Here is a 230686-nt window from a genome sequence, read left to right as displayed (position 1 = left end):
CAGTCGGTGCTGGCTTCTCTAGAGAGCCATATCCTGCCGCTGGTGCCGGGCCTTCGGGAAAGGCTGGAGAAAGGCATCCATGTGCTGGATGTGGGCTGCGGCTCGGGCAAAATTATCAACCGGCTGGCCTCGCTGTTCCACAAATCCCACTTCACCGGCATCGACTTCTCCACAGACGCCATCGCGGATGCCAACGCGCAGACCGCCGCCTTGGGCCGGGAGAACGTCCATTTCAAGCTGAAAGACCTTTCTGATTTCCACCATGATGCGCCGGAGGAGAAATATGACCTCATCACCACCTTTGACGCCATCCACGACCAGGGCAAACCGCTCAACGTCTTGCGGGGCATCCACAAGGCGCTCAAGAAAGACGGCGTGTACCTCATGCAGGAAATTGGGGGCACCAGCCACCTGGAAGAAGATATGAAACACCCCATTGCGCCGTTCCTGTACACGGTTTCCTGCATGCACTGCATGACGGTGTCGCTGGCGCAGCACGGCGAAGGTCTGGGCGCCATGTGGGGCGAGGAGGTGACCATGGACTATCTTAACCGCGCCGGCTTCACCAACATCCAGACCCATAAACTGCCCCATGACATCCAGAACCTCTGGTACGTGATCAGGAAATAGGCTGGGCCGCGATGCACCAGAACAGGTTTCCGTTTCAGGGACATTTTACCAAAACAAGGCAAAAATCAGCCGGAAGATGGAGGTCTCCGGCTGATTTTGCTTTAAGCCCGGCCTTCTTCCTTTCTGCCGTTCAGCGGTTGGATCGCTTACTATTTTCAGCTTACTTTCAGGAAAACGCACCCAAAACCCGAATGATGATTCCCACCTATAGAGAAGCCACCGTGGCAGACATCCCGCAGATGCAAGTAGTTCGCCATTTGGTGAAAGAGAACGTGCTTTCCAACCCGGCTTTGGTCACCGATGCTGCGGTAGAGGAATACATCACCAAACGGGGCAAAGGCTGGGTGGCCGAAGTAGAAAACAAAGTCGTAGGCTTCTCCATCGCGGATCTGCAGGAGCACAGCATTTGGGCGCTGTTCGTGGACCCCGCTTATGAGAAGAGGGGCATCGGGCGAAAGCTGCATGACCTGATGCTGGACTGGTACTTCGGGCAGACCAAAGAGAAAGTCTGGTTGGGCACCAGCCCCAACACGCGCGCCGCTTCCTTCTACCGCACCGCCGGCTGGCGCGATGTAGGCACTCACGGCAAAGGCGAGATCAAGTTTGAGATGACCTTTGAGGAATGGACGCAAAGGAAAGCCGTAGAAGCCTGCCCAAAAGAAGATTAAAGTATACTGAAACCTTACCCTCCCGCGTTTAATTAGTATTTTTGGGCTTCCTTTTCCCTTCTCACGGAAAGGGCAGCTTTATTTTAGTATTTACAAAGTAAAATGATTACAAAAACACTCTGCGTTCTCGCAACTATGGCTATAGGACTACTGGCCAATGAACAAGCGGCAGGTCAGGCCAAAGACAAGAACAACCCCCTTTTACAGAAGTACAGCACCCCCCACCAGGTACCGCCTTTCCACCTGATCAAGAATGAGCACTTCAAACCCGCTCTTCAGGAAGGCATCAGGGTAAACCAGCAGGAGATTGACGCCATCGTCAACAACCCCAAGGCGCCCACGTTTGAGAACACCATTGTGGCCATGGAAAACGCCGGCCAGCTTCTGGGCCGCGTGTCAACGGTTTTCTACAACCTCAACTCGGCCAACACCAATGAGGAGATCCAGAAAATAGCCCGCGAGATTGCCCCGGAGCTATCTGCGCACAGCGACAACATCATCTTGAACAAGAAACTGTTTGAGCGGGTGAAAACGGTCTGGAAAGACAAAAAAGACCTGAAACTGACCGCTGAGCAGCAGAAACTGCTGGAAGAGACTTACAAATCCTTCTTGCGCAGCGGCGCCAACCTGAACGATGCCGACAAGGACAAGCTGAAGAAAATCAACGGCGAAATGTCGCTGCTGAGTTTGCAGTACGGGCAGAACATCCTGGCCGAGACGAACGCCTACCAGCTGGTGATTGACGACAAGAAAGACCTGGCCGGCTTGCCGGAAGGCCTGGTGGCCGCCGCCGCCGATGCCGCCAAACAGGCCGGTAAGCCGGGCAAATGGGTCTTCACCTTGCACAACCCCAGCGTGATGCCGTTCCTGCAGTACGCCGATAACCGCGACCTGCGCAAGCAGATCTGGGAGGCGTATTCGCTGCGCGGAAACAACAATAACGCCAACGACAACAAAGAAGTCCTGCGCAAGATTGTGAACCTGCGCCGCGAGAAAGCACAGTTGCTGGGCTACAAAACCCACGCGCATTATGTGCTGGAAGAAACCATGGCCAAGTCTCCGGAGAACGTGAACAAACTGCTGGACCAACTGTGGGCCCCAGCCCTGGCCGTAGCCAAGCAGGAAGAGCGCGACATCCAGAAAATGATGGATGCCTCCGGTGCCAAGTTCAAAGTGGCGCCCTATGACTGGCGCTATTACACCGAAAAAATCCGGAAGGAGCGCTTTGACCTGGATGAGCAGGAACTGAAACCGTACTTCAGCCTGGAGAACATCCGCAAGGGTGTGTTCACCGTGACGGAGAAACTCTACGGCCTCAAGTTCAAAGAGCTGCCCAACCTGCCTAAATACCACCAGGACGTCACTGCCTACGAGGTATCTGAGGCCGACGGTACGTTGGTGGGCGTGATCTACATGGATTTCTTCCCGCGTGCCTCTAAAAGGAGCGGTGCCTGGATGACGTCTTACCGCAGCCAGAAAACCGAGAAAGGCAAACGCCTGGCCCCGGTGGTATCCATTGTCTGCAACTTCACCAAACCTACCGGCGATGCCCCGGCCCTCTTGACTTTTGATGAGGTAACCACTTACTTCCACGAGTTCGGCCACGCCCTGCACGGTCTGTTGTCCAATGTGACCTATGAAAGCATGGCCGGCACCTCGGTACCGCGCGACTTTGTGGAGCTGCCTTCGCAGATCATGGAGAACTGGGCCGCTGAGCCCGAGGTCCTGAAATTGTATGGCACGCACTACAAAACCGGTCAGCTGATCTCTAATGAGCTGATTGAGAAAATGAAGAAAGCGGGCACCTTCAACCAAGGCTTCGAGACGACAGAGTACCTGGCGGCTTCTTTGCTGGATCTGGCTTACCACACCCAAACCCAGAACCTGACCGGCGACATCAACCAGTTTGAGAAGTCGTCTATGAGCAAAGTGGGCTTGCCTGACCAGATCATTCCGCGGTACAGAAGCACCTACTTCAGCCACATCTTCTCCGGCGGGTATTCTGCCGGCTACTACAGCTACATCTGGTCTGGCGTGCTGGACACCGATGCCTTCCAGGTCTTCAAGGAGAACGGGTTGTTCAACAAAGAGAAAGCCCAGTCCTTCAGAAAGAACATCCTGGAGAAAGGCGGCACCGCTGACCCTATGGAACTGTACAAGAAGTTCAGAGGTGCTGAACCCAGCATTCAACCGTTGCTTAAGAAGCGCGGCCTTACGCCGGTGAGTTTATAAGTCCTTTTCCTCAAAAGAAGGCAAAACCAAATCCTTCTAGCTGAATAACAATCGGCCCCTTGCAGGTAAAACTTCAAGGGGCCGATTTCTTTTGTGCTTTTCAGATAAGCTTCTTTGCCTACATGGGTGCCCCGATGATGGAAAGCACGCCGTTGGCCAGACAGTCTTTCCAGTAGGTGAGAAAAGAGCGCTCGCTGCGGCGTTGTACCTGAATCTTGCCTTCGCGCGGGGCTTTGCCGTCTTCCTCGCTTTCAGATTTCAAGATCACCTTATTTGCCACCAGCGACTTCAATTTGCTTCCCAGCCCCTGCTTCTTCTTTTCTTCTTTCTTATTCAGGAGATCGATCTTGAAGTCATCGTATTGCAGTTGCATGGAGCCTTGCGCCGATGTCTTGGTCAGTTCTAACTTGAAGGAGCCGCGTTGCAGCACTCCGCTTTTCACGCGCACAAACATGCTGGGCTCCACCATGGGGTTCAGGATGGCGGGGTAGCCCTTGCCTATGGTTCCCTCTATGGAATGGTACCCGTTGGGGTCCAGCAAAGCCAGCCGCACCGTGGCCTGCATGGGCGCCTTGCCCATAAGCAAGCCGCTGCCTTTTAACACCGCCGGGCGTTTCATGGAGATCAGGTTCTTGTCATTGGTGAGGTTGGTGAGCGTGAGGTCTATGTTGCTGCCGGTCACGTAGCCGGTCTTAAAGGCTTTCTCGGCCAACTCTTCATAGCGCACGTACAAATCGCGCACCTTGGCCGTGCGGATGTTCACCCCGAAGGTGAGTTTCTGCACCAGGTCATGGGGCATAATGCCCGATCCTTTGGTAGGATAGTTCTTCCCGTCTTTGTAGGCATTCACCCGCGGCTTGTAGGCGACCAGCGATCCTACATGAACGTTGGAGGTCCGCGACAATGTCCCGAAATCCACGTTGCTCAGTCTTAGTTCCGGCACCTGCACGCTGAACCTGGTCACCGCCATTCCGGCTTTCTTGGACATCTGGGCCGCACTGGCCAACGGGATAAGCTGCAGTTTATTTAAGGTCAATTCCTGCTTCTTGGTGGAGGCCTGCATGGGGCCGCTTTTGAGTTTATAGTTCCCCTGGGGCAGCCAGAAAGTGGCTTCTTTTACCGAGGCCGTGACCTTTTCACTGTAGAACGCCCGGGACGTATCTTGTAAAGAGGCGCTGTCCAGTTTGATGCCTTGGGCCTCCAGTTCCACCCCAGACACCGCGAACAGTTCTGCCTGCCTGCCGGGTTTGTTTTTGAACCGGAAAGCCCCGTCTTTAACCCTGATCTCGTTGATACCCGTTTTCCGGAACTGCTCGCCCACCGTCTCATGCAGCGGCTGCGAGGTAGTGTCTTCCTTCATCTGCCGCAACACCCACTGGGGATGGTCCAGTTGAATAGAACTCAGGCTGAATGCCCCGCCAAACAGCAGCTTGATGTAACTGATGCCCCGCACCTGCACGCGGTCGGCTTTGAGGTCAGAGACGCTGGCCGGGGCCTGGGCGGGAGAGGTTTTCTGCATCTGCTTCCAGACGGCTTCGTTCGGTACCAGCCACAGGGAATCCACCTGGGCAGACCCCGCCAGCAGTGACACTTCCAGTTTAGCCATTTCCAGGGAGTACAGTCCCTTAGATTGCGTGGCGATCTGCTTCTGCAGTTTCTGCTCAGCCCAGGAATTGACGTTCCGGGATACCACCAGCAGCAGCACCAGAATAACCAGCAGCACCGAGGCGCCTCCGGCAAGGTACTTCTTCCTTTTAGACCAATTTTTACGGGGTTGTTCCACAGCAAAAGACTTATTCCGCACCCTTCTACGCACGTTACCAGAAAGCAACCGTATTTACCGCAACCAAAAGATAAAAATAGTTCAGCCCCTCCGTTCTTGCTTACCCGGCTTGGCTGTACCCAATTGCAAAACCAGCTGAAGGGGAATTCAGCCCTACTTTCTTTAGAGACAGATACGCGTTTTAGAGCCGTTTTTCCATGAATACCCCAAAAACATACAAACTCACCAAATTATCTTGGATACATTTTATGAATGTTAATACAAATACCCGCAACGGCGTTCTTGGAGAGAGAAGCCAGGTCTTTCTTGTACCTTTACATTTGATTGCGAACAGAATTCCACCCCATAGAACCCTATGTTACCCTCCCCAGAAACCCCCGAGACCGATCCACAGGAAGCGTATTACCGCGCCTATTTCGGGGTTGACGCCGATTATTACCTCCGCAAGCTGGCGCAGTACCGGGCCGGCACTAAAATCACCTTCAACATCGGCGCCTTCTTCTTCGGGATTTTCTGGATGCTGTACCGCAAGCTGTACATAGCGGGCCTAGCCGTTATTGTGGCCCTCACCGCCGAGTCTTACCTTTTGGGCATGGCCATTGCCCATTACAATATCTCTGATGGCAACGCCAAACTGCTGAACAATGCCTCCACCCTGTTCTGGAGCCTGTTGGTGGGCTTTCTAGGCAATTGGCTGTACCTGCGGCAGGCGGAGAACAAGGTGAACCAAGCCTTAGAAGAAGAAGACAATGAGCGGGACACTATGGCGAGGCTCACGTACGAAGGCAACATCACCTACATCCCACACATCATCATCGCGGCCCTCATTTTACTTCTGCTGCTTTTCTTCCAGTTCAATTCCTGACCGCTAGCCATAACAAGAGAACCAACTTGGCTCGCTCTTTCTAAGGTAAACCCACAGGTAACTAATCACTGACGAAAGCTTTAACATGAATGGAGGTTTAGGAGCCGGTTTTCCGAAAACAGCCCTTAAACGCTTTTACTAATTTCTCTTATCCCAGCTTGACAAAGGGAAATCTGGGCAGCCGTAGTTCTGAAACCAAACGTGCCTCCCATTTAACAAAGTAGTATAATGGGGTTGATATATTTGATCTAAATTCCCTACTTTCAGGTGCCCATCCAGAAGACCAAAAATGCGCACCTCTTTCACCAGAAGCCCCGATCTGCTTTTCTTAGGTCTCCTGATTTTCCTCAAGATCCTGCTGAACTATGTCTTGGTTGACCCGGCCTATGACCTGCAGCGCGATGAGTACCTGCACCTAGACCAGGCAAACCATTTGGCCGCTGGTTATCTGTCGGTGCCGCCTTTCACTTCCTGGGTGGCCTGGGTTATCAAACTGCTGGGGAACTCGGTGTTCTGGGTAAGATTCTTTCCGGCGCTGTTTGGGGCTTTGACCCTGCTGGCAACCTGGAAAATGGTGGAGGAGCTGGGCGGCGGGTTTTACGCCAAAGCCCTGGCCGGCATGGCGGTGCTGGTCTCTGCGTTGCTGCGCGTGAACATGCTTTTCCAGCCCAATTCCTTCGATATCCTCAGCTGGACCCTCGTCTACTACTTCCTTATCCGGTACCTGAAAACGCAAAACGGACGGCACCTGCTGTACCTGGGCCTGGTGGTAGGGCTGGGGTTTCTGAACAAGTACAACATCCTGTTTTTGCTCATCGGGTTGTTGCCGGCTTTGCTGCTCACGGGACAAGGTAGAATTTTCTTGAACCGGTACTTCTACCTGGCGGTGCTGCTGACCGCGTTGCTGGTGTTGCCTAACGTCATCTGGCAGTTCACCCAAGGCTTGCCGGTGATCCACCACATGGAAGAACTACAGGCCACCCAGCTGGTGAATGTGGACCCCGCTGATTTCTGGTTTGACCAGATCCTGTTCTTCTTCGGATCGGTGTACCTCATCATCGGGGCGCTAGTGGCTTTTGTGCTTTACGTGCCTTTCAAGGAATACCGGTTTATTGGCTTGAGCTATCTTATCACCATGGCGTTGTTCACATATCTGCGGGCGAAAAGCTATTACACCCTGGGTTTGTACCCCGTGCTGCTGGCCTTCGGCAGTGTGTACTGGGAGCACCTGTTTCATACCGGCTGGAAACGCTACCTACGCCCGCTGTGGATTCTGCTGAACATTGCTTTGTTCTTGCCTTTGGTGAACGTGGTTTTCCCGCTGCTCTCCCCGGCCGAAATCCAGGCCAAAGCCGCCAAGTTCAAGAAATTCAACTTACTCAAATGGGAGGACGGCAAAGACCATCCGCTTCCCCAGGATTTCGCTGATATGCTGGGCTGGCGAGAACTCACGTCCAAGGTTCAGTTGGCCTACAACCAGATTCCTGAGGCCGAGAAACCCCATACGCTTCTGCTCTGCGATAACTATGGCCAGGCGGGCGCCATCAATTTCTATGGAGGCAAACTCCTGCCTCACGCTGTTTCCTTCAATGCCGACTACGTGTACTGGTTCCCGATGAAAATGGACATCCGGAACATCATTCTCATCAAAAGCGCCGGAGAGGAGCCTTTGCAGGAAGAAGAGAAACAGTTCTTCACCTCCGTCACCCAGATTGGGGCCATAGAAACAACGTATGCGCGGGAGCAAGGCACTTCTGTTCACCTGCTGCGGGGCGTTTCGCCTGTCATGACCCAGCGCCTAAGAGCCCGCACCGAGGAAAAGAAGCAAGAGTGGTAATCGGCTTACCTACCAAGCCCCCTCTCTAAACAGAGCTACGTTTTGCCCGCATTTTCTTAAATCAGCCTTAAAACGGTAGTAAAAAGCTAAAAGGCTTTTCATATAAATCGTTTACTTACTTTCCAGATAGGCACAAAAAAGAGACCCGTGATTTGGGTCTCCTTGAGTGGGGCAGAAACATTAGCTACCTTGTACTTTCTTCTGCTCTTTGCCTTTTAGGTGCTGGCCCTTCTTGGCGGTTTTCCCAGCCTTTTGGCTTGCTTTTGCCTTCCGGTCGGCTTGGTATTGGGCGTATTGCTCTGGGGTGAGAATGCTTTTCAACTCAGCGTCCCACTGCGCCCGCTTGGCTTTGAAATCCTCCCGATCCTTGGTTTTCACATCTCCGGCACCACGGCTTTGGGCTTTCATGGCTGCGGTTTCGGTTTCCTGCTTTAGGTATAGCGCCTGCAGGCTAGCTTGCTGGGCCTGGGTCAGGTTATATTTCTTCGTTACCTTTTGGGCTTTCTGGGTGGCTTTTTCTTCCGGGGTTCTGGTGTCCTTCTTTCCGCCGTCTTGGCCAATCCGCTCTGTCTTGGGTTTTCTGTCTCCTTTGGTAACTTCTTGTGCAAAGGTTGTCCCGGTCACCAGCATCCCTAAGGAAAGCATCACAACTATCTTTTTCATCTCTTCTCTGTTAAAGGGTAGTTTTTTTGTTACGCCAAACGCAGCCATTGCTCCGCTTAGGTAATTACCCTTATTCAAAGCACATGCCAAAAATCAGCAGGCTCTGTCCTTGTCCCAGAAACCAATGCTTATCTCACTTTTATTCAACATCTTACCTTAAATGAAATTTCTTATTTTCGGACTCGATTCAGGAAAATGGGCAGAAACCAGATAAGAACTTTCAAGCGCTAGAAGGATTGCCAGATGCCTCTTTCCTGAAATCTAAAGGCTTTTCTACAAACCAAACACGGGTATACAAAGGAACTGTAGCCTTTATAACGTCCTCAAAACAACTTGGCTATAATTCAGTTGTGGTGAGTAGCAGGCGTCTGTAGAAGCGTTCTCAACTTGTAAGTCACTGCTGTTAAAATTAAAAATGCATACCTATAAATAATTAATTGAATAAATTTTATAATATATTGCACAACTTTATTACAACTTTAAGTTTTTTACTGTTACCTTTATATATAAAGAAACATCAGTATACCATATTAGCCATAATGAAAGCAGGTGTCTAGGCTCCTCAATTTTGCCAGTTACGTTTGTAAGATTAAGGAGAAAAATACGTTTTAAGCATCAGAAAGGCTGATTATTGTTTCCCGCTCATGGTTTCATGAAACTAGAGGCAACTGAAAGCAAAAGTCTTTTCTAAAACCTTGAAACATCTTTGCAGACGAATTGGCGGATCACCGGCGGGAGGCACTTCTGGAATAAAACTGAACTTAAAGGCCCTGACTTTATTTGATACCGGAAGTCAGCAGAATGGCCTCTTCGATCTTATCAAGCACACGCGAGAAAGCACAACCTAGACGACACAAACACGAAAATATAATCAGCACAAAAGGCATGGATTACACCACTCCTACCCATACCACTCACCCAGCAGAAGAGCAAGCTGAAAAGCCCGGCATCCTTTATATTGACAATGAAGAAGACAATCTGGTTGTATTCAAGTCTACCTTCAGAAAATATTTTAAGGTATTTACCGCTATGTCTGGTGAGGAAGGATTAAGGATCTTATCCAACGAGCCCATCTCTCTGGTTATTACCGATCAACGGATGCCTAAGATAACCGGCGTTCAGTTCCTGAAAAGTCTACCGGAAGACAAAGACCTGATCAAGATCATCTTGACAGGCCACTCAGACACTGCTTCTATTCTGGACGCCATTAACAGCGGCAAGATTTACCGGTATATCTTAAAACCTTGGGACAAGGAAAACCTGAAGAACATTATGGAGTCTGCCATAGAGGAACTCAAGAAGCGGCAGGCCAACAGGAAACTGGTAGAAGACCTGAAACTGGAAAACGAGAAACTGGAGCAGAAAGTAGCCGAGCTTACCCAAAAGATGAACCAACAGAGAAACCAATCGGCAAAAGCAGTTAAATCAGAGCAGCAGGAAGAGTAGACTTAATTTCACTTATAGGAAAGTGGAATCAGCCTTTTAAGTTAAGGTTAGGCTTGTTTATACTTCTATATCCAGGAAGGTCTGCTTCAGGAATCCTCTGCCCAAGAGGTTCTTTTCTGTAAGTGTTGGCTTGTTTTAGGCATGGTTTTGTAAAACAATCCTCTAAACCTAGCCTTAGGAATTGGCGCTAGATTATGCTTACGTTGAAGAAGCTCAGGGCAAACCTACTCAATTTTGCTTCGCTGTTTACGGGGTTTTGTGCCTATTTTTCTAAAAATAGCCACCAACTGTCAGGCTTACACTCCAAAAGAACTCTGGAGAAAGGCCTCATTTCACTTCTATCCCTGCCTTTACCCAACCGGAATATCAGCCCATGGCTCATGTGTAAAATTGCGCGGGCTAGGTTTATGACCATATTTCTTTTTATAGGTTATAAACAGCTAGTGACGCTCAGTTACTAAGCTTGCCTAAAGCATTCCACTTACAAAAGCCCCAGCGGCAAGCAACTTAGCTGAAAAGTGAAAGGTGCATCCCTTCGCTGTCTATCCAATTCTCAATTGTTTATTTTCTTCACATAATCCATTGCAATCCTCGGCTTCAGGGCTTGAATGAGATTATTCTTTCACCTTACAAAATAGACTTTTATCTAGGACGTAGATAGGAGAAGATGCAGCCATCCACAGGATAAAGCGTGAACCATGGTCGCTTTTCTTCTACTTCTCAGGAAAAAGACGCTTCTAAAACCTGCGTCTGCATTCCTGAAACCACTCCAGCCAAGTAAACCACACAAATTGACCAGATAAAATTATGTTTCTAAGATTAGATTATATATATTCAAACAAAATAAAGTTCTATACAACCTCCTCATATTAAATATTATCAGTTTATATTATAACTTTACCAATACGCTTTAAAATTATGCTTAAGAGTAAGGAGGTTACCACCGATTGGGATTGGGAGATTAACGGACGAACTCGGTATTGGGGATTGAACCTTCAAGAGTTATGGCATTACCGTCATCTATCCATGAGTTTAGTCCGGCGCGATTTCCTGCTGAACTACCAGCAAACGGTGTTGGGTCCCTTCTGGCTACTAATACAACCCATCTTGACTTTGGGCACTTACGTTCTGGTATTCAATAAATTGATAGGGGTATCTACTGGCAGCCTCCCGCCCGTACTGTTCTATCTTTCTGGTATTGTCCTCTGGAATTTCTTCAATGATACCTTCATGGGTACCTCCTTCATCTTCCGGGAAAATGCCCAACTCTTCAGTAAAGTATATTTTCCGCGGCTCATCATTCCTATCTCCCAGATGGGCACCCAAATCTTTCGGTTCGGCATTCAGTTTGCCATGCTGCTGGCTATGTTGGCCTTTTACGTGCTGTTCAAAGACTACGCACTGCCCACCGGATTTTTAGCAATTACCACCCCGCTGATTATTATGCTGGTAGGTCTTACCGGTCTCTCTCTGGGGCTTATTTTCTCAGTAGTGACCGCCAAATACCGGGACATCATCAACCTGGTGACGTTTGGGGTGCGGTTGCTCATGTTTCTTACGCCCGTTCTGTACCCGGTCAACTATGTCCCGGAAAACGTACGGTGGATCGTTCAGTTCAATCCGCTTACCTCTTATTTTGAGTTGTTCCGCCGGGCGCTGCTGGGCCAGGGCGTCGTCTCGCCAGAAAGCCTGGGCTATAGCCTAGCATTTACTTTCCTCCTCCTGTTCATCTCCATCGGTATTTTCAACAAACAGGGAGACAAACTGATAGACGTAGTGTAATCTTATGGGAGACGTAGTTATCAAAGTAGAAGAATTGTCCAAGGTTTACCGGCTGGGCACTATTGGCTCCGGGTCTTTACGGCAGGATGTGGCGCGGTGGTGGAGTACGTCTGTGCTCAAAAAAGACGACCCTTTCTACTATCCGCAGCTCTCTGAGAACCAGGAACCCAAAGACAAGAGCCAAAAGGCCTTTTGGGCTTTGCAGGATCTTTCCTTTGAGATAAAGCAGGGCGAGGTATGGGGCATCATCGGCAATAACGGGGCAGGCAAATCGACGTTGCTAAAAATCATTTCCCGTATTGTGAAGCCCACCAAGGGTGTGGTACGAGGCAAAGGCAAGATCAGCAGCCTGTTGGAGGTGGGCACCGGCTTCAACCAGGAACTTACCGGCCGCGAGAACATCTTCATGAGCGGCTATATCCTGGGTATGACCAAACAGGAAATAACGGCCAAGTTTGACGAGATTGTAGATTTCTCGGGCATTGAGAAATTCCTGGACACACCAGTGAAACGCTACTCCTCGGGCATGTACGTACGGCTGGCTTTCGCGGTGGCCGCCCACCTGGAACCCGATATCCTTATCCTGGACGAAGTACTGTCTGTGGGTGATGCTGAATTCCAGAAGAAGTGCCTGGGCAAAGTCAAAGACGTGTCCAGAAGCGAGGGCCGCACCATTCTTTTTGTGAGCCACAGCATGCAAGCGGTCAGCAACCTCTGTAACCATGCGCTTTGGCTGCAGAAAGGCAGACTCATGGAGGCCGGAAGAGCGACGACCGTGATCAATAACTATATCAAAGGAGTAAAGAAATCGCAGTTGCACCGCACCTGGGATAATCTGGTGGAGGCGCCTGGCAATGACTTTGTCCGGTTCAAAAGCCTCCGGCTCACGCCCCAGTTCAGTGACCCAGATGCCCCGCTTGACATCCGCACTCCCCTTACGGTGGAGTTTGAGTTCTGGAACCTGGTAGAAGACCAGGACTTGAGCATCGGGCTCCATTTATTCTCCTATGGTGGCGAATGCATCTTTGACGTCCCTTCCCCTTCGTTCCATTGCAAGAAAGGCCTAGTGGAAGGCGAGTGCACCATTCCGGGCAATTTCCTGAATGACGGCTCCTATTACATTTCGCTCATTGTGGTGAAAAACACCTCTATTGACCTGTTCTACTATGAAGAATGCCTCTCTTTTGAGATAGAAGACTACCGAGGGGATATCAAATGGTTTGGAAAGTGGATGGGAGCCGTGCGCCCCTCGTTTCCTTTCAGATTAGAGCAAAAAGAACTGGAGCTTGTATAGCCTGGAAAAGGCCAGCTTTTTATGAAGGAATTTAGCCCCTACCATATCACCCACGTTCACCTGCACGAGTCTTTGCAGATGCCCGACCTGAAACAGGAGAACCAGGGAAACTACCTGGTCTTCTGGTGGCATTCCGTTGCCCTGGGCGAATTGTATGTGGAGCCGAATGAGAATATTACCCATGAGCAGTACTTCCAGAAATTAGGAAAGGCCTTAAAACCTGCGCTTGACTTCTATGCCTCAGGACAACGGACGGCTGGTTTAGAACAACTGTTGCCATCGGGAGACTTCCACGGATTTGTTTCAGCCATGGAATCCCTGTTCGCAAAAAGCGCTTCCCAAACTATCCCCAGCAGGGTTCCGGTCTCGGTGGTGATCTGTACCCGCAACCGACCCGTCGCCTTAAAACGTTGCCTGGAATCCTTGCGCCAATCCATTTGCCAGCCGGCAGAAATCATTATCATTGAGAATGCCCGGGAGAACGACGAAACAGAGAAGCTGGTGGAGACATTTGCCGGCGTTAAATACTTCCAGGAACCCGTCCCGGGGCTTTCCCACGCCAGAAACACCGGCGTAAAGAAAGCCACCCATTCCATCATCGCCTTCACGGATGATGACGTCATTGTGCATCCAGAATGGGTATTCAGGGTATGGGAGGCTTTCACCAAACATGAAGTAGCGGCCATGACCGGCCTGGTGATCGCCGCTGAACTGGAGACAGAGACCCAACTGATCTTTGAACGGTGCTGGAGCTTTAACCGGGGGTACGTGGACATCCTTTATGAGGAAAACTATTTTAATCAGAATCTGCCCTCGGGTCCTCCGGTGTGGGAGATTGGGGCCGGGGCAAACATGGCGTTCAGGAAAGAGGTTTTTGAAGAAATAGGCCTATTTGACGTGCGTTTGGGAGCCGGAGCCTCGGGCTGCAGCGAAGATTCGGAGGTATGGTACCGGATTCTTCAGCACCAACACAGCATCCTGTACTACCCCAAAGCGGCGGTATTCCACGCCCACAGAAAAGACCTGCGCAGCCTCAGAAAGCAGATTTTCGCCTACATGCGCGGCTTTACCATGGCAGTCCTGGTACAGCAAGACCACTTTCCGGCGGCGAACTACAGAAACCGCTTGTTCAGGCAATACCCCAAACATTACCTCCAGTTGGTGGCCAGAGGCTTTCCCCGCTACCGTTTCAGGAACAGGACCCTTTGGGAAGAGATCATGGGAATCCTTTCGGGCTACGCGTTTTACCTCAAGAACCGGAAAAACGACCCTAAAACGCAATTCGTCCGGGAAGAGCCTGCCCCTCAACTGAAGCCGGAACAAGAACTCACAACCTGATTGCAGAACATGCCTCATCCAGAAGCCATAACGCTAACCAGCCAACCGGAGACTGCACGCAGCCCTAAAGGGCAGCCGCAGCGGCCTATGCCATTGGTGTCGGTGGTGATTCCTTGTTTTAACCACGGGAAATATCTACCAGAGGCAGTGGAAAGTATCTGGAGCCAAGGGTATCCGGCCACGGAAATTATTGTGGTGGACGATGGCTCTATAGACACTACCCGCGAGGTCACCGAATCACTGCCGGGGGTACGCTATATCTATCAGGAAAACCAAGGTCTATCCGCCGCCAGGAACACAGGCATCAAACATAGCCATGGCGAGTTCCTGGTCTTTCTGGATGCCGATGACTGGCTGCTGCCCGGTGCCTTGGAAATGAACGTGCTGCTTCTACAACAAGACCACGAACTGGCTTTTGTTTCCGGGGGGCATGATAAGGTGTTTGAAGAAGAAGGCATCACTAAAGAAGATGTTACCCCGGTAGCAGCAGACCACTACCTCCATCTACTGCAAGGCAACTACATAGGCATGCACGCTACGGTCATGTACCGGCGGTGGGTTTTTGAGGAAATGGCCTACGATACTTCGCTCAGGCGTTGTGAAGACTATGACCTGTACCTCCGGATTGCCAGAAAGCACCCCGTGCTGCACCATACCGGAAAAGTAGCGGCCTATCGGCTCCATACCACCAACATGTCTGGGAACATTCCGGGCATGCTGTCCACCACCTTGCAGGTTCTGGACCGGCAACGAACCAGTATTCAAACGCCTCGGGAGAAAGAAGCCTATGCCAGGGGGCATGAGATCTGGAAAGAGTATTACTGCGATGAGCTCTATAAAAACCTGCTCAACAAGAAAGCTCCGGCTTCACTCCAGGCAGCCCAAACCCTTCTCAAGTACAGGCCCATTTTATTGTTGAAGTTTATAGTTAAAAGTATAGTATCATGAAATCACAGATTAAAAAGTACACCCCTGCGTTCGGCCTCAGATTCTTGCAGAGAAACGGGTTCCTCAAAAACTACACCCCAGAAGTGAACAAAGTGGTACCCGGCGACTTTGGACAGGTGAAGCCTTTCAGCACCCAGTTTGGCTATGACCGCGGAGGTCCCGTAGACCGATACTATATTGAGAATTTCCTGCGGGCCGAGGCAGGCGTGATCAAAGGCCGCACCCTGGAGATCGGCGACAATGAATATTCTTTGGGCTTTGGGAGAGCAAAAGTCACCCAGAGCGATGTCCTGCACATAGATGAAACCAACCCCAAAGCCACTTTCATAGGCGACATCAGCAACGCACCGCAACTGCCAGACAACTCCTTTGACTGTATTGTCCTCACGCAGACCCTGCACCTAATCTATGACTTCAAGGGAGCCCTGCAAACCTGCCACCGCATCTTAAAACCCGGCGGGACCTTGTTGTTGACCGTGCCCGGTATCACCCCTATTGACCACGGCGAGTGGAAAGATATCTGGTATTGGTCTTTCACTGACAAGGCCATGAACCGCCTCATGGACGAATCCTTCCCCAAAGGAGATGTACAGGTAAATACCTTTGGCAATGTCTATGTGGCCACTGCCTTTCTGTACGGCATGGGCCTGCCCGAAGTACCCAAGCACCAGTTGGACCACCATGATCCCCATTTCCAGGTCATTATCACGGTAAAGGCCACCAAAGCAGCAGTTCAGTAATGAGAAGGTTGGTTTCAGCGGTACGCAGGTATTTGGCGCCCAAAGCGGCCGTCTTGATGTACCACCGTATCTCTGATCCTGAGGCAGATATCTGGGAGATAGCGGTGAGCCCCGCCAACTTTGAGCAGCACCTTCAATACCTGAAGGCGCATCACCATGTCGTTCCGCTACAGGAAATGGTAGACGGCTTGGCCGGAAATAAAATCAGGAGAAACAGCATCGCCATCACCTTTGACGATGGATACGCCGATAATTACCTGCAAGCCAAACCGCTGCTGGAAAAATATGGGCTGCCCGCCACGTTTTTCGTCTCTTCTGGAAATATTGGACAGGAAACGCCTTTCTGGTGGGACGAACTTGAGCAGTTGATCTTGTTCACGGAGCGCTTGCCCCAAACCTATACGTTCCAAAACCAAGAGACCCTGGACTTAACAGAAGAGCACTTCTTGACAGGCATCCTGCGCCAAAAACATATATCCTGGAAAGTGTGTGAAGAAGTTCCTCCCACCGTGCGGGCTGAGTTATTTTTCAAGCTCTGGCAAAAACTAAAACCCCTCCCCCATGCAGAACAGCAGGAACACATGCAGCAGATACGGGAGTGGGCAGGCGTTACCAGCGAGACCAAACCCGAGCTTAAAAGCATGACGGTAGAGCAGCTAAAAGATTTGGGCCAAAGCGGGCTTTTCACCATCGGAGCCCATACGGTTTCCCATCCGGCCCTGGCCTTTCACACGGCAGACTACCAGCAGCGTGAATTGACCCAGAACCGCACCTTTCTGCGGGATGTAACCGGGCAAGACGTGAGTTTAGTAGCTTACCCATATGGCAATTACAATGAGGAAACCCTTTCCTCGGTGGCAAGCCTGAAATTCAAAGCTGCCTTTACCACCGAGGAAACCCGGATTCAGAAACAGGCTAACCGGTACCGGTTGGGCAGATACCAGGTGAAGAATCTGCCTTTCCAGGAGTTGAGTTCCACCCTTCGTCAATGGTAATTCCATCCTTTAATCTATGAGTATGAGTACCGCTTCTTTCCCTTTGGTTTCTGTCATCATTGCCTTTTTGAACGAGGAACGTTTTCTGCCCGAGGCCATTGAAAGCGTGCTTCGGCAGGAGTATGCCCACTGGGAATTGCTCTTGGTAGACGATGGATCCACAGACCGCAGCACCGGCATTGCCAAAGATTTCGCCAGCCGCTACCCCGGCAAAGTTTTCTACCATGACCATGAAGGCCATGCAAACAAAGGATTGAGCGCCAGCAGGAACTTCGGGCTGGGAAAAGCCAAAGGCAAGTACATCGCCATTTTAGACGCCGATGATGTCTGGTTACCGGGTAAACTGGCGCATCAGGTGGCCATTTTCCGGCAGTACCCAGAGGTGGCCATGGTGGCCGAAGGCTCTGTGTACTGGTATGACTGGGCCGATGCGCAAAAGGAGAACGTTACCATTCTGGTGGGCGCTCCGCAGGACGAAGTGTACGCAGCCCCTAAACTCATGGCGCACCTGTACCCACTGGGTACCGGGTCTGCGCCCGTGCCCTCTGGCCTGATGATGGAGAAAACGGCTTTTCAGAAATTAGGCGGGTTTGAAGACGCTTTTAAAAAAGAGTTCGGGCTGTATGAAGACCAGGCTTTCCTGAGCAAGTTTTACCTGAGCGAGAAGGTGTATGTCTCCTCGGCCTGCAACAACCTGTACCGGCAACGCCCCGAATCAATTGTCTCCAGCGTGCATGCCGACGGAAAATACCATGCGGTGCGCAAATATTTCCTGGATTGGCTACAAGAGTACTTACAGAAGGAAAACATCACAGACAAAACCACCCACTCACTGCTGCAGAAAGCGTTGTTTCCCTACAAATTTCCCCGCTTGCATTTACTCTCCAGCAAGCTTCTCAGGAAGCTGAGCAGACTGTAAAGCATCGAGTTGACAACCAAAATCACTATGCCCGCGCTCACTGTCTTAATGCCCGTTTACAATTCTGAAAGGTTTCTGGCAGAAGCGATTGAAAGCATCCTGCACCAGACCTTCGGGGATTTTGAGTTCCTGATCATTGATGACGGCTCCACAGACAAGAGCCAGGAAATCATCCATTCCTATAATGACCCAAGAATCAGGTTTCTGCAAAATGAGCGGAACTTGGGCATCTCCCCCACCCTGAACAAAGGAATTGAGCTGGCCAGCACAGAACTGATCGCGCGCATGGACGCGGATGATATCTGTCACCCCACCCGGCTGGAGAAACAGTACGCCTACATGCAGGCCAACCCAGACTGCGCAATGGTTTCCTCCTTGGTGCGGGTTGTGTCTGAAAACGGAAATTTCGTGCGACAGGATCAGTTTGACAGCCGGTACTTTTACTATAACCTGAATTTTGTCTGCTGGATCTATCACCCCACCGTGCTGTACCGCAAGCCTGCCGTACAAGAAGTGGGCATGTACACAGCGGCTTATTCTGAAGACTTCGAGCTTTTTTGGCAACTGGCCAGAAAGCATAAAATTTACAACCTGCCGGAGGCCTTGCTTGACTACCGGATCACGGACCAGAGCCTGCACCAGGTTCTGAAGAAGCAGGAGTATGACCAAGCGCAAAAAGAACAGCTGCTCAGAAATTTCAGGTACTACGCAGGACCAGATTATACGCTGCCTGATAAATACCTGGCTTGTTTCCAGCATGACTTTACTTCTTTGCTGAAAGAGCAAAAAGTAAGCAGCCTTTATCAGTGCCTTAAAGAACTCCAGTACCTCAACCAAAAGATACTAGCCAAACAGAACATCAACTTTGAGCCGGAGGCCATGGCAGAGGCCGTTTTTCACAAAGAAAGGTTTATCGTTTCCACCTTGGTTAAACAGCTTCCCAGGCACAAAGCGGTCTTGTTTTTACTGAGACTTGGAAGGTTCAGACAGCTGAAACAATTGATCTCCGCTAAACTCAGCAGGCAAAAAGCTTAAATTTTAAATTTTTTGTTGGTAAAATTAAATTATCATCGCTAATTTTATACCAAGCGTGATGATCCTGCACTTTTTGAGGAGAACCAACCAACTGCCTCAAGGAAGCCATTCAGAAAGCTAAAACCACTTGACACCCACAACTCCATCTGACTCTGCGCGCCGCCAAACTCGCCTTAGTTACCGGAGCTATGACTAGACGGACACTTAGCATCCCAAAGGAGGAGTAATTTTAAATCAGCTGAAAAACAACTAGCCTCTACGGCCTTAAAAACCCAGCCCAATCCTGAAATAGAGTTATAAGTTACCCCAAAGGGTTAACGTATGTTTTGGCTGTATTTTACTAAAAACAGGCCCAGAACTCACCTACAACTTTGCAGCATCATCTATAAGACCCTAGGTCTTAGGAACCAGTAAAAAGAGCAGATTACTTTGGAAAACAGATTATTAATCGGTCCGGATTTAAAGTTCAACAACTTTGATTTACTCAGGTTTCTGCTGGCGGTAACGGTGATTTTCAGCCACTGGTTTGTCATCTACTATGGTAAAGGAATTGACACGGAGCTGTTCATGATCTTCTCCAAAAACCAAATAGATTTAGGAAGCGTGGCGGTAAACGGTTTCTTTATCATCAGTGGATTCCTGATTGTCCATAGCTATAAACACAGCACCTCTTTCCTATCTTACTTAAAGAAAAGAATCCTCAGAATCTACCCCGGTTTTTTTGTCGCGTTTATTCTAAGCGTGCTCATATTGGGTCCTCTGGGCACCTTTGACATTGACCACCCCTCCGGCAATATCACGCTATACCTTCATTCGCTCAGGAAGAAGCTATTACTCCTGAACCTTTTCTCCATGCAAGCGCCCATTGCCATTAGGTGCTTCATGACCACACCCCTACCCAATCAAATCAATGAGTCTCTGTGGACCATCCAGTATGAGTTCATTTGCTACTTGGCGGTGCCTATTTTTGCGTACCTAGGTATCTTCAAGAAGAAATGGGTGGCCATTGCGTTGTTTTTGCTCTCATACGTGGTGCTTACCCTGCAAGACTCTGCGCGTCTCTTTCTCTGGGAGGATTATAGCGGCAAGCTCATCAGCACCCCCCAATACATGCCAAGGTTTTTTGTTTATTTCCTGGCCGGAACATGCGTTTATTTATTCCGGCATAAGATTGCAAGAAGTAATTGGTTAGTGGCCTTATCCATAATAAGCCTCATACTTGCCTGCGTTTGGTTTAAGGGCTTTAACCTGGTTGCCCCTTTTTCGCTCACCTACCTGCTTTTTTACGTAGCCTACTTCCCTCATTTCAGGTTTACGAAGTTCACCAAACACGGAGACTTCTCTTACGGAATCTACCTGTACGCTTGGCCCATTCAGCAGTTAGTGATGCTATTCATCGGGAAAGAGGCCAACCTATTCACCTTATTCATTCTTTCAATGGCAATCACTTTGGTTGCGGCTTACGCCAGCTGGAGGTTCGTTGAAAAACCTTTTTTACAGTTAAAAGACCACCCAACAAGATTTTCATTTATGAATTGGAGCAAGCTTATTGCCTTGGGTGCCAAACGGTAAACCTGCTTCTACCTTAATGTTAATTGTATAAAAATACCTCCTACCTGTTTCAAGCTTAATTTAAGAAATATGGCTCCAAAAAAGGAGGTTAGTAAATTAATTATCAAATAAGAATAATTCACGCTGGTTCACCACTGGTATATATAAAATAGCTGTGCTTACAAGGATTCCATCATCGCCACCTGTTATTCCGCCGGTCTCAACCAACGAGGCCCGGCCTTTGTGGTCTGTGATGATTCCGGTCTATAATTGTGCGGGCTACTTACCTGAGACCTTGGAGAGCGTTTTGCAGCAGGCATTGCCAGCGGAGGAAATGCAGATAGAAGTAATTGATGATGCCAGCACCGATGCCGACGTGGAGAACCTAGTGCGAAGGCTTGGGCGGGGCAGAGTAAAGTACTATAAGCAGCCAGAGAATGTGGGGAGCCTGCGCAACTTTGAAACCTGTATTAACCGTGCCAACGGAACTCTGGTACATATTTTGCACGGAGACGACCGGGTACTTCCGGGCTTTTACCAGAAAATGGGCAACCTGTTCAAGGATTTCCCAGATGCGGGAGCTGCCCTTTGCCGGTTCCGGTATATAGATGAAAAAGGCCGGTGGCTTTACGACCAGACATTGGAATCACCTGAAGACGGGATTCTCCAGAATTGGCTGACCAGAGTAGCGGTCAGAAATCCCTCACAGTACGCGGCCACGGTGGTGAAACGGGAGGTTTATGAAAAGCTGGGTAGTTTCTATGGCTTAACCTACGGGGAGGATTGGGAGATGTGGGTAAGGATTGCCAAGCATTATCTAGTGGCCTATACCCCTGAGATCCTCGCCGATTACCGCAAACACCTTACCTCCATTTCCAGCAACACGTTCCTGACGGGCCAGAACTCCCAGGACATGCTCAAGGTGATGGAGCTGATTCAGGACTTGTTGCCCCCCGAACACAGAAAAGAAGTCCTCCAGAAGTCAAAGAAATTCTATGCCCATTACGGCATAAGAGTAGCCAACCAGGTGTGGCATTCGGTGCAAAGCAAGGAAGGGGTGAAGGCCCAGATCAGGTACGCCTGGGGCATGCACTTTGATCCGCAGCTTCTTTGGAGCACCGCTAAAGTTTACTTTAAAATGACCTTCAACATCACATGAAAGCCGGCGTTTCAATTGTCATCTGCACTTACAACGGCGAAAAGCTTCTGCCAGAAACACTGCGCCATATAGCCCTGCAACAGGTCCGGCCAGACGTGCCTTGGGAGGTCATTATTGTGGACAATGCCTCCACAGATAATACCTCGGCAGTGGTGCGCGAGGAGTGGAAGAAGTATGATGTTCCGGTCCGTTTCTCCCTCCTGCACCAACCCAAACCTGGCCTGACCTTTGCCCGGGAACTGGGTTATACGCACGCGCAGTTTGAGTACATTCTCCTCTGCGACGATGATAACTGGCTTAGTGCAGATTACGTGACCCTAGCGTTTGATTTGATGGAGCAGAACCCCAAAATAGGGGTTTTGGGTGGCTATGGCGATTTGGTCTACGAGGAAGAGCCCCCTTATTTCGCTACGCAAGTCCGGCTTTTTGCAAACGGCCATCAGGCACCTGAATCGGGGAAAGTAGCCAAGAATACCGTTTATGGGGCCGGTTGTGTCCTCAGGAAATCCGCCTATGACCACCTTTTCCGCATCGGGTACCAACCCTTATTAACCGATCGGCTGGCCTCGGCCCTGAGCTCGGGCGGGGACTATGAGATCTGCTATGCCCTGGCCCTTCTGGGCTACGACATCTGGTATGATGAACGGCTGGCTTTTAAGCACTTTATGAAAAAGGAGCGCCAAACTTGGGGGTATTACCTCAGGTACCTAAAGGAAAGCTCGGCCTGTTTTGAGGTTTTGGATGCCTATAATTTTCTGGTGAACCAGGGAAGTCGGTCTGAACTGGACTTCAACTACCGCTTCTTAAAAGGATTTTTGTACTACGTGCAGGAGAGTCTTCGCCTCATTGTGAAACAAGGTGCCCTTGATCCTGCCTCAGACGAATCCAAAATCAACAGCCTGCTTCTTTTGGGCTACAAGACCAGGTTGTTAGGTTACCGGAAGTACTTTAAAGTACGGAAGAATTTCCTGAGGTTACTGCAATTCAAGAATGAGAAGCTCATCCTGAAAGTAGCCCCGAAGAATAAATCTGTTTACCTGTCAAAAGAGTTAAAGCATAATCTTATCTAACCTTCCCAGAATGGGAAAGCATAAGAAAGTCTACTCAGCGGCCTGTTCCTATTGAAACAGGCCGCTCTTCATTCCACCCCAATCATAAAATTTCAGAAACCGATTAGGAGGCATTTTCCTGAAAAGAGGCAGAAAACGATTAAGCTTTTTATCTGGATTGAATCCGATGACGTGATAGGCTAATGATTGCTTGATACTTTAAAATCCTGAATCGGATACAAAACTCAGGTGCTGGTTATTCATCGTTTCTGCTCTTTTATTCTTAAACAAAGAAGAAGTCCTTACACCTGGTTCAAGAGCCAGATGTAAGGACTTCCGCTTTGTCAAGGGTCAGATAAACTTTCCTAAGAAGCTACAAAGTTCCAAAGGCGTTTATGCCCGCCTTTCAGGAAAACGGCCTTGAAACAGGCTTATGCCTTATTTTATGGAACCAGTTGATAAGATAGAACTACTGCATCCTTACCCGTAAACTGCTCTCCTCTTACCTCACCTAAGCTTGAAAACGCAGTCTTTGGGGTTTGTCCGGGCTTATAGTCTTTGTGGAAATACCAGGCGGGCTGATCTACAAAACCTCCGATGTTTACCCTTAAATAGGAGTCATACAGATACCACAAGCGGTTGTGGCTCCTGATCTGTCTTAAACCAGGCGATAGGTTCCGGAGATACTCGCCTTCGTTGGCCGATACGGTTTTCAGGTCCTCTCCTTTTACGGCGTTGAACTTCAGGTTATAGGCTTCTTTGTAGAAATCGTACACATGCCACATATTCCAGTAGACGTACACGGCATCCCCTTCCTTGAATTTCTCATTGATGAACAGGAGCGCCTCACGTCCTTTTTCCTTGTTCAGAAAGTAATCGGGGGTGATGATTTCTCTGGCGGCGTTGTACAGAGGCGGGGAAAAAAGCAAGGTGGCAAGCAAAACCTTTACCGCTGTTCTCCCCGAAAGGAAGGCCAGGATCTCCTGCGCACAATAACAGATAAACATGATAAACATAGGCGCCAAGAACAGTACCAGACGCTCATAAAAAGGGTACTGTTTAAGGAAGGAGGCCAAAAGCGCGAGCAGAAGCGGGAACGCCAGCACCGTGAACCTGGAAAAACTCTTTTTGGCAAACAGGACCATACCCACTCCTAGGAGCAGCAGCGGGAAAAACCGCACCACGATAAAAGGAACCGGAGAAGCCACGGCAAACTTGAAGGTCTGCCCCAACGGGTTCTTCACTATTTCATTGGCTTTCATGAACAACCACTTGGGCAAGGAAAAGGAAACCGGCAGATAGGCCTGGCAATACTTCTCAAAAAAGACCGTAAGCCACTGGGAATCCTGATAGCGGCCTAGGAACAGGACGTAAGTCACCGCGAAGCTGCAGACCCACAGCCCAAAGGCGGGCAGGTACCGGAAGGGAGCTTTCCAACCCTCCTGGCGCAACATTTTCAGAGACACGGCCATGCCTATCCCCGCCAGCACGAAGATGACGGAGTAAGAGAACCAGAGCAGTACCGCCCCCGCCAATCCCCAAGTAAACAAAGCCCCTAGACTGCGCTGCTTGTGAAAGCGGACGTACAGGAGCAGGGCCAGCACGGAGGCCATTAGCTCGGTGCTGTACTGTTTTGCCTCTACGGAATGGTATACCACCGGTGAGCCCAGCGCTAGCATAGCCACCGCCAGCATGGCAGCCCAAGGCTTAAGGAAGTACTTCGCTACCGGCACAAAGGCGAACAGGGCCGCAATTCCGCAGAGCAGCGGAAACAAACGCAGGGCCATCTCCCCTTTCCCCAGGAACTCCACCGCTAAGCGCTCAGCCCACAGAAAACCCAAAGGAGCCTTTTGCTCATAGGCCAAAGGCTGCGTAGCCAGCTCCCAGAAATTCATCCTGATGAGGCTTATGCCCAGGTAAAGTTCATCGCGCCACAATGACCGATTATCAAAATAGTGGAACAGCCTAACCAATATGCCGGCTGAAATGGCCAGCCAGGTAAACAAGGAAATGAACTTCTCGGTTGAACTACGGCGCGCCATTGACGGAAGCACCAGCTCCTCAACAGGGGCAAGCACAGGAGTGCTAGGGGATGGCAGAGTCATACGTGATTTATTAATCTGTAAGGTTGAATAGTAACTATGAAATGAAAAGCCTACTTCTTGCTAGGCTTATATAAGTGAACTTAAATAAGCCAAGCAAGCTTTCCACAACCTTCTAGGCTTGATTGCTTTAAGCCTTATTTTCTATAAAGAGGTTCTAAACGGTAGAAATGTTTGTGCTTCCCTTCAGTCTATTTCTCTAAAGTTATTCCATTAAGAACTTTGCTTGGTCAAAGATACTCAACAATAATACCAGTAAAATTTAATTTATTGTTATTAATATTAAATTTAACATTGCGGTATTATTATTCCAACAAGAAAGTATATACATTTACAGAGTCCGACTATTCAATATAAAGTAGGAATACTCTTTATTTGGATGAGTCCAGTTGGGCATGTGCCCTTATCTCCCAAGATTTTCAAAGGATTGAAGTGCCTTCGTTCAAAATGCTCCTGAAATTGGTTGCGAATTCCAATTTTGGGGCTGGATTTTGCAAAAGAGCACAAAATAGAAGAAGGGTGACTATTAAGCCAAAGCAATATGCAAAATAATTCTACGATTGATTTCAACAAGGTTACCACCATCATTTTTGACGTGGACGGCACCCTTTATGACCAGTCAAAGTTGCGCAAAAAAATGGCGTTAGCGCTGCTGCGTTATTACGCCCTCCGGCCTTGGAAGATGAAAGACGTCTTGATTTTGCATCATTTCAGGGCGGAAAGAGAGAAGATGGCCGGAGCTACGTGCGGCAACCTAGAAAAGGCCCAGTATGACTGGTGCGCGGCTAAGGGAAATTTCCGGCCAGACAGAATAAGGCAGGTAGTGGACCATTGGATGTTCCGGTTCCCTACGAAATACCTGGCTTCTTGTACGTATCCAGGGGTAAAAAGCTTTTTCAGCGTGCTTCGGGAAAACAACATCAAAATTGGGATCTACTCTGACTACGAAGCCGTGGAAAAACTGAAAGCCATGGATCTTGACGCTGACCTTGTGGTTTCCTCCACCCATAAAGAAGTAGACCGGCTTAAACCCAATCCGGAGGGGCTTCACTATATCACTCAAAAAATGGGCGTAAAGCCAGAGAATTGCCTTTTTATTGGGGACAGAGAAGAGTTAGACGGAGAGTGCGCCCTAAAGGCGGGGATGCCTTACCTCATCGTAGAGAAAAAACCCTTCAACGAATTCAATTTTTACGATGTGCTCACAAAGAAACTCCAAGGCAGAAAAGTAAGGCAGGAAGTGGTTTAACCCTGTTTTGGGTAAAACAAGGCAAAAATAGCCTGATGCTCTCCTAGTTCAGGTTTGTTTGTTAAGCGAGTACCTACTGAAAAAGGCTTTCAGACTTACCTAGCCAAGTAAATACCTCTGATAAGGTGCCTGGCTATTTACCGTAGCCACACGTATTTCTCTTAGCTCTAACGGGCCAATCCCCAAAGAAAGCAATTCAAGTTTGGCATCGGCAGTTGAAGGCTTATCCTCAGCCGTTGCTTTTTCAGATTGGGACAATAATTCTCATTTTGGGAATCACACCTGTTGCACATGTCTTGCCGCTACCCCATAATCCAGGCTGAAATATTATAATAAATTAAAGAAATAAGTACATCAACGTATTTATACTATTAATTTTATTCAATTAATTCTTGGCATGGTTTTAACCATAGTATATAATATAAATTTCGGGAGTATCGATTTCACTCCATTTTAATACGCCTACAACCATATTCTAACATTTAATACAGAACGCTAAAACGCCCAGAGAAACTATGTCACAAGCTGCTACTTTACCAGAAGCCTCCAGTCCAGAAGTGGTTTTAAAGCCAGCAGGCTTTAAAGAGTATGTTGCCATTGCCCGTCCTGACCATTGGTTTAAGAACATCTTCATGTTACCAGGCATGCTCTTCGCCTTTATGGTGTATGACACGTCCCTTGATTTAACCTTACTGCTCAGAATAGTCATCGGGATTGTGAGCACCTGCCTTATTGCCTCTGCCAACTACACCATCAATGAGTACCTGGATGCCGAGTTTGACCGGTTTCACCCCGAAAAGAAAAAGCGGTCAGCAGTAGTAACTGTCCTAAGCCCGCTTTATGTGTACACCGAGTATGCTTTGCTGGTGGTATTGGGCCTGAGTCTGGCTTACTTTATCTCCATGCCTTTTCTGGCATTGGAGGCATTCCTGCTCTTCATGGGCATTATGTACAACGTGAGACCCTTCCGCACAAAGGAGCGGGTTTACCTGGATGTGTTGTCAGAGTCAGTGAACAACCCCATCAGACTGGCTTTGGGTTGGTTTATTTTCGTGCCTACCGCCTTGTTGCCAGAAAGCATCCTGAATCCGGTTTGGGCTTTTATCCCGCCAAGCAGCATCATTGTGGCGTACTGGATGGGCGGCGCCTTCCTGATGGCCACCAAACGGTTTGCTGAGTACCGCTACATCAACAACCCAGAGTTGGCGGGTTTGTACCGCAAGTCGTTCAAACGCTATACCGAGAACAGCCTGCTTATTTCTATGTTCTTTTACGCCATTACCTCGGCCTTTTTCCTGGGTATCTTCCTGATCAAGAACAAAATTGAGCTCCTGATCAGCTTCCCATTCTTCGCCTTGCTGTTTGCCTGGTATCTGCAGATTGGCTTGCGCAAAGACTCGGTGGTGCAAGGTCCTGAAAAGCTTCACAAAGAAACCTCCTTCATGCTGTATGTGGTGCTGTTCACCGCGCTGCTCATGGCTTTGGTTTACTTTGACATCCCGGCCCTGAATTGGTTCTTGAAACAGTCTTTTTAGCCATCAGCTGTACCCGGCTTACCTACCCTTTTGAAACTGATCACAGCACATAATCTTTGGAATTGATGAAGTACACGTCTTACGATCTGGTGGTAATAGGCACTGGTTTCGCATCAACGTTTTTTCTGTACAAGTACCTGAGCAAAGCCCCGACCAACGCCAAAGTTCTGGTGTTGGAGAAAGGGCACCTCTTTCCGCATATGGAGAGAGTGAAGGAAAAAAGGGGAGAAAAAACACCATATGCTAAACTGAACCCAGACGCCCAGGAGACTTATGAGAATCTCACTCCTGAGAAGCGGTGGATGTTCACGCAAGGGTTTGGTGGCAGCTCAAACTGCTGGTACGGATGTACGCCCCGGTTCATGCCCTCAGACTTCAAAATGAAGAGCCTGTACGGCGTGGCGGAAGACTGGCCCTTACAGTACGAAGATCTGGACCCCTATTATTCACAGGTAGAGGAATTGATGTCCATCTCGGGACCGGAATTGACTCCGTTTCCTAAAACCTCTAAGTACCCACTTCCGCCCCACCTGTTTACCACGGTAGACAAGATCCTGCACAAGGAATACGGCCACCTGTACATCAACCAGCCTACCGCCCGGGCCAGCGTTGCCGTAAACGGGCGGAATGCCTGCTGCGCCAGTACGGTATGCCATGTGTGTCCCGTGAACGCTAAGTTCACCATTGAGAACTCCAACATGGGGGTGTATGACGACCCTAGGGTGGAAACCGTGTACGGCGCCCAAGTGTACAGCATGGACCTGGAACAGAACCGAGCCCGCAAGGCAAACTACCTCAAAGACGGGAAAGAATACCACGTAGCCGCTGACATCTTCGCGCTGGGCACCAATGCCATCTTCAACTCCAACATTCTCCTGAATTCGGGGGACACGAATGCCTTCACCGGCAAAGGATTGGGCGAACAAGTAGCCCTGGAGGCATCGGTGTACCTGGACAACCTGGAGAATGTGGGCGGAAGCACCTGGGTGAATGCCAACGGGTACATGCTGTATGACGGCGAACACCGCAAGGATTCTGCCGCTTGCCTCATGGAGTCTAACAACGCGCCATACATCAGGCTGGAGCGCGGAAAATGGCGGCACCTCATCAACTTCCGGATGATCTTGGAAGACTTGCCAGAAGCCAGAAACTTCGTGGCCAAGACCACGGACCGCATGAAGCCTGCCATCACCCACAAAGGCCCCTCTGAGTACACGCTCAAAGGCGTTGAGCACCTGAAAGCCAAACTGCCTTCCATTCTGGCTTGCCTGCCCGTGGAGAAAATTGAGTACTCACCGCTCATTGAATCTGAGGCCCACATTCTCGGCACCACCAGGATGAGCAAAACCGCCGCCGAGGGGGTCATTGACAAACACCTGATCCACCACCAATACCGCAACCTGTTTGTGCTGGGAAGCGGCAGTTTCACCACGTACACCCCAGCTAACCCAACGCTTACCTTATCTGCCTTGTCTTTACACGCTGCAGATAAAAGTTTTTAATTGTCATACCCCCTGAAAGACCAATAAAGCAAACCATTGGCCTGAAAGACAAAAACACTTACCGATATGAACAGACGGAATTTTCTAAGATTAACCGGTCTTGCCGGGGCGGCTCTGGTGGCTTTACCAAGCCTGGGCTTTATGTCTACTTCTATCAAAGACGCGGCAGTGGGCATTATTACCAAGGAGCTGAGTTACCTTAAGCTGGATAAAAAAGGCGTGGAGCAGTTCGTGGATGATTACTTCAAAGGCCATTACATCAACAGCAGCCTGAAAACCCAGATCAACCTCAAGTCTTGTTACTACCTGGGGGTAGACGCCAATGAGTCTCGGCTGCTTTCTAAGCTGGTCCACAATTACCTTACTTCCACAGATTTCTTCCTGAACAAGATGGATGAGAGCAAAACCGTGAAGTACATTGGCGTGAACAAATCCTACAAAATGCCGTGCTCTAACCCATTTTCCTCCTTCTACTACCCTCCGGCAACTGTGTAGCGGATTCAAAGATTGCGGGCTGCATGAAAGGCTTGTCACCAAGGCACTAAGGATACCCCCAAAGTAAGCTACGCCTTACTCAAACGCCTCCTGAGAGATACTGATGATAGCTGCTTAAGGCACTACTGCAAAAAAAAGCCAACATAAAATTTATCATATAGAAGAGATTATACAAAATAATAAATGCACATATGAGCATTCCCACGCTTTCCTTTAGACAAGCTTTCACCGCAAGAGACATTAACTACTACAGTTTCTTGAATGAGTATACCTCACCAGAGAAGTATAAAGCCTCTATTTTAAAATATAAGATCTTCTGCTGTGTGTGGCCTATTGCCTCCATCTTCCACATGGCCAACTATAATGGGTTCACCCTGAACCTTACGTTCTTTCTCTTAACCAGCGCCGCCATAGCCCTTATCTCAAAGCCTTCTTCTATTCCCCGGTTGCTCGTCTTCATCTCCATGCAGATGTTTCAGGCTACCCTTGATCTCCCGGGCATCAGCAACCACTGGATTCTGACGGCCTTTGTGAACATCACCATTCTGCATTCCTTCATTTACCTTATCATTAAAAGAAAGAGCTTTTACATTGACAAAGTAGAATTCCTCAACACCTTTGCGCCGTTGGTGAAGATAGAGGTGATTGTGCTATATTTCTATGCCGTTTTCCATAAGCTTAACGCCGGTTTCTTTGATTTGGACGCCAGCTGCGCGGTGAGGTTCATTTTGGCCCAGAACAATTACTACAATATCCTGCCCTCAGACAAAGCCCTTTTAGCGCTCAACATCTATGCGACTTTGTTTTTTGAGGCCATTATTCCCATTCTGATCTGTATCCGGAGAACCCGCTATTGGGGAATTTTGGTAGGGTTGGTTTTCCACTTCGTTATTGCCTACAACCCGATCAACGGTTTCTATGACTTCTCCTCGGCGGTATTTGCGCTGTATTTCCTGTTTACCAGTACCGCTTTCAGTGAGAAGATAAACTCCCTCTACAACAATTTCATTAAGCGGAAGACGGTCCTGAAAAAGCATATGCTTGAATTCAACATCGTGAACTTCGCTATGTTCACGGTATCCCTTTTGTTCTTCCTGTTCCTGATCTACTATTACAACAAAGTATTCCAGGACTATTTCCGCCACATTGTCTGGACTACCTACGGCATTGGTTTTATCACCGTCTTTATCATGTCAATGAACGTGAAGGAGAAGAACACAGAACCAAACCCCTTTACAGTGGCCCATTACACGCTTCTTTTCTTCCCGATTCTGGTGTTCCTGAACGGTCTGTGCCCTTATCTGGGTCTCAAAACCGAGTCTTCCTACGCCATGTTCTCCAATTTAAGAACGGAAGCCGGCGTGTCTAACCACTACATCATACCGGTAAACGCCCAGATTTTCGATTTCCAGAAAGATGTGGTGGAGATTGTGTCAACGTCTGAATTCCACTTGCAAAATGTGGCCAAGGCAGGTAAACTCATGACTTTCTTCCAGTTCCGCAGATTTGTCAGAACAGAAAGGCCAGAGTTTGTGACCTACAAGAGAAACGGCGAATTGAAGACCTTCACCCTGAGTAAGGCCACCGCCAATGATGAGTTGTTCCAAAAAGACAACTACCTCCTGGAGAAGCTCATGATGTACCGATACTGGAATAAGAGTGGCGTGCAGGAGTGCGCCCATTGATAGCATCTAAGTCTACTGACACTCCGCTTGCTTCTTCAACGCTGCCAATTAAGGTGGCACCTAGACGCGCCACCTTAATTGAGTAGCAGTAGAATGGTGTTCTGGTTTAGGGTCTGTTTTTAGAAAACCAGCCCTAAACCAGAACTGCCATTCATTCGGCATAAATGTCAAATGAGTGTGCGTCCTGAGCTTCATAAAAATTGAGCTTCTGGGCTGTTATTCAGAAATCACCTTTAAACCGTTAAGTTTTCATTCAGCTTTCAATGGAACATATATCCAGCGTACATCCATCAAAGATTTTTGGCATTCTCTTCAAGCTTTTTCTGCTGGTGATCACGTTGAGTTTGGTGGCCATTTCACTTGACCACTATTTCAAGAACATCGCTGTAAACCACTCCATAGCGTCTAGCTATACCTTCAGGACGTACGTAGTGGGCATGTTTGATGCCAACGGAGAAAAGAACATTCCTACCTACTTTTCATTCCTGAACTTAGCCCTTAGCGCAGGCCTTTTGTTTGTCATCGGCAAAGAAGTGAAGGAATCTGAGAAGCCCAGGTTCTATAAAAGATGGTATCTCTTGGGGCTCTTGTTCATTTTCCTGGCACTGGATGAGTTGCTGATGCTCCATGAGGTCATGGGTTTGCCCTTTATAGCCTTGATCAAGTACTTCAATCAGGGGAATGACATCGCATTGGTAAGGTTCACAGGCTTTATTCCGTACTTCCTGGTGTTGATCATTTCCTCCTTTTACTTTTTGCCGTGGTTTCTAGCCTTACCCAGGAAAACCATGATCAGCTTTGTCTTAGCTGGGTCCATGCTGGTATTTGGCGCCTTAGGCGTTGAAATGATTGGAGAGCTTATCATTGGGGTATATGGCAAATACAGCCTCCCCTATAAGATAGCCACCAACCTTGAAGAATCCTTTGAGATGCTGGGCATCATCTTCTTTATAAAAGCCTTACTCAACCACCTAAAAACGATTCAAGACTTTATCACCGTCAGATTTGACCTGCGGGAGACTGATAAAAGGAAGGTGGCCGGGACCGTAAAAGAAGAATCACTGGTGATCAAACGAAGAAGCAAGCATCTTATCTAATATTCCATTATAAATTCTATTACATCATAAATTACCCAATAAACAGAGAAGCCTTCCTCTAAGCGACCAGCTAGTAGGAAGGCTTCTCTGTTTTTGGCACTGATAAAGCGCCCGAACTTATTAATCAGGAAGTCTTTTATAATCTCCTGCGTCCGCTTATTGTTCTAAGCCTCAAATCTGGAAAAATGGCCAGAAAGGCGGAGGATGACTAACCTTTCAATACTTTTACGTAGGCAAACAAGTCGTGTGTTGACTCACCCTAAGAGCAAAAAGACTTCCCGCATTACCCTTTGAACACAAACAACTTCTTGGTGACGAAGTTAAAGATGGCCACGAGCAGTATTGCCAGGATTTTACCGGATTTGGGCTCCAGGGCTACCTTCTCCACGAAGAGCCAAATCAGTCCCTGGTTGATGAGCAGACCCGCAAGCGAGAAAAACATGAAAGCCAGAAACTCAACTCTGGAAGAGTACTTTCCTGCTTTAAATACCCAAACCTTGGAAATCAGGTAATTCAACAGGATCGCCAGCACAGTAGAGCTGAAATTGGCGACCATGTAATTCACGTGGTAGAAATCAAAGAGCACTACAAACACCAGCATATCAAATACAACACACAGGCCGCCCACCAAAATAAACTTAATCAGCTGGGAGAACTTCTCCTGTTTTTCAATCCGATGTATAAATGAATTCATGTTTAGCACTATAATGAAAATTTCCAGGCAAGACCTTTTTGTCTTTGCCTGGGGTAATGGCCTGCCAATATCAGATAGCCATTATTGATTTCTGCTGCTCCTTTACCTGGTCTACCGGAGCAGCGCTGTTAGTGTGTACGGTTTGTGAATTTGAATCGATCTTGACATCCAGTACCATTCTGGTTAAATCTTTCTGGTCTTCCAGGTGCCTGAGCAGGGAGTAGATGAAGAAAATGACGCCTATCATCTCAAAGGACTCTTCCAGGGTAGTAACCAGTTTATAGACAGATAAAAGGTCATTGCTTACAATTAGGCCGCTGACCATTTCCATACCTATGGCCCCACCCAAGAATAGTATGCCCGAGAGGATAAAGTTATACAAAGTTTTCCTGGGCAAGGAAAAGACAAACCGCACGAAGTAAAAACCCACGAAGGTTAGCACCAACGCATAAGGAACAAACCAGGCGAAGTGAAGCAAACCAATGTTCTCCTGCTGAAAGACATGCTGCAGCATGGTGCGCATGGGTTTGGCCGTGATTTCATGCAAGGCGAACAACTCATCCGTGGCCAACCAGACAAAGACCCACCCCATCCAATACCATTTTCGGTGGTAAAGCGGTGTGCTGCTTCGTTTGACGTATTTGGAAATCAAGAAAAGGAGGCCCGCACCAAACAACAGGTTCAGGGTGGAGAAGTAGGTAGGAATATTCCGCTCACCGTCAAAATAAAACATCCCGGTAACGTAGTATTGGAAAGTGTACCTTGAGGTAAGGTTAGAGGTGGTGTAATTTTCCAAATAGAACTCCAAAGAAATCACCAGCAGGTTTAATACAAAAAGCAACAGAAATACCTTAAGCAAAAACTTAAATACTACGCCAGATTTCATGTGATACAAGTATTCCATACCAGGGAGGTCTATTTAAAAGAGGGTTAAACTTCTTTTTACTTTTGGGGGAGCAGGCATGCCTGAGTGGCCGAAGGGGCAACTTTTAAGATGCCACTTTTGAAAACCTGTATTTGATGATTTTCACGAAGTCGTCATTCAGGGGCATTCCTTTTAAGGCCTTAAAAGCGTATCTAAAGCCGTTTTTGTAATCTTTTTCGCGCAGATAATTCTTGGTATTAGTCATCATCTGCTCATGGTAGATAAGTTTATTTAGCTTTTGGGTGGTTCTTCTAACCGCTATCAACTTCCGATTTTTGTTTAGTTTCTTAAAACCAAGCGTAAAAAGCTCATTCAACCTAGGGTCTACCCTATCCTTGTAGTGCCAGTAATGGTTAATCACGTCACCTGAGGGTTGGATCTTAGAAGCGGCATTCAAAACCACCGTAAAAGCCAGCTGCTCACTGATGCGCCACTTGGTTTCCAGGAAGAACTCATCTGACAGGGCAAACACATCGGGGATTAACTTTCTCATGGAACTAGGAAGCCCGATTACGCCAGCGTTCCAGACATGCTGCATCCGGTTGAACTGTTCCTGCTTGCCGCCCACCGAGTAAGTCTTGCTCTCTATTAACCGCAAAAAGGAACGCGGGAACTCCTGGGCATCCAGTGTGGCGGTATTCAACCATTTGTACACTTCAACCATCTCCTCAAAGGTCTGTTCCCGCAAGTGCATGAAGCTTTGACCAGGTACCAGGGCATTGAACAGCGGCTGCGGATTGGCAATAAAGAAAGTGTCTGTGTCAATGTACAGAACGTCCTCATTGGGGTATTGCTGGAAAGCCTTGTCTATCACCGAGATCTTGAACCGATAGATCAGCCCCGATTTTTTGGTGCTTTCCTCAATCTCCGTGATGGGAACCAGCACGTAGGTCACGTTGAAATCAACCAGGTAGGGCTTGAAGTATTCGGGGTTATCGGTGTAGATGATGACCCGCACATCCCCTTTGCTGTTCTCATACCAACTCCAAAAACTTAAAACAGCAAAAAGGGTTCTTTTGAATTCAATTTCTTTACCATAGCATAGCAAGACAACATTCTTCATATTCATTCTTTTACAGTTTTAAACATCTAAAGCACAGAAAAGCAGCCACAGAAGAATGCCTGTCTTGCCTAAATCAGCCCAGGCTTCTTACGTCCTTCTACCCACCACTTATTTATATAATACACCTGCAGTATTCACACATGCAGGAAAGATAGACTAAGCTAAAAGAGACTCATAAAAAGCGATGGTCTCTCTAGAAATTGCTTCAGGATCAAGGCAGGAAATATCCGGACCTTTTTTAGAAGAAGTCTCTGATTCAAGCCGAATTTCTGCCATGCCCTGTTCCAACACTTCGGCAGAAATCTGGCCTTGGTAGGTTTTGATCCATTGGGCACCTACCAACTGTTTTAATTCTTTCAAAGCCCACAAATCTGGGGCCAAAGTTGGCTTGCCAAAACTCAAATTAAGCAAAGCAGAACCAGAATTAAATATTTTATTATAAGGCGTAACTACAACATCGGCACAGTTGAAATACAGCTGCAGATCTTCGTCTTTCACAAAGGAATTCACAAACTTTATATCCGGTGCATTCTCTAGATGCTTTTGTAATTCATCCCTGATATCTTCGTGCACATTGCCGGCAATGAGCAACAGAGCATTGGGGTGATGCAGCGCCTTGTAAGCCTCCACCAGGCCTGTCACGTTTTTATAAGCCCTTATCTGCCCTAGAAACAAGAAAACGAACTTGTCATGGGGCACCCCTAATTGCTCGCGGGCTTGGGCTCTGCTTATCTCGTTCTTGTAATAGTTTCTATAATGCGGATGGTGAATATGCGCGGTCTTTTTCTTACGGTTTTTGGCTGTTTTTTGGTTTATAAGCTCTAAACCCGATTGGTTAAGGCTAATAAAACCATCCACTTTCTTGTACATGAAATCATTCAGCTTTTTCTGTAAAGCCGGGAATTTACCTTCATGGTCTTCCAGATTATGGACGGTCCAAACAACCTTTTTATTGAAGAACTGAATTAAATTTATAAAAGCAAAGAAAATAGTAAGTCTGATATTGGCCCTTGCCTCGCTTTCCCCAAAAATCACATTGGAAGGCCAATGGATATGGAAGATCTTGTATTTACCTGACAAGGCATATTTCACACTGTTTTTTACCGCGAAATCAAACTCATAAATTGGATAGCCTTGTTTTTCCATATTGCTATACAAGATATAGTTATATGGATTGCCGGCTTTCGTTGACCAGGCCGGACAGGCAAGTATCCCAAAGCTTTTCATTAATTGTATACTTTTTTTCTTTTGAGCACCTTGTCCTGCACCGTATCTACCATAAACCTCCTATAGATTCCGGGCATGAAAACGTAGAGCAAAGAACAATACGTGCAGGCCCCCAAGAGCACCAGCACAACTAACCTAACCACCAGGGGAATTTGCAGCAAAAATCCAGAGGCCTCTACCAAGGCAATCACCATCAATAAGGCCGCCAGGAGCGCCGGAAGCAAAGACTTCACGTACTGGCTCCAGTGCAGTCCCGTTAGCTTCAGGGCACACCACACCGATACCGGATAAAGCAACAAGGCCCTTCCGGCAAAAGCCAGGGCCGTAGCCAAAAGGCCAAATCTGGTAAACAAAACGAAAGCGGTCACATTGGAGATGGCATATAGCAAGGTAAGCCTGGTTTGCCACTGCGGTTTGTTTTTGGCCACCATGATACTTTGGTTATAGTAACCAATGGATGTCAAGAACCCGATGATGGTGACCACCTGCATAATAGGAACCGACTTGAGCCACTTTTCCCCTAAGATCAGCAGGGTGATATCTTTGGACAGAACAGCAATGCCGGCGAAAATAGGCGCCGTTACCATGGCCGTTAAGGTAGTAGACTGAAGATAAATCTTTGACAGCTCCGCGTCATTGTTCTGCAGTTTGGAGAAAGCCGGCAAGGACACCCGCAGCAAAGCAGTGGAAATCACAGTGTTCAACGTACTGGAGATCCGCTTTCCGGTGGTGTAGATCCCTGTGGAGACCGGGCCCAAGTAATAGGTAACGAAAAAGACGTCACTGTTCTGGTTGGCCGCATTACTCAGGTTGGTTAAAGCGATGTACTTACTGAAGTGGAAGATTTCCCTGAAGGAGGCTTTGGACACGTTCAGGCCCGGGCGCCAGGCGGTAGTGAACCAGAGCATCAGCAGCTGACTGAGGGCCGTGGTTAATTGCTGTGCCAGCACACTGGTAACCCCGTATCCTTTCATCGCCAGATACACCCCTACCAAACCGCCTAACCCCACCGAGATGATGGACCGGATGGCAATGGTTTTGAAGTCCATTCGGCGTCTGAGCCAGACTTCATGGATACTGGAAAGGCCCGTGGTTAGGATGATGAAGCTGGTTGCCCGCATCACAGTGGCCAGACCCTTGGACGAGGTCAATTCCTCAAAAAAGTTCGCGGTAAAGAAGAGGAACAGAAACGCCGGGATGGAGCAGCCCACGCACAGCCAGAACCCGGTATTATAATCAGCCTCAACTGGATTCTCTTTTCTGACGATGGCGGTGACAATGCCGTCATTGATGACCGCCACGAATATGTTTACAAAAACAAAGGAAAAGGAAAGCAGGCCAAATATCTCAGGCTCCAGCAACCTGGCTAAAACCACAAAAACCGACAACGTAATAGCCTGCCGAAAGAAGTTATCTATTATAGCCCAAACTGTTCCCTTTAAAAAAGACTTACCTGAATTCTCGGCCATTGAACTTCCTATTTCTCCCAAAGGTCAATTGGGAATGCATTTAATAACTTTGTGGGGTCAAAGGTTGGGGCCGGCATGCCGCCCATTTTCAACGCCTCGGCTACGGTAGTGGCAAATTCAACCTCGCCCCTGCCCGTTCCCATCAGGTAATCATTGTACTTGAACAGGTTTTCCGTCTCGGTGAACCTGATGTAGCAAGCCGGTATGCCATAGGCCTCGGCGATGATCAAACCATGCAAAGAACTGGCAATCACAAACTCGGCCTTCAGGATCTCTTCCACGCATTTATTCCAACCCCAGACAGGAGAGATCACGTTTTCCAGACGCAACGTTTTCACAATCTTCAGGTCATGCAAGTTGGGCACCACCACGTATGGTTTCTGCGCGTTTTTCTGAAAACGACCCGGAAACAGGTGGGGCAAAAGCAAGGCCGGATCGCCGTACACCTCCGGCACGGCAATTCCCCTGTTCATCAAAAACTCACGGGTAAGCGGACCGCGGACCGCCCGCACATCCAGGTTGGTGAAGGTATGCTCGCTAACGTCTACTTTTCCGTTCACGCCGGTTCCCCAGATAACGTCATTGTCACCAGCGAAATGCAGCACCGAGCCGATCGCCAGCATGGTGCGCTGCCGTTTGGTTTCTTCGTCCAGTAAATGGTTTCTATCTGCCAGGATTTTAGAGACAATCACCTTAGACAGGTGATCCCCGAAATTGAGGCTGCCGTCCAGGGGCTTCCAATAGTAAAGTTTTACGTGATCGAAATTCAAGTCTCTGGATACAGGCTCAGCGGGCTTTGTAAAGGCCAGCCTTTTCTTTATTTTATCAGATAGAAACATAAGAGCATATCTACTTTATAAGGAACAAAGAGAAGTTTAGGCTTCTTTTTTCTTCCTAGGGTTAAGGCATTGGATCAAGGCCTTTCTACTAATTATATTGAACTACAGGTCTTCAATGGCCAGGGTAAATGAGCACGTTTTTGGCAAAGAACTTCTTCATGATCTTCCGCACCTTGTTTCTGGCCTTGGCATAATATATTCTGGAGGAGCTTATCTGGTTTTCTCCGTTCCAAGGAGTCTGGCTTAGATAATGGTAGAACAGCTCCTGGTAATGCTGATTATAGTTATATGATTTATAGATGGGCTTGGTAGACATGAAATGGATGATGTTAGGATCTGTGTGATCGCCTTCGGCAAAGTAATTCCACAATCCGTCCAGTTCCAGCCAATGGTCAGCCAATAGCACATTCAAACCGTACTGGTCCGGAAAATTCGCAAAGTCTTTGTTCACCTTGATGCACTCCAGCACCTTGGCCGTGATGTCTGCAGCCTTCCACTTCTTTATGTCAATCATCAAGAGGCCCGTATTGAAATACTTCGCGCTGCCCTGAAGATTCAATTCTTTGTAATTCACCACCCCACCCCAGCGACAGTCAATGGTCTTTATTCTTGAGTCTGTGACGGCCGCGATTATCTTATCCTGGATATCCGTTTTCCACAACAGGCTAATGTCCTTCTGCACGATCATGTCCACGTCCAGGTAAATGGCTCTTTCCACATTTTCGGGCAGGAAATAGGAAATAAAAAGCCGCATGTAGATGTTCAAAGGCCAGGAGCTTTTATCCAGCGGCAGCTCAATCCCCGAGGGAGCGGCTTCTGCCATAGGAATCCAAAACAAAGTAGTGGTTTCTGCATTCACAGAGGACTGCAGTTTCCTTTTTGTCTTGTCCTTCACCCCGTCTTCAATCACATAGAAATGCAAGGGTTCTTTTGATGCATGATTGACTTCAATAGACTTGATCAAGGCAGCCAATAAGATCACATAGTGATCATCAGAAACTACTACAATTGAAATTGGAACAGATCCAGTCATAACAAAAAGGGGATTTTAATCTATTAATCTGGCAATAAGCCCTGCGTCACATGCTTCATGAAAGGATTAGGCCAAACAGTCCAATCATTGAAGCCCCACGTCCGAAACCTATTGAGGTACGCTTTCCATCTCTGGGTAAATGGACCTCAAAAAAACGGACACCACATTTTCCCAGGTAAATTCCCTGGAGAAGTCTTTTCTTCTTTCTTCCAGAGCGCTTGTATTCTCGTGCAGGGCTTTCTCTACCTGGGCGATGAATTCATCTTTCCCGTTGGCCAGGTACGTATGGTCCTGAAACACTTCCCGCATGGTGTTGGTAGAAGTGGCCACCACCGGTTTTCCCATGGCCAGGTATTCCACCACCTTCAAAGGGAAATTGCTTTTGGTGATATCGTTAAGAATTTGGGGATTAATGCACACATCAAAACCCTCAATATAGGCCGGCACCTCCTTGGTATGTTTCAAGCCCAGGAAGTACACGTTGGGTAGGTCATGCAACTCACTGGCTTTGAAATCATCGTCCTCCTTGCCAATAAAGACGAAGCTCCAGTTTGGCCTCTCTTTGGCCAAATCGGTCATTAAACGCAAGTCCAACCTTAGCGTGATCAGGGCACCTACGTAACCGATGATCGGCCCTGGAATGCCTGCCAAATCCTGCGGCATGGTTCTTACACTCTCAGAGTCATACTGGCTGGCATCAAAGCCATTGCCTATGTAATAACTGTTGTTGTTGTATTTTTTGGCTCTTTTTGTAAAATCGAGCGAATTACACACTACTGCGTCTGACTTCTGCATCAGCTTAGGTTCCAGGGTAGCGCCGTGTTTTCTCCAATAATCCAAACCAAGGGTATAGTCTCGATCTAGGTAGACGTACTTTGAGGGCCGCAGAATCTCCTTTAGGTAGTAGCTTCTGAAGATGTCCTTGTCATTGACCAACACGAACTCATCAAAGCCCAACACATCCAAGGCCTCCTGAATATCTTTCCCCAACCGTTCGTTGTTCAGCCTGTTCAGCATGGAGAATACCGGAGTAAACGGGACCCAGTTAATGGACTCTATCACGCGGGTCGGGTTCAACATCCACAGGTTGGTATCTAACTGCACAAGCGGCTCTTCCTTGTTTTTGATCGCCTCTAAGTGAGCCGTCACAAACGCATCATGGTGGGAGGTAAGCGTGGCCTTCCTGTCTATGGGGGAGTTCACATACAATACCCTATGGTTTTTCGCCAATTCCTTTGCCAAACAAGTGGAGGTGGACTCCCTATCTGTATTGATTCTCTGCAGGCTGACAAAAACGAAATTCATAGGTAAAAGGCTAAAGGAAGATGAGGTTGGTTTCCTCCACAGGGTTCACGAATCACACAGTGGTTTATCTGGCAAGGTGCAGGTCAAAGTTGTACTTCACTTGCCTGTACACTCCTCTTGCAAAAGCAATTACAGGGTTTTTACTTTTTGTCCAGTCGCTCCGCACCAAAGTACTTGGCTCCTGCTCTGTGTTGTTCTGGACAAACAATGATTGGTAATCATTGTAAAACAGGCCCCTCCCTTTCTTCCGGATAAAAGATACGCACATGGAATACTCGCACTTATCAATACTGCCTTCTTCTTTATACCGTCCAAACTTCTCCAAAAAAGAGCTTCTCCTTAAATGAGGATGGTCACTATAGAAATATACTTTCTTGTACTGAGGGGCAAACGGATAAATGTACATCTCTGAGAAGCCCTTGCCATACGGCTTCAGGTAAGGGTAAAGGAGGTAAGAATAATAACGGATGATATCCAGTCCCTTGTCCTCTTCCATTATCTCCAGGCTCTCCTGCAGCTTCCTGAAGAAGCCTTTTTGCGGCTCAAAATCCTCCTGCACATAAAGCGTATAAGGAGTGGTGACCGCATCCTGCCCTTTGTTTATGTTGTTGCCTAAGCCCCTATTTACCGGGGTGGTGACTAATTTATAGCCAAACTCCTCCTTAAGTTCATGCAACTTGGCCAAATGCTCTGGCTTACTTGCGTCATCAGACACCACAATTCCTCCAAACACGCAATTGTTACTCCGGAAGCTTTTCAACAGGCGTTCTAAAGAAGAACTCCTGTTGTAATGGGTAATCAATAAAGTTACTTCTTTGAAGGTGTACATATCCTATACCGTTGCATTTACTGGATGTTTGAAGCGCTTTTAAACCATTTTTGATGGCTCCGCCCTTCCTTACTTATTCAGAGACCTAGGCCTTTACTTGTTCGTCATGCTTATATTCTTGGGCATGCGGGTGTTAAAGTGGTTTTTGAAGCGCTTCAACTCTTTCACTATCCGGGCATTAAGGGCCTGGGAGAAATTACCGGTGCGCTGCAAGGTTCGTGGGCTAGTCCAGGCGCGGGCTTTGTTTGACCTCACCTGTTTGATTTTCCCATACTTCATTAACCCCAGGCAAAGCTGCCCGTCATCTCCCCAGAAATTGGTCTCAATAAAGCCCACCTTCAAGCCAAACTCTTTCACGTAGCCCATACTCAGACCATAGGCATTGTAGTAGGGTCGGTTCAGTTGCCTGATCTCCGAAATCACATCCTTCATTGACTCCAGAATGTAAAGCTTCCACCTGGGGAAACCTGGCTCACTGATAAAGGAGTACCGTCCGTAGACACACACCACATCTTGCTTCACCAGAACCTTCATCATTTCATCAACCCAGCAGGCAGGATAAAAGCAATCTGCGTCTGCCAGAAGGATGTACTCCCCGGCTGCATTCTTCTGGCCCGTTTGCCTGGCAGGACCACACCCCTGCTTTTCCTCAAACATGGACCTTACATGAAGCCTGTCAACGGTATCCTGGGTTCTGTCCTTGGAGTTATTGTTAATGACGATGATCTCAAAAGGGATCTTGGTTTTCATTCTTGACAAACTGGCCACGCACCTCAGGATGTTTACCTCCTCGTTCCAGGCAGAGATAAGAATGCTCACCAAAGGCCGTTTGCTTTGTACCTTATCCAGGTTGGCGTTTATCTCGTCAAATACATGAGAAGGGATTTGCTCATAGTTTTCATAATCAAACTTGAGGTGGTTGATCCAATCTGGATTACTAATAACTCTCATGAGAAGCTTCGTTTTGATTCACAAGATGAACTTTATCATCATAAATTTAAATATTTTCTTTTATTCAGCCTATAAATAATCAGAAAATATAACGTTTTTATATATTATTTAACCTTAACAGAACATTTACCTGATTTAGAGTGAGTAGAAAGCTATTTTTCCATGCTCGCCTAAACTAAACAAAGCCTTTTCAAGCTTTATTTTGGAAACATTTCTGGGTTAAAGCCAAAGCCAGGTCATTCTTAAGAATCCGGCCCTTGAGGTACCACCACCTTAAGAAAAGCACCACCGGTACCCGTTGCTGCCGCCAATTCACCCGTTGCATGGTGCTGGGTTCTTCCGGTGAGTTCCTTTGCTCAAAAAGCGAGGAGAATTCCTCAAAATACACGCCTTTGCCGCCGTTCTTGATAAAGGAAAGGCACATCTTGAACTCCGTGATATCGCCTTTCTTCCCTTCCACGTACCTCCCGAACTTCTCAAAGAAATTGCTCCTTCTCAAATGTGGGTGGTCACTGTATTGGTAGAATTTCAAATGGTTTGAGAACCAAGGCTGCCCTTTGAACACCATTTCTGAAAAACCTTTCTTATAGGGTTTTAAGTACGGATATCTGAAATAAGCGTAAAAACGCACCAGATCTATTTCCTTTTCCTGCTGCAGAATCTTCAAGCCATCTGTGAAATGGGCCGGGAAAGTAGATTTTGGCACAAAGTCTTCCTGCACATACAAAGTGTAAGCGGTTCTGACGGCATTCTGGCCTTTGTTCATGTTATGCCCCAACCCCTTGTTTACCGGGCTGGTGATCAACTGAAAGTCATACTGTTTTTGCAGTTGCCTTACCACGTCTAAATGCTCTGGCTTACTACCGTCATCAGACACTACAATGTCCTCAAACACGCAATTCATCTCCTTAAAGGATTTCAAAAGACGCTCCAGTGAACTGCTTCTGTTGTAATGCGTCACTAATAGGGTTACTTCATGAAAATAATGTTTAGGTTTATCCATTTCGGTTAATTCCACAAGTTCTTTTCCTAACCATTGTTCTAGATAAGCACTGGTTTCTGTAGTGTCTGTTGTTTTTCCCATTGGGCCGTGTCAGAGTTATATCGCTTGAGTATTTTTGCAGGATTTCCCCCAACCACTGAATAGGGGGGCACATCTTTGGTTACAACGCTTCCGGCAGCTACCACAGAGTGTTTTCCTATTCGCACACCCGCCGTTATAACTGCATTTGCCCCAATCCAACACTCATCTTCCACAATGATCTCTCCAACCGTACAGGGCTGATCTTTGATGGGTATCCCTACTTTCTCGTAGCCATGGTTTAAACCAGAAATGACCACATGTTGCGCAATGATAACATGGTTCCCAATGGTGACCGGGCCAATCACGACATCGAAAAGCCCCACAAATGTGTTCGCCCCGATGTGCACATGGCCCATGCCATTATTTATGACCGCATAATCTTCTATAACCGTGCTTTTGCCTACCGTAAACGGGTTGAAAGGCAGCACATCTAAGCGTGCATGCGATTGAAAGACAGCATCATGTTCCTTTTTATGGTAAAAAGGATTCATGAAATGCCGTACCCACCACCTGGGCTTTGCCTGGTTCTTTGGCATGAGCAGGTAAAGCGCCAATGCTTTCAATCTGGGGTCTGTCTTTATCTTCTGTACGATGCTCACGTTTCTCTGGCTTTAATTTTCACGTATATCCTTCGTTTTCTGCTGCCAGGTTCAGACTACCTCACTTACGTCTTTCTGATGCACCATGATGGTAGGGATTTCTGCCCTGCTGGCTTTCTCCCAAGCGGCTGGCTGCGATTTTCTAATGAACCGGAAAAAACCCAGAAACACCGCCACATTCATGATGGTAAAATAAAGAGGCAACAGTAGTAGCTTTGATTTCTTACCCTTGGCTTCTGCCTGCCAACCTACCCAAGCCATGAAATAAAACAGCACCTGCAACCCGAACAGCAATGCGCTCATCCCACTTCCTTTCCAAGCCAGGGCAAAACTGAGCGGGATCAAGATGGCCAGCATCAGAGGAGCCAGGCTCCACCGCAGCACTCTGTGTGAAACGTAGAGGAACGTGACAACCGGCTGGTGGAACGGATTCAATAGACCGCCCAACCGGAACATAGACTGCCACCCACCGGCACAGATCCTGACTTTCCGCTTCATTTCCTCATGGATGGAAGTGGAAGGAGTTTCCGAGGCGAAGGCCAGGGGCTCATACACCACTTTGAATCCTTTCTCCACTATCCTAAGGGACTGTACAAAATCGTCCAAGATGGTATCCTTTTCCAAGGGCTGAAACAAGGAGGACCTGAAAGACACCAACTCACCGGCAGCGCCCATGAGGCTGTAGATCTCAGAGTCGCACCGCTTCAGGAAAGACTCATACTTCCAGTACAATCCTTCACCGGCACCTGGCGCAGAATCCAAGGCCATGACTTTCTTCTCACCGGAAACAGCGCCCACTTTTGGGTCTTGGTAGTGCTTTACCAGTTCCTGCACCGCTTCCTTATTCAAGAAGGAATTACAGTCGGTGAAAATGACGAAGGGGGTTTGCACAAACTGCATGGCCCGGTTTTCTGCCATTGCCTTCCCTCCCCTTACGGGAGAATGCAGGTGGGTTATCTGCGGATAGGCCGCCAAGACTTCTGCAGAATTATCGGTGGAGCCATCGGTGATGAAGACTATCTTCAATCGGTCCTCTGGGTAAGCCAAAGCCAGGCAGTTTTCAATCTTGTCCTCCAGAATGGAAGCTTCGTTGTAGGCCGGTACCACCAGCGTTACTTCCGGCTCAAAACCTTTCAGAAGGGTACTCTTGCTTTTTCTAGCGATTGCCTTTGCCCATATCCACGCCACCAGTGCATACCCCACATAGGTATAAAACACAATGGCAATGGCTATCCAAAGACTCACTTCCAAAACATCCATAATCAGTGCGTTTTAGAGTGGATTACTGGTCCTTCCTGAAGGCATTCAGACCGCTGAAGAAACCAATCAACAGGAAAACGATGGCGGGGAAAGCGAAAATCTCGAATGGCATATTCTTGGTATTTAAATTTTAAATTTCATTTGAAACTGCCTTGGCAGTATGGGGAGTTGAAAGGAAAGAGGTTTTTGCCTTCTTTATCTGGAACAAGGCCTTCACCATGCAGAAAAGCGCATAAGGAAGTTGTACTATGGCTTTCCACAGCTGTTTGTTTCGGTAGAACCGTGCGGGTAAGGCTATAAACAAAGCCGCACTCAACATTACTAGTAAGATCGCCCAGAACTTAGGAGATGGTCCCACGGGAAGCACCAAGGAAGCCAGGAAGAAATAGCCCAGTACGCCTATGAGCAATATCCTGGGTACCAGAAACGCCTGGACTACTTTGTTGAAGAACTCGTAATTGCCGTTTCTAAAAAGCTGAACCAGACCTTCAAACGCGTACTTTTTCAAAAACTCAATTTGGGCAGCTATCCACCGGGTCCGCTGTTGGGTGAATACCTTCGCATTCTCAATTTTCTCGTCGTAGACAAAAACATCATTCAGGTAGCAAATCTTCTCCTGGTCTTTGACAATCCTGAAGTCAAGTTCTTTGTCTTCGCCCACTGTTTCGCCAATGCCCGTGAGCAGTTTTCTAAAGTACCGGAAATCAAAGGCCATTCCAGACCCGATCAGGGCCGAGGACATCCCGATGGCATAGTGTCCTTTCCGGTAGATGGTGTTGTTGATCTCTTCGTTGCAGGCATCCAGCAAAGCAAAAGAGGAATCCATGTTTTTGGCGGTTCTATGTGCCTGGACCACTTTGTAGCCGGCAGAGAAAGCCTTATTTACTTCCTGCAGAAATCCCCGCCCCATGATGTTGTCCACGTCCAGGATAGCCACCACATCATAGGCATTCTCCGGCAAGGCTTCAAGGGCGGCAGCGAGCGCTTTGCCTTTGGTGCTTTTTTCAAAAAACACCTCCAAAACGCCCACGCCTATGGTTTTCAGTTGCTGGATCGTTTCTGGGTGCAAGCCATCGGCAATGACGTACACATCAAAATCTCCCGAGTAAGCGTGGTTGACGGCCGCCTTGCTCGTCTCCAGAATCACCTCGTTCTCGCGGTAAGCCGGAATCAACACGCAAATCCTTCGGTCAATGGGGAGCAACTCTACCAAAGGCTTGGCTTTTTTGTGGCTCACCAAGGAGAAAAACAGCAGGTAGCAGCAGTTGAAAAGGAGATAAGCCCCAATCACGTAAAGGATGACACTCGCTGTTGATTCTAAAAAATCCATAGGTGTTTTAAGCTTGTTTCTAAAAATCAGGGCTAAAACCAGTGGCTTCCTACCCGTCTATTTTGGGGAATAACTGGAAGTCAATCCAGAGCTAATACCCCAATCTGATTGCCGGCCTTCCTTATTGCATGGCCAACTCTGGTTCCGCGGCTTTGCTTTTTGCGGGAAACCGGTTGTCATGGATATGGCGGGCGGTCAGGTTCCACCACAGACCTCTAGCCAATGCTTTCAGGTGCTTCCCCTCTAAGCGGAGGCCGAATCCAAGGGCTTTTTTAGGAATGGCCGCCAAAAGGAAAATCAGCATGCTGGTCCAGAGCGCCAAACCCTTTATGTTTCTTCTGATGAAAAGCAACCGGTTCCTGTTCATGTAATAGGTTTTCAGCACTGAGGCCTTGCCCACCGATACAGATTCCTTGTGGTAGATCTCGGAGGAAGCCACGTAGTGGCAGGTATACCCCGCGCGTTTGATCATCTCACACCAATCCAGTTCTTCATAATAGAGGAAATACAACTCGGGCATCATGCCAACTTCCTTTATAATGCGCATGGGCACCATCATGGCGGCTCCGTCGGCAAGCACGGTAGCTGCGGAGGCATTATGCTGTCCGTTGTCCTGCTCAAATTGCCCGATGGTAATGCTGCGGCCCGTCCAGGGATTAATACCCTTTGAGCCAGCGTACTGAATCATCCGGTCTGTTCCGTAGTAGATGATCTTGGGGGAGGCAATCCCCGCTTGGCAGTCTTGTTGGAAAAGAGTCACCAATGGCTCCAGAAAATCTGGGGCAACCTCCGTGTCGTTGTTCAGGAAAAAGATGTACTCGCCTTTTGCCTGCGCAATGCCAAGGTTATTTCCGCCGGCAAACCCAAGATTAACGGCCGACCTGATCAGCTTCACCTCCGGGTACAGCTCCTGGATGATTCCAGGGTCGTCAGTGGGCGAAGCGTTATCCACCACAATCACCTCAATGTTTGGGTAGGTAACCTTCCGCAGCGACGAGACCATTTCACAGGTAACCGCCGCCTGGTTGTAGTTCACCGAGATAACCGATACCAAAGGTTTATGCATGGGCTTCTGTTGGCTCTAATTCTTTATCCAACTTAGGACCCATGAAGATGAAGCCCCATGACACAAAAATGATCATGGAAGAAGGCATCATGTTCATGATTTCGTTACTGTAACTACTGATCACAATCCCGGTGAAGCCGGCCGTGAGTGCCGTGAGCTTGAACTTGAGCCCTCTGTCCTTTGTGTTCCAGACAATCCCGCAACTTTTCCCGATGATGTACATCATCATACTGATCCAGAGGATAAAGCCCGGAGTTCCCATCTCTGCCCAAATCTTCACCCAGTAACTGTCTGGGGGAATAGAGGCCAGATAGGTACCTCGGTTGTAGTTACGCCCGGTAAACCCAATGGCTCCAACCCCACCCCCAAACGGGTGTCCGCTTAGGTACTTCTCAATCTTCATCTGGTTTGTGAAACGGGCATTCAAAGAGGCATCGTGGGGTCTGAGGGCAGAACGCATCCTTCTGATCTCAAAGTGACTCTGTCCGATGGAAGTAAACTTCAGGAAGCAGAAACCCATGATCAGAACGGTCAGGGCAATGGTGGTGATCTTAAAGTTCTTGGTGATGAAAACCACCACAGCCAAACCGATGAAGATGGTAAACAAAGCGCCCCGGGTACCGGAAATAGATTCACCATACAGGAAAGCCATGGCAGCTAAACCGCACAACGCTCTTTTCCAAAACTTGAACGGCCCGAAAGCCAATACCAAGGCAATGATAAACAAGTGGGCCTGGGAGGCACCAAACTGACTCGCATCAGTGTAGAAAGAGAAGGCTCGCAACTCCCCAAAGATCATGTGGGTCATGTAACCAGAAGCGGACATCCAGGTTTGCTCCGCTTGGGAAAGACCGAATTTTACCTGCTTCACCCCGTTCAAGGTGGCCAGCAAAGACATGACAATGATCAGGATCAGGAAGAAATCGAGGTCCTTTCTGGTGTTGAAGATCATCAGGCAGAGCGGCATTACCAGAATCCAAAGGAGAGGATACCTGAAGTCCAGCATCCATCCGAAAATGTTTGAACCTGCGGGGTTGAACAACTCCAGGATGTAAATCAAGGTCCATAGGGCGCCTAAAATCACAATCTCATTGTTCAGCTTAGTCCAGTCGTACTCTTTTCTATTGTGGAAGATAATAGCCAACCAGGTAAGCACCAGCAACCCCTCCACGACATAGATATAGGGGAAATGCCCGATCTCTCTGGCAAGTAGGTTGAAGATGAAGGAGTAAATGATCAGAGATACCACCCCAATCTTAGGCTGCTGGAAAACTGAAAATACGAATGGAAAAACAAGTAAAATGCTGAGCATGATGCCCGGCACCCAAAACCCGAATTGGGCAGTTAGCCAGCCAATACCAATAGCCACTAAAGCAATGAGAGGTATTAGGAGGTTGAATGCTTTTCTTTCTGAAGAGAGCTGAAGTTGACTCATGTTTGTCCGCATTTGCACTGAGAAAATCAATGCTTTTGTTGGTTAAGACCTTCTCTCAACTCCTGTTTGGCCAGAAGCGAGAGAAGGACTTTTTGAAAAATCATCTAGAAAATAACCCTGAGGCAGTCTTACACTGTTTCCAATGCAGGGAAATCTTTGTGGGAAGGCAATACTTTCTGATCCTGGATCACCTGTCTCGGTCTTACCACCACCATTTCTTTTGCATCGTCTGGGTGAACTGAACTTAACACCGTTTCAATTGGGGCATTGGTAACTTTCTGAACATTCTCAAACATGGTCTTGTCTGACTGCTGCCAAACTCGGTTTGATCTCACGGTTAACAGTACCAGATCCAGGTGCTTGAACAAAGACACAGGGTAGGTCTCTTCTAATACTGCCGGGAACTCTACCAGCACCACTGCATTGTTCAGGTAATCCAAGCCGGCCAAATCTGCTACAGTGGCATCTGTTAACACTCCTTGTAGCGGAGAGTAGAAGCTGTTGTGGGCATCTGGGCTCACCAAACCTTTATGGCTTTCTGGGTGCAGCACCTGGGTTTCTATGCCCATGGAGATTAGGTTGTTTGCCAAAGCTCTGCAGAGCGCTGTTTTACCTTCTCCGGACATACTGCTCAGCACGCCCACCACATATGGGTAAGAAGAATCCTTCTGCTTCATTTTCAGGATCAGCTGTCTAGCCAGTTGGTCTTCGGCATTCTGAGCCAGTTGCAGTTGCTTAGGGCTGGTGCTGTGGGTAGCAGGCAATACCCCGAAGATTGGATATTCCATCTTTTTAACAGCCACAGATGGTTTCCGCAGAGAGTCATCCAACAGTTCACGGGCCAGCAACACACCGAAGGTTAGCAAGAACACCCCAATAGAACCGAACAGGATCAGCAGGATGCGGGTAAGCTTGGTAGGGCTGCCTGGCATGTAAGGAGGGTCAATCACTTTCAACTGTGACGCCATCTCAATATTTTGCTGGTTCAGTTTACTTTGGTTCAATCCGTCTAACTGGGCCAGGTACTCCTTTTCAGCCATTGTTACCTCACGGGTAAGTTTTCTGTTCTCATCGCCCAGCGGCATCAGCTTGGCGTATTCCTGAGCGTACTCAGATCTCTGTTTGTTCACCAGATTACGCTTGCTCTTTAACTCCTCCAGGAGGAAAGTGGCTCTTACCCAGTCGTTAAGCAGGTTGGTAGTAGGCAACCCCTGAATGGTATGGGTGTTGTTGAAGTGCTTGTCCACAGAACCCATCATCTTTTTGGAAAGATCTTCTGCTTCCTGCTTAAGTTCGTTCAACCTTCCTGCCTGTGCACTTTTCGTATTTCCTTTGTTCAGCAATTCCAGCTCTACGATCTCAGTGGTAACCCTGGAAAGTCTGTTTTTGAGCGCCAGCACTTCTTGGCTGTAAAGGTTTGGCACCCCTCTGGCTTTAAGGCTCTGCTCTAGTGATCTCAGGGTAGCTGAGGCTCCTGCATATTCTATATCCAGGTCATTGGCCTTGGCCAGCAAGGTGTTTTTCTCAGTGGTGGTGCTACCTACCTGGGTGTTATAGTCAATGATTCCGTTGGTTTCCTGGAACCGGAGCAAGCTTTCCTCCGCGTTCTTCAGTCTTTCTTGGGCTCTATTGGTGGCCTCCACAAAGTGGTTCACTACCGATTCTGACTGTGCCGTAAACAAGGTTCTATGCTTTTCGAACAGCAATTTGGTAAGCATGTCCAGGGTGTGTTTCGTTTGCGCAGGGTCCTGGAAGGTGTAGGTGATTGATAACAAATCACTGTCACCCATCCGTTTGGCCTCAATAGAACTTAGTGCATCAGAAGAGTATCCCAGGTCATTGTTGTACATCACATCGCGGATAGGGTTGCTGGGAGTGGCATTGTAGTAGGCAGAGAGGTTTTTGGAAGTCTCTTCTAATGTTGCCCCCACCAGTTTGCTTCTCAAAGAAGCCGGCACCAGCTCTTCCAGTTGGTTGTAGGCTTCTTCCCCTATGATGGTTGGATCATGCTTCTTCAACATGAGGTGAGAAGCTAGAAGGCGGAAACCCAACTCATCTCTGAGGTCCCTTGAATCCAGAACAGAGATCAGGTTAGCGAAACCGTCTTTAGCGGCTTTATACTGGGTGCTACTTTCAGTTACATCACTGATGTTGTAACCAGAAGCGATACCTGTATAGATGGTGGTTCCTGATTTATATTCATCCACCTGGTCTTGCGTGAAGAAAAAGATAGAGGCCGCTGTTACCGTGGTGATTGCTAACAGCATGAACCAGTTCCGATTTATAAGTCTAAATATTTCTGAAGGTCTCATTTGCTTTGTATTAAGTCGATTAGTCTTGTTCCGATTGTTTCTTCCATCATTAAAAGCTGGGTCTCATAGTTGACCTTCGCTGTTTGGAGTGCAGTGGCAGCACTGGTGTGGGCCTGCTGCACATTAGACATGGCGTCTATCATGATCTCACCAGATTTAAACTGCTTCTTAGCAATCTCTTGGCTTACGACTGCGGTCTGGTAAGCCTGCTGCTGCAGTTCAAGCTGGTTTTTAGCCATCTTAAGGTTTTGGTATAAGTTGATCACCCGCATCCGTACCGCTTTTTCGGTTAGCTTCTTGCTGCCCTCGGCCTGGATTACTGCTAAGTCCTGGTTCTTGATGGTGTTGTGGCGGCTTAGGAGCTGGCCTAGGGGTAGGGACATTGACAAGCCCATGGTATACCGGGCGCGCAACGGGGCATCAAAGGCATTAAAGGAATTCACGGGTTCTCCGTTGGTATTCCAGTTATTCATACTGCCGTATGTGTAAGAGGAATTGATGGAGAAGCCACTATAGAAGTTTTTACGGATAATCTTTCTTTGTTCCATGGAAGCCAATCTGGCGGCATCTGCATTCTCTAACTCTGGTGCATTGGCAAGGGCTGTTTCAATAAGAATAGGCAGGGCGTATTCTGAGTTGAAGAGCTTCTTTTCCCAATCAGCTCCTTTACTTGGAGCAGTCTGGGCAGAGGCTACCAGACCATACAGGGTTAATAAAAGTGCAAGCGAAATTTTTTTCATATTCATTTTGGTTAAACATTTTCTTTTTGAAACATAGCCGGGACTGTCTTAAGCAGAATGTAGAGGTCTTTTCTTAAAGAGAACTTTTGGGCGTATTCAATATCCAAGGCCTTCCGTTCTTCCTCAGACATGTTTTTTTTGCCGCGTTTACTTACCTGCCACAGGCCCGTAATACCGGCCGGAGCAATAAATCGCGCTGCGTATTCATCGGTGGTTATCTTTTCAGCCTCATAGATGGGAAGCGGTCGGTTCCCCACTATGGACATATCCCCTCTCAGCACATTGTATAGCTGGGGCAATTCATCAATGCTGGTGTTCCGGAGAAACAGGCCAAACCGGGTAACCCTGGGGTCGTTCGCTATTTTTATAAAAGCGGGCCCTACCTTGTTTTTCTTTGACTCAATGTATTGGTGCTCACAGATGATCTGCCCTTGTTCATCTATCAATTTGTTTATGCATTCTGTGCTTTCTTTTTCGCAGTTGGCACAGATTGAGAAGATGTTCTCCTCGAGTTTACCTGCCGAACTCTGGTATTGATTTAATACTTTAATAGAGTCAAGCATTTGGTCTGCATCTTGGCGCATAGACCGGAACTTCCAGAATTTGAAAATCTTAAACCCCGTTCCTACCCGGTAGGAATAGTAAAAGGCAGGGCCTTTAGACTCCAGCTTTATAAGAAGGGTAATCATCAACAAAATTGGAGAAAGGCATATCAGAGCCGTAGAGGCCACCACAATATCAAATACTCTTTTCCCTAAAGGGTATTTGTAGGCGAAGACACTGTTAGGTCTAGAATTTGCGTCCATTTTGTTAGCTCTTACCAAATAATTGATTCTGGTGGTTAGCTTCTCTTTGTCTGGATTCTGGTAGAAAATATCTGAGATACCTGCTGCCATCAACATCCTTTGCAAAGAGGGAGGAACGGGAGTGTTTGCTAACCAGATCACGGGTGTGTCAGAAGCAAATTTTTCCTTGATCGTTCTCAGCAGATTTATTCCTAAGGGAGACCCTGGCGTGGCTGCATTGATAATGAGGTCATAGCGGTCACCTTTTTCCAAGGATCTCAAGAAAAGCTTAGGATTATCAAAATGCTTTATCTCGATGCCTGAGCCAAACTCCGACTCAAATGCAATTGCTTCCTGAATGTCTGGTGAAAGATAAACAACCCTCATTTCTTGCCGCGTTAAGAGATTTTCACCCTTTTTAGAACATTTTTAATCCTTATCTCCAATTCCTCAGGATTGAATGGCTTGATCATGTAATCATCAGCTCCACTCTTTAAGCAAAGGATTTTATTTCTGGACTCCTCTTTTCCTGACAACATGATCAATGGAATATCCTTGAAAAGAGTACTGGCCCTAAGCTGTCTGATGAAGTCTAAGCCGTTCATGAAAGGCATTTCAAAATCAGCAACAATGGCATCAATATGATGTCCTTCTTCTAACCAAGCCATGGCTTCCTTTCCGTTTGACTTAACCACCACCTGGTATGCCTTGGAGAAGTAATGTTCCAGTATCAATCCTATAGTAGGCTCATCGTCCACAATTAAAATACACTGTTTCATTTTATCTTTTTTATATTAACTATGAAATTACCGTGCCAACCTTGATAATGTATTAAATTTTAAAAGAAGAGTATAATTACACCAACAAGGCCTAAACAATTCTCCCATTTTAGGAAACCATGTTTCAGACTGGGAAAGAGATTGGTTTTGCAGATTATAGTGAGGAGAGAAACGGGATAGGAAAGAAGATAAACTCTGCTCTAAGGTTGGGTTAAGAGCTTGTAAGAGGATCTTGTTGGTTTACAAACAAGTTACATTTATAGCCTATATTTTTAAAGGAAGCCCTAAAATGTAATTATGGATAGCTGAGCAGGCATGACCTACAATTTTGCTATGACAATGCGGCAGCTAACCGGCACCTATTAAGCTAAATCCAGTTCTCTGGAAAAGACTTCCACCACCTTCTGGGTTGTCTCGGTTACAATACCCATGAGCCTGTTGATTTCTGAAAGGTTAGTCCTGGAGGTAGAGATCTGCTCAATCTTCTTCATTGCCTCCGCGGCCTTTACCACCTTGATGTTGCCATAGGTGGATTTAAGACTGTGCGCAATGAGTGCTACGGTTTCCCAGTCTTTTTGCTGAATAGCAAGGGATAGCTTTGAGATCTGGCCTGGCACCAAGTCTATGAAAAGCTTCTGCATCTTTCTGATAAAGACCGCATCTTCTGCCATGTTTCCCAAGCCAGAGAAATCATATAGCAACTGCTCTTTCTCGTTATCTTCCTTGTTGTTTTTTAGTTGCTCGCTGGCATAATGACCTGTGTTCCGGGAGATACAAAGGTATAAATCAAAGGCATGGTAAGGCTTCCGGAGGTAATCCGTAAACCCGGCAGCCTTGAACTCCTCCAGGTCAATGTTGCCTGGATTAGTGGTAAATGCCACAATAGGTGTACGCTGGTTTGGACCCTCTGATTCCCTAATGGCAGACGTCGCTTCAAACCCATCCATGCCGGGCAATTCTACATCCATTAAAATCAAATCATAGACAGTTTTAGAGGCAAGTTTGACTCCCTCTTCACCGGTGCCTGCTATGTCAATTTTGGTATCCCAGTTCTGGATCTGGTGCTTCACCAATGCTTGGCTGCTTTCATTGTCATCTACTAAAAGCAGCTTCAATTCGACAGAATGTTCAGGGTGAATGCTCTTATCTAGGGCAGGGACATAGCTATTCTCTGATGCTTGGCTTTGCACAATGGGGAAAGAGAGCGTGAATTCAATGCTGGCCTCTTGCTTTATGTCTTTGTCTAACCAAACCTTCCCACCTTGCAGCTCAATAAGTTTTTTACAGGTGTAAACTCCCAAATCAACACCACTTCTTTTATATTTCTCGTTTCCGTAGAAATTGTTCTCTGAATCGAACAGTTTGGCCAAATCCTCTGAATTCTGGTCCAACCCTATGTTCCTGATGGAGAATTGCAGGTACAGCATGTTCTCTACCCTTTGTTTCTGCTGAATAGAGAATACAACTTCTCTGGTTTTAGTGTACCTGATGGCGCACCTGATGACCTTCACCAAGACAAGACTCAGATAAACAGGGTTGATCTCAATTGTAGGCAATGTTGCTGTTGGCTCCACAAACCTAATGGTCACCCCTTTTTCAGTTGCCTTAGAAGCAACTGACTGAACTATTCCATTGGTAAACGCTACCACATCCACCACTTCCGTGGTTAAATCTACGATGCCGGCTTCTACCCTGGCGTACTCTAAAACGTCTTTAGGAATATCGAGTATATAATCTGATATGGAAAGGACTGAATTCAGGTACCTTTTCTGGTCTTTGCTGATAAAGGTTTGTTTTAAAAGCCTCACCAAGCTGATGATGGCATTAATAGGAGCCTCCAATTCTCTGTTCACCTCTGCCAAAAACTTCTCTTTGGCAGCAAATGAGTCTTCGGCAACCTGAATGGTTTCTTTAAGATTGGTTATTTCTGTGGAGGTGGAGAACAAACAGCGAGTGCCATTTTCCTGGTCAACTGTTTTCTTGACCGTGAGGTACCAAACTCCTCTTCCGTCTTCCAGTTTGAAGAACTCCTCAATTTCATTTATTCCATAGGAGCTTAATACCTCTATATCCCTTTCATAGGAGAAGTCAAAGTCTAGTGCCCCTTTTTCTAAAATCTGGGGTAAACTGGTACCATGTAATTGAGCGTAAGCGTCATTCGCCCAGATGATCTTCCCTTTTGAATCCTTTATATAGGTGGGGTTGGGACTTTCCTGGAAAACTTGATAAATAAATTGCATAACTTTTTAACAACAATTTCCCCATCCCCTCTATAGCAATCCTTAGTAGGAAAGACTATCCCTGACTGTTTTTGTATTCACTCAAAGACCTGCTTACAGTTGAAATGACTGGCAAACAGATGTACTTAATGCTTGATGGTTATGAGTTGATGTTATGATTGCAATGTGGGTCATTCAAGCTTTCAAGCTTTCTAACCAAAGTAAAACCTTTTAACTTTTGGTTTGTCAGGAGGTCTCTATTCTAAAAGTCAGTATTTCTTTTGTTCCGGAATAAGGACATCTCCCTTCTGAATCATCCGGTAAATAGTTGACTTTCCCACCTTGAGCTTGTCAGCCACATAAACCACATTGTAATTATACTTATCTAGAAATTTCTGTACCGTCTCGTGGATATATTCATCCAAGGTTTTTTCCTCCGAAGAAGAGGCAGAGACAGCCTTCTGCAACTGGATATCAGCATCGGTCACTACCTTAGAATCCGAGAGCACAGCCGCTAGTTCTACCACAGCTTTCAATTCGCGCACATTGCCTGGGTAAGGGTGCCCCAGAAGCTTCCGCTGAGCATCTGAACTGAAAGACTTTTCTTCCATGTCGTTTTGCTGGCAGAAATCCTTTAACACCTTGTTGGCAATCAATAGAACATCATGGCCTCTATCCCGAAGGGGCGGTAAATGGATCTGGATACCCAGCAACCGGTAGAAAAGGTCTTCTCTGAAGTTACCTCTTTTCACCTCATCCAATAGGTTCCGGTGGGTAGCCGTGATGATCCTAACTTCCACCGGAATGCTTTTGTTAGAACCTACGGGAGTAACCTCCCTTTCCTGCAAAACGCGCAACAACTTGGCCTGTAGGTTAAAGCTCATTTCCCCAATTTCGTCCAGAAAAAGGGTACCACCGTTTGCTTCCTCAAACTTACCAACCCTACGAGACGTAGCCCCCGTGAAAGCGCCCTTTTCGTGGCCAAACAATTCACTCTCCAACAGTTCAGAAGGCAGGGCTGCGATATTCACTGCCACAAAGGGCATTTTGGCTCTTTTTGAATTGAGGTGGATGGCTTTGGCAATGAGTTCTTTTCCCGTACCGGTTTCTCCGGTTACGGTTACGTTGATACTATTGGCTGCCGCTTTTTCAACTAACTGGTAGACTTTCTTAATTGCCTCAGAAGACCCTACCAAGTCACTCCCCAAGGTATACTTTTGTTTAACCTCTTTCCTGAGTACCTCTATTTCCTGTTTAAGGGTTCTGTTGTGCTTGATCTTCTCAACAATACTCCAAAGCCGGTCCTTGGTTTCCTCGTTTTTAACGATGTAATCATAGGCTCCCAATTTCATAAGGCTCACCGCCTTTCTGATATCTTCCTGTCCAGAAATAACAATGATGTACGAATTAGGGCTCTTTTCCAGAATCTTAAGCAAAACCTCCTCGCCCGTAACAGCAGGCAAATGGTAATCAAGCGTGATAATGGAAGGTGTTTCTGTCAATCGGCCCAGAAACTCCTCCACTGAATTGAATACTTCTACCTGGTGGTCTGGATTGGATGAGAGATGGTAACTCAGGAACTGTGAGTACCAAAGATCATCTTCAAGCACAAAGATTTTTTCAGAAGAGTCATTTTGCAAACTAGACATGCGGCTCAGGAATAAACATTGAATAAAATCAATTAACTACCATCTTATGCTAATTTAAGAAAGAATTTGGATTATAGTTAACTGTTTTTGCATCATACATCCTCAATTATCAGCTTCTTTCTCAAGAATCCGTATTTCGCGCAGCTTGTACTTTTGTATCATTTCATTAAATACGTTCTATACTAGTTTGATGGCTGCTATCACCCAATGCCCAAAGCTGGGAACAGCAGTTTTAGTTAAAGACTTGAAAGGGGTTAGCTTAAGTAGGAAGAAAAGGATTGGTCTGTTTTGCATGCGCTTAATGAACCCTTATTTTAAAGGACGCTTGCATTCTCCTACTCCAGTTGCATTAGCTCAGGTTGCTATTTTGTAGCAATTTCTCTGAGAGTGTCACATAAATATGAATCTTTTAGAGCACCATGCCTAAAACTTTCCTTCTTCAGGTCGGCGACTTCAATTAACAGAACTCTTACCTCTAGCAGTTTGAGCGCATACCTTTCTAATTAAGAATCTTGCTTGAGTCTAAGTGCTGCAGTAATTTATTGAATAGATCCTGAGGAACGAAGGGCTTGGTGAGGTAGTCATTTACGCCTGCCTCAAAAATCTTTTTGCGTTCACCTTCGCTTGCATTGGCTGTTAAGGCAATCACCGGAAGGCGATGCCCAGCTTTACGCAACTTTGAAACGGTTTGGAAACCGTCAAGGTTAGGCATGTAAAGGTCCATCAAAATAAGATCATACGCGGCCAAATCCATTTTGCTTAAAGCCACCAGACCATCTTCTGCGGTGTCAACTTCCGCGTGCCAGTTGGTAAGCAATTTAGTTGCAACCGTTTTGTTCATGACATTGTCATCTACAACCAAAATCTTCACTCCCCTCAATTTTGTAAAAGGAATTTTGTTGCCACCGCTCTTTGGAAGCGTAACCAAAGACGCCTGAGGTTTTACAAACCTTAACCTAACGGAAAAACGAGAACCTTCACCCGGTACACTTTTCACCTGGATACTTCCTTTATGGAGTTCCACCAAATTTTTGGTAATGGAAAGGCCCAATCCGGTGCCACCATATTGCCTGTGGGTAGAGGAGTTTACCTGTGTAAAGCTTTCAAAAATACTTTCCTGCTTGTCTAAGGGTATACCAATCCCAGTGTCGGTTACGGAGAACTCCAGAACCCACTCCTGGTTATTCTGGTAAATTACCTCCACCCCTAATTTTACGGAGCCATGGTCCGTGAATTTGATGGCATTACTCAGCAGGTTGTTTAGAATTTGCATTAACCTGACAGGGTCCCCTGCCACCTCTGATGGCGTGCGCGGATCAATAGAAAGGTCAAAATTGATTTTTTTCTCCATAGACCGTAGGCAAAGCGCTTGGTGCGTATTTTTCAGCAGGTCTTTCAAATGGAAGTTCACCTTCTCCAACTCAACCTTCCCAGCCTCCATTTTAGAGTAATCAAGGGTATTGTTGATTAAAGCAAGTAAGCTTTGGGAGGAGAAATGGATGGAGTTTAAGTTTTCCTTATGCTCCTCTTTCATACCGTCTTCTTGCAATAGAAGGTACGTAAGCCCCATAATGGCATTGAGCGGAGTCCGGACCTCATGGCTCATGTAGGAGACGAACTCAGCTTTCAACTGCGCGGCATGTTCTGCTGCTATTTTTTCAGAGATTAGGGTTTTCTCCTTTACAACATACTCCGTCACATCTTGGATGGTACCAATGATTTTGGCTCCCTTCAGGTTTTTAGTGATGGCCTTGCCTTTCACTCTCACCCAGAAGGTACCTGCATTGTTTGAGACCTCTACCAAGCAATTGAGTTCCTCGCCATTCATCACTAGGTTTTCCCAGGCATGAATCAAATTCGCTTGCCCTTCTAGTGCTAGAAAAGGCAAAAGTGCCTCAAAGCCGTTCAAGGCAATGGAGTCCGGAATATTCAATAATTCATATACAAACTCAGAGCAGGAGAAAGCCCCAGAGTCTGGTGTGTACTCCCAGAAGCCTGCCTCTAACAAAGATCCCACCTCTGCCCCTAAGGAACCTGTCTGCTGCACTTGACTTATCTTGTTATAACGGGCAATGGTTTGCACCTGGCCTGAGTTGAAGCTTTGATGGAAAGAGATAAAAGGTAATTTAGAAGCCCCTTCAAATCTCTGTAGGCAATATTGGGCTGGTGCCGTCAACGATGAATGACCACCAAACACCTTTCCTCTCTCCATATGTTCAAGAGAATAATCTCTGAAAACATAGAACCCGGTAGAAGAATCAGAGACCTCCTGAAAAGCCGCTCCTATGGGGAGCGTCTCATTTACACCCATCATCCTCCTTTTCCAGAGTTTATCAGTTGAGTTGGATAGCAGAGAAAACCACTGCTCTTTCGCGACAGCAAGAAAAGACTTTATAAACTGGCCAAAACTGCTGAGCGTTAAAAACGAAGGAGGTATTCTAAATAGCGTGTCTATTCCTTCTAAATGCTTAGAATACAAAGGATTGCTGGCAGTTCTTGGGAATTGCAAGGACTGCCACTCATTCAGACTTTGAGATTCTTCTACGATGATTGGAGCAGACTTCATAAACAATTCATTTACTTATTCCCTAAACCAAATATACAATAATTTATTAGTTAAGTTTTGTTTTCACATATTATTTTAAATTTTAATCTGAAATAATTATTGATTTTGTCCATAATTTAAATTTTAATATTAGTTAATTCATATTAATAGTAAAATTTAGCCTTAGTTGCATTTGAGGTTATTTTTGATAGTTTAACCTATAACCCAAGCTTTACTTTTAAATAATTGCGTTCACTTAACCAATTGAGTGTGTGTAATTATCAAATCAACAATAGTTTATTTAAAGCATTACCTTAACTCGCTAATTCCAACATAAGCAAAAGGCCAATTGAAAATCTAATGAGAAAATTAAGGACTGCTTTTCAAGCTACGCTAACTCAGGGCCCTTTTGTAAAGCATAGCCTAATTAAACCGACTGAAGACTCTTACCTCTTGTAGGGGGAACAAGAAGTTGCAAACAATTATAAACGGCTCTTGCACAAAAGGTTTCATCTTTCATATTAAAAATAAGTTACCTTATTACTGCCTGCTCCCAGACGTTAAAAAGGCTCCTTTCCTGAGGAGTTTGCTTACCCAACATAAGCCCAGAGAAGCCGAACAGAAGCGTCTGTTGCTATGAACCTGGTTTAAAAAGTAGAAAAGTTGAGAAGTAAAGTGAAAAGCTACTTACCAAGCACCCTTATTGCTCCGCTTATCTAAGAAAGACTTGATAGCCTAGCTGAGGTGTGCAATAGCTAAGCCACCTTAACTTACCAGAAGCAGCAGCTACCTCTACTTCACCCTTCAGTTGGTCAATTTTATAATGGCCTAGGATTTTGTATTTAAAGGATAGAGAAACAGAGAAGGTGTACGCTTTAAGGATTATTCCCAAAAACTAGGCTGTATTCACAATATTAACGGGAAGGATATGGCTGTGCCGAAGCTATTATTCGCGCAAAGCCCCAGACTACAAAATAGAAAAAGCCTCTCATTCAAAAATGAGAGGCTTTAAAAAGTGATCCCGCTGGGATTCACACCACTAAACAAAACCCCTTAAATATACCTTAAAGCTATTTTTTTATCCACTGTTAGTGACAATACACGTGTGTTTTAGTGACAATTTAATTAACTTTGATTCTGCATATATTATTGGATAATAGCTACAAACCAGAAAAATGAGTTTCACAATCAAGGGCGCACTTACTACCAAGAAGAACAAAAGCGGATTATACCCATTAACTATTAGGTACACCATAGGTGGAGTTCCTAATAATATATCATTAAAAACCTCTGATGGCAAAGTCATAGCAGTTGATAAAAATGACTTTGACACCATCTCTGGTTTGATGAAGGGAACCAAGTCCAACTATTACCTTCTCAACAAACTCATTCTTACGCATTGCGAAGTTTTAGAAAGTGTGGCTAAAACATCTAATGACAAGTCCTTTCAAACAGTAAAAGCCTTATATCTTAAAAGACTAAAAGAAATAGAAGCGGAAGAGGCTAAGCAGGAAGCTATTGTTAAAAGAGAAGAAACTAAAGTAAAGGCAAGAAAACTTCATTCAATCTTTAGCGCTGAGGAAGCAATTGAGAAAAAACAAGTTCTGACAAAGACACTCAGCGACATAAATAGAGAGTTGGAGCAGTTCAAAGCTGAAGGTGTTATTATAGAACTTGATGAAGAAGAGGTAGAATTCAAGAAGCTACTGATTGAATTTCCAAGGATGTATGAGAACAGACCAATTTTTAAACAGTACAAATCTTGGGTTTCTAATCTTTTAGAATTTAGTCAGCAGACCAACACGCCACTTCTGTTTTCACAGTTAGACTTTGACTTTTATAGCAGATATGGAACTTACTTAATGTTCAACAGGATGAAAGGCAAAGCAAAAATTGTCAATAATACCTTTGGAGGGCAAGTCAAAAAATTGAAACAGTTTGTTAACTGGTGTAGAAGGATAAAGAATGTCAAAAATGTAAATCTGGTATATGAAACCTATCCAGTTTATAGAAAGCCCAAAGACGATATAATCTATCTTGAAGATAATGAGATTGAACTTTTATATAATGAATACAGAAGTCAACTAACAGAGTCTAAAAAAAGACTTATAGACATAACTATATTCCAATGCTGTACAGGTTTACGGTACGGAGACATATATGCATCATCCTGGAAAATCACTGAAGTGGGTAGTGAAAAGGTATTGACTGGGGAAACTGAAAAGAATGAAGGTAAGTTTGTGATACCTTTTTCATTAGACACACGCATTGAAGAAATCTTGAGTCGCTACTCTAATAAATTAGATTTCGTAGTCGAAGCCGTATATAATAGAGACATAAAATCTTTATTGAAAGAATTTTATAAAAAATACGACTTACATCAAGAACCTATTTCCCATATTAAGGAGAGATTCGATAAAAAAGAGACCATTACAGATTATAAGTACAACCTATTTTCGTCTCACTGTAATCGCAGACGATTCATCAACTATTGGAAACTTCAAGGCTGTGAAGACCAAACCATATTAGATATGCTGGGTAGCAAGGATAGCGAGGTACTTCAAGGGTACAAAAGAAAGGATATAAACACTACCGCAAAGGTTATAACCACAAAAGTAAACCAAATTAGAATGTTAAAAGAGATGAAGGAAGTAGAGAAATCTATTTAAAAGTTATGCATAGAAAGCTTTTGCTTTTCGCTCTCCGCAAGCTCCTTGGGCATTGGACTATCTCTAAGCCTTGCTACGAAAGCATGGTTGTTACATCCAACACCAATATAAAGATATTTTGAACTGCGCTGAATCTTGGCGTGTCCTGGAGAAAAGGAGAAAACCATGTAGACGTACCGTGCAAGGGCTTCGTAGTTTCTGTCTCGGTAATACTTAAGTGCGTCCGCACTCAATCCTTGGCAAATTTCAGCCACCCCGTATTTGTTTATTATGTTAGAAGGCGGGTGACCAATCCTACCTTCTGCTTTTAACTTATAAGCAAAAGCATGTGCGGTGTACATAGTCGCAGTATCAAACTTAACTACTACTTCCATACCAGCAGCCTTGCTCCGATGCTCCCTTAATACTTTAATGTACGTTTGGTTGAGTTTGATTAGCTCTTCTTTAGAGTAAGTATCACTTTCGAATTTCTGTGAGTAAGAGGGCGTACAGCCTATAACCATCAATAGCAAAAGGATAAATTTTGAATACTGGTATCTCAATTTAGGCATATTCATTATTTATCATTTTATCCAACCTAAAACAAAGACATATTACAGCAATTAATTAATTTTTGATAAATATTGCAGTGCAGTTTGTCTTATCGTAAAATTATCACTCCTATTGATAGGACTATTAAATTCTGGAACTTTTGATTTTATTATTTTATCTAATAATCTTTTAGCTTTTGAGAAATCGTTTATTTTAATATAGTAATCTGACAAGCTCAAAGCGATACTTAACATATCACTTGATAAATTTCTTTTCCTATAAACTCTTGCGTTAAATAACAATTCTGCTTTATCAGGCATATTTTGGTTTAAGTGAACCGAACAAAGCTTATTAGTTATCTGTTCTAAAAAACTATCATCCAGTGGCATAGACAATAATAAATTAAAATTTTCTACTGCTTTACCATAGTTTTTGTTCTCTGCATAAACGGAAGCTAACAAATCAATTAGAACTACATTTTTAGGGTCTCTTGTAATTTCGCCATTTAGAAAACTTATTGCATTGTCATATTCTTTCTTTTCATAAAATACCATTACAATTTTAATGGGGTCATTTTTTTCGTTATAATTATTTAAAATAAGATAAAGAACCAATAGTATTACTATAACTACTGATATAACAATCCAATTTTCAATTACAAAGTTTAGTAGTATGGCAAGAAGAAATAAAGAAATAACCGCAGCAACAAAACTACCACCACTCCCTTTTGATTTATTAGAAGTTTTAAACAACCTATCTACACTTACCGAAGTCCTGTTATAAGCATAATTGTAAATAGCTTTTTTAGGATTAGTAAATATGCCAAACCCCTTAGGAGCTTTTAATCCAAGATTATGTCTGACATACCTTTTCCATGAAGTTCGTGCTGCTATTCTTTTTTTAAAAGAAGGTTTTCTTATTCCAAATTTCATTTCGATTGATTACTATATTAAATATCAAATAACACCTTAATATCAATAACTATTAATACACATAGCCAAAAGCAAAGGAATAGTGGTAGTTTTATACATATAAATTATAGATACCTTTTAAAATTCAATTACCTGAGTTAACATAAGCATCTACACTATCAAACTCAGATGCCTGCAATAAACAATAAACTATGTATTCTATTTTATCTCTAAAGACTTCTTCGTAGCCTCCATACATTTGCTTATTACTATGCCAATCCGTTTTACCACCGAGTAAATCTTGCAACCTAAACTTAATATCCTGCTTTTGGGGATAATTATAATCCTCCCCAAAAGTTTGAACGTCTATAACTTTCCACCCATTTGCTTCAAGTTCAATTTCTTCATTATTATAATTAAGAAACAGCAATTCAAAGTTTGGCTTCCAGTAAATGTTCCCTCCCATAGTTACATGGGTTTCAAGTATATAATAAAAAGTATAAACAAAAATTTGACTCAAGTTAAAAGGCTCGTGAGGTTGACCGCACTCTGTTAAATTATAATTACTATCTAAAACATATTTTTTAACCGTTACACCCTGTTTCTTGTTATAATTTACTCGGTTTTCGATACCCGCTATTACCTCGCTAACATTTGCCATATACTATTATCCACTATAGATTCAACTTATCTTTTTCCTTAATTTCCTGGTCAAGCTCATTGTACAGAACTGCATTAGTTAGCTTTTTCAAAGAGTTCAAGGTGATTGAGTGCTGGCTTCTTTTGTAGTTGTTAAGTTCTTCAGTAGCCAGTACATAGAACTCCCAATGATTCATATTCAGCGGGTCTACTGTCCGTTTGTCTTCATGATGAAGTAGGCAGAAGACGTAGACATCCGCACTGCGAACAGCAACTGTAGAACGCTTGTCTATCTCCCAATCCCAAGGCATGGAGAGCTTTGTGCTGAATGAAATTGTAGAGAGCCTATTCTGTTCCCATGACTGTAGGTAAGCTGCTGACTTGACCTCTATCTTAACTCCGTTGGGTGTTTCCAAATCATAGGCACCCCATTCATTCCTTACCTGCCTAATATCAATGCTTGTTGCGGTAGCTACGATAAACTCTGCCAATCGCCCTCTTGTGGCATTGCTTAATATGTCGGAGACGCTCCATTTCCAAAAATCAAGTAGAGAAAAGTTTTGCTCCTGACCATTAAAAGTCAGCTTCTCCTGCCCAGATTTAAGTGTTGCATCTGCTCTGCACAATGGACTTGTAAAGTCTTTTGCTCCATCCCTACCCATTATTGATTTAAATTTAACGGTTTGAGAAAGTAGGCATAAGGTATACTACTCAGTTTAATAATACACATGTATTCTCTATATAAATATTCAATAAAGCAGTAATTAAATTGAGAATATATAGAGTGGAAACAAGAGTGAGGCTTTAAAATTTAAATAAAATCAGGAGTCACTCAAAATTTATCTACTACTTTTTTCCATATTTCCTGAATGCAGATACAAACTGGAAAATAAAAAAGCCAGAAATAATTTTATTAAAAAAGTCAACACATAAAGAAATTGGATTAAATTCCTCTTTATTTGCAAGAAAATCTACCCGATGTGTTATATCTATAAATGAAAAATAATAACCAACCAAATTTAAATCAACATCATTTTTATTAAACATTCTCCCTAAACTCATTAAGTAAATTATATAAAGGATAATTGAAAAAGAAAAAAAATACATTAATGGAAGTTTAATTGACAAACCATGATTATTTGATTTACCATTAATCCAAAGTATCAATTTATCCCAAGAAGATATATGTTTAATTTGCTTAAGGGCTTCGTTAGAGATAGCCTGCATCTTTTGAGATTCATAAAAATTACCTGTTGATTCAAGCATACTTTTTAACTGTAAAAATATTTCATATTGATTTTTATAATAGCTATCAGATTTTTTATCAGGGTAATGTACATTTTCTAAACTCTTAAATTTATCAAAGCTTGTATAATCATTTGGAAAGGCACATGAAGTGAAGACAGCCTTACCAAACTTAGTTCTATAAAATGAAACAATCTTGAATTTAGTAAAATCAATATCGTCAAACCATGTATTATCTAAGTTTGATTTATAAATTTCAATTTTATTCTCCTTCTCTACCAATCCTAATGGGCCTACATTAAAAAAGGTAGTTTCTCCTTTAGAAGAATATTCTCTTATATACAAATTTTCAACCTTACAGTTTTCAACATATACTTTACCACCTGAATAGCCTGAAAAGGATAATGAGTTTAAATATGAATTATTAATTTTTGTTAATACATCTTCATTTTCTTGGGTATAATCAATGGATAGACTGATATTAAGCAATTCTCTTTCATCAGGATTTAAATAGTATCCAATTTTATAATAAGAGTTTCTTTGATACTTATCATAATAAACACCATCCTTATCCCTCTTAACTTCATTAGTTCTATAACTTATTTTCTTTGCACTATCAATATAATATCTTTGACTTTCAGGAACTGCTTCTAAAAAGCTCTTAACTCTTAATTTCCTAAGTACTTTTTTCCATACAAGTGGGAATATATTTTCTTCAGTATAGGAGATATCAATGTTATTTTGATTTATAAGAAATATTGAATCCTTTAACAAACAATTATTAAATGAAACACCTTTCAAATGATTTGCGTTAATTTTTCCTGATAAAATAGAGCTTGCAAAATGAATACTTATATTTTTAGATTGTATTCTACTTATGTTTATTTCATTAATAACACATCCAAAAAAATGAAAACTCACCTCTTCAAACTCAATATTTTCCTGATTTTCAATAATCAAATCTTCAAAACTAGAATCAAAAAAAATAATATGTAGTTTTACCACCATCGAAAACTATTCTTTTAAAATTTGAATCAACAACATTTACCCTTGTCTCACCATAATATGTTTTACTTTCAATTGGTACATAAGGAACAATTGACAATACTTTTCCAAACATGATATAACCTAAAAAATCATTAAAATAAAAAAGTTAAAGAATAATCACCCTAACTCAATTGAATAGCTGTAGTTAATTTTAAATTTTGATAGTACCTTATTTTTACCATTAACAAAACTACATACCTTAATTGGCTCTTTATAATTGATATATGGATATTCCAAATTCTCTTTCAATCTATCAAAAGAAATGATTTCAATAAAAGATGGCGCCAAATTTTCAATCAACGGGTTTCCTTCTGCATTCTCTCTTCTACCTGTAATAAGTTTATACTCTGGTTTAGCCAGTCTACTTGATTTAAGTTTATCATGAAAGGGAAAGTAATTTTCTATTTGTGTTCTATTAATATTGACCCATTCTTGCCAATCATGTAATTGCCTTAAGCCATGGGTTAGTTCCTTCGTAGGATTTCCACTCTTCGTAAATTGTCGGTGGGTAGGCTTCTCTATTTCAATAAAACACCAGGTTAGCCCAGGAGTATTTTCTCTTGCGAAGGCAAAATCTACTTGATGCTGAGTGGAAAAATTCAATTTTGTATAGACTATATTATTGCATGGTCTCCATAATGGCAGGAATATGGGATATTTAACAAAAAACTGATGATAAACTTCTTCCTTTTGAATCGGACCGTCCAAAAGGCTTTCATATTCATCCTGAAGTTGATTAAGTGTAATTCTCATAAAGCTTTTGGCTGTATTAAAAGGACGAGGAATTATGAATTATTCAGTTTCTGACTATAACTTCTACATTATAGCCGTGGTCACCTTTTACTCTGCTTCCGTTCAAGTCGTTAAAATTGGAGATGTCTTTTGTCTTTTTGTAAGGGTCATAGACGAAGCAGAACAACTTGTCAAGCCATTTGCACTCATGGTAAGACTCAAAATCAACCTTTAGCTGCTCAATAAAATGGGTTTCGTTAGAATCACCTTGTTTAATCATTTTAACCTCTATCAAAATCCGCTCTTCCCTTAGAATAAGGTCAATTTTAGTTGACTTTGCACCAACCTTGGGTATTGGGTCTTCATCCCGTAGGTTAGGGAATATTGATTTCAGAATAACATACAATATGTCTTGGACATCATACTCGTCCATTATATTGAATGCAGCATGTCCCTTTCTTCTGTCTTTGATAATCTTTTGAATTGCATTGCTGAAGTTGTATAGAACATCCCGCACAATGTCATCTGAGCTTTTGTTTACATACTTAACTCTGAGTAGCGTCTTCTCCAAATCTTCAAGTAGAATCTGTGTTTTGACATCATATCCATTGTTGGTCAGCCCATCAATAGACGCATCAAGTTCAGCCTCCAAAACGTTTCCACAATCCAGAACACGTTTAATAGAGCATAGGGCAATATCATCACTGTGCTTGTCAAGCTCACCCCTTAGAATGTCAAGAAGGGCAGGTTCAACCTTTGTGAGAAAGTACTTCTGAAGCAAATCACTTATCTGGTATTTATTCTTAAGGTGTTCTTTTAAATTTACTTTAGAAGCGAGATAAAGACCAGAAAACTTATAAATATTTGAGGTCGCGTCAATACCCTTCAATGCTCGTTTCCCCATAATCGCCTTGACTATATCCGCATCCACTGTCTTACCCTTATAACCACTCAGTGATACTTCCTCTTCAGGAGATAGGTCAAAATCATGGTTGTCCAATTCCACTGGTTCTGTTAGAGACAGGTATGCGACTGACTCAATAGTTTTTTGATTAAGTATGCTATCTCTATTATGCCTAATGACCTCCTTTAGATAAACCACAACTTATCGCTTACCGCTTTTAGTCTGTCATAATCCCAACCATCAACCTTTTTCAATTCCTCCGTCATTCTGGCCATTAGCGATGGGTACATGATAGTAACTGTTCTTTTGGATGGCATATAACTTCTGTGGGAAAGGTGCGAGAACCAAAAAACCTGTTTGGAGAGGTAGAACAAACTTGTGAATGTTGAACGGCTATCCAATTCTATTTTAAGAGGTAAATCACTTTTATTAAAAAAATGAAGAAGAGCGGATAATTTAGATAACTGAATATAGGTTCCAGTGCTTATTGCATTCCTCCCATCATTGTAATAGAGTCTAAAGTTGTGGCCATATGCAAGATGTACTAATGCAAACTCAAAGTTATATCCAGACAGCCTTTCTTTAAGGTTGCTAATAGCCTTGATTTCATACTGCTCACTTGCAGATTTAAACAAATGGAATATTAGTCGGAATCTGCCTGACCCATTCATTTGGTCAATCAATGGAAGAAGTACTTTGTAAAGGTGATGCTCTAAGTTCTCTGCATAATTCTCGAATGATGAAAGGGGTGAACAATCACCTGTCATATACCTGCCATCGTTGTGAAATATTTGTGCGATACCAAGTACAAATTGACCGTTCTCAGAAACAGTTGAACCAATGCCTACTACTAATTCGTCCTTTAGCTTGTCTTCTTTTTCGATTGTCCATGCCGTACCACCTAATTTGGCATAAGAATTCAAAGAGATGTTCGTAAGGGTGAAGCCTGAAAGATTTTGTCTTATTGTTTCTATCTGGATGTCTTGTGTTGGTATACCATTCCCTATGAGCTTTGCCTTGCAGACGTAATAAGGGGAGATATTCGGAAGCAGCTTCTCTTGGGCTTGGTTAACAATAACATACACTAAGTCACATTTCAATAAATCTGAGTCGTATAAGACGTCCTTGTAGCTTTCAACATCCTTCCCATTGATAGTCTTGAAGACAAAGCTTATTGATTTGAAGTGGAATATTTCTTTTAATTTCAACTCTATCTTTTTAGCGAAACCCTCAGTTTCACCCTGGTATTCCAGTGGGCAGATTAAGCCAAGACTTAGGTTTCTGTTTTGAAAAAGCTCTAAAGAGAAGGGTTGGTAAGCCTTTACCATTTGGTCATAGTATGTAAGACCTTGTGTATTTCTTCTATTACTATAAAAGTACCTTTGGGGCTTTGCTATAATTTCAGATTTAATCAGCTCGTTTTCGAACGGCAGAAATCGCTTGTTAACTGAGTTTATATCCAGGTCGAACGGTAGGGTAATGTTAGCCTTGTTCTTTGAAATCCAGTTGTAAAACTTATCTATTAAAGCAAAAGAAGTGGAATTATCATTTTCAGATTTTAAAGCCACATCATAATTGGCTTCAGCACCTCTCGCCTCTAAGAATCTTTTAATAGACTGCTTGTTGGCAAAAATTCTTTCATCATCACCTTTCAGACCCAGCACATCAATACCATGATTCTCGAAATCAGATTTACTCCATGTAAATGAATTCTTCAGGGAAGTAGACAGAGAAAAACCTATTAAGAGTTTATTATCCTTTCTAAAATAACATGGCGAGAAATGGACTATCCGCTTTACTGTCAGTCCTTGTATGGTGCCACCCAAAATATCTTTCGGTGATAGTATTTCCCAGGTGCTTGTGTGTCTGTTTTTTGATACTTTATATTTGTTGATACTATTAAGATACCCTAATATAGAGGTCTCTAAAATCTTGGAAAGCACCTTTGGCTTTTGCTCCAAATCTATCATTGCCTGCTGACAACCTTTAGGGTAGTCAGCAGTACCATTGATTGACCAAATTAGAATCCTATCATCCTCACGGTAGAAGATACAATTAGGGTATACAGCTTTTAAAGCTTGGAACTCTTCTCTGGTGGAATATGAACTGTACTTAACAAAGTTTATAGGTATTGTTTTTAATGGAACCTCTACTTGGTAAAAGTTCAGAAATAAACCACTCATTGAATATAGGATTAAGAATTTGCCTGATAAGAGTATAAGTTGTTGTCCAATGAACCAGGATTATTCGGCAACAATAAAACTTAGGTGAGCTATTACTCAAATTAAGATAAAACATATGCAAAAAGCTATGTTAAAATAACGAATGTTACCTTGTCTACTGTCATTGATAAAGTAGAACGGCTTTTACTTTGTGTAGCACGGTCACATAAGTCATTAAAGATATCTAAGTAAGTTTTCATCATCTGCCAATGAGTTACGTTACTTGACTGCTCGTATTGTCAAAGGGAGTCGTAAAGCATTATTAGTGTATTCTATTTGTTCAGGGCTATAAGGTCGCCATCATAACAAAGATGCCTGCCTCTTTCGAGGCAGGCATCTTAATTGCATTAGTAAACTGAGCGATTATATAGCACAAGTCACACATGTCAGGTGCTGATGAAGAACTCATAGCACGCTTCCAGACAATCAATGCTGTGTAAAACGAATTAATGTTCAACCTATAATGCTACCTCTTCCCCGTTCTGTGGGATAAGCAATTTGCTGTTTACGATACCAGACTTCTCCGCAGCCTGCCGCAGCGATGCTCTTGTTGTGCGGCAGTGGTCCAGCGCTTCCATATGCACGGCCACAACCTTAGCCTCACTGCTTGCTTTTATCAGAGACATCGTCTGTTCTTCATCCATTAGAATAAGTGTGTCTTCGAATCCTGGCATAGCTGCACCACCCGAGTTAGTCACGATAACATCTGGCTTGAACTTTTGAATGCTCTGCTCAATTTCTTCAATCCAGATACTATCACCCACGATGTAAACAGTAGGCTGATTCTCCGCTTTCAGCACAAAGCCAGATACTGTACCCATGTGTTTTAAAACCTCACCGCTTCCATGCTCCCCACCAGTTCTGTGGATGCTGATGCCGTTCCATTCAGTACTGTCGCTTACCGTCTCGGCATTGGTGAAGCCAGCATTCTGAAAATACTCTTCATCGGCAGGTTGGTTTATCAGCTTAACGGACTTGTCCAGAGCCTCACTTGCGGCAGGGTCGAAGTGGTCTGGATGGGTGTGCGTAACCAGCACCAGGTCGATGTCTTTTATGATTTCATCAATAGGCATCGGTAGTTCCACCATAGGATTTCTCGCCTTTCCAGTAAATGAGTCTATAGTGTCTTTTGGCATCAGCATTGGGTCAACCAAAATTCTCTGACCAGCATAATTGATTACCAATGTAGCATTTCTGACTAACTGAATACTTGTTTTTGTTGCCATATCGTATTGATTTTAAAGTCCTTTGTTTTGATACAAAGGTAGAGGCATACAAGACATTGCTTACTAACAAAACGCTACGAAGTCATACCATTTTGATAATCGGACAGGAATTGAGAAGTGGTAAGGCCTGCCTGCGCCTTAAAGAACCTGACCAAGTGATTAGGCTCAGAGATATTCAGTATATGGGCAATTTCCGCAACAGTGAGGTCTGAGTGAATCAGGTAATTCTTTATCTCAAACAGTAGCCTTTGCTTGAGCAGGTGGGTAGCGGTGACGTTAAACTGCGCTTGTACCGCCTTGTTGAGCGTTACTCTGCTGATGCCAAGGAGCGATGCATACTCATTAACCCTTTGTTTCTCATTGATATGTTCCTCTAAAAGCTTCTTGAACTGATATGCGTAGCTGTTCTCAGGCTTTTCGAGCGGCAGGTTGTTTCGGGTGGCGTAATCCCTGTTGAGTTTGAGCAACAGGTAGTACAGGAGTGAGCGGATGATATGCTCACTGTCCAGTTTGGTGGCTATGAGTTCAGATTTGATTTCAGTTAGTATTCCACAGGCTTTCTGCATGGCATCGCTATCGACAGTCATACTCAGAGGGTAGTCCAACTGGTAAAAATAGAGCAGGCGATAAGTGAATAGCTTATCGGCAAAGAAATCGTTTAGAAAATCCTCTTGGAAAACAAGCAGGGTAAAATCCAGATGATGAGGGTCCATTCTCCACTGCCTCTTCTGGTAGGGGGATATGAAAACAATGGTGTTGTCGGCAATGTCAATTGTCCGCTGGTTCAGAATTAGCTGCCCTTTGGCTTCCTTGAAAAACAGAATTTCAAAAAAGTCAGTGTTGTATACATCAGTATGGGTGTATTCTTCTAATAGTTCATCGCCAGAGCGCACGTTGAGCAGGAAGTCTACTCCGCACTCAGTTTTATGAAACTTTATGGTCTTCAAATTTTAAATCTGTTGATATGTATTAGTTGTACGGTAGTTGCAGGGCTATGAATACGAATTTGTAATGCTGTAAGTATCTATATGCTTTCTCTGCTATGCTATCCTAATAGGTGCTGGTTAGCAATAAACAATCTTTAGAAAGTAAGTATCTAATTGAAGGTAACATAGTAAGCCTTTCCTCCTACTACTTAGGTTTTCTTACTTTTTTCAAACACCAAATAAACGAACGTTTATTTGATGTCGCTTTACAGGGGAGGTTGGGTAGACCCAGAAGCAGTAAAGCCATGGTTGGAGTATGTCTGATTGTTTGGGGGGAGTATTATTTGATTATGCCTGTAAAGCAAAAATGCCCATCATATAAGATGGGCATTTCATGCGGTAATAAAATCTGAAACAATCATAAAATGTATTCTTCTAAAGGCTTAAAGATACCTTTTGATTCATCAATGGCTTTACGCTTGCGCATCTCACGCAATTTGTAATTTTTGGTCTCTCTCTTCTTGGTATCCTTTGAACCTGGCCTCCGTCCAAGCTGAACCCCCAATTCTTTCTTTCTTTGAAGTGCAGCTTTTGTTCTGTCCGAGATAAGGCTTCTCTCAAATTCCGCAAAGCAACTTAGCATTTGAAACATAAGCTTTCCAGTTGCCGAAGAGAAATCTAATTGGTCACTTAAAGACACAAAACCAACCCCTTTATTATATAGCTCCGTCACCTCCAAGATTAGTTCTGTGGAGCTTCTTGCCCAACGGTCAAGCTTGTAGATGTAAACACCTGAATACTCACCTGCCCTCAACTTAGCCAGAAGCTGTTGCTTCACTGGCCTGGTTTTGCGAGAACTTTCCACTTCTTCATATAGGTCATACTCATACCCGTTCCTTTGGGCATAGTCAACCAAAATTGCCTTTTGGGTGTCATTGGATTGATTCAGAGTTGAGATTCTAAAATATAGGGCAACTTTCATATTTAATTTTACTTTGAGCTTTAAGACTTGGAATGTAGTGTTTACATCAACTGAATCTAAATAGAGTTTCTTCAACCCCTTTATGTTTGAACCTCACTTACCTTCAATACAAGCTTTGTTGAATATTATATATGCAACTTTCAGATTTGAATTGAAACAAGCCTGAGGTTCACCTATAAAAATCAATCCTCTAATACGAAGTTTATCTTGTCTTTCCTGGTCTTCAACTGCAACTCTGCCTGACTGTAGTCCGACCTATTGCGCTGGATGTTATCCTTGTCTAATATTATAGTATCGCCTTTGACATAAAAATAGATATAGTTTAAAAATCTATCAGAGTATAGATAATGGTGGGTGTCGTAATAGGTCGCACCTTCATCATTAGAATTGATTTTCTTATATCTTAATTCAGAGAATTTCAAATGTACCTTAACCTCCTTCGTTGAGTCATCGGGGATTAAACCTACCTCAAAGTTGAAATCCTCCTTAATTGCAGATTCATACTGGTAAGTGTAATAGCTATAAGGCAAATAGTAAGTTCTATCCTCTTTTCGCAGAAGAACAGATTCTAATGATTTTTCTGATTTCCTCTTTTTCTTACTGTTACTTCTCCAAGTTTTTTCCTTTACTGTTACTTCAACCTCTTCTCGTTCGAAATTGAGGTTGACATTTATGTCAGTATTGAAAAAATGATTACCGTATCGAATTAAATTTTCAGTGATAAGCTGTTCAGCGTGTTTTTTTTGCCAGTTTTCCATTCAGTTATTTATTTTAATATAAGTATTGGTTACTATTTATTCTCTTTCTCTTCCCTAAGGAATGACTCTATTATCCTTCTCCTTCTCTCCTTTATCTTATCTTCCTCGCTGTCAATCTCTACCAGGGTCAAACCAAGTTCTTCTATATGTCTATGCTTTATCTGCTCACGTGCTATCCAGTTTGTGACAGCCGCAACTGTCACGCCCTTTCTCTTGGCATATTTGGCAGGCGTAGTTTCCCTGGTTGTATCAATAGTTATTATCATTACTATAATTGTTTAATTATTACACAAAGTTAACAACTAAACATTAGAATTCCAAATCCTGCCATTATTTATTAAATTGACTCATTTTGGATTACGGTGTAGCGGAATCATTCCAGTTATTGAAGGGCAGAAAATATTGGTATCCCCCTGGTTCTCCCACAGGTGTTGCTGGTTCTTTGGTTATCTCGAAGATATTCACCAACACAGTCAACGGTCTTAACAGATTAGAATTTACATCCATGTAAATCAACAGCACGGTCAATTCATTTACTGCCATAGGCTCAGCACTTGAGAAGTAGCTCACTACTACATTCTGGTATTCATCAACGGCAGTGACAATGTTGACCGCTACCAAACCTTCATCAAGCACCTGAGATATTTCAAATACCAATTCTTTTCCATTCTTCTGAAACATAAAAGATTCTGGCAGGGCAAGAAAGACATCACCCTTGTTATGTAGGGCAGGTATTTGTGGATACTGTATCAGAAGCTTATTCTGTTCCATCTTGTCTGGCCTCCACCATCAATTCCATTTTTTCTTGAAGAACCAGAATGGCCTTGTCAATTATAAATTTCTTGCTTATTCGTTTGTTCAGCTTCTTTGCCAGGATTAATTGTATTTCCTGAATCCTGAAGCTCGTCTGTTCATCAAGCCTGTAACTGTGTGTCATGTATGTATGATTGTTTTATCTATATATAAAACCCTGAAAGCCTAAATACCACTTTCACACAATTCGACTTTTCGTCTTACCAATCTGATATATACTTTAAAACAAATCAGATAAGATGGAAAATGTGCTTTTCAAAGAGCTTTTATATAAACAGGAAATGGTTGTGGTGTACAAGACCTATGACAGTGACAATCAATTATATGGCTTATACATGCCATCTGAGGATTGCGGAAAATGCCTTGATGCTACTTACACACAAATATTTCCATTCGCCAAGAACGGTCAAGCTGCCGCTATAACTGAAAATGGAGAGTATGTATGGGTAGGCTTAGACTTTAATGAATCAAAAATGAAGGAAGGTGAGCAATTGGTATGGTCTACTTTCTATGCATCTATCACAAACTCAGCAGAGGTAGGAACCCAAAAAACAGAGGTTTTCATGGGTTATGACGATTACACCTCAAATACTAAAAAGATAAACTAATATGGTATACATACTGATAAACGAGATACTTTTCCATGATAAGGAAGAGCTACTATACAAAACGATGGATGAATCAAAAAACTTCTACGGCATTCACTCTTCCAAAAGAAGAACCATTGTGGCACCTGCCTTCCTGCATATCTTCAAATTTGAAGAAGGTGCCACCAGAACTGTAGCGGTAGACCAACAAGACAACTATCTCTGGGTTGATTACAACGGTCTAACCCAAGAAATTGATGAAGAGACAAAAGAGGAATACAGAAGCACTATCATCAAAAACTCACGATGCAACTGTTATAATATTGATTTTAAGGAAACAGCTTGTACCATTTGTGATGCAAGATGCCAGATTTGGAACAGGGCATCTTCAAGATTATTGGACAAACACATGGGTTGGACTTCTTAGCCAAACACTTAGTATCTAAAAAGAAAAGAACATGAAATGAACAAACAGTTAAAGGATGCAGTCTTAGCGATTGACAGGGTTGCTATGGAAAAAGCGTCACAAAATAACCTCAGGTTGATGTATGCGAATGATACAGATTATAAGGTCAGGAAAGGTGACGCACTCTATATTATTTCAGACAACAAGCTTCAGAGGCTTGAAATGGATACCATTGAATTGATTGGTTGGCATGAAATGGAAGGTTACAGCATAGAAGACATGTCTTCGGTCAACTACTACCATCATAAAAAATTCAATAGACTTGTAATATGCGAGATGTCCTACCAGGTGGGTTGCTGCCTTGCTTATTTTAGCGACAAGAAAACTACTGAAGTTTCTGATTTGGTCAAGGGTCACAAGCAGCATTTTTTGGATGTGGCTTTAATAAGAAAGCTCAGAATTAATAGTGTACTTGAATAATACCTAATGCCACTTTCGTAAATGTAAAGCAACATTATTATCAGCAATATTATATTGTCAGTAATAAAACTTGACCTTTTGGCACCTACATTCACCAATACACCATTGGTTTTTAGCCAGGACAACTACTCGTAATACTTCACAGCAACCAGCACTTGGCCTAATATTTCTACAACCTTCTAATATTGGGTGAAGGAGCCTAAGCCAGTTGAGATAACGTACGTCTACCCTATATCTTACAGTCACTAATAGACATCAACATATATTCCCTATATTTAATACAATAAAAAGACAGTTCGGTAATTCTATGCAGACTGTAACAAATTATAAGGAATGGCAAAAATACATACTCTCAAAATCACAAATTTTAGAGGCATCGCCAATTTTGAACAAGTTTTCGGCTTTTCAGAATTTATCTGCATCATTGGAAGAGGCGATTCTGGCAAATCAACAATATTGGAAGCCATTTCCTACGTCCTATGCGGAAGTTGGAATCTACAATTCTATGATTCAGATTTCCATGGATGCAATGTGGAGACAAGTATAGAGATTGAAGTAACTGTTTATGACCTTCCACCAAGACTTTTACAGGAGGACAAATATGGGTTATATGTAAGAGTAATTGATGAAAGCACAAATCAAATCCATGACAATATTGAAGACTCACAGAGAGAGTGCTTAACTATTAGGCTGACGGTCGAAAAGGATTTAGAGCCAAAGTGGTGCGTGGTAAATGGCAGGCAGGAACCTTTGGAGATAAAGGCAAGTGATAGAGCCTGCTTAGAGATGTTCATGGTGTCTGATTTTATTGACAGGCACTTTTCCTGGAACCAGGGAAGCCCTTTACATTCCTTACTTAAGAAAGAAAGTGGTAAGTCAATACAGGGGAATGAAGCTATCATTGAGGCTTTAAGAGAGGCAAAAGATAAAATTGACGATAGCCCATTCACCCAATTATCACCAATCATTACGAAGATTGAGAATTCAGCTTCAATGCTTGGCGTTGAAATTACTGATATCAAAACCACAATTGATAGCCGAGACCTTACATTCAAGGATGGAAGGGTTTGTTTACATCAGGACGGCTTACCAATTAGATTAAAAGGAAAAGGTTCAAAAAGGCTGATATCCATAGCCATTCAAAGTGAGCTTAGCCAATCAGGAGGCATAATGCTGATTGATGAAATAGAACAAGGTTTAGAACCAGACAGGGCGCAACATCTTGCCAAGACTCTTAGGGATATTAATAAAGGGCAGATATTTATTACTACACATTCAAGAGATGTCTTAGTAGAACTGAGTGCCGAAAACCTATTTAAGATGGCTAAGAATGATACCAAACTATTTCAGTTTGACTCAACCTTGCAACCAGTTCTCAGGGCAAACCCAGAAGCCTTTTTTGCCAAAAGGGTATTGATTTGCGAAGGTGAGACAGAGGTTGGAATCCTACGAGCATTAAATACCTACAGAATATCGAACGGTCAAGACAATGCTTCTATCAAAGGCGTTCGTTTCGCAACAGGCAAAGGCTCAAACCAGATTAAATATGCTGAAGGTTTCTTAAAAGCAGGCTATCAAGTATCAATTTTCTGCGATTCCGATGATGAAGAAGTTCATCAGAAAAAATCTGAATTAAGGGGAAAGGGCATTACAATCATAGACTGTGAAGATAACTTCAGTATAGAGCAGCAGATTTTCAAAGACCTACCCTGGGATGCTGTAAAGGGATTGGTAAACCATCAAATTACACTTTTAGGTGGTTCGTTGATGGATAGTGTCAAAGCCAGATACCAACCGTTTGGTACATTAGAATCAAATTGGTTAGATATCGAAAATAATGATATAAGGCATGTATTGGGTGAAACAGCCAAGAAAAAGTCATGGTTTAAAACTATTAGCCTGGGTGAATTATTGGGTACTACCTGTTGTGATTCATTAATCAATATGGGCGACAACAGACTCAAACAGCAACTTGAAGGTATGTCTAACTGGATTGACAATGATTGACCTAAAGGATTTTACATCCAGGGAAAAGAGTATGCTCATAGCACCTGCGGGTTATGGTAAGACTCATACAATTGCTGAATCTCTTAAACATACAGTAGGCAGACAACTGATTTTAACTCACACTCATGCAGGAGTTGCCTCCATAAAAGAAAAGCTTAAAAAATCTGATGTTTCAAGCGCCAAATACAGTATCGAAACTATAACAAGTTTCGCTCAAAAGTATGTGTTTGCCTTCTGTAAAGCGGACGAGATTCCGAGCCAAGACGATAAGCGGTACTATCCATACATTATCAGCAACGCAACACGGCTCTTGAGGTTAAAGCCTGTTAAAAAAGTAATTACCTGTACCTATACGGGGCTATTTGTAGATGAATACCAAGACTGCACAATAGAACACCATAACCTTGTCAGTTGCTTATCAGATGTATTACCCACGAGACTCCTTGGCGATTACCTACAGGGAATCTTCGAATTTGGGAGAGAGTCATTGGTAGATATGAACAGCGCAGACATCATGGGAAGTTTTTTGGGTAATCGGTTTGATTTGTCTGAGCCATGGAGGTGGAAGAACGGTAATAACGAGAAGTTAGGGAGTGATTTAGATACTATCAGAAGGATGCTTTTACAAAAGGATTCAATTGACCTTAGAAATTATGCATCAATAGAGACTATAATAACAAAAGACTTCTACAAAAATAACCACACGAAAATATTGAGGCTATTGACCACAGAGGAAAGTATCCTGGTTATTCACCCAGAATCAGCCAGGATAGAGCCAAGGTTGAAGTTTATCAAAAGCTTCAACAACACCTGCCGCCTTATAGAATCAATTGACCATAAAGACTTCTATGCGTTGTCCAAAAGATTAGATGCTATCACCGAAGAAAGCTCTATGGTTTTGATAATGGAAATTTGCAACAAACTCTTCAGCACCACAGGTCTTAATTTATGGTTCAATGCAACTGGTTTAAAAAGAAAGACTCTACCATCCGACAAAGCAAGGGTTCTTCCATTAATGAACATGTTTAATACCCTAAGGAATGGGATTTCATTTAAGCTTATAGCTGAAATTCTAAGGGAAATCCAGTCTCTCCCTGGAATGAAATGCTATAGGAAAGAATTATTCTCTACCTTATGCAAAGCTCTCATTGCTGCCGAACAAGACACCACCTCTGTATTTGAGTCAATGGTAAGCAAGCGAAATAGCATTCGCAGGGTTGGCAGGAAAATTTATGGAAGATGCATTGGTACTACCTTATTAACAAAGGGCTTAGAATTTGAAACAGTAATTATACTTAACGCACAACAATTCAAGTGTCATAAAAACTTTTATGTTGCTCTTTCCAGAGCTTGTAAGAAGCTTATTTTATTAAGTGACAGCTACATTCTTAGCCCCTATAAAAAATAATGCAGGTATTATTAGAGGTCAAGGATTACCACAATATAAATACCTCAGTGACTGATTTACAAAAAGATTTTTTACGCCTTTATTCAATCTGTGGGTTGAAATATGGAAACATCAGTAAAGAACTAAATGTATCAAGGCAAACCCTCTCCCAATGGTATGAAGACCTAAAGCCAGAAAGGGAGCGGATAGCGAAAATAAGGGCTGTATGGTCAAGGAAGAAATTCACTCCTGTGTTTGAGGATTTTTACACTTGGTACCAGAACCTTGAAAGAAAGTGCCATTACTGCGACATCACGGAAGACGAAATAGCGGAACTGCTCGATTCTGGAAAGCTAAATACCAAGCGCATTGTTACCAGGGGTAGAAGGCTTGAATATGACCGTAAGGTGCCAGACCTTCTCTATGAGAACATTGAGAACGTTGTACTCTGCTGCTACTGGTGTAATAATGCAAAAACTGATACTTTCACCTACGATGAATTCAAAGAGATAGGAAAGGTCTTCAAAGCTATCTGGAAAGAAAGGATGGCAAGATGATTACAGATAATCAAACAAACTTTCTATATCTGGCAGACACATTACTGAAGCTGTATCCAGATTTCTATCAGCGGTTCGAGCAGACCTTAAAAGAGGCAGGAATTGAACACTCACTTCTCCCTAACACCAAAGACGTTTGGGCAGTGGATTACATGCCTATCCAGGTGACCAGAGATGAATTCGTCCAGTTTGTCTACAACCCGAGCTACCTACAGGCCAAGGTATGGCAGAAGACCATTTCTAATGTGGACAGCATTTGCACCTCTATAAACCTTCAGCCTAAGAAATCAAATATACTGGTTGACGGTGGCAACGTTGTGAAAGCTAAGAACAAGGTTATCATGTGCCAAAGAGTTTTTACAGAGAACCCACATATTCCAGAAAAAAAGCTTATAAAAGAGCTACAGGAGCTATTTCAAGTTGACCAGCTAATCTTTATACCCACTCAACCAAAGGATTTCACAGGCCATGCAGATGGGATGGTCAGGTTCCTGGATGAAAAGACGGTACTTATAAACGATTACTCTAAGGAGAAAAAGGATTTTCAACTTTTAGTCAAGTCTGCACTGCACAATGCTGGCCTTGATTGGGTAGAGATACCTTACAACCCCTATTCCAATAAAAAGGATAAACACGCCAACGGTATCTACATCAACTTCCTTCAGATGAAAGGCACCTTAGTACTTCCTGTTTTTGGTCAGAAAGAAGACGAAGAAACTGTAAAGTTGTTTGGGCAACTCTTCCCAAATGTGAGTATCGCAACGGTTGATAGTAACGAAATTGCTTTAGAGGGTGGCATTTTGAATTGCATTACTTGGAATATAATGACTTAATTTTACTTTTAATCAATATTAAATTACCAGTCTTTGAATAAACCAAATGATTAGATTATTACCCTGATAAATTAAAACTATCCTAAAATGATTAGCACTGTTTTCAACAATACAATTGGCTCACCATATGACTTCGCTATTACTCGCCTAACGCCTCAAGAAGAAGAGAACATTCTTTCTGGTTTATTTGAACAATTATTAATTTTTGATAAAATTACAATTAGCACAAATAGAGTTAGCTTTCCATTAATTTTTTTATTAGATAAATTAGGAATAAATAAGGTTGAAGAGCTAATCGAAAGAGGTTATATCCACTTTATTATTTGGACGCCAGTACTTGTTACAGGTATTGGCAATCGTAATGAAGATGGCACAAATAATGAATCAGCTATGTTTGGTCAACCTCCATTAGCTGCAGGCTCCCTTTCTGATGAAGATTTTGACCCCGAAAATAATATTGAAAAAGCACTTACTCTTTTTGGATTCCATAGAGATAGGAAAAGAATCTTTAAAAGAAAAGCTTCTAAGAACTTCATAATTCCAAACGGAATGGAGTTTTCTTCGGATTCCGCAAATTTTGTTATTAATGCATATAAACAGAATAATTTAGCAGAATTAGGTTTGCCGTACTTGGTTGAGCCAGAACAATTAAACTTACAACAAAGAAGTTTATTATTACACCTGGGTTCTAAATTATTGGAAACAGCTGTACTTTCTAAGTACAACTTCAAAAGTTATGAAAATTACGAACATTATAAAATATGCGAACATAATTTAAAAAATATTGGCGATGCATTAAAAGTTTCGACAAATACCTCACAAATTCTCACAATCGAAAATATACCAAATTTAAAAAGCTTGTATTTAAACGAAAAATTAGACTTTGATAAGGTTATCAAAATCAGACATCTTTCTACTGCAAAATATTTTAGAAAATGGATAAATCAGGTAAGTGAAAATTACAATGCCCAAGAAATAACCAGAGAATATATTAACGAAATAAAAGGAAATTCGAAATTTTTTGAATCTAATAGCGGAAAATTTATTAGAAACATTAGTCTATTTGGAGTTAATACTGCATTGGGTGCAGCAATTGCAGGTCCAATTGGAATAGCAGCTGGATATGGATTAGGCTTACTCGAGACATATTGGTTAGACAGTATTTTAAAAGGCAAGAATCCATCTATGTTTATAGATAAGATTCGTGAAGAAGTGGAAAACACAGAAGATTAAATCCTTTTGCAGAATAAAGATACCCCTCTCTAATTCAAAATCACTTTCTGCATATCCCAAAAAACAAGATATATTATACAATCTTAATACTATATTAGGTCTCTACTTCAATATTCATCTTAATGAACAGAATCAAAGAAGTACTGACCGAAAAAGGTATAAAGCAGACTTGGCTTGCCGAACGCATTGGCAAAAGCTACAACATGGTCAATTCCTACGCCCAAAACAGGCAACAGCCAAGACTTGAAGTGCTGATGGATATTGCTGTGGCACTGGATATTGACGTGAAAGAACTTTTAGTATCTAACAAAAAATCATAATGGCGATTAAGAAATCAGAGCTGTACAGCAGCTTATGGAAAAGCTGTGACGAGCTTAGGGGTGGTATGGACGCTTCGCAGTACAAAGACTACGTGCTGACGTTGCTGTTCATCAAATATGTATCCGACAAGTACGCAGGGAAAGCCGATGGGCTGATTGAGATACCAGAAGGTGCCAGCTTCCAGGACATGGTCAAGCTGAAAGGTGATAAAGAAATCGGTGATAAAATCAACAAGAAAATCATCAAGCCGCTGGCGGAGGCGAACGGGTTAACGGGAACGATTGACCTGACCGACTTCAATGATGATGATAAGCTGGGTAGCGGGAAGGACAAGGTAGACAAGCTTTCCTCCTTAATATCCATTTTCGAAAATGAAGGGCTGAACTTCAAAAACAACAGGGCTGAGGATGATGATATCCTGGGGGATGCCTATGAGTTTCTGATGCGCCATTTCGCCACTGAGTCTGGCAAGTCAAAAGGACAATTCTACACTCCTGCCGAAGTATCCAGGGTGTTGGCGAACATCATTGAGGTGGACAAGGCGACCAGCCCCTCCTTCTCAGTGTATGACCCAACTTGTGGTTCAGGCTCGCTTTTGCTGAAGGTAGTGCAGGAATCACCTAAGGGCTTGAGCGTATATGGTCAAGAAATGGACAATGCCACCAAAGCGTTGGCGGTGATGAACATGTGGCTGCACAACCACCCAGAGGCTTCCATTGAGAAAGGAAATACCATCTCTACACCCAAGTTCAAAGAGAAAGATGGCTCGCTCAAACGTTTTGATTATGTGGTAGCCAACCCTCCTTTCTCTACCAAGAGTTGGAGCAACGGCATCTCCCCTATGGATGATGAATTCCAGCGCTTCAAAGAGTACGGTGTACCACCAGACAAAAACGGTGACTATGCTTTTTTGCTGCACATTGTGGCGTCTATGAAAAGCACAGGCAAGGCTGCGGTTATCCTGCCGCACGGGGTGCTGTTCAGGGGCAATGCAGAGGCGACCATCCGTAAGAATCTGATTATGCGCAAGTACATCAAAGGCATCATAGGTTTACCTGCCAACATGTTTTACGGCACGGGTATACCTGCCTGTATCATTGTGTTGGACAAAGAGGGTGCTGACACCCGTGAAGGAATCTTCATGATTGATGCCAGCAAAGGCTTTATCAAAGACGGTAACAAGAACAGGCTCCGTGAGCAGGATGTACACAACATCGTGGATGCCTTCAAGAAAAACACCACGGTTGAAAAATATGCCCGCTTCGTGCCGTTTGCCGAGATACAGGCGAATGAGTTCAACCTGAACATCCCTCGATATATTGACACGCAGGAAGCCGAAGACATCCATGACTTGGATGCGCACCTGAACGGTGGGATTCCGAATGCAGACATTGATTCACTGAACAGCTTTTGGGAAGTGTATCCATCGCTGAAGGCTGAGATATACGCTCCGTTGCGTGATGGTTACAGCCAACTCAACATTGATGCAACGGAGATAAAAGAAACTATTTTCTCTCACCCAGAATTCAAGGATTTCAGCCAGGAAATGGAAACGGTGTTCCATACATGGGTAGAGAAGAACAAGCCTGTACTGTTGGGTATAGATGAAAACACAAAGCCTAAGGCACTCATTTACCAAGTGGCGGAATCTCTGTTGGAAGAATATACCAACAAGCCTCTGGTGAACAAATATGTCATTTACCAGCATCTTATGAACTACTGGAATGATACCATGAAGGATGATGCCTACCTGATTGTGGAAGAAGGCTGGGTAGCAAAACTGCGTGTGGTGAATCCAGGCAAAAAGTACCCTATTCTTGACAGTGACCTTGTGCCGAAACCGCTGGTGGTCAACCGCTACTTCGCAGAAGAGTGGCAAGCCATTCAGCAACAGGAAACCGAACTGGAAAACCTGCAAAACGTGTTCAATACGGTTGTAGAAGACAACAGCGGGGAAGATGGCATTTTTGAGGATGCTGAAGGCGGCAAGGTAAACAAAGCTGAGCTTGGCAGCAAGCTGGAAGAGTATGAGAACCTGGCTTTCGCTGCCCATTTCAAAGATTCATATGCTGACTATCAGGAAACAATAGCGGCATTGGAGCAATGCGAAACCAATCTCACTAACCTTGAGCAAGGAGAAGCTACTGCCAGTTATTTCGACAAGTGTCTGAATGCCAAAGGCAAGTTAGCAAAGGGCGGTATAGAATTAAGATTGGTTGAATTGCAAAAGCTGCAAGCAGCATCCCCTTCTAACACTAACGGACAGACTGGATTGTTTCACACCAATACTGTTGCCGTAACATCAACGCCTAATGCATTGATAGTAGAGGTTAATTGCTTAACTAAGTACTTAGCGAAAGTGTCTGAACAAACGCATTTGAAGAAAGTCGCTAAAACACAAAGGCAAAATCTTATCTCTGAGCTTTACACAAAGCTTTCTCTGGGTCAGCAAGGAGAATACTTATCTGAGATAAGAACGATACAGACTTTAATAAGGCAACTGGAAGCTATGGGTCACGCAGCCAACAGCATAAAGAATGCATACAAGACACTGGAAGAAATGGTGTTACTAAAGTATAAGCAACTGACTCCTGATGAAGTGAAAGTGCTGGTGGTGGATGATAAGTGGCTGGCTACACTCCATGCTACTGTACAAGTTGAAGTTGATGATATCTCTCATAACCTGACAAACAGAATCAAAGAACTGGCTGAGCGCTATGACATCACATTAAGCGAAATAGACAGTATAGTTTCTGAATTAACAACTAATGTTAATGCCCACCTTCAAAAAATGGGATTTGTATGCAGTTATTAGAAGATATAAAAACTAAAATAAAGGTAAACAATGGCTTCAAAGAAACGGAAGTCGGTGTTATACCGCAAGACTGGGAAGTTGTTCGGTTAAAAAACTTGATTGCTGATAGCCCAACTTATGGTATCAATGCACCAGCAGTTGAATTCAGCGAAAGTCTACCTCAATATCTTAGAATAACTGACATTTCTGATTCAGGAGAGTACATCCATTCTGGCAAAGCATCTGTGAATAATCCAGATTGGAAGAGGTATATATTAAAAGAAGGTGAAATTGTATTTGCAAGAACAGGGGCAAGTGTAGGAAAATCCTACCATTATAATCCAAAAGATGGAATTTTAGTGTATGCAGGCTTCCTTATAAAAATTACACCTGATACTACTGTAATAGATTCAAGATACTTAGCTGCATTTCTTCAAACTAAAGTATATTGGAATTGGGTCGCAGTTATGTCCATGCGAAGTGGACAACCTGGTATAAACGGCATTGAATATGGCAGTTTATTTATTCCAATTCCACCAACACTCGCAGAGCAAAAAGCCATTGCAAAATCGCTAACCGATGTAGATGCTTTAGTCAGCAACTTAGATAAGCTTATTACCAAAAAGGAAGCTATCAAACAAGGTGCGATGCAGCAACTGCTTATATCTCCAAAGCAAGGCGGTAATCGGTTATCTGGTTTTGAGGGTGAGTGGGAAGAAAAGAACTTCATTCATGTAGTATCAAAATATATTGATTACAGAGGAAGAACTCCTAAAAAGTTAAACATGGATTGGGGCGGTGGTGAAATTCCTGCTTTATCTGCAAACAATGTTCAAATGGGCAGAATTGATTTCAATAAAGAATGCTACTATGGAAGTGAAGCTCTTTATGGCAGATGGATGGAACAAGGCTCTTGTAAAAAGGGAGATGTTCTTTTAACAATGGAAGCTCCATTGGGCAACGTTGCGCAAATACCCGATAATAGAAAGTATATCTTAAGCCAAAGGGTTGTGTTAATTAAAACCAACAATTTAGTAGATGATAATTTCCTTTATCACTATATGATTTCCGATGCTTTCCAAAATGAGTTACAGCTAAATGCTACTGGTTCGACCGCTCAAGGAATCCAAAGAAAGCGGCTGGATAAAATAAAAATTTCTTTTCCTAAAAACATAAGGGAGCAACAGTCAATTGCTGCAATCTTATCTGATATGGATGCCGAAATTAAAAACCTACAAAAGAAGAAAGCTAAGTATCAGAGCATTAAGCAGGGTATGATGCAGGAACTGTTAACAGGAAAAACCAGACTGGTATGAGCAACCATGTGGGTAAACCAGAGAAAGAAACCCAAGACCGTATATTAGCACTGTTTCAGCAGGGGCTTGGCTACACCTATTTAGGTGATTGGGAAAAGGAAGAGCGCACACAACCCATAGAAACGGGGTTGCTGTTCAATTTCCTAACGATGCAGCAGGGCTATTCGGCTACGTTGGCAAACAAAGCCATAGACATCTTTACCAAAGCCGCCTCAGACCTTACAAACGGTTTGTATACTGCCAATAAAGAAGTCTACACCATGCTACGGTATGGTGTATCCGCCAAAGAGGAAGTAGGCAAAAACAAGGATACGGTTTGGTTAATCAACTGGAAAGAACCACACAAGAACCATTTTGCCATTGCCGAAGAGGTAACGGTGAAAGGCAAGCATAATAAACGACCAGATATCGTTATCTACGTCAACGGCATTGCACTTGGCGTGCTGGAACTGAAGCGCAGCAAGTGCGGTGTCACGCAGGGTATACGCCAGAACCTTGACAATCAGAAGCCCGAGTTCATTCAGCGTTTCTTCACCACCATGCAGTTGGTGCTGGCGGGTAATGATACGCAGGGGTTGCGCTACGGCACCATAGAAACACCAGAGAAATACTACCTAAGCTGGAAAGAGGAAAGCGACAAGCAGTATGATTACCTGCTGGACAAACATCTATCGGTGCTATGCGCAAAGGAACGACTGTTAGAACTGATTCACGACTTCGTGGTGTTCGATGGCGGCATAAAAAAACTTTGCCGCCCCAACCAATTTTTCGGCATAAAAGCTGCGCAACAGCACGTGCATGAACGAGAAGGCGGTATCATCTGGCACACGCAGGGCAGCGGCAAGAGCCTTACCATGGTATGGCTCACCAAGTGGATTCGGGAGAACGTAAAGGACAGCCGTGTGCTTATCATCACCGACCGAGACGAGTTGGACGACCAGATACAGAAGCTCTTTCTGGGGGTGGACGAGAACATCTACCGCACCACCAGCGGCAAAGACCTGCTCCGTGTGCTGAACGAAAAGGAACCATGGCTAATCTGTAGCCTGGTGCATAAGTTCGGTCGGCAGTCAGAAGAAGGTGACATCAACTCCTACATCGAGGAACTTAAACAAAACTTAGCGCAGGACTTCAAAGCCAAAGGCGATGTCTACGTGTTCGTAGATGAATGCCATCGCACACAATCGGGTAAGCTGCATGATGCCATGAAAGCCATACTTCCTGATGCCATGTTCATCGGTTTCACGGGTACTCCCCTGCTCAGAAAAGACAAGCAGAGAAGCATTGAGATATTCGGTCCCTACATCGGCAACCCATACAAGTTTGATGAAGCCGTAGAGGATGGTGTGGTACTGGACTTGCTGTACGAAGCCCGTGACGTGGAGCAGTTCGTGACCGACCAGCAAAGCATAGACGAGTGGTTTGACGCAGAAACCAAAGGCTTGACTGATGTTGCAAAGGTGGAGCTAAAAAAGAAGTGGGGTACTATGCAAAAGGTGCTTGGCTCCAAGTCAAGGCTTGAAAGAATAGTATATGACATCGTCAAAGACTTTAAAACAAAACCACGCCTTAATAGCGGTGAAGGCAATGCCATGCTGGTATCTGGCAGCATCTACCAAGCATGCAAGTACTATGAACTGTTCCAGAGCGTGGGCTTCAAAGAGTGCGCCATCATCACCTCCTATAATCCCACGGCAGCCGATATAAAAGGCGAAGAAACGGGCGAAGGCTCCCCTACCGACAAGCTGTTGCAATACGAAGTCTACCAGAAAATGCTTAACGGTAAGGCACCAGATGTATTTGAGGACGAGGTTAAAACTAAGTTCAAGAAAGAACCTGCAAAGATGAAGCTGCTCATTGTGGTTGATAAATTGCTGACAGGTTTTGATGCACCGTCAGCCTCCTATCTCTACATTGACAAGAGCATGCAAGACCACGGCTTGTTCCAAGCCATCTGTAGGGTGAACAGAGTCGATACAGAAGATAAGGACTACGGTTACATCATTGACTACAAAGACCTGTTCAAGAGCCTTAAAAAGTCCATCAAAGACTATACCTCGGGTGCATTGGATGATTATGATTCAGATGATGTGAAAGGTTTGCTGGTTGACCGTCTGGAAAAAAGCCGAGAAGACTTGGACACTGCCTTGGAGGCGGTTAAAGCCATGTGTGAACCCGTTTTCCCGAAAGACGAGCCGACCTTCATCCGTTTCTTCTGCGGCAACACCGAGAACCGAGATGATTTAAGGAATACCGAAGAAAAGCGTGTTGCTCTCTATAAAGCCACTGCCACGCTGATGCGAGCCTATGTAAACATCGCTAATGAGATGGAGAAGGCAGGCTACACAGCAGAGCAAGCGCATAAAATCAGGGAGGATGTAAAATACTACTCTGACCTGCGGGATACCATCAAGAACGCCAGCGGTGATTACTTAGACATGAAACGCTTTGAGCCAGGAATGCGCCAGTTGATGGACATGTACCTGTCCGCCAACAGCAGCAAGAAGATATCTGACTTCGAAAACAAATCGCTGGTGCAGCTTATCCTTCAGGTGAACGAGGATGAAGGTGAGTACAAGAAAAATGATAAGAAGAAGCAGGAAGCGATGGCGGAAACCATCGAGAACAACATGCGGAAGGCGATTATCGAGAAGTCTGATGCGAACCCAAAATATTATGAGAAGATGTCAGCATTGCTGGATGAACTCATAAAGCAAAGGAAAGAAGCAGTCATTGCCTACAAAGAATATCTTGAAAAGATAGCTAAGCTGGCGGGGCAAGTGGAGCAATCTTCTAAGGGTTCTGACTACCCTTCTTCCCTTACTACCAATGCCAAACGTGCTTTGTACGATAACCTGGACAAAGACGAAGTACTGGCTCTGGCGGTGGACAGTGTGATTCAGGCTAACAAACTTGATGATTGGCGAGAACACTTCATGAAAGAAAAGAAGCTGATGCTGGCAGTAAAGGCAATACTTAAGGATGAAGAGAAGACGAAGGCACTAATGGAAATCATCAAAGCACAGAATGAGTACTAATCAGGAAACGATTCAGATAGCAAACATAGAGGTAGACATAATACGAAAAGAAATAAAGAACATGCACTTGGCGGTTTACCCGCCAACAGGTAGGGTTCGATTGGCAGCACCATCGCATACAGACAGTGAGGTTATCAGGCTCTTTGCCATTTCCAAGCTCGGCTGGATAAAGAAGCATATCAAAAACTTCCAGAATCAAGAACGGGAGACACTAAGGGAGTACATCTCTGGCGAGAGCCATTACCTTTTCGGCCAGCGTTACCTACTGAACGTGATTGAACGAGATGGTTTTAACAAGGTAGAGTTCAAGAATAACCGCCAAATCAACCTTTATGTAAGACCTGGGTCAAGCCGAGAAGAGAAGGCCAAGGTGCTGAAAGAGTGGTATCGCAAGCAATTGAAGGCTAATGTTCCTGAGCTTATGGAGAAGTGGGAAAAGGCGATTGGCGTGAAAGCCAATAGTTGGGGTGTTAAGCAGATGAAGACCAAGTGGGGAGCCTGCAACATCGACGACAAGCGTATCTGGTTGAACCTTCAGTTGGCTAAGAAGCCCAAATCCTGCCTGGAATACATCATCGTCCATGAACTGGTGCATCTATTGGAACGCCACCATAACAACCAGTTCATGGCTTATATGAACCAATTCATGCCCAACTGGCGGCAGCACCGAGATGAACTGAACCGTTTACCTGTGTCGCATAGTGATTGGGGTTATTAATTTACCTTGCTTTCACTTAGAACTAACAGCAATTAAAGCTTACTATAAGACAAACTTCTATTCAATTAGCCATGACCGTTTTCCGTGCAGGATATTATGTTGACGAACTTAATGAACGGCTACGTCAAATAGTAGGCGATGATATTCTAAGCAAGTTCTATGCAGATTACCAATACTTCACTATATCTAATCTACCCGATTTTATCAACTATGATGATGCAGCGCCCTTATTGAAAGTAGCTTGGAACATCATAACCAGAGGTATACCAGCAAGAGCTTCTATAAGTCTAAGTACATCAATTGCAGAGACCCACTTCCAGGGAGCTTTCTTAGGATTTCAAAAAGATAGAGGAATAATATCAGCTAAGTTTGATGATTCTTTCTTTGAAAATTTAGAGAAAGTGACTGCATGTCATCTTCTAACCCATTTTAACACATATTCAAAAGAAGATGTTGTTGAACTCGGCTCAAAATACTTGGCTCTATATCAAGTATTAACAGACCTCATTGTTGCCGCCCAGATACAAACTACCATTTTATTAGCACTTCTTGATGGTGAGTATGATAGAGTAGTAAATGTCCAAATAAAAGGCATTCAACCATATCTATCTAATGCAATCACTAAAGACTTAAACGACTTATTTACAGCACTCAATTCGCTGGCACACACAAACGAAGCTAAAATACCATTGATTGAGCCAGGTGCTGGTGCAATACTTATTAGCACAAATGCAGAAGATAAAGCTTGTAAAGTGGTTACCAGCTTTGTTGCCCATGACACAGAAAAGGATTATCATGATAAGGTACTAACAGATAGGCGGATTAATTATGCTGCCTTAGGTAAAGTAATAGAGCAGGAAGTTGACAGTAAATACACACAGCACTTTCAATATAAAACCAAAAAGCAGGAAAATGGACTGTTATACTTCCTGAATAACATATTCAGGAAAACCAATTTTAGGGCAGGTCAGGAAGCCATTATCAACAGAGCTATTCAGGGTAAAGATGTAATTGGGCTACTTCCAACTGGTGGTGGTAAATCCCTTACTTACCAAATCTGTGCTATACTGCACCCTGGGGTCACCATTGTCGTTGACCCAATCAATTCTTTGATGAAAGACCAATATGATAAGCTGAATGAGAACGGCATTACAAAAACAGCCTATATCAACTCTTTCAATACTAAGGACGAAAGACAGAAGAACATTGAAATGCTTACTGAAAGTAAATTTTTGATTCTTTTCGTCTCACCTGAACGCTTTCAGATTGAGGTATTTAGAAATTCACTATACAGCTGCAAAAATAACGGAGTGTATTACAGTTATGCTGTAATTGATGAAGCGCATTGCGTATCAGAATGGGGTCATGATTTTAGACATACCTATTTAAAACTCGCCCAAAACCTTAAAAGATTTTGTATATCCAAAAGCGGCAATCTGACGCTATACGGATTAACCGCAACGGCTTCTTTCGATGTGTTGGCGGATGTGCAAAGAGAGTTGGATATATCAGAAAATGCCATAGTTAGCTTGCCAGCGGAAGCTATTGATAGAAAGGAACTGAACTTTGAAATACTAAAAGTAGATTCTCCTATTCACGAGGATATGGAGTACTGGCAACGTGAAAAAGCGTTAGGTGAACTAAAGTATCCTATCATCAAGAGAACTATAGAACAGCTACCCGAAAAGATAAAGAAGCATGAAAATGCTTATGGATATTTTGAGCCAAAGGAAAATTTCTTCCATTTATCAAATGACAGATACCAGAATGCTGGGGTAATCTTCTGCCCAACCAAATCTAATAAGCTCGCTAATGGTGTTATTTCTCTTAACGATTACCTTAAGAAATTCACCTATTTAAAAACAGGTACCTTCTTTGGTGGCTCGGATGATGATACCATTAAGGATAGCCGCATAGAGAGTCAAGCAGAACTGTCTTACCAGAACCAGGATGATTTCATCAGGAACAAGTCAAATCTGATGATAGCTACCAAAGCCTTTGGCATGGGTATAGACAAACCCAACATAAGGTATTCAATCCATTACTCCTTCCCTAATTCGGTTGAAAGCTTCTACCAGGAAGCAGGCAGAGCAGGAAGAGATGGATACCCATCTATCTGTTCTATTGTATACCACCCTTCTGACATCCAAACCAATTACGACTTCTACCGAAACGCTTTCAAAGGGGTTGAACGAGAAAAGCAAATCATAAATGAACTGTTAGAAGAAGTTAAATATGAAGACAACTTTTATGTGAATGTTCTAAAGCGGCAGGTTCAGGATAAGTTTCCAGAAGTTGGTTCTATGAAGCTTTACAAAGACAGGTATATCTATGTTAATGGCCCATGGAAAGATGACCAGTCTAAAAGAATCACGATTGGGAATATTGATTTGGAAAGAGCTTTAAAAAGCTATCCTGACGCAGTAAAAAACTTTGATATTAGCAAGGCAAATGAAATTTTGGATTTTGCTAAAAGCATAATTCAAAAGGAAGTACCTAATAGAAACTACTTTGAGTGGTTGAACACAAAATCTACTGATGGCATTAAAACACTTTTGCAAAGTGAGCAAAAGGAAAGTTACAGTCTTAAAATAGGCTTTGCAAATGACACCATCACCAAAATGAAAGATGTGCTGGTAGGTGTTGGCTATAAAGAATTTGAAGAAGTGATTATAAGGGCTGCTTATAATTTCAGTTCAAGCGAATTCGACTTCATAGAAAACTTGAGGTATCAGTATGGAAAGTTTACTGCTTTCACCCAAGAGTTAAGTCTTAACCCAAATACTATTAGCTATTTAAAGGACAACTACTACAACATCAGGAACTCTGCTGATACACAAAGAGCTATTTACAGGTTGTCATTGGCTGGTATCATAGATGATTATGTCATTGATTATGTAGGTAGTTTTATAGAAGTAAGATTTAAAGCCAAGACCGAGAATGAGTACAAGAAACATTTTAGGACTTATTTAAAACGGTATTTGGGCAATCAATCTACAAATGAGTGGATGGCGAAAGTGGAGGACAGTGAAGAAGACTCAATTTTAGAAAAGGTACTTTACACTTTGATAGAATTTATTGACAAAGTCATTTCTGAAAAGAGAAAGCTTTCGATAGATTATATGCAAGGGTTGTGTAACATTGGCTTTGAGCAAGGAGATAAAGCTTTCAGAGATAATATTATCTACTACTTCACATCTAAGTATGCCAGAATAGACTTTTTACCAAAGGATACTGATGGTGGAAAATTGGAAAGTACAGCGATTGTAAGGAAATACTTAGATTATATTTCAGAACCACCAGATGGGCTTGGCGGTGAGATTGATAATGCTAAGCACCTACGTGGAGCATGCGCAAACCTTCGTATTTCAATGACAGAAGAAAATGCCAGTATAGACTTACTTACATCTTACAGTCTGTTTGCTTTAGATACTAAAGAGACTGATTCTATTGAGATGTCAAATACCCGCCCATTGGTAAGTCAAGCCATCCAGCTTTACAGAAAGGGATTCAAAAGATTGCTGCAAATTGAAGATTGGGCATCTGTTAAGCACCTAATTCAAATTTTCAATAACAAAGTATTGGACATAAATCCTGCCATCCAACCACTTATAGCACCGTTAACAGACGAATTGCTACTTAACAGAACTGTTTTTAGACTAAATTCATATTTAAACAAAATATCCTGAAATGGAGGCTACCATCCAAGTACAAGAAGAATTTGAAAATCTAATTGAGCAGTTAGAAAGGCTTAAGAGCATAAACGAACTTACCTCTACAAATACTGGCAACGCTAACCGTGTAATAGCTGAGGTTGATGCCTTTATTAGAAGTTCTCAGGAATATACGGAAACGTTAGAAGCTGATATGAAGCTTAAATCTGCTAAGATTGAGGACCTTCTTTCAAAATTAGAAGCTTCTGTACAGCAGATGGACAATGAGGCAAAAAAGCTTTCATCCCATATAGGTGAAGCATTTAGTGATTATAAGAATATCACTAAGGAAGAGTTTCATACTAATTTCTTAGATGTCAAGGAAGTTTTCGAAGACTGTGTAGATAGAATAGGTAATTTAAAATTTGAGTTGAATAATGCCTTCATTGAACAGGCTTCATCATTCAGAAAAACACAAGATTCGAACAGCCTAAAAATATCAGAAAAGCTTGAAACAACCAGAATAGAAATATTAGAAAAGATAACGGGTATAAACCAGCAATCTACTTCTCAACACAAAAGTTTAAAAGAATCAATCTCAATTCTACAGGATAATTTCCGCAAGCAGGAGATAAAAACTGAAAAAGGCTTAAAACTTCAAAAATATCTGCTTATAGCTACTCTTTCCACCATTGGTGTAGTTGGAAGTATACTTAGCTTAGCTGCTTTGGCTTACCTTCTTTAAAATGAATAATATATATTATACAGATTCATAGCGACATACTTTGGCGTTCTGATATCTTACTTTTGGTGCATATTAATAGTAAGACTCAAATGCAACCGAATAGACATTTCCTAAATACTTACAAACCAGAATGTTTTAACCTTAAAGAGACAACTTCAAAGATGAAAATCTCTGAGGTGTTCGCAGAGCGTCATTGCGGATACCTGAATGAGTTGGCTTTGTTTATTGCTCATTTCAATTCAATCCCCAATATCATCCATGAGATAGAGATAGATTGCAAAAAAGCTAATTCATGGTTCAATGGAATGTATGGTACTGAGGTCAAAGACTCATTCTATAACAAAATATATTTCAACCAGGGCAAGAAAGCCGAATTAGACGACATCTTCTACTTTATATATGAAGACCTGCTCGTAGACTTTGACACGCATTCTTCGGTAGTAAGGTTCCTGTTCAGGAAAACCGCTATCACCAAGATTGAGGAAATCATCAAGGGAATCCGCAAATTCAGAAAACGTAAAGAAAGAAGGAAACCAGAGATATCTGTGCTGGTACAATCAAGCAAAGGAATCGTCTCAAAAACACTTAAGGTTTTAAAGCCTAAACTGAATATTGAAGACAACTATAACAGTGATTTCAAAGATGTTCACCAAACGATTCTCAAACGGCTCTCCAAAAACAACGACAAAGGTATTGTCCTGCTGCACGGTAAGCCAGGCACAGGTAAGACCTCTTACATCCGTTATTTGGTGTCTTCTCTGAAGAAGAATGTTATTTTTCTTCCGCCTTCCATGGCCACTGCCATCACCAACCCCGACCTACTACCTATCTTGATGGCCAACCCGAACTCAGTGTTCGTGATTGAGGATGCGGAAAACATCGTGGTAGACAGAGAAAGAAATGGAAGCTCAGCGGTATCAGCACTTTTGAATATCTCCGATGGCCTTCTATCAGACTGCCTAAACATCCAAATTATTTGCTCTTTTAACACAGACATCTCCAAGATAGATAGCGCATTGCTAAGGAAAGGTAGGCTGATTGCACGGTACGAATTCAAGGAATTGGAAACCGAAAAAGCAAATGCTCTTTCCGAGAAGCTTAGTTTATCGGTGACATTTCAAATCCCCATGGCATTGACTGCCATCTATAACCATGAAGAAGCTGACTACCAGCATTCGTTGGGCAAAAAGCTTATTGGTTTTAGTATATAGCATTTAAAATATACATACTTTTAGAAAAGGCTTTCAAGTACGTAATAGCCCCTAAAGTACCTTATAAGGCAAACAGTACTATTCTCCTATTTTCTCTAACCCTTAATAAAAAATCACTATCACATGGAAACATCTACTACAATCAAAAAGGTCTTGATGGGCAACAAGATTTTTGTTCCTACCTACCAACGAGCCTACTCTTGGGATACAGAAACTGAATCAGGAGAAAAACTGAAACAAACTAATGTTTTCCTTTCAGATTTAGAAGATTACATAAAAAGCTCTACCAAAACACCTTACTATTTCGGACACTTCTTGTTCCAGGAAATTAGTGACACTGAATACGGGGTAATAGATGGCCAACAAAGACTTACTACTATAGTCATATTCCTTTCTGCATTATTCAAACGATTAAGGTCACTTAGAAGCTTAACCGAAGCAGAGGAAGATTCAATTGACTATATGATAAAAAAGAAGTCTTTCTATAGGTTTGACACCGTAGATTATGACAAGCAACTATTCAGAGATTATGTAGTTGACCATACAAAGATTGACAAGAACGGGCTGGAAACTGAATCAGCGAAACGTATTGTTTCTGCCTTTGATTATTTCACCCTTTGCCTTTCTGATAAGAATGAGGAATATCTAACAAAGATGTTAGATGCGGTACAAAATTCTTCGTGTACTACCCATCCCGTGACTGACGAGGCTGAAGCTATCCAGATGTTCATTTTCCAGAACAACAGAGGTAAAAAGCCATCCAATTTGGAAATCATAAAGGCTGAGTTCATGTATAATATTCACCTATATGGTGGTGATGATACGCCAGCTCTTATTGAGGAAATTAAAGAAAGATTTGAAAAAATTTATAAATCTATTTCATCAATAGAATACAAAATCAAAGAAGATGATGTATTACTCTTTACATTGAGAGTATATTTCAATTCCCTCTCAGAGGCAAATGCTACTGATAAAATTGAAGGCATCCTATCAAAAGGAGACCCCATACCATTTATCAAAGAGTTCACCCGCTCTTTAGCTGTAAGCTTTGAACATCTTACTACATTCTTCAGTAAGGATGAAAGGATATATTCTGAGATTCATTCTTTGGTTACCCTCGGAGGAATTGGCTTGGCTGTTCCTTTCATCATCAAGGCTTATACCTTTAACATTGATAAAGAAGAGTTAAGGCATCTTTGTGCTTCCCTTGAATCTATCATACTGCGCCATCGCCTAATAAAAACCAAGGCTGATTTAGCATCAAGGCTCAATGATGTCTATCAAAAATTCACACAGGGAAGCCCAGATGTTTACGCTATCATAGGCAGGATTGACTGGATGAAGGATGTACCAAATGAATCATGGTGGTGGTCATATTGGAATAACTCTGAATTAAATAAATCTATACAGGGTAAAATCTCACATTCTACTGCAAAACATCTTCTTTGGAAATATGAGAATCACCTTGGTAGCCAAGGGAAAAGTGGATACACTTTACGGTATGACAGTATCAAAAAACCTCATTTAGAGCATATTGCCCCACAAACAGAGAATCCAGCAAGTGGATACAATGAATATGACGAAGAATTCAGGAAGCAGTTTATTGATTGCATAGGTAATTATTTGCTACTGTCTGAAAACCATAACTGCTCTATAGGAAATTTACCTTTCAATATTAAAAGAGATACATACAAGCATCTGGCTCAGCAATGGGAAATCCAGCAGATGGCAGATGCCACTGATATCTGGTCTAAAGACCACATTACTAAACGTAAAGCAAAGATTTCTGAATTTGTCCTTAACAATATTTAGCACCAAGTGTCTAAAAGGGGTTACATATCACGTTACCTGATGGTTCTTCGTAGGTTAAAGGCTAAGCCCTACTCCACCTACGAAGAACTGAAAGGTTATATGGAGAACCAGTACGGTTACCTTCAGATGCAGGATGATACATTGGATTTCAAGATGTCTATCCGCACCTTCCAAAGAGACATCAAAGAAATCAGGGACCTTTTCGGTATTGATATTGAGTATTCCAAAGCAAGAAAAGGTTACCATATCATTCAAACCGAGTCAGAGAACCTTAATTTCCAGAGGATGCTGGAAGCATTTGATATGTTCAATTCGCTCAACCTTGCCCATGACCTTAGGCAATATGTCCATTTGGAGTCCCGCAGGCCACAGGGTACGGAGAACCTCTACGGGTTCCTGCATGCCATCAAAAATAGGTTCAGAGTCAGGTTCACCTATCAGAAATTCTGGGAAGAGGCGGTCAGCAACCGTGCGGTAGAGCCATATGCCATGAAAGAATTTAAGAACAGATGGTATGTGATAGCCAAAGACAGCAAAGACGGAAATATAAAAAGCTTCGCACTTGACCGTCTTTCAGACCTTGAAATCACCAACTTCTCATTTGTGTATCCAAATGATTTTAACATCGAGGAAATGTACCGCACCTTCTTCGGTATCATAAGCCCTTTTGGTGAGGTACCGCAGGATATAATCCTTTCATTTGACCCGTTCCAAGGTAAATACATCAAGACATTGCCGCTTCATCACACACAGAAAATAATAACCAGCAATGATGAAGAGTTAAGGGTTAGCCTGAACCTATGCATCACCTACGACTTTATGATGGAATTGCTTTCATTTGGCGACAGCATGAAGATACTGCAACCAGAATCATTGGCCATGGATGTAAAATCTGCCCATGAAAAAGCATTTGGGCAATACTAAACTGATAGGTAGAATTTAGTTGTACCTACGTTTTGGAGTTGGTAGTTTAGACAAAACGAAAAAGAGCTTAACACATACATGTTAAGCTCTTTTTGATGATGGACATTAAATATCAATTCGTGGTTTCTTTAACCTTACTTTGTTTCTTACCAACCACCGTATTGATTTTCCATTTCCTTAACAAAGCATCATACCCTGCGTGATTGAATTCTAAATCAGATTCCTGGCTCATACATATATCCATTAACCTGATATCGAATTTCTCAATATGCACACCATAGCCTTCTCCTTTTTCAACTCTGATATATCTAAAGCACAACCTCTTTTTGCGTATGCTCCTATACACGACTCGCTCTACCAACTTAATGTCTGATAACATTTGACTGCACATACAATTCGAGCCGTAGCAGCACTTATATTCTCCATCTTTGCTCTTTGCAATAACTACTAAATCATTATCATTTAATCGTTTATAAAACATTTCATTAGTCTTATCGCCTCTACTCTTTCTTTCTTCCTTCATTATATAATAAGTTAAATACCTTCATTATACAGTAGGAAATGATTAAGTTTTATTGCTAAGTTAAAATTTCTTTAGAACTTAATAATTTTTTTTGCTAACATAATAACAGTCAGAATATTATACACTATAATATTCTGACTACGCTTAATAACCCCATACTTCCAGTAGAGATTGACATCACTGGAAAGCCTCAAATTCCTTTGTTTCAAGGAAAAGCCAACATCCACAGACCTTCTTATAAACCGTAAGCCATTCTCCTTCTACAGAGTGGTATGATTTGGTGCAATTAACTCTATATAAAAGAATTTAATGCACTGTTTCATACCACCCACACATAATCTCTCCAGAAGGCAGAGCCGAACAAACTCTCATTTTTCCAATACCTTATTTAGAATTATCCTAAATATATAAGCTAAATAAAACTTTATCTTTTTTCCTTGTACAAAGCCATATCAAATAACAATGACATGGAAAAGAGAATACAGATACTAAAAAGAATGGAGGCTAACCTAAGACTTACAAGCCATATCAATTCAATACAAGATTACCTTAACCTGATGCACAGATACAGGAATTACATTGTGGAGTTCAACAAATTGGGGTATGCTTTGGCTAAAAGACTACTAAAAGGAAACCACCTACGAATACCTATGTCACAGCTTGGCATTAAGTTGTACCTCGATGTGCCTAACAATAGGTTGGTATTCAGGAATGAAAGCGTAGTCACTTTCTACCTAAATCAAAAGGACGGCCTATCTATTGACCAACTAATTGACCTATATGATAATAGGTCTTTCAATGTCATAAAGGCAAATATTGATACACCCTTAATAATCTCTGGTCAGGTATTGACGCAGTTACCTGCGGCAGTATTCAATCAAAAGGTTGACTGTGACATAAACGAGATAATCCGCCTTCTGAATAACCTCAGAGTAACCAAATTAGATAGGATACTGGAATGGGCTTAGATACCCATGGCTCTTTCAGGGAGCTACTTACCATTTGCATTCATGGAATGAATCTTTGTTGATATATACATAAGTGTAGCAAGGCTACCCAAAAACTAAAACAGAATATGCATATCAACAAAAGAACTGAGAAGACCATGAAGGTATCCCCAGAGAACTTCGCTTACCTAAGCGATTTGAAAAACTCCATTAGGGAGCTTACTGGCCTTAACGCCAGTTTCAATGACGTGCTTGCCATGGTAAGGCACAGCTTCCCCACGGAGCAGATGGTTGAGCGGCTGACCATAATAGCCGCAGAAAAACGAATTAAACGAAATGACAATCAATGATGGAAAAGAAAACACCAACAAACCATACAATAATAGGCAGATAAGCATTTACAGAAACTTCAATCATGGCCTATGCGAATTGAACAAAGACCCTTTTTATAAGAAGACTCACTCGCTCACCATCAAACATATTCATGAGGTCGTGAAGCTGGGAGGTGACCTACATGGTGTGGATGATTATAAGAAAAAGATAAGTCACATAAGGGTAACCAACAAAGCAAAGCATGAATTCATAAAGAAAGGTCTGCCAAGCTTTACCGTCTCGGCAGACTTCGAAGAAAACAGGAAAATAGGCCACCCAATGGCCTATACCCAAATCATGTGCTTCGACTTTGACAACCTGACAACGGCACAAACAGTTGCTTTTCTTAAAAAACTCAAGAAATGGGAGTACACCCTTCTCGCCTTTAGGTCACCGAGCGGCACAGGTGTTAAGCTGTTTATCTGCGTGGACAGCTATGAGAACCAGCACACCATTGTATACAAATGCCTGGAACTATACTTGGTAGGATTATTCGGTTTAGCGACTGACCCAAGTTGTGTAGACTATTCAAGGCTATGTTTCTTCAGCTATGACCGTGACGCCTACTATAATCCCTTAGCGTCATGTATCAACACAAAGCAGCTAATGGTGCGCTACCAAGGGTCCTTGGGCAATAGTGGCAATGAGTCTGGAATGGATTTAGAAATTATAGATTACAGTGCCGTAAATACAGGCTCCGTCAGTTCTGTTTTCCATAGCCTGGTAAACCAGCTACGTGAAAATGGTTTAGATTGGATAGACGGACAAAGGAACAGCTTCCTATTGGAGATATGCAAGCTGAAGAAATGGGGTATTACGCTCCATGAAGCTGTAGCAGAGACAATGTCATTCATCAACAGAAGGTATACCAGCGATTACAACGAAGCTACCATACCAGAAAAACTTCGCTATCACTGGCAAAACTACTATAGTTGCTATGACATCCCAGAACCTCCTAAGGCCGCTAAGCTACAGGTTCAGCAATACCTGACGGAGCATATAGAGACCATCAAGGCCGAGCTTCAGGAAAAGCGCATTATCTTCATAGACGCACCGACTGGCGCAGGAAAAACCACTCTCATTAAACGTCTTGCAAAGGAAATGCAACTAAAGACGGACATACTGATGCCCACGACCGCCCTTGTGGAACAGCAGACGGATATCACGGGCATAACGGGCAAAAAGGCATTAACCGCAGCACAGGTTGAGGCGGATGTATTGGCCTGCTGCTACAACAGCATCGCCAAGGTTCAGGAAAGGGGTTCAAGACTGCTTGTGATAGACGAGGCGCACTCATTGGTGTCTGATTACGGCTTCAAGAACAAGACCGTACAGGACATACAGCGCAATTTGGCCAGGTATGACTACATCATCTACCTATCTGGAAGCATGCTCACGCTGAACGGGTATTACTCACCTGAAAATCTACTGAGTTTCGAGAAAAAGAGCCGCTTCAACTATGAATACCAAATCGTGGAGCTTTCGCAGGGTAGTACGGACAAAGAGTACTTCATTAGCAACATAGACACCATGAAACTTAATGTTTTCTATCAAAACGACAAATCCGTGTTGGATAACCTCTACCAATACCTTACAAAAGAAGGGTACAATGTGGCCTATATCAGCAGGGATAAAAAAGAAGAGGCAGAATACAGGGGTATTGTGGAGAATAGCAGTTTGAAAGGCTATGACGTGCTTTTGACCACATGCGTGATACAGGCGGGTGTAAACATCACGGACTGCGACAAAGAGCCAGTAATCACGTTTGGGAGAAGCGCAGACCTGATTGATTACATCCAATTCACTGCAAGGTTCAGGAGTGACAAACCATTAATCAAAATCATCCATTCAAACAGGGTCAGCAAGTTAAAGCTGAGTGACATCTCTGGATTGAAAGACCGCATTGAGATTGAGAAGCAGATGCTTGAGAAGGCGAATGAGCGTAACAAGGTGCGTCATTACGGCTCCACCTACCTGGAAGCGGATAGTATCGTGAAAGGATATGATATGGTCTTTGAGGACTATGAAGGGAACTACATCACCGACAACTTCAGGCTCCTGTACGCAAACTATTTGACCTTGTGCCATAACGTCAAGAGCAACGTCAGGTTATTGAAACGTTACCTGAGCCAATACCACTTCACTGAGATTGGGCATGAATCAGTGGAAGTGGACAGGGGCAAATCCAAGCAACTGAAGAAAGTGAGTAGAAACAACAGTGCGGAGATAAAGGTTAGGACACAGAAAGTCATTGACTCAATTTTGTCTGGTACCCATATCTTCAATGAATCAACAGACAAAGTCACAGTTGAGATAGAGCGAAAGTATAGGTTACTTTCAAATTACCTCACCAGCAGAGACATAAAGAATAAAACTTCGTTACTTACCTCTAATTCATTGTTTGAGCTTAACAAAAGCAGGATTACCTATATCCTGGCAGAGAAAGAGATTACGGCAGAACGGAAGGTGGACGACAACGTGCAGGTGCAGTATGAACGCCTTAAGAATCTGGAATCACTATTAACGGATAACACTACCTACAGTGGTAAAAAGTTGAGAGCTATGATAAAAAGCTGTGGTTTGGACACAATAGGAAAATCATATATAAACAACACCTTAGGAGTTCTTTATTACTTCGACAGAAGTCGTAACGGTCAGTCCTATACCGTTAAAGGCAGGATAAAAGAGACAGAGCTTATCTCAAAGAAGGTTGAATTCCAATCTATGGTAGTATCACTTTTTTAGAAATAGCCTGTAGTCTGGCGCAGAGCAGGTATGTATAGACCTGTTGAAGAAGAACATGAAGAAGTATAAACTGGTCGCCATAAGGTTTTTTTTAAAGCAAATCCATGACAACCAATCTGATTTCAGGAGGTTCATTGACGCTGCTCTGGTAGGTACCGTCTATCATATGATGATAAGTGACTTTTCACTGATAGGTAAGAAAATGAACAAGAATAAAGTAAAAGTTTTAAGGTACTATTTAGCGATGATGAACAGTGTCTAAAAAAGCAAGGAGAAGCTTAAACTATTGTATCCAAACCTTGTAAAAACATGTGAGATTCTTAATGGTAAGAATAGGCCGTATCCATTGCCGAAGCTTCTGCAAAGATTAGAATTAACAATTTGGTTGATATAATGGCCATAGAAGCCATCAATCAAGGCTGTGACACATTTACCACGGTTCATGATTCGTTTCTATGTAGCACATCATATGTGCCATTATTCAGGCATGTCTTAGGTCATGTGTTCAACAAAATTGGACTACCTGTACCAATGCTGAAATAGAAATTTGTTAGATTTATTTGATATTCAAAAGATAGTGCCATGAAAGCAAATGTGTTTTCATGGCACTATCTTCATATTGCAGGTAGTTTATAGGGAAAAAAGAGGGCTCGAGCTTTAAATAAGTTTAAGGAAATGACTAAACATCCACTACCCACAAAGTGCAGATAAGCGTATGTTCACGTTTACACAGTAGTTGTAGCCAATTTAGATACTATAATCTTTAATCAGTTTTCCATCCTTAATCAACAAATAAGCTTTCATGATTCTCATAGACGACTTTATACAAGGCTTTTCTGATACTTTCCCCAACCAAAAGGATTTACAGCCATGGGAGATAACTGACAATCTTAAAGAAATACTGCGTAAGATGATTTCACATCTTGGCGAAGATTATATAATAGAGGATGGCATAGCTGTGCATAAAACCGCTATAGTTGAAAAAGGAGTTGTGATGAAAAGCCCAGTAATAGTAAACAAAGACTGTTATATCGGGGCTAATGCTTATTTCAGAGAAGGCGTTTACCTTGATAGCGCTGTTAAAGTCGGACCAGGCTGTGAAATAAAAAGTAGTATCATTTGCTCAGAAACCGCAGTTGCCCATTTTAATTACATTGGCAATAGCATCTTAGGTAAATACATTAATTTTGAAGCTGGTTCTATTGCTGCCAATCACTATAATGAAAGGGCTTTAAAGAAAATATCAGTTGTACATGATTTTGAAATAATTGAAACAGGCACGGAAAAATTCGGTTCTCTGGTTGGGGATAATTCCAGAATAGGTGCAAATGCAGTTTTATCCCCTGGTACCATACTAAAGAAAAATAGTGTTGTAAAAAGGCTTGAACTAATAGAACAGCACAAAACTGAATAAATAAAAAAACTTACTATAACATCAGCTAAAAAGCATTGAAACACTTCTTAGCCCTTTGCAAACTTGATAAAGAAAATGCTTACGATTTCGCCTTCGAAACCTTGACATCCTTTGAGTTGTTCTTCCACTACTGAGCCAAGGCGTACAACTGCTTAAAGTCATTTTTTTCTAAATGGTAAAAATTTAACTCCTGCGGGAAGGGAAATCTTTCTTCGTTGTCTTTGATATAGCTCAGGAAGCCATTGTAGCTGTGGCGTAGCCATGGAGACAAACCAATTCTCTTTATTTTATTTGTTGTACAGTACTGAAGCAAACGCTCGAAGCTGTAGTCTTTCAGTATCTCTACATCTGGGGCAACACTTTTTATGTTGTCGGTCTCTAAAGGAGAGCAGCGGATGAAGAGCTTCCTTGTGCCGTAGTCTTCCCAAATGTTCTTACGCTGCACAGTAATGGTTCGTGAACCCAATTTGAATGTAGAAGGCTCACCTGTTTGCTTTTTGACCTTCCAGACAAAGCACTTCTTATATCTATAGTAGTCTGAGAAAATCTTAGGGTCAAGATAATCTACGTCATTTTCATCCAATACGGTAGCTAATTGGGGCAGATTGAACATCTTCTTCCATTTCCGTTGGCCATAATAACCAGGGCAGGCCACATGGATATATTCTTCTTTCATCAGCGGGAGAATGTTCGAAAAAATTCCTTGGTTCTGGATTGGTACGTGTCCGTTGCCTTCTGAAAGACCCTCGTTGATACAGACAAATGCGTCCAGCTTAGCCCCCACTTCTTTTAGCAGCCCCGTGGCTAATGTGGCCGTAAGCCCGATTTTAATGACCTTCTGGTCGAAGCAAATCACATCCTTAAATGAGTGGTCAATCAGGATTACATTTTCAAATGGAAGCTCTTTATAACCTTCTCTGATTCTCGTACCTGATGCAAAATAAGCTAAACTCCTACCCCGTTTCAACCTTTCTGACAATATGAATTTCATTTCAAACATATCATTGCTGGTTAAATTGGTAGTGGCTCTATGCATGTATAGCTGGGTTCAGTTAAAGATAAAGTAACTTGCTGAAGAATATTTTTCTTTTATAAAGTTAAGAAAAATCCTGGCAAAATCCTAAACAAAATGTCTAAATGTATTAGCCCCTAACTATCGGCTCAACACTTTCAATTAAATTATTTAAGATAAAAGTGGTAGATTCTTCACTTAGCTCTCTCGTTGATTGGCCTGCCCAAATGCTTACAAAATCTATATTCTCCTTAGCTTTTGCGGTGGCACGAAGTAGGTTCGTCAGCTTGTTTTGGTAAGGGTAAGGAAGAATGTAGCCACTCTGTTCCATTTTTTCAATGAAAGCATTCTTGATTCCCCTTGCGTAACGGCCTGAAAAGCTTTTGGTCAGTACGGTGTCGTTTTCTTTGATAACCGCTAACCTGTCTTTCTCAAAACGGTTCAATGCGCTCTCAACCGAACTCAAAAGCAAACTGCCGATTTGGCATCCTTCCGCTCCCAGGGCTTTGGCTGCAATCAATGTCCTACCGTTATAAATGCCACCTGCATATATCAGTGGTGCCTTAACTGAGTCATAAACTTGCGCAAGCAAAGATAATCCCCCTATTTTCGGTATTTCATCTGAGGCAAAGGTTCCACGATGCCCACCTGCTTCTATACCTTGAACACAAATCAGGTCAATACCAGATTGCTCAAGAATAAGGGCTTCTTTTACGGATGTGCAAGTTCCCATCAAAGTCACCCCGTGGCTCTTCAATCTTTGAATACTAACTCCATCAAGGTTGCCAAATGTGAAACTAAGGATGTTGCATCCCTCTGAGATGATAGCATCCAATTGCTCCTGGTAAGTTGTAAGTTTTATCTCATTGATGTCTGGAAGCTCTACATCCAGTTTCTGGTATTCTGCAAACTGCTCGATAAACCGTTTGGCTTCTTCGTATTTAACCTTAAGTTCGTCACTGAGCTGAGGGATTTCATTGACGAAGATATTTACTGCGAAATCTTTGGTTGTCAACCGTCTGGTAGCCCGTATCAGGTCAACACATTTCTCGGCAGGAAGGTCACCTAATGGTAATGAACCTAAACATTCTGCCTTAGCAGCAGCAGCTACCATCTCTGGGGAAGAAACCCCAAACATTGGTGCCTGTATTATTGGGTATTTAATTTTGAGAAGCTTAGTAAGAACGGCAGAATGTATCATGATTTTAAAGCAAAGCTAATGAATAAACCCAACCCATTTATTTGTTATAAGTACGGAGCCAATTTATCACAAGATGTTTGTTGGAGGTGATATTGTAAGGTTGATTATAAAGAAATGGAATTAGTGCTTCAGAGTTTAGGATAGAAAAAGATTATGACATTATCCGTAGGACAAAAGCTATAAGCGTAAAACTATGGGGTGTTGAGATTAAACACCTGTTGTCATTTGATTTCAATACCTGCCACAGCAACTATCCATTTCAAGATGGTCAGGAATTCACCGAAATCGCTTGGGTATTAGTTAGAGCCGTAGGATTTGATATTGAACCCATCTCCTTTCGCTTTTATCTCCCACTGCGTACCATCACAGATAGAATTATCATTATAACTTCTCTTCCAAGTACTTAATTTAAGGAACACAACCAGCAACTCCCAATCATACTTTTCCAATAAAGTAAATATTAATTCTTGCTTTACCATCTTAGCACAAAATCAAAGTATTCTATTTGTCATTAAAAAACCGAATATTCTTAGGTCAACTCAAAAATTATATATTAACAAAAAAAGAACTTATATAAATTTTCAACCCCTAATACAAAGATAATATATATGCTTGTAAGGTGTCTTTTTAGCAGTGAACAATTGGATATACTTGGTCGTTTGATAAGCAAATACACTAATTAAAAGGTAAAAAAAGAATAAATATGGAACACTTGAAAGAACAGTATTTTAATGAAAAAGGCCTGCTTGTTGCTAAAACACAAGAAACTACTTTTGACAATGAAAGGTTTAGTAGAATTAAAAATATAACAGTTGATATGTGCGATTTTATTCAGCACGGATTCTCTGAGAACACCGAACGGTACACTGTTATTTATTTTCCTAAAAAACACTCTAAAGACTTATTCGCAAGGTTAGTAGTGGAGTATTTCAAAAACAACAACAAAGTATACCGTACTTGTTTATCTCTTAATTGCACATCAACTAAGATATTGAGCCTATATCAGCAAAATGTCAAGATGATAAATGGCACCAACTCTTTGTAAACATCTGATTTATTAAACAATGACACAAGAACAGTTAAAAAACGCCCCTATAGACATATTATACGCAATGTGGAAATATGCAAAGACGAAAGAAGAGCAGGATATCATAGATACTGAGTTCAGGCAGAGAGGTATTGACTTGAACGCAAAATTAGAAAAGCCTAAAATTAGACGATTGGACAAAAGGTAGTAAATAAGTTAATTCGGGGTGGTAGATTATGCTACCATTATTGCATAACTTTACTCCATTGTAAAATATGCACTTGACCATTTTTCTGCTATAGGCTTATTCAGGAATCAAAATAATTACTAATCTTTTTCATTAAAACATATTAGTCCTTCTTTAAATGACAATTTCAGTGAGCTGTAACAGAACCAAGGGCGAATTCAAATTATATTGATAAATTCTTTATAAATATTATTTGAATTCGCCCCAATTAGCACAACGAGCAACCCATTAAAACAGACCACTCTTCACTTATGTGTAAGCTAACCTAAATAAATACAACATAGCAACTTTACCACTTGCTCCATGCTTATAAAAATCAAAGTTTAGGTGAGTTTTCTGGTAAATTTCATTCAAATACTACAGAAAGGAACCATGTGCGGAAGATACTCCGTAATACCCAAAAAGGACAGCAAATCACATCTGGGCAAAATTCTTGCTGAAACAGTGGAGCAGGCGCATTACAATGCAGCACCATCGCAGAGCCTACCTGTCGTGACAAACGAGAAACCCAATACCGTCCAATTCTTCTCATGGGGTCTGCTACCATTCTGGGCGAAAGACACGAAGGCGGTGAAAAGGCCAATCAACGCCAGGGCTGAGACCATCACCGAGAAACCTTCTTTCCGAAACCTGCTGAAATTAAAGAGGTGCCTTGTGCCAGCGGACGGTTTCTTCGAATGGAAAGTTACCGACCATGGGAAAGTGCCTCACAGGATAACCATGAAGGACGGTGACCTATTCAGCTTCGCTGGCCTCTGGGATGAATGGTTGGACAAATCAACGGGTGAAATAATTAATACCTTCTCCATCATCACGGCATCCGCTAATGAACTCGTGAACCCCATACATGACCGCATGCCAGTGATTCTCTCCCCAGAGGCCGAGGAACTATGGTTGGACGGTAATGAGTCTCAGCAGGGCTTTATTTCGCTGCTCCAACCGTTTGACGCAGATAAGATGATGGCCTACCCTGTCTCTACGCTTGTCAACTCTGCAACCAACAACGTTCCTGAGGTAATAAACTCTCTTTGAAATGTCTTGATGGCCAACAAGTTCCACCAGATATTGTGGACAATCCAAATTAGCTGTTGAAAATTTCAGCTAATTATTTTAGTTATTGACTCAGTTGTTTGCGTATTTGCTAATATTATTAGTAAAAACTAATACAGGCATGTGCATAGACAGAGTTATACCAATCAATCCGCTTGTACTGGAACCCGTAGATTTCTCTTTCGCAGAGGGAATAGAGATACCGCTTTTCCATTGCGAGATTTCAGCGGGATTTCCATCGCCCGCAAATGACTATCTCGGTGAGAAGATAGACCTCTCCACATACCTCGTGCAACGCCCAACCACCACCTATATGCTGAAGGTGCGTGGCTCTTCCATGGTGGACGCTGACATCAACGAAGGAGACATACTGGTGATTGACAAGTCACTCAAGCCCATTGACGGTAAGCCTGTGATTTTCTTCGTGGACGGTGAGTTCACCGTGAAGACCTTCAAAAGAATAAACGGTAAGGCTTTCCTAATGCCAGCCAACCCCGCCTACCGCCCCATCGAGCTTACCGAGGAAATGAACCTACAGGTCTGGGGCGTGGTGATTTGGGTCATACACAAGCCTTAATCATCATGACATCCTTATTTGCTCTGGTGGACTGTAACTCCTTCTACTGCTCATGTGAGCGTGTATTCCAGCCTGACCTGAACGGAAAGGCCGTGGTAGTACTCTCCAACAACGATGGGTGCGTGATAGCACGTAGCAATGAGGCGAAGGAACTCGGCATTCCCATGGGTGAGCCTTTTTTCAAGATAAGGCGCATGGTGGAGAACGGTCAGGTGCGTGCCTTTTCTTCCAACTATGAGCTGTATGGTGATTTGAGTGATAGGGTGATGCAGACGCTCTCCCATTTCACGCCCTGCATCGAGGTATATTCCATAGACGAGTGCTTCCTTGACCTTAGCAACTTCTACAAGAAAGACCTGTTCGCCTATGCGCATGAGATTAAGGCAACTGTTCTGCAATGGACTGGCATACCCGTCTCGGTCGGCATAGCACCCACCAAGGCACTTGCGAAGGTGGCAAACAGACTCGCCAAGAAGTCAAGGAAAGCGAACGGTGTGCTTGTGCTGACAGACCCATACCACATCAAAAAAGCATTAGAGGCCACCAGCATAGAAGATGTATGGGGCATCGGTCGCCAGTACGCCAGGTTCCTTAGGACACGAAACGTACAGACTGCACTGGACTTCACCAATCTATCCGAGAATTGGGTGAGGCAGCACATGACCATCGTGGGTGTGAGATTGTTGAAGGAACTTCGTGGAGAGTCTTGCCTGGAACTGGAAGAGGTTGCCCCATCTAAAAAAGGGATTTGCACATCCAGGAGCTTTGGTAAGAAAGCTGATAGCTTTGAAGTACTTCAAGAGGCCACCGCCTCATATGCAGCGAAGTGCGCCAAGAAACTGAGGCGGCAGAAAAGCTGCGAAAGGCTCGTCACGGTTTTCGTCACCACCAACAGGTTCTCAGAAAACGACAGACAGTACTCCAACAGCAAGACAGTTTGTTTACCAGTGGCCTCGAACTCAGACATTGAGTTAATCCATTACGCATGCATAGCCCTTAAAGCTATCTACAGAGACGGTTACTGGTATAAGAAGTCTGGCGTGATTGTCACCGACATAGTGCCAGAGACCCAGATTCAGTACGACCTCCTTGATACGGTGGACAGGGGCAAGCATAATAAGCTCATGGGTGTGCTGGACGGTCTCACAGATAGGTTCGGTAGGGATAAGGTCAAAGTGGCGACCCAGGGCATTGATGGTGTCTGGCAGTTGAAGCGGGATTTCAAGTCACCCTGCTACACCACCAGAATAAGCGATTTGCAGAGCGTATATGTTAAATAAGTACTCATGTAATGCTGTTAGTGACTGTTAGTGAAAATCAGTGTTTCTTTCACTAAAACCTATTTAAAAGCCAAATCACCTAATTTGACAGGTGATGATTCAAAATTATAGTTTCTATAATCTTTCAAAGAGAACAAATTTTCACTTTCACTAACACAATCGAAATTGTCACTAACAAATCACCATTTTGTTAGTGACAATTTAATTCCTAAAAACAAAAAAGCCTCTCTACATTGCGCAAAGAGGCTTTTTATTGTTTCACTCATTAAGAGTGGTGTGATCCCGCTGGGATTCGAACCCAGGACCCATACATTAAAAGTGTATTGCTCTACCAGCTGAGCTACAGAATCAGGTAATTAAAAGGTGGTAAAAAAGCCTTTCCGACGTTGGGGCCGGAAAGGCTTTTGGTGATCAGTGATCCCGCTGGGATTCGAACCCAGGACCCATACATTAAAAGTGTATTGCTCTACCAGCTGAGCTACAGAATCTTTTTACTACCTTTGCTTGGGAGGGCGTTCCCCTCATTTGCGATGCAAAAGTATAACCCCTTTCTGAAAATGCCAAACATTTTTCGCAAATTCTACCTGCTTTTTTACGTCACGGGCTTCTTCTGGATACAACCTGTTATGGCTCAATCTCCTAGCGAAAAACTAGCCCAGGCAGATTTTTTATATAACCAACACCGCTACACCCAAGCCCTCCAGATTTACGAACAGTTACTCTCCCAGAAGCGGATTTACTCGCCGCAGATGCTCCTGAAAATGGCCTACATCCATGAAGGACTTCAGCAATACACCCAGTCCATGCATTACCTGCAGCTGTACTACAGCAAACACCCCAGCCGCTCTGTCCTCCGGAAAATGGAGGAGGTAGGCCTGCAACAGCACCTCTCTGGCTACGAGTACACCGACTGGAACTTCTTCAAGACCCAGTTTTATAAATACTATACCCAGATTCTGGAGTTGCTGTTGGTGATGGCGGTTATCTCTATCACGCTGCTGCTGGTAAACTGGAGCAAGAAGAAACCCATCAGCCCAGAAATCAAACTCATGGTGCTGGCCTACCTGGCATTTGTCTTCTACTTTGCCAATTTCCTGAGTTTAGACCAGCAAGGCATTATCCGGAACAGCAATGTCCCCATCATGGCAGCCCCCTCGGCAGGCGCTGGCTTGGTAGCTACCGTTAGCCTGGGCCACAAAGTGAATATCTTGGGTGAGCAGGACATCTGGTACCGCATTGAATGGGAAGACCAGACCGCCTACATCAGAAAGAACAACTTACTCCTCCTGCCGCAGCCGCTGGGTGACAAGAACCTTTTCTGAAATCTCACCCAAGTGTAGCAACACTTATGCTGGCAACATTTCCACGCTAACTCCACCTCCAGAGCGCCACTTCACTACTTTGTTACTATAGTACATAGGCATAGATACTAAGACAGCTAGTTTTAATGTATTCTTCCTCTGTGAGAGACTTTTTCGCCGCAGCAGGAATTTTCCCTTAACTAGTGGAGGTATGTTACAAACAGCTGTCTCAGATAAAGGTAATCTGCTTACGCACAAACCCCGTTTTACGGAGAGCCGGTTCCTTGTCACCTTTGGGTTTGTGGTTTCGCTTTTCATGCTCTGGGGCATTGCCATCACCATGGGCGATGTGCTGAACCGGCATTTTCAGAACGTACTGAACGTGTCAAAGGCCGAATCTGGATTGGTGCAGTTCTCCATCTTTGGAGCGTATGCCGTCATGGGCATTCCGGCGGGGCTATTTATGAAACGGTTTGGGTACAAGAAGGGGGTTTTGCTGGGGCTTACGCTTTATGCCTGTGGCGCGTTCCTGTTCCTGCCCGCCGCCAATGCCGAATCTTTCGGTTTCTTCCGGATTGCGTTGTTCGTGCTGGCCTGCGGCCTGGCGACACTGGAGGCGGTAGCGCACCCCTTTGTGGCTTCTTTAGGCGATGAGCGCACGAGTGACCAACGCCTCAACTTCGCGCAGGGTTTTAACGGACTAGGCGCGGTGATCGGTCCGCTCATTGGAGGCTATTTTATTCTGCGCGTGGGAGGCGACACCCAGGCAGGCTTGGACTCCGTCAAGACGCTGTACCTGAGCATTGGTGTTCTCATCACGCTTATCGCAATTGCCTTCTCCTTTGTGAAAGTGCCCGCCCTGAAAGATGCCCACGTCCTTGACCCTGATGCCTACGAAGTGGCGGCCACACCCCAAGACCTGAAAGCACCCAAGAAGCTGTTCCAGCACCGGCACTTTGTATGGGCCTTCATTACCCAATTCTTCAACGTGGGGGCCCAGGGCGCCACTTGGGCCTTTTTCATCAACTATGGCGTGGAGAAAATGGGTCTCAATGATGAAACAGCCTCCTACTATTTTTCCCTGAGCATGGTCATGATGATGCTGGGAAGGTTCATTGGGACGTACCTGATGCAGTTCATCGCCCCAAACAAATTGTTGGCTGCTTTTGCATTGGCCAACATGGCCATGTGCCTGATCATCGCCCAAAGTTGGGGCTGGCCTTCCTTTATCGCCCTCCTGATGCTTAATTTCTTCTTCAGCATCATGTTCCCCACCATTTTCAGCTTGGGTCTGAAAGATCTGGGGCCCCATACCCAGCAAGCCTCTTCCTTTATAGTGATGGGCGTGGTGGGCGGCGCCGTGTTCCCTCCGCTCATGGGCCTTATTGCAAACCAAGACGTAGCACAGGCCTACTATCTTCCCATTCTTTGCTACACTGTCATCTTCCTCTTCGGGTACCGTCTATACAAACCCTGAATACTTGCCAGATTGTCCGCTGAAGAACCAGCCTTCTGTTTTGAGCCAGTTTTCTTGTGAACAGGCGCAAAACAGAAGGCTGGTTCCTATGCTTACCCGACAGGACATCCCTCCAAAAATTCTAAACGCTAAGGAACTCGGTTTTACCCCAACGTTAAAAGGCAGTAATCTGAAAATCCGTTTCAAGGCCAATTTTCAGAAAATAGTCCTAAAACAGCTGTAAAAACCAAATGGTGACAGCATTTGATTTACCCGCGCCGGTCTCAAAACCTACCAAAGGCCTTCTGCAACAACTAGCACAAGGTTAAGATTTTAGCAAAAAAATCACTAAATTAGATACATCTACTCACAGCCTTAGAGCCAAAGTTATTTAAAGACAAATTTTCATCATACTACATACAACCTCCATTTGGCCTTAACCGCCGTCTTGCCTGAAGAATAACGCTTAGAATTACACTGGGTCCCCGTTAATTCTCTAGAATATGCTGCGTTTCTTATTGCTGTTCTTTTTGGCTTCGCTTTCCTGGGGAAATTTGGTTTTAGGCCAACCATCTATGGGCAGGTCTTTCGCGGTGCAGCAGCTAGACAGCCGGAACGGGTTATCCAACAGCTGCGTCAATGCCCTCTACCAGGATTCTGATGATTTGCTTTGGATAGGGACGTATGACGGCCTGAATGTGTACGACGGCTCTAGTTTCCATATTTTCAATTACCACCAGAAGGGCCAAGGCAAAAGCATCGGGAACAACGTCATCACCTACCTTTCTGAAGACGCTGCCAAAAACATCTGGATTGAAACCAGCGAAGGCATCTCCCGCTACAGCAAAAGAACCGGTGAGTTTTCTAACTACTTTTATGAAAACGGCAGACAAGTAGAGGCACAGGTTTTAGCCATCTGCCCCCAGCAAGGGGTATTCTGCATAATTCAAGAAAACGGGAAAACCGTGGGGAAACACTTCAACGCCGCCACGCAGGTGTTTGAACCGTTTCAGTTCCCCTTCCCTTTAGCGAACGTCTCAGATCTCAGTTTTGATGCCCAAGGGAATCTTTGGATTCTGAATCAGGAACGGGTAGAGGTCTATTCTCCTCGCAACAAAACTTTCCAGATAAGCGCCACTTTACCTGTTAAGGCAGCACAACTCTTCGTGCAAGGGAAAAATATCTTTCTCCTGGAAACCGGCACCCATACGCTCTGGGAAGTCTCTCCTGTAACCTTGCAGGCGAAAGCAGTTGCCTATTTTCCAGAACCCATCAAAGCTTTCGTAGAAGTTCCTTCCGGGTTTCAGGTGGCTTGGGCAAGCGGAGGCGTCGGGAGCTTTGATCACCGTTTCCAGCCGTTGGCGTTGGGCAAAGAACTCCAGCTCCTGAACAGCGTTGCCGCTACTTCTTTCTGGACCTCCAAAGACCAAACCATTTGGGTGGGAACAGATGGCAACGGCATCCTGAAAATAGCGCCCAACTACCGGTTATTCCACAGCATTTCTGAACTGCCCACCGGGGCGCCTTTCAAAGCGGTGCGGGCTTTCAGCGAGGTAGGCGAAGAGATTTGGGTGGGCACCAAAGGAAACGGGATTATCAGGTTTAACTATAGCCCCAAACTGCGGCAACTGGAAGCGGAGCCACTCTCCTACTCGGCGCCGCACCAACTGGAGAATAATGCGGTGTATGCCATCCAGCCCGGAAAAGAAGGATTGGTGTACTTGGGCACCGACGGCCCAGGGATTACGCTGTATGATACGGAAACCCAGAAGTTCACGAAATGGAAGGACGTAGCGGGCAGCCACCAGCATGCGGCGTTCGCCTCGGTATATGCCGTGTTGCCGGACCAGGACAGCTCCGTTTGGCTGGCCACCAGCGGCTACGGTTTAGTCCATTTAAAACTCAGGGCCCAGAAGTCAGGGAAATGGGCAGTCCAATACCTGGAGCGTTTCCCTTTCCACGGTGATGACAGCGGCCCGGCCAGCAACGTAATCTTCTCCCTGCTGGCGGGCCAAGGAAACTATCTGTGGCTGGGCTGCCGCAACGGAGGGCTGAGTTTATTCAACAAAACCACGCGCAAATTCCGGCATTTCAAAGCTTTCTCTGAGGTTGAGGGCCTGTCGCATAATGATGTGCTTTCTTTGTACAAAGATCGCCAGAACCGCCTCTGGATAGGTACCAGCTATGGGCTGAACTGGGTCCAGGAGGACCAAGTACTCCAGCGAAAATTGATCTTTCAAAAGCTGACCACCGAGGAAGGCTTGCCCAACAACTCCATCCACGGCATCTCTGAGGACGGCAAGGGCAACATCTGGGTCAGCACCAACAATGGCCTAGCCCGCATCAACCCCGCCTCTCTGCAGGTAGACCGGTTCCAGTCAGAGGATGGCTTACAGGGCAACGAGTTCAGTGACGGCGCCGTGTGGAAGAATGCCCAAGGAATGCTTTTCTTCGGGGGGATTTACGGGTTCAACTACGTGAACCCAGACGAGATCCAGGCCAGTGACCGCCAGGTAAACCTGCTGGTCACGGATTTGCAACTGGGCAGTAAGATTTACCGAAATGCCTATGGCCAGCTGGTGCTTCGGCCAAGCCAGAGACAGAAACCGGAGAACTTCACCGTCAGCCGCCGCGAAGGTTTTTTTGATCTCCGCTTGAAAGCCATTGACTTCCAAAAATCAGAGAAATCACAGTACGCTTATCTGTTGGAGGGAGCAGACCAAGCCTGGGTGTACTCCAACACCAATGGCCGGATCTCGTACCGCAACCTGGCGCCTGGCACCTACACCTTCAAAGTGAAATGGACGAACGGCGAAGGCAAATGGACGCAGGAGGCCGTGCTGTTCCGGGTAACCGTGGACCAATACCTGTGGCTGAGCTGGCAGGCTTTTCTGTTCTACTTTGTGGTGACGGTGGTTTCCCTCTACGCCTACTCCTCTTACCGCCGGAGTCGCCTGGAAATGAAAAACCAGCTGGAGTTGGAACATCGCCTGCGGCTGAAAGACGAAGAGATTCACCAGGAGCAGTTGGGTTTCTTCACCAACATTGCCCATGAACTGCAGACGCCGCTCACGCTCATCACCGGCTCTTTGGAACGCTACCTTCAGAAAAAGGAACCGCAGGCGAAGTCGGGTGACAGCGCTTATTTCCTGTCCCTTGTACAGCAGCACACCTCGCGGCTGCATTACCTGGTGAACCAGATTCTTGAGTTCAGGAAGGCGCAGGAAGGCCACCTGACGGTGCATTACAGCTATGTGAACGTCTCGGCGCTGCTGGCCAACATTGCCGAACTCTTTACGCCTTTGGAAGAGCAGAAAAATCTTCGGTTCACCACGCACATCAGCCCGGCAGTGCTGGGCTGGACCGATAAGGACAAGCTGGAGAAAATTGTCTTCAACCTGCTCTCCAACGCCTTTAAACATAGTGGGCTTAACCAGGAAGTTGTCCTAACGGTGACCGAGGATGCCGCTGCGCACCAAGTGCAGATCACGGTGGCCAACTCAGGCAGTAATCTGTCGCCGGAGCAACTGCAAAAGCTCTTTGAGCGGTTCTTCGTGCTGGATGGGACGCAGAAACAGAAGTTCAGCTTCGGGATTGGGCTGGCGTTCACACAGGAACTGGTTTCGCTGCTCAACGGGCAGATTACTGTGCAGAGCTCTGACGATTGGGTGACGTTTACTTCCACTCTTCCTATCGCTGCCATTCCGAGCGTAACAGGGCTCACCCGAGATAATGTGTTGCAAGACAAACCCTCTCCGCTGCTGCACGCCGCCACGCACCAACCTCAGAAACAGAACGCACAGCCCATCTCCCAAAACAACAAACACGCCCTGCTCCAAAGCTTAGCCCCAGATCATAAGCCCATGGTGCTGCTGGTAGAAGATGAGGCCGATATTCGTTATCTCCTGCGGGACCTGCTGGAAGAGGATTTTTTGATTTTTGAGGCCGAAAACGGCCAGAAGGCCCTGGAGCTGCTGGCCAAAACCCTCCCCGACCTGATTATCTCCGATATCATGATGCCAAAGATGGACGGTCTGGAGCTTTGCGCCCGATTAAAAAACACGCCAGAAACGTGTCACATTCCGGTGGTGCTGCTCACGGCCCGGGGCACCCTGGAGGAAAAAGTGGAAGGCTATGACGCCGGCGCCGATGCCTACCTTCCCAAACCCTTCCACACGGCCCACCTGCTGGTGCGGGTCCGGAAACTTCTGGAATACAAGAACCGGCTGCACCAACTGTTCCAGAAAGACAGCTTCACCGTTTCCCTGGACGAAAACCACCTGGAAAGCACCGATAAGGAATTCCTTTCCAAAGTTCTCCAACGCATCGAAGCGCACCTGGACAACCCCGACCTGAACGCCGCCCTGCTTGAAAAAGAGCTGATGCTGAGCAGAATGCAGCTGTACCGCAAGCTCAAAGCCCTTTCGGCCATGACCCCCGCCGAGTTCATCAAACACGTGCGCCTGCAGAAAGCGGCGGCTCTGTTGCAGAACACCAACCTGAGCGTGTCTGAGATCTTCTACCAAACAGGCTTCAACAACCAATCTTACTTTTTCCGAGAGTTCAAGAAACGCTACGAGTGCCCCCCTAATGAATTCCGCGCGCACCACCGCATCCAGGCCTGACCTGCTTTAGCCTTGTTTTTCAGAAAAGACCCTTAAAACGAAGTCTCAGGGGAATCGTCAACCATTAGAAGGTTCCTCCATCATGCCGCAGCAGGTCCCTTCTTTGAGCGAAGCAAAGCCTCAGGGCTGCTTCTGATTTCTGGCTTCTTTTCCTGAAAACAGCCTGAAAACGGATAGTCATTGTCTTCTTCTTTTCGGTCAAGGCACTCCGTTTCAAAAGCACCAGATCATCCGCAGCTGAGCCGCTCTGAAAGGGGGAACCTTGCTTCAACCAGAAACCCTGCAAAACAGCGTGCCATTGCCGGTTGATACTATAGTACACCACATTGTGACTCCAGTACATAGCCAACGGATAGACAAATTATACATTTGATTCACCCCCGTTTCCTAGTGCGCTGGGGAATGACACGGCCGCACCAAATTCCTAAAAAGAGTTTCTACCCGCTCTGGCGGCCTTTGCCGGGCCAGAAGTACCAAGTAAGATCACCTCCATTCATGTATCCTTAACTAACAGACATTATGCACAGAACATCTACTCACGAGGCACTGCCTCTCCCTCAGAAGACATTCCCGGAAACAAGGCGGTGGAGGCTGCGCTTCCTGGGGATGTTGCTGCTCTGCCTGTTTTTGGTGACTCAGGCCTTTGCCCAGACCTTCACGGTGGGCGGCGTGGTGCGCGATGATACTGGCTCTGGGTTAGCGGGGGTCACCGTGCAACTGAAAGGGGCCACCACCGCCACCGCCACCAATGCAGACGGCAGCTACTCGTTGACCGTGCCTAGCGGAAGCGGTACCCTGGTGTTAACCTACATCGGGTTCCAGACCCAGGAAGTCGCCATCAATGAACGCGCTACCATTAACGTCACACTGGTCACTGACCAACAGGCGCTGGACGAAGTGGTAGTGGTGGGTTATGGCACGCAGCAGAAAAGCCAGGTTACTGGGGCCATTTCGTCCATCAAAGGGGCCAGCCTGGCCCAAACACAGGCAGTAGATTTGAGCACGGCGCTGCAAGGGCAAGCCGCGGGCGTGAACGTCACCTCTCCCACCGGCGCGCCAGGTACTGAGGCCGTGATAAGAATCAGGGGAATCGGTACGCTCAACAACAGCAATCCGCTCTTTATTATTGATGGCGTGCCGGTGACCGGCGGGTTGAACACCATTTCGCCCAACGATATTGAGTCCATTGAAGTGCTGAAAGACGCCGCTGCCTCGTCCATTTACGGGGCCCGGGCCGCCAACGGCGTGGTGCTGGTGACCACCAAATCAGGCAAGGCCGGGAAAAACGAGATTGCCCTGGAAGCCTCCTACGGAGTGGCCAGTCCCATTGGTTTACCCGATATGGTGAGCACCGCCGAGTTCATTGAGTTGCAGAACGAAGCCTTTGAAAATGACGGCGCCACCACCCGCAACAACGACAATGCTTCTACTCTACCCAATACCGACTGGTTGGATGCCACTTTCCGCACCGCCGCTATTCAGCGGTACAACCTGAGTTTTTCCGGAGGCAACGATGTGACCCGGTATTACATCTCCGGCAATATGGTGAACCAGGAAGGCACCATCCAGAACTCAGAGTTCAAGCGCTACGGCCTCCGCTCCAACGTGAGCAGCAGCGTGAAGAAATGGCTGACCGTGGGCGAGAACCTGAACCTCACCTATGACTACACCAAAGCGCTGGGTGCCTCCGGCGATGGCGGCCGGCCCGGAAGTTTGCCCGGCGTGGTGCGCTACGCGCTGCTTCGGCCCAACGCCGTTCCCGTTTATGACCCGGCTTCCGGATTTTACACCGATTTGCCGCCGGCCTCGCTCTACCAGAACCCCATTTTCTACGGCGATGCCAAAAACCCGCTCGCCATTGCTGACTACCGCAACCGGGCCCTGGACCGCTACCGAGCCGTGGGCAACATTTACGCTGAGGTCGGCTTCCTAAACGATTTCCGCCTGCGCACTTATGCCGGGCTTGATTTCTCCCTGCAGGAACAGCAGCAATACAACGGCCAGATTCCCGGCGACCGCACCACCCTCTCTGACAAAGACAAGTCCCTGGACAAATTCAGGCACCGATACTACACCCTCAACTGGACCAATACCCTCAATTACAACCATAATTTCAACGAGGCTCATGACGTAGGTTTCACCTTGGGTACCGAGTACGTGACCTTCAAGGTAGACTACCTGTCGGCGGCCCGCAACGGCTACGATAACCGTACCGATGTCAACCCAGATCTGCAATACCTGGACTTCGGGTTGGGGCAGCAGTTCAGCAGCGGTGTGCAGGAAGAATGGGCCTTGATGTCCTATTTCGGGCGCGTTTCTTATGCGTTTAAGGAAAAATACCTGCTAACCGCCAACCTTCGGGCCGATGCCTCCTCCCGCTTCAGTGAGAACAATAGAACCGGATATTTCCCATCGGTATCGGTGGGCTGGAACCTGGCGCGGGAGAACTTCATGCAGAACGTGACCTGGGTACCAGACCTGAAATTGCGCGCCAGTTGGGGCGAATTGGGGAACCAGGAAATCGGGCTGTATCCGTTTGCCACGCTGTATTCCACTTCCAACGGGGTGTTGCAGCCCATCAGCTTAGGGAATCCCGACGTGAAATGGGAAACCACCGAGCAGACCAACGTAGGCCTGGACGCCTCGCTGTTCCAGGGCAGGATAAATCTGAGCGTGGATTACTTCGATAAACAGTCCCGCGACATCCTTATCCAGTTACCGGCCTCCTACACCAACGGAGACGCCACGCCGCCTTACGTGAACGGGGCCAAGCTCTCGAACAAAGGCTGGGACTTCTCGCTCAATTACCGCCAGAGCACCGGCGGCTTCACCTGGGATGTGACCGGCAACCTGACTACGGTGAAAAATCGGGTGGTGTCGCTGTACCAATCCAAAGAGCAGATCCTTTCCTCCGGCTCGGGCAGCGTGATTCTGCGCGAGGGTTTGCCGCTGAGTGCGTTTTACGGCTATAAAACCAATGGGCTGTTCCAAACCGCGGAAGACGTGCAAGGCTACGTGAATGCCACTGGCGAGCAACTGCAGCCCAACGCCGAGCCTGGCGACATAAGGTTCGTGGACGTGAACAACGACGGCAAGATTGACGATGCCGACCGCACCATCATAGGTGATCCCAACCCCGAGCTCTTGTACAGCCTGAACGGCACCCTCAGCTTCAAAAACTTCGACCTGAACCTGTTTTTCAACGGCGTGTACGGCAACGAAATCTACAACGAGGTGGACAACATCATCAACAGTTTTGATGCGCGCGGTTTCAACGTGAAGCGGGAGTTCTATGAAGAGCGCTGGAACGGTGAGGGTACCAGCAATTCCATGCCCCGGGCCACCTACCAAGACCCCAACAACAACCGGCGCTCCTCTGACCGGTACGTGGAAAGCGGCTCTTACCTGCGCCTGAAAAACGTGGTGCTGGGCTATACCCTGCCAGGTACCTTGATGCAAAGTGTGGGCATCAGCAGAGCGCGGGTGTACGCCAGCGCCCAGAACCTGTTCACCATCACCGATTACGGCGGCATGGACCCAGAGCTATACACCAATGAGAACCTGGCCAACTACGGCGACCTGGGCCGGGGCATTGACATGGGCACGTATCCGCAGTCTCGCATCTTCACCTTCGGGTTGCAGTTGGGCTTCTAATTTCTTCACCCAAACTATCAGACATGAAAAAGTATATTTATAGCCTGTTTTTGCTAATAGTCCTGCAAACCAGTTGCCAGGACGAGCTGGACAAACTCCCGCAAGGGAAACTCACCGAAGGCAACGTCTTCACCCAGGCCAGTGATTTCCAATTGGCCATTGACGCCGTGTACCTGCCCTTGACCAACCGGTTCCGGGGCAATTGGGAGTGGGAAAACGGGGCTTCCATCCCCCGTGAATGGGTCATTGGGGATGTTATGAGTGATGATGCCGTAAAAGGAGGCGGCGGCTTGGGCGACCAGGAAGATATGCGAAGGATGGAGACCTTCAATATCTTTCCCGAGAACAACAATGTCCTGGGCATCTGGCGCTTCAACTACAAAGGCATCAACGCCGCCAACACGTTTCTGCAGCAGGACGGGAGCAACGTTGCCGGCCTCAGCGCTGACCTCTACAACCGCATGCGCGGCGAAGCCTACTTTCTGAGGGCGTTCTACTACTCTCGGCTGGTGGTCAACTTTGGTGGGGTACCACTTATTGCCCCTGAACAAGGCAAAACCGACAATACGGTCCGCGCCTCGGTGCAGGAAGTCTACGGCCAGATTGAAAGCGACCTGGCCCAGGCCATGCAATTGCTGCCGATGAACTATACCGAGGACGCCAATTACCACCGCGCCACCAGCGGAGCGGCCCATGCGCTGCTGGCCAAAACTTACCTATACCGCCAACGCTGGCAAGATTGTTTGAACGAGATCGCCGAGGTGCAGAAATCAGGCTACATGCTGCTGCCGGAGTTTGAGGACAACTTCAATGGCGAGGGCGAGAAAGGCAAGGAAATCATCTTCGCTTCCCGGCACGAGGCAGGTTTGGTGCCCTCGCAAGGCGCTATCCTGAACGCAGTGTTCGCGCCGCAGGGCAAAGGCTGGGGCTTCCTGATTCCTACGCAGGACCTGGTAGATGAATTTGAGACGAACGACCCTCGGCTAAAAGCCACTGTGTTCATGTCCGGAGACAAGTGGGTGGACGGCTCTGACTATAACCCTGCCTGGTCTCCGCTCACCGGCTACAACGTGAAGAAATTCATGAGCAACGTGACACCCATTGACGACGGCGGCGTGGACTATATCTACATCCGCTACGCCGATGTCCTGCTCTGGAAAGCCGAGAGCCACGCCCAGCTAAACCAACTACCCGAGGCCCGGGCCGCGCTGGAACAGGTAAGGGCACGCTCCAGAAACCAAGCCAGTGATCCCTCGGTGCTGCCGGAAGTTACCACCAACAACCAGCAGGAGCTGCTTGACGCCATCCGGCACGAGCGACGGGTAGAATTGGCCTTTGAAGGGCATCGCTACTTTGACCTAGTGCGCTGGGGCATCGCCGATGAGGTGCTGGCAAAGGCTCCGGACGCTGATCCGCTCAAAGGCTACAAAGACTACGGCAACGGCTGGCAGCCCAGCAACGCCCTGCTGCCCATTCCCCGCCGCGAGGTTGATTTACTGGGCTTACCGCAAAACTAGGCCAAAAACACCCCGGTTCCGCAAGCGCGGAGCCGGGCTTCTTCTCACACCAAAAACCGCCAACCACTATGAAACATATATGCAAGAAGATTGCCATCCTGAGCCTGCTTTTACTTGTAGGGTTCACCAGCTGCCAGAGCAAACGGGAGAAAACCGAGCAGGCCCAAGCCTCGGCCACCACGCTGAATACTCCTGAGGATTGGATGCTGGGCCCCTTCGTGAAAGCCGATGCCGCCAACCCGGTGCTCATCCCAGACCCTGATGCCATGTTCTATGACCCCATCCGCAAAGACTCCGTGGCCTGGGAAGCCAAAGATGTGTTTAACCCCACAGTGGCCGTGCGCAACGATACGGTGTACATGCTGTACCGCGCCGAGGATAAAATTGGGAAATTTGCGGGGACGTCGCGCCTGGGGCTGGCCTACAGCACCGATGGGCTCAAGTTCACCAAGTACCCGGCCCCGGTGCTTTACCCCGATAACGATGCCTACAAAGCGCTGGAATGGGAAGGCGGCTGCGAAGACCCGCGCATGGTGGAAGACGAGAACGGCACGTATTACCTCACCTACACCGCGTATGACGGAAAAACTGCCCGCCTCATGATTGCTACCTCCAAAGACCTGCGGAACTGGAAAAAGCATGGCTCGGTGTTTGGGAAAGCTAAAAACGGCAAATACATCAAGTACTGGACCAAGGCGGGTTCCATCATCGCCCGGCAGGAAGGCAGTCGGTTGGTGGCTACCAAGATTAACGGCAAGTACCAGATGCTATGGGGCGAATCGAATATCTATATGGCTACTTCGGACAACCTGATTGACTGGACCCCGGTCCCCGAGACCGATCCCACCAAAGCCAAACCAGACAGCATGCGCGGCTACGACGAGGCCTTCAAAGTAGTGTTCCAGCCCCGCAAACACGAGTTTGATAGCGAACTGGTAGAACCCGGCCCGCCCGCGCTGCTCACCGACCGTGGCATTGTCTTCATCTACAACAGCAAAAACAGTCCCACCTACGGAGACACCACCTTAGCCGCCGGGAACTACGCCGCCGGCCAGGTGCTGCTGGACAAGAACGACCCGTTCAAAGTGCTGGCCCGCACCTCCAAATGGTTCATTACCCCAGACAAGGACTACGAGATCAACGGTCAGGTAGACAACGTTTGTTTCGTGGAAGGTCTGGCGCCGTTCAAAGGAAAATGGTACCTCTACTACGGCACCGCCGATTCCAAAATAGCGGCTACCGTGGCGAACCAGAAAGGCACCAACACGGCCACCGCGGCGAAGTAGGAACTGACCTTACCTGTTCAAACGGAAAGAGCCCGCAGTACGCTGCGGGCTCTTTCCGTTTGAGGCCTATTTTCAGTAAAACAGGCCCGAATCATGTTCTATTTGAACGGAGAATTCGGCTCCTTTTTCATTTGGTTGTACACCAGTTTATCAGTGAGGCCGGGCAGAAACTTACCTAAAAGGACCGCCAGCTTGCCTTGGGTGGTAAGGACCAGTTCGCGCTTGCGCTTGCGGGTGGCTGCCAGAATATGGTCGGCGACTTCCTCCGCGGACATCATTTTGCTCTCATCCCGCGGAGATTCCCCCTGCTGGCTTCCGTCGGCGGAAAGGGCGGTGTTGCGGATGTTGGAGGCGGTGAAACCTGGGCAGGCAATCATCACGTGCAGCCCCTGTTGGAGCGTCTCGGTACGGAGGGAGCCCAGAAAGCCCTGCATCGCAAACTTAGAGGCCGAGTATCCTGTGCGGCCCGGCAGACCTTGGTAACCGGCAATGGAGGACACCCCAATCACCGATCCTTTGCTTTGGAGCAGGTACGGCAGCGCATATTTGGTGCAGTACACGGTTCCCCAGAAATTGATGTCCATCAACTGCCGGATCACGTCTAAATCCACATCTTGGAACAAGGCCCGCATGCTGATGCCCGCATTGTTCAGCATCACGTCTATTCGCCCGAACCGGGCCACGGTTTCCTCAATGAGGCGGCGGCAATCGGCTTCCTGGCTTACGTCGCCTGCCACAGCCAGATACTGTACGCCGGCTTCTTGCAGCTCCTGACCTACTTCCTGCAACTTTTGGGTATTTCGGGCCGAAATCACGATTTTTCCACCAGCCCGCCCGAACGCCAACGCACATGCCCGGCCAATGCCAGACGACCCGCCGGTGATTATAACAACTTTATCTTTCATGTATTATGAGATCATCTGCTGCTTGGCAGCCGCCGCAAATCTACGATAAGTTTTGCACCATTCGCCTCTCTCCTCTCCACCCACGGCGTCTTGTGGCTTCAACATTAATCCCTGCCACGTGGGGGTAAACAGTGGTTAAGGCGTCTTTACTTCTAACCACCTTTAAAAAGGGGCCTTACTACGTTTACCATGAAAAAATTTCTTCTCTCCATCGCAGCGCTCTTAACCATGGCTGCCGATGGTTTCTCCCAAGCTCCGGCCGGTACTTCACTGGAGTATCGGCCGGTTCAGTTCTCTGTCACTCCTGGGTTGGGTTCCAACGGCAAACAAAGCGAGCAATTTTATACTTCCTTCTCCTTCGGGGTGCTGGGGGATAAAAGCGGAGGCGTAAGCGGACTCCAACTCAGCGGATTGATCAACCGGAACCACTCTTACGCCAAAGGTCTGCAGTTGGCCGGGCTTATCAACACCATTGGCGCGCTTCCCAACCCCCTTCACTTGGCGTATCGTTTTAACCCAGATTCCACCGTTTCGCCGGAGGTTAACCTGGAAGGCCTGCAACTGGGCGGAATCCTAAACTCGGTGGAGGGGGATGCGAACGGAGTTCAGATAGGCGGCGTCATCAATACGGTTACCGGGGTACTGAACGGCCTGCAGTTGGGCGCCATTAACCGAACGCGTCACTCTAAAGGTCTGCAAATTGGCGTCATCAACATCGCGGATTCCAGCAGCGGCGCCACCTTGGGCGTGGTGAACATTGTGCGGCACGGCGGTTATTACCGGGCCGAGCTTTGGGCCGGGGAAACGTTTCTGGCCAATGGCGCCCTTAAAATGGGTACCCAAAAACTTTACAGCATTTTCGCGCTGGGCTGGGGTCCGCACGAAGGGAAGCACCATTTTGGTTACGGGTTGGGCCTGGGTTTTCCGGTGAACCCCAAAGGCATGTTCCTGGATGTGCTCATTTACCAGGTAAACGAAAACAGGTTCTGGACCAACGGCTCCAGCAATCTGCTGGAACAAGTGCGGCTCACCAAAGAACGGGATTTCGGGAAAATTGCGCTGCTGTACGGGGCTACGCTCAACGTTTTTGTCTCTAACCGGAAACCACTCAAAACCGGCGAGGACCCGGGCATGAAACTGGAGCCCTGGCCCCTGTTTGAGAACATCTCCAGGCAATCGCGCGTGGCGGTGTGGCCTGGATTGAATCTTGGTATCCGGGTGAAATAAGCCTTAAGAAGCAATATGGCAAAGCCAATCAGTTTTAGGCTCGTTTTCCCGAAATCCGCTTTGAACTGGAGCACCTGCAAGACCGGAAATGCGCTGATGTGCAAGCTGAGCATCGGAGTTGCTTTTTCCTGAATAATCCTTTCTCCTGTTTCAAGGCCGATTTTCTGAAAACTCCTTTAAAACGCATTTGCAGGAACAAGCGGCTGGGCAGAGTTTTCTTCGTATTTTTGCGGCATCGTGAGAAGACACAAGAAAAGAAAAAGCAAATACAACATCCTTCCGCAGCTTCGGGTGGAAGAGATGGCCGCCGAAGGCAAGTGCCTGGCCCGTTACGAGAACCTGGTGGTTTTTATCTCAGACGTAGCCCCCGGCGATGTGGTGGACGTGCGCGTGACCAAGGAGAAGAAGAATTTCCTGGAGGCCGTGCCCGTGCATTTCCATGAATACTCAGAAATGCGCACCCAGCCGTTCTGCGAGCATTTTGGCGTGTGCGGCGGCTGCAAGTGGCAGCACATCCCGTATGATACCCAGCTGTTTTTCAAGCAGAAACAGGTCAACGACAATATTGAGCGCATTGGTAAGGTCAGAGGTCATGAGATGCTGCCCATTCTGCCCTCAGACCGGGTGAGTTTCTACCGCAACAAGCTGGAGTTCACGTTCTCAGACAACGCCTGGCTCACCAAAGAGCAGATAGACAGCGGCGTGGAATTGGAACGTCGGGCCTTGGGCTTCCACGTGCCGCTGCGCTTTGACAAGATCGTAGACATCCAGCACTGTTACCTGCAGCCGGCCCCGTCTAATGACATCCGCCTGGCGGTGAAGAAATACGCGCTGGAGCATAACCTGGCGTTCATCAACCTGGTGAAACAGGAAGGCTTTCTGCGCAACCTCATCATAAGAACGGCCAACACCGGCGATTTGATGGTAATTCTACAGGTATTCGAGGACCGGTTTGACTTGCTGCAGCCCTTGCTGGATCATCTGTTAGCGGAATTTCCGCAGATCACCTCGCTCCATTACGTGGTCAACAACAAGGGCAACGAGACGTTCCATGACTTGGAGGTGGTGTGCTACCACGGCGAGCCCTACATCCATGAGCAGATGGAAGGTTTGCGGTTCCGGGTGGGGCCTAAGTCATTCTACCAGACCAACTCAGAGCAGGCATACAACCTCTACAAACTCACTCGCGAGTTCGCGCTGCTCAACGGCCATGAGATTGTGTATGACCTGTACACCGGTGCGGGCACCATCGCCAACTTCGTGGCAAGGTCTGCCGCGCAGGTGGTGGGCATTGAGTACGTGGCCAGCGCCATTGAAGACGCCAAAATCAACTCGCAGATCAACGACATCACCAACACGCATTTCTACGCCGGCGACATGAAAGACGTGCTCACGCACGATCTGTTTGCCAAACACGGCCGCCCGGATGTGATCATCACCGATCCGCCTCGCGCCGGCATGCACCCAGATGTGGTGGCCCGCCTGCTGGAGGTGAAAGCCAGCCGTATTGTGTACGTGAGCTGCAACCCCTCTACCCAAGCCCGCGACCTGGAGATGCTCTCAGAACTGTACGATGTGGTGAAGATCCAGCCAGTGGACATGTTCCCGCAGACCTACCACGTAGAAAGCGTGGCGCTGCTCACCTTGCGCGGCTAATCTCTGCTATTACCCAAAGCGTTTGGGGGCTGTTTTCTGAAAAACAGCCCCCAAACGCATCTCTTTCGTAAGATAATACGTGCTACCAGATACGCACTACTTGACACTCCCATGCAAAACGATCCAGAACTGAACGGTAAATACCTGGGCACCATCACCAAAGACTTTGTGCAGGTGTCTGATACGTTGAAAGAGGCTTCTTACCTCATCAGAAAGCGCGATATCTCCAAGTACCCCATTTTTGTGTTCTCCAAGGAGGTCACCAAGATTGGCGGGCTGATCATTGCCGCCGAGGAGCGCCAGTTGGACTGGAACATCAACGCTTCTTACCTGGAGGACTTTGTGGGCCGCAAACTGGTGCTGGAAGACAAAATAGAGGATTTCCAACAGGCCTACCGTGATGCCGATGAATATTGCTGCCTCTTTGTGGTGGACCGCGACTTCATGAACTTCGTGTTCGTTCCCTACCCAGAGGATTAAGGCATATCCCTGTTTTAGACCTGATTTTTTGAAAGTACCCTCTAAACAGCAAGCCCCAACTTCTATCAGGAAGTTGGGGCTTGCTGTTTAGTGACAATTGATGCTTACCCGAAGTGGTTCCAGCCTTGCGCCTTGATGGGGAAAGAGTTGCCGCTCGGGGTCACCAACCGCACCCCCTCGCCGGCATCGGTGATGTTCCCGATGATGGTGATATCGGGGTGGTTCCTGATTTTATCGAAATCGGCCATTTTCACGGTGAAGAGCAGTTCGTAGTCTTCGCCGCCGTTCAGGATGCAGGTTACGGGGTCCAGTTTGAATTCCTCAGCGGTTTCCAAGGTCTGCTGGTCGGCGGGCAGTTTGTCCTGGTAAATGGCCGCTCCTACCCGGCTCTGCGAGCAGATGTGCAGCAACTCAGAACCTAATCCATCGGAGATATCAATCATGGACGTGGGGTGCACGCCCAGTTCCTTCAGCTCATGGATCACATCCATGCGGGCCTCGGGTCTCAATTGGCGGCCTACCACGTAGTCTTTGCCTTCCAGTTCGGGCTGGGTCTCGGGGTCTGCCAGGTACGCCTGTTTTTCGCGCTCCAGCAGCTGCAGGCCCAGGTAGGCGCCACCCAGGTCGCCGGTCACGCAGATGAGGTCATTGATTTGGGCCGTGCTGCGCAGCACCGCTTTTCCTTTCTCCACCTCGCCCAAAGCAGTGATACTAATCACCAGCCCACCGCGCGAAGCCGTGGTGTCGCCGCCCACCAGGTCCACGTTGTAACTCTCGCAGGCCAGACGCATACCGGCATACAGTTCTTCAATGGCCTCCACGGTATAGCGGGCGCCAATGGCCAAACTCACCACAATCTGGGTAGGCACGGCGTTCATGGCGGCAATATCAGATACGTTCACGGCCACGGCCTTGTAGCCCAGGTGCTTCAAAGGGCAGAAGGTGAGGTCAAAGTGCACGTTCTCCACCAGCATATCGGTGGAAACCACAATCTGCTTCTGACCCGGCTCCAGCACCGCGGCATCGTCGCCAATGCCCACCACGGTAGACGGCTGGTTCATTTCAATGTTTTCCTGCAAGCGGCGGATCAACCCAAATTCGCCCAAGGTGTCTAAAGAGGTATATTCTGACATATTGTATCTACTTATCGTACTTTTTCATCCTATTTGATAGGAGATATACGTTTTCGTCTTATTTTTAGAAAAACTTGCCTAAAACGCAAAGATAGCTTTTCCACGGCACCTTTCATTGCAAAGAATTCCGGGGCTCCAGGCAAGTAAATTTGCTAACGGCCGTTCGCATTAGTAGCTTTGATTGTAAACAGTACCCTCTATGTCCAGCACCCAATTGTCGCGCAAAGAACAGATAGACCAAGTTGCCACTTCCCTTTTCAAATCCAGGGGTTTCGCCGCCACCACCATGCGGGATCTGGCGCTGGAACTGGGAATCGAGGCCGGAAGTCTTTATTCGCATATCAAATCAAAGGAGGATATCCTGCAGCGCGTCTGCTTTAAGATGGCCGATGAGTTCAATGCCGCCTTTGACGAGGTGAAGACCAAAGACGTGCCGGCGGCCGAGAAACTGCGCCTGGCCGTGGCGGCCCACGTGCGGGTACTCACCAAGAACCCACCGGCGGCCGGGGTGTTCCTCAACGAGTGGCGCCATCTGAGCGAGCCCTCCCTGAGCAAGTTCCATGACATGCGTTTCCAGTACGAGGAAAGCCTGCGGGAGATTGTGCGCGAGGGAATCGCGAGCGGAGAATTCAAAGTCACCGATGAGAAATTCGTGGTTCTGACGCTCCTCTCTAGCCTTAACTGGTTGCACATGTGGTATAAACCCGAAGGCAAGATGAGCCCGGACGAGATTGCGGAGTTCCTCTCCAACTTGCTGCTCAACGGCCTCAAAAACTTCTAGTTCAGGCAGTTTCAGCAGTCTCTTTATAATTTCGCAGGCTTTAAGGCGTTCCCACAAAAGAATTGAACGGCCCTGCTCGCCTTTGCTTTTCCTTTAGATAAGGTTCCGCGGGTGGGTATGCGCTGTAACGGGAAAGGGAGCTGTTACGTTTGCAGGGTGTCTGGCCTACTTTCTGGCCCGCCTGAGCATCATAACAGGCGTACTCTTATTTACAAAAGAAAGCATGAGAAAACATATAATCTTTGGGCTATCCGTGGCGGTGATCCTGGGTATGGCTGGCTGCTCCAAAGACTCCGGCAGGTCTGGCCCCCTGGCCCGTCCCATATCAAATGAACAGTTAAAAGAGGAACTTACGGTCCTGTCTGACACCCTCAACGGCAAGTGGAAGGTGATGATGTGGAGCGATAGCCTGAAAACCCAACAGATGGAGGAAATGCTGGCGGCCATTCCGCCGGCCGCCATGGAAGCGCAGCAGCGCTCCGAGCTGCAAAAGGCCCTCCGCCGCCTGCGTACCTTGCGCTATGACCGCAACACCGTGCGTGACTCTGACCGCATTGATGCTTATGATGCCGCCCAAGACTCTGTATGGAACGCCCTGCGCGCTTTCCTACCCGAAGACGGCCCTACCGGCGTTCCCCGCGTTGATTCCTTGAACCAGTCCATCACTGCGCACCAGACCGAGACCGTTTTCTACCGCGGCCGCTATGACCAAACCGCCAAAGAACTAAACACGCTGCTGCGCCGCTACAAAAAACAGGTACCCAAACTGGGGAAACCCTTTGACACCCTGCAGCCCGCCCCGCTTTTCCAATGGGTAGACAAGAACGCCAAATCCACCGAGGAGAGCGAAGAAACAGGATCATAAAGCCTTTTAGTTATCCGACTGGAACAGCCAGAAAATCCTTCCGCCTACATCAGAATCGTTTTCAAGAAGATTTTGCAAAAATTGACTTAAAACAGAAAAGCCTCAGATATCTTCTGAGGCTTTTCTGTTTTTGAGAAATGGTCTGACTATTTGTGGTCCAGTTGGGCTAGTTCGTCTTTCACGAAGTCTACCAAAGTCTGGATGTACTCGCTGGAGAAATCAAAACGGATGCCAGCGGCGGCGTAGATCTCCCCAATGGTGGCGGTGTAGCCAAGGCTCAAGGCTTTTTTGTAGCCTTCCAAGGCTGCTTCAGGCTCAGATTTGTAGCGCTTCCAGACGGCGACAGCGCCTAGTTGGGCCATGGCGTACTCCACGTAATAGAAAGGCACTTCGTAGAGGTGCAGCTGTTTTTGCCAGATGTACGGCTTGATGTGCTCCAATCCGCTCCAGTCTACTTCCTGCAAATTGAATTCCTCAAAGATGCGCACCCAGTTCTGGTGGCGCTCTTCCACAGTATGATTAGGATTCTCATACACCCAGTGCTGGAACTTGTCAATAGTGGCTACCCACGGGAAGGTCTCCAGAACGCCCTCCAGGTGTTGGCGCTTGGCGCGTACCAGATCCTCCTGGTTCGGGAAGAAGATGTCCCAATAATCCAGGGTGAGCAATTCCATGGACATGGAAGCAAGCTCGGCCACCTCGGACGGTGGGTGTTTAGCGGCGTTGAGCGGTAAATCACGGGTCAGGAAGGAATGGACCGCATGGCCGCCTTCGTGCAACAACGTTACCACATCGCGCAGGGAGGAAGTCGCATTCATGAAGATGAACGGCACCCCGATCTCATCCAATGGGTAATTGTAACCGCCTGGTGCTTTGCCTTTGCGTGATTCCAGGTCCAGGTGGCCCATCTCGCGCATGGTTACCAGACAGTCGCCCAAGAAAGAATCCAGGTGATAGAAGCACTCAATGGTTTGGGAAAGCAGCTGGTCGCCGGTTTTAAATGGTTCCAGCGGCGGCAGCATACTGGGGTCAACGTCCATGTCCCAAGGACGCAGGGTATCCAGGCCTAACTGGTCTTTATGGTTCAAATCGATCTGGCGGGTAACGGGCACCACTTTCTCCTTAATGGCCTGGTGGAAGGAGAAGGTGTCTTCAGGACCGTAGTCAAATCGGCCAAGGGCGGCGAACATGTAGTCCCGGAAGTTCTCAAAGCCGGCGTTCAGGGCCACTTGGTGGCGCAGTTGCACCAACTCGGTGTAGAGTTCGTCCAGTTTTTCTTTGTCTTCGAGGCGGCGGTTCTGGATGGCTAGATAGGCATCCTCGCGCACAGCGCGGTCGGTCTGCTTCAGGCGGTCGGCAGCACGTTGCAGGGTCATCTCTTCCCCGTCCAGGGTCACCATCATGGCTCCGGCAATGGCGCCGTACTGCTGCTGCTTGGTGCTGATCTCGGTCTGCAGCGGAATGTTCTCCTCCCGGAACAGTTCAATGGCCCGGCGCACGCCCCGCAGGTAAATGCGGTATTTCTCTTCGTCCAGCCCGTCAATGTACGGCGATTCCACCAGTTTGCGGTTGAAGGCATCGTCATACGGCGAGGCTTTGGGCTCAATCTCGGTCACGAAGAACTGGAATGCCTGCGTGAGCGCCTCGTCCTGGGTGTCGCAGGTCATCTTGATGTAGCGCCAGGCCAGGTTCTCAGAGAGCACGCTCTCCAGTTCACTGCGGTCCGCGATCCATCTCTCCAGGTCTTCCTGCGAGTGGATCTCACGGGTTTTCAGTTCCTCAAAGTATGACTCCAGCGATTCCCAGTCCCGTACCTCAAAGTCTGCGGGCATGTACTGGCGGGGTTTGCGTTCTGGCAACGCGAGCGTTTGGGAGGTGTTTTCCATAAATCGGGTTAAAAACGATTAACCAATCTCAATCACCACATCGGCGGTGAGCGGATGGCCTACGCAGTTTAGAACGTATCCTTGGGCAATTTCCGCATCTGACAAGCCTTCGCGCTCATCTAAATGCACGCGTCCGCTTACGCACTTGCCCATACAGGCGGTGCAAAGGCCGGCCTGGCAGGAATACGGCAAGTCTATATCGGCCTTCAAGCCGGCATCCAGGATGGTTTCGGTGGGTTTCACCTCCACCTGGTACTCCTGGCCTTCGTAGCGGATGGTGACGGTGCGGGTGATGATCTCGTCAGATTCAGGAGCAGCACTCACATCCGCGGAATGGGCCTCTGGTCCGGTTGGCGCCGTGAAACTCTCTTTATAGATTTGATTTGCCGGTACACTCATGAAATGAAGCGCCTCGCGCACCTCGTTCATCATCCCCTCAGGGCCGCATATGTAAAAACTTTCCTGCTGATAGCCAGGCACTCTTAGGTCTTGCAACAGGCGCAGCACCATGGAGCGGTCCAGCAAACCAATGTGATCCTGCTTCTCAGTAGCGTCTACCAGGGCTTCGTTGAACACGTGCACCACTTTGAATTTATCTGGATTTTGTTCTTCCAGTTGGGTCAGTTGGTCTTTGAAGATGACAGAATCCACGTTGCGGTTACCGTAGATGAGCGTAACGCGGCTCTGCGGCTCGTATTTGAGCGTGCTTTTGAGCATTGACAGCAACGGCGTGATGCCGCTTCCGCCACCGAACAGGAAGATGTGGCGCTTCTGGGAGGGCTCAGGCTTGAGGTTAAAGTTCCCTATAGGAGCCATCACCTCAATAGTCTGGCCCACTTGGGCATTCTGGGCAAGGAAGTTTGACACCAGACCGCCTTCTACCCGCTTCACCGTCACCGAGAAATAAGGCTCGTCGGGAATGCTGCACAGAGAGTAGGATCTGCGTACTTTTTGTCCGTTCACGGGAAGGATCAAGGTAAGGAACTGACCGGGAACGTAAGGGATGTTCTTTTTATCTGGATGATCTAAATGAAGGGTGATGGCATCTGACGTCTCCTGCGTGATGTCCGCCACTTTCATGTTGAAATAAGCGTTGCTCATAGTTTCTATACGAAAATCGTAGGTGATTCGGGTTTGACTAACTTTCAATAAGGGAGGAAAGTTACAACATTTCATATTCCCGCCCGAACTTAGGGTAAAAAAAGCAGGCGGTCGTTTGTTTTTGCCCTATCTTTCCGAATTGATAACCCTCTGCATACGTTTTAGCGCCATTCTATGGAAACTACGGCCAAACTGATCTCGCTTCTCACTGCCCACGCCTCTTCCTTCGCCCCTATCCTGGACCATGATTTGAATGCCCCGGATGTGGTGCGCCTTGATTTCACCGCTGCGAACCAGACTCTGCTCCAAGCCGACTTCAAGGATACAGCTTCTTTTGAGCAGTTTGTGCAGGAAATGCTCCGCGAGAAAAACGCGACAGTGGGCGTGGGAGGATATTTTGAGGACCGGGTCATCTATCGGCGCAGCGAGCATTTTGGGGGAGCAGGTGAGTCTCGGTCCCTCCATTTGGGCGTGGACATCTGGGCTCCGGCTCACATCCCCATCTATGCGCCACTGGCGGGAACCGTGCACAGTTTCCAGGACAATGCCAACTTCGGGGATTACGGCCCTACCATCATCCTGCAGCACGAACTGGACGGAATCATTTTCTATACCTTATACGGTCATCTCAGCCGCACCTCTTTAGATGGTTTGTCTGTGGGCAAGCCCATTGCCGCCGGAGACCAGATTGCTACCATGGGCCCATACCCCGAAAACGGTGATTGGCCCCCGCACCTGCACTTTCAACTTATGGCAGACCTGCTAGGCAAAAGCGGGGACTTCCCCGGTGTTTGCGCCCCTTCTGAGGAGGAATACTATCGGCAGATTTGCCTTGATCCGAATCTGGTCCTGCGGTCACGGCATTTAGGGCAGGATGTATAATCCTTGGATGTACCATCTAGTACTTGAAATTAGAGGATAAATGGACACACCCGCAGCATCTATTATATAAAATATCAAGTTCTTACCCTTGTGATAATGTTTAACGCAGAACGTTTCCTGACCCACATCCAGGACTTCGCGGTGCTGTATGGCATCAAGATTTTAGTAGCCATCGTTATCCTGTTGATTGGCCTGTGGCTCATCCGGCGAATCACGGATTTCACGTACCGGTTGATGACCCGCAAAAACGTGGATCCGTCCTTACGGCCTTTCCTCAAGAACATCCTCAACATTGTGCTGTTGGTGATGCTCATTATTATTGTGATTGCTCAGGTGGGTCTGGAGGTTACTTCGTTCTTGGCTTTGCTGGGGTCTGCGGGTCTTGCGGTAGGTCTGGCGTTGCAAGGAAGTCTCTCCAATTTTGCGGGCGGGGTCTTGATTCTGGCCATAAAACCGTTCAAAGTTGGGGATTACATTGAGGCGCAGGGGCAGAAGGGCACGGTGGCGCTCATCAACATCTTCAACACTGTAATCACTACCGAGGACCATAAAACCATCTATCTTCCCAACGGGCCTTTGGCCTCGGCGGTAGTGGTGAACTATGACGTGGAAAATACTAGACGGCTTGATGTCTCTTATACCATAGATGCTGCTATTCCTTTGTCCAAAGTTCGGGAGGTGATCCAGCGTGTGATTTCCACCGATGACAGGATTCTGCAGGACCCTGAACCCAGCGTGGGGGTTGAGAAACTTGCCGCTGGAACCATGACTATTTCGGTGAAAGTGTGGGTCCAGCGCGGCGATTACCGATTCCAACAGGTATCAGAATCTCTGAACGAAAAAGTGAAAGAAGCTTTTGAACAAGAGGAAATCGCCCTGAAATAAAAAAAACCGGCAGACCTTAAGATCAGCCGGGATATACCATAGGCTTTTAAGCACTGCCCCGTTTCAGGGCTATTTTTAGGAAAAGAGCCCTGAAACCGGGGTTAAGCATTTAATCAAATTTAATGGCTTTCACCGGGTGGATTCGGGCGATAAGCAAGGTGGGCAACAGGATGGACAGCATGGTCAAGATAAATGTGATGCCGTTGATGCCTACCCAGATGCGCCAGTCCCAATGGATGGGCACGGTGTCCATGTAGTAGTTCTCGGGGTCTAGTGGGATGAGGTGGAAGTAGTCCTGCACGCCACAGAAGAGCAGGGCCAACAGGTTTCCGCCGATGAGTCCGGCAATGGTGAGCCGCAGGCCGCGGTGCAGGAAAATGCCTCTTATCTGTCCGTTGGTGGCGCCCATAGCTTTGAGCGCGCCTATCATGTTGGTGCGTTCCAGAATCATAATAAAGAGCGTAGACACCATGTTGAAGGTAGCCACAAACACAATCAGCACCAGAAAGATGATTACGTTCCGCTTGAGAAGTTCCAGCCAGTCAAAAAGCTGGGCGTAGGTATCGGTGATTTTCTCCAACTGTAAATCGTAGTTCATCTTATCAAAGACCTGGCTCGTGACGGTGTCAATCTGGGTGAAATCGCTGAGCAGGATCTCGTAGCCACCCACCAGGGTATCAGGCCACTGGTTCAGGTCCCTGATCTGCTGCAGATCGCCCAGCACGTACACATTATCGAACTCTTCCAAGCCGGTCTTGAAAATGCCTTTCACCTCAAAGCGGCGCATGCGCGGCGGATTCTGGATAAAGTAGAACAATACCTTCTCCCCTACCTTCAGGCGCAGTTTATCGGCCATGAGTTGGCTCATCATGATTTGGTTGGAGGCGGCGGTATCGTTGAACTCCAGCACCGAGCCTGAGACCAGGTTGGCCTGCATCCCCCGGAAATCATAGGTGGTGTCCACGCCTTTCAGCACCACGCCCAGCACCTCGTCATCGGTTTTGATAATAGCTGTTTTGCGGGCGAAAGGCTGCAGATGCGCCACCCCCGGAATGTTTTTGTAGTCGCCTAGCCCGGTGGAGGTACCCATGGGGTAGCCTTCAAACGAATTGTTGGTGTCAAATTTGCTAATTTGCAGGTGCCCGCCAAAGCTGAAGATCTTTTCCTGTATCTCGTAACGGAAACCTTCCAGGATGGCGAACGACACAATCATGATGGCAATGCCCAGCCCTACGCTGAACTTTGCTATTTTTGTGACCGAGGCGGTAAATGAGTCTGAACGGGCGCCAGTCAAACGGCTGGCAATGTATCGGGAAAGATTCACTTCGTCTATTTTGTGCTTAAAGATAGCTATCTGTTCTTAAACTAAACCTATGCTTGTAACCATCCTCCGTACGGCGATGTTCTGTGCCACGCTGGCCAGCTGCAAACCAGCCGTAACCGTCCCCACCACGGATAGCCCTTCTGTCAGCGGCACATCCGCCCCTAATGCTTCGCAACAGCGGTCGCCACAGCAGGCCCCTCTCCTAACGGGCGCGCAGCAGACAGAGTTATATTTACCGTACCTGCAGGGCAAACGCGTGGGCATGGTCGTAAACCAGACCTCCACCATTGGCAAGACCCACCTGGTGGATACCCTGCTGAGCCGCGGCGTGAAGATCACCATGATTTTCGCACCAGAGCACGGTTTCCGCGGCGATGCCGATGCGGGCGCCCACATCAACAACACCACCGATCCTAAAACCGGCATTCCTATCCTCTCATTGTATGGAAAGAACAAAAAACCGAGCGCCGAGATGTTGAAAGACGTGGATGTCCTCTTGTTCGATATCCAGGACGTGGGCGTGCGTTTTTACACCTACAGCAGCACCATGCACTACGTGATGCAAGCCTGCGCCGAGCAGAACAAGCCCATGCTGCTGCTGGACCGGCCCAACCCCATCGGTTACCTGGTGGATGGTCCGGTGCTAAAGCCCCAGTTTAAATCCTTCGTGGGCATGAACACCATTCCCATCGCGCACGGGCTCACGTTGGGCGAGTACGCTTTGATGATCAACGGCGAAAAATGGCTCCAAAACAGCGTGCAAGCGCAGGTGAAGACCATTCCGGTGAAAGGCTACACGCACAAGATGTTCTACTCGCTGCCCATCAAACCGTCACCCAACCTGCCCAACGACCAATCCATCAGATTGTATCCGTTTCTTTGCCTGTTTGAAGGAACAACCGTAAGCCAGGGCCGCGGCACGCAGACGCCGTTCCAGGTCATTGGGGCACCGTATTACCCGGACAAATCTTTCTCTTTCACACCAGTGCCTATTCCGGGCATGTCCATGGATCCGCCTTACAAAAACCAGATGTGCTACGGAAAAGACCTGACCAAAATGCAACTGAAAGAGAATTTCACCCTGAGTTATTTACTCGACTTTTATCAGAAATCGGGGCAAAAAGAGAAGTTCTTCAACAACTTCTTCAAGAGCCTGGCCGGCACCGATGAACTGCAGAAACAGATCATGGCCGGCATGACCGAGAAAGAGATCAGGGCGTCCTGGAAACCAGAACTGGAAGCCTACAAGAAAATGCGCAAGCAGTACCTGCTTTACCCAGATTTTGAATAACATGCAGAAAGAAGACCTCCGGATTATCTTCATGGGCACCCCCGACTTTGCGGTGCCCGCCCTTCAGGCATTGGTGGAAAACAACTGGAACGTGGTGGCCGTGATCACCGCCCCGGATAAACCCGCAGGCCGAGGCCTGAAACTGGTTTATTCGCCGGTAAAGGAATTTGCCTTACAGCATGATTTACCGGTATTGCAGCCTACCAACCTCAAAGACCCGGCTTTCCAAGAGGAACTCCGGAGCTACAATGCCACTTTACAGGTAATTGTGGCCTTCCGGATGCTGCCCGAAGCTGTCTGGAACATGCCGCCTTTGGGATCATTGAACATCCACGCCTCGCTGCTGCCCCACTACCGCGGCGCGGCCCCTATCAACTGGGCCCTCATTCACGGCGACCAGGAAACCGGCGTCACCTCGTTTTTTCTGCAGCACGAGATTGATACCGGAGACATCATCTTGCAGAACAAAGTGGCCATTGCCCCGGAAGACAACTTCGGGACACTCTACGAGAAGCTGAAACACGCCGGCGCCGACCTGCTGCTGGAAACCGTTTCTGCTATTGTTGAGGAACGCGTGCAGCCGTATCCACAGCCCCAGCCCGAGGAACCGCTCCACATGGCTCCCAAGATATTCAAACAGACCTGCCAGATAGATTGGACGCAGCCTGCTGAGCAGGTACACAATTTCGTGCGCGGATTGTCGCCCTACCCTGCCGCCTGGACCGTGCTGGAGGAAAAGCAATTCAAGGTGTTTTTGGGCCGAGTTCTGGAAAACGGCCCCGAAACGGAACCCGGCACCTACTCCACCGATGGCAAAACCTATCTGCACATCCATTGCGGAAACGGCACCGCCTATGCGGTAGAGGAATTGCAGATGGAAGGCAAAAAGCGCATGAAGATTCAGGACTTTCTGCGGGGTTTCACGTTTCAACACGCCATATGATCGCACTAGTAGTAGCCATCGCGGAGAACCGCGTGATCGGAAGAGACAACCAACTCATCTGGCACTTGCCCAAAGACCTGCAGCATTTCAAGAAACTGACCATGGGCCACCCCATGGTCATGGGCCGAAAAACCTTTGAAGCCATCGGGAAGCCCCTGCCCGGCCGCACCTCCATCATCGTAACCCGGCAACCGGACTACCAAGCACCCGAGGGATGTATCATTACCACCTCACTGGAGGAAGCCTTGCAGCAGGGACTTTCAAAGGATGAGCACGTGCTGGTAGTAGGCGGCGGCGAAATCTACGCCCAGGCCCTTCCTTTGGCTGAAGTGGTTTACCTCACCCTGGTACACGAATCTTTTGAGGGCGATGTACAATTCCCCGAACTGCAAGCCGATGCCTGGGAGGTCACAGAGCAGGAAGAGCACCTCGCCGATGAGAAACACGCCTATCCTTTCACCTTCTTCACCTTCCGGAGGAAAGCTGGGTTCAGTCAGAATTAAGGTGGCTTCTTTACTTAAGGTCTGATTTTACGAAATAAGCTCCTAAACAAGGAAGTAGTTTGATTCTTTATCATCCGCTTTATGCAAACAAAAAGGGCTTCTGATGATCAGAAGCCCTTTTTGTTCTAGCAAATTCTTTTTAAGGCTGATTTTTAGAAATCAGCCTTAAAAAGGGTAGTTATCGGAGGATGTAGATTTTACCGTAGCCCTTCTTGAAGGCTTTGTCTCCCTGGGTGTAGCGGTGCTTCATATCCTCAGGTCCGTTATCCATCACCACGCGGTATAGGTAAACGCCGTTGGCCAGTTTGTCGCCGAACTCATCGGTTCCATCCCAAGCAAATTCAGAAACGTTGTTGCCTATTTTGATTGGGCCCAGTTCCTCTTTCTGCACCTCTCTAATCACTTTTCCGGTCACAGTCATGATCTGGATTTTCATCTTGTCTGGCACAGTGCTTCCGGTTAAGGTGAACACGAATCTTGTTTTAGACGAGAACGGGTTAGGATACGGATAGAAGTTGGTTACCGATGATTCGTTCACCACTTCGAAATTAATGCTGTACCGCTCATTTCCTGCCCGTTGACCCAAGGCATCAAAGCCTTGAACTTCCAAAGTGTATTTGCCGTCAGCAAGTTTCTCAGGGTGGTACTCCACCCTGAAATCATTCTTGTCATCAGCTGGGTACCACCGGATGTTAGGATTAGAGCTCACCTCGATCTCCTCAAAATCGCCACCTTCTTTCTTCAGGTAGACCTTCATAGAAGTAGGGTCGGTGATCGGGATTTTGCGGTTATTGTCTTTCAACACCATACTGATCAACGGGCTCGGAGACACAATATCGCCATCCAGAATTCTCACGCCATCAAACACTACGTCCAAAACAGGCGGCATGCCAGCAGTAAGGTTTACATTGAAAGGCACCTCCAGCGTGTTGTTAAAATAGTTTTGTTCCGGCAGGATCCGAGGGTTCACTGTCACCCTTAGTCTGTTAGAACCTTTCAGGTTCAAAGTAGAGAACTTATGGGTGAAGAAAACCGTGTCTTCTTTCTGCAGCGGCTCCACTTTAAAGGTCTTCACCGTTTTAGCCCCGTTTTCTTCAAACAGGGTGGTTTCTACCGTGAGAGAATCAGAGAAGTTCACCTGGCTTATATTATGGAAAGCATATTGGAGATTCACCTCCCCGCTAGCTGCCTGCTCAGATAGTTTGTTGTATTTATCCAAACCAACCAGGTCAGGACGAACCAATCCTTCTGGCAATCCGTCATACAATACCGTCCACTGACCTAGTTGAGGTGCAGTTCGCTGGGTTTCATCCTTCAATGTCAATTTTAACCTTAGATAAGGATACGTAGCCGCATTAACATCGGCTAAACTAAGATTGGAGGTCGTCACATTTGAAGAAAGAACTGTTTCCTTTCCGGTCTGGTCTACCCCAACCACATCTAATTGGTAGCTATCTGATGATTCCAGTTTAACTTGATGGTGAAGTGATTTCCACTCCTTGGAAGGTCCGATGAGGGTAGAAGTCAAAACACCTTGGGCGTCACTCACTTGAAGGACCCTTTCAATTTGAACCGCCTGCATGTTTCTTGGGGTAGTGGCGTCTGCATCACTTCCACCAAATTCAGTTGCAGAACCAGACGCAATCCCTTTTCGGCCTAAGATCACGAATGGATCTCCATTTTTTAGATTATCAATGATAGACGATCCAATTCCTTTGAAGGCTTCTCTTAAGGTAGGTTTAAAGGATTGGTACGGAATGGTGTTTATTCCTACCATGGCAACATGGTAGCCAGCCGGTACTGCTTTCAAAAATGCTTCTAACCTATCTTGGTTTGCAACGGTTGATAAATTGGAGAATTGGTAAACAAACGTACCAGATAGACCACATCTGCTTCCCGCATTGGCAGGCATGCTGGTGTAAGGCTCCAAGGTTACATCATTGAAAACCATTGCCAGAATATTAGGTCTTGTATATCCACAATTATCCCAGAAGAAAGCATTGTTGTCTATGAATATACCAAAAGGAGAACTCAGTGACATGCCCAAGGCGCCACCGCCACCTTTTATCAGAATGCTTTTATACAGAGGCGCAAACTCCAATTTGTTGGCTTTTTCGTTCAGGTTTATTCTTTGGAGGTCAGATTTTGTAAACTGACCTAAGTTAGCCTGTGACCAACCACTGGCACTCTGCGGAATATGCCTGAAGGAACTTACTGCCCAAACAGTATCTTCTTCAGCTGAAAAGGAGTTATACCTCAGACGCCAAAAGTAGACAGTACTGTCGTTTGAAGCAGTTGGGGAAGGTAATTGGACTTCCCAAGTAGGCAGTACTGCAGCATTCACAACAGTCGTTTTCTTCCATTGGCTTTTGAACGATGCGGTAGTGTCGATTTCAAAATAGTAATCCCGAGGTGCTGATAGCAAATCGGTTGATTGCCCAATGAGCTTTACTTTATCTGTTGAAACAATCCCATATTCATTAGGAGTTAAAGCAACTACCCCACTTTTAGAAAAGAAGGTTTCAAATGTATACTCATTATTGGTTTCATCAATTTCTGGGATTGTATCTGTATGGTCTAACTTAATTCTGAAGGTATTGACTCCCGAACCATCAGTGGTTAAAGCTTGTAGCTCTAGTTTTATGGTGTCCCGGTAATAAACGGCTGGAATTTTGATGGAGTCATAAAGCAGTTCAGTCCCATTTTCTAGGGTTCTATTGATTGAAATGTAGGAAGGTGATTCATTAACCTTACCTAAGTTTCTAACGTCGATTGATAAAACAAAGCTTTCTGAGGTAGCCGTAACTTTCCCTCCGTCTGTACCTGAAATACTTACGCCTCCATTTTCAACAGTATAGTCGGCATTTTCTGGTGCAATAAGCAACAATGCTGGATCTGATTGAAGGACCATTTGCATGGCCATGGCTGTGGCATTCTCCCCACTGATGGCATTAGTCACTTCTTGAATTACTTGTTTATGCTGTATTCCCAAGCGTTTTCCAAAGAACTCTGGATTACTGAAACAAGTCCTATAGAAACTAGAACTAAAGATGTTCAATAGCGAAGGGTACCCATAGCTGGCATGACCTAAAAACGCAAGTGCACCTTTTTCCGGAGTTAATAGCCAGTCTTCTCCGAATGATTTCGCGGGAATAAAGCTGTTACCAACATTACAACCATTCATTAAGATCATGGGATATTTACCATTGTTCCTGTACCCAGACAGAACATTAGAAACAAGCCCAATGTCCAAATCTGAAGTTGTGGTAGAACTGTGTCCGAAGAAGGTAATCAAACTCAACCCTGCATTAAGCTCTTTTGCCACATTGATGGTATCCAAACCTGCAATTGAACTCCTGATTTTGGTGGTGACACTTGCTCCTAACCACTTTCCTTCCGCAATCTGTTCATATGACCTCAGGTATGCAGCTAGCGTCGTACGCTCTGATCCTTCAATACCTCCCCCTAAGTGAAGAATGTTCTTCCTCCACTCCAGATTCTGAGGCAAACTTTCATGTAACTGAACCTTGTTAAGGTAACTCAGAACCTCCTGAGGTGTATTAGCCGGAATCCTACCAGTGGCTACTTTTGGCACGTATTTTCCCTGCTCCCAGTCAGCTGTAAAGAAAACATCCGAGCCAGGTGTACCTCCCGTGGGCACTAAATCCTTATAAACAAGAGCTGCGGGATTCTTCCGCACATTAATATTATCAGCTTCTAACCCCTTACCAATTATAAACAAGTATTCTGGTTTGCCATTAACCATCATAAATTTCATAAACCTTCTGATGGCGGCAGATGATTTATCGCCGTAAAAGAACTGGTCATACAACTGACCCACCTCCATTACCAAGGTATCATAATTGCCGCCTGCAGCAGAAGCTCTAAATGCAGCATAGTCTTTTACAGGATTTAGAGACGAATTCACCGGCTGCATCAATGCCTGATGGGAGACTATAATATAGGAGGCTGTGTTCCCGGTCAAGGCTCTAAACTTCACCTCACTGACTGGCAGGGGAACGATAGGCGATTTGGACCATAGAAAGCCTTTTCTAGCCAAGCCAGAGGTGGCTCTGGAAAAAACAAATTCCTTTTTAGAACCATTAACATTGCCTTCAATCCTGTAAACGTTATTTGGGGAGGTAATATCATAAGCTATGGCTCTTGCCGCGGCAGTACCTTCAAAAGAAAACAATTCTTCACCATTTGGTGCCTTCGCAGCATCAAACGTTAGTGTTCCCCCATTGATTACCGGGTTTCTAGGATATGTAACTTTTGCATAACAAAACCGAAACGTACCGCCAACAGCACCAGCTCTAATCCTAAGAGTGAGCTGGCCAGAAGCAGATATACTGGAAAAATCGAACGGGAACGTGGCATTACCTAACCCATAGGTTGGGCACTTTATATTACCAATTAGCTTTTCAACCCCATTTTCAACTACAAAAACATTCACATCAGGAGCCACAGGATTATTACCCACAATCATGACTTCTACTGTAGGCCTTGGCCCCTGCGTACTAACATTCTGGATTGAATCCACTTTATACTCCCGCACAGAAGCGGCGGCGGTAGTCAGATTGAATCCTCCCGAGGAGTATCCTTCCCCTACATCGCCCCAAGACAGGTGATTTTCGCCATATTTCTTTCCGCGTGCATAAGCATCTAAAGCTTGGTATACACGCGAATGCATCACCCATGGCTCTGGAGTAAGCGTGGAAGAACTAGAGGATTGAGAAATCATTCGCCTACCGTTTGCACCAGACCAGGTTAAAAAGTAAGCAGCTGTATCAGTATATAAGCTGTAATTGAGATTGTGTTTTTGATCCTCTGGATTTTTGTAAAGCTCTCTATCCAAAGCCCCGTCATTCTGTTCCCCGTAGAACTCAATGAAGTCACCAGCGTCAAAAGAGCCGTCTGCTTCACCTTCCACGTGGATGGAGACTTCCTGGCCCCGGCGATAGAGTTGGAAATTGCGCGGGTCTACGTCATTGATGCCGGCGGCTTGCAGGTAGGTTTTGTCTAAACGGTAAATGCCAGTAGCGGGCACTTTTATTTTATAGTATTTCTGGCTGTAATTGATCCACTCATTCCCGTAGGTGATCTGCTGCCCATAAGAGCGCTGCGCAGAACCCAACAGGGCAAAGAAAACTAGAGCAGTAAGAAGTAAAGATTTTAAATAGTAAGGTGTCTTCATATAAATTAGCGCGCGCACAAAAATCAATCAAAACTATAGGCCAAAGAAACAATCACGGAAGAGACTTGGGAGTTATCAGAAACTTTGGATAAGGCCAAGTCTAGTTGTAGGCCACGGGTGGCTACACCAATGCCAAAATTTGGCTGTACTTTCCAACTGCTTTTTCCGTCAAGGTCTTCTATTTGCTGCACGTTATTGAAACCACCGCGCAAAAACACGGAGTTGGCATAACCCAGCTCTACTCCAACCCTTGGGTCCACGGAAACTACTCCGGTAGAGAGCAAGGTATTTCTTTTCCCATCAGTGGTGATTTCCAGGTCAGTGGCCACTAAAGCAGAGAAGCGGTTGGCGAACTGGAAAGAGCGGCCGGCACCCAAAATCAAACGTGGCAGGGTAACCTCAATGCTGTTGGCGTTAAAGGACTCCTGGTCTTTCAGATAAGTATCTTCCAGTTCATCGGGGTTCAGTCTCCAGGCGGTGAAGGTGGTGGTGATGTCTTTGGCCATCAACCCGAATTGCCAGTTGCCCCGGCGTAACTGCGCCCCGGCATCAATCCCGAAACCCCAGGCGTTGGCGAACTTCCCTACGTTGCGGTAAATGATTTTGGCGTTGGCACCCAAGGTAAGACCTTTGATAAGGTTGCTCTGGCGGGCGTATGATGCCAAGAAAGCGTAGTCTGCCACCGAGAAGAACTCAATGCTGTCATACTGGATGGCGCCATACTCATTCTGCAGGCGGCGAGTATCCGCGATGTCATCCACGCCTACCCGGATTACCGAGAAAGCCAAGGCACTAGTAGAATCCAGATTGGTGGCGTAAGAACCATAGTCGTTTTTGATGATGCCGGCGAAAAGCTCAGAGTGCATGTACGCGGCATTGTGACGTTTAGGCAAGCCTACGAGACCGGCAGGATTCCAGAATCCTGCCGTGGCATCGCGCACGATGGCCGATTGCACACTCCCCATCCCTAAGGCCCTAGCCCCTACCCCAATGTTAAGGAACTCATTGCTGTACTTAGGCGCAGAGATATCCTGTGCCTGCGCCTGGTCAGGAAAAAGAAGGTAAGTAAGAAGTAAAAAGATGGGTACTAGTTTTTTATTCATAAAATATAATTATACGTCATATACGGAATAATCATGTAAAGATAGTGCCATCTGGCAACATTATAACAACATTACTTTAGCGCTTATTACACTCACTGAGCAAGTTCTGTTCCATTTTACTCCTATTTCTTTCCCGCCAGCCTGCCTACCTCTCCCAAAGCCCCTTTCAGTACTTGCCGCAAGCATTTTCTTGAGGAAAACAGCAACCAAAAATAAATTTCACCAGTACCTTGTTTTACATAGTACCTTCTTATATATTTGTATCAATAATTCAGACTCACAGACCATGAAAGTAGAAAACACACAAGTGCAGATGCGGAAAGGGATTCTGGAGTACTGCATTCTGGAAATCATCGCCCGCGGCGAAGCCTACGCCTCCGACATGCTGGAGGAACTGACCGCAGCCAAGATGATCGTAGTGGAGGGGACGCTCTACCCACTGCTGACCAGATTGAAGAACGCCGGCCTCCTGGACTACTCCTGGGTGGAATCCACCTCGGGACCTCCCCGCAAGTACTACAAACTCACCGCCACCGGCACTGAGTTTCTAGAGCAGCTCCGCCTCACCTGGCTGGAACTGGTAGACTCCACCACCTTCATCATCAACCGCAAGAAATCCAACTAGCCATGAAAAAGAATATAAGTGTCAACCTGCAAGGCATGATCTTCCACGTGGAGGAAGACGGCTACGAGATGTTGAGCCAATACCTTGCCGGCATAAAGACGTACTTCTCTACCTATGAGGGGCATGAGGAGATCGTGGCCGACATAGAGTCCCGCATCGCGGAGATCTTCTTCTCCCGCCTGAACCCGGGCAAGCAGGTCATCTCCCGCGATGACGTACAGGCGCTCATCGCGCAGATGGGAACCATCGCCGACTTTGAAACGGTGGAGATTGAAGAAGCAGAAGCCACCTCGGCCAGAAACCAGGGCAGCACCGCTACTCCTCCGCCGTACGAACCCGCTCCCACAGAGCAGAAACGCCTGTACCGCGACGTGAACCGCAAAGTGCTGGCCGGTGTGGCGGCAGGTATCGCCAATTACCTGCAGATGGACCCTATCTGGGTAAGACTGGCCTTTGTGCTGCTGGTGCTGGGCGTACCGTTTACCGGTGGCTTTACCATCCTGGGGGTGATCCTCTACGTCGTTTGCTGGGTGGCTTTGCCTAAGAACGCTGCTTTGCCAGACATTCCGGTGCGCAAACTGTTCCGTGACCCGGTAGACAAGAAACTGGGCGGCGTGGCCAGCGGTATCGCCATCTATTTTGGGGCAGACGTGGCCATCATCAGACTACTGTTCCTGCTGTTCTTTTTGATAGGCGGGGTGGGCCTGATCCCTTACATCATTCTCTGGATTGCCGTGCCTGAGGCTAAAACCATAACAGAGCGGGTGCAAATGCAGGGAAACCCCGTTACGCTCTCCAGTATAGAAGAATCGGTTAAAAACAACTTGAACATGCGGGACGCTAACGGGCAGGAGAGCACCTTAGCCAAAGTCCTCTTGTTTCCGGTTCGTTTGGTGTCGCAGGTGATCCAGGTCTTGTCCAGAGTGCTGAACCCGGTATTGGGTGCCTTGATCACCTTGGTGCGGGTATTTGCGGGCCTTTTGTTGATGGTGGTAGCCGGTGGCTTTATGATTGCCCTGCTCACCTCCTTAATGATAGGAACCGGGGTTTATGACCAGCCCCAGTATTTCAACGTCGGGGATATCCCGGCTGCGGCTTTCTTCAATGCGGTTCCTGGCTGGTTGGTATGGGCAGGTTTCTTCGCGGGCTTTATCCCGGCGCTCCTGTTGTTCCTTCTGGGCGTGGGTATGCTGGCCAAGCGGTTCCTGTTGCGCCCCACCGTGGGCTGGCCTATGCTGGGCGTATGGCTTCTGGCCCTTGCGGCTTTACTGAGCGGTATCGCGCTTACGGCCCGTCAGTTCCAGGAAACCGGTGAATTTGCCACCGAGCAGACTTTTCCGGCGGCTGCCTACCAAACCATGGTCTTCAACATCCGTGACACCAACCATAGCTACGGCCACCGCATGCGGGTGAAAATGGAAGGCTACAACGGCACCGATGTGAAAGTGATTCAGACTTACAAAGCCAAGGGCATGGACGAGGCAGACGCCATCAACAACGCCCAGATGATCTCCTACAAAATGGTGCAGCAGGATTCTGTGCTTCGGTTCGATGACGCGTTCATCTTCAAACCCAACGCCATTTTCCGCGACCAGGATCTGGAAATCAGAGTTCTGATCCCCGAAGGAAAGCAACTCCGCTTCTCTGAGGGCTACGCCAACCACTTCTCAGATGAGATCACCGACGGTGACTATTACTCTGAGGACCTGGCCAGCAACACCTGGCAGATGAAAAACGGCCGTCTGGTTTGCCTTACCTGCAGCGTAGTGGACAGCACCGGCGGCACCACCGCCCGCCAGCCTCGCACCGCCGTGGGCATGGACGATGACCTGGCCATTCTCAAAGACCAGTACGAGGGCATCGCCAAGATCTATAACGTGCGTGACTTTACTGAAATAGAGGCCGGAGGCGCTTACCATATAAGAGTGCGTCAGTCTCACCGCAACTTCGTGCGGGTTACCGGCTCCCAAGACGAGCAGGAAAGACTGAAGATACGGGTGCAGAACGGCGTCTTAAAAATCAGCCGTGAGAGCGAGTTCATGAAATGGTGGGAAGGCAACAAGAGCGCAGTCCTCATTGAGGTAGAAACGCCAGACCTCTCCCTAGTGGACATTGGGGGAGCCGCTAAAGCCGAGATCATAGGTTTTGCGCCGGAGAACTTCACCATCAAGCAATCTGGGGCCAGCGAAGTAGCCATCAGCATCAGCACCGGCCATCTGGATGTTGACCTGAGCGGCGCCTCCCGGGCCAGCCTAAAAGGCACCGCCGATGACCTTTCTATTGACGGCAGCGGCGCGTGCAAAGTAGACGCTTCCAAAATGGAGGCCCAGGTGGCCCACGTAAACGTAAGCGGCGCAAGCCAGAGCGTAGTGAACGTAGCGAGAGAACTGTATGCCGATGCCAGCGGAGCCAGCTCCGTGGAATATGTGGGCGAGGCCCGAGTAGAGAAAAATCAATCTGGTGGTTCCCGCGTAAACCGCCGCAGATAGTACCCGTTTAGGGCCTGTTTTGCAGAAAATAGGCCCTAAACGATTTGTCACCAAAAGCTCTCTTTCTGGATTTCTTGAGAAGCTTTTGTATAGGGAGGACGCGCTTCTGGCAAAGTCCTCCTTCTTTTTCCCCCTCCATGAAATGAATCTAAGTTGCTGAATTTACCTTCCCTTATTCAGCCCTCCCTTTTCTCCTCAGAGATTTCGGCAAACCCTGTTGCCGCTTAGACTTCCACTTCATCCCCATTCAACTCAGATGAAAAACCAGATTTTCGCCATGGGCTCTATGGTGCTGGCTCTATTTTTGGCCTCCTTTTCCCAAAGTAAGGCCCAAACGCCCCCTACAGATTGCGACACTAAATTGCTTTCCTATAAAAACTGGAAAGAGACACCAACAACGCAGTGGAATCTAACCCTGCAAAGTCCTTCGGGCGGAAGCCTGGAATACATTGGCACTACGCATACCTCAGATCCCACGCACGCCCAGTTTGCCCAGATCAAACAGGCCTGGAACACGCTGAAACCAACCCTTGCCTTTTTTGAGGGACCAAACCGAGGTGTTGCTGCCACTGAAGAGGAAACCATCAAACAGTTCGGGGAGTCTGGCTACGTGCGCTTCCTGGCCCAAGCCGATGGCATAAAAACCGTGACCTTGGAAATGTCACCGCAGGAAGAGATAGACCAACTCTTGAAATCCAGCCGGTTCAGCAAGGAGCAAGTCAAGCTGTTTTTTGTACTGCGCGAGGCAAGCCGACTACGGGAGCGTAAGGTCCTGAACGAAGACCAGCTGAAAACCGCCATCACCCAACTGCTGCAGAAAGCCAACACCATGATCAAGGGTTTTGACGGAGTGATTCCGGATCTAGCGGCTTTACAGGTGGCCTACCAGAAATACTGGACGGCTCCAGTTCACTGGTGGGAGGCTCCAACCGCTTGGTTTGACCCTTTGGGAGACAGCCTGAAAACCGGCGGTAACTTCACCAACGACATCAACCGCCAGAGCAGCGAGAACCGAAACGCGCACATGTACCGGATCCTTTCTGAAGCCGTCCTTAGAGGCGAGCGGGTACTGGCGGTGGTGGGCAGAAACCACGTGCCCATGCAAGCCGAGGCTTTGAAGTGCGCCCTAACTAAAAAAGCCAACCCATAAAAAAAGAGGAATCCGTTTAGCGCCTGTTTTTGTAAATCAGACGCTAAACGAAATCCTCTTTTGGTTGAAACTTCCGGTTCCCTACTGCTTTCAGGAAGTCACCGGCTGCAAACCAAGCTTCTTGCCTTCAGATAATAAGAAAGGGAAAGCCTCGTCATACTCGTTGCGGATTTCGCCTTCCAGAATGGCCTCCGTGATGGCGTTCTTCAGGATACCTACTTCCTTGGACGGAGAGATCCCGAAAGTCTGCATGATCAAGTCTCCGCTGATAACCGGTTGGAAGTTGCGCAGGCTGTCTTTCTCCTCCACCTCTTTCAATTTGGCCTCCACCTTCTCAAAGTTCTGCAGGTAGCGCTTCACCTTGTCATGGTTCTTGGAGGTGATATCGGCTTTGCAGAGTTGCATGAGCAAGTCGATGTCATCTCCTGCCTCAAACAATAATCTCCGGATGGCAGAATCAGTCACGGTTTCCTTTACCAGCGCAATTGGCCGTAAGTGGAGCCGAACCAGTTTCTGCACCTGCTTCATGTGCTCGTTCAGCGGCAACTTGAGATCAGCGAAAATCTTAGGCACCTGGCGGGCGCCGCGGTCTTCGTGGCCGTGGAAGGTCCAGCCCACTTTCTCGTTGTAGCGCTTGGTCTCGGGCTTGGCGATGTCGTGGAGGATGGCGGCCCAGCGGAGCCAAAGGTCATCTGAGACCTCGGCCACGTTGTCCAGCACCTGCAGCGTATGGTAGAAATTGTCTTTGTGCGAGTTCTTGTTGATCGTCTCTACGCCGTGCAGCTTCACCATTTTGGGGAAGATCAAATGCAACAGTCCGGTCTGGAACAGCAGCTTGAATCCGTACGACGGCTTTTTGGAGAGCACGATCTTGTTCAGCTCATCGGTGATGCGCTCCTGCGACACAATCTTAATGCGCTCCTTGTTCTCCCCAATGGCGTCAAACGTGTCTGGGTCGATGTCAAAGTTGAGTTGCGAGGCGAACCTGATGGCCCGCATCATCCGCAACGGATCATCTGAAAAGGTGATGCCCGGCGCTAGCGGCGTTTTGAGGTTCTTGCGCCGCAGGTCCTTCATCCCCTCGAACCGATCCACCAACTCCCCGAAACTGCCTTCGTTCAGGCTGATGCCCATGGCGTTGATGGTGAAGTCGCGGCGGTTCAGATCATCTTCCAGTGTTCCTTGCTCCACCTCGGGCTTGCGGGAATCGGACCGGTAAGACTCTTTGCGGGCTCCCACAAACTCCACTTCCCAGCCGTCCTCGGTTTTGAGCATGGCCGTCCCGAAGTTCTTGAAAACGGCTACTTTGGGTTTGTTGGGGAGCTTACTGGCCACCAGTTGCGCCAGGTCAATGCCACTTCCTATGCACACCACGTCAATGTCTTTGGAGGGCCGCTTAAGCACCAGGTCCCGCACAAATCCACCGATGACGTACGCCTCCGTGTTCAACTCCTTCGCGGCCTGGGCCACTACGGCAAAAACTGGGTGTTCTGGAAGGGTAATCTCAGTGGTCATGGGCAACAAATTGATTCTGTACTTTTTAAACAACCCTTTCCTGGTTGGAAAAGACACTGTTCAGGCTGCAAAGGTACGGGAATGGGTAGGCTTTGACAAACCCAGCCATTTTAAGCCTGCTTTTGGCAACTCGGCAGCAAAACAGAACAGGCAGAGACACTCAAAGGCTCTGCAGACAACACGGAGGTCTTCGAAGCCACAAAACCTTCAGCCTATAGCCCGTTTACTTCTTCTACACCTGGTATCTTTCAGGATAGCGCCAGAATCAAAGCGAAAGCATTGTTCCTTCCATTATTCAAAAGCCTTGGCAGCGGATTTTGGGAAGCCCTTCAACTCACCTTTACACCCGCCCAAAAGACCTAGTCATGTTCAAATATTCTTTAAGTGTCTCGCCATTTACGCTTAGGGCATGTTTTTACTAAAACGGCCTAAAAACGACCGTAAAGCCATTTATTTGATCTCCTGGCACAATTCCACCAGCACTCCGTTGGCTGATTTTGGGTGCACAAAGCAGACCAGTTTATTATCGGCGCCGAGTTTAGGGGCCTCGTTCAGGAGTTGGAAACCCTGGGCTTTGAGGCGCTCCATCTCGGCTACAATGTCCTCCACTTCAAAGGCAATGTGATGAATCCCCTCCCCTTTCTTCTCAATGAACTTATGGATGGCGCTGTGCTCGGCGGTGGCTTCCAGAAGCTCAATCTTGGTGTTGCCCACGTGGAAAAAGGAGGTATTAACGGCTTCGCTTTCAACTTTTTCGGCCTTGTAAGGCTCTGCGCCTAATAATTTGGCAAACAATTGATTTGCTTCTTGGCAATTTTTCACGGCAATGCCAATATGTTCTACATGCATACGGTTTATTTAAAGGTATTCTAAGTAATGTTTTTTGTGTATTTTTGCGTGCAAATCAAACTAACTGGAGCTAAAATCTGTTTTTTTGATAAGCCAACACAGGAAAACTACTGACGAAGATGCTGAAATTTCCGATTTATCTAGATAATAATGCCACCACGCCTATGGACCCGCGCGTGTTGGAGGCCATGTTGCCGTACTTCACCAATCACTTCGGGAACGCTGCGTCCCGGAATCACCCGTTCGGCTGGGCCGCCGAAGAAGCGGTAGACTATGCCCGTGAGCAGATCGCGGCATTGATTAACTGTAACCCCAAGGAATTGATTTTCACTTCAGGCGCTACGGAGTCAGACAACCTTGCCATCAAGGGTGTGTTTGAGATGTATGCCTCTAAAGGAAACCATATCATCACGGCCACTACTGAGCACAAAGCAGTGTTGGATACGTGTAAGCACATTGAGAAACTGGGCGGACAGGTAACCTATCTGCAGGTAGACGCAGAAGGCCTGATTAACCTGGAAGAACTGGAAGCTGCCATCACGGACAAGACCATCCTGATCTCTATCATGTATGGAAACAACGAGGTGGGTGTGATTCAGCCTATCAGAGAGATCGGAAGAATTGCCAAGAAACATGGCGTTCTGTTCTTCTCAGATGCGACCCAAGCCGTGGGTAAAATTCCGGTGGATGTGGAAGCCGATGGTATTGACATCATGGCTTTCTCCGGTCACAAAATGTACGGTCCTAAAGGCGTTGGTGCCTTGTACGTACGTCGTAAAAACCCACGGGTAAAAGTTACTGCCCAGATGGACGGTGGCGGACACGAGCGCGGCATGCGTTCTGGTACCTTGAACGTGCCTGGTATTGTAGGTTTAGGCAAAGCCGCCGAGATCTGCCGCACCGACATGGCTTCTGACACTGCCCGCATCATCGCCATGCGTGACCGCTTGGAGCGCGAGTTGCTGCAAATGGAAGAGTCTTACCTGAACGGAAACAAAGAGAGCCGTCTACCCCACGTAAGCAACATCTCCTTCAAATATGTAGAGGGGGAAGGCTTGATGATGGGCGTGAAAGACATTGCCGTATCTTCAGGATCTGCCTGTACTTCTGCTTCCCTGGAGCCTTCTTACGTGCTCAAAGCAATGGGCATGAGCGATGACCTGGCGCACTCTTCCCTGCGTTTCGGTTTGAGCCGTTTCACTACCGATGAGGAAGTGGATTACGCCATCAGCCACGTGAAGGAAGCTGTGACCAAACTTCGTGAACTAAGCCCGCTGTGGGAAATGTTCAAAGAAGGTATTGACCTTGACTCTGTAGAGTGGGCAGAACACTAAGATTTTAATTAAGAATGGGGAATTAAGGAGTAGGTATGATCAGAATAGGATCTAATATCGTATACCCTAGTTACTTACCCCCATTCTTAATGCATTTTTATAAAATTGTAATTAAAACAAAGCCATGGCTTATTCAGATAAAGTAATAGATCATTACAGCAACCCACGCAACGTAGGTACGCTGGACAAATCAAAATCAAACGTGGGTACTGGTTTAGTAGGTGCCCCTGAGTGCGGTGACGTAATGCGTTTGCAGATCGAAGTAGATGAGAACCAAGTAATCACCGATGCCAAGTTCAAAACTTTCGGTTGTGGTTCTGCTATTGCTTCTTCTTCTTTGGCCACGGAGTGGTTGAAAGGCAAAACTGTTGACGAGGCGTTGGCCATTGACAACATGGAGATTGTGGAAGAATTGGCGTTACCGCCAGTTAAAATTCACTGCTCTGTTCTAGCCGAGGACGCTATCAAGTCTGCTATTAATGACTACCGCGTGAAAAACGGTCTGGAGCCATTGGTAGAGGCTAAGTCGCACCACTAAGATTCCTGCGAGCGCATGGATGTATCCACCAATGTGCACGTAGAGAGCGCCCGGATTCAGAAGCAGATTGAGGAGCATTTAGGCATGGAGGGAAGTCAGCTTTTGTTTGACTTCCGCCCCATGGAAGACCGAATGCGCCTTGATTTGATTACCGTGAACCCGCGGCACCACCAGTCGTTCCTGTTCCATACCGTAACAGGTTATGACCGGGTGGATGCGCTCCGGAAGATGCTGGACTATGTGCGGCAATCGCGTGACCAAGAAAGCTCCTTTACCATCCAGTGGGTGGCGCGGGGCGAGCGCGAGCTGAACACCTCCTACTTCCGGGCGACCAACATGTATGATGCGTTGGATAAACTATATTATGGCCGGGACATCAACACCATCACCGTTTTCAGTGTGGTTTTGAACCCAGTCTCTTAAATTAAAAAGGACACGCGTATGATTACCGTTTCTGATAAAGCAAAAGAAAAAGTAGAAAAGCTGAAGCAAGACTCTAACATAAATGACAGCTTCCGCTTGAGAGCCTCTGTAGCCGGTGGTGGATGCTCCGGATTGTCTTACAAGCTGGACTTCGATGACGAGGTAAAGCCCATGGACCAGGAGTTTGAAGACAAAGGCGTGAAGGTAGTGGTAGATATGAAAAGCTTCCTTTACCTAGCTGGCACTGAGCTGGACTTCTCCGATGGATTAAACGGCAAAGGCTTCTTCTTCAACAACCCCAATGCCAGCCGTACCTGCGGCTGCGGCGACAGTTTCTCTGTATAACTTGTTTCATTGTAATAAAGCAAAAAGGCACCGCATGCGGTGCCTTTTTGCTTTATAGGTGTTTTCAGGAAAACGGGCGTAAAAAGATCAGCTTTTTCTCATGTATATGTGTTTGTAGTCTCAAGCCATCACGATAAGTAGTGCGGTACATTGTGCATAGTCTCTCACTAAGCCACTCTCAGACAGCCAATCTCCTGATTGGTGAAACTTGGAAGCTTAATACTACGGTGCTTATCCTGCACTTTTTTCTGGAAACACCATCGAAACATCTGCCCTTCTCCAGTACGCCAATCAGGAGATTGGCTGTCCGGTAAGTGCGTAGAGCGCTGACGCTAACTCTACACATAACCAGTAAAAAGCTCTAGAGATTCTATTCCGTCTTTTAACTCAAGTAAACAACCTAAAGTGTGCTCCAAGAAAAAGGCTTGGAGATTACTTCTCCAAGCCTTCAGAAATTAACGCTAAATTCTCAATGCTTATCTGGCTACCTGCACTGGGTGGTCTTCCAGTTGGGCATAGTGAAGTTTCCAAGCGCCTTTCTCGTTCTTTTTCCAGAGTAGCATGAAGTTACCTTCGCCCTCTCCTTTCGGTAATTGGCGATCAGACGGAATTACATCTACTGTGAAAGTACCACCTTCAAAAGCGATGTTTTCATCAGCACCGGAGCTCACCGGGAAAGTTTTCAGGTTCTCAATGGTACCCATGGTTTCGCGCACCCATTTCTGCGACACTTCAGATTTGCCGTTGTAATGCACCTCGCCTTGCACAAAATGTACATCCTCGGCAAGAAGGGTATCTAATTGGGCCGAGTTTCTGCTGTTCCAGGCACCTATAAATTGTTGGTTCAGTTGCTGCACGTTAACGGGCTCTTTCTTCTCGGTTTTAGTACAGGAGAAAAGCAGGGCCGCAAACAAAAACATGACAATGGACGATTTCATACGTTCAGATTTTAGTGAATCAATAAACCACATACTCGGTTTGAATATTAGAGGTTTCAAATATTATAGACTTCTAATGAAAAAGCCCAAGCACAGGGCTTGGGCTTTCCTATAGGTAGGCATGTGCCCAGCTTACCAGCTTTTTCTTCTGTATTCAGAATCAGCGTACGGCTTAGAATAGTCACCGTAGTTCTCGTTCGGCAAGAAAGACAGGTTAGACATGCTCATGATCTGCGGCTGACCGGCAGTATAGCCAGTGTAGGCCATGGTAGCCGGAGCGGCAACAGCAGCTGATTTAGCGGCTGTGGAAGTAGAAGATCTCTTGGCAGAACCAGAAGACCTGTTAGATGAGTTATAAGAATAAGCGCGGTTAGCGGCTACAGTTCTGTTGAACTCAGCTTCTTGTTCTGCAGCTCTTTTCTTTCTTTTGTTATCAACGATTTTACCTACACCATATCCGGCAGCACCACCAACGACACCACCAACTACACCACCTACAACTCGGTTACGTTTGTTGATGATGGCACCTGCCGCAGCACCAGTACCAGCTCCAATCACCGCACCTTTGGCTTGTGGGCTCCATTTTTTTCTTTCTTGCGCCTGGGCATCATTGAAGGCAACAGTCACTAAGAACAGAAGGGCGAATATCAAACTTAGCTTTTTCATGTTAGTACTTTTTAGAGTCTGTAAAAGTTTATCTCTTATGTTTTCTACCTTTTCAACTACCGTGCCAAAAATGAAATCTAAAATAAAAGCACCCTTTAGATTCATTTTGCCAATTCAGGGAAGCTCCTCGCCTTTTAATTAGCACTTTAAGGCTCATCAGGTGATAAAACGGATTTAGCAATATTTAGATACATTGATGATTTTCCCTCAAGAAGTGAAGCTAGGAGGCTGTATTAGAAATGTCAATTTTCAGCTTATATCAAACTAAAAGCCAGTCCATTATAATGGACTGGCTTTTAGTTTGATAAACTTTCTTCCCTTAAAAGAACCTACTTCATAATGTCAGTTCAGGATTACGTTGGTGGACTTGGGATTTCTCAGTTGATTCCCTATTTGCTACAAACAATTTTATGTGAAGCTTTTTAAGCAATGGCTTTTCGATAAAGTAACTTAATACATAAGCAACCACCAGGACACATCCAGTCATCAAGAGAATTTGCCAAAACACAGGTAATAGCTTCAATTTAGGCTGGACAAATAGCCTTCCTATTTCATTATGAACCAAATACAAGCAATAAGATATTTGAGCAAGGAACAGGGAGGCCTTATTTATAAAGAATGGCACATAAGAGTTGATAGCCAAGTAAAAAACAAGAAAATAGAGCACGGTCATTCCTACATTCTCAGCAGGGCTTAAATAATTTACAACTCCATGAATGGTATGGGAATTACTAATAGACAAAATAGAAGTTAAGAGGCAGAGCCCAATTAGAATCCAGCGCCAGGCGCTTGGTTGGTCATACTTTATTTTATTGAAGATAATTCCGGCATAGAAGGATGGCCATACGATCAAAAGCGGAAAACCGTTCACGGTTGCTTCGTGAGTTAAAGTAAATGAACCTAGAGGAAACATACTGGTTATTAATAAGTATCCCAAAATGAGAGCTCCACCCCACTCTACGTACCGCTCCCCTTTACACCATAAGATTAAAGCCAAAACCGCGTAAAAGAGAACCTCTATCAGGAGGGTCCAGTAGACACCATCCAGAAAGGGTATTTCTTGAAAGTAGTTTAAGAAAGAGAGATTAGAAAAGTACTGCAAAACCAAAGCCTCTACCGGTACTCCATGTTTAAGGTTGTACAAAAACATACATCCAAAAGTAAGGGACGCACAGATCCAAAACATGGGAATCAACCTTATAAACCTTTTCAGGCTGTATTCACCTACGTTAGGATTACTTCTGAGGAGATTGTAGCCCACAAAACCGCTGATGATAAAGAACAGATCTGTTCCTCCGGCAAATAGCCTGAAATAAGGAAACAACGTCGTCCCGCTTGAAAAATGAAAAAAGACAACTATAAAAGCAGTTATCCCCCTTATACAATCTAACTCTACAATTCTTTTAGAAGGAGCCATGCAAATAGTAAAATTCTGACTTCATAAAATTTGATGTTTAAGCACTATTTTGAAAAAATCACCCCTAAAACAATATTTACAAAGATAACAGCGAAAATTAATTACTTAAGAATTCATAGACAAAGTAGAACTATTTATAATGCCTTAAGTTAAACCCACCTCTTTTTAAGAGACCAATCCTAAGTACATTGAAATGACAACTAAGCTCATCAGCACATTTTGAAGGAATTTTCCTTCTACAATACGCTAAGGTGGAGAACGATCCATAATTTTTCTCCAAAGCCTTTCTCATATCACATCCCCCTTCTCTAAAACCTGTTATCTTTACTAACTCGCTTAGTTTCCAATCCCGTGAAGATAACTTCTGTTCGTTTCCTTAACCTGAACTCGCTGCAGGGTGAGCACCTTATTCGGTTTGATGAGGCGCCTTTGAGTGAATCGGGGCTCTTTGCCATTACCGGACCCACCGGGGCGGGCAAGACCACCATCCTGGACGCCATCACGGTGGCGCTCTACGGGCAGGTACCGCGGCACGGCCGCGACGTATCCGAGATCATGACGCGCCATACCGGCGAGTGCTGGTCTGAGGTGGAGTTTGAGACCCAAGAGAAAACCTACCGCGCGCGCTGGAACCTCCGGCGCAGCCGAGGAAAAGCCGATGGCAAACTGCAAAGTCCCGTGATGGAGTTGATTGACGCTGCCACCCAGGAAGTATTGGAATCACGCCTTTCGGAGACGCGACAACGCATCATTGAGTTGTGCGGACTGGATTTCCAGCAGTTTCTGCGCTCGGTGATGCTTTCGCAGGGAGATTTCACGCGTTTCCTGAAAGCCAGCGAGAGCGAGCGCAGTGAACTTCTGGAGAAACTCACGGATACGCGCATCTACTCGCACATCTCCATGGCGGCGTATGAGAAGGCGAAAGCCGAGAAACAGAAACTGCAGGACCTGGAACGTATGCTGCAGTTGGACCAGCTTTTGCCCGAGGAGACCCGCGCCGTCATGGCTCAGGAAGCCACCGAGATGAAAGCCGCCGTTAGGCTGGCCAACCAGCAGGTGCAGCAGCACCAAAGCCAGCAAATCTGGCTGGACAACCTGCAGAAACTAACCCAAAAGCAGGAGTCACTTACTGCCCAATTAGCTCAGGCCCAAGCTCAGCAAACAGCCTGGGAACCCAACCGCGAGAAACTGCAGCGCCATGACCAGGCTCAGCCGTTCCAAGGGGAATTGGCGCGTCTTTCAGAGGTACAGCTTCAGGGGCAGACGTATGTCAAAACAATAGACTTCCTGCAACAGCAGATTCCAGCCCAAAAGCAACTGGTCACCTCCCATGCAGAGGCAGCCAATACTGCCCGTGCCCAACATCAGACTGCACAGCAAACCTTAACCGAAGCAGAGCCCAGATTAGACAAAGTCTTGCAGCAAGACACGCATCTGGCAGCGCAACAGGCCCAGTACACCAAAGATGAGGCAGCCACCACCCAACTGCAAGCCCAGGTAAAAGAGTTAGCCACTACGTCTGACCAACTGCAGGCTGAGTTCAAAAGAATCTCCGAGCTGGGAGTCTCCATCAAAAAGTGGCTCGGGGAGCACGCGCAGGACGAGGAACTGACCCAAACCCTCCACGAAGGGAAATCAGAATACAAAAGCCTGGAGGAAGTACAGAAACAGCAAACCAGGTTCCGGAAAGAACAGACTGATTTCCGGCTTATTTTTGAGAAAGAAACCCAAAACGCAGCTTCCTGGAAAACCCAACTGAAGACCACGGAACGCCACCTGAAAGAGCAGCAAACCACGCTAGCCAAACTGCAGGAACAGGCCAAAGCCGCTTTGCAGGGCCAGCAGCATGAGGCCCTGGAACAACTCTGTCATCGCTTGCCTCAGGTTTGCAGCCAACTGGAAAAGCAGCTGGATCTGAGCAAAACCTACCTGCAACTGGAGACCCGTCGGCAAGAGCTGCAGACGGCGCTTTCCAAAACCACCCAGGACCTGCACCAGGGACGCACTTCGCTCACCCAAACCAAGACCGAGCGTGAACAGGCCCAAGACAAGCTTAAAGACCTGCAGCAGATCGTGGATCTGCAGCGCCAGATCCAAAAGTACGAAGATGCCCGCGCCCAACTGCAGCCCGAGCAACCCTGTCCGCTGTGCGGATCTACGCACCATCCTTTCGTGGAAGAACACCAGCCGCAGACTTTATCAGAGGCCGAGCAGAACCTACAGCGGCAGCAGCAGCGCGTACAGCAATTAGACAGCCTGGAGCGGGAACTGGCCGCCGCCGTGCACAAACTGGAAATCGCCGGGCAGCATACCCAGGAGCAGGTGCAGGAGTTGGCCGCGCAGGCGCAGACTATCAGTACCCAATTCGGGCAGATCAACACCGCTCTGGAACTCACGCATGAGATCTCCGGCGCCCAGGCCATAGACCAGTATTGGAATGCCCGTAAAACCGAACTACGGCACGCCACCGCCACGCTGGAGGAACTCCGGGGCCTTAGAACCCGCACCGAGGCCGCGCACCAAACGGAGCAAAAGCTACTCACAGAACAGCAGCGCTTTCGGCATGAATTGGAAAAAACGGCTGAGAAACAGGCCCAGGCAGAAACCCAGATCCACCGACTGCAGGAGGAACTGGATGATCTAGCCGAGCAGGAAAAAGTCTTTGCCCAAACACTTCAATCGTTCTTCAGTACCTATAGCCTCTCCTACTCCGGCAGCAACGGGGCAGACCTTTTGGCCCAACTGGAGAAACGCAGGATTGAGTATGAGCAGAAAAACGCCCAGATGCCGGAATTGCGGGAGAAATACGTCCAGGCCAAGGCCGAGGTAGAAAGCTGCCAGCGGTCTCGGGACGAAAAACAGCAGGAGCTTAACCAGCGCCAGGAACACCTGCAGAAAAGTCTGGCCCATTTGCAGGAACTCCGCGCCCAACGCTACAGGCTCCTACCCGAGGGGCTTCAGCCGCAAGCGGAAAAACAGCGCCTGCAGCAGGCTTTGCAAGGAGCAGCCCAAGCCCTGCAATCTGCCGATGCCGCGCTGCAAAAAGAACAGGAACAATTGAACCTGCTCTCCCATCAGTTGAGCCAAAAACAGCAGGAGCAGCAAACGAACAGACAAGCGCAGGCTACTCTTGAGGCCGCGCTCCTCCAGAAGATACAGCCGCTGGGCTTTGGTACTTTGGCCGACCTGCAGGCCCTGCTTCTGCCGGAAGCCGAGGTACACCGCCTACGGGAAGAGCAAAACCAACTGCAAAAAACGCTTCATGGGCAGGAAAATAGCCTCCGGGAAACCCGCGCCGAATACCAGACCGAGAAGGAACGCCACCTCACTGAGCTGACCCTGGAAGAGTTGCAGCCGCTCATCAACGCCTTGGAGGAAGAGAAAAACCATCACCTCGCGCAGATTGCCCGCCTGGAGATGCAACTGCAGCAAGACACCGAGCTGCGCGAGCGCCACCGCCAACTCACCCAACAACTGGACGTGCAGAAAGGCGAAGCCGAGCGGTGGGACCGTCTTTCCCGCCTCATCGGCTCCGCCGATGGCAAGAAGTTCAGCAAGTATGCGCAGAGTTTGACCCTGGCGCGTCTGGTGGAACTGGGCAACCGTCACCTGCACCGCCTCAATGATCGCTACCGTATCTTAAAGAGCACCGAAAATGAACTGGAGCTGCAGATTCTGGACACCTACCAAGGCGATGCCGTCCGCTCGGTGAACTCCCTTTCCGGCGGAGAAAGCTTCCTGGTGAGCCTGGCGCTGGCTTTGGGCCTGTCTGACCTAGCCAGCCACAAAGCCCAGATCCACTCCTTGTTTATTGACGAAGGCTTCGGGACGCTGGACGCGGAAACGCTGGACGTTGCCATGGATGCGCTGGAAAGCCTGCAGGCCAGCGGAAAAATGATCGGGATTATCTCGCACGTTGAAGCCCTGAAAGAACGCATCAGCACCCAGATTGTAGTGGAAAAGCAAGCCGGTGGCCGCAGCAAAATCAGCGTAGTGAGCACCGTAGGCATGGCCTTTTAAAGGTTCTTACCACTAAGCCCAACTTCTGGAGAGTTAAAAATTAAAAGCGTTTACCGCCTGTTTTCTTGGAAAGAGGCGGTAAACGCTTTTTCTGTGCTGAGAAGCCTAAGCGCAGACGCTCCCGGGACATCCAGACTTTTAATAAGGAAAAAGCATGACTAGCATGAAACTCCCCTCCTACTATTGGCATGCACGAAGGGCGAAATGGTGAAAGGCAGTTTTTTGAACAACAGGCACCACAACTCCCCTCTCGTTTTAAGCTTTCTTTCTAAGATTCAGCCCTAAAACAAACCTAGTGCCCTAATCAGCGCAGGTTTTGCAGGGGGTGCGCTTTTCCTTTTGGGCTTGGGCTAAGGTGATGTTGGCCACGGTGCTCTTGCACTGTTCCAAGCGGCTGCAGGTAGGGTCGGTGTGGAAGATCTTGGAGCCCTTGCTCTGGCAGATGTAAACTTTGCCTCCTTTTGCTATCGCGGAAGCCTTGGGTGCGGTAGTTTTTTTGGTGACACTGCCTTCCTCCTCATTTTCTGTGTTCCCCGAGGTGGCTGATTTGCCGCGGCGGCTTTGGCGGTATTCCCAGGGTGCCTGCGGCGAGGGACCGGCCCAGAGCCCGCGCTTCTCGGCCCGGGCCTCGGCTTCCAGACGGGCCAGTTCCTGGTCTTTGGAGTAAGCGGTATAATGCCAGGCAAAGCCGTTCCGCACCAGTTCCTGGTTCAGGGTCCGGCCATCGGGCAGAAGGATGGTGCCTACCGTACGGCCGTAGCGATCCACATTCCCCACCTCCAACTTCACAATCTTTCCGAAGACCAGGTCTGAGGTAAACTGCCGCGCGCGGGTGCCGAAATCCTGCTTCTTTTCGGGGCAATCCACTCCCTGTAAGCGAACAGTCAGTGATTTGCCGTCTTTGAGCAGTTCCACCGTGTCGCCGTCTTTAATGCCGATCACCTTGTATCCGTTCTCAGAAGGCTGTTCCTCTGCCTGAGCCTGTTTGTTTTCCTGGCTGTAGTCTTTGCTTTGCTGGCAACCCAACATGATTCCCAGGCAAAGCAGCCAGAAAGTGAGTTTTGAAAGGGCAACGTGCGCGCGCATAGATGTTGTTTGGTACATGGTTCAGGTTCTCATACGTGGAAAGCAATCCCCTGGCGCTAAGGCTAGCAAGAGAAATCTCTCTGGGCAAAAGTTAAAGTTTGTGGTAGACGCCAAAAACTTTCCACCGCTTGATGGTCCCTGAAAATTAAGAATTTCTGAAATGAATTCAGACTCTGGTATGAAAGTATCAGGCACGGCAGCAAACAGCCTAAGCTAATTATGGAAATAGCAATCTACCTAATTTAAAATCTTCAACAATGTTAATTATTCCTTAACCAATTCATAACCAAACAGTTTTATCCTTAAAAATTTTTCACAATATTAGACTGCCAAACTTTTACAAACATCATTTCAGGTAACTTATGATCACTTCTACTGCTACAGCCACCAAGCCTGTCACAGCGCCCACTACGGTCACTAAGCTTTCCAAAATCCCTTTCATCTTGTTGATGATTGTGGTAGGATTGACCTTTGTCTTCCCCTCTGTCCCCAAGGCAGTGGTTTCTGCCCAGTTAAACCAGGCCGATGTTGCCTGGATGCTCACCGCCACGGCGTTTGTGTTGCTCATGACTCCGGGGCTGGCCTTCTTTTACGGAGGCATGGTGAACCGCAAAAACGTGATCTCCACCATGCTGCAGAGCTTTATCTGTATGGCCATGATTGCGGTGATCTGGGTGGTTTTCGGGTTTAGCCTGGCCTTCGGCGAATCTATAGGGGGCTTCATCGGGAACCCGGCCACGTTCTTCATGATGCGGAACGTGCTGGACGGCGCTCCATGGGAACTGGCGCCCACCATTCCGCTGGCCCTTTTTGCCATGTTCCAGTTGAAATTTGCCATTATCACGCCGGCCCTGATCACAGGGGCTTTCGCCGAGCGGATCAGGTTTACGTCTTACACGGTTTTCATCCTGCTCTTCTTTGTCTTTATCTATGCACCTTTGGCTCACGCCACCTGGCACCCACAGGGAATTCTGTTCAAACTAGGCGTTCTGGACTTTGCGGGCGGAACCGTGGTGCATATGTCGGCGGGTTGGGCGGCTTTGGCCTCGGCGCTTTTCCTGAAAAGAAGACATGAGCCTACGCACTCGCCGGCCATGATCACGTTTGTGCTGCTGGGCACCGGTTTACTGTGGTTTGGCTGGTTCGGGTTCAACGCCGGCTCAGCCATGGGCGCCAATTCTTTGGCTGCCACAGCCCTGGCCACTACCATGACAGCCTCAGCCGCTGCCGCCCTGGCCTGGATTTTCTTTGACGGCGTGAAAGGGCGCAAGCCTTCTGCCATGGGTACCTGTATTGGCGCCGTGGTAGGCTTGGTCGCTATTACCCCGGCCGCTGGGTTTGTGACGTTGCCGCATTCCATCGCCATTGGCGTGATCTCCGCCGTGATCAGTAACCTCTTGGTGGACTTCCGGACTCGCACCAGCGTGGATGATACTCTGGATGTTTTCCCTTGCCACGGCGTGGGCGGAATGGTAGGTATGCTGCTGACGGGCGTATTCGCCAGCAAAGGCGTGAATCCTGCTATTGCTGACCAAGGGCTGCTCTTCGGGGAAACCAAGTTGTTTCTGGCCCAGTTGGGTGCGCTGGTAGGTGTATCTATCTTTGCGTTTGCCGGCTCCTGGCTTCTACTGAAGCTAACCGACCTAATTTCGCCGCTGCGGGTTTCCAGCGAGGAAGAGCAACTGGGTCTTGACCTTTCGCAGCACGACGAGAAAATGTAATTCTGTTTTTAAGCAAGATTTGATAAAACGAGCCGAAAACAGCCTTTCAGGGGTTGATTTCGGCTCGTTTCTTTTGGCTAATCGTAGTTTGAATGTCACTACCTTTCAACTGCCACTGTTCAATTTAAAGCACTGGATTTTGAAGGTTTGATCCTGGCAAATCAGCTACACCACGCAAACCCCTCCTTTCTTAAGTCCTATTACATTCTTTTTTAGAACCATAACACACATCTGCCAGCACCGTTAAATGCAAATAGATCAACCGAAATAAGATTATGAAAAATCTGAAGATATCATTGGTCATGCTGTGCTCTGTGTTTGTATTAGGCGGCAGCGTGACGCACGAGGCACAAGCCCAGGAGGTTAAAAAACAAAAGAGAGGCTGGAGTAAAAAAGCCAAAGGCGCGGTGATTGGCGGAGCCGGTGGTGCCACTGCCGGAGCCATTGTTGGCGGTACGAAAGGAGCCATCATCGGGGCTGCGGCCGGTACCGTAGCTGGTGGGGCCATCGGGAGAAAGAAAGACCGGAAGAAAGACCCTAAGCGCTACGACCAGTACGCCAAGAAGAATAATGACTAATTCCCTTTATTTTTAAGTCAAAAAAAGAGGGCTCTCACCTGAGATGCCCTCTTTTTTTCATGAATTAACCTACGTTGTAAGCCTGAAAATTTCAGGATTGGTGGTTTCAAGCCCGTTTTCATAAAACGGTCCTTGAAACGCAGAAGCAACCAAAGCGCCGCTCTGTCTACCCTTAGTTTCCTTCCACTTCCCGCTCTGGACCATTTGGCAATTCGCCTTCGTTCTCGCCCCGCTCCTTTTTCTGCGACACATTCCCGAAACGGTAGCTGAAACCAACAAACACAATTTGACTTTGAGGCTTGTAACGGCTGGTTTCCTCAAACTGTCCTTCTGAAAACGTGTACGAGTTAAACCGCATGGTGTTGAATACATCCTGCACCCGCAAGATGATATTACCCTTTCCGCCAAATACTTCTTTGCGGGCACTCAGGCTGGTGGTGAAGAACGAAGAACGCTCCCCCTGCACTGTTACTGTGGGCGACCGGTAATTCATGGAAAGCTGCACTTCGGTTTTGTACGGCAAGGTGAAGTTGGAATTAAGACGGCTGGTCCAGCTGAGGCGGCTGTTGGAGGCCAGGCCCTGCTCAGTGGCGTCTATCTTGTAATTGAAACCGGAGACGTTAGCGTTGAGGCTCCACCATTTGAACAGGTTGGCGGTTCCGGTTAACTCCAACCCGTAAGATTCGCCTGAGGCGATGTTTTGGAAGGTAGACAGCGTGGCATTTTCCCCGTTTTCGGTGGTAAACTGATTGCGGATGCTTTGTACCACATCGGTCATTCGGCGGTAGAAAACGCCTACCGTGGCGGTGGTTTCTTTCCAGAAGTGCAGGTAGTTTACCTCATACGAATCCGTGAACTCAGGCCGAAGGTTCGGGTTTCCCTCCCGTACATTCAGGGCATCAGAAACATCCCGGAACGGGTTCAACTGGCCCGTCCACGGACGGTCAATGCGGCGACTGTAACTGGTCTGCACTTTCTGCTCCTGGGAGAACTCGTAGGTCAGGAAAAGGCTGGGAAACAGGTTCAGGTACTCAATGTTGTTGCGCTTGCCCTGGGTAATCTGGTCTGTGACAATGTTGGTTTGCTCCAGCCGTGAGCCCAACTGGTAACTGAATTTGCCAATGGCATCGCCGTAGTTTCCGTACACCGCGTGCACCCATTCATCATATACAAAGTGGTTAGTACGGCCTATGCTGTTTTCATAGCGTCTGGAGATTCTGTTAAACTCGGTGGCTTGCACATCTTCGTCGCTGCGCTCAAAGGTGCTGCGGTAACCGGCCTCCCATTTCCCTTTTTCGCTGAACGGATGCACATAATCTACCTGCAATGAGAACTCCCGCTCTTTTTCCAGACCTTGGTTTTTCTGAAGATCGTTTCTGGCTGGCGTTTCACGGCCCTCTGCGTTGTAAAACAATTGCCTGAAATCATCCTGCCCACGCTCCTCTTCCTGGTTGAACACGGCATCGGCGGTTAACTCGCGGCCGGGTTTGTCAAAGGTCATGCGGTAGCCAAGCGTGTACTCAAAAAGGCGGCTGGTTTCATCACCGGTGGTGGCTCTGTTAGAGGTGCTGTTGAGCGACCGGTTTTCCTCTAAAAACCGGTAAAAAGTGTTCCCGTCATTTTCACGATAGCCGTACCTATACAGCACCGAACCCGTGATACTTTGCTTATCAGTGAGCTGGTAATCTGCCCCGAAGCGGACGTTGTGGTTTCCCCGCCGGTTTTCGTTTTCCGACTCCTGCTCCAGATATGAAGTAGAATCCGGTTTAGATTCTTCTCGCCTATAATTTGTCCGGAAAACGCTTCCGGTGCCTTTTCGGTAATCTTGCCGGAAATCATAGTTGGTGAACAGGTTCAGCTTGCCGAAGCGGTAGTTGAGGTTGAGTGAGGTGTTGTAGCGGTTACCCATGCCGGCGTTTACTGAAGCCACTCCGTTCAAGCCTCTTTGCTTCTCTTTTTTTAAAATGATGTTTAAAACGCCGCCCGTGCCGCTGGGATCGTATTTAGACGACGGATTGGTAATCACCTCTACCCGGTCAATGGTGCTAGCCGGAATCTGGTCCAGCCCCAGCCCACTCAGCGCTGAGGGCTTGCCGTCAATCAATATGGTAATGTTGGAGGTGCCGCGCATGCTCACGGTTCCTTCTTGGTCAACAGTGACGGAGGGCACGTTCTGCATCACATCTACCGCCGTGCCGCCCACGGTAGACAGATCCTGCCCCACGTTATACACCCGCCGGTCCAGACCGTATTCTACCTGCGCGCGCTGGCCCACCACTTCCACGGCCTTCAACTGCGTACTCGCCGACCGCATGGCAATCACCCCCAGATCCACCGAGGGCGCGGCGGCGCTTACCTCAATGTTGGGCACCACGCGGGTAGCATACCCCACAAAGGAAACCTTCAGGTGGTACCTACCGGCCGCCACCGGGGCCACCGTGAAAGTGCCATCCCCGTCTACCAGGGCGCTGCTCACAATGGCAGAATCGCGGCCAGAGAGGAGCGCGGCCGTGGCATACCCTACCGGCTGTTTGGTGGTGGCATCCTGCAGCTTGCCCGTGATCTTGCCCTGACCCTGGGCAGCGGTATAGCCAAACAAAAGGATACAGATAATAGAGAGCCGGAGGAGATGTTTCATGCGGGGGATTTTTAAAGTACGCGTACTGGAATGATTCTCTTTTGATAAAAACGGCCCCAAAACACATAAGTGTCAAGGAACCGGGGCTAATTGGAGCCTTTTGATGCCCAAAGGTTTAAAGTCTCCGCTATATTTTCTTAGAACAGCCGAAATGGACTTCTGTTTTAAGCTGGTTTTTTTAAAAAAGGCCTAAAAACAAAAAGGCCCGGGCAGAGCCCAGGCCTTTTCAATGCTGATGTGAAAATTCTTACAAGTGGATCACCTCACCGTAGGCGGCTGCGGCGGCTTCCATCACGGCCTCAGACATGGTAGGGTGCGGGTGCACAGACTTGATGATCTCGTGGCCAGTGGTTTCCAGTTTACGGGCAACCACAATCTCGGCAATCATATCGGTTACTCCGGCGCCAATCATGTGCGCGCCCAGGAACTCGCCGTACTTCGCGTCAAAGATCACTTTCACGAAACCGTCTTTGGCACCGCTGGCGCTGGCTTTACCGGAGGCTGAGAACGGGAATTTACCCACCTTAATCTCACGGCCCAGTTCACGGCACTCTTTCTCGGTGTACCCCACAGAGGCGATCTCCGGGATGCAGTATGTACAGCCCGGGATGTTTTTGTAATCCAACGGCTCTGGGTTGTGGCCGGTGATGGCTTCCACGCAGATGATTCCCTCAGCAGAGGCAACGTGCGCCAAAGCAGGGCCTTTCACGATGTCACCAATGGCGTACACGCCCGGTACGTTGGTACGGTAGAAATCATCGGTTACTACGCGGCCGCGTTCAACGGCCACGCCCAGCTCTTCCAGACCCAGGTTCTCCAGGTTGGTTTGGATACCCACCGCAGACAGCACGATGTCGGCCTCAATGGTTTCTTCGCCTTTGGCGGTTTTGATTTTCACAACGCAACCTTCGCCCGATGTGTCTACTGACAACACCTCAGAGTTGGTCATGATGTTCACGCCGGCTTTCTTGAACGATTTCTCCAGGGTCTTGGACACCTCTTCGTCTTCTACCGGCACAATATTCGGCAGGTACTCTACCACGGTCACCTCGGTACCCATGGCGTTGTAGAAATAGGCGAACTCAATCCCGATGGCGCCGGAACCCACCACCACCATGCGCTTGGGCTGCTGCTCCAGCACCATGGCCTGGCGGTACCCGATGATCTTTTTGCCGTCAATAGGCAGGTTCGGCAGTTCGCGCGAGCGGGCACCCGTGGCCAGGATGATATGGGCGGCTTCGTAAATCTCGGCTTTGCCGTCAGCAGACGTCACTTCTAGTTGGCCCTGGCCTTTCAGTTTGCCGTAACCGGCGATATGGTCAATCTTGTTTTTGCGGAACAGGAACTGGATGCCTTTGCTCATGCCCTGGGCCACGCCCCGGCTGCGGGCAACCACCGCCCCGAAATCAGCACTGGCATCGGCTACGTTGATCCCGTAGTCTTTGGCATGCTGGATGTACTCAAATACTTGTGCGCTTTTCAGGAGGGCTTTGGTAGGGATACAGCCCCAGTTAAGGCAGATACCGCCCAACTCAGCTTTCTCTACCACGCCCACTTTCATACCCAATTGTGATGCGCGGATGGCGGCTACGTAACCACCGGGGCCGCTACCCACCACTATCAAATCATATTTTGATGCCATGTGTCTGGATGTAAGGTTATGTACTGGCAAAGCTACATCATAAATGGTCTTTTGCCAAGTTTATCACCGAGAAGCCCTTTCTGGCTTGTTTCTGCTAAAACAACCCCAAAACGCTTTCCTGTTTCCGGCAGGAGTTTCTCCAGATGGGTTCTGAAATTGGCCATTCAAGAAGAATCTGGTTGTTAAAGGCCAAGGTTTAGAAATCCCGCGGGTGACAGGTGCTTTTGCCCCGGGCGGGCTTTGGTTGGGGAAGGCAGCGCCCTTTCATCCTGCCGGATGACGTCGTTGCAGTGCAACGACGCTACATATTTGCCCTGTAGCGACGTTACACCGTAACGTCGTACTCATTCCATGTGACAGCAACGACATAAACGAAAGGGTTGCCCACCTTCTTACCAGGCGCTACCGGCATACGCCAAGAAAATGTATATTGCTCTCTTCATTGCCAGCCACACAACCCATGAAGCGATTCCTCCTTATCCTTTTAGTTTCCCTAACCGCCGTAGCCCAGGCCCAGACCAAAAACGAATTCGTGATTGAGACGAAGAACGTGCACTTGGTTTTGTCTGTGGGCGCGAATCAGAAGTTGTACCAGAGCTACCTGGGGCCCAAACTGACCGACGCCACTGAGTACACCAAACTGCAACCTGAGCACGAGGCTTATGTGCCCGCTGGCACCGACAACCTGTTTGAACCCGCCATCAGGGTGCAGCACAATGACGGCAACCCGTCGCTGGATTTACGGTATGCCTCCAGCCGCACCGAGAAACAGGACAACGTCACCACCGCGCACATCACGCTCAAAGACCCCAAATACCCCGTGGAGGTGACGCTGCACTTTTCGGCCTATTTTCAGGAAGACGTCATCAAAACGTGGACCGAGATCAAACACCAGGAAAAGAAACCGGTAATCTTGACGCAGTACGCCTCGGCCATGCTGCACTTCGATGCGCCGCAGTACTACCTCACCCAGTTCCACGGCGACTGGGCCGAGGAGATGCGCATGGAGGAAAGCAAACTCACCAACGGTACCAAGGTGCTGGACAGCAAACTAGGCAGCCGGGCTAACATGTACCAGACGCCGGTGTTCTTCCTGTCCAAAAACAAACTAGCCGATGAAACCACCGGCGAGGTACTGGCCGGTACGCTGGCTTGGACCGGAAACTTCCGCTTTGCGTTTGACATGGACGAGAAACAGTCTTTGCGCGTGGTGGCCGGCATGAACCCGTACGCCTCTGAGTACAAACTGCCCAGAAACCAGACCTTCACCACCCCCGCGTTCATTTTCACCTACAGCACCCAGGGCAAAGGCACCGCCAGCCGCAACTTCCACCGCTGGGGCCGCAACTACGGCATCCTGGACGGGAATGAGTCGCGCTACACGCTGCTCAACAATTGGGAGGCCACCTACTTTGACTTCAACGAGGTGAAACTGGCCGGTTTGTTTGAAGATGCCGCCACCCTGGGCGTAGACTTGTTTCTCTTGGACGATGGCTGGTTCGCAAACAAATACCCCCGCAACAGCGACGGCGCCGGCTTAGGCGATTGGCAGGAAAACAAAGCGAAACTTCCCAACGGCATCGGGCACCTCATCAAAGAAGCCGAGAGCAAAGGCGTGAAATTCGGGATTTGGCTGGAGCCCGAGATGGTGAACCCCAAAAGCGAGCTCTACGAGAAGCACCCTGACTGGATCCTGAAGCTGCCCAACCGCGAGGAGCACCTGTACCGCAACCAGCTCATTCTGGACCTGGTCAACCCCAAAGTGCAGGACTTTGTCTTTGATGTGGTGGACAAGCTGCTCACCAAGCACCCCAACATCGCCTATATCAAGTGGGACAACAACCGCATGATGACCAACGCCTACTCGCCGTACCTGAAGGAAAACCAATCGCACCTGTACATTGAGTACACCCGCAGCCTGTACAAAATCCTGGACCGTTTGCGCAAAAAGCACCCGCATTTGCCCATCATGCTCTGCTCCGGCGGCGGCGGCCGCACCGATTATGGCGCCCTGCCCTACTTCACCTCGTTCTGGCCCAGCGACAACACCGATGGCGTGGAGCGCGTCTTCATCCAGTGGGGCTACTCGTATTTCTTCCCGTCCATCGCGCTTTCCAGCCACGTGACTTCCTGGGGCAAGCAGTCGCTGAAATTCCGTACCGATGTGGCCATGATGGGCAAACTGGGCTTCGACCAGGAGATTGACAAGTGGACGAAAGACGAACTGGCCTTCAGCCAACAGGCGGTGAAAAACTACAAACGCCTGAGCGAGGTCATCTGGAAAGGCGACCATTACCGCCTGCTCTCGCCCTATGAGGGCAACCGGGCGGCCGTTATGTACGTGGCACCGGCCAAAGACAAAGCCGTGCTGTATTCCTACAACCTGCACACACGTTTCAACGAGACCATGTTCCCCGTGACGTTGCAAGGCCTGGACCCGCAGAAGAAGTACTCCATCCAGGAAATCAACCTGTTCCCGGGCACCAAATCCAACTTCGCGGCCAACGGAAAAACGTTCTCCGGTGATTACCTCATGAAAGTAGGCTTGCCCATCTCTCCGGATGCCGCTGCCCTTACCAGCCATATTTATGTAATCACCGCGGAGTAAGGCAGTCTCGCCAACTACGTCATCTTGGAACGACTATATGGGCAAGCTATGCTAGCGTTGAAGCAGCGTCTTTCTGGCTTGCCCACAAAATCCTTTCAGGTGGACAAACATAGAGGAAAGCTCTACTCAGGAAGCTTTGCAACTTATTCTCACCCAAACGCATATAACCTTCATCCACCAGCCAATATCCGCTATGAAGAAAAATCCGCAACGCTTTCTCCCCAACCGAAGAAGTTTCTTGAAAGGCTTTTCCCTGGTCCTTGGCTCCACTGCCTTCGGCTTTCCTTTCTTCTCGTTCGGTTCTTGCCAATCGGGTGGTACTTCCGGCGCTGAGCAGGAAAGCCAGCCAGCCGCCGAAAACCAAGGCAACACCAAGAAACTGGGCATTGCGCTGGTGGGGCTGGGCGGCTACGCCGAGCATCAGTTGGCCCCGGCCCTGAAGGAAACCCAGCACTGCTACCTGGCGGGCATTGTCACCGGCACGCCTTCCAAGATAGACCGCTGGAAGTCTGAGTACAACATCCCCGACAAGAACGTCTACAGCTACGAGAACTTCGACCAGATTGCCAACAACCCCGATATTGACGCGGTGTACATTGTGTTGCCCAACGGCCTGCACGCCGAGTACACCATCAGGGCGGCCAAAGCCAGAAAACACGTCATCTGCGAGAAACCCATGGCTACCAGCGTGGCCGATGCCCAGCGCATGCTGGACGCCTGCCGGGAAAACAATGTGCAGCTGACTATCGGGTATCGGTTGCACTTTGAGCCGCACAACAAACGTGTGATGGAACTGGGGCAGAAGCAGGTGTTTGGCAAGGTCCAAAGCATTGAAGCCAGAAACGGTTTCAACATTACGGGGTCAAACCCCAACGTCTGGCGCCTGGACAAGAAACTGGCTGGCGGCGGACCGCTGATGGACATGGGCGTTTACTGCGTGCAAGGGGCCTGCTACACGCTGGGCCAAACCCCGGTGGCCGTGACCGCCAAGTTCGGGGAAGTGACCCACAAAACCCATTTTGCCGAGGTGGAGCAATCCATTGACTGGCAGATGGAGTTTGCCGACGGTGTCATTGCCGACTGCAGCTCCAGTTACGCCGAGGGCCAGGGTTTACTGGCTGGCAAAGCCGCGAACGGGTGGTGGCGTTTAAGCCCTGCGTATTCATATTCAGGCCTGCAAGGAGAAACCAGCAAAGGCAAAATGAATTACCCGCAGGTCTATGAACAGGCGCTGCAAATGGATGCCCAGGCACTCAGCTTCAAGAACAAACAAAAGTTACCAATCTCGGGCGAAATGGGCCTGCGCGACGTGAAAATCCTGATGGCCATCTATGAATCGGCCCGCAACAACGGCAAGCGAGTGACCATTTCTTAACGGGAGTCTGCTTTGATCCTAAGCCTTAAAGTCAGCAACGGATATAAAACCGAATCGGGCCTGTTTTTCAAAAAACAGGCCCGATTCGGTTTCTATGACTCAGAACTCCGGACTCAGGACTCAGGACTAAATCGTAGGAGTACCGCCGGTGACCTGCACGGTGGAACCGGTCATGTAGCTGGAGTCTTCCGAGGCCAGCAGCACGTAGATCGCCGATAGCTCCACGGGTTGGCCGGGGCGTTTCAGCGGCGTATCTTTCCCGAAGGTTTTTACATTCTCTTTGGGCATGGTGGCAGGGATGAGCGGCGTCCAGATGGGGCCAGGGGCCACGCAGTTCACCCGGATGCCTTTGTCGGCAAGGATCTGGCCCAGGTTGGCGGTGAAGTTCTGGATGGCGCCTTTGGTGGCGGCGTACGGCAACAGCATGGGCGAGGGCTTGTAGGCATTCACCGAGGTGGTGTTGATGATGGTGGCGCCCGGCTTCATGTGCGGCTCGGCGGCTTTGCACAGGTAGAACATGGCGTACACATTGGTCTTGAACGTTTTGTCAAACTCCTCGCTGGAGATGTCCTGCATAGACTCCCGCGCCATCTGGAACGCGGCGTTGTTCACCAGAATGTCAATCTGCCCGAACTCGTCTACGGCGCGCTGCACAATGGCCTTGCAGTGGGCCTCGTCGGTGATGTCGCCGGGCACCAGCACCGCTTTGCGGCCCGCCTGCTCAATCCATTTGGCGGTGTCGCGGGCGTCTTCTTCCTCGTTGAGGTACGAAATGAGCACATCGGCCCCTTCCCGCGCAAACGCGATGGCCGCCGCTTTCCCAATCCCCGAGTCGCCCCCGGTGATGATGGCTTTGCGGCCGGTCAGTTTTCCCGAGCCCTTGTAAGATTCCTCGCCGTGGTCCGGCTTTATGTCCATCTCTGATTCTTCGCCCGGTTCACTCTGCGTGGACTCGCTGAAGGGCGGTTTGTCAAACTTCTCCTGAGGGTCTTGCTGCTGGGTTGGATCTTGGTTTGAATTCATAGTTTCTAAATGGTTGGAACTGTAACACCCATTTTGAAACGATACCAAAAGCAAAGGGTTGAACTCCAGCTTCCTGGATGGCCCCATTTCGCCTGTTTAGAAAACCTGCCAGGCAAATTCCGTATTAATTCCTAACCTTACCCCATGATGGTTCCCGTGTTTCCTACCTCCTATTCTACCTTACAAGCCGATGCGCTCGCCTCGTTTGTCTCAGAGCAGTACAACCTTGGCCCGGTGCAAGGAAAGTTTCTGACCAGAGGCGTGGGAGACACTTACCTCATCGTCGCGCCAAGTTCCCCATACATACTGCGGGTGTACCGCGCGTCACACAGGAACTACACGCAAGTAAAGGCCGAAATTGACCTACTTTTAGCCTTGAAAAATGCGGAGGTCTCTGTTTCTTACCCGATTTCAGATAAACAAGGCCAAACGATTCAGACGCTGTCTGCCGCCGAGGGAAACCGATGCGCCGTGCTGTTCAGCTATGCGCCCGGCCGGATGGTTCCGCTGCTGACCGAAAAACAGTTGCACCTCCTGGGGCAGGAAATGGCTAAGTTTCATAGTGTTTCTTCCTTGGTGCCGCTGAACGAGGCACGATGGCTACTGGATGTGGAAACCACGCTTACCCAGCCCCTACAAGCCATCAAAGACTTTTTCTTGGAAGACCCAGAAGAGTATGCCTGGCTGCAGGAAGCGGCGGCCATAGCCCGGGCGCGCCTGGCGCAGTTCAACACCAGCGCCTTTTCCTTTGGCTACTGCCACTATGATTTCTTCCCGAAGAACTTCCACTTTGACGGCGACGAGAAACTCACGCTGTTTGATTTCGATTTTCTGGGACGGGGCTGGTTGGTGAACGATGTAATGGTCTTCTGGCAACACCTCTGCCTTGACGTGCACTACGGGAAAATGAAACAGGAATCTGCCGATCACGCGTTTCAGATATTTCTCTCTGGTTATCGAGCGGTTCGTCCGCTTTCAGAGGAAGAGTTAGCTGCCATGCCCTACTTGGCTTTAGGTTTCTGGGTATTTTATTTAGGCTTTTACGCCACACATGACCACTTCCTTCCGCTTCTGCAAAACCCCAGGCTAAAGGCCCGTGTCCAGCTCATTCGGCAAATCACCGAGAGGTATTGGGAGAAAGCATCATGAGAGAGTATTTCATGGCTACATCCACCGATAGGCAGGAACAGCCCAACTAATCTTTATCCTCACGAAGGACCTCAATAGACGTACCCATCTTAAAAGCTAGTTTCAGGCCTATTTTCTAAAACGGTCTTGAAAACGGAAACTGGCGCAACGCTACTGCATCAGTTTCTTGCGCATGATCTCATGGAAGGCACTGCGGTACGTATCGCCCAGGGCGATGTCTGCCTTGATGTTCTTGAGCTGGATCTGGTTGCCCTCAATGGCGGTGATCTTGTTCAGGGCAATGATGAAGGACTTGTGCACGCGCATGAACTGTTTGGCGGGCAGCCGTTCCTCCAGCGCTTTCATGTTCAGGAGCGCCAGGGTGCGATGCCCGTTGTGATGAATGGCCACATAGTTTTTCATGCCCTCCACGTAATCAATGTCCGGGAGGTTGATCTTGAGCATTTTGCCTTTCAGCTCCGTTTTTACAAAAATGTAGTCGTTCTCCAGCGGCTCGACCAAAGGATTGGGCACTTGTTGAGCCGAGGTTTCTACGGGCATGGCGCGTTGCACAGCCCGCAGGAAACGGGGTAGCGAGATGGGCTTCAGAAGGTAATCCACTACTTCCAGGTCAAAGCCTTCGGCGGCGAACTCTGAGTAAGCGGTGGTCATGATCACTTTGCACCGGCCGTTGATAGCGCGCACCATGTCCAGCCCCGAGAGCTCCGGCATCTGGATGTCCAGAAACACCAGGTCCACGGGTTGCGAGTTGATGATCTGCAGCGCCTCCAGCGGATTGGCAGTAGCGCCCACCAGTTGCAGCGCGGGTACCTGTTTCAGGTGGTGTTTGATCACCTCCTGGGCGTGTTCTTCATCGTCCACAATGAGACAGTTCATAGAAATGGGCTAGTTTGAAAAGGAAGCCGGAATGGCCGATAAGTGAACGTTGGCAGATGGCTGGGCAACCTGCGGCAATTGAATTTGAAGGGAAATAGTGTAGAACTCCTCCTCGTCCTGCACCTCCAGCAGATGCCGGTTCGGGTAAGCGGCCGCCAGGCGCTTCCGGGTATTGTCCAGCCCAATACCGTGCGAAGTTTCCTTGGGGCCGGTTCTCTTCTTGTTGACTACTGTGAACGTGAGCTGATTCTGCGGACTGACTTCCAACGTAAACCGCAGCGGATGCGCGGCATTGGTGAGTTCGCCGTGCTTGAACGCGTTTTCCACCATCGTGATCAATACCAGCGGAATAATCCGGAGACCGTGCAACTCTCCCCGCAGCTGGAAATCGATCTGCAGGCGATGGCTGAACCGGAGCTGGTTGATTTTGATGACGTTGCGCAGGTGCTCTACTTCTTTGGTGAGCAGCACGGTGCCGTTCTGGTCCTCGTCGCTTTCCAGAGAGTAGCGCATAATGTCGCAGAGGGTGAGAATCCCGTCCGAGAGTTCGTCTGAGTGCCCCAGGGATTTGGCGTAAAAAAAATTGAGCGTGTTGTGCAGGAAATGCGGATTGATCTGCGCCCGCAGAAACGCGTACTCGGCCTCCAGTTTGCCTTTTTCAGCTTCCAGTTTCTGCTGCATCGTCAGTTTCAGTTCCCGCGTTTTCTTGCCGGTCTGCCGTAAGTAATAGTACCCCAGTGACAGCGCCGAGAGCAAAACGTACAGCCACAACGCATCGCGCCAGTATGCCCAAGAGGTGAACGTCTGTAAGGTGGGCCACACCACGTCCTGCCGGAACGCCATGGGCCGCCACACCTGAATGGTGAACACCAGCACCACAAAACAGGCCAACAGGAAGATCGCTTCGGTGATAACCAACTTCAAGTATTGCTGCCCCGGCAGATACCGGAAGAGCAGGAAATTGCTGCCATAAAATGCAAAAGCAGCTGGCAGAAATATGACGCACATCCGGAGCAAACCCAGTGAGTTCAGGTGAAAGGACCCCGATGTGATGGCCCACATGCACAGAAATCCTACCCACACGCCCAAGTGCGCCAGAATGACCCGGTATTTTTTAAGGAACTGCCAGAGCGCCATTTTCAAGGATTGGTTTAGGGAAGAAAGCCACCGCGCGGAGCCGGTTTGCCTGTTGCTAAAAGTATCGCCAAATCCAGAGAAACGAAAATCTGGACTTGGCATTCTGTTCAGGGGGTTATGTGCCTTACTTTTGAGGGGCATCCTTCCATCATTTTTTAGAGCTGGGGTCTAGTTTCTGAATCATCTTTTTGGCGTTATCACTGCTGGGATCTAATGCTAAGGCCTGCTTGTAGCTTTTCAAACCCAGCTCATTGTTCCCGTTGGCCAGATACGCTTCACCTAAACTGTCAAAAGCGTTGGCAGAGGTGGGAAATTCGCGGGTGTTCAATTCAAAGATGGCAATGGCATCCTCCACGCGTTTTGATTCCAGCAGATGGTAGCCCAGTTGATTCAACTCCGCCTCAGCGGACTCAAAATGGTAGTCTTTGGCCTGAGTGGCTTTAAGGTGGTTGTAAAAGGCAATGGTCTTCTCCCGGCCTTCCTGCTTCAGTTTCTGCAGTAAATCTATGTACAGGGAGTTCCAAGGCACCATGCCCGAGATAATGCTGGCCGTGTTGGGACCTGATTCATTGGTGATGACCACGATGCCGCTATTGAGCTGCGGATAGAACGAAAACCAGGTCTGAGTCCCAAACGCCCCTCCATGACCGGATACCGCTTTAGCGTCTTTCTCTCCCCTTATGGTCCAGAAATACCCGTGGGAAGTCCCGGCCACCAGTTCCTGTGATTTTTGGGCCATGGCGTTGGTTTTGTCTAATTGAAACGCCATGTACTTCATCAAATCGGGCAGGGTAGATTTCAGACCGCCGTCAGCCCCCCAGAGCGGACTCTCCATGTGCGGCATGAGCACTCCTTTTTCATTGTAACCATTTGCTAACCTTTTCTGCTCTGCCTGGCTCAACTGCATTTTAGTGGTTTGCAGCCTCGCCTTTTGAAAGATGGTTTGCGCTAACAGTTCTTCAAACGGTTTCCCGTAGATGTTCTCCAACAGGAGCGCCACTAAGTTAGGGTTCACATTGGAGTAGGTATACCCACTTCCCGGCGCAGTCTTGAGTTTGACGAGGTGCAGATCTTTCACAAACCGCTCTTTGGAATAGTCTTTGGCTAAGGCATGCAGCTTGAAAGCCAGGCTGTCTCCCGGGTTCTGCCAGATGTGATCGTCCAAGGGCAAGGCGCGGGGCAAGCCGCTGGAATGGGTAAGCAAATGCTTGATCTGGATGGGTTTGCCTTCAAACATGAGATTAGGGTATTCTTCCGTCAGGTATTTTCTGATGTCATCTTCCAGGGTCAGTTTCCCCTCCAGCAGGGCATTGGCCACGAGAGTGCCCGTAAAGGTTTTGGAGATGGAGGCGATCTCATAAATGGTGGAATCAGAAGGTTTATTCCCTTTTCCGGGGTCAAGCTCCCCATAGTAGAAGAGGCTGGTTTTGCCGTCTTTGTACACCCCAATAGCAGCCGAATGAATCTCCGGATGGCTCAGAAGCCAGGCGGCTTGTTTGTCAATCATTCCTTGCACCGGATCTTTTCCTTTCGTTTCCTCCAACCCAGTTGGAGAGGCAGTCTGCACCCGGCAGGCCGTAAAGGAAAGCAGCAACAACAAAAGACCGAAGGCATTTCTCATAGTTAGTATATAGGGAGATAAAAGCCGAATGTAAGTTTTCTACTTGGTTCTACAGGGTTTGCGGGGACAATTTTTCTAACCCTTTGAAATCTGATGCGGCACCTAGAAGAGACCTTTGATCTATTCCTGTTTCAGGGCCGTTTTGGCGAAAATGGCCCCGAAACAGAGGATTCTTTCATTCGCCCTAGGTTTCTAGTTGCTTTCCATTCTGAATTTCTCCTCCTCGTTGCCGGTTTTGCGGTTTTTGCTTCCTTTCACGTTTTTGTTCCCGAAACGGTAAGAGAAGTTAAGGCGCACCAGGCGGCTCTCCATCTTGTTTTCGCTCACGCCCCGCACCCCAAACGACTCAGTTTCATAGCGGGTGGTGCGGGTGTTGAACACATCGGTCACGTTGAGGGTGAGGGTGCCCTGGTTGTCTAGCACGCTTTTGGAGAGGCCCACATTGCCGCTGTACTGCGCCTTAAAGGCATAGGCCCCAAATGTCATGGGCGACATGTACGAAGCGAAGATCTCGGCTTTGAAGCCTTTGCCCAGTTGCAAGGTGTTGCTGCTGGAGAGCATGAACGTGCCGCGGGAATCCTTGAATTGGGCCGCACCGTTGGCAAATACCTGAGCGTACAGAAACCCTACCGTGTTGCTGGAGTTCCATTTGCCCGAGTAAAAGCCTTTCACGTGGGTGATGGTGCCGCTCCACTGGTCGGCGCTGTTGAAATTGGCGAAGGAGCTTACCACGGCCTCGGTTCCTTCCAGTGGCCGCACCACCTCAGACAACACATTCAGATGCCGGCCGTAGCTCAAAGAAGTAAAAAGGGAGTTGTTCAAGGTGTGCGATACTTCAAAATTGTGCGAGATGGACGGCTGCACGTTCGGGTTGCCCTGGGCGTACGAATACTGGCTGAGGTAGGTCACAAAGGGGTTCACGATATCGAACCGGAAGCGGTCTATCTTCTTGCGGTAAGACACACCCACCTGCTGCTTCGCTGACACCGCGTACTGGCCAGACACGCTGGGGAAGAGGTTGAAATAGTCTCTCTTTTTTTCCTGCCCCAAGGTGAGAGAAGTGCCTTTGGTGGTGGTCTGCTCAGCCCTCAAGCCTAGTTGCAAGCTCACTTTCTGGACAGTGGTGCTGTAGGAAGCGTAGGCGGCGTTGATGTTCTCGCGGTACACGAAGTGGTTGGTCTTGCCGGCATCCACAGACCAGTCACCTGTAGCGGAGCGTCCTTCCCAGAAAATATCGTTGTCGGTTTTGGTGAACGTGGATTTTAGGCCGGCTTCCAAGGACCCTTTTTTCAGGGGATGCACCAGGTCTGCCGTTATGGTCTGGATGGCGTTGCTGGCCGGAGAATCATCGCGCAGGAATGAGGCCGGCTGGTGCTCTTCTCCCCCTCCGTGGTAGTACCGGGTAGCAAACTGGTTCTGCCAGTCTTTCCCGTAGCTGAAATAATCGGCGCCCAGGCGCAGTTCGGTTCCCGCAGAATCCAGCAGCGTTTTGTAGAACACGTTCACTGAGGGGCTCACCACCTGGCTTTTACCTTCTATGTCCACGGTGGAAAGGTCGCCGGGCATTCCGTTCTGAGACAACTGAGAAACGGTAGTACCAACGCGGCGGCGCTGGTTCAGCATGCCCCGCACCAGAATTCCGCCAGAGGCTTTTTTGCTGAAGTCATAGTCCAGACCTGCTTTGAACGAATTGTTATCTTGGGTTCTTACTTCGTGGGTGCGCTCCTGGATGCGGCTTTCCTGGTTCAGGAGGCGGTCTGAGGTGAGCGTGGTGAATGATTGGCTGTGCTGACGATCCAGGCTGCCGTAGACATTTAGTTTGGCAGTGCGGTGGTTCAGGCTGAGGCCTCCGTTGTAGCGGGCTTTCTGCCCGGCGCCGGTGCCCAGCGTCAACGTGCCGTTGGTGCCGTAGTTCTTGTTTTTGGCCGTGATGATGTTGATGACCGCGCCGCCCGCTGCATCGTACTTCGCCGACGGATTGGCGATCACCTCCACTTTAGAAACCCCATTGGTGGGCATCGAGCTTAGGAAATTCTTCAGGTCTTCGCCGCTCAGGTTGGTGTTCTTGCTGTCAATCAACACCAGCGCGTTTCTGCCCCGCACCTGGAAACCACCGTTCTGCTCCACTACCCCCGGCGCCCGTGAGATTACCTCATCAGTCGGTCCTCCGGCCGCTAACGGACTCTCGGCCACGTTTAACACCAGCTTATCGGCTTGCTGCTCAATGAAGGGTTTGTAGCCGGTCACGGTTACGGCTTTCAGTAGCTTGGCATCTGTGGGCAGGAACAAGGCGATCGGTTTTAGGATCTCGGCGGCTCCCACTTGCAGCGAATCTACTTTCACTTTCTTGTACCCCAGGTAATCGGCGGTCAGGAAATATAGTCCCTGCGGCAGGTTCGTTAGCTGAAATCCACCTTTGTCATCGGTGATGACTGCTTCTACGAAGGCGGCGTCTGCGTATTTCTTCAACTGTATGGTGGCATACGACAGCACTTGTTGGTGCAGGCTGTCTTTCACGGTGCCGCTTATCTGGCCGGGATTTACCTGGGCCTGGCCGGTGAAAGCGGTGAAACTAAGCAGTAATACTCCGAGGGTTTTGGCGAAAGTAGAGGTTTTCATGAGGCGTTTGGTTAAGGAATGATCAAACATATCCCATCCGCTCCACGCCCTGAAAACTTCTACACCAACGGCCTTTTGCCCGGTACCAACGCCGGCAATTCCCCATATTCCTGGTTAAAACAGGAGTAGTTTCGGTCAAGTTGGAAGTCTGCTTTCCGCCTGTTTTTGAAAAATCGGCTCTGAAACGCCTACCTACTATTACCTCGTTCCTGCATGATGCCTTCGCCTTCCCTCTCGTGATTCCTTGAAGGATAGCGAAAGAATGAGCTTTGCAGTAGCCAAACAAACAGAAGAACCGTATACTCGCACCTGAATTGCCGCTTCAGAAAACCTCTGCTGGACTTCTGGCGGCTTCTATCTTTGCTTATGACCACACCTGCTTCCTCCCCCGCGCACCCAGAACTTACCAAACTCAACCTTTGGGTCATGACCATCGCCACGGGCATGGTGGTGGCCAATCTGTATTACAACCAGCCGCTGCTGGGCAAAATCGCGGTGACGTTTGGGGTATCAGAGGCCTCGGCGGGAAGTCTGGCCATGCTCACCCAGATCGGGTACGCCGTGGGCATGCTTTTTATCATACCGCTGGGCGATATGCTGCGCCGCAAGCGATTGATCATGATTGATTTCGCAGCCATTATCATTGCCTTGCTGCTGGCGGCGGTGGCGGTGAACATCCAGTCGTTGATGGTGGCTAGTTTCTTGATCGGGGCTACCTCGGTTATTCCGCAGTTGTTGGTGCCCATGGCGGCGCACCTGGCCAAACCCGAGGCCCGGGGCCGCACGGTGGGCTTTGTAATGAGCGGTTTGTTGATTGGCATTCTCTTGTCGCGCACGGTGAGCGGCTTTGTGGGCGCGCATCTGGGCTGGCGGGCCATGTTTTACATTGCGGCCGGCATGATGGCGGCGCTCTGGGCAGCCCTGTATTTCCTGTTACCCGAGGTACACCCCGATTTCAAGGGCAACTACAAAAACCTGATGAAGTCGCTGATTCACCTGATCAAAGAGCAACCCATGCTGCGGCTCGTTTCCTTGCGCGGGGCTTTATGCTATGCTACTTTCGGGGCGTTCTGGACCACGCTGGTGTTTCTGCTGCAGGAGCCGCCTTTCAATATGGGCAGTGATGCCGCTGGATTATTCGGATTGGTGGGTGCCGCCGGGGCCTTGGGTGCCTCTTACATGGGTCGCCTCAACGACAAAGGAAATGCGTATACCGTGACTACGGTGACCATCGCGCTCATCTTGCTTTCCTACGTTGTCTTCGGGTTCTCTGGGAGTAGTATTGTAGGCCTGGTGATTGGCGTGATACTGCTAGACTTGGGTGTGCAGGCCACCCACATCTCTAACCAGACCTTCATCTTCTCCCTCATCCCCGAGGCCCGCAACCGCCTGAACACGGTGTATATGGTGACCTATTTTGCGGGAGGCGCCTCGGGCACGTTCATCGCGAGCCAGGCCTGGCATCTCTGGAAATGGAACGGCGTAGTGGCGGTAGGCCTGGTCTTCTCCGGGTTGGCTTTGCTGCTGCATTTGTTGTTCATGCGCCATGTAAATTCCCCGGCACCTAGCGTGGCCAAGCCTTAAAAACGAATTCCCGTTTAGGGACAATTTTTTAAAAATGGCTCCTAAACGGGAATTCGGCAGAAGTGAGCATCCTTGGGTTTACTCGAAGAACAGGTAAAGCGGATACTATTTCGTTAAGGTTTTAAGAGTTGGCCGTTAATCTCCGCCGCCGCAGTCGCCTCCATCGGCTCCGCAATCGCCGCCATCCCCGCTGCAGTCTGAGCTATCGGAATCAAAGGCAGAGCCACTCACAAAATCGTCTGGCGCGCTGATGAACCCCATGCGGGAGGCGTCTGATTGGCGCGAATCACCTATCTTTTTCATCAGATAGATGACCAGGATCGTACACCCTATAAAAATCAACAGGCCCATGGGTGGAAGTTTTAGTTAATCCTGAACTGATGTTTTTTGCTCATCTACTAGTTGGCTGTGGCCGTGGAAGCTTGGCCGTACTGCTGCACGTCTACCTGGGTCTCTTTCCCTTCGCGCAGGGTCACTTTGAAGAGGTAATCATATTGGTAATCGGCAATCTCAGTGAAGGGTTTCTTGCCGCCCAAGGCTTCCAGTAACGACAGCACGGTGTTGGAATGCCCGGCTACCACCACGGTTTTGCCAGCGTACTCCTTCTTTATTTTCTCTACCAGACTGGTAAAATCGCGGGCGTCATAGATCTGGACTGTCTGCTGCAGGGTTGTGGCCAGGGGTTGCAGGGTTTGCTGCGTGCGCTTGTATTTAGTAGCGAAAAGCGCGGCTACCGGCGCAGCGGCAAACTTGGTTTTCAAGACCTCGGCCCGTTTCTGGCCTGCTTCTGACAAATCGGGGTCATCGGTCATATTGCCGTTGGAGGCCGCTTTCTCGGCGTGGCGCACCAGGTACACGACCGTCTCAGAGGCTTTAACCTTGGCCGCGGCCCCTGCTTTCCTTTTACCGGGGCCATTCTGCGCCGAGGCGCTGAACAAGACACCCATGCTCAGAACACAGGTAAACAGCAGAAAGAGAAAGGGGTTGCCAGATTTCATTTGAGAAATTTTCATTTGCCTGATATAGTGGGAATAAGCTGATTCTAAGTTCAGATGCTTTCTTAAGAGAAGCTTTACCAAATGTAACAAGTTATCAGCACAAACCTATCTACAGCAAAAGGCGATGTTGCGTCAGCACAAGCCCTAACCGCAACATCGCCTGATTTAGAATTATTTACTCTGGCTTTTTAGCCCGGAATCTCACCAGGGGCAACGCTGGGCAGTTTTATTTCAAAGCTGGTCCCCTCCCCCACTTTGCTTTGGACCGAAATCTCGCCGCCGGCATTTTCTACAATGCGCTTCACAATGTACAAGCCCACGCCTGATCCTTCCACGTGCTGATGCACCCGTTTGAACATGCCGAAGATCTGGCTTAAGTGGTGTTCTTCTATGCCTAACCCGTTGTCTTCAATACGTAGCATAATTCCGCCATCCCCAAGGGTAGCCGTGGATATTTTTACCACCGGTTTACGGTCTGGATGATGGTACTTGATGCTGTTGCTGATGAGGTTGTACAACACGCTCCGGAGGTTCTTTTTGGAAAAACGAATAGCGGGTGCCGCCGTTACCTGGGTGTTGATTGTGGCCTTACTGGTAAAAATCAGTTCTGCGTTGATTACTTTGAACTCCTCTACCAACTCCTCCAGGTAGACCACTTCCTGGCCGGTTTCTACCTGTTTTTGAATTTTAGAGATCTCGGTGAGCTCATCAATGGTGTTCTTAAACCTGATGATCGCTTTTTCAATCATGACCAGCAAAGGTTCTACCGGTTCGGTCTGGGCACCCAGGTCGTGTAACTCTTCCTGTAGGGCTTTCACCAACCCTTGCAGATTAGCGATAGGGGATTTGAGGTCATGCGAGGCGGTGTAGACAAAGTTATCCAGGTCAGCGTTAGTACGTTCCAGATCCGTGTTTTTCTGGGTGAGCTCGGCGTTCATTTTCTGCAGCTCCTCCTGGGCCGTTGCCAACCGTTCAATCAGCAGTTTCTGCTCATGAATATCCGTCGCGGTCCCGAACCACTTCAGCACCTCTCCTTTCTCGTTTTTCAGCGGAATGGCCCTGGCCAGGTACCAGCGGTAATTCCCGCCCCAATGCCTTACCCTGAACTCAATCTCGTAATCCTGGCCGGTTTGAATGGAATTTCCCCAGGTGGCGGCGGCCCTTTCTTTGTCTTCGGGGTGCAAGGCTCCAATCCATTGCTCGCCCAGTACATCTGTTTGGGGCAGCCCGGTGTATGTCTGCCAATGCCCGTTTACATAGTCCAGCTCTCCCTCTACCGTGGCGGTAAAAGCGATTTGAGGCATGGCCGAAAGCAGGGTTTGCATTTGCGAAACCGTACCAAGCAGCTCCTGGCGGTTTCTTTTCTCTTCGGTAATGTCGCGCACCTCAATCACGGTAGAAATAGGGATACCGTTTTCGTCAAAAATGGGGCTAGCGGCGCAGGAAACCGGAAAAGAAGTCCCGTCTTTCCGGAAGAACACGTCTTCATGCGCCCGCACGTCAAAGTTTTGGGGCAGGGCCCTGTCTAACGGACACTCCTCCAAAGGATAGTGCGAACCATCTGGCCGATGGTGGTGAATCATGTAATGCAGCTGTTGGGCCCTGATTTCGTCAAAGGTATAGCCCACCATTTCCACGGCCGCGGGGTTCATGAAGGTACAATATCCGGTGGCGTCCATCATGAAGAGGGCACCGGTAGCATTGTCGGTGATGGTTTTGGTGAGATAGTTCTGCTTTTCCAGTTCCTCGGCGCGAGCCTGGATTCTGTTCTCCAGCTCGGTGTTCAAGGCCTGGAGGGCTGCGTTAGATTCTTTCAGCTCTTCCTCCAGATGGTGGCAGTCTTTCAGAACCATCCCCCACTCTATGGCTGTACCTGCCAGATCAGCGGCCATCTCTAAGAGCTGGACTTCTTCTTCAGAGGGAGCCCTTTCGGTTTTATAGTAAATGGCGAAGGTCCCCAACACCTTTTCATCCTGCGCAGACAGAATAGGCTGCGACCAACAGGCCTTAAACCCATGGTCCAAGGCTTGCTGATAGTTTGCCCACTTAAGGTCGGTGGCAATGCTCTCCACAATGACCCGCTCCCTGGTAAACGCCGCCGTACCGCAAGACCCCGCCGAAGGCCCAATCTGGGTTCCATCAATCGCTTTTAGATAGGTGTCAGGTAAACCGGGGGCGCTTAGGTGTTGAAGTTTGTCATCTTTCAACAGTAAAACCGAAGAAAAAATAGCTGGGTAGGCTTTTTCAAGGGTGAGAAGGAGCGTGTCCATCACTTCCGCTAAGGGCACCCCACTCATCAATCTTTTTCTTACTTGCCGTTGAGCAGCGTTAAAGATAACTGCCGTAGAGGATTTGCTTAGGAAATCTGGTAATTGGTCTGTAATGGACATGAAGTGCGGGTTACTGCAATGGAAAACTACTGAATTAATACCTCAACGCAGGAAAAACTTTCCTATAACTGATTCGGCTCCTATATGTTTCATGCTACTTTGCGCACTAGGCCCTTGCCATTAGACCTGGATTGGGCTGGACAATGGATTACCCGCTCACTTGATTTATAGGCCATTTTCTCCAAAATGGGTTAAAACCATGGCTACCTCTCCAAGACTCAAAAGCCTATATCTTCTTCTTTAGGCTTTGCCAGCTCATTTCCAGGCGAATGCAAGAAAATACAATTATCTGAGTTTTAAGGTGACAACCCACGTGCTTCCTACTTTCCTGTTTTAGATCATCTTCAGGAATATTTAGCTAAAACTATATTCGCAAAAATCAGTATGTAGCAGGAGTAACACAACACTATGCAACTGACCCTTTCTGCCCGCCCATTTACCCGTATTTACCTGTTCTGCCTCTTGCTAGTGTTGGCCGCAAGCAGCTGCAAAACCGCCAAAACCCATTACCGCGAGGGGCTGGAACGCGCCAGCAAAGACGATTACATTGGGGCCGTGCGGGAATACGATGCCGCCATCGCCAAGAAGCCCGATGACGGGAGCCTGTACCGCTTGCGCGGTGTGGCCAAATACGAGATGGATGATTTTGACGGCGCCCTCGCCGACTTCTCCCAGGCCATTCTGCTGGTGCCCACTGATGCCGAGTCTTTCAAGTTCCGGGGCGACATCAGGCAGAACCGGGGCCAGTACAAACAAGCCATTGAAGACTACAACCAAGCCATCACGCACCAGCCCAACTACGCCAAAGCCTATAACAACCGCGGCTTAAACCGGGCCCGGCTCAAAGACACCAAAGGCGCGGTGCAGGATTTCAGCCAGGCCATTCTCTTGCAGGGAGATTACGCCGTGGCCTACCTTAACCGGGCCAACGTGCGGATGCGCCAGAAACAGTACAACCTGGCCCTGGAAGACTATGACAAAGCCATTTCCCTGGACGCAAACATGGTGCAGGCCTTCTATAACCGAGGCGTTCTCAAACACACCCAGAAAAACCGCCGCGCCGCCTGCTCAGACTGGCAAAGAGCCTTTGAACTAGGCTCCCCCGAAGCCGGCAACCTCCTCAATCGCTTCTGCAAGTAAGTTTCTTCAGGTCTACTCTCAAATGGCAAGCTAGTTTGCTATCCCAAGTCTTTGCTGGGCATGCATTCCATTGCCTTGGAAGGTAAGGTCTATTTATTTTGCGATGTTTATGGCTGTAATCTCTCTGGTTCAAGTTTTCAACTTGGACCTACAATGAACTGAAGTTTGCAACTTCAGTGAGGCGTCAGCCTCAGACCGGCTTTGCTGATGCTGTAGAAGTAAGCTTCCCACCAGAAGGAACCCACCCCTACCCCTCCGAGGAGGGGAATCTGCACTTTTGCCGCAGTCGCCGTTGTTGGTGTTATCACCAACGACCTGTATTGCGGTAGCCGGCGCTAGGGCAACCACAAGGGATTGCCCCTACAAAATTTCTGCGCGAGTGGTCATCCTAGGCCTTCAAAGGGGGACAATCTGCCTTTGGCTTAATCCGCCTGATCATTTTCCCTTTCCTTCGTTTTACCTCCCTTTTCATAAAATCAGGTCATAAACGGCAATTGGCGCTGAAAACCTTGGGGTGTTCCTTTGGCTCCCGTCGGCAATTAGTATATTTGGTGCTGAGAACCGGGGACCTTCTCCTTTTTGGGGACGGCCCTTTAAAGAAGCACTATGAAATTACTGGAAGGAAAAATTGCCTTAGTGACCGGCGCCTCTAAGGGCATAGGCCGGGCCATTGCAAAAAAATATGCCGAAATGGGTGCCAATGTGGCGTTTACCTATCTCTCCAGCGTGGAGAAGGGACAGGCCCTGGAGCAGGAATTAGCCGAGTACGGCATCCAGGCCAAGGGCTACCGCTCAGATGCCTCTGACTTTACCCAGGCCGAGCAACTGGTGGAAGCTGTGGTGAAGGACTTCGGGAAACTGGACGTGTTGGTGAACAACGCCGGTATCACCAAAGACGGTTTGCTTATGCGCATGAGCGAAGACCAGTGGGATGCGGTGATCAACACCAACCTCAAATCGGTCTTCAACCTGACCAAAGCGGCCACCAAGCACATGATGCGCGCCAAAAGCGGTTCCATCATCAACATGACCTCGGTGGTGGGTATCAAAGGCAACGCCGGACAGGCCAACTACGCCGCTTCCAAAGCGGGTATCATCGGGTTCACCAAATCAGTGGCCTTAGAGTTAGGTTCCCGTAACATCCGCAGCAACGCCATCGCGCCGGGCTTCATTGAAACCGATATGACCGACGAACTGGATGCCAACGTGGTAGCCGAGTGGCGCAAGGCCATTCCGCTGAAACGCGGCGGTGCCCCCGAGGATGTGGCCAACGCGGCCGTGTTCCTGGCCTCTGACCTGTCTGCCTACGTAACCGGCCAAACCCTGCAGGTAGACGGCGGCATGCTGACCTAATTTGATTGCTAATTGCTAATTGTCAATTGCTGATATCATTTCAAAGCCGATGTGGGTGCAGACCTACATCGGCTTTTTTTGTATGATCATCCCTTGTGGTTGCCCTTCTATGTTTCCAACGCTAATCTGGTTGTTAGTGAGAACACCAACAACGGCAAACTACGAGAGCGAAACACCAATAACGGCGACAATGAAGATTCCCCTCCTCGGAGGGGTAGGGGTGGGTTCCTTTTAGCAGCACGCTTAGAACTACAGACCTGCAAGCCGAACAAAGCACCAACATTCACCAGAAGACGGTTTATGTAACAAGTGAGAAGGCACAACAATCAGGCAACAATCAGGTATAGAGAAAGCAACGGCAGGCTTACCCCTATGGTAACTCGTTATAATTTTTCGCCTGTTTTCAGAAAAACGAGCCTTAAACCCCGTTACAGGCAATAACTTAGACTTCTGGGCAGTTCAGAAGAAAAGATGTATGTCTTCTGTTGAACATGTTTTATCTTGCTCCTTGATCCTGTGACCTAACTCACCGTTTGTGCAATCACTCCAAATTCACACTGCTTATTCTCCTTGGTATGCATTGCTTTGCCTGGCGGCAGGGCTAGGTGTTTCCTGGTTCATGTACCGCCGGGGCGGTCCCTGGCCCATGGGCTTGCGCTTGCTCCTGGCTTCGCTGCGGGCGCTGCTGGTGGCGCTGGTGTGTTTTCTGCTGCTGGAGCCGTATACCCGCCGCATCAGGCAGGAGGAAGTAAAACCCAAAGTGGTGCTGGCACTGGACAACTCCCAATCGGTGGGACTGTTCACCTCCAAGGCCGAGTTGGGCCGCACCCTGCAGGGCTTGGATGCCCTAGCCGATAGGCTGCAGAAAAGTGGGCTGGAAGTAGTAAAACAGTCCATGCAGGAAGGTGATACGGTGGTTAATTCTTTTGCCCAAACCCCGCTCAAAGCGCCGGTGACCAACCTGCACGCCCTGGTGGAAAAAGGCGACCGGGCCCTTCGGAACCAGAACCTGGCAGCCACCGTGCTCATCTCTGACGGCATTCATAACCAAGGTCCCACTCCTACTTTCCAGCTATACAATGCGCCCATTTACCCCCTGGCCTTAGGCGATACCGTGGCCAAGCGCGATGTGGTGCTGGAGGAAGTGCAATACAACAAAATCAACTACACAGGCACATCTTTCCCAGTGGTGGCGCGCGTGCGGCATAACGGCTTCAACGGCACCACTGCCACGGTCCTGCTGCAGGAAAACGGGAAAACCGTGCAGCGTAAAACGGTTTCCCTGCCCCGCGGCGGCACGGTACAGACCTCGTTCCAGGTGACCGCCGCCCAGCCGGGTAAAAAGCACTTTCAGGTGCAGGTGCAGCCCCTCACCGGCGAGTTCACGAACATCAACAACAGCCGGCACGCGTACCTGGAGGTGATCAAAGGCAAACTGAAGGTGCTGGTGGCCGCTGCTGCCCCCCACCCCGATATCAAAGCCCTGCGAAGCGCATTGCGCACAAACCAATTGCTGGATGTGGAGGTAGTACTGGGGCCTTTCCAGAACCCCTCGTTTAAGACGCCTTATGATGCGGCCATCCTCCACCAGATCCCTAATGCCACTGGGGTGGGTACAGATTGGCTCCGCCGATTAAGGACCGCCCGTGTGCCCACGTTCTACATCCTGGGCGCCCAGACCGATTTCAACGCGTTCAACTCCCTTCAGGCTGGCGTGCAGATCAACCGGCCGTCGCCGCAGTTTGACGAGGTGCAGCCCTTGCTCAATGCCGCTTTCCAGCGGTTCTCCGCCGAACCCACTGCCCAGTCCCGTATCAAAGCCTGGCCGCCCACACCTGTCACCTTCGGTGATTGGCGGATTGCGCCGGCCGCCGAGGTCATCCTGCAGCAACAGGTAGGCGCCGTAAGAACCACCAAACCGCTTCTGGTCTACAAACCCGCCGCTCCTACCCCATCCGCGGTGCTTCTCACCGATGGCAGTTGGCAATGGCGCCTCACCGAGTCTGTGGACCACGGTTCTTCCCAGATCTACGACGAGCTCATGACGCACCTGGTACAGCTGCTGGCCAACCGCCGGAACCAGAAGCGCCTGCACGTGTACCCGGTCAAAGACGAGTTTGAGGCATCGGAAGGTGTGACGCTCCAGGCCGATGTGTTCAATGCGGTGCAGGAGGAAATCTTCGGGCAGGACATCTCACTCACGCTCACCCACGAGGGTGGCAAACAGACCCGGCATCGTTTTAGGCATGAGCAGGGCGGCGAAGGGCTGCGCTTGGGCAACCTACCCGTGGGTGTGTACCGCTACACCGCGTCTGCGAGGGTAGAAAACCAGAACTACACAGACGCCGGCGAGTTTGTGGTGCAGGAACAGAACCTGGAGTCGCTCCTGGCCGTGGCCGACCATAGTTTGCTGAGCCAGATCGCGGAGCGGTCGGAGACTCGCCTGTACTATCCTGCTCAACTTGCCCAACTGGAGCAAGACCTGATCAAAGCCAACTTCAAAACCATTCTGCGCAGCCACGAGGAAGAAAAAGACCTGCTGGAACAACCCTGGTTTTACTTCCTATTACTAGGTTTAGCGTGTGCTGAGTGGGCGCTGCGGCGTTTCTACGGCAGTTTATAAAATTGGAATTACCTCATCTTAAAACAAAAAGGCTGCTTTCCAAAGCAGCCTTTTTGTTTTATTCATTATTGTCCGGTGGTAGTCCCGCTTGAATCAACTGCAGGCGCAATGGTGTCGGCGCGGTTATCGGCGGCCCCGGTTTCAAAGTCCTGCGCCCTCACGGTGGGGTCTCTTTCCTCGGTGGCAGTGGGTTCAACATCACCCTCTTTGGGCTTGGTGGTGGAATTACAGCTCGCCAAGAAGAACATAGGGATGGCGGCGCAAAGGATCAGGCACTTTTTCATAGTTTCAGGTTTTGGTACAGTGTATAGTATAAGGCCTTGCCGTGCGAGAACGCCACAAAGCCGCCGGGATCTTTCTTTTCCCAATTCCCTATACGGATTCTTTCAAGGTAAGTAGCAAAGGCGATTTTGGCCTGTTTTTCAAGAATTGGCTCCAAATCGATTTTACGTCTTTTTTGCCGTTGTTAAGAAAACATGAAAGGGAAAATGACTTCCGGTTTCCTTTATCACAGGTAACGGCAGTTTAGGCCTGATCTGAGAAAAACACGCCCTAAACAGAATCAAAGCCGTACTTTTGCCTGACATACAACCGCTACCGTTTTGCAGTACCTTCTCCTCAACAAGCCCTTTGAAGTTCTCACCCAGTTCACCGATGAGAACAACCGCGCCACCCTAAAAGACTATGTGACGGTACCCAACGTGTACCCCGTAGGGCGGCTGGACTATGACAGCGAAGGCTTGGTGCTGCTCACCGATGACAAGCAACTGCAGCACCGCCTCTCAGATCCCAAATTCAAAGTAGAGAAAACCTACTGGGTGCAGGTGGAAGGCGTGCCTACCGATGAGGCGCTGGACCAATTGGAAAAAGGCGTGCTCCTCCAAGGGAAGAAAACTTCGCCCGCCAAGGCTAAACTACTGGAAGACGTTACCTTCTGGGAGCGTTCCAAGCCCATCCGGTTCCGGGCCAATATTCCCACTACCTGGGTTGAGATTAAAATCAGCCAGGGTATGAACCGGCAGGTGCGCAAAATGACCGCGGCCGTGGGATATCCAACGCTCCGGTTGGTACGGGTGGCCATCGGGCCGTTGCAGTTAGGGGATTTGCAGCCGGGTGAGTACCGGACGTTGACCTTTGAGGAAGTAAAGCTTCTGAAAGGGTTGGCTAAGCCGGTGAATACGTTTGTAAGACCTTATAAGAATAAGAAAAAGTAATATCTGTTCTGAGCTTGTTTTACAGAAAACAGGCTCAGAACAGATCCGTAGCGGCGTTACCCTGTAACGCCGTGTGTCCAAGAACCAATCCCCTCTAACCCCTAGAAGGCTGTTCTTCCGGGGAAATAGTCAGATTCCCTTGGCAAAGGTGATTCTCCTGGAAGGCGCCGGAATCGCTGCGTAGCTCCACGGCATTACGATGTAACGCCGCCACGTTTTGGCCTCCTTCTCTGAAAAACAAGCCAAAAGCGCCGCTTGGCCTGTCACCTTCTGCCGAAACTTCGTATAGCTTTTTTATTGTCTTTTGGCACAAATGACATTGTGTCACAAAAAGGCAGAATTATGGCCTTGGCACATGTCTTGTTAATAAGAGACCAAACGAGTTAATAAGGAAATCAGGAACTACTAAAATAAAACTATAGACAATGGGAAAAATCATAGGCATTGACTTAGGAACTACCAACTCTTGCGTTGCGGTAATGGAGGGTAACGAACCAGTGGTGATTCCGAACAGCGAAGGCCGCCGGACTACTCCGTCCATCGTGGCATTCCTGGACAACGGGAACGGTGAGCGTAAAGTAGGTGATCCTGCCAAGCGTCAAGCTATCACTAACCCACAAAATACCATCGCGTCCATCAAGCGTTTCATGGGTCGCGGCTTCTCAGAAGTAAAAGACGAAACCAGCCACGTTTCTTACAACGTGCAGTCTGGCAGCAACAACACCGTGCGTGTGCAAATTGGCGACCGCCAGTTCACGCCGCAGGAGATTTCTGCCATGGTTTTGCAAAAAATGAAGCAAACTGCTGAAGACTACCTGGGTACAACTGTAACCGAGGCAGTGATCACAGTTCCTGCTTACTTCAACGACGCACAACGTCAGGCGACGAAAGAAGCCGGACAGATTGCCGGTTTGGATGTAAAACGTATCATCAACGAGCCTACTGCCGCTGCGTTGGCGTATGGCCTGGATAAAAAACACGCCGATCAGAAAATCGCGGTATACGACTTAGGTGGTGGTACCTTCGATATCTCTGTCCTGGAACTGGGCGACGGTGTGTTTGAAGTATTATCTACCAACGGTGATACCCACCTGGGTGGTGACGACTTCGACCAAGTAATCATTGCTTGGTTAGCCGATGAGTTCAGAGCCGAAGAGAACATGGACCTGCGCACAGATCCAATGGCGCTGCAGCGTTTGAAAGAAGCGGCTGAGAAAGCAAAAATCGAGCTTTCCTCTTCTTCTGAAACCGAAATCAACCTGCCCTACATCACGGCTACGCAGACTGGTCCTAAGCACTTGGTGCGCAGACTGTCTCGTGCTAAATTTGAGCAGTTAGCCGATGACCTGGTACGTCGTTCTATGGAGCCGGTTCGCAAGGCGTTACAAGACGCTGGCTTGCAGCCATCTGACATTGACGAAGTAATCTTGGTGGGTGGTTCTACCCGTATCCCAAGAATCCAGGAGGAAGTAGAGAAATTCTTCGGTAAGAAGCCATCTAAGGGTGTGAACCCAGATGAGGTAGTAGCGATTGGCGCCGCTATCCAGGGTGGTGTATTGACCGGTGAGGTGAAAGACGTGTTGTTGCTTGACGTAACGCCGCTTTCATTGGGTATCGAGACCATGGGTGGTGTGATGACCAAATTGATTGAGTCTAACACTACTATCCCAACCAAGAAGTCCGAGACCTTCTCAACTGCTTCTGACAACCAGCCAAGCGTGGAAATCCACGTGTTGCAGGGTGAGCGCCCAATGGCCCGCGACAACCGCACCATCGGTCGTTTCCACTTGTCAGACATTCCACCAGCACCACGCGGCGTTCCTCAAATCGAAGTAACCTTTGATATTGACGCCAACGGTATTCTGCACGTGTCTGCCAAAGACAAAGGAACTGGTAAAGAGCAGAAAATCAGAATCGAGGCTTCTTCTGGTCTGTCTGAGCAGGAAATCGAGCGCATGCGCAAAGAGGCTGAGGCCAACGCCGAGGCTGACCGTATTGCCAAAGAGCAAGTAGAGAAAGTGAACCAGGCTGACTCTATGATCTTCCAGACTGAGAAGCAATTGAAAGAGTACGGCGAGAAACTTTCTGCCGGAAACAGAACTGCCATCGAGGGTGCCCTGGCTGATCTGAAGAAAGCGCATGAGTCGAAAGACCTGACCGCGATTGACAGCGCCATGGAAAGCATCAACAATGCCTGGCAGGCGGCCTCTCAGGAGATGTACGCCGCCACTGGCGGAGCCGGACAGCCAGGTGCTGACGGAGGTTTCGGTGGAGCACAACAGCCAGGTTCTGACGGACAAGGCGGTGCCACGCAGTCTGCCAGCGCAGATAACGTAACCGACGTAGACTACGAAGAAGTTAAGTAACAATAATTAGGTTTAGTTGAAAAAGCCCTATCGCTTTGCGGTAGGGCTTTTTTGTTTGTATTACAGCCAGTTACAGGGCGTATCTACCCTAAAGAGAAGGTATAAAGTACTTCTGAGAAGTGGCCCTTTTCAAGTGTGGTATGAACTTTGCCTAAAATCTACGTAGTATCTTTTCACCCATTAAACCCTGCCCTATGCTAAAAGCCAACTTCATCGCCTTCCTGTTTGTAGGCGTTCTTGCCCTTCTTGCCTCGCCGGCGGCCTCTGCCCAAGAGAAGGATAAAAAGCACAAAGAGGGCAAGGAGTACAAAGAGAAAGAGTACAAAGAACACAAGGATAAGAAAGACAAGGACTACAAAGACCAGGAGTGGCGCGAAGACCGGGATGACAGAACCAGGCCCCAGGGGAATGGAACCTTAGGCGACATTATTGGCCGGGTGATTTTACCCCCTAGGGGAACGGCAGGCCCTAGGGAACTCCGTGGCGTGCCCAAAGGACATTACCCGCCGCCCGGCGAATGCCGCATCTGGTACCCTAACCGACCTCCGGGACATCAGCCCCCGCCCACCGATTGCCGTAATCTGTATGGCGTAAGACTGGAACCCGGCGCCTTCATTTTACACGGTGACCGGGCCTATGATGCAGAATATGATTGGAGAGAAGAGGATAGACGCCGGCCTGGCACCGTCACTCGTGACATTCTAGACATCCTGTTCCCCCGTCGGTAATTTTTAATAACGGTTACACGTAATCCTGCAGAAAGGAAGAGGCTTTGGCTTCTTCCTTTCTGCATTTATAAGCAGGTAGGCATGATTAGCTTTTTCGGCCTGTATTTCTTTCCTCCAACCTCATACAGGAGGCAATGCTTGCAAAGCTTCGTACCTTTGTGCCTTCTGGAGCTTAAAGGAGTACCCTCATGGATTTTATTACCCTGGATTTTGAAACGGCCACTGCAGAGCGCGATAGCCCCTGTGAGATTGGCTTAACGTTTGTGCGGAACGGGCAGATCGCAGATACGCTGGCTTGGCTCATCAAACCGAATTCTTATCCGTACTTCAACAGCTGGAACATCGCCATCCATGGCATCAAGCCGAAGGATGTACAGCACAGCCCCACTTTTGACCAGGTGTGGCAGGAACTTCGGCCCATGCTCCAGAACCAACTGATTATTGCCCATAACGCCAGCTTTGACATGAGCGTGCTCAGGGCCACATTGAACACCTACGGCTTGCCTTTTCCGGAACTGAACTACGCCTGCAGCGTGCAGTTCTCCAAACAGGTCTGGCAAGGCCTGCCGCAGTATGATTTGAAATCACTCTGCAACCGCCACGGCATCCAATTCAAGCACCACCGGGCAGCCGCAGATTCCTACGCCTGCGCCGAACTAACCTTGAGGGCCTTGGCTCATACCAACTGCAGCTGTTTAGACGACTTTCCTGAGAAACTGAAGATCAATTTTGGGCAGTTGTTTGAAGGCGGCTACAAAGCATCATCGGTAAAGAAGACCCCGAAGCCTAAGAGAGCTTTTCCTTTTTAAGAAGAGAACTGATTTACTTTTGGAGAGGAAAGTGACTTTTATGCACAGCTGCAAAATAAAAGCCGCCTAACGTATTCCGTTCCGGATTCTAGCTATTGTTTTATTTCGTTTTTAAGCTGATTTCCTTGAATCGACTATAATACGGTTCGATTATTTTTCCAACCGCGTCACGCCTACGTAGCCTCGGCCTCCGTCCAGAGAGACTTTCCAGCCTCGCTTCTTCAGGGCTCTTTTGATGAATTCATTCAGGAAACCATGGGCTACTAGAACGGCTATCCCATTAGATTCTGCTTCCCGTACCAGATGATCCGCGGCCTGGGCAGCCCGCATTTTGGCCTGTTTGAAGCTTTCAATATCTTTCTGGTTCAAACCCAACAGCCACAGGATACGGGAGGTCACCTGCCACCATTTCAAAGGAAACTTACCCAACGGCAGGCCCCAGATCCGGCTCTCGAACTCCTTGAAAGTAGCGTCTTCTATCAGTTCCACCTCGGGCCCAAACAACATGAGCGCAGTGGCTTTGGCGCGGGGCAAGGTACTGCAGAATACCCGCTTTATCCGGTCCAGTGGCAAGTGCTCGCTTCGCTGGATGATCTTCTCCACTTCCGCCTGGTTATAATCCGTGATGTATTGCTGGGCCTGCGCCTTACTGAAGAAGCCTTTCCGGCTGATCAAGGGGCGGGCATGCCGGATGAGGTAGATATGCTGGGCATTGAAGTTCATCTTTTTACTATGTAAAAAGCACGTGAAATGGGTATTGTCCTTTTCACGTGCTTTTTGAAAACGGGTATAAAAGAGAAACTATTGGGAAGCTACCGCATCATTGGTTTTATGTCTTCTGAGGGCTTTCATGTAGACCACCAGTTCATCCATCTGCTCGCGGGAGATTTCGTGCTTCTTGAAGGAAGGCATCCGCCCGATTCCCAGGAAAAAAGCTTTGCTGCGGACCCTGAACCGCAGGGCAACGCCCGGCAACGGAATGTTATTCAGTGACGGGCCTAATCCAGCTTCTCCCAAGGGGTGACAACGCTGGCAGTTCTGCATGAAGACCACGCGGCCGTTCTCCAGTTGCTGCGTTTGCAGGGCCAAAGGACCCAGGATGGGCTCACTGCGCCGGGCCGTACCGCAACTGTAGAGCAAAAGCATCGGCAGAACCATTAACAGCATCCACCTAAGGTTGTATGTATTGAATAGCTTTTTCATCTGGCTCCGGTTTTAGTGATTCTCCAAACCACCCCGGTCTTCTGCTTGGGGGCGGGTCCTTGCTCGGTCATCGGCATAATCCCGAAATCTACCACATAGAGCGCGGTTCCGGCGGGGTTGAACTTCACGGCGATGGGTCTTTCCAGCCCCCCGTTCTTCAGGATGGAGGCGGGTCCGTTGATCTTGGTTTTATTGGTGGCGAAATCCTCCACCACGCCGTTTGCGGGATTCACGCGCACCACCTTGAAACCCACCGGCCCGTAGGTGTGGCCTACTTCTGGGGTCATATCACCAAACTGGGCAATAAACGCCTCCCCCACGTGGCCGAAGCCGGCGTTGCGGGAGAAGTCCAGGCCATTGGAAGAGGAATGCACCCCCAGGATGGCAGCCGGTTTTGGCGGCGTGCCCGGGTGCTTGGCCAGCAGGAATTTAGGATCATCATGTGGGGTCTTGTAGTCATCCGAGGCCATGGGCTGACCGTTCGCGAAATCTGGCCAGCCGTACCACTTGCCCGGCTGCACGGCCCAGAGCACATCGCCAGCGCCGTAACCGGGCCTGCTGCCGCGGGTATCGTAGCCGTTGTCGGTGACGTAGAGTTGGCCGTTCTGTGCGAAGGCCAGTCCGTACGGGTTCCGTAATCCCCAAGCCACCAACTCCAAAGGTCCGCCCTGCAGAGAGACCCTAAAGACCGCCCCAGAACAAGGAATAGTCCCTTTGACGGTCTGGTTAGGCGTGCTGGGGGTCCCGAAGGGCAGGTAAGCGCCCGTGGTGACTTCGTCCTTGTCATCCTCGGTCAAGGGGTTGTAGGTAGTGAAGTTCTGGCCCGTCAGGACGATATCTTGGCAGGGGATGTCATGGAACGTGGGGTTGCGTTTGAGCCAGCCATAATGGTAGTTATCGGTGCCCACAATGGCAGAGTTGGTGGCCGTCCCCTGCCCGAAGTACAGGTACCCGTCCTGACCGATGACCGGGGCATCGGTATGGTGATCGCCCATGCTGGGCAGGTTCTCTACCAGGCGCGTGATCTGCCCGGCTTTGGAAATCTTGAGGATACGGCCACCTTCCAGTTCCCCGCCCTCAGAGACATAGAAAAAGCCATCGTGGTAAGCGGCGCCAGTCCAGGGACCATTTTTGTCGCCGACAGCTACCTGGGTGGAGGTTCCATCGGGGTTGAGGCGCAGTAGTTTGGGAGGGAGCCAGATCTCGCCATAGGCGTACCCGGCCTCGGTGATGTAGGGCGTGCCCTGCTCGTCAAAGGTGATGCCGGTGGGATAGTTCAAGCCCGAGTTCACTGGTTCAATGGTGTATCCGGCGGGCAAGGCCACATCGGTGGGTTGCAGGGCGCGGGTCTGCGGTTCAAAGCTCTTGGGGCCACCATAATGACCCTTGATTTTATAGCATCCGGATAACAGCAGCGGCGCAAAAGAAACTATGATAAAGCGGATAAGTATTTTCATAGGCATGCAACAGGAAAGAGTTCTACGTATGATACTTTTAAGTAAGTAAAACAGTTGCTATTGCACCTTGTTTAGAAAATTTTACATTAGCGAAGAATATAGAAAAAAGCTATTCTTAAACTCCTATGAAATTTCGGGTATTGCTTCTGCTTATGTTTATGCTGATGTTCGTTCTGTTTGCCTTTTTGCAGTTGAACGACCCTGATCCGGTTATTTGGGTTCCGGTTTATCTGTCGGCGGCGGTACTTTGCTTTCTGGCGTACAAGCGAAAGCTGTTCAGGTGGGTGTATGCGTTGGCTTTTCTGGGGTATGCCATTGCCGCTTTCCTGCTTTGGCCGCCGGTGTACCAGGGCATCTTTTTTGACATGAGCCGCTCTCCCGCCATTGAGGAAGCTCGGGAATCACTGGGACTCACGATCTGCGCCCTGGTCATGGTGTATTGCTATATCTTGGAGTGGAGATTTAGGGCCTAGAAACCTCTCACCGGCAAAAAGCAGGAAAAACAATTTAAGCCTCTTTTTCAGAAACGACCCTCTAAACGGCCTGCTGGTAGACGAAATTGTACAGCTGTCCTTTCACCTTTTCAAGTTCAGAAGGGTCCAAGGCAGAGGGATACGACATGAGCAATAAAGGCACCCAATGCATTCCGGCAACGTACGGCGGTTGCCGGTACTCAAAATCATTCAGAAGGAAGCCCAACCGCTCATAGAATCGGATGCGGCGCTGGGCGATTTCAGAGTGTGGAGGCTCTACTTCCAGTAACACAGGCGGCGGAATGGTTTCGAGTAAAATCGCCAAAGCTTTTGAGCCTGTTCCTTTCCCCCTATGTGAGGGCACCACGGCAAAATGCTCCAGAAAAGTGAATCCTGATAACTGCCAAATCCCAAAGAACCCAGCGAATTCCTCTTGGTCCATGATGGCAAGAAACCGGTAGGCCGAATCTGTGAAAAGCTGGGTCTGCTGCTCCAGGGTGCGCCGCTCTTCCGGTGGGAAGGCCTCTTCATACCACTGCCACGCCTGGGAGAACCCGGGCGTGGCAGTGGTTGATATGGCTTTCAGCGTGAGCAAGGACTAATCCATTTCTATGTCGCCGCGGCGCAGTTGCTCCACGGAGCGCATCACTTTGTCATGCTGCACGGTACGGTGTTTCTCCAGGGCATCGGCCACCACGGCATTGGTGCTGCCCAAAATCTGAGCGGCCAGCAAACCGGCGTTGGTAGCGCCGTTCAGAGCCACGGTAGCCACGGGCACCCCGGAAGGCATTTGCAGGATAGAAAGGATAGAGTCCCAGCCGTCAATGGAGTTGCTGGACTTCACCGGCACGCCAATTACGGGCAACGTGGTGAGGGCCGCCACCATCCCCGGCAAATGGGCGGCTCCGCCAGCCCCGGCGATAATGGTTTTGAGGCCTCTCTTGCGGGCCCCCTCGGCGTACTCCAGCATGCGGTGCGGCGTGCGGTGCGCCGATACGATGGTTACTTCAAAGGGAATGTTCAATTGTTCCAGGATATCGGCGGCGCCAGACATGACCTTCAGGTCTGACTGGCTGCCCATGATAATACCTACCAGCGGCGTGTTTTTATCAGGAGTTTGGCTCATGCAATAATCTTTAGTCGGTTTTTAAGGGTATCTGCTTTCTGTTTTACTTCTGCAATGGTAGGGGCCAGCACCGTTAAATGGCCCATTTTCCGGAAAGGCCGGGTAAACTTCTTCCCGTACAGGTGAATATGCACGCCGGGTTCCTGCAATGTTTCATCAAGCCCTTGGTAAACGGCCTCGCCCGAATAGCCCGCTTCGCCTAGCAGATTCACCAGCACCGCCGGGCAGTGTGGCTCGGTGTCGCCCAAAGGTAAACCCAGGATGGCGCGCAGGTGCTGTTCAAACTGCGAGGTGGCGTTGGCTTTCATGGTATGATGGCCGCTGTTGTGCGGACGCGGGGCTACCTCGTTCACCAGAATCTGCCCATCGCGGGTCACAAACATCTCCACCGCCAAAAGTCCCACTATGTCCAGCGCAGTGGTCACGTGGGTAGCGATTTCAATGGCCATGCGCTGCAGTTTGTACGCAATCTGGGCCGGCGCCAACAGGTAATCCACCAAGTTGTGCTCTGGGTGCATGACTTGCTCCACCACCGGGAAGGCCTTCACCTCGCCCTGCACGTTACGGGCACAGATCACCGATATCTCGGTCTCAAACTCCACCAGTTTCTCCAGCACAGTGGGGGCCTGGAAAGCTTTGGCCAGATCGTTCTCTGAGGAAAGGCGCGTGACCCCGTTGCCGTCATAGCCGCCTCGGCGCAGTTTCTGAAAAGCAGGCAGAAAATCAAGGTTCGTCTCTAGTTCAGCGGCATCCTGTAGCAACCTGAAATCTGAGGTAGGAATGCTGTTCTGTTTGAAAAATTCTTTCTGCAGGCCTTTGTCCTGGATGGTTCTAAGCGAGGCAGGCTTGGGATACACCTGCACACCTTCCTTCTCCAAAGCAAAAAGAGCATCTACGTTCACGTGCTCAATTTCTATGGTTACGTGCGTGCAGCGCTTCCCGAAGGCATACACCGTCTCGTAGTCCTTGAAATCACCGTGCACAAACTCCTCGCAGAGATGGCGGCATGGCGCGTATTCGTCTGGGTCCAGCACCAGGGTGTAGAGGTTGAAATCCAAACCGGCCTGCAGCAGCATACGGCCCAGTTGCCCGCCGCCCAGAATACCTAATCTAACATTGTTCATCTTAAAACCGGAAAGTCACAAGTAAAAGGAATATGGGTTTCTAGCAGACAGTCAGGCCATCTACCGGAAACCCAAATCTCAGGCTTATGCGGTTAAGCTACAAGTTTTAAGGCAGCCAGAGGAATATTTTCTTTCAGGATATCTTTATTTAATCTATAAGGTGAGTACAGCATAAAAATTTCTGGAAAAAAGAATATCTTTGAAAGAAAGTAGAAGATACCGTTCAAAAATTATCATTATATAATATTTAAAATGAGCAAAACCCCATTTGCTTAGATTAAAATAGAATTATCTAAACCCAATCATGAATACTTCCTACAGGTTATTACTCCTGGAAGATGACCAGACGTTGGCTGGTGCACTCGTCCAAGCTTTGAATAAGCAAAATTTATACGCCCAACGCGTAGAGGTACAGGCCCTCAGTTATGAGGTGTTTGAAACCCAGTTTGGCATTGGACGCAACTCTACCCGCGAAATCATTGTGCTGGGGGGCAAAGCCGCATTAGGCTATGAGCCTGACACCCGCTTGCTGAAATCCCTGACGGCCCACCTGGACCGCACGCACCTTTTTGTGCTTACCTCATCTATAGACGGCCAGAAAATCCTTGACTATTGGCAACCAGGTGTTATTGGCGTTTTGGGCCGAGATGGGCAGGCGCACGCCTCATTGGTGAAAGCCATCCTGCGCCTGCAGTTGGCGCAGCAGAAACGCCTTTCCTCCCCGGCCAAATCCAAACAAACCGGCATCTGGCAGCGGCTTTTTGCCTAAAGAGTGCCTTTTGCGGCAGGGGCCTGGCGCTCCTGCCTGCAATTTGGCTGTAGTAGGTAATTTCCTGATTTTGCGTATTATTGGGCGCAATGGAAATTTTACTCGCAACTTTCTCGGCTTTGTTCTCGGTGGTGAATCCGTTTAGCGCCATGCCGGTGTTCCTCACGCTCACCCACGACGACTCCCCCACCCGCCGGAACCAGCAGGCCTTCAGGGCCTGTGTGTATATGATCATGATCCTGACGGTGTTCTTCCTGGCCGGGCAGGCCGTGCTGGATTTTTTTGGCCTCAGGATTCATGATCTGCGCATTGCGGGTGGTATCATGATCATGCGGGCGGGCCTGGACCTGCTCAACCCTAAAGCCGAAGAAGGCAAGAAGATCTCCAAAGACGTGGTAGCCGAAGGTGTGGAGAAAGAAGACATTTCCTTCACCCCGCTGGCCATGCCCTTACTCTCAGGCCCGGGGTCCATTGCCGTGGTCATCAGCCTTTTCACCAAGTCACTCACATTTCTGGACATGTGCCTCACCGTAGTGGGCATCATACTGCTGGGGATGGTGAGCTACATCATCCTGCTCTTCTCGCCCCGCCTTATGATCTTCTTGGGCAAAGCCGGCCTGGCTGCCCTCACCAAAATTATGGGCTTTATTGTACTGTCTTTGGGTGTGAGTTTCATTGTTACCGCTCTGCTGGCGCTTTTTAAATAGCACGTTTTATAAAAAGGCACTTGTTGTTTTGGGCCTGCTTTCCCAAAATCAGCTTCCAAACAGCCATCGCCAGAAACCTACACGTCCCATTTTTCTGACGCAAGACTCAGAACTCAGAACTCAGGACTCATTGTTTTGCCTTATCTTTGCGGCATGCAATTAAAGAACGACTTGCTCCTGCGTGCCGCCATGGGGCAGCCTACTGAAAGAACTCCCGTATGGCTCATGCGTCAGGCTGGGCGTATTTTACCCGAATACCGCGCTGTGCGCGAACGCCTCTCCGGTTTCAAGGAACTGGTGGAAACCCCTGAATTGGCCGCCGAGGTGACTATTCAGCCGGTGGATCTGCTGGACGTGGATGCCGCCATCATCTTCTCTGACATTCTGGTGGTGCCCGAGGCTATGGGCTGCACCTACGAGATGATTGAGAAGCGCGGGCCTATTTTCCCCAATACCATTAAAACCGCCGCTGATATTGAAAATGTGCGCGTAGCCGACCCTTACGAGCACCTGAACTACGTGCTGGAGGCCATCAAAGTGACCAAGCGCGAACTGAACGGCCGCGTGCCGCTCATCGGGTTTGCGGGTGCTCCCTGGACTATTTTCGCGTACATGGTGGAAGGCAGCGGCTCTAAAACGTTCTCTAAGGCCCGCAAGATGCTCTACGAGGCGCCAGAGCTATCGCACAAATTGCTCCGCAAGATTACCGATACCACCATTGCGTACCTCAAGGCTCAGGTAGAGGCCGGCGCCAACCTGATGCAGGTATTTGATTCCTGGGCGGGCATTCTGCCTCCGGCGCATTACAAGGAATTCTCGTACCGCTACATCGCGGAGATCTGCCAGGCCATTCAAGGGGTTCCGGTAACGGTGTTCGCGAAAGGCGCCTTCTTCTCCCTCGCGGATTTCTCCCAGTTGGACTGCCAGGTAATTGGCCTGGATTGGAACATGGACGTGAACAATGCCCGTGCTGCCGTGGGACCGAACAAAACCCTGCAAGGCAACCTGGATCCTTGCGCCCTCTACAATGACTTTGCCGGCGTGAAGCGCGAAACCATTAAGATGCTGGAAACCTTCGGCCCGAACCGCCACATCGCCAACCTAGGCCACGGCGTATACCCAGACACCGATCCCGAGAAGGTAAAATGCTTTATCCAAACGGTGAAAGAGTACAGCCACCGATAAGTAATTTCTACCCCTTTTTTAAAAAAAGAAATAAAAACGGCCTCCTGTTCAGATGAGCAGGAGGCCGTTTCTATTTTGGAGTAGTAGTTTTTAAACCGCGCATGTCGTTTCTGAGGCTTTCGCCTCACTGAAGTTGCAAACTTCAGTTCATGTTGGGTCCAAGTTGAAAACTTGAACCATGTAAAAGGTGAGTAAAATGGGTGGGGGCTAAACTCTAATTATCTGTTCAATTCCCTATACCATACCGCAAGTTTAGCGCTAGCGTAACTTGTGGTTACTATGATGGCAAGTTTGCAACTTGCCTGCTGCACCAGCAGCATTTTAAAAGCTGCTTCGCTTCAAAAGAATAAACCAAGTTAGCCTTTTATTTCAAAGCTGATTTTTCGAAAACAGACCTTAAATCAAAACTCGTTAAGTAGTCACTTCAAAACCAGCCAGCACCTTTTGCAGGACTTGAGACTTCTGGGCCTCTGATTTCAGCTGTTCGCGGTTGATGGGTACTACGCCTACGTGTTCGCAGACCAAGCCTCCGCCTAGATTGGCCAGTTCAGCCAAGGCAGGCAGCGGCAGGCCGGCGGCTAGGCTCAATGCGGCAATGCTTACCACCGTATCGCCGGCGCCGGACACATCAGAAATGGAGCGGATATGGGCATCCAGGTAGGTTTTGCCATTGGTCACCGATTGGCAGAAGACCCCGCGTTCTGAGAGGGTGACCAGCACATTCTCCAGGTCCAGCTTTTTCTGCAACTGGTTTACGGCCGCTTCAAAGGCCTCCAGGTTCGCATCCGCGAAATCCACTTTCAGGCCTTCTTTGAGTTCTTTCAGGTTGGGCTTGAACAGCGTGCTGCCTTTGTAGGACAAAAAGTTCTTCTTCTTGGGGTCAATCACCGTGGGCACCCCGGCTTGTTTGGCCAGCGTGAGCAGCTCGTCAATTACCTCGGCACTCAGCACGCCTTTGTCATAGTCCTCGAAGATGACCACGTGGGCATTCTCCAGCAGGCCTTGGAACCGTTGCACCAGGGCTTGGCGCTCGGTGGCGGTGAGGTCCATCTCTACTTCTGAATCAATTCTCAGCAACTGCTGTCCGCCGGAGATGATGCGCTGTTTCACGGTGGTGGGCCGCTCAGAACTCAGGATGATGCCCTCGTCGGTTTGGCCTTGCTCGCGCAGCAAGCGGATCAGGTCGGCGCCTTCGGGGTCATCGCCTACCACCGAGCACAGCAGCGGCGTGGCGCCCAGGCTCTGCACGTTCAAAGCCACGTTAGCGGCACCGCCCAGGCGCTGTTCTATCTTGGTTCTGTTCACGATGGGAACCGGCGCCTCGGGCGACAGGCGGGACGATTTTCCCCAGAGGTAGGCGTCAATCATCACATCCCCTACCACTAACACCCGCAGTTGGCTGAAACGGTCAAAAAGGGAGGATACGGTGCGCTGAATGGACATTCAGAAATGTAAATAGGGTTGAAACAAAACATTGGATAACCCACCTTAGCTGTAGGCGCGTTATCCAATGTCTGGGCAAAGGTAAGAAGAAAATGCGAGACTCGTTTTTAGCTCAGTTTCGCCAAACTAGCCTTAATCCGCTCCAGGGCCTCAATCAATTTGGCGTCTGAGGCGGCGAAAGAGAAACGGATACACTCGGGTGCCCCGAAAGCGCCACCTTCCACCAGGGAAACGTGGGCATCGTTGAGCAGGTACATGGCCAGGTCGTTCGCGTTCTCAATTTTGATGTCGCCGGCAGATTTCCCGAAGAAAGCGCTCACATCTGGGAAGATGTAGAAAGCGCCCTGCGGCACATAGGTCTTAAAGCCAGGGATGTCGTTCATGAGCCCCAGCACCAAGTCGCGGCGACGCAGGTAAGAGGCGCTCATTTCCTCGGCAGAGGATCTTCCGCCTTCCAGCGCGCCTTGGGCCGCTTTCTGGGCAATGGAGCAGGTTCCGCTGGTGATCTGGCTCTGCATTTTGTCGCAGGCATCGGCTATGTCTTTGTGAGCGGCTATGTAGCCCACGCGCCAGCCGGTCATGGCGTAGCCTTTGGAGAAGCCGTTCACGGTGATCACGCGGTCTTTGATAGTCTCAAACCGGGCCAGGCTGTAGTGCTCACCGGTGAAGTTGATGTACTCATAAATTTCATCGGCGATGACGTGCACCTGCGGGTGTTTCTCCAGAATAGCGGCAAACGAAGCCAGCTCTTCTTTGGTGAACACAGAACCGGTTGGATTGCAGGGCGAAGAATACATCACCAGCTTGGTATTGGCCGTAATGGCGTCTTCCAGCTGCTGGGCGGTGATTTTGTAGTCGTTTTCCAGGGCGCCTCTTACCGGCACGGGAATCCCCTCGGCCAGCTTCACCACTTCCTCGTAGCTCACCCAGTACGGAGAGATGATGATCACCTCGTCGCCGGGGTTCACCAAACACATCACCGCATTGGCGATGGACTGCTTGGCACCCGTGGAAACCACAATGTTCTCTGGGCCATATTCCAGGCCGTTGTCGCGGCGCAGCTTCTCCACAATGGCCTTGCGCAGGTCTGGGTAGCCGGCTACGGGCGTATAGAAGGTATAGCCATCGTCAATGGCTTTCTTGGCAGCGTCTTTAATGTACTGAGGGGTCTGGAAATCGGGTTCCCCAAAGCTCAGGTTGATTACGTCCACGCCTTTGGCTGCCAGTTCGCGGGCCTTTTTGGCCATGGCAATCGTCTGTGATTCGGCAAGTGAGGTAATGCGGTCTGATAATACTTTTTGTTCGGTAGTAAGCATCTCTTGTGAAGACATAAAGGTGTGGGATCAAAAATAGGACCTTTTGCTGTTTTTATAGCTTATTCGTGAATATTTAATTAATCTTTCACGGTTTAGGGGCCATTTACTGGAAATAAGGAAGAAACAGGCGTATGTATCTCTTTAAAACGCGCTTCAGGCTGAGAAAGTATCCTGGGGCGAGAATACCGCCAGCCACTGCCTCTTGTACTGTTTAAAAGGCAAAGGGTTCTGTTTTCCTAAACCGATCTTCCCAGGTTAGAGAGATTCCTGGCCAGGATAACCAAGTCAGTATAAGGCGTATAGTCCTTGGCGTAGATCACCTCCATCTGCCGGACCGCCGCCGGACTGATGCGCCGGTTAGAGACTTTGTCTACCGGCGAGAGGATGGCAGGTTTTGACTCCGGCGTGGCGGTGGCCTTGAGCCCCACCCACTGGTAAAGCCCCACCAGGTTTCCGAGGCAATTTTTCAAAAACTGCCTTTTTCCTTTGATGCGCCAGATAAGCACCGGTGACAGCGCCAGCAGCACCGCGCTCACCAGCGAGTTGAGCACCACTTTGTTCCGCCGGTGGTACGGGTTTAGCAGGTTCACCTCAATGTGCAGGGCGTAATAGTCGCCGCGGGCGTTTTTAGACGAGGACCCGATGATGTAGGTACTGTTCTCGGGCAGGATCTTGAATTCCACAGCGCTGTTATGGATCTGCACCATCCACTCTATGATCTGGGAAACGGCCAGGTCCTTCCCGCAGAAAATGAGCTCGTTTATCTTATAGATCTCGATCACCTCTTTGATTTGCCTGAGGTCTGCCAGGGTGTGCTGCGGCTCCAGCTGCGTCAGAGGTTTTTGGGCGCCGGCCTGCCGCAGCAGTACCGAGGCCCTTTTCACTTCCCGGCTGCTGCCCACCACCGCAATGCGTTTGGCCTTGGGCTCCCCGAACTTCCAGTGCCCATAGGATCTGAAATGCCAGATAAGGCGCCAGAGCGTCATGCCCACCAAACCCATTAGCACGGCCACCAGCAGGTGTTTTTTGTTTGTTTCACCCACAATGGACACGATGCTGGAGAACGCCATGAGCAGGATACTGCCCCATAGCATCCCGCTAACTAGCCGGTACAACCGTCCTGGTTTATCATAGGCCCCGCTGAAGAAAGCACTGCCCAGCCAGACGGCCAGATAGGCGCCCCACATGGGCGTGATGCCCAACGGCAAGGGATCAGGCACTACTTTCTCGCCTACCACAGCGCCAATGGCCAGGCAAAGCCCGTCCAGCAAAAGAGGCGCTACGCGCTGAAAAGCCCGGAACAGAATAGCGATGGCGGCCCGCAGGTAAATGGCCAATCGGATGAGGAACGAGTACAGCCTGGCCTGCCGCCCGCTGAAATGCTTCTCCGCGAAGACCATCATGGCCCGGTAGAACATGAACACGTAGTTCACGCTGGTTTTGCGGGTGCTCTCGCCTTTGTAGTGGATGATGCGGGTCTCGGGGAAATACACCACGTCGTAGCCACCTTCCTTGATGCGGTAAGAAAGGTCAATGTCCTCACCGTACATGAAGAAGTCCTCGTCCAGGAGGCCTACTTTCTCCAGGGCCTCGGCGCGCATGAACATGAAAGCGCCGGCCAGGATGTCTATTTTATGCACCTGGTCTGCGTGTAGGTGTCCCAGATGGTAGCGGTTGAACAGCGAGGAGGTGGGAAACATAGCCGCCAGCCCGAATACTTTGGAAAAAGCCACCCAAGGCGTGGGCAGACCGCGTTTGGATTCGGGCAGGAAAAGGCCGGCGCCGTCCATCATCTTCACGCCCAGCGCCCCGGCTTTGGGATTTTGTTCCATGAACCGGAAACACTTGCAGAAGGTGTCCTCCTCCACTACCGTGTCTGGGTTGAGGAGCAGCACGTACTTGCCCTGCGCCTGCCGGATGGCCTGGTTGTTGGCCTTGGAAAAACCCAGGTTCTCTTTGTTGGCCAGCAGAATGACCTCGGGGAAGCGCCGCTGCACCATCTCCACCGATCCGTCCACGGAGTTGTTGTCTACCACAAACACCTCTACCTGCAGCCCCCGCACCGCCTTCCTGACGGAAAGCAGGCATTGCTCCAGGAAATAGCTGACGTTGTAATTGACAATGATAACGGAGAGGTCTTTCAAGCAGCGAACGTTGGGTCGTAGTGGATGTGGCCGGGTAATGTCTCTGTAAGTTCAGAAAATTCTACAAACATAAAAAAAGCAGGAACACATGTTCCTGCTCTGTGGGCTGTTTAGGCCGTGTTTTCTCTAAAATAAGCCTAAAACCTAGATCTGGCTGTAGGCGGTACGGTCCAGGATGCTGCGGCCCAGGGTAATCTCATCGGTGTACTCCAACTCGCCGCCCACCGGTACGCCCCTGGCGATGCTGGAAATGCGGGCCGGGTAGTCTTTCAGTTTGCGGGTGAGGTAGAACGCCGTGGTGTCGCCTTCCATGGTGGGGCTCAGGGCCAGGATGATCTCTTTCACCCCGGAACTAGGCAAGCGCTCCACCAAGGATTGGATGTGCAGGTCTGACGGGCCCACGCCTTCCAGGGGAGAGATCACGCCGCCCAGCACATGGTACACGCCTTTGAACTGGGCCGTGTTCTCAATGGCAATCACGTCGCGCATGTCGCTGACCACGCACAGCAGGGCGCGGTCGCGGAGCGGATTGGAACAGATGCTGCACACTTCCACGTCTGAGATGTTGTGGCAGGTTTTGCAGTACCTGATGCCGGTGCGCATGCGTACCAGCGCCTCAGAAAGTTGTTTTGTATCTTCGGTTTCGGCTTTGAGTAGGTGCAGCACCAGGCGCAAGGCGGTTTTCTTGCCTACGCCAGGTAATTTAGCCAACTCTTCTACCGCATTCTCAATCAGCTTAGAAGGGAAATTCATCCAGTTAGTTCAGGGTTAAACGATATCCGCTGAGATACCCCGGTCATGGATGGCGGTGCACATGATCTCTAACTCCGTGAACGTGCCCAATTTTACGGTACACTTCCCTTTGTAGTGAATCAGCATGGTACACTGCTCGGCCTGTTCCTGTGTGTGGCGGCAGACCTGCACCAGCGTATTGATCACGTGTTCAAACGTATTCACGTCATCGTTGTACACCACCAGCTCGCGCACATCGGTGGTTTCCTCCAACAACAGCACGTCTTCCTGCTCCAGAATTTCAGTTAGAATGTCCATAACGCAAAATTAAGCAATTAACATGAGTTTAGGAAGCTCTACCTGCTTGGGTCTCAGCAAAAGTAAAACAGTATAAAATGGCCTCTTGTTCCTGAAAAAAAGGTAGTTTAGCCTTATTTTTGATAGAAAAACAGTCTGCCAAAGCTGTTGCACAAACGGCTGTTTAGTGGCTGTTTTTCTTATCTCAACCTCAAAACAACATGTACAGACAACCCCTTGCCTGGATTGCTTTTCTATGGCTATCACTCCTGGGTTCTTTTACGGCAACGGCCCAGCAAAAGCTGCTGACCATGGAAGATGCCTTCCTCAACCCCAGCCTCACGCCCGCCAACCTGCGCCGACTCACCTGGGTGCCCGGCACCAATGACTACAGTTATGTAAGCGACAAAATGGACCAGTTGCTGCGCGGCTCGGTGCGGGAAAACGCCCGTCCGGTTCTTTCCCTCCAGGACCTCAACGTGGCCCTGGAGAAAGCTGGCGTGGCGAAAGTCTCTAACGTAAATGGCCTGGAATGGCTCAACGCCAACGAGGTAGTTTTAAAGCAGAACGGCACGGTTCTCCGCTATAACCCGCAGACCAAAGCGGGCCAGGTATTCTACAAACTGGACGCTACTGCCGAGAATGCTGACTTTGCCCCTAACCACCAGCGCGTGGCCTACACCAAAGCCCAGAACCTATTTATTTCCCAGCCCGGGGCCGAGAACAAGCAAATTACCCAGGAAACGAACCCTGCCATTGTGAACGGCCAGGCGGCGCACCGCTCCGAGTTCGGGATTACGAAAGGCACGTTCTGGAGCCCCAGCGGCAACAGCCTGGCTTTCTACCGCATGGACCAGACCATGGTCACTGATTACCCGCTGGTAGACGTGAGCGAGGTGCCAGCCAAACTGAACAACATCAAATACCCCATGGCCGGCGGCAAAAGCCACCACGTGACGGTGGGCGTGTACAACGTGGCCTCGGGCAAGACGGTTTTCCTGAAAACCGGCGAGCCCGCCGAGCAGTACCTCACCAACCTGACCTGGAGCCCCGACGAGAAATCCATTTACCTGGCCGTGGTGAACCGCGCCCAGAACCAGATGTGGCTGAACCAGTACGATGCCGCCACCGGCGCTTTCGTGAAGACCTTGTTTGAGGAGAAAAACGACAAATGGGTAGAGCCTGAACACCCCCTGTACTTCGTGCCGGGCAAACCCGATCAGTTTGTCTGGATAAGCGAGCGCGACGGCTTTGACCACCTGTACCTGTACAGCACCAACGGCCAGCTTATTCGGCAATTGACCAAAGGTGAGTGGGTGGTGACGGATTTGGTAGGTTTTGACAAAAATGGCCGCGAAGCGTACTACACCTCCACCGCCGAGAGCCCGCTGGAACGTCACTTCTACGCCGCCGAGCTCAGCACCGGCCGCACCGGCAGATTGACCCAAGGCAGCGGCGTGCACAACATCTCCTTCAGCCCCACCGGCCAGTTCTTCATAGACAACTACAGCAGCCCGGCCACGCCGCGCACCATCCGTATCCTGGACACCGATGCCGGCAAAATCACCAAAACCCTGCTGGTGGCTCCCAACCCGCTGGAAGGTTACGCTCTGGGCGAGACCACACTTTTCCCCATCAAGGCCGAGGACGGCACCACGGACCTGTTCTGCCGCATGATCACGCCGCCCAACTTCGATGAGAAGAAAAAGTATCCGGTGGTGGTGTACGTGTATGGCGGCCCGCACGCACAGATGGTCAACAGCAGCTGGCTGGGCGGCGCCAACCTCTGGATGCAGCTCATGGCCCAGAAAGGATACATCGTGTTCACCCTGGACAACCGCGGCTCCGCCGATAGAGGCCGCGCCTTTGAGCAAGCCATCTTCCGCCAGGTGGGCGTGCCCGAGGTGAGCGACCAGATGAAAGGTGTGGCTTACCTTAAAAGCTTGCCCTACGTAGATGCCAACCGCTTGGGCGTGCACGGCTGGAGCTACGGCGGTTTCATGACCACTTCCCTCCTACTCAAGCAGCCCGGCGTCTTCAAAGTGGGCGTAGCCGGTGGCCCCGTGATTGACTGGCGCCTCTACGAAGTCATGTACACCGAGCGCTACATGGACACGCCCCAGGAAAACCCGCAAGGCTTCGAGCAGGCCAACCTCCTCAACCAGGTGAAGAACCTCAAAGGCAAACTGCTCATGATCCACGGCACCATAGACGATGTGGTGGTATGGCAGCACAGCCAATCCTTCCTCAAAAAAGCCGTGGACGAAGGCGTGCTTCTGGATTACTTCGTGTACCCTGGCCACCCGCACAACGTGGGCGGCAAAGACCGCGTGCACCTCTACAAGAAAGTAACCGAGTACTTTGACGAGCATCTGAAGTAAAGATGTTTTAGAGGCAGTTTTAAGAAAATAGCCCAAAAGGAAAGAAGTCAGAGGGAGTTGCTATTTCTAGCGGCTCCCTTTTTGTTTTACTTCCTATCTCTATCTTTGACAGTCCACTTCACGCACCTTCTGATGAAGCTCATTTTCCTCTGTCTATTCATCCTGTTGTCTGGAACAGTGACAGCTCAAGTTATTTCACCGGAGAACCGAATTGTAGTGCTTGGCGCAGCCTCCATGGAAACCCCTGCAGACCGGGTTACTTTTCATGTCTACCTTTCCACCATAGATACCTTCAGTCTGGACAAGGTGTATGAACAGCATAAATTGTTAGAAGCAAAAGTGTTCAAGATACTGAACGAATTTCACGTGCCCTCTCAGAAAGTAAAGTACAGTCTTTTCTCAGTAGTAAGACGCCCCTCTGTTTATGGTCCAGCCAATGGAAACGAGGTTTTGGTATTTGAAGGAACGCAAGAAGTCACTTTTACCATTGATGCCATCAAGGATTACCCCAGCATCCAGGAAAAATTAATCAGGGCAGGAGTTCACAATTTTAACAGCAGTTTCTCTTCTTCTAAGGAGGAAGCCATGAAGAAAGAAGTGCTAGCCAAAGCTGTGGCTGCAGCAAAAGAGAAAGCAGAAATTATTGCATCTGCGGCAGAAAGAAAGGTGAAACGCATTGTGAAGGTAGCCGAGACGGATGAATCAGACCCTACTTTCAGTAACTATGCAGGAAATGGCATAACAGCATCGGCTCCCATGCAGGGTTCTTTGGTAGACATATCGCAGAATGTTTCTGTGTCCATAACTGTGAAAGTTGTATTTGAGTTAAAATAGTGGATGACTAATGAATCCGCTGACTCCCAAACTTTCTATGGGTGACTGTCCCTGATTAAAGATTTAAGAAAGTCAAAAGAGCAAGAAACCATTGTCTTTAACTACCCAAACCAAAATGCATATCCATGCTGAACCGATTTCATTACTTGGCAATTTCCCTTGGCTTGAGTCTTCTCTCATCTTGCCAAACCACAAGCGCTCCCTCCACCAATACTCCTCCCGTAATCACAAACGAACCCATCGCCGTCAATGAGGCCATAGCCCAAGTCACGGAAGACAGCTACCGCACCTATGTGACTGCGCTGGCGTCTGATAACATGGAAGGCCGCAAGCCGTTTACCGCCGGCGAGAAGAAAACCCTCGCGTACCTGGAAGCACAGGCCAAAGCCCTGGGACTGGAACCCGGCAACGGTGCCAGCTACCTGCAGGAAGTACCCATGGTGGAAATCACCTCCGCCCCTGCCCAGACCATGACCGTGAAAGGCAAAAAGTCCATGACCTTGAAAGGGCTGGAAGAGTACGTGATCTGGGCCAGACGCCCCGAGGAGAATGTCTCCATCAAAGACAGCGAATTGGTGTTTGCCGGCTTCGGGATTGTGGCACCGGAATACAAGTGGAATGACTACGCCGGGCTAAACGTGAAAGACAAGGTAGTGGTGGTGCTGGTGAGCGATCCGGGGTTCTACTCTTCAGACACCACGTTCTTCAAAGGCCGCACCATGACGTACTACGGCCGCTGGACCTACAAACTGGAGGAAGCCGCCCGCCAGGGTGCCAAAGGTTGCCTTATTGTGCACGCCACTGAGCCGGCCGGCTACGGCTTCAAGGTGGTGCAGAACAACTGGAACACCTCCAAATTCTACCTTGATCCAAAAGGAAAGGACGCATACCGCTGCGCCATGGAAGGCTGGATCACCACACCCGTGGCCGAGAAGCTGTTCGCCGCGGCAGGCAAGAACTTCGGGACGGAATTGCAGCGGGCCGCCAAACCTGGGTTCAAGGGCAACGCTTTGGGCTTAACCGTGAGCACTTCTCTCAAAGCCAAAGTGCGGTATGACAAATCTTACAACTTCATTGCGAAGATCAGCGGCAGCAAACGCCCCGAGGAAGCCATCGTGTACTCCGCGCATTGGGATCACCTGGGCATCGGGAAGAAGAATGAGCAGAATGACAGCATCTACAACGGCGCCGCCGATAACGCCAGCGGTACCGCAGGGTTGCTGGCCGTAGCCAAGGCGTTCCAGGCGCAAGGCCAGAAACCAGACCGAACCGTGGTGTTTCTTTCCGTTACCGCTGAGGAGCAGGGCTTGTTAGGTTCCCAATTCTACGCCGAGAACCCCACCTTCGCGAAAGAGAAAACCGTGGCCAACCTCAACATGGACATGCTCAACCCCTACGGCACCACCAAAGACATCGTGCTCATTGGCATGGGGCAGTCTGAACTGGAGGAATTCCTGTCAGAGGAGGCACAAAAGGCGGGCCGCTACATCGCCCGTGACCCTAACCCAGAGGCAGGTTTGTATTACCGCTCAGACCACTTCAACTTCGCGAAGATGGGTATTCCGGCACTGTTTACCGGCATGGGCATCGACCACCTGCAACTCGGCAAAGGCGAGGGCAAAAAGCTCCTGGACAACTTCACGGCCAACATCTACCACAAACCCAACGACGAGGTGAACGCCGCCTTCAAGACGGAAGGCGCCACCGCCGATCTGCAGTTGCTCTACCAAGTGGGCAAGCGCCTGGCTTTCTCCAACCAGTGGCCGCAGTGGAAAGCCGGTTCTGAGTTCAAGGCCGTGCGGGACGGGTACATGAATAAGTAAGGCTTGTTTGCGCCCGATTTCACAAAATCAGCTGGAAATCACCAAAGGCGAGGCTGCTCCTGAGTTGGGGCGGCCTCGTTTATTTAGCCCCTCGCGCCTCAGACCTCATGCCTTCCCGTATAGCTACCTGAACAAACTCCTGTAAATATGTGGTGGATGTATGCGCTTCTCTCGGCTGTTTTTGCGGCCTTAACCGCCGTTTTCGCCAAAATGGGCATCAAAGGCGTGGACTCTGACCTGGCTACGGCCATCAGGACGGTGGTCATTCTGGTATTGGCCTGGTCTATTATACTGGTGAAAGGCAGCTTGGGCACCGTTACAGATCTTTCCAAAACCAACTGGACCTTCCTGCTATTGTCTGGGGTGGCCACCGGTCTTTCCTGGATTTTCTATTTCAAAGCGCTGCAATTGGGCAAGGTCTCCCAGGTAGCGCCGGTAGACAAAGCCAGCGTGGCCATCGCCATTCTGCTCTCCGTCGTTTTCCTGGGCGAGGCCCTGACCCTGAAAACCGCTATTGGCGCCGGGCTCATCATTGCAGGCACGTTGGTCCTGATTGCCTGAGTTTGGCTCCTTTGTTTTGTGGCCATTTTTGTAAAAGAAGTCCCTAAACGCTATCCTAAATCCATAAACAACAAAGCGGCCTCCACTTATCATGCAAGTGGAGGCCGCTTTGTTGTTTATGTTGTAGAGGCTGAAATTAAATCGCTTTCGCTTTTTCCGTGAGCCAGGCTAATTCTTCCGGGGTTAAATGCGGCCCTAGTTTCTCCACTACTCCCTGGTTGTAGGTATTCAGCCATTGGATGTGGTGCGCCTCCAGCAGGCCTTTGTTCACGGGGGCCGTGTCAATCAGGAACTGGGTGAGCGTCTCAAAGGTGTAGAACTCCCCGAACTCATTTGTTTCATCCGGCACGGTGAGCACCAGGTTTTCGATTCTTATCCCATAACGGCCGGGACGGTAGATGCCAGGCTCCACCGAGGTGATCATTCCCAGTTCAATGTCCACGGGCAATGGCGTGGGATTGAAGGTGTGCGGCCCTTCGTGCACGTTCAGGAAAAAGCCTACGCCGTGGCCGGTGCCGTGTCCGTAATTGCGGGCGTGGTCCCAGAGTGGTTTGCGGGTGATGGCATCAATCTGGTAGCCGCGGGTGCCTTTGGGGAACCGGGCGGTGGAGCCGTCAATGGTGCCTTTCAGGACAAGCGTGTAGTCCGTTTTTTCTTCTTCAGTGAGGTTGCCCAGGGAGATCACGCGGGTGATATCGGTGGTGCCGGTCTGGTATTGTCCGCCGGAATCCAGCAGGAACAAGCCCTCGGGTTTCAGCACTACGTTACTTTCCGGGGTGGCTTTGTAGTGCGGCAAGGCGCCGTGCTCGCGGTAACCCGCAATGGTATCGAAGCTTTCGCCCACGAAGCCTTCCTGCTCGGCCCGGAACTCCCGCAACTTCTCGGCGGCAGAGATCTCGGTGATTTCTGTTTTGGTGATGTTTTCCTCTAACCACTTAAAAAACCGGGTGAGGGCCACGCCGTCTTTCACCATAGTGGTGCGGGTGTGCGCCACCTCGGCCTGGTTCTTGATCGCCTTGAAAACGGTGGTAGGGTTGGTTTCCTGAAATACGCTGATCTGGGCAGGCAATTGCTCAAACAGGGTTTGGCAGGTGCGTTTCGGGTCCAGGAAAATGGAAGACTCCGCGGGTAACTGGCTCAGGGCCTGCCCCACTGCCTCATAGGGCTGGAGGGTTACGCCGGCGCGCGCCAGACGGCCTTTCTCTTCCTGGCTCAGTTTGGTTTCGTCTATAAACAACACGGCTTGGTTCTGGCTGATCAGCGCGAAGCTCAACACCACCGGATTGCATTTCACATCGCTCCCGCGCACGTTGAAAAGCCAGGCAATGTCATCCAGCGAAGAGATAAGGTGATACGCGGTTCCAGCTTCCTGCAAAGCTCCGCGAAGTTCCTGTAGTTTGTCTTCCAAGGATTTCCCGGTGATTTGCTCGTCCAGCAAAAAGGCCGGAGCAGTAGGCAGGGCCGGGCGGTTCTCCCAGACGGCCTCCAGGTAATCACGGTCGGTGGCAAGCTGGATACCGCGGCGTTTTAATTGCTGCTCCAGAAGTTGGGCCAGGGTCAGGGACATGAGTCGGCCGTCAAAAGCAACCGTTTCGCCACTCTGCAATTTGCCGGCCAGCCACTGGATGTACTCCGGCGCGTGCTGCACTCGCAGTTTCACCAGTTCAAAGCTAGAACCGGCTAATTGTTCCTGGGCCTGCTCAAAGTAACGGGCATCGGTCCAGAGGCCGGCGAAATCCTGGGTGATCACCAAGGTGCCCGCTGATCCGGTGAAGCCCGAGGCAAAGGCGATGCACTTGTAACGGTCTGGCACGTATTCGCTGATGTGCGGGTCCGCCGATGGAATGATGTAGGCACTCACGCCCTGCGCTTGCATCTGCTGCCGGATGCCGGCTAATCTATCTGTGTGGTTCATGGATTCATTAAGGTATTTGCGGGCCAAATTACGATTTTTAAGGAAGGTGAGACACATCCACCCAGGTGCCAAATTACCGGACTGCTGGCCTCCCTTTGCAGGATAATCGGATGGGAAAGAGAAGATAGACACAGTATCAGCTCCTTGTGGCGCAATTGCTAACAAAGCCGTACTTTTGCTAAAGAATTGAGCGCCATACGTTCCAGGCAACTCCGTTCCAGATTCCCGATTCTTCATTTCTAATTACCAGAGCATGCCCGTACCCTCCGCTGACTTTAAGCAGGCGTTGAAAAAATTAAGTGAGAAAGAGAAGGAAGCCCTTATTCTGCGGCTGGTGCGCAAAGACGCCGAGGCGTACGATGCCCTGGCCTTTGAACTGCTGGACGATGTCACGCTGGAAACCCTCTACGAGCGCAGCACCGAGACCATCCATGACATCCTGTTCACCGTCTCCGGCAGGTCTCTGAGCAAGGCCTTGAACCGCGGCCTGAAGAAAGCCAACCAGGAGATTGCCCGTTACCAGCGCATTACCAAAGACCGCAAAGGCGAGATAGAGCTCCACCTGTACCTGCTGGGGCAGATCTTCGATAACTTCACCGGGCAGTTTGATAGCATCTACAAGGGTTTCTACGTGGCCACCGCCCGGCTGGTATTGCGCACCATGACGCTCATTAAAAAGCACCTGCACCAGGATTACCACCTGGAGTACCAGGACCAGCTCAATACCTTCCTGACCGACCTGAACGGCCGCAGCAAACGCCGGCAATTGTCGTTTGACTTGCCTGTTCAATTTGAGGTAGACTAATATGACCACCCTTTTTAGCCCTATTTTCCAAAAATCAGCCTTAAACCATTGTCTCTGCTTTTGCTTTTTGGCCGTGGTATCTATGCTACCCTCAGGACTGCGGGCGCAGGAGATGACCTCTACACCCGTGTACCGGAACCTGGCGCTGGAGGGCGGCGGCATCAGGGGTATTGCGTACGGCGGCGCGTTGCTGGAACTGGAGAAACGGGGCTTGCTGCAACCCATTGAGCGCGTGGCGGGCACCTCGGCGGGCGCCATTCAGGCCTGCTTGTTGGCCATGGGCTACAGGCCGCAGGAAATCACCGAGATCACGTTTGCCACGCCTTTGCAGCAGTTCACCGATGGCCGTTTCCTGTTCCTGGGCGGGTTCAACCGCATGGCCAAGAATTACGGCTGGTACCGGGGCGAGAAGTTCACGCAGTGGCTGGCTTCGCTTATAGACCAGAAAACCGGGAACCCCAATCTGACTTTCGCGGAGTTGCATGCCCTGGCGGGGAAAAACGGTTTCCGGGACCTGTACATCACCGGCACCAACCTGTCGCAGCAGCGGGCGGAGGTGTTCAGCCACGAGACGTACCCCCAGATGCGCGTGAAAGACGCCGTCAGAATCTCCATGAGCGTGCCTTTGTTCTTCCAGGCGGTGTTCATGGACCCAAAGGGAGGCGTGCACCCCAAACCGCTGCCAAACGGGGGCACCTCGGTGATGGTAGACGGCGGCTTGCTGGCCAACTTCCCTATCATGGTGTTTGATGACCAGCGGTATGTTTCCGGCGGACGGATCTTGGCTGGACCCCAGGAAAACCGTTTCATCAACCCCGAAACGTTGGGCATCAGGCTGGACCACGATGACCAGATTGCCTATGACGCGGAGCGCAAAGGGCTGGCGCCGCACCAGATTGTGGACCTACCCTCCTACATGAACGCCTTTTACCGCATGGTGCTGGAGAACCTGAACCGGTATGCCCTCACGCCCGCAGACTGGGACCGAACCGTCTCAGTGAGTACCGCCGGCTTTGGGCCCAAGGTGAAGCGCCTTTCTGAGAAGGACAAAGAGAAACTGCTGGCCAGCGGCCGCACCGGCATGCTGCAGTTCTTCGCGGCCTGTGAGTAAGCAGATGATGATCGGCCTTCCCTTCTGTTTTCTTGGCGTAAGGCGTTTTTGCGCCTGTTTTGGCTAAATACCTCCAAAGCATTAGAGGCTTCTAGGTTTCCTACAATATAGCACTAGTCTTATTTTTCTTAAACCTGACACGGAAGTTCACGTTCATGGAAGTTATAAACCATAACCGAACGTATGTCAACTAACAAGAAACAAAATGTCGTGGAGGTTCTGTCAGAACTAAACGAATTTGTCCATGATGGCCTGGAAGGCTACGAGCGTGCCGCCAAGGAAAGCACTGATACGCTCCGCCAGGACGCGTACCGCCGTTTTTCACAGCAGCGCCTGGCGTTCGCCAATGAACTGAACCAAGTAATCCAGCAACACGGCGGCACCCCCGAGCGTGATACCACAGCCAAAGGCAAACTGTATCGCCAATGGATGGATTTCAAAGCCACCATCACCGGCAGCAGCGAGGAAGCCATTTTGGGCTCCTGCATCTACGGCGAAGAATGGGCCCAAAAAGCCTACCGCGATGCCTTAGACCATGAGTTGCCCGCCGAGGTACGCGGCATCATCCTGCGCCAGCGCGAAGCCTCTACCGATGTGCTCTCTTATTTGCACCAGCTTTGGGAAGCAGCCGGATACGAAGAGGAAGCGCCAACCGGCTTAACCGCCGCCACCGCTGTGACCTCCACTCCTAACCAAACCTGGAGAACCGCCTTGTACGTGGCCGCCGGTGCTGCCGGAGCCGCCCTTATATACGGCCTTATCACCAAAAGAATTCCTACCGATCGCCTTATTGCCACCGTCACCAACCTTGCCAAAGGCAAACTGGGATCAGACGGGCAGACTTCTGCCAAAACCAGCAAGGCGAATCAGTCACGCTAAGCAACCACAAAAAAAACGGCGGACAATGTCCGCCGTTTTTCCTCATCCTATAACACATTCACTATAACTTAAATCTTTAGAACCTGAATCCTACCGAGGCTTTGAACCCGTGGTTGTAGGATTTGTAATCTGCCCCTTCGTCAATGGTGGTGAAGCCCATGTCATAGCTACCACCCACATTCAAGCCGTTCTGGAACTGGTACCCAGCACCCGCCGACATGCCCACGTCCACTTTGCGCTGGCTGTTCTGCCACTCAAAATCATTGTTGTAAGCAGAGAACCCAAAAGCCCCGGCATTCACGTTTACCTTGTTGGAGAGTAGGAAAGACACCTGCGGACCGGCAAACAGGTTGAAACCGCTGCCCAGGTACACTTTGGCCAGCAAAGGCACATCAATGTATTCTGCTTTATTGGTTAGGGTAACTTTGGCGTTGGCAAACTGGGCCGCATCACCGGGTACTCTGCCTTCCAGCACCATCCCTTTCTGGGAGTACTGCACGCCGGGTTCAAACTCAAACCCGTTAGACAGCGGGATGCTCAGGTAAGCACCGGCGTGGAAACCCTGCCGCATTCTGGTCTGCACGTTGCCGTCTGTGTACTCCAGCATCTCCCCGAAGCTTTTCACGGTTTCGCCTTGCCAGCCGGTTACGCTGTAACCGCCTTTGATTCCTACTCTCACCCCGCCGCCATCCTGGGCGAAGCTTTTATTCAGTAATCCTGCCAGCAGAACCACCGCTATTAGTAATGTCTTTTTCATATCGCTTGTATTTTCAAATCTTCAACCGGTCCCGGGCTTGTATCTGCCTAAATGGAAAAACCGTGCCAAAAACGCTCTCCTCCCTAGCGGAAAGCGTGAAAACACAAGCAAACTATTTTATAGAGTATTGACTATCAGATAAATAAATCTCTTGAAAATGTAGACTAAAGCTTAAAACAAGAAGGCCCCGCCTACTAAAAGACGGGGCCTTCCATGTTCTACAAACTAGTATTCTCTATAATTTGATGAGTTTTACGTCTTCCCAGTAACCCATGATTTTGTCGTTGGGTCCAACCAGGATATCTATGCGGTTCTTGATGCGGCGGTGCATGGCGTCGCGCACCACATAGGTGCCATCCATTTGGGGCGAGATACCCTCTACCCGCACAGAATCGCCGTATTCTATCTGGCCCCCCCACCGCGACAGCAGGTTTCTGGACAAGGCCAGCCAACGGTGTTGCCGCGGATTCTGCTCATTGATAAGCGAGCCATCGGCGGTGACAAAGGGATCTTCATCGGTCTGCGCTTCTTCTGGGAAGTAGACCGAGGCATCCACATTGATGTGCACCGCATCCTCAGAGGCCGGTAGCTTGGGCGGGGACTTGATGACTACCGGGTGATTTATGGCCGGCATGGCAGGAGCCGGCGTAGTTGACCCTGAAATTTCTTTCAGAAAAGGTAGAAGAATTAAAAGTAGAAGTCCATATGTTTGGTTTTTGACCATGCTTTCGTTGTTGGTTAAACATCAATTTAGGCACTAGGTCTTAAACGGTTTATATTTTACAGGGTTTTACTTCTTGGATTAATACAAATATAGGTTTTTGGGCATGTTTAGCACATATTATGCCATAAAAAGCCCTTTAATGAAAGCACAGCTAGAAAGTAGGTGGCCCATAAAAAAACCTTTTTGCCTCATTTTCATGAAATGAGGCAAAAAGGTTTTTAGGCATATAACCTGATAACGAATGGCTAAATTCTAGCTAGGCAACTCTTTATCCAATACCTGCACAGCCCGCAGGATGGTTTCTACCGCTTTCAGGTAGAAGGCCTGGTGAATGTTTCTGAACTCATCGGTTTCTTGGTGGTAATGCGGATGGTCCTCTACCCCGAAGTAGATAAAAGGGATTTTGGCATTGTGGAAACTGCCGTGGTCAGACTGTTGCGTCCAGTCATCATGGCCCTGTTCCGGGCGGTCATGGCCGAAGCGCAGGTTCAGTCCTTCGGGGACCTTCACTTTATCCAGCAAAGGCTTAAAGGATGGGTAATGATACGCCCCGGAGGCATACAGCTCGTTCTTTTCTGAGATGCTCACCATGTCCAGGTTCACGTCCAGCAGAATGCGTTCTTTGGCGAAAGGCAGGTTGGCCACGAAGGCTTTGGAACCCCGAAGGCCTTGTTCCTCGGCATCAAAGGCCACAAATACGAGCGTATGCTGCGGCTTCTGACTCTGGAAGTGCGAGGCAATGGCCAGAATGGCCCCAATGCCGGAGGCGTCATCGTCGGCGCCGTTGAAGACCTTTCCGTTGCGCGTTCCCACGTGGTCATAATGCGCCGAGATCACAATCACCTTGTCTGATTTGCCCTGAATCATGCCCACCAGGTTCACCCCCTGCACCTCCGCCGAAGCGTTGCGTGGCGTAAACTTGAAGTTCTGCTGATACTGGGTGCCCACCGGTTTCAACCCGATGCTTTGGAAACGCTGCACCAGGTACTGCTGCGCTTTGGCGTGACCCGGCGTATTGGGCAGCCTGCCACCCAAAGAATCGGCGGCCAGGATCTGTACGTCTTTCAGGGCCTGGCTGTGGGCAGGTTGCTGAATGACGTCCTGGGCGCAGGAGGTAAAACTAAGCGTACATACGCTGAAGGAAGCCATCAAAAGGGCTGGTAGAGACTTAGAGAAGTTCATGTCCAAAAGGTACGGCAAAATTCGGAATCCTGCACCTGCGCTAAGGCCTTGCGCTGATTTTGGCCTGGTTTAAGGAAATCGACCTGAAAACAAAAACGCCGCCTTCTTGGAAGAAGGCAGCGTTTCAAGGCTTATATGTTGAGGCAGCTTAGGTAGTGGTGAGCACCCCCACCCGCTGGCCAGATTCATTCAGGAGCAATCCGTCTGTGCTTACGAACAGGTAAGAGAAGTAGCGGCTCTCCAGTACGTAAGGGAACTTGCTGCTTTTGGTTTTCTGCAGCTTGCCAATCACCTCCAGGCCATCTTCGGTTTCCCGAACCAGGTTATAGGAGGTGGTCACGTAGAGACGTTCCTGGGGGGCGCTCTGCAGTCTCACCTGGCGCATGATCTGCTCAGACCCTCTTCTGGAGGTGGTGGCAGGACGTCTGCTGGTGGTGTTAGCGGCAACAGTTGACTCAGACATGATGGGACGGCTTACGCCAGCCACCGTGCGGTTTGGTGTACCGGCTTTAGCGCTAGCCAGGATCTGCTCCTGGGCGTTCCGCCAGCCTCTGCTAATGGCAGTAAGGCGGGAGCTTTTGCCCGGGTGCGTGTAATTATCTTCTTCGTCAGCTAAGGCTTTGATAGCGGCCTGGGCTTCGCTTAACGAGGCACCCATTTTCCGGAGCACAAACCCAGAGAACTCATCGGCCTCCAATTCATCTTGCTTGTTACTGCCGCCTTGTGTAAGGGTGTGCCCGTTCAGGTGGTGGCCAATCTCGTGGGCCAGAATGCTCACCCCAGCCCAGTCAGTTCTAAGCGCATTGTTCAGCGTGCTCACGAAGTTCTCATTGTAGAGAATATAGCGCTTGCCGTTCATGATCACGGCAGCCGCGTTAGGAACGTTGGCAGCGCGCACCTCAAACCGAGGCTTCAGCCCTACCACATCAATAATCTCGGTGATAATATCTCTGGCCCCCACCGCGGCAGGCGCTGCATATGCGGTTGCAGCTCCTCCCTTCGCTTCAGCCACAGCCGGTGTCGCCACCGATGCACCGGTCAGAAAAAGACCGGTAAGTACTGATAAAAGAACCTTTTTCATATGCTTTTCCATGTAGTTTTATAACAGAAGAACAGGCTATTTGATTCAACGCAGAAGCTGTCAAATCATTGCGTAATCACTTAATAGCAAGTTCTCTGCCAATTTTAGAAAAACGGCCGCTAAACGCCCCTTGGGCAAAGGGGTGCTGAAAATATTTTTTTAGTTCCTTCCAGTGCGCAAAAAAGCCCTTAAGCGTATTCCTCAAGGGCTTTTTCTAGAAGATCAATAGTTGTTTTCCTGGTTTGAATCGCCGTCGTTGGTGTCACGCTCGTCTATGGTGTTGCCACCGCCAGCTTTCTCTGTGCCAGAGAAGTTCTCGTCCTGCTTAGAGGCGTCATACCCTGTGACATTCCGTCGGTAGCTGTCATGGTCACTGATATCCTGGCGCTGGTGTTCTGACTGTTTTCCTTGCTCCATTCTGTTCGCAGAGTTGTTGTTTTCCTCTTGATTGGCGGGGTTATTTGCTTTATCTGGCATCTTCTTAAGCTTAGGTGAAACATGGGTGCCCCATTCTGCATCGGGCCTGCCTTCTTGTACTAAAGCGGGGGCAAAAGGTTCTTGCAATCGGGGTTCTGCATTGGTTTTGGAAAACCTATCGCTGCGCCAGACCAGGAAGATCAGGTGACGGTTTTCCGCTCAATTTCCCCTAGCAGGTGCAGAAGCCGCTGGGCGGTATCATCAATCTGGGAGAGCTCTTTCAAGGCTTGGTCTTGTTGCCCCTGCTGGTAGAGTTGCCAAAGGCGGCGGGCAATCACGTGCATTTCATTGTGCACCTTTTCCAGGTCCTTTACCTCGGGCATATGCCCGATGCGGGGCATGGCCACTTCGTAAATCCATTTGCCCAGCGAGCAGCCCGTGGTGGAGATCACCGGCTCAGTGTCAATGTCTGCCCCGTACAGCAAGGCCCTCAGCTTTGATTTGAAGAGCACGTGCTTGATGCGCGCCTGCTCAAAATCCAGCCTTCCTATGCTTTCTAGAAAATTGTTCTGCTCCTCTCTATTCATTGCTAACACTAAGGTGTAAGCCGCATTCCCATCGTAAACCCAACCTTTTCACATGTCTGATGTTTCTCAAAAAACAGGCTAAAATCAACCAAGACATACCAGAAACCAAAGCACCCGAAATCCCCAGACCAGGGCTCCTGTTTTTCAAAGACACCCTGGTCTGGGTCATCAGCCTTCGTCGCGGCCTTTTACCTGCGCCGGGGGCGAGGTAGCCTCTACGGCCGTGAACTCCTCCAGGATTTTGTAGGTGTGCGAGGCGCCTTTGGGTACTACGTAGGAGTTGCCGGGTTCCAGCAGAACCACCTGGCCCTCGGTGTGCAACTCGGCACGACCGGAGATCACGTAGCCTACGGTTTCGTACTCGCGGCGCACCTCGGGTTTGGAGTCGCTGGGCTGCTCTTTTTCCCAGAGGCGCATAGAGACCGTTTTGCCTGATGCCAGGTATTTCTCCCCGTCATCGCCCTTGGGCGAATGGGCGCCGTCTATTTTGGTCACTGTGGTGTCACTCATAGTTTTATCTTTTGGTTAGTTAAGCTTAGGTGTACGAAAAAATCCAGCCTTGTTCCTTATGAAAAGCTGAAAAACAAGCTATTATGTCTGCCAGGCGCAACAGCTTTAACTCTAACTTGGCAGGGCTATCCTTTTCAGAAATGCTTTTTTAAAGCTCGTTGTTTTCCTGGGCCGCTTTCTGGTTAGGCGCATTCAGGGGAGATTGGGTAAGCTCGGTCTCGCTTTCGTAGCCGCGCACCGCCTCCTGCCCTACGCCGCCCGGACCTGGCAAGAACATGTTCACCAAGCCCATGAGATCTGAGGTGGTGCCGGGGAAAAGCCCGTGCAGCATGCTGATGAATTTGGCGTTGAGCCCCAGCGTAACTTCGGATTTACCGTACCGGCAGGCATTGATGATATCGCGGGCGGCCTTGTCGGCGGCCAGGGAAATCAAAGGATTGGCGTCCATGAGCGCGAAAGCGGTGTACTCTTTCTCGTTCTGGCCTTTGACGAAGGCGTTGCGGGCGCTGCCGGTACGCATCAGGCCCGGGTTGATGGTGGTGACGTAGACGCCGTCTTTGATGAGCTCAGACCTGAACCCCTCAGACATGCCCACCAGCGCGAACTTGCTGCCGCTGTACGGCACCAGGTGGGGCACGCTCACCTTCCCTCCCACCGAGGCGATGTTCACGATGCGGCCCTCTCCTCGGGCTTTCATTTCCGGAATCACCTCCAGCATGGTATACAGCGACCCGTAGTAGTGGATGTCCATGGCGGCTTTGAAGTCTTCCACGGTCATTTCTTCCAGCGGCCCGGC

The 230686-nt window shown here is 48.1% G+C and carries 186 protein-coding genes and 2 tRNA genes (2 of these 188 only partly in view); 98 read left to right on the top strand and 90 right to left on the bottom strand.

Annotated elements, in window-relative coordinates; translation table 11 throughout:
* The 3 genes from FOA19_RS20740 to FOA19_RS20730 all read left to right on the top strand — a co-directional run.
* On the top strand, positions 1–630 hold the 3' portion of the coding sequence (locus tag FOA19_RS20740; RefSeq protein ID WP_149092743.1) for a class I SAM-dependent methyltransferase. 453 nt of this gene lie to the left of the window's left edge; 630 of the gene's 1083 nt are visible here — the last part of the coding sequence; its start codon lies off the left edge, out of view; it ends in the stop codon at positions 628–630.
* A gap of 191 nt (positions 631–821) precedes the next feature.
* On the top strand, positions 822–1298 hold the full coding sequence (locus FOA19_RS20735; protein WP_149092742.1) for a GNAT family N-acetyltransferase: 477 nt from the start codon (positions 822–824) through the stop codon (positions 1296–1298).
* Between the two features lie 135 nt (positions 1299–1433).
* Complete coding sequence (locus tag FOA19_RS20730) at positions 1434–3530, top strand: M3 family metallopeptidase (protein WP_223809003.1); 2097 nt, start codon at positions 1434–1436, stop codon at positions 3528–3530.
* Between the two features lie 118 nt (positions 3531–3648).
* Here the strand turns inward: FOA19_RS20730 and FOA19_RS20725 are convergent, their stop codons facing one another.
* A complete protein-coding gene (locus tag FOA19_RS20725) occupies positions 3649–5313 on the bottom strand; it encodes a hypothetical protein (protein WP_149092740.1) in 1665 nt (554 codons plus the stop codon).
* 355 nt (positions 5314–5668) lie between these two features.
* Between FOA19_RS20725 and FOA19_RS20720 the strand changes: the two genes are divergently transcribed.
* The gene (locus tag FOA19_RS20720) at positions 5669–6178 is read left to right on the top strand and encodes a DUF2628 domain-containing protein (RefSeq protein WP_149092739.1); all 510 of its coding nucleotides are present in this window, start codon (positions 5669–5671) and stop codon (positions 6176–6178) included.
* A 289-nt stretch (positions 6179–6467) separates the two neighbouring features.
* The gene (locus FOA19_RS20715) at positions 6468–8015 is read left to right on the top strand and encodes a glycosyltransferase family 39 protein (RefSeq protein ID WP_149092738.1); all 1548 of its coding nucleotides are present in this window, start codon (positions 6468–6470) and stop codon (positions 8013–8015) included.
* Positions 8016–8195: 180 nt separating this feature from the next.
* Here the strand turns inward: FOA19_RS20715 and FOA19_RS20710 are convergent, their stop codons facing one another.
* Positions 8196–8678: a hypothetical protein gene (locus FOA19_RS20710; protein WP_149092737.1), complete on the bottom strand. Its 483-nt coding sequence runs from the start codon at positions 8676–8678 to the stop codon at positions 8196–8198.
* 885 nt (positions 8679–9563) lie between these two features.
* On the opposite strand from FOA19_RS20710, the gene FOA19_RS20705 reads away from it, so the two are divergent.
* From FOA19_RS20705 to FOA19_RS20650, 12 genes are all read left to right on the top strand, one after another.
* A complete protein-coding gene (locus FOA19_RS20705; protein WP_190300496.1) occupies positions 9564–10124 on the top strand; it encodes a response regulator in 561 nt (186 codons plus the stop codon).
* A 1026-nt stretch (positions 10125–11150) separates the two neighbouring features.
* Positions 11151–11906, top strand: a complete 756-nt coding sequence (locus tag FOA19_RS20700; RefSeq protein ID WP_149092735.1) for an ABC transporter permease — start codon at positions 11151–11153, stop codon at positions 11904–11906.
* 4 nt (positions 11907–11910) lie between these two features.
* Positions 11911–13200, top strand: a complete 1290-nt coding sequence (locus tag FOA19_RS20695) for an ABC transporter ATP-binding protein (protein ID WP_149092734.1) — start codon at positions 11911–11913, stop codon at positions 13198–13200.
* A gap of 21 nt (positions 13201–13221) precedes the next feature.
* A complete protein-coding gene (locus tag FOA19_RS20690; RefSeq protein WP_149092733.1) occupies positions 13222–14538 on the top strand; it encodes a glycosyltransferase family 2 protein in 1317 nt (438 codons plus the stop codon).
* A gap of 9 nt (positions 14539–14547) precedes the next feature.
* Positions 14548–15486 carry a glycosyltransferase family 2 protein gene (locus FOA19_RS20685; protein ID WP_317132059.1) on the top strand — a complete coding sequence of 313 codons (939 nt, stop codon included), beginning with the start codon at positions 14548–14550 and terminating at the stop codon, positions 15484–15486.
* Complete coding sequence (locus tag FOA19_RS20680; RefSeq protein WP_149092732.1) at positions 15483–16226, top strand: class I SAM-dependent methyltransferase; 744 nt, start codon at positions 15483–15485, stop codon at positions 16224–16226. The genes FOA19_RS20685 and FOA19_RS20680 overlap by 4 nt, the downstream gene beginning before the upstream one ends.
* On the top strand, positions 16226–17221 hold the full coding sequence (locus tag FOA19_RS20675) for a polysaccharide deacetylase family protein (protein WP_149092731.1): 996 nt from the start codon (positions 16226–16228) through the stop codon (positions 17219–17221). Before FOA19_RS20680 ends, FOA19_RS20675 begins: the two co-directional genes overlap by 1 nt.
* A 22-nt stretch (positions 17222–17243) precedes the next feature.
* Complete coding sequence (locus FOA19_RS20670) at positions 17244–18140, top strand: glycosyltransferase family 2 protein (protein WP_149093149.1); 897 nt, start codon at positions 17244–17246, stop codon at positions 18138–18140.
* Between the two features lie 27 nt (positions 18141–18167).
* On the top strand, positions 18168–19175 hold the full coding sequence (locus tag FOA19_RS20665) for a glycosyltransferase family 2 protein (protein ID WP_149092730.1): 1008 nt from the start codon (positions 18168–18170) through the stop codon (positions 19173–19175).
* Positions 19176–19604: 429 nt separating this feature from the next.
* Positions 19605–20747 carry an acyltransferase family protein gene (locus FOA19_RS20660; protein WP_190300495.1) on the top strand — a complete coding sequence of 381 codons (1143 nt, stop codon included), beginning with the start codon at positions 19605–19607 and terminating at the stop codon, positions 20745–20747.
* Between the two features lie 154 nt (positions 20748–20901).
* On the top strand, positions 20902–21885 hold the full coding sequence (locus tag FOA19_RS20655; RefSeq protein ID WP_223809002.1) for a glycosyltransferase family 2 protein: 984 nt from the start codon (positions 20902–20904) through the stop codon (positions 21883–21885).
* Positions 21882–22955 (top strand): glycosyltransferase, encoded by a 1074-nt coding sequence (locus tag FOA19_RS20650; protein ID WP_149092728.1) that lies wholly within the window; start codon positions 21882–21884, stop codon positions 22953–22955. Before FOA19_RS20655 ends, FOA19_RS20650 begins: the two co-directional genes overlap by 4 nt.
* A gap of 422 nt (positions 22956–23377) precedes the next feature.
* On the opposite strand, the gene FOA19_RS20645 is transcribed toward FOA19_RS20650, so the two are convergent.
* Positions 23378–25039, bottom strand: coding sequence for a glycosyltransferase family 39 protein (locus tag FOA19_RS20645; protein ID WP_149092727.1), 1662 nt, complete (start codon positions 25037–25039; stop codon positions 23378–23380).
* Between the two features lie 538 nt (positions 25040–25577).
* Between FOA19_RS20645 and FOA19_RS20640 the strand changes: the two genes are divergently transcribed.
* The 6 genes from FOA19_RS20640 (at position 25578) to FOA19_RS20615 (ending at position 32599) form a co-directional block, all read left to right on the top strand.
* Complete coding sequence (locus tag FOA19_RS20640; RefSeq protein WP_149092726.1) at positions 25578–26285, top strand: HAD family hydrolase; 708 nt, start codon at positions 25578–25580, stop codon at positions 26283–26285.
* Positions 26286–26800: 515 nt separating this feature from the next.
* Positions 26801–27820 carry a UbiA prenyltransferase family protein gene (locus tag FOA19_RS20635; protein ID WP_149092725.1) on the top strand — a complete coding sequence of 340 codons (1020 nt, stop codon included), beginning with the start codon at positions 26801–26803 and terminating at the stop codon, positions 27818–27820.
* A gap of 65 nt (positions 27821–27885) precedes the next feature.
* Positions 27886–29322: a GMC oxidoreductase gene (locus FOA19_RS20630; protein WP_149092724.1), complete on the top strand. Its 1437-nt coding sequence runs from the start codon at positions 27886–27888 to the stop codon at positions 29320–29322.
* Between the two features lie 66 nt (positions 29323–29388).
* Positions 29389–29817: a twin-arginine translocation signal domain-containing protein gene (locus FOA19_RS20625; RefSeq protein WP_149092723.1), complete on the top strand. Its 429-nt coding sequence runs from the start codon at positions 29389–29391 to the stop codon at positions 29815–29817.
* A 191-nt stretch (positions 29818–30008) separates the two neighbouring features.
* Positions 30009–31502 carry a hypothetical protein gene (locus FOA19_RS20620; protein ID WP_149092722.1) on the top strand — a complete coding sequence of 498 codons (1494 nt, stop codon included), beginning with the start codon at positions 30009–30011 and terminating at the stop codon, positions 31500–31502.
* A 263-nt stretch (positions 31503–31765) separates the two neighbouring features.
* Entirely contained in the window at positions 31766–32599 is an 834-nt protein-coding gene (locus FOA19_RS20615; RefSeq protein WP_149092721.1) for a hypothetical protein, read from the top strand.
* Between the two features lie 283 nt (positions 32600–32882).
* Here the strand turns inward: FOA19_RS20615 and FOA19_RS20610 are convergent, their stop codons facing one another.
* The 23 genes from FOA19_RS20610 to FOA19_RS20500 form a co-directional block, all read right to left on the bottom strand.
* On the bottom strand, positions 32883–33293 hold the full coding sequence (locus tag FOA19_RS20610; protein ID WP_149092720.1) for a GtrA family protein: 411 nt from the start codon (positions 33291–33293) through the stop codon (positions 32883–32885).
* Positions 33294–33363: 70 nt separating this feature from the next.
* Positions 33364–34197 (bottom strand): hypothetical protein, encoded by an 834-nt coding sequence (locus tag FOA19_RS20605; RefSeq protein ID WP_149092719.1) that lies wholly within the window; start codon positions 34195–34197, stop codon positions 33364–33366.
* Between the two features lie 85 nt (positions 34198–34282).
* Entirely contained in the window at positions 34283–35287 is a 1005-nt protein-coding gene (locus tag FOA19_RS20600) for a hypothetical protein (protein ID WP_149092718.1), read from the bottom strand.
* A gap of 150 nt (positions 35288–35437) precedes the next feature.
* Positions 35438–36427: a glycosyltransferase gene (locus FOA19_RS20595; protein ID WP_190300494.1), complete on the bottom strand. Its 990-nt coding sequence runs from the start codon at positions 36425–36427 to the stop codon at positions 35438–35440.
* Positions 36428–36507: 80 nt separating this feature from the next.
* Positions 36508–37977 (bottom strand): lipopolysaccharide biosynthesis protein, encoded by a 1470-nt coding sequence (locus tag FOA19_RS20590; protein ID WP_149092716.1) that lies wholly within the window; start codon positions 37975–37977, stop codon positions 36508–36510.
* Between the two features lie 8 nt (positions 37978–37985).
* On the bottom strand, positions 37986–38747 hold the full coding sequence (locus FOA19_RS20585) for a polysaccharide pyruvyl transferase family protein (RefSeq protein ID WP_223809001.1): 762 nt from the start codon (positions 38745–38747) through the stop codon (positions 37986–37988).
* A 181-nt stretch (positions 38748–38928) separates the two neighbouring features.
* On the bottom strand, positions 38929–39849 hold the full coding sequence (locus FOA19_RS20580) for a glycosyltransferase family 8 protein (RefSeq protein WP_149092714.1): 921 nt from the start codon (positions 39847–39849) through the stop codon (positions 38929–38931).
* Between the two features lie 108 nt (positions 39850–39957).
* Positions 39958–41154: a glycosyltransferase gene (locus FOA19_RS20575; protein WP_149092713.1), complete on the bottom strand. Its 1197-nt coding sequence runs from the start codon at positions 41152–41154 to the stop codon at positions 39958–39960.
* A gap of 64 nt (positions 41155–41218) precedes the next feature.
* On the bottom strand, positions 41219–41983 hold the full coding sequence (locus FOA19_RS20570) for a glycosyltransferase (protein ID WP_149092712.1): 765 nt from the start codon (positions 41981–41983) through the stop codon (positions 41219–41221).
* Positions 41984–42076: 93 nt separating this feature from the next.
* Entirely contained in the window at positions 42077–42934 is an 858-nt protein-coding gene (locus tag FOA19_RS20565; protein ID WP_149092711.1) for a glycosyltransferase family 2 protein, read from the bottom strand.
* A gap of 190 nt (positions 42935–43124) precedes the next feature.
* Positions 43125–43937, bottom strand: coding sequence for a glycosyltransferase family 2 protein (locus FOA19_RS20560; RefSeq protein WP_149092710.1), 813 nt, complete (start codon positions 43935–43937; stop codon positions 43125–43127).
* Positions 43938–43975: 38 nt separating this feature from the next.
* Positions 43976–44617 (bottom strand): acyltransferase, encoded by a 642-nt coding sequence (locus FOA19_RS20555; RefSeq protein WP_223809000.1) that lies wholly within the window; start codon positions 44615–44617, stop codon positions 43976–43978.
* Positions 44618–44668: 51 nt separating this feature from the next.
* Positions 44669–45877, bottom strand: a complete 1209-nt coding sequence (locus tag FOA19_RS20550) for a glycosyltransferase family 2 protein (protein WP_190300493.1) — start codon at positions 45875–45877, stop codon at positions 44669–44671.
* Positions 45878–46007: 130 nt separating this feature from the next.
* On the bottom strand, positions 46008–47207 hold the full coding sequence (locus FOA19_RS20545) for a glycosyltransferase (protein ID WP_149092709.1): 1200 nt from the start codon (positions 47205–47207) through the stop codon (positions 46008–46010).
* Between the two features lie 121 nt (positions 47208–47328).
* A complete protein-coding gene (locus FOA19_RS20540) occupies positions 47329–48273 on the bottom strand; it encodes a glycosyltransferase family 2 protein (RefSeq protein ID WP_149092708.1) in 945 nt (314 codons plus the stop codon).
* On the bottom strand, positions 48266–49708 hold the full coding sequence (locus tag FOA19_RS20535) for an O-antigen ligase family protein (protein WP_190300492.1): 1443 nt from the start codon (positions 49706–49708) through the stop codon (positions 48266–48268). The genes FOA19_RS20540 and FOA19_RS20535 overlap by 8 nt, the downstream gene beginning before the upstream one ends.
* A 128-nt stretch (positions 49709–49836) precedes the next feature.
* A complete protein-coding gene (locus tag FOA19_RS20530; protein ID WP_149092706.1) occupies positions 49837–51975 on the bottom strand; it encodes a GumC family protein in 2139 nt (712 codons plus the stop codon).
* A gap of 41 nt (positions 51976–52016) precedes the next feature.
* Entirely contained in the window at positions 52017–52760 is a 744-nt protein-coding gene (locus tag FOA19_RS20525; RefSeq protein ID WP_190300491.1) for a TolC family protein, read from the bottom strand.
* 11 nt (positions 52761–52771) lie between these two features.
* Positions 52772–53932, bottom strand: coding sequence for a sugar transferase (locus FOA19_RS20520; RefSeq protein ID WP_149092704.1), 1161 nt, complete (start codon positions 53930–53932; stop codon positions 52772–52774).
* A gap of 11 nt (positions 53933–53943) precedes the next feature.
* Positions 53944–54324: a response regulator transcription factor gene (locus FOA19_RS20515; protein ID WP_149092703.1), complete on the bottom strand. Its 381-nt coding sequence runs from the start codon at positions 54322–54324 to the stop codon at positions 53944–53946.
* A gap of 362 nt (positions 54325–54686) precedes the next feature.
* Positions 54687–56564: an ATP-binding response regulator gene (locus FOA19_RS20510; protein WP_149092702.1), complete on the bottom strand. Its 1878-nt coding sequence runs from the start codon at positions 56562–56564 to the stop codon at positions 54687–54689.
* Between the two features lie 248 nt (positions 56565–56812).
* Positions 56813–58192, bottom strand: a complete 1380-nt coding sequence (locus FOA19_RS20505) for a sigma-54-dependent transcriptional regulator (RefSeq protein WP_149092701.1) — start codon at positions 58190–58192, stop codon at positions 56813–56815.
* Between the two features lie 499 nt (positions 58193–58691).
* Complete coding sequence (locus FOA19_RS20500) at positions 58692–60758, bottom strand: ATP-binding protein (protein ID WP_149092700.1); 2067 nt, start codon at positions 60756–60758, stop codon at positions 58692–58694.
* Between the two features lie 1154 nt (positions 60759–61912).
* Here FOA19_RS20500 and FOA19_RS20495 point away from each other — a divergent pair.
* A complete protein-coding gene (locus FOA19_RS20495) occupies positions 61913–63406 on the top strand; it encodes a phage integrase SAM-like domain-containing protein (RefSeq protein ID WP_149092699.1) in 1494 nt (497 codons plus the stop codon).
* Here the strand turns inward: FOA19_RS20495 and FOA19_RS20490 are convergent.
* The 15 genes from FOA19_RS20490 to FOA19_RS20420 form a co-directional block, all read right to left on the bottom strand.
* A complete protein-coding gene (locus FOA19_RS20490; RefSeq protein ID WP_149092698.1) occupies positions 63403–63957 on the bottom strand; it encodes a hypothetical protein in 555 nt (184 codons plus the stop codon). The two genes, FOA19_RS20495 and FOA19_RS20490, sit on opposite strands and share 4 nt — an antisense overlap.
* A gap of 51 nt (positions 63958–64008) precedes the next feature.
* Positions 64009–64869, bottom strand: coding sequence for a tetratricopeptide repeat protein (locus FOA19_RS20485; protein WP_149092697.1), 861 nt, complete (start codon positions 64867–64869; stop codon positions 64009–64011).
* Positions 64870–64993: 124 nt separating this feature from the next.
* On the bottom strand, positions 64994–65509 hold the full coding sequence (locus FOA19_RS20480) for a hypothetical protein (RefSeq protein ID WP_149092696.1): 516 nt from the start codon (positions 65507–65509) through the stop codon (positions 64994–64996).
* A 13-nt stretch (positions 65510–65522) separates the two neighbouring features.
* Positions 65523–66149 carry a hypothetical protein gene (locus FOA19_RS20475; protein ID WP_149092695.1) on the bottom strand — a complete coding sequence of 209 codons (627 nt, stop codon included), beginning with the start codon at positions 66147–66149 and terminating at the stop codon, positions 65523–65525.
* A 184-nt stretch (positions 66150–66333) separates the two neighbouring features.
* Positions 66334–67740: a hypothetical protein gene (locus FOA19_RS20470; protein WP_149092694.1), complete on the bottom strand. Its 1407-nt coding sequence runs from the start codon at positions 67738–67740 to the stop codon at positions 66334–66336.
* Positions 67741–67896: 156 nt separating this feature from the next.
* The gene (locus tag FOA19_RS20465; protein ID WP_149092693.1) at positions 67897–68532 is read right to left on the bottom strand and encodes a Shedu anti-phage system protein SduA domain-containing protein; all 636 of its coding nucleotides are present in this window, start codon (positions 68530–68532) and stop codon (positions 67897–67899) included.
* 43 nt (positions 68533–68575) lie between these two features.
* On the bottom strand, positions 68576–69517 hold the full coding sequence (locus tag FOA19_RS20460) for a PD-(D/E)XK nuclease domain-containing protein (protein ID WP_223808999.1): 942 nt from the start codon (positions 69515–69517) through the stop codon (positions 68576–68578).
* Positions 69518–69600: 83 nt separating this feature from the next.
* Positions 69601–71598: a Piwi domain-containing protein gene (locus FOA19_RS20455; RefSeq protein ID WP_149092691.1), complete on the bottom strand. Its 1998-nt coding sequence runs from the start codon at positions 71596–71598 to the stop codon at positions 69601–69603.
* Positions 71599–72095: 497 nt separating this feature from the next.
* The gene (locus FOA19_RS20450; protein ID WP_149092690.1) at positions 72096–72863 is read right to left on the bottom strand and encodes an MBL fold metallo-hydrolase; all 768 of its coding nucleotides are present in this window, start codon (positions 72861–72863) and stop codon (positions 72096–72098) included.
* Positions 72864–72937: 74 nt separating this feature from the next.
* Positions 72938–73810 (bottom strand): helix-turn-helix domain-containing protein, encoded by an 873-nt coding sequence (locus FOA19_RS20445; RefSeq protein ID WP_223808998.1) that lies wholly within the window; start codon positions 73808–73810, stop codon positions 72938–72940.
* 397 nt (positions 73811–74207) lie between these two features.
* Positions 74208–74846, bottom strand: coding sequence for a recombinase family protein (locus tag FOA19_RS20440; protein WP_149092689.1), 639 nt, complete (start codon positions 74844–74846; stop codon positions 74208–74210).
* Positions 74847–74953: 107 nt separating this feature from the next.
* Positions 74954–75529: a hypothetical protein gene (locus FOA19_RS20435; RefSeq protein ID WP_149092688.1), complete on the bottom strand. Its 576-nt coding sequence runs from the start codon at positions 75527–75529 to the stop codon at positions 74954–74956.
* A gap of 32 nt (positions 75530–75561) precedes the next feature.
* Positions 75562–75795 (bottom strand): hypothetical protein, encoded by a 234-nt coding sequence (locus FOA19_RS20430; protein ID WP_149092687.1) that lies wholly within the window; start codon positions 75793–75795, stop codon positions 75562–75564.
* 91 nt (positions 75796–75886) lie between these two features.
* Positions 75887–76300 (bottom strand): hypothetical protein, encoded by a 414-nt coding sequence (locus FOA19_RS20425; protein ID WP_149092686.1) that lies wholly within the window; start codon positions 76298–76300, stop codon positions 75887–75889.
* Positions 76287–76466 carry a hypothetical protein gene (locus tag FOA19_RS20420; RefSeq protein ID WP_149092685.1) on the bottom strand — a complete coding sequence of 60 codons (180 nt, stop codon included), beginning with the start codon at positions 76464–76466 and terminating at the stop codon, positions 76287–76289. The genes FOA19_RS20425 and FOA19_RS20420 overlap by 14 nt, the downstream gene beginning before the upstream one ends.
* 115 nt (positions 76467–76581) lie before the next feature.
* Here FOA19_RS20420 and FOA19_RS20415 point away from each other — a divergent pair, with 115 nt between their 5' ends.
* The 18 genes from FOA19_RS20415 to FOA19_RS20330 all read left to right on the top strand — a co-directional run bounded on the left by FOA19_RS20415 (position 76582) and on the right by FOA19_RS20330 (position 100364).
* Positions 76582–76950 carry a hypothetical protein gene (locus tag FOA19_RS20415; protein ID WP_149092684.1) on the top strand — a complete coding sequence of 123 codons (369 nt, stop codon included), beginning with the start codon at positions 76582–76584 and terminating at the stop codon, positions 76948–76950.
* 1 nt (position 76951) lies between these two features.
* Entirely contained in the window at positions 76952–77356 is a 405-nt protein-coding gene (locus FOA19_RS20410; protein ID WP_149092683.1) for a hypothetical protein, read from the top strand.
* A 36-nt stretch (positions 77357–77392) separates the two neighbouring features.
* Positions 77393–77815: a hypothetical protein gene (locus tag FOA19_RS20405; RefSeq protein WP_149092682.1), complete on the top strand. Its 423-nt coding sequence runs from the start codon at positions 77393–77395 to the stop codon at positions 77813–77815.
* 333 nt (positions 77816–78148) lie between these two features.
* Positions 78149–79822 carry an ATP-dependent nuclease gene (locus FOA19_RS20400; RefSeq protein ID WP_149092681.1) on the top strand — a complete coding sequence of 558 codons (1674 nt, stop codon included), beginning with the start codon at positions 78149–78151 and terminating at the stop codon, positions 79820–79822.
* On the top strand, positions 79815–81230 hold the full coding sequence (locus FOA19_RS20395; protein WP_149092680.1) for an AAA family ATPase: 1416 nt from the start codon (positions 79815–79817) through the stop codon (positions 81228–81230). Before FOA19_RS20400 ends, FOA19_RS20395 begins: the two co-directional genes overlap by 8 nt.
* On the top strand, positions 81230–81766 hold the full coding sequence (locus tag FOA19_RS20390) for a hypothetical protein (RefSeq protein WP_149092679.1): 537 nt from the start codon (positions 81230–81232) through the stop codon (positions 81764–81766). The genes FOA19_RS20395 and FOA19_RS20390 overlap by 1 nt, the downstream gene beginning before the upstream one ends.
* On the top strand, positions 81763–82599 hold the full coding sequence (locus FOA19_RS20385; RefSeq protein ID WP_149092678.1) for an agmatine deiminase family protein: 837 nt from the start codon (positions 81763–81765) through the stop codon (positions 82597–82599). Before FOA19_RS20390 ends, FOA19_RS20385 begins: the two co-directional genes overlap by 4 nt.
* A gap of 87 nt (positions 82600–82686) precedes the next feature.
* On the top strand, positions 82687–83832 hold the full coding sequence (locus FOA19_RS20380; protein WP_149092677.1) for a hypothetical protein: 1146 nt from the start codon (positions 82687–82689) through the stop codon (positions 83830–83832).
* A gap of 122 nt (positions 83833–83954) precedes the next feature.
* Entirely contained in the window at positions 83955–84152 is a 198-nt protein-coding gene (locus FOA19_RS20375) for a helix-turn-helix domain-containing protein (RefSeq protein ID WP_149092676.1), read from the top strand.
* Positions 84152–86968, top strand: a complete 2817-nt coding sequence (locus FOA19_RS20370) for a type I restriction-modification system subunit M (RefSeq protein ID WP_149092675.1) — start codon at positions 84152–84154, stop codon at positions 86966–86968. The genes FOA19_RS20375 and FOA19_RS20370 overlap by 1 nt, the downstream gene beginning before the upstream one ends.
* Positions 86956–88263, top strand: coding sequence for a restriction endonuclease subunit S (locus FOA19_RS20365; RefSeq protein WP_149092674.1), 1308 nt, complete (start codon positions 86956–86958; stop codon positions 88261–88263). The genes FOA19_RS20370 and FOA19_RS20365 overlap by 13 nt, the downstream gene beginning before the upstream one ends.
* Positions 88260–91301, top strand: coding sequence for a type I restriction endonuclease subunit R (locus FOA19_RS20360; RefSeq protein WP_149092673.1), 3042 nt, complete (start codon positions 88260–88262; stop codon positions 91299–91301). Before FOA19_RS20365 ends, FOA19_RS20360 begins: the two co-directional genes overlap by 4 nt.
* Positions 91291–92019: a M48 family metallopeptidase gene (locus FOA19_RS20355; RefSeq protein WP_149092672.1), complete on the top strand. Its 729-nt coding sequence runs from the start codon at positions 91291–91293 to the stop codon at positions 92017–92019. Before FOA19_RS20360 ends, FOA19_RS20355 begins: the two co-directional genes overlap by 11 nt.
* A gap of 71 nt (positions 92020–92090) precedes the next feature.
* Entirely contained in the window at positions 92091–95708 is a 3618-nt protein-coding gene (locus FOA19_RS20350) for a DEAD/DEAH box helicase (RefSeq protein WP_149092671.1), read from the top strand.
* Between the two features lies 1 nt (position 95709).
* On the top strand, positions 95710–96417 hold the full coding sequence (locus FOA19_RS20345) for a hypothetical protein (protein ID WP_149092670.1): 708 nt from the start codon (positions 95710–95712) through the stop codon (positions 96415–96417).
* Between the two features lie 161 nt (positions 96418–96578).
* Entirely contained in the window at positions 96579–97628 is a 1050-nt protein-coding gene (locus tag FOA19_RS20340) for an AAA family ATPase (protein ID WP_190300489.1), read from the top strand.
* A gap of 123 nt (positions 97629–97751) precedes the next feature.
* The gene (locus tag FOA19_RS20335; RefSeq protein WP_149092668.1) at positions 97752–99440 is read left to right on the top strand and encodes a DUF262 domain-containing protein; all 1689 of its coding nucleotides are present in this window, start codon (positions 97752–97754) and stop codon (positions 99438–99440) included.
* Between the two features lie 6 nt (positions 99441–99446).
* Positions 99447–100364, top strand: coding sequence for a helix-turn-helix transcriptional regulator (locus FOA19_RS20330; protein ID WP_149092667.1), 918 nt, complete (start codon positions 99447–99449; stop codon positions 100362–100364).
* A 112-nt stretch (positions 100365–100476) separates the two neighbouring features.
* Here FOA19_RS20330 and FOA19_RS20325 read toward each other — a convergent pair whose 3' ends face one another.
* Complete coding sequence (locus FOA19_RS20325; RefSeq protein ID WP_149092666.1) at positions 100477–100887, bottom strand: hypothetical protein; 411 nt, start codon at positions 100885–100887, stop codon at positions 100477–100479.
* A gap of 467 nt (positions 100888–101354) precedes the next feature.
* Here FOA19_RS20325 and FOA19_RS20320 point away from each other — a divergent pair, with 467 nt between their 5' ends.
* From FOA19_RS20320 to FOA19_RS20305, 4 genes are all read left to right on the top strand, one after another.
* Positions 101355–101855 carry a hypothetical protein gene (locus tag FOA19_RS20320; protein WP_149092665.1) on the top strand — a complete coding sequence of 167 codons (501 nt, stop codon included), beginning with the start codon at positions 101355–101357 and terminating at the stop codon, positions 101853–101855.
* A gap of 107 nt (positions 101856–101962) precedes the next feature.
* Positions 101963–102184, top strand: coding sequence for a hypothetical protein (locus FOA19_RS20315; RefSeq protein ID WP_149092664.1), 222 nt, complete (start codon positions 101963–101965; stop codon positions 102182–102184).
* Complete coding sequence (locus FOA19_RS20310) at positions 102171–104951, top strand: BT4734/BF3469 family protein (protein WP_149092663.1); 2781 nt, start codon at positions 102171–102173, stop codon at positions 104949–104951. Before FOA19_RS20315 ends, FOA19_RS20310 begins: the two co-directional genes overlap by 14 nt.
* Positions 104952–105753: 802 nt before the next feature.
* On the top strand, positions 105754–106365 hold the full coding sequence (locus FOA19_RS20305; RefSeq protein WP_149092662.1) for a DapH/DapD/GlmU-related protein: 612 nt from the start codon (positions 105754–105756) through the stop codon (positions 106363–106365).
* A gap of 127 nt (positions 106366–106492) precedes the next feature.
* Here the strand turns inward: FOA19_RS20305 and FOA19_RS20300 are convergent, their stop codons facing one another.
* Both FOA19_RS20300 and FOA19_RS20295 read right to left on the bottom strand, forming a co-directional pair.
* Complete coding sequence (locus FOA19_RS20300) at positions 106493–107401, bottom strand: hypothetical protein (RefSeq protein WP_190300488.1); 909 nt, start codon at positions 107399–107401, stop codon at positions 106493–106495.
* Positions 107402–107507: 106 nt separating this feature from the next.
* Positions 107508–108578: an NAD(P)H-dependent flavin oxidoreductase gene (locus FOA19_RS20295; protein WP_149092660.1), complete on the bottom strand. Its 1071-nt coding sequence runs from the start codon at positions 108576–108578 to the stop codon at positions 107508–107510.
* Between the two features lie 703 nt (positions 108579–109281).
* Between FOA19_RS20295 and FOA19_RS20290 the strand changes: the two genes are divergently transcribed.
* The 4 genes from FOA19_RS20290 (at position 109282) to FOA19_RS20275 (ending at position 112759) form a co-directional block, all read left to right on the top strand.
* On the top strand, positions 109282–109623 hold the full coding sequence (locus FOA19_RS20290) for a hypothetical protein (RefSeq protein ID WP_149092659.1): 342 nt from the start codon (positions 109282–109284) through the stop codon (positions 109621–109623).
* 556 nt (positions 109624–110179) lie between these two features.
* Complete coding sequence (locus tag FOA19_RS20285; RefSeq protein WP_223808997.1) at positions 110180–110884, top strand: SOS response-associated peptidase; 705 nt, start codon at positions 110180–110182, stop codon at positions 110882–110884.
* Between the two features lie 139 nt (positions 110885–111023).
* The gene (locus FOA19_RS20280) at positions 111024–111479 is read left to right on the top strand and encodes a LexA family protein (protein ID WP_149092657.1); all 456 of its coding nucleotides are present in this window, start codon (positions 111024–111026) and stop codon (positions 111477–111479) included.
* A gap of 5 nt (positions 111480–111484) precedes the next feature.
* Positions 111485–112759: a Y-family DNA polymerase gene (locus FOA19_RS20275; protein WP_149092656.1), complete on the top strand. Its 1275-nt coding sequence runs from the start codon at positions 111485–111487 to the stop codon at positions 112757–112759.
* A 277-nt stretch (positions 112760–113036) separates the two neighbouring features.
* On the opposite strand, the gene FOA19_RS20270 is transcribed toward FOA19_RS20275, so the two are convergent.
* A tRNA-Lys gene (locus FOA19_RS20270) sits at positions 113037–113109 on the bottom strand.
* 65 nt (positions 113110–113174) lie between these two features.
* Positions 113175–113247 (bottom strand) — tRNA-Lys (locus FOA19_RS20265).
* Between the two features lie 138 nt (positions 113248–113385).
* Here FOA19_RS20265 and FOA19_RS20260 point away from each other — a divergent pair.
* The 6 genes from FOA19_RS20260 to FOA19_RS20235 all read left to right on the top strand — a co-directional run bounded on the left by FOA19_RS20260 (position 113386) and on the right by FOA19_RS20235 (position 126598).
* On the top strand, positions 113386–114081 hold the full coding sequence (locus FOA19_RS20260) for an SH3 domain-containing protein (RefSeq protein ID WP_223808996.1): 696 nt from the start codon (positions 113386–113388) through the stop codon (positions 114079–114081).
* A 190-nt stretch (positions 114082–114271) separates the two neighbouring features.
* Positions 114272–115537, top strand: coding sequence for an L-fucose:H+ symporter permease (fucP, locus tag FOA19_RS20255; RefSeq protein ID WP_149092654.1), 1266 nt, complete (start codon positions 114272–114274; stop codon positions 115535–115537).
* 554 nt (positions 115538–116091) lie between these two features.
* Entirely contained in the window at positions 116092–120141 is a 4050-nt protein-coding gene (locus FOA19_RS20250; protein WP_190300486.1) for a hybrid sensor histidine kinase/response regulator transcription factor, read from the top strand.
* A 606-nt stretch (positions 120142–120747) separates the two neighbouring features.
* The gene (locus FOA19_RS20245; RefSeq protein WP_190300485.1) at positions 120748–123795 is read left to right on the top strand and encodes a SusC/RagA family TonB-linked outer membrane protein; all 3048 of its coding nucleotides are present in this window, start codon (positions 120748–120750) and stop codon (positions 123793–123795) included.
* Between the two features lie 23 nt (positions 123796–123818).
* Positions 123819–125312 carry a RagB/SusD family nutrient uptake outer membrane protein gene (locus FOA19_RS20240; RefSeq protein ID WP_149092651.1) on the top strand — a complete coding sequence of 498 codons (1494 nt, stop codon included), beginning with the start codon at positions 123819–123821 and terminating at the stop codon, positions 125310–125312.
* Positions 125313–125380: 68 nt separating this feature from the next.
* Positions 125381–126598: a glycoside hydrolase family 130 protein gene (locus FOA19_RS20235; RefSeq protein ID WP_149092650.1), complete on the top strand. Its 1218-nt coding sequence runs from the start codon at positions 125381–125383 to the stop codon at positions 126596–126598.
* 98 nt (positions 126599–126696) lie between these two features.
* Here FOA19_RS20235 and FOA19_RS20230 read toward each other — a convergent pair whose 3' ends face one another.
* Positions 126697–127503 carry an SDR family oxidoreductase gene (locus FOA19_RS20230; protein ID WP_149092649.1) on the bottom strand — a complete coding sequence of 269 codons (807 nt, stop codon included), beginning with the start codon at positions 127501–127503 and terminating at the stop codon, positions 126697–126699.
* 189 nt (positions 127504–127692) lie between these two features.
* Here FOA19_RS20230 and FOA19_RS20225 point away from each other — a divergent pair, with 189 nt between their 5' ends.
* From FOA19_RS20225 to FOA19_RS20215, 3 genes are all read left to right on the top strand, one after another.
* Positions 127693–128730: an LA_2272 family surface repeat-containing protein gene (locus FOA19_RS20225; protein WP_149092648.1), complete on the top strand. Its 1038-nt coding sequence runs from the start codon at positions 127693–127695 to the stop codon at positions 128728–128730.
* A gap of 237 nt (positions 128731–128967) precedes the next feature.
* Positions 128968–130386, top strand: coding sequence for a 23S rRNA (uracil(1939)-C(5))-methyltransferase RlmD (gene rlmD / locus FOA19_RS20220; RefSeq protein WP_149092647.1), 1419 nt, complete (start codon positions 128968–128970; stop codon positions 130384–130386).
* A 111-nt stretch (positions 130387–130497) separates the two neighbouring features.
* Positions 130498–130866 (top strand): hypothetical protein, encoded by a 369-nt coding sequence (locus FOA19_RS20215; RefSeq protein WP_149092646.1) that lies wholly within the window; start codon positions 130498–130500, stop codon positions 130864–130866.
* Between the two features lie 104 nt (positions 130867–130970).
* Here FOA19_RS20215 and thiL read toward each other — a convergent pair whose 3' ends face one another.
* On the bottom strand, positions 130971–131999 hold the full coding sequence (gene thiL, locus FOA19_RS20210; RefSeq protein WP_149092645.1) for a thiamine-phosphate kinase: 1029 nt from the start codon (positions 131997–131999) through the stop codon (positions 130971–130973).
* A gap of 199 nt (positions 132000–132198) precedes the next feature.
* Between thiL and FOA19_RS20205 the strand changes: the two genes are divergently transcribed.
* Together FOA19_RS20205 and FOA19_RS20200 are read left to right on the top strand one after the other, a co-directional pair.
* Positions 132199–132780, top strand: coding sequence for a TetR/AcrR family transcriptional regulator (locus tag FOA19_RS20205; RefSeq protein ID WP_149092644.1), 582 nt, complete (start codon positions 132199–132201; stop codon positions 132778–132780).
* A 223-nt stretch (positions 132781–133003) separates the two neighbouring features.
* Positions 133004–133645 carry a hypothetical protein gene (locus FOA19_RS20200; protein WP_149092643.1) on the top strand — a complete coding sequence of 214 codons (642 nt, stop codon included), beginning with the start codon at positions 133004–133006 and terminating at the stop codon, positions 133643–133645.
* Positions 133646–133791: 146 nt separating this feature from the next.
* Here FOA19_RS20200 and FOA19_RS20195 read toward each other — a convergent pair whose 3' ends face one another.
* Both FOA19_RS20195 and FOA19_RS20190 read right to left on the bottom strand, forming a co-directional pair.
* Positions 133792–135531, bottom strand: a complete 1740-nt coding sequence (locus tag FOA19_RS20195; protein ID WP_149092642.1) for a M3 family oligoendopeptidase — start codon at positions 135529–135531, stop codon at positions 133792–133794.
* Positions 135532–135549: 18 nt separating this feature from the next.
* Positions 135550–136632 (bottom strand): ferredoxin--NADP reductase, encoded by a 1083-nt coding sequence (locus FOA19_RS20190; RefSeq protein ID WP_149092641.1) that lies wholly within the window; start codon positions 136630–136632, stop codon positions 135550–135552.
* 174 nt (positions 136633–136806) lie between these two features.
* Here FOA19_RS20190 and FOA19_RS20185 point away from each other — a divergent pair, with 174 nt between their 5' ends.
* Positions 136807–137514, top strand: coding sequence for a peptidoglycan DD-metalloendopeptidase family protein (locus FOA19_RS20185; protein ID WP_149092640.1), 708 nt, complete (start codon positions 136807–136809; stop codon positions 137512–137514).
* A 96-nt stretch (positions 137515–137610) separates the two neighbouring features.
* Positions 137611–138399: a mechanosensitive ion channel family protein gene (locus FOA19_RS20180; RefSeq protein WP_149092639.1), complete on the top strand. Its 789-nt coding sequence runs from the start codon at positions 137611–137613 to the stop codon at positions 138397–138399.
* Positions 138400–138508: 109 nt separating this feature from the next.
* On the opposite strand, the gene FOA19_RS20175 is transcribed toward FOA19_RS20180, so the two are convergent.
* Entirely contained in the window at positions 138509–139723 is a 1215-nt protein-coding gene (locus FOA19_RS20175; protein WP_149092638.1) for an ABC transporter permease, read from the bottom strand.
* Between the two features lie 49 nt (positions 139724–139772).
* Between FOA19_RS20175 and FOA19_RS20170 the strand changes: the two genes are divergently transcribed.
* From FOA19_RS20170 to FOA19_RS20160, 3 genes are read left to right on the top strand one after another with little or no spacing between them, the layout of a single operon-like run.
* Positions 139773–141014 carry an exo-beta-N-acetylmuramidase NamZ family protein gene (locus FOA19_RS20170; protein WP_149092637.1) on the top strand — a complete coding sequence of 414 codons (1242 nt, stop codon included), beginning with the start codon at positions 139773–139775 and terminating at the stop codon, positions 141012–141014.
* Position 141015: 1 nt separating this feature from the next.
* Complete coding sequence (gene fmt / locus FOA19_RS20165) at positions 141016–141957, top strand: methionyl-tRNA formyltransferase (protein ID WP_149092636.1); 942 nt, start codon at positions 141016–141018, stop codon at positions 141955–141957.
* On the top strand, positions 141954–142460 hold the full coding sequence (locus FOA19_RS20160; protein WP_149092635.1) for a dihydrofolate reductase: 507 nt from the start codon (positions 141954–141956) through the stop codon (positions 142458–142460). The genes fmt and FOA19_RS20160 overlap by 4 nt, the downstream gene beginning before the upstream one ends.
* A gap of 178 nt (positions 142461–142638) precedes the next feature.
* Here FOA19_RS20160 and porU2 read toward each other — a convergent pair whose 3' ends face one another.
* Positions 142639–147657 (bottom strand): putative type IX secretion system sortase PorU2, encoded by a 5019-nt coding sequence (gene porU2 / locus FOA19_RS20155; RefSeq protein WP_149092634.1) that lies wholly within the window; start codon positions 147655–147657, stop codon positions 142639–142641.
* A gap of 23 nt (positions 147658–147680) precedes the next feature.
* A complete protein-coding gene (locus tag FOA19_RS20150) occupies positions 147681–148760 on the bottom strand; it encodes a putative type IX sorting system protein PorV2 (RefSeq protein ID WP_149092633.1) in 1080 nt (359 codons plus the stop codon).
* Positions 148761–149046: 286 nt separating this feature from the next.
* Here FOA19_RS20150 and FOA19_RS20145 point away from each other — a divergent pair, with 286 nt between their 5' ends.
* From FOA19_RS20145 to FOA19_RS20135, 3 genes are all read left to right on the top strand, one after another.
* Positions 149047–149385, top strand: a complete 339-nt coding sequence (locus FOA19_RS20145; protein ID WP_149092632.1) for a PadR family transcriptional regulator — start codon at positions 149047–149049, stop codon at positions 149383–149385.
* Between the two features lie 2 nt (positions 149386–149387).
* Entirely contained in the window at positions 149388–151874 is a 2487-nt protein-coding gene (locus FOA19_RS20140) for a PspC domain-containing protein (RefSeq protein ID WP_149092631.1), read from the top strand.
* Between the two features lie 256 nt (positions 151875–152130).
* Positions 152131–153024: a hypothetical protein gene (locus FOA19_RS20135; protein WP_149092630.1), complete on the top strand. Its 894-nt coding sequence runs from the start codon at positions 152131–152133 to the stop codon at positions 153022–153024.
* A 90-nt stretch (positions 153025–153114) separates the two neighbouring features.
* Here the strand turns inward: FOA19_RS20135 and FOA19_RS20130 are convergent, their stop codons facing one another.
* The gene (locus tag FOA19_RS20130) at positions 153115–154539 is read right to left on the bottom strand and encodes a CCA tRNA nucleotidyltransferase (protein WP_149092629.1); all 1425 of its coding nucleotides are present in this window, start codon (positions 154537–154539) and stop codon (positions 153115–153117) included.
* Between the two features lie 450 nt (positions 154540–154989).
* Positions 154990–155388: a methylmalonyl-CoA epimerase gene (gene mce, locus FOA19_RS20125; RefSeq protein ID WP_149092628.1), complete on the bottom strand. Its 399-nt coding sequence runs from the start codon at positions 155386–155388 to the stop codon at positions 154990–154992.
* A gap of 119 nt (positions 155389–155507) precedes the next feature.
* Here mce and FOA19_RS20120 point away from each other — a divergent pair, with 119 nt between their 5' ends.
* The 4 genes from FOA19_RS20120 to FOA19_RS20105 all read left to right on the top strand — a co-directional run bounded on the left by FOA19_RS20120 (position 155508) and on the right by FOA19_RS20105 (position 158028).
* On the top strand, positions 155508–156722 hold the full coding sequence (locus FOA19_RS20120) for an IscS subfamily cysteine desulfurase (protein ID WP_317132057.1): 1215 nt from the start codon (positions 155508–155510) through the stop codon (positions 156720–156722).
* Positions 156723–156846: 124 nt separating this feature from the next.
* Complete coding sequence (iscU, locus tag FOA19_RS20115; protein WP_062544368.1) at positions 156847–157260, top strand: Fe-S cluster assembly scaffold IscU; 414 nt, start codon at positions 156847–156849, stop codon at positions 157258–157260.
* Positions 157261–157275: 15 nt separating this feature from the next.
* Positions 157276–157683 (top strand): hypothetical protein, encoded by a 408-nt coding sequence (locus tag FOA19_RS20110; protein ID WP_123127279.1) that lies wholly within the window; start codon positions 157276–157278, stop codon positions 157681–157683.
* A gap of 18 nt (positions 157684–157701) precedes the next feature.
* Positions 157702–158028, top strand: coding sequence for a HesB/IscA family protein (locus FOA19_RS20105; protein WP_149092627.1), 327 nt, complete (start codon positions 157702–157704; stop codon positions 158026–158028).
* Between the two features lie 476 nt (positions 158029–158504).
* On the opposite strand, the gene FOA19_RS20100 is transcribed toward FOA19_RS20105, so the two are convergent.
* From FOA19_RS20100 to FOA19_RS20090, 3 genes are all read right to left on the bottom strand, one after another.
* Positions 158505–158966 (bottom strand): YybH family protein, encoded by a 462-nt coding sequence (locus FOA19_RS20100; protein WP_149092626.1) that lies wholly within the window; start codon positions 158964–158966, stop codon positions 158505–158507.
* A gap of 132 nt (positions 158967–159098) precedes the next feature.
* On the bottom strand, positions 159099–159737 hold the full coding sequence (locus FOA19_RS20095) for a YMGG-like glycine zipper-containing protein (RefSeq protein ID WP_223808995.1): 639 nt from the start codon (positions 159735–159737) through the stop codon (positions 159099–159101).
* A 229-nt stretch (positions 159738–159966) separates the two neighbouring features.
* Entirely contained in the window at positions 159967–161049 is a 1083-nt protein-coding gene (locus FOA19_RS20090) for an acyltransferase family protein (RefSeq protein WP_149092625.1), read from the bottom strand.
* A 351-nt stretch (positions 161050–161400) separates the two neighbouring features.
* Here FOA19_RS20090 and FOA19_RS20085 point away from each other — a divergent pair, with 351 nt between their 5' ends.
* Positions 161401–165069: an AAA family ATPase gene (locus FOA19_RS20085; RefSeq protein ID WP_149092624.1), complete on the top strand. Its 3669-nt coding sequence runs from the start codon at positions 161401–161403 to the stop codon at positions 165067–165069.
* A gap of 300 nt (positions 165070–165369) precedes the next feature.
* On the opposite strand, the gene FOA19_RS20080 is transcribed toward FOA19_RS20085, so the two are convergent.
* Entirely contained in the window at positions 165370–166173 is an 804-nt protein-coding gene (locus FOA19_RS20080) for a thermonuclease family protein (RefSeq protein ID WP_223808994.1), read from the bottom strand.
* 344 nt (positions 166174–166517) lie between these two features.
* Between FOA19_RS20080 and FOA19_RS20075 the strand changes: the two genes are divergently transcribed.
* Together FOA19_RS20075 and FOA19_RS20070 are read left to right on the top strand one after the other, a co-directional pair.
* Positions 166518–167876 (top strand): ammonium transporter, encoded by a 1359-nt coding sequence (locus FOA19_RS20075; RefSeq protein ID WP_149092622.1) that lies wholly within the window; start codon positions 166518–166520, stop codon positions 167874–167876.
* Between the two features lie 275 nt (positions 167877–168151).
* Positions 168152–168454, top strand: coding sequence for a glycine zipper domain-containing protein (locus tag FOA19_RS20070; protein ID WP_149092621.1), 303 nt, complete (start codon positions 168152–168154; stop codon positions 168452–168454).
* Positions 168455–168626: 172 nt separating this feature from the next.
* Here the strand turns inward: FOA19_RS20070 and FOA19_RS20065 are convergent, their stop codons facing one another.
* Both FOA19_RS20065 and lpdA read right to left on the bottom strand, forming a co-directional pair.
* A complete protein-coding gene (locus tag FOA19_RS20065) occupies positions 168627–171092 on the bottom strand; it encodes a TonB-dependent receptor domain-containing protein (protein WP_149092620.1) in 2466 nt (821 codons plus the stop codon).
* A gap of 247 nt (positions 171093–171339) precedes the next feature.
* A complete protein-coding gene (gene lpdA, locus FOA19_RS20060) occupies positions 171340–172734 on the bottom strand; it encodes a dihydrolipoyl dehydrogenase (protein ID WP_149092619.1) in 1395 nt (464 codons plus the stop codon).
* Between the two features lie 460 nt (positions 172735–173194).
* On the opposite strand from lpdA, the gene FOA19_RS20055 reads away from it, so the two are divergent.
* Positions 173195–175342, top strand: coding sequence for an alpha-galactosidase (locus FOA19_RS20055; RefSeq protein ID WP_149092618.1), 2148 nt, complete (start codon positions 173195–173197; stop codon positions 175340–175342).
* Positions 175343–175535: 193 nt separating this feature from the next.
* A complete protein-coding gene (locus FOA19_RS20050; RefSeq protein ID WP_149092617.1) occupies positions 175536–176717 on the top strand; it encodes a Gfo/Idh/MocA family protein in 1182 nt (393 codons plus the stop codon).
* A 126-nt stretch (positions 176718–176843) separates the two neighbouring features.
* On the opposite strand, the gene FOA19_RS20045 is transcribed toward FOA19_RS20050, so the two are convergent.
* On the bottom strand, positions 176844–177740 hold the full coding sequence (locus FOA19_RS20045) for an SDR family oxidoreductase (RefSeq protein WP_149092616.1): 897 nt from the start codon (positions 177738–177740) through the stop codon (positions 176844–176846).
* 144 nt (positions 177741–177884) lie between these two features.
* Between FOA19_RS20045 and FOA19_RS20040 the strand changes: the two genes are divergently transcribed.
* On the top strand, positions 177885–178889 hold the full coding sequence (locus tag FOA19_RS20040; RefSeq protein WP_149092615.1) for a phosphotransferase enzyme family protein: 1005 nt from the start codon (positions 177885–177887) through the stop codon (positions 178887–178889).
* A gap of 150 nt (positions 178890–179039) precedes the next feature.
* Here FOA19_RS20040 and FOA19_RS20035 read toward each other — a convergent pair whose 3' ends face one another.
* The 4 genes from FOA19_RS20035 to FOA19_RS20020 form a co-directional block, all read right to left on the bottom strand.
* On the bottom strand, positions 179040–179765 hold the full coding sequence (locus FOA19_RS20035; RefSeq protein WP_149092614.1) for a LytR/AlgR family response regulator transcription factor: 726 nt from the start codon (positions 179763–179765) through the stop codon (positions 179040–179042).
* Positions 179766–179774: 9 nt separating this feature from the next.
* Positions 179775–181004 (bottom strand): sensor histidine kinase, encoded by a 1230-nt coding sequence (locus FOA19_RS20030; protein WP_190300484.1) that lies wholly within the window; start codon positions 181002–181004, stop codon positions 179775–179777.
* Positions 181005–181050: 46 nt separating this feature from the next.
* Entirely contained in the window at positions 181051–182523 is a 1473-nt protein-coding gene (locus FOA19_RS20025) for a serine hydrolase domain-containing protein (RefSeq protein ID WP_149092612.1), read from the bottom strand.
* 192 nt (positions 182524–182715) lie between these two features.
* Positions 182716–185142, bottom strand: coding sequence for an outer membrane beta-barrel family protein (locus FOA19_RS20020; protein WP_190300483.1), 2427 nt, complete (start codon positions 185140–185142; stop codon positions 182716–182718).
* 366 nt (positions 185143–185508) lie between these two features.
* Between FOA19_RS20020 and FOA19_RS20015 the strand changes: the two genes are divergently transcribed.
* Entirely contained in the window at positions 185509–186726 is a 1218-nt protein-coding gene (locus FOA19_RS20015) for an MFS transporter (RefSeq protein WP_223808993.1), read from the top strand.
* A gap of 135 nt (positions 186727–186861) precedes the next feature.
* Here FOA19_RS20015 and FOA19_RS20010 read toward each other — a convergent pair whose 3' ends face one another.
* The 3 genes from FOA19_RS20010 to FOA19_RS20000 all read right to left on the bottom strand — a co-directional run bounded on the left by FOA19_RS20010 (position 186862) and on the right by FOA19_RS20000 (position 190114).
* Positions 186862–187077, bottom strand: coding sequence for a hypothetical protein (locus FOA19_RS20010; protein WP_149092610.1), 216 nt, complete (start codon positions 187075–187077; stop codon positions 186862–186864).
* 47 nt (positions 187078–187124) lie between these two features.
* On the bottom strand, positions 187125–187739 hold the full coding sequence (locus FOA19_RS20005; protein WP_149092609.1) for a SixA phosphatase family protein: 615 nt from the start codon (positions 187737–187739) through the stop codon (positions 187125–187127).
* Between the two features lie 173 nt (positions 187740–187912).
* Positions 187913–190114: a PAS domain S-box protein gene (locus FOA19_RS20000; protein ID WP_149092608.1), complete on the bottom strand. Its 2202-nt coding sequence runs from the start codon at positions 190112–190114 to the stop codon at positions 187913–187915.
* A gap of 408 nt (positions 190115–190522) precedes the next feature.
* Between FOA19_RS20000 and FOA19_RS19995 the strand changes: the two genes are divergently transcribed.
* The 3 genes from FOA19_RS19995 to FOA19_RS19985 all read left to right on the top strand — a co-directional run bounded on the left by FOA19_RS19995 (position 190523) and on the right by FOA19_RS19985 (position 195230).
* Positions 190523–191254: a tetratricopeptide repeat protein gene (locus FOA19_RS19995; protein WP_149092607.1), complete on the top strand. Its 732-nt coding sequence runs from the start codon at positions 190523–190525 to the stop codon at positions 191252–191254.
* Between the two features lie 606 nt (positions 191255–191860).
* A complete protein-coding gene (gene fabG, locus FOA19_RS19990) occupies positions 191861–192607 on the top strand; it encodes a 3-oxoacyl-[acyl-carrier-protein] reductase (RefSeq protein ID WP_149092606.1) in 747 nt (248 codons plus the stop codon).
* Between the two features lie 535 nt (positions 192608–193142).
* On the top strand, positions 193143–195230 hold the full coding sequence (locus FOA19_RS19985; RefSeq protein WP_149092605.1) for a vWA domain-containing protein: 2088 nt from the start codon (positions 193143–193145) through the stop codon (positions 195228–195230).
* A gap of 65 nt (positions 195231–195295) precedes the next feature.
* Here FOA19_RS19985 and FOA19_RS19980 read toward each other — a convergent pair whose 3' ends face one another.
* Positions 195296–195514, bottom strand: coding sequence for a YajG family lipoprotein (locus FOA19_RS19980; protein ID WP_149092604.1), 219 nt, complete (start codon positions 195512–195514; stop codon positions 195296–195298).
* A 318-nt stretch (positions 195515–195832) separates the two neighbouring features.
* Between FOA19_RS19980 and FOA19_RS19975 the strand changes: the two genes are divergently transcribed.
* The 4 genes from FOA19_RS19975 to FOA19_RS19960 all read left to right on the top strand — a co-directional run bounded on the left by FOA19_RS19975 (position 195833) and on the right by FOA19_RS19960 (position 200347).
* Entirely contained in the window at positions 195833–196444 is a 612-nt protein-coding gene (locus FOA19_RS19975; RefSeq protein WP_149092603.1) for a pseudouridine synthase, read from the top strand.
* A gap of 425 nt (positions 196445–196869) precedes the next feature.
* Complete coding sequence (gene dnaK, locus FOA19_RS19970) at positions 196870–198810, top strand: molecular chaperone DnaK (RefSeq protein WP_149092602.1); 1941 nt, start codon at positions 196870–196872, stop codon at positions 198808–198810.
* A 194-nt stretch (positions 198811–199004) separates the two neighbouring features.
* Positions 199005–199538 carry a hypothetical protein gene (locus FOA19_RS19965; protein ID WP_149092601.1) on the top strand — a complete coding sequence of 178 codons (534 nt, stop codon included), beginning with the start codon at positions 199005–199007 and terminating at the stop codon, positions 199536–199538.
* Between the two features lie 188 nt (positions 199539–199726).
* On the top strand, positions 199727–200347 hold the full coding sequence (locus FOA19_RS19960; protein ID WP_149092600.1) for a 3'-5' exonuclease: 621 nt from the start codon (positions 199727–199729) through the stop codon (positions 200345–200347).
* A 150-nt stretch (positions 200348–200497) separates the two neighbouring features.
* Here the strand turns inward: FOA19_RS19960 and FOA19_RS19955 are convergent, their stop codons facing one another.
* The 3 genes from FOA19_RS19955 to FOA19_RS19945 form a co-directional block, all read right to left on the bottom strand.
* Entirely contained in the window at positions 200498–201070 is a 573-nt protein-coding gene (locus tag FOA19_RS19955) for a histidine phosphatase family protein (protein WP_149092599.1), read from the bottom strand.
* A 78-nt stretch (positions 201071–201148) separates the two neighbouring features.
* Positions 201149–201550: a c-type cytochrome gene (locus FOA19_RS19950; RefSeq protein WP_223808992.1), complete on the bottom strand. Its 402-nt coding sequence runs from the start codon at positions 201548–201550 to the stop codon at positions 201149–201151.
* Positions 201547–203007: a PQQ-dependent sugar dehydrogenase gene (locus FOA19_RS19945; RefSeq protein WP_149092598.1), complete on the bottom strand. Its 1461-nt coding sequence runs from the start codon at positions 203005–203007 to the stop codon at positions 201547–201549. The genes FOA19_RS19950 and FOA19_RS19945 overlap by 4 nt, the downstream gene beginning before the upstream one ends.
* A gap of 125 nt (positions 203008–203132) precedes the next feature.
* On the opposite strand from FOA19_RS19945, the gene FOA19_RS19940 reads away from it, so the two are divergent.
* On the top strand, positions 203133–203480 hold the full coding sequence (locus FOA19_RS19940; RefSeq protein WP_149092597.1) for a transmembrane 220 family protein: 348 nt from the start codon (positions 203133–203135) through the stop codon (positions 203478–203480).
* Positions 203481–203541: 61 nt separating this feature from the next.
* On the opposite strand, the gene FOA19_RS19935 is transcribed toward FOA19_RS19940, so the two are convergent.
* From FOA19_RS19935 to FOA19_RS19925, 3 genes are read right to left on the bottom strand one after another with little or no spacing between them, the layout of a single operon-like run.
* The gene (locus FOA19_RS19935; RefSeq protein WP_149092596.1) at positions 203542–204075 is read right to left on the bottom strand and encodes a GNAT family N-acetyltransferase; all 534 of its coding nucleotides are present in this window, start codon (positions 204073–204075) and stop codon (positions 203542–203544) included.
* A 3-nt stretch (positions 204076–204078) separates the two neighbouring features.
* Positions 204079–204606, bottom strand: coding sequence for a 5-(carboxyamino)imidazole ribonucleotide mutase (gene purE, locus FOA19_RS19930; protein ID WP_149092595.1), 528 nt, complete (start codon positions 204604–204606; stop codon positions 204079–204081).
* Positions 204603–205730 (bottom strand): 5-(carboxyamino)imidazole ribonucleotide synthase, encoded by a 1128-nt coding sequence (locus FOA19_RS19925; RefSeq protein ID WP_149092594.1) that lies wholly within the window; start codon positions 205728–205730, stop codon positions 204603–204605. Before FOA19_RS19925 ends, purE begins: the two co-directional genes overlap by 4 nt.
* Positions 205731–206034: 304 nt before the next feature.
* Between FOA19_RS19925 and FOA19_RS19920 the strand changes: the two genes are divergently transcribed.
* From FOA19_RS19920 to hemE, 3 genes are all read left to right on the top strand, one after another.
* Positions 206035–206499 carry a hypothetical protein gene (locus FOA19_RS19920; protein ID WP_149092593.1) on the top strand — a complete coding sequence of 155 codons (465 nt, stop codon included), beginning with the start codon at positions 206035–206037 and terminating at the stop codon, positions 206497–206499.
* Between the two features lie 89 nt (positions 206500–206588).
* Positions 206589–207206, top strand: a complete 618-nt coding sequence (locus FOA19_RS19915; RefSeq protein ID WP_149092592.1) for a MarC family protein — start codon at positions 206589–206591, stop codon at positions 207204–207206.
* A 153-nt stretch (positions 207207–207359) separates the two neighbouring features.
* A complete protein-coding gene (hemE, locus tag FOA19_RS19910) occupies positions 207360–208391 on the top strand; it encodes a uroporphyrinogen decarboxylase (RefSeq protein WP_149092591.1) in 1032 nt (343 codons plus the stop codon).
* Between the two features lie 411 nt (positions 208392–208802).
* On the opposite strand, the gene FOA19_RS19905 is transcribed toward hemE, so the two are convergent.
* The 5 genes from FOA19_RS19905 to FOA19_RS19885 all read right to left on the bottom strand — a co-directional run bounded on the left by FOA19_RS19905 (position 208803) and on the right by FOA19_RS19885 (position 214344).
* A complete protein-coding gene (locus FOA19_RS19905; RefSeq protein ID WP_149092590.1) occupies positions 208803–209834 on the bottom strand; it encodes a bifunctional heptose 7-phosphate kinase/heptose 1-phosphate adenyltransferase in 1032 nt (343 codons plus the stop codon).
* 107 nt (positions 209835–209941) lie between these two features.
* Entirely contained in the window at positions 209942–211150 is a 1209-nt protein-coding gene (locus FOA19_RS19900) for a pyridoxal phosphate-dependent aminotransferase (RefSeq protein ID WP_149093140.1), read from the bottom strand.
* A gap of 236 nt (positions 211151–211386) precedes the next feature.
* On the bottom strand, positions 211387–213294 hold the full coding sequence (locus tag FOA19_RS19895) for a glycosyltransferase family 2 protein (RefSeq protein ID WP_149092589.1): 1908 nt from the start codon (positions 213292–213294) through the stop codon (positions 211387–211389).
* A gap of 144 nt (positions 213295–213438) precedes the next feature.
* Entirely contained in the window at positions 213439–214047 is a 609-nt protein-coding gene (recR, locus tag FOA19_RS19890; protein WP_149092588.1) for a recombination mediator RecR, read from the bottom strand.
* A 15-nt stretch (positions 214048–214062) separates the two neighbouring features.
* Positions 214063–214344 (bottom strand): ATP-dependent Clp protease adaptor ClpS, encoded by a 282-nt coding sequence (locus FOA19_RS19885; protein WP_149092587.1) that lies wholly within the window; start codon positions 214342–214344, stop codon positions 214063–214065.
* A gap of 200 nt (positions 214345–214544) precedes the next feature.
* Here FOA19_RS19885 and FOA19_RS19880 point away from each other — a divergent pair, with 200 nt between their 5' ends.
* The 4 genes from FOA19_RS19880 (at position 214545) to FOA19_RS19865 (ending at position 219922) form a co-directional block, all read left to right on the top strand.
* The gene (locus tag FOA19_RS19880; protein WP_149092586.1) at positions 214545–216704 is read left to right on the top strand and encodes a S9 family peptidase; all 2160 of its coding nucleotides are present in this window, start codon (positions 214545–214547) and stop codon (positions 216702–216704) included.
* A 132-nt stretch (positions 216705–216836) separates the two neighbouring features.
* Entirely contained in the window at positions 216837–217538 is a 702-nt protein-coding gene (locus FOA19_RS19875; RefSeq protein ID WP_149092585.1) for an SIMPL domain-containing protein, read from the top strand.
* 125 nt (positions 217539–217663) lie between these two features.
* Positions 217664–219361, top strand: coding sequence for a M28 family metallopeptidase (locus FOA19_RS19870; RefSeq protein WP_149092584.1), 1698 nt, complete (start codon positions 217664–217666; stop codon positions 219359–219361).
* Positions 219362–219508: 147 nt separating this feature from the next.
* A complete protein-coding gene (locus tag FOA19_RS19865; RefSeq protein WP_149092583.1) occupies positions 219509–219922 on the top strand; it encodes an EamA family transporter in 414 nt (137 codons plus the stop codon).
* Positions 219923–220058: 136 nt separating this feature from the next.
* On the opposite strand, the gene FOA19_RS19860 is transcribed toward FOA19_RS19865, so the two are convergent.
* Positions 220059–221837: an aminopeptidase P family protein gene (locus FOA19_RS19860; RefSeq protein ID WP_149092582.1), complete on the bottom strand. Its 1779-nt coding sequence runs from the start codon at positions 221835–221837 to the stop codon at positions 220059–220061.
* 253 nt (positions 221838–222090) lie between these two features.
* On the opposite strand from FOA19_RS19860, the gene FOA19_RS19855 reads away from it, so the two are divergent.
* The 3 genes from FOA19_RS19855 to FOA19_RS19845 all read left to right on the top strand — a co-directional run bounded on the left by FOA19_RS19855 (position 222091) and on the right by FOA19_RS19845 (position 224632).
* Positions 222091–222642, top strand: coding sequence for a hypothetical protein (locus FOA19_RS19855; RefSeq protein ID WP_149092581.1), 552 nt, complete (start codon positions 222091–222093; stop codon positions 222640–222642).
* An 82-nt stretch (positions 222643–222724) separates the two neighbouring features.
* Entirely contained in the window at positions 222725–223753 is a 1029-nt protein-coding gene (locus FOA19_RS19850; RefSeq protein ID WP_190300482.1) for a patatin-like phospholipase family protein, read from the top strand.
* Between the two features lie 183 nt (positions 223754–223936).
* Complete coding sequence (locus FOA19_RS19845; protein ID WP_149092579.1) at positions 223937–224632, top strand: ferritin-like domain-containing protein; 696 nt, start codon at positions 223937–223939, stop codon at positions 224630–224632.
* 76 nt (positions 224633–224708) lie between these two features.
* Here FOA19_RS19845 and FOA19_RS19840 read toward each other — a convergent pair whose 3' ends face one another.
* The 8 genes from FOA19_RS19840 to FOA19_RS19805 form a co-directional block, all read right to left on the bottom strand.
* Complete coding sequence (locus FOA19_RS19840) at positions 224709–225389, bottom strand: porin family protein (protein WP_149092578.1); 681 nt, start codon at positions 225387–225389, stop codon at positions 224709–224711.
* Between the two features lie 235 nt (positions 225390–225624).
* The gene (locus tag FOA19_RS19835) at positions 225625–226023 is read right to left on the bottom strand and encodes an RlpA-like double-psi beta-barrel domain-containing protein (protein WP_149092577.1); all 399 of its coding nucleotides are present in this window, start codon (positions 226021–226023) and stop codon (positions 225625–225627) included.
* Between the two features lie 342 nt (positions 226024–226365).
* Positions 226366–227295 (bottom strand): M20/M25/M40 family metallo-hydrolase, encoded by a 930-nt coding sequence (locus tag FOA19_RS19830; protein ID WP_223808991.1) that lies wholly within the window; start codon positions 227293–227295, stop codon positions 226366–226368.
* 148 nt (positions 227296–227443) lie between these two features.
* The gene (locus FOA19_RS19825; protein WP_149092576.1) at positions 227444–228376 is read right to left on the bottom strand and encodes a M48 family metalloprotease; all 933 of its coding nucleotides are present in this window, start codon (positions 228374–228376) and stop codon (positions 227444–227446) included.
* A gap of 222 nt (positions 228377–228598) precedes the next feature.
* Positions 228599–228853 carry a hypothetical protein gene (locus tag FOA19_RS19820; RefSeq protein ID WP_149092575.1) on the bottom strand — a complete coding sequence of 85 codons (255 nt, stop codon included), beginning with the start codon at positions 228851–228853 and terminating at the stop codon, positions 228599–228601.
* A 140-nt stretch (positions 228854–228993) separates the two neighbouring features.
* Positions 228994–229380: a CZB domain-containing protein gene (locus tag FOA19_RS19815; RefSeq protein WP_149092574.1), complete on the bottom strand. Its 387-nt coding sequence runs from the start codon at positions 229378–229380 to the stop codon at positions 228994–228996.
* Between the two features lie 168 nt (positions 229381–229548).
* Complete coding sequence (locus tag FOA19_RS19810; protein ID WP_149092573.1) at positions 229549–229890, bottom strand: cupin domain-containing protein; 342 nt, start codon at positions 229888–229890, stop codon at positions 229549–229551.
* Positions 229891–230038: 148 nt separating this feature from the next.
* Positions 230039–230686, bottom strand: partial view of an SDR family NAD(P)-dependent oxidoreductase gene (locus FOA19_RS19805; RefSeq protein ID WP_149092572.1) — the 3' portion only. Its footprint extends 375 nt past the window's final position; only the last 648 of its 1023 coding nucleotides appear in the window; its start codon lies beyond the right edge, outside the window — the gene reads right to left on this strand; its stop codon occupies positions 230039–230041.

The sequence above is a fragment of the Rufibacter hautae genome, assembly GCF_008271695.1.
Classification (GTDB): Bacteria; Bacteroidota; Bacteroidia; order Cytophagales; family Hymenobacteraceae; genus Nibribacter; species Nibribacter hautae.
The sequence above is the reverse complement of the archived record's forward strand: the minus strand, read 5'-3'. Positions and strand labels throughout refer to the sequence as shown.

Bases quoted from the DNA above. Each gene is read 5' to 3' on its own strand.
- FOA19_RS20735 (WP_149092742.1), top strand. From the start codon at position 822: ATGATGATTCCCACCTATAGAGAAGCCACCGTGGCAGACATCCCGCAG.
- FOA19_RS20730 (WP_223809003.1), top strand. From the start codon at position 1,434: ATGGCTATAGGACTACTGGCCAATGAACAAGCGGCAGGTCAGGCCAAA.
- FOA19_RS20720 (WP_149092739.1), top strand. From the start codon at position 5,669: ATGTTACCCTCCCCAGAAACCCCCGAGACCGATCCACAGGAAGCGTAT.
- FOA19_RS20715 (WP_149092738.1), top strand. From the start codon at position 6,468: ATGCGCACCTCTTTCACCAGAAGCCCCGATCTGCTTTTCTTAGGTCTC.
- FOA19_RS20710 (WP_149092737.1), bottom strand. From the start codon at position 8,678: ATGAAAAAGATAGTTGTGATGCTTTCCTTAGGGATGCTGGTGACCGGG.
- FOA19_RS20705 (WP_190300496.1), top strand. From the start codon at position 9,564: ATGGATTACACCACTCCTACCCATACCACTCACCCAGCAGAAGAGCAA.
- FOA19_RS20700 (WP_149092735.1), top strand. From the start codon at position 11,151: ATGAGTTTAGTCCGGCGCGATTTCCTGCTGAACTACCAGCAAACGGTG.
- FOA19_RS20695 (WP_149092734.1), top strand. From the start codon at position 11,911: ATGGGAGACGTAGTTATCAAAGTAGAAGAATTGTCCAAGGTTTACCGG.
- FOA19_RS20690 (WP_149092733.1), top strand. From the start codon at position 13,222: ATGAAGGAATTTAGCCCCTACCATATCACCCACGTTCACCTGCACGAG.
- FOA19_RS20685 (WP_317132059.1), top strand. From the start codon at position 14,548: ATGCCTCATCCAGAAGCCATAACGCTAACCAGCCAACCGGAGACTGCA.
- FOA19_RS20680 (WP_149092732.1), top strand. From the start codon at position 15,483: ATGAAATCACAGATTAAAAAGTACACCCCTGCGTTCGGCCTCAGATTC.
- FOA19_RS20675 (WP_149092731.1), top strand. From the start codon at position 16,226: ATGAGAAGGTTGGTTTCAGCGGTACGCAGGTATTTGGCGCCCAAAGCG.
- FOA19_RS20670 (WP_149093149.1), top strand. From the start codon at position 17,244: ATGAGTACCGCTTCTTTCCCTTTGGTTTCTGTCATCATTGCCTTTTTG.
- FOA19_RS20665 (WP_149092730.1), top strand. From the start codon at position 18,168: ATGCCCGCGCTCACTGTCTTAATGCCCGTTTACAATTCTGAAAGGTTT.
- FOA19_RS20650 (WP_149092728.1), top strand. From the start codon at position 21,882: ATGAAAGCCGGCGTTTCAATTGTCATCTGCACTTACAACGGCGAAAAG.
- FOA19_RS20645 (WP_149092727.1), bottom strand. From the start codon at position 25,039: ATGACTCTGCCATCCCCTAGCACTCCTGTGCTTGCCCCTGTTGAGGAG.
- FOA19_RS20640 (WP_149092726.1), top strand. From the start codon at position 25,578: ATGCAAAATAATTCTACGATTGATTTCAACAAGGTTACCACCATCATT.
- FOA19_RS20635 (WP_149092725.1), top strand. From the start codon at position 26,801: ATGTCACAAGCTGCTACTTTACCAGAAGCCTCCAGTCCAGAAGTGGTT.
- FOA19_RS20630 (WP_149092724.1), top strand. From the start codon at position 27,886: ATGAAGTACACGTCTTACGATCTGGTGGTAATAGGCACTGGTTTCGCA.
- FOA19_RS20625 (WP_149092723.1), top strand. From the start codon at position 29,389: ATGAACAGACGGAATTTTCTAAGATTAACCGGTCTTGCCGGGGCGGCT.
- FOA19_RS20620 (WP_149092722.1), top strand. From the start codon at position 30,009: ATGAGCATTCCCACGCTTTCCTTTAGACAAGCTTTCACCGCAAGAGAC.
- FOA19_RS20615 (WP_149092721.1), top strand. From the start codon at position 31,766: ATGGAACATATATCCAGCGTACATCCATCAAAGATTTTTGGCATTCTC.
- FOA19_RS20610 (WP_149092720.1), bottom strand. From the start codon at position 33,293: ATGAATTCATTTATACATCGGATTGAAAAACAGGAGAAGTTCTCCCAG.
- FOA19_RS20605 (WP_149092719.1), bottom strand. From the start codon at position 34,197: ATGGAATACTTGTATCACATGAAATCTGGCGTAGTATTTAAGTTTTTG.
- FOA19_RS20600 (WP_149092718.1), bottom strand. From the start codon at position 35,287: ATGAATATGAAGAATGTTGTCTTGCTATGCTATGGTAAAGAAATTGAA.
- FOA19_RS20595 (WP_190300494.1), bottom strand. From the start codon at position 36,427: ATGGAAAAACAAGGCTATCCAATTTATGAGTTTGATTTCGCGGTAAAA.
- FOA19_RS20590 (WP_149092716.1), bottom strand. From the start codon at position 37,977: ATGGCCGAGAATTCAGGTAAGTCTTTTTTAAAGGGAACAGTTTGGGCT.
- FOA19_RS20580 (WP_149092714.1), bottom strand. From the start codon at position 39,849: ATGACTGGATCTGTTCCAATTTCAATTGTAGTAGTTTCTGATGATCAC.
- FOA19_RS20575 (WP_149092713.1), bottom strand. From the start codon at position 41,154: ATGAATTTCGTTTTTGTCAGCCTGCAGAGAATCAATACAGATAGGGAG.
- FOA19_RS20570 (WP_149092712.1), bottom strand. From the start codon at position 41,983: ATGTACACCTTCAAAGAAGTAACTTTATTGATTACCCATTACAACAGG.
- FOA19_RS20565 (WP_149092711.1), bottom strand. From the start codon at position 42,934: ATGAGAGTTATTAGTAATCCAGATTGGATCAACCACCTCAAGTTTGAT.
- FOA19_RS20560 (WP_149092710.1), bottom strand. From the start codon at position 43,937: ATGGATAAACCTAAACATTATTTTCATGAAGTAACCCTATTAGTGACG.
- FOA19_RS20550 (WP_190300493.1), bottom strand. From the start codon at position 45,877: ATGGATGTTTTGGAAGTGAGTCTTTGGATAGCCATTGCCATTGTGTTT.
- FOA19_RS20545 (WP_149092709.1), bottom strand. From the start codon at position 47,207: ATGGATTTTTTAGAATCAACAGCGAGTGTCATCCTTTACGTGATTGGG.
- FOA19_RS20540 (WP_149092708.1), bottom strand. From the start codon at position 48,273: ATGCATAAACCTTTGGTATCGGTTATCTCGGTGAACTACAACCAGGCG.
- FOA19_RS20535 (WP_190300492.1), bottom strand. From the start codon at position 49,708: ATGAGTCAACTTCAGCTCTCTTCAGAAAGAAAAGCATTCAACCTCCTA.
- FOA19_RS20530 (WP_149092706.1), bottom strand. From the start codon at position 51,975: ATGCTGTTAGCAATCACCACGGTAACAGCGGCCTCTATCTTTTTCTTC.
- FOA19_RS20525 (WP_190300491.1), bottom strand. From the start codon at position 52,760: ATGAAAAAAATTTCGCTTGCACTTTTATTAACCCTGTATGGTCTGGTA.
- FOA19_RS20520 (WP_149092704.1), bottom strand. From the start codon at position 53,932: ATGAGGGTTGTTTATCTTTCACCAGACATTCAGGAAGCAATTGCATTT.
- FOA19_RS20515 (WP_149092703.1), bottom strand. From the start codon at position 54,324: ATGAAACAGTGTATTTTAATTGTGGACGATGAGCCTACTATAGGATTG.
- FOA19_RS20510 (WP_149092702.1), bottom strand. From the start codon at position 56,564: ATGCAATTTATTTATCAAGTTTTCCAGGAAAGTCCCAACCCCACCTAT.
- FOA19_RS20505 (WP_149092701.1), bottom strand. From the start codon at position 58,192: ATGTCTAGTTTGCAAAATGACTCTTCTGAAAAAATCTTTGTGCTTGAA.
- FOA19_RS20500 (WP_149092700.1), bottom strand. From the start codon at position 60,758: ATGAAGTCTGCTCCAATCATCGTAGAAGAATCTCAAAGTCTGAATGAG.
- FOA19_RS20495 (WP_149092699.1), top strand. From the start codon at position 61,913: ATGAGTTTCACAATCAAGGGCGCACTTACTACCAAGAAGAACAAAAGC.
- FOA19_RS20490 (WP_149092698.1), bottom strand. From the start codon at position 63,957: ATGCCTAAATTGAGATACCAGTATTCAAAATTTATCCTTTTGCTATTG.
- FOA19_RS20485 (WP_149092697.1), bottom strand. From the start codon at position 64,869: ATGAAATTTGGAATAAGAAAACCTTCTTTTAAAAAAAGAATAGCAGCA.
- FOA19_RS20480 (WP_149092696.1), bottom strand. From the start codon at position 65,509: ATGGCAAATGTTAGCGAGGTAATAGCGGGTATCGAAAACCGAGTAAAT.
- FOA19_RS20475 (WP_149092695.1), bottom strand. From the start codon at position 66,149: ATGGGTAGGGATGGAGCAAAAGACTTTACAAGTCCATTGTGCAGAGCA.
- FOA19_RS20470 (WP_149092694.1), bottom strand. From the start codon at position 67,740: ATGGTGGTAAAACTACATATTATTTTTTTTGATTCTAGTTTTGAAGAT.
- FOA19_RS20465 (WP_149092693.1), bottom strand. From the start codon at position 68,532: ATGAGAATTACACTTAATCAACTTCAGGATGAATATGAAAGCCTTTTG.
- FOA19_RS20455 (WP_149092691.1), bottom strand. From the start codon at position 71,598: ATGAGTGGTTTATTTCTGAACTTTTACCAAGTAGAGGTTCCATTAAAA.
- FOA19_RS20450 (WP_149092690.1), bottom strand. From the start codon at position 72,863: ATGGCAACAAAAACAAGTATTCAGTTAGTCAGAAATGCTACATTGGTA.
- FOA19_RS20435 (WP_149092688.1), bottom strand. From the start codon at position 75,529: ATGGAAAACTGGCAAAAAAAACACGCTGAACAGCTTATCACTGAAAAT.
- FOA19_RS20430 (WP_149092687.1), bottom strand. From the start codon at position 75,795: ATGATAATAACTATTGATACAACCAGGGAAACTACGCCTGCCAAATAT.
- FOA19_RS20425 (WP_149092686.1), bottom strand. From the start codon at position 76,300: ATGGAACAGAATAAGCTTCTGATACAGTATCCACAAATACCTGCCCTA.
- FOA19_RS20420 (WP_149092685.1), bottom strand. From the start codon at position 76,466: ATGACACACAGTTACAGGCTTGATGAACAGACGAGCTTCAGGATTCAG.
- FOA19_RS20415 (WP_149092684.1), top strand. From the start codon at position 76,582: ATGGAAAATGTGCTTTTCAAAGAGCTTTTATATAAACAGGAAATGGTT.
- FOA19_RS20410 (WP_149092683.1), top strand. From the start codon at position 76,952: ATGGTATACATACTGATAAACGAGATACTTTTCCATGATAAGGAAGAG.
- FOA19_RS20405 (WP_149092682.1), top strand. From the start codon at position 77,393: ATGAACAAACAGTTAAAGGATGCAGTCTTAGCGATTGACAGGGTTGCT.
- FOA19_RS20400 (WP_149092681.1), top strand. From the start codon at position 78,149: ATGGCAAAAATACATACTCTCAAAATCACAAATTTTAGAGGCATCGCC.
- FOA19_RS20395 (WP_149092680.1), top strand. From the start codon at position 79,815: ATGATTGACCTAAAGGATTTTACATCCAGGGAAAAGAGTATGCTCATA.
- FOA19_RS20390 (WP_149092679.1), top strand. From the start codon at position 81,230: ATGCAGGTATTATTAGAGGTCAAGGATTACCACAATATAAATACCTCA.
- FOA19_RS20385 (WP_149092678.1), top strand. From the start codon at position 81,763: ATGATTACAGATAATCAAACAAACTTTCTATATCTGGCAGACACATTA.
- FOA19_RS20380 (WP_149092677.1), top strand. From the start codon at position 82,687: ATGATTAGCACTGTTTTCAACAATACAATTGGCTCACCATATGACTTC.
- FOA19_RS20375 (WP_149092676.1), top strand. From the start codon at position 83,955: ATGAACAGAATCAAAGAAGTACTGACCGAAAAAGGTATAAAGCAGACT.
- FOA19_RS20370 (WP_149092675.1), top strand. From the start codon at position 84,152: ATGGCGATTAAGAAATCAGAGCTGTACAGCAGCTTATGGAAAAGCTGT.
- FOA19_RS20365 (WP_149092674.1), top strand. From the start codon at position 86,956: ATGCAGTTATTAGAAGATATAAAAACTAAAATAAAGGTAAACAATGGC.
- FOA19_RS20360 (WP_149092673.1), top strand. From the start codon at position 88,260: ATGAGCAACCATGTGGGTAAACCAGAGAAAGAAACCCAAGACCGTATA.
- FOA19_RS20355 (WP_149092672.1), top strand. From the start codon at position 91,291: ATGAGTACTAATCAGGAAACGATTCAGATAGCAAACATAGAGGTAGAC.
- FOA19_RS20350 (WP_149092671.1), top strand. From the start codon at position 92,091: ATGACCGTTTTCCGTGCAGGATATTATGTTGACGAACTTAATGAACGG.
- FOA19_RS20345 (WP_149092670.1), top strand. From the start codon at position 95,710: ATGGAGGCTACCATCCAAGTACAAGAAGAATTTGAAAATCTAATTGAG.
- FOA19_RS20340 (WP_190300489.1), top strand. From the start codon at position 96,579: ATGAAAATCTCTGAGGTGTTCGCAGAGCGTCATTGCGGATACCTGAAT.
- FOA19_RS20335 (WP_149092668.1), top strand. From the start codon at position 97,752: ATGGAAACATCTACTACAATCAAAAAGGTCTTGATGGGCAACAAGATT.
- FOA19_RS20325 (WP_149092666.1), bottom strand. From the start codon at position 100,887: ATGAAGGAAGAAAGAAAGAGTAGAGGCGATAAGACTAATGAAATGTTT.
- FOA19_RS20320 (WP_149092665.1), top strand. From the start codon at position 101,355: ATGGAAAAGAGAATACAGATACTAAAAAGAATGGAGGCTAACCTAAGA.
- FOA19_RS20315 (WP_149092664.1), top strand. From the start codon at position 101,963: ATGCATATCAACAAAAGAACTGAGAAGACCATGAAGGTATCCCCAGAG.
- FOA19_RS20310 (WP_149092663.1), top strand. From the start codon at position 102,171: ATGACAATCAATGATGGAAAAGAAAACACCAACAAACCATACAATAAT.
- FOA19_RS20305 (WP_149092662.1), top strand. From the start codon at position 105,754: ATGATTCTCATAGACGACTTTATACAAGGCTTTTCTGATACTTTCCCC.
- FOA19_RS20300 (WP_190300488.1), bottom strand. From the start codon at position 107,401: ATGCATAGAGCCACTACCAATTTAACCAGCAATGATATGTTTGAAATG.
- FOA19_RS20295 (WP_149092660.1), bottom strand. From the start codon at position 108,578: ATGATACATTCTGCCGTTCTTACTAAGCTTCTCAAAATTAAATACCCA.
- FOA19_RS20290 (WP_149092659.1), top strand. From the start codon at position 109,282: ATGGAACACTTGAAAGAACAGTATTTTAATGAAAAAGGCCTGCTTGTT.
- FOA19_RS20280 (WP_149092657.1), top strand. From the start codon at position 111,024: ATGTGCATAGACAGAGTTATACCAATCAATCCGCTTGTACTGGAACCC.
- FOA19_RS20275 (WP_149092656.1), top strand. From the start codon at position 111,485: ATGACATCCTTATTTGCTCTGGTGGACTGTAACTCCTTCTACTGCTCA.
- FOA19_RS20260 (WP_223808996.1), top strand. From the start codon at position 113,386: ATGGCTCAATCTCCTAGCGAAAAACTAGCCCAGGCAGATTTTTTATAT.
- fucP (WP_149092654.1), top strand. From the start codon at position 114,272: ATGTTACAAACAGCTGTCTCAGATAAAGGTAATCTGCTTACGCACAAA.
- FOA19_RS20250 (WP_190300486.1), top strand. From the start codon at position 116,092: ATGGGCAGGTCTTTCGCGGTGCAGCAGCTAGACAGCCGGAACGGGTTA.
- FOA19_RS20245 (WP_190300485.1), top strand. From the start codon at position 120,748: ATGTTGCTGCTCTGCCTGTTTTTGGTGACTCAGGCCTTTGCCCAGACC.
- FOA19_RS20240 (WP_149092651.1), top strand. From the start codon at position 123,819: ATGAAAAAGTATATTTATAGCCTGTTTTTGCTAATAGTCCTGCAAACC.
- FOA19_RS20235 (WP_149092650.1), top strand. From the start codon at position 125,381: ATGAAACATATATGCAAGAAGATTGCCATCCTGAGCCTGCTTTTACTT.
- FOA19_RS20230 (WP_149092649.1), bottom strand. From the start codon at position 127,503: ATGAAAGATAAAGTTGTTATAATCACCGGCGGGTCGTCTGGCATTGGC.
- FOA19_RS20225 (WP_149092648.1), top strand. From the start codon at position 127,693: ATGAAAAAATTTCTTCTCTCCATCGCAGCGCTCTTAACCATGGCTGCC.
- FOA19_RS20215 (WP_149092646.1), top strand. From the start codon at position 130,498: ATGCAAAACGATCCAGAACTGAACGGTAAATACCTGGGCACCATCACC.
- thiL (WP_149092645.1), bottom strand. From the start codon at position 131,999: ATGTCAGAATATACCTCTTTAGACACCTTGGGCGAATTTGGGTTGATC.
- FOA19_RS20205 (WP_149092644.1), top strand. From the start codon at position 132,199: ATGTCCAGCACCCAATTGTCGCGCAAAGAACAGATAGACCAAGTTGCC.
- FOA19_RS20200 (WP_149092643.1), top strand. From the start codon at position 133,004: ATGAGAAAACATATAATCTTTGGGCTATCCGTGGCGGTGATCCTGGGT.
- FOA19_RS20195 (WP_149092642.1), bottom strand. From the start codon at position 135,531: ATGGAAAACACCTCCCAAACGCTCGCGTTGCCAGAACGCAAACCCCGC.
- FOA19_RS20190 (WP_149092641.1), bottom strand. From the start codon at position 136,632: ATGAGCAACGCTTATTTCAACATGAAAGTGGCGGACATCACGCAGGAG.
- FOA19_RS20185 (WP_149092640.1), top strand. From the start codon at position 136,807: ATGGAAACTACGGCCAAACTGATCTCGCTTCTCACTGCCCACGCCTCT.
- FOA19_RS20180 (WP_149092639.1), top strand. From the start codon at position 137,611: ATGTTTAACGCAGAACGTTTCCTGACCCACATCCAGGACTTCGCGGTG.
- FOA19_RS20170 (WP_149092637.1), top strand. From the start codon at position 139,773: ATGCTTGTAACCATCCTCCGTACGGCGATGTTCTGTGCCACGCTGGCC.
- fmt (WP_149092636.1), top strand. From the start codon at position 141,016: ATGCAGAAAGAAGACCTCCGGATTATCTTCATGGGCACCCCCGACTTT.
- FOA19_RS20160 (WP_149092635.1), top strand. From the start codon at position 141,954: ATGATCGCACTAGTAGTAGCCATCGCGGAGAACCGCGTGATCGGAAGA.
- porU2 (WP_149092634.1), bottom strand. From the start codon at position 147,657: ATGAAGACACCTTACTATTTAAAATCTTTACTTCTTACTGCTCTAGTT.
- FOA19_RS20150 (WP_149092633.1), bottom strand. From the start codon at position 148,760: ATGAATAAAAAACTAGTACCCATCTTTTTACTTCTTACTTACCTTCTT.
- FOA19_RS20145 (WP_149092632.1), top strand. From the start codon at position 149,047: ATGAAAGTAGAAAACACACAAGTGCAGATGCGGAAAGGGATTCTGGAG.
- FOA19_RS20140 (WP_149092631.1), top strand. From the start codon at position 149,388: ATGAAAAAGAATATAAGTGTCAACCTGCAAGGCATGATCTTCCACGTG.
- FOA19_RS20135 (WP_149092630.1), top strand. From the start codon at position 152,131: ATGAAAAACCAGATTTTCGCCATGGGCTCTATGGTGCTGGCTCTATTT.
- FOA19_RS20130 (WP_149092629.1), bottom strand. From the start codon at position 154,539: ATGACCACTGAGATTACCCTTCCAGAACACCCAGTTTTTGCCGTAGTG.
- mce (WP_149092628.1), bottom strand. From the start codon at position 155,388: ATGCATGTAGAACATATTGGCATTGCCGTGAAAAATTGCCAAGAAGCA.
- FOA19_RS20120 (WP_317132057.1), top strand. From the start codon at position 155,508: ATGCTGAAATTTCCGATTTATCTAGATAATAATGCCACCACGCCTATG.
- iscU (WP_062544368.1), top strand. From the start codon at position 156,847: ATGGCTTATTCAGATAAAGTAATAGATCATTACAGCAACCCACGCAAC.
- FOA19_RS20110 (WP_123127279.1), top strand. From the start codon at position 157,276: ATGGATGTATCCACCAATGTGCACGTAGAGAGCGCCCGGATTCAGAAG.
- FOA19_RS20105 (WP_149092627.1), top strand. From the start codon at position 157,702: ATGATTACCGTTTCTGATAAAGCAAAAGAAAAAGTAGAAAAGCTGAAG.
- FOA19_RS20100 (WP_149092626.1), bottom strand. From the start codon at position 158,966: ATGAAATCGTCCATTGTCATGTTTTTGTTTGCGGCCCTGCTTTTCTCC.
- FOA19_RS20095 (WP_223808995.1), bottom strand. From the start codon at position 159,737: ATGAATCTAAAGGGTGCTTTTATTTTAGATTTCATTTTTGGCACGGTA.
- FOA19_RS20090 (WP_149092625.1), bottom strand. From the start codon at position 161,049: ATGGCTCCTTCTAAAAGAATTGTAGAGTTAGATTGTATAAGGGGGATA.
- FOA19_RS20080 (WP_223808994.1), bottom strand. From the start codon at position 166,173: ATGTACCAAACAACATCTATGCGCGCGCACGTTGCCCTTTCAAAACTC.
- FOA19_RS20075 (WP_149092622.1), top strand. From the start codon at position 166,518: ATGATCACTTCTACTGCTACAGCCACCAAGCCTGTCACAGCGCCCACT.
- FOA19_RS20070 (WP_149092621.1), top strand. From the start codon at position 168,152: ATGAAAAATCTGAAGATATCATTGGTCATGCTGTGCTCTGTGTTTGTA.
- FOA19_RS20065 (WP_149092620.1), bottom strand. From the start codon at position 171,092: ATGAAACATCTCCTCCGGCTCTCTATTATCTGTATCCTTTTGTTTGGC.
- lpdA (WP_149092619.1), bottom strand. From the start codon at position 172,734: ATGGCATCAAAATATGATTTGATAGTGGTGGGTAGCGGCCCCGGTGGT.
- FOA19_RS20055 (WP_149092618.1), top strand. From the start codon at position 173,195: ATGAAGCGATTCCTCCTTATCCTTTTAGTTTCCCTAACCGCCGTAGCC.
- FOA19_RS20050 (WP_149092617.1), top strand. From the start codon at position 175,536: ATGAAGAAAAATCCGCAACGCTTTCTCCCCAACCGAAGAAGTTTCTTG.
- FOA19_RS20045 (WP_149092616.1), bottom strand. From the start codon at position 177,740: ATGAATTCAAACCAAGATCCAACCCAGCAGCAAGACCCTCAGGAGAAG.
- FOA19_RS20040 (WP_149092615.1), top strand. From the start codon at position 177,885: ATGATGGTTCCCGTGTTTCCTACCTCCTATTCTACCTTACAAGCCGAT.
- FOA19_RS20035 (WP_149092614.1), bottom strand. From the start codon at position 179,765: ATGAACTGTCTCATTGTGGACGATGAAGAACACGCCCAGGAGGTGATC.
- FOA19_RS20030 (WP_190300484.1), bottom strand. From the start codon at position 181,004: ATGCCAAGTCCAGATTTTCGTTTCTCTGGATTTGGCGATACTTTTAGC.
- FOA19_RS20025 (WP_149092612.1), bottom strand. From the start codon at position 182,523: ATGAGAAATGCCTTCGGTCTTTTGTTGTTGCTGCTTTCCTTTACGGCC.
- FOA19_RS20020 (WP_190300483.1), bottom strand. From the start codon at position 185,142: ATGAAAACCTCTACTTTCGCCAAAACCCTCGGAGTATTACTGCTTAGT.
- FOA19_RS20015 (WP_223808993.1), top strand. From the start codon at position 185,509: ATGACCACACCTGCTTCCTCCCCCGCGCACCCAGAACTTACCAAACTC.
- FOA19_RS20010 (WP_149092610.1), bottom strand. From the start codon at position 187,077: ATGGGCCTGTTGATTTTTATAGGGTGTACGATCCTGGTCATCTATCTG.
- FOA19_RS20005 (WP_149092609.1), bottom strand. From the start codon at position 187,739: ATGAAAATTTCTCAAATGAAATCTGGCAACCCCTTTCTCTTTCTGCTG.
- FOA19_RS20000 (WP_149092608.1), bottom strand. From the start codon at position 190,114: ATGTCCATTACAGACCAATTACCAGATTTCCTAAGCAAATCCTCTACG.
- FOA19_RS19995 (WP_149092607.1), top strand. From the start codon at position 190,523: ATGCAACTGACCCTTTCTGCCCGCCCATTTACCCGTATTTACCTGTTC.
- fabG (WP_149092606.1), top strand. From the start codon at position 191,861: ATGAAATTACTGGAAGGAAAAATTGCCTTAGTGACCGGCGCCTCTAAG.
- FOA19_RS19980 (WP_149092604.1), bottom strand. From the start codon at position 195,514: ATGAAAAAGTGCCTGATCCTTTGCGCCGCCATCCCTATGTTCTTCTTG.
- dnaK (WP_149092602.1), top strand. From the start codon at position 196,870: ATGGGAAAAATCATAGGCATTGACTTAGGAACTACCAACTCTTGCGTT.
- FOA19_RS19965 (WP_149092601.1), top strand. From the start codon at position 199,005: ATGCTAAAAGCCAACTTCATCGCCTTCCTGTTTGTAGGCGTTCTTGCC.
- FOA19_RS19960 (WP_149092600.1), top strand. From the start codon at position 199,727: ATGGATTTTATTACCCTGGATTTTGAAACGGCCACTGCAGAGCGCGAT.
- FOA19_RS19955 (WP_149092599.1), bottom strand. From the start codon at position 201,070: ATGAACTTCAATGCCCAGCATATCTACCTCATCCGGCATGCCCGCCCC.
- FOA19_RS19950 (WP_223808992.1), bottom strand. From the start codon at position 201,550: ATGAAAAAGCTATTCAATACATACAACCTTAGGTGGATGCTGTTAATG.
- FOA19_RS19945 (WP_149092598.1), bottom strand. From the start codon at position 203,007: ATGAAAATACTTATCCGCTTTATCATAGTTTCTTTTGCGCCGCTGCTG.
- FOA19_RS19940 (WP_149092597.1), top strand. From the start codon at position 203,133: ATGAAATTTCGGGTATTGCTTCTGCTTATGTTTATGCTGATGTTCGTT.
- purE (WP_149092595.1), bottom strand. From the start codon at position 204,606: ATGAGCCAAACTCCTGATAAAAACACGCCGCTGGTAGGTATTATCATG.
- FOA19_RS19925 (WP_149092594.1), bottom strand. From the start codon at position 205,730: ATGAACAATGTTAGATTAGGTATTCTGGGCGGCGGGCAACTGGGCCGT.
- FOA19_RS19920 (WP_149092593.1), top strand. From the start codon at position 206,035: ATGAATACTTCCTACAGGTTATTACTCCTGGAAGATGACCAGACGTTG.
- FOA19_RS19915 (WP_149092592.1), top strand. From the start codon at position 206,589: ATGGAAATTTTACTCGCAACTTTCTCGGCTTTGTTCTCGGTGGTGAAT.
- hemE (WP_149092591.1), top strand. From the start codon at position 207,360: ATGCAATTAAAGAACGACTTGCTCCTGCGTGCCGCCATGGGGCAGCCT.
- FOA19_RS19905 (WP_149092590.1), bottom strand. From the start codon at position 209,834: ATGTCCATTCAGCGCACCGTATCCTCCCTTTTTGACCGTTTCAGCCAA.
- FOA19_RS19900 (WP_149093140.1), bottom strand. From the start codon at position 211,150: ATGCTTACTACCGAACAAAAAGTATTATCAGACCGCATTACCTCACTT.
- recR (WP_149092588.1), bottom strand. From the start codon at position 214,047: ATGAATTTCCCTTCTAAGCTGATTGAGAATGCGGTAGAAGAGTTGGCT.
- FOA19_RS19885 (WP_149092587.1), bottom strand. From the start codon at position 214,344: ATGGACATTCTAACTGAAATTCTGGAGCAGGAAGACGTGCTGTTGTTG.
- FOA19_RS19880 (WP_149092586.1), top strand. From the start codon at position 214,545: ATGTACAGACAACCCCTTGCCTGGATTGCTTTTCTATGGCTATCACTC.
- FOA19_RS19875 (WP_149092585.1), top strand. From the start codon at position 216,837: ATGAAGCTCATTTTCCTCTGTCTATTCATCCTGTTGTCTGGAACAGTG.
- FOA19_RS19870 (WP_149092584.1), top strand. From the start codon at position 217,664: ATGCTGAACCGATTTCATTACTTGGCAATTTCCCTTGGCTTGAGTCTT.
- FOA19_RS19865 (WP_149092583.1), top strand. From the start codon at position 219,509: ATGTGGTGGATGTATGCGCTTCTCTCGGCTGTTTTTGCGGCCTTAACC.
- FOA19_RS19860 (WP_149092582.1), bottom strand. From the start codon at position 221,837: ATGAACCACACAGATAGATTAGCCGGCATCCGGCAGCAGATGCAAGCG.
- FOA19_RS19855 (WP_149092581.1), top strand. From the start codon at position 222,091: ATGCCCGTACCCTCCGCTGACTTTAAGCAGGCGTTGAAAAAATTAAGT.
- FOA19_RS19850 (WP_190300482.1), top strand. From the start codon at position 222,725: ATGCTACCCTCAGGACTGCGGGCGCAGGAGATGACCTCTACACCCGTG.
- FOA19_RS19845 (WP_149092579.1), top strand. From the start codon at position 223,937: ATGTCAACTAACAAGAAACAAAATGTCGTGGAGGTTCTGTCAGAACTA.
- FOA19_RS19840 (WP_149092578.1), bottom strand. From the start codon at position 225,389: ATGAAAAAGACATTACTAATAGCGGTGGTTCTGCTGGCAGGATTACTG.
- FOA19_RS19835 (WP_149092577.1), bottom strand. From the start codon at position 226,023: ATGCCGGCCATAAATCACCCGGTAGTCATCAAGTCCCCGCCCAAGCTA.
- FOA19_RS19830 (WP_223808991.1), bottom strand. From the start codon at position 227,295: ATGAACTTCTCTAAGTCTCTACCAGCCCTTTTGATGGCTTCCTTCAGC.
- FOA19_RS19825 (WP_149092576.1), bottom strand. From the start codon at position 228,376: ATGAAAAAGGTTCTTTTATCAGTACTTACCGGTCTTTTTCTGACCGGT.
- FOA19_RS19820 (WP_149092575.1), bottom strand. From the start codon at position 228,853: ATGCCAGATAAAGCAAATAACCCCGCCAATCAAGAGGAAAACAACAAC.
- FOA19_RS19815 (WP_149092574.1), bottom strand. From the start codon at position 229,380: ATGAATAGAGAGGAGCAGAACAATTTTCTAGAAAGCATAGGAAGGCTG.
- FOA19_RS19810 (WP_149092573.1), bottom strand. From the start codon at position 229,890: ATGAGTGACACCACAGTGACCAAAATAGACGGCGCCCATTCGCCCAAG.